At 41.7% G+C, this 230,686-nt stretch carries 166 protein-coding genes, 1 tRNA gene and 36 pseudogenes (2 of these 203 running past the window's edge); 58 read left to right on the forward strand and 145 right to left on the reverse strand.

Annotated features, from left to right (window positions below; translation table 11 throughout):
* Positions 1 to 607, forward strand: a pseudogene (locus N4T56_RS11300) (NADH:flavin oxidoreductase/NADH oxidase family protein) (it extends 636 nt beyond the left edge of the window).
* Here the strand turns inward: N4T56_RS11300 and nrdG are convergent.
* From nrdG to rssA, 3 genes and pseudogenes are all read right to left on the reverse strand, one after another.
* Positions 594 to 1,064 carry an anaerobic ribonucleoside-triphosphate reductase-activating protein gene (nrdG, locus tag N4T56_RS11305; protein WP_261733290.1) on the reverse strand — a complete coding sequence of 157 codons (471 nt, stop codon included), beginning with the start codon at positions 1,062 to 1,064 and terminating at the stop codon, positions 594 to 596. The pseudogene N4T56_RS11300 and the gene nrdG overlap by 14 nt on opposite strands.
* Positions 1,064 to 3,182: pseudogene (gene nrdD, locus N4T56_RS11310) on the reverse strand (anaerobic ribonucleoside-triphosphate reductase). Before nrdD ends, nrdG begins: the two are co-directional and overlap by 1 nt.
* A gap of 241 nt (positions 3,183 to 3,423) precedes the next feature.
* Positions 3,424 to 4,368 (reverse strand): patatin-like phospholipase RssA, encoded by a 945-nt coding sequence (rssA, locus tag N4T56_RS11315; RefSeq protein ID WP_261733291.1) that lies wholly within the window; start codon positions 4,366 to 4,368, stop codon positions 3,424 to 3,426.
* Positions 4,369 to 4,559: 191 nt separating this feature from the next.
* On the opposite strand from rssA, the pseudogene N4T56_RS11320 reads away from it, so the two are divergent.
* From N4T56_RS11320 to N4T56_RS11335, 4 genes and pseudogenes are all read left to right on the forward strand, one after another.
* Positions 4,560 to 5,917: pseudogene (locus tag N4T56_RS11320) on the forward strand (DEAD/DEAH box helicase).
* Positions 5,918 to 6,088: 171 nt separating this feature from the next.
* Complete coding sequence (locus tag N4T56_RS11325; protein WP_261733292.1) at positions 6,089 to 6,526, forward strand: DUF3010 family protein; 438 nt, start codon at positions 6,089 to 6,091, stop codon at positions 6,524 to 6,526.
* Between the two features lie 178 nt (positions 6,527 to 6,704).
* A complete protein-coding gene (locus N4T56_RS11330; RefSeq protein WP_261734807.1) occupies positions 6,705 to 7,259 on the forward strand; it encodes a YgjP-like metallopeptidase domain-containing protein in 555 nt (184 codons plus the stop codon).
* 322 nt (positions 7,260 to 7,581) lie between these two features.
* A complete protein-coding gene (locus N4T56_RS11335) occupies positions 7,582 to 8,241 on the forward strand; it encodes a nitroreductase family protein (RefSeq protein WP_261733293.1) in 660 nt (219 codons plus the stop codon).
* Positions 8,242 to 8,358: 117 nt separating this feature from the next.
* Here N4T56_RS11335 and N4T56_RS11340 read toward each other — a convergent pair whose 3' ends face one another.
* A complete protein-coding gene (locus tag N4T56_RS11340) occupies positions 8,359 to 8,733 on the reverse strand; it encodes a VOC family protein (RefSeq protein WP_261733294.1) in 375 nt (124 codons plus the stop codon).
* A 373-nt stretch (positions 8,734 to 9,106) separates the two neighbouring features.
* On the opposite strand from N4T56_RS11340, the gene N4T56_RS11345 reads away from it, so the two are divergent.
* Positions 9,107 to 10,375 (forward strand): MFS transporter, encoded by a 1,269-nt coding sequence (locus N4T56_RS11345; protein WP_261733295.1) that lies wholly within the window; start codon positions 9,107 to 9,109, stop codon positions 10,373 to 10,375.
* 79 nt (positions 10,376 to 10,454) lie between these two features.
* Here the strand turns inward: N4T56_RS11345 and N4T56_RS11350 are convergent, their stop codons facing one another.
* From N4T56_RS11350 to N4T56_RS11390, 10 genes and pseudogenes are all read right to left on the reverse strand, one after another.
* On the reverse strand, positions 10,455 to 11,708 hold the full coding sequence (locus N4T56_RS11350; RefSeq protein WP_261733296.1) for a glycoside hydrolase family 5 protein: 1,254 nt from the start codon (positions 11,706 to 11,708) through the stop codon (positions 10,455 to 10,457).
* 159 nt (positions 11,709 to 11,867) lie between these two features.
* A complete protein-coding gene (locus N4T56_RS22475) occupies positions 11,868 to 12,128 on the reverse strand; it encodes a GNAT family N-acetyltransferase (RefSeq protein ID WP_315903037.1) in 261 nt (86 codons plus the stop codon).
* A complete protein-coding gene (locus N4T56_RS22480; RefSeq protein ID WP_315903038.1) occupies positions 12,109 to 12,339 on the reverse strand; it encodes a hypothetical protein in 231 nt (76 codons plus the stop codon). Before N4T56_RS22480 ends, N4T56_RS22475 begins: the two co-directional genes overlap by 20 nt.
* A 64-nt stretch (positions 12,340 to 12,403) precedes the next feature.
* Positions 12,404 to 12,820: a VOC family protein gene (locus N4T56_RS11360; protein WP_261733297.1), complete on the reverse strand. Its 417-nt coding sequence runs from the start codon at positions 12,818 to 12,820 to the stop codon at positions 12,404 to 12,406.
* A 95-nt stretch (positions 12,821 to 12,915) separates the two neighbouring features.
* The gene (locus tag N4T56_RS11365; protein ID WP_261733298.1) at positions 12,916 to 13,104 is read right to left on the reverse strand and encodes a hypothetical protein; all 189 of its coding nucleotides are present in this window, start codon (positions 13,102 to 13,104) and stop codon (positions 12,916 to 12,918) included.
* A gap of 173 nt (positions 13,105 to 13,277) precedes the next feature.
* Positions 13,278 to 14,390, reverse strand: a complete 1,113-nt coding sequence (locus N4T56_RS11370) for an NADH:flavin oxidoreductase (protein ID WP_261733299.1) — start codon at positions 14,388 to 14,390, stop codon at positions 13,278 to 13,280.
* 537 nt (positions 14,391 to 14,927) lie between these two features.
* Positions 14,928 to 16,202: a peptidoglycan DD-metalloendopeptidase family protein gene (locus N4T56_RS11375; protein ID WP_261733300.1), complete on the reverse strand. Its 1,275-nt coding sequence runs from the start codon at positions 16,200 to 16,202 to the stop codon at positions 14,928 to 14,930.
* A gap of 324 nt (positions 16,203 to 16,526) precedes the next feature.
* A complete protein-coding gene (locus N4T56_RS11380; protein ID WP_261733301.1) occupies positions 16,527 to 20,177 on the reverse strand; it encodes an AAA family ATPase in 3,651 nt (1,216 codons plus the stop codon).
* A 42-nt stretch (positions 20,178 to 20,219) separates the two neighbouring features.
* On the reverse strand, positions 20,220 to 21,563 hold the full coding sequence (gene sbcD / locus N4T56_RS11385; RefSeq protein ID WP_261733302.1) for an exonuclease subunit SbcD: 1,344 nt from the start codon (positions 21,561 to 21,563) through the stop codon (positions 20,220 to 20,222).
* A gap of 80 nt (positions 21,564 to 21,643) precedes the next feature.
* A pseudogene (locus N4T56_RS11390) lies at positions 21,644 to 22,311 on the reverse strand (TSUP family transporter).
* Positions 22,312 to 22,606: 295 nt separating this feature from the next.
* On the opposite strand from N4T56_RS11390, the pseudogene N4T56_RS11395 reads away from it, so the two are divergent.
* Both N4T56_RS11395 and N4T56_RS11400 read left to right on the forward strand, forming a co-directional pair.
* Positions 22,607 to 23,283, forward strand: a pseudogene (locus N4T56_RS11395) (SDR family NAD(P)-dependent oxidoreductase).
* A 124-nt stretch (positions 23,284 to 23,407) separates the two neighbouring features.
* Entirely contained in the window at positions 23,408 to 23,608 is a 201-nt protein-coding gene (locus N4T56_RS11400; RefSeq protein ID WP_261733303.1) for a hypothetical protein, read from the forward strand.
* 240 nt (positions 23,609 to 23,848) lie between these two features.
* Here N4T56_RS11400 and N4T56_RS11405 read toward each other — a convergent pair whose 3' ends face one another.
* The 8 genes and pseudogenes from N4T56_RS11405 to smc all read right to left on the reverse strand — a co-directional run bounded on the left by N4T56_RS11405 (position 23,849) and on the right by smc (position 33,817).
* A complete protein-coding gene (locus N4T56_RS11405; RefSeq protein WP_261733304.1) occupies positions 23,849 to 24,238 on the reverse strand; it encodes a ribonuclease E inhibitor RraB in 390 nt (129 codons plus the stop codon).
* A gap of 12 nt (positions 24,239 to 24,250) precedes the next feature.
* Complete coding sequence (locus tag N4T56_RS11410) at positions 24,251 to 24,484, reverse strand: RNA-binding S4 domain-containing protein (protein WP_188920148.1); 234 nt, start codon at positions 24,482 to 24,484, stop codon at positions 24,251 to 24,253.
* Between the two features lie 50 nt (positions 24,485 to 24,534).
* A pseudogene (locus tag N4T56_RS11415) lies at positions 24,535 to 25,342 on the reverse strand (SDR family NAD(P)-dependent oxidoreductase).
* Positions 25,339 to 26,550 carry an HD-GYP domain-containing protein gene (locus N4T56_RS11420; RefSeq protein ID WP_261733305.1) on the reverse strand — a complete coding sequence of 404 codons (1,212 nt, stop codon included), beginning with the start codon at positions 26,548 to 26,550 and terminating at the stop codon, positions 25,339 to 25,341. Before N4T56_RS11420 ends, N4T56_RS11415 begins: the two are co-directional and overlap by 4 nt.
* A 65-nt stretch (positions 26,551 to 26,615) precedes the next feature.
* Complete coding sequence (locus N4T56_RS11425) at positions 26,616 to 27,122, reverse strand: DUF2919 domain-containing protein (RefSeq protein WP_261733306.1); 507 nt, start codon at positions 27,120 to 27,122, stop codon at positions 26,616 to 26,618.
* Between the two features lie 54 nt (positions 27,123 to 27,176).
* Positions 27,177 to 29,189 (reverse strand): NAD-dependent DNA ligase LigA, encoded by a 2,013-nt coding sequence (gene ligA / locus N4T56_RS11430; protein ID WP_390904039.1) that lies wholly within the window; start codon positions 29,187 to 29,189, stop codon positions 27,177 to 27,179.
* A 205-nt stretch (positions 29,190 to 29,394) separates the two neighbouring features.
* Positions 29,395 to 30,372 (reverse strand): cell division protein ZipA, encoded by a 978-nt coding sequence (zipA, locus tag N4T56_RS11435; protein ID WP_390904040.1) that lies wholly within the window; start codon positions 30,370 to 30,372, stop codon positions 29,395 to 29,397.
* A 21-nt stretch (positions 30,373 to 30,393) separates the two neighbouring features.
* Positions 30,394 to 33,817 (reverse strand): annotated as a pseudogene (smc, locus tag N4T56_RS11440) (chromosome segregation protein SMC).
* 160 nt (positions 33,818 to 33,977) lie between these two features.
* On the opposite strand from smc, the pseudogene cysZ reads away from it, so the two are divergent.
* From cysZ to N4T56_RS22490, 3 genes and pseudogenes are all read left to right on the forward strand, one after another.
* Positions 33,978 to 34,671, forward strand: a pseudogene (cysZ, locus tag N4T56_RS11445) (sulfate transporter CysZ); the annotation flags it as partial.
* Between the two features lie 255 nt (positions 34,672 to 34,926).
* Entirely contained in the window at positions 34,927 to 35,916 is a 990-nt protein-coding gene (locus N4T56_RS22485; RefSeq protein ID WP_315903039.1) for a carbohydrate binding family 9 domain-containing protein, read from the forward strand.
* An 84-nt stretch (positions 35,917 to 36,000) separates the two neighbouring features.
* Positions 36,001 to 37,272 carry a hypothetical protein gene (locus tag N4T56_RS22490; protein ID WP_315903040.1) on the forward strand — a complete coding sequence of 424 codons (1,272 nt, stop codon included), beginning with the start codon at positions 36,001 to 36,003 and terminating at the stop codon, positions 37,270 to 37,272.
* A gap of 64 nt (positions 37,273 to 37,336) precedes the next feature.
* Here N4T56_RS22490 and N4T56_RS11455 read toward each other — a convergent pair whose 3' ends face one another.
* Positions 37,337 to 38,566 carry a response regulator gene (locus N4T56_RS11455; RefSeq protein ID WP_261733308.1) on the reverse strand — a complete coding sequence of 410 codons (1,230 nt, stop codon included), beginning with the start codon at positions 38,564 to 38,566 and terminating at the stop codon, positions 37,337 to 37,339.
* 37 nt (positions 38,567 to 38,603) lie between these two features.
* Positions 38,604 to 39,725: a beta-ketoacyl-ACP synthase III gene (locus N4T56_RS11460; protein ID WP_261733309.1), complete on the reverse strand. Its 1,122-nt coding sequence runs from the start codon at positions 39,723 to 39,725 to the stop codon at positions 38,604 to 38,606.
* A 388-nt stretch (positions 39,726 to 40,113) separates the two neighbouring features.
* On the opposite strand from N4T56_RS11460, the gene cysK reads away from it, so the two are divergent.
* From cysK to pflA, 7 genes and pseudogenes are all read left to right on the forward strand, one after another.
* Positions 40,114 to 41,079: a cysteine synthase A gene (cysK, locus tag N4T56_RS11465; RefSeq protein ID WP_261733310.1), complete on the forward strand. Its 966-nt coding sequence runs from the start codon at positions 40,114 to 40,116 to the stop codon at positions 41,077 to 41,079.
* Between the two features lie 687 nt (positions 41,080 to 41,766).
* The gene (locus N4T56_RS11470; RefSeq protein WP_261733311.1) at positions 41,767 to 44,628 is read left to right on the forward strand and encodes a TonB-dependent receptor domain-containing protein; all 2,862 of its coding nucleotides are present in this window, start codon (positions 41,767 to 41,769) and stop codon (positions 44,626 to 44,628) included.
* Positions 44,629 to 44,830: 202 nt separating this feature from the next.
* Positions 44,831 to 45,727, forward strand: a complete 897-nt coding sequence (locus tag N4T56_RS11475) for a LysR substrate-binding domain-containing protein (RefSeq protein WP_261733312.1) — start codon at positions 44,831 to 44,833, stop codon at positions 45,725 to 45,727.
* 891 nt (positions 45,728 to 46,618) lie between these two features.
* Positions 46,619 to 47,125 carry a DUF3360 domain-containing protein gene (locus N4T56_RS11480; RefSeq protein ID WP_261733313.1) on the forward strand — a complete coding sequence of 169 codons (507 nt, stop codon included), beginning with the start codon at positions 46,619 to 46,621 and terminating at the stop codon, positions 47,123 to 47,125.
* Positions 47,028 to 48,151, forward strand: a pseudogene (locus N4T56_RS11485) (DUF3360 family protein). Before N4T56_RS11480 ends, N4T56_RS11485 begins: the two are co-directional and overlap by 98 nt.
* A 381-nt stretch (positions 48,152 to 48,532) precedes the next feature.
* Positions 48,533 to 50,815: pseudogene (gene pflB, locus N4T56_RS11490) on the forward strand (formate C-acetyltransferase).
* A 77-nt stretch (positions 50,816 to 50,892) separates the two neighbouring features.
* Positions 50,893 to 51,630, forward strand: coding sequence for a pyruvate formate lyase 1-activating protein (gene pflA, locus N4T56_RS11495; protein WP_261733314.1), 738 nt, complete (start codon positions 50,893 to 50,895; stop codon positions 51,628 to 51,630).
* A gap of 53 nt (positions 51,631 to 51,683) precedes the next feature.
* Here pflA and yfbV read toward each other — a convergent pair whose 3' ends face one another.
* The gene (gene yfbV, locus N4T56_RS11500; RefSeq protein WP_390904041.1) at positions 51,684 to 52,121 is read right to left on the reverse strand and encodes a terminus macrodomain insulation protein YfbV; all 438 of its coding nucleotides are present in this window, start codon (positions 52,119 to 52,121) and stop codon (positions 51,684 to 51,686) included.
* A 226-nt stretch (positions 52,122 to 52,347) separates the two neighbouring features.
* On the opposite strand from yfbV, the gene ackA reads away from it, so the two are divergent.
* The 3 genes and pseudogenes from ackA (at position 52,348) to N4T56_RS11515 (ending at position 56,860) form a co-directional block, all read left to right on the forward strand.
* Complete coding sequence (ackA, locus tag N4T56_RS11505; RefSeq protein ID WP_261733316.1) at positions 52,348 to 53,550, forward strand: acetate kinase; 1,203 nt, start codon at positions 52,348 to 52,350, stop codon at positions 53,548 to 53,550.
* A 53-nt stretch (positions 53,551 to 53,603) separates the two neighbouring features.
* Positions 53,604 to 55,753: pseudogene (gene pta / locus N4T56_RS11510) on the forward strand (phosphate acetyltransferase).
* A 672-nt stretch (positions 55,754 to 56,425) separates the two neighbouring features.
* Entirely contained in the window at positions 56,426 to 56,860 is a 435-nt protein-coding gene (locus N4T56_RS11515) for a hypothetical protein (RefSeq protein WP_390904118.1), read from the forward strand.
* A 584-nt stretch (positions 56,861 to 57,444) separates the two neighbouring features.
* Here N4T56_RS11515 and hrpA read toward each other — a convergent pair.
* From hrpA to N4T56_RS11530, 3 genes and pseudogenes are all read right to left on the reverse strand, one after another.
* Positions 57,445 to 61,320 (reverse strand): annotated as a pseudogene (hrpA, locus tag N4T56_RS11520) (ATP-dependent RNA helicase HrpA).
* A gap of 78 nt (positions 61,321 to 61,398) precedes the next feature.
* On the reverse strand, positions 61,399 to 61,815 hold the full coding sequence (locus N4T56_RS11525; protein ID WP_261733317.1) for a CBS domain-containing protein: 417 nt from the start codon (positions 61,813 to 61,815) through the stop codon (positions 61,399 to 61,401).
* A gap of 141 nt (positions 61,816 to 61,956) precedes the next feature.
* Positions 61,957 to 62,991, reverse strand: coding sequence for an isoaspartyl peptidase/L-asparaginase family protein (locus N4T56_RS11530; RefSeq protein ID WP_261733318.1), 1,035 nt, complete (start codon positions 62,989 to 62,991; stop codon positions 61,957 to 61,959).
* 117 nt (positions 62,992 to 63,108) lie between these two features.
* Between N4T56_RS11530 and N4T56_RS11535 the strand changes: the two genes are divergently transcribed.
* Both N4T56_RS11535 and tamB read left to right on the forward strand, forming a co-directional pair.
* Positions 63,109 to 64,992 carry an autotransporter assembly complex protein TamA gene (locus tag N4T56_RS11535; RefSeq protein WP_390904042.1) on the forward strand — a complete coding sequence of 628 codons (1,884 nt, stop codon included), beginning with the start codon at positions 63,109 to 63,111 and terminating at the stop codon, positions 64,990 to 64,992.
* Positions 64,989 to 68,856, forward strand: a pseudogene (gene tamB, locus N4T56_RS11540) (autotransporter assembly complex protein TamB). The gene N4T56_RS11535 and the pseudogene tamB overlap by 4 nt, the downstream one beginning before the upstream one ends.
* Before the next feature lie 64 nt (positions 68,857 to 68,920).
* On the opposite strand, the gene rplY reads toward tamB, so the two are convergent.
* From rplY to N4T56_RS11565, 4 genes and pseudogenes are all read right to left on the reverse strand, one after another.
* Positions 68,921 to 69,208, reverse strand: coding sequence for a 50S ribosomal protein L25 (rplY, locus tag N4T56_RS11550; RefSeq protein ID WP_261733321.1), 288 nt, complete (start codon positions 69,206 to 69,208; stop codon positions 68,921 to 68,923).
* A gap of 115 nt (positions 69,209 to 69,323) precedes the next feature.
* Positions 69,324 to 69,876 (reverse strand): annotated as a pseudogene (locus N4T56_RS11555) (DUF882 domain-containing protein).
* Between the two features lie 286 nt (positions 69,877 to 70,162).
* A complete protein-coding gene (locus N4T56_RS11560; protein WP_261733322.1) occupies positions 70,163 to 70,882 on the reverse strand; it encodes a L,D-transpeptidase family protein in 720 nt (239 codons plus the stop codon).
* Complete coding sequence (locus N4T56_RS11565; protein ID WP_261733323.1) at positions 70,872 to 71,585, reverse strand: hypothetical protein; 714 nt, start codon at positions 71,583 to 71,585, stop codon at positions 70,872 to 70,874. The genes N4T56_RS11560 and N4T56_RS11565 overlap by 11 nt, the downstream gene beginning before the upstream one ends.
* Before the next feature lie 270 nt (positions 71,586 to 71,855).
* Here N4T56_RS11565 and N4T56_RS11570 point away from each other — a divergent pair, with 270 nt between their 5' ends.
* The 3 genes from N4T56_RS11570 to N4T56_RS11580 all read left to right on the forward strand — a co-directional run bounded on the left by N4T56_RS11570 (position 71,856) and on the right by N4T56_RS11580 (position 74,497).
* On the forward strand, positions 71,856 to 72,128 hold the full coding sequence (locus tag N4T56_RS11570) for an HU family DNA-binding protein (RefSeq protein WP_261733324.1): 273 nt from the start codon (positions 71,856 to 71,858) through the stop codon (positions 72,126 to 72,128).
* 490 nt (positions 72,129 to 72,618) lie between these two features.
* Entirely contained in the window at positions 72,619 to 74,043 is a 1,425-nt protein-coding gene (locus tag N4T56_RS11575) for a GMC oxidoreductase (protein WP_261733325.1), read from the forward strand.
* Between the two features lie 4 nt (positions 74,044 to 74,047).
* Positions 74,048 to 74,497, forward strand: a complete 450-nt coding sequence (locus tag N4T56_RS11580) for a hypothetical protein (RefSeq protein WP_261733326.1) — start codon at positions 74,048 to 74,050, stop codon at positions 74,495 to 74,497.
* A 345-nt stretch (positions 74,498 to 74,842) separates the two neighbouring features.
* Here N4T56_RS11580 and N4T56_RS11585 read toward each other — a convergent pair.
* The 5 genes and pseudogenes from N4T56_RS11585 to N4T56_RS11605 form a co-directional block, all read right to left on the reverse strand.
* Positions 74,843 to 74,928, reverse strand: a tRNA-Leu gene (locus N4T56_RS11585).
* 242 nt (positions 74,929 to 75,170) lie between these two features.
* Positions 75,171 to 75,503 (reverse strand): hypothetical protein, encoded by a 333-nt coding sequence (locus N4T56_RS11590; RefSeq protein ID WP_261733327.1) that lies wholly within the window; start codon positions 75,501 to 75,503, stop codon positions 75,171 to 75,173.
* A 367-nt stretch (positions 75,504 to 75,870) separates the two neighbouring features.
* Positions 75,871 to 76,742 (reverse strand): annotated as a pseudogene (gene rluB, locus N4T56_RS11595) (23S rRNA pseudouridine(2605) synthase RluB).
* Positions 76,743 to 76,955: 213 nt separating this feature from the next.
* Positions 76,956 to 80,038 (reverse strand): annotated as a pseudogene (locus N4T56_RS11600) (efflux RND transporter permease subunit).
* Positions 80,039 to 80,041: 3 nt separating this feature from the next.
* Positions 80,042 to 81,121 (reverse strand): efflux RND transporter periplasmic adaptor subunit, encoded by a 1,080-nt coding sequence (locus tag N4T56_RS11605; RefSeq protein ID WP_261733328.1) that lies wholly within the window; start codon positions 81,119 to 81,121, stop codon positions 80,042 to 80,044.
* A 187-nt stretch (positions 81,122 to 81,308) separates the two neighbouring features.
* Here N4T56_RS11605 and N4T56_RS11610 point away from each other — a divergent pair, with 187 nt between their 5' ends.
* Positions 81,309 to 82,232: a LysR family transcriptional regulator gene (locus tag N4T56_RS11610; RefSeq protein ID WP_261733329.1), complete on the forward strand. Its 924-nt coding sequence runs from the start codon at positions 81,309 to 81,311 to the stop codon at positions 82,230 to 82,232.
* A 21-nt stretch (positions 82,233 to 82,253) separates the two neighbouring features.
* Here the strand turns inward: N4T56_RS11610 and scpB are convergent, their stop codons facing one another.
* The 4 genes and pseudogenes from scpB to rnm all read right to left on the reverse strand — a co-directional run bounded on the left by scpB (position 82,254) and on the right by rnm (position 85,234).
* Positions 82,254 to 82,898, reverse strand: a complete 645-nt coding sequence (scpB, locus tag N4T56_RS11615) for an SMC-Scp complex subunit ScpB (protein WP_261733330.1) — start codon at positions 82,896 to 82,898, stop codon at positions 82,254 to 82,256.
* Positions 82,899 to 82,933: 35 nt separating this feature from the next.
* Positions 82,934 to 83,722, reverse strand: coding sequence for a segregation and condensation protein A (locus N4T56_RS11620; protein WP_261733331.1), 789 nt, complete (start codon positions 83,720 to 83,722; stop codon positions 82,934 to 82,936).
* A 33-nt stretch (positions 83,723 to 83,755) separates the two neighbouring features.
* A pseudogene (locus tag N4T56_RS11625) lies at positions 83,756 to 84,377 on the reverse strand (L-threonylcarbamoyladenylate synthase).
* A complete protein-coding gene (gene rnm / locus N4T56_RS11630) occupies positions 84,374 to 85,234 on the reverse strand; it encodes an RNase RNM (protein WP_261733332.1) in 861 nt (286 codons plus the stop codon). The pseudogene N4T56_RS11625 and the gene rnm overlap by 4 nt, the downstream one beginning before the upstream one ends.
* Positions 85,235 to 85,681: 447 nt before the next feature.
* Here rnm and N4T56_RS11635 point away from each other — a divergent pair.
* The 9 genes and pseudogenes from N4T56_RS11635 to xthA all read left to right on the forward strand — a co-directional run bounded on the left by N4T56_RS11635 (position 85,682) and on the right by xthA (position 94,378).
* A pseudogene (locus tag N4T56_RS11635) lies at positions 85,682 to 87,237 on the forward strand (anthranilate synthase component 1).
* Between the two features lie 29 nt (positions 87,238 to 87,266).
* Positions 87,267 to 87,870, forward strand: a pseudogene (locus tag N4T56_RS11640) (aminodeoxychorismate/anthranilate synthase component II).
* The gene (gene trpD, locus N4T56_RS11645; protein ID WP_390904043.1) at positions 87,870 to 88,913 is read left to right on the forward strand and encodes an anthranilate phosphoribosyltransferase; all 1,044 of its coding nucleotides are present in this window, start codon (positions 87,870 to 87,872) and stop codon (positions 88,911 to 88,913) included. The pseudogene N4T56_RS11640 and the gene trpD overlap by 1 nt, the downstream one beginning before the upstream one ends.
* Positions 88,906 to 90,309: a bifunctional indole-3-glycerol-phosphate synthase TrpC/phosphoribosylanthranilate isomerase TrpF gene (gene trpCF, locus N4T56_RS11650; protein ID WP_261733333.1), complete on the forward strand. Its 1,404-nt coding sequence runs from the start codon at positions 88,906 to 88,908 to the stop codon at positions 90,307 to 90,309. Before trpD ends, trpCF begins: the two co-directional genes overlap by 8 nt.
* A 56-nt stretch (positions 90,310 to 90,365) precedes the next feature.
* The gene (gene trpB, locus N4T56_RS11655; protein WP_261733334.1) at positions 90,366 to 91,577 is read left to right on the forward strand and encodes a tryptophan synthase subunit beta; all 1,212 of its coding nucleotides are present in this window, start codon (positions 90,366 to 90,368) and stop codon (positions 91,575 to 91,577) included.
* Positions 91,570 to 92,373, forward strand: coding sequence for a tryptophan synthase subunit alpha (gene trpA, locus N4T56_RS11660; protein WP_261733335.1), 804 nt, complete (start codon positions 91,570 to 91,572; stop codon positions 92,371 to 92,373). Before trpB ends, trpA begins: the two co-directional genes overlap by 8 nt.
* 311 nt (positions 92,374 to 92,684) lie before the next feature.
* A complete protein-coding gene (locus tag N4T56_RS11665; RefSeq protein ID WP_261733336.1) occupies positions 92,685 to 93,236 on the forward strand; it encodes a septation protein A in 552 nt (183 codons plus the stop codon).
* 36 nt (positions 93,237 to 93,272) lie between these two features.
* Positions 93,273 to 93,572: a YciI family protein gene (locus N4T56_RS11670; RefSeq protein ID WP_238105737.1), complete on the forward strand. Its 300-nt coding sequence runs from the start codon at positions 93,273 to 93,275 to the stop codon at positions 93,570 to 93,572.
* Entirely contained in the window at positions 93,572 to 94,378 is an 807-nt protein-coding gene (xthA, locus tag N4T56_RS11675; protein WP_261733337.1) for an exodeoxyribonuclease III, read from the forward strand. The genes N4T56_RS11670 and xthA overlap by 1 nt, the downstream gene beginning before the upstream one ends.
* Before the next feature lie 93 nt (positions 94,379 to 94,471).
* Here xthA and N4T56_RS11680 read toward each other — a convergent pair whose 3' ends face one another.
* The 12 genes and pseudogenes from N4T56_RS11680 to N4T56_RS11735 all read right to left on the reverse strand — a co-directional run bounded on the left by N4T56_RS11680 (position 94,472) and on the right by N4T56_RS11735 (position 105,732).
* Positions 94,472 to 94,948 (reverse strand): hypothetical protein, encoded by a 477-nt coding sequence (locus N4T56_RS11680; RefSeq protein ID WP_261733338.1) that lies wholly within the window; start codon positions 94,946 to 94,948, stop codon positions 94,472 to 94,474.
* 21 nt (positions 94,949 to 94,969) lie between these two features.
* A complete protein-coding gene (locus tag N4T56_RS11685) occupies positions 94,970 to 95,740 on the reverse strand; it encodes a hypothetical protein (RefSeq protein ID WP_261733339.1) in 771 nt (256 codons plus the stop codon).
* A 3-nt stretch (positions 95,741 to 95,743) separates the two neighbouring features.
* Entirely contained in the window at positions 95,744 to 97,105 is a 1,362-nt protein-coding gene (locus tag N4T56_RS11690) for a putative bifunctional diguanylate cyclase/phosphodiesterase (protein WP_261733340.1), read from the reverse strand.
* 52 nt (positions 97,106 to 97,157) lie between these two features.
* Positions 97,158 to 98,078: a cache domain-containing protein gene (locus tag N4T56_RS11695; RefSeq protein ID WP_261733341.1), complete on the reverse strand. Its 921-nt coding sequence runs from the start codon at positions 98,076 to 98,078 to the stop codon at positions 97,158 to 97,160.
* Between the two features lie 2 nt (positions 98,079 to 98,080).
* Positions 98,081 to 98,395: a hypothetical protein gene (locus tag N4T56_RS11700; protein ID WP_261733342.1), complete on the reverse strand. Its 315-nt coding sequence runs from the start codon at positions 98,393 to 98,395 to the stop codon at positions 98,081 to 98,083.
* Between the two features lie 28 nt (positions 98,396 to 98,423).
* Complete coding sequence (locus tag N4T56_RS11705; protein ID WP_261733343.1) at positions 98,424 to 98,741, reverse strand: hypothetical protein; 318 nt, start codon at positions 98,739 to 98,741, stop codon at positions 98,424 to 98,426.
* Positions 98,742 to 98,859: 118 nt separating this feature from the next.
* On the reverse strand, positions 98,860 to 100,305 hold the full coding sequence (locus tag N4T56_RS11710) for a methyl-accepting chemotaxis protein (RefSeq protein ID WP_261733344.1): 1,446 nt from the start codon (positions 100,303 to 100,305) through the stop codon (positions 98,860 to 98,862).
* 186 nt (positions 100,306 to 100,491) lie between these two features.
* Positions 100,492 to 102,736 (reverse strand): annotated as a pseudogene (locus N4T56_RS11715) (molybdopterin cofactor-binding domain-containing protein).
* A gap of 2 nt (positions 102,737 to 102,738) precedes the next feature.
* Positions 102,739 to 103,191, reverse strand: coding sequence for a (2Fe-2S)-binding protein (locus tag N4T56_RS11720; RefSeq protein WP_261733345.1), 453 nt, complete (start codon positions 103,189 to 103,191; stop codon positions 102,739 to 102,741).
* Between the two features lie 133 nt (positions 103,192 to 103,324).
* Positions 103,325 to 103,942 carry a nucleotidyltransferase family protein gene (locus N4T56_RS11725; protein WP_261733346.1) on the reverse strand — a complete coding sequence of 206 codons (618 nt, stop codon included), beginning with the start codon at positions 103,940 to 103,942 and terminating at the stop codon, positions 103,325 to 103,327.
* Between the two features lie 2 nt (positions 103,943 to 103,944).
* Positions 103,945 to 104,967: pseudogene (locus N4T56_RS11730) on the reverse strand (XdhC family protein).
* Between the two features lie 120 nt (positions 104,968 to 105,087).
* The gene (locus N4T56_RS11735; protein WP_261733347.1) at positions 105,088 to 105,732 is read right to left on the reverse strand and encodes an MBL fold metallo-hydrolase; all 645 of its coding nucleotides are present in this window, start codon (positions 105,730 to 105,732) and stop codon (positions 105,088 to 105,090) included.
* Between the two features lie 169 nt (positions 105,733 to 105,901).
* On the opposite strand from N4T56_RS11735, the gene N4T56_RS11740 reads away from it, so the two are divergent.
* A complete protein-coding gene (locus N4T56_RS11740) occupies positions 105,902 to 107,191 on the forward strand; it encodes an alpha/beta hydrolase (protein WP_261733348.1) in 1,290 nt (429 codons plus the stop codon).
* A gap of 105 nt (positions 107,192 to 107,296) precedes the next feature.
* Here N4T56_RS11740 and N4T56_RS11745 read toward each other — a convergent pair whose 3' ends face one another.
* The 5 genes and pseudogenes from N4T56_RS11745 to N4T56_RS11775 all read right to left on the reverse strand — a co-directional run bounded on the left by N4T56_RS11745 (position 107,297) and on the right by N4T56_RS11775 (position 112,021).
* The gene (locus tag N4T56_RS11745; protein ID WP_261733349.1) at positions 107,297 to 107,953 is read right to left on the reverse strand and encodes a nitroreductase family protein; all 657 of its coding nucleotides are present in this window, start codon (positions 107,951 to 107,953) and stop codon (positions 107,297 to 107,299) included.
* Between the two features lie 258 nt (positions 107,954 to 108,211).
* A complete protein-coding gene (locus N4T56_RS11750) occupies positions 108,212 to 108,757 on the reverse strand; it encodes a thioredoxin family protein (RefSeq protein ID WP_261733350.1) in 546 nt (181 codons plus the stop codon).
* 251 nt (positions 108,758 to 109,008) lie between these two features.
* Positions 109,009 to 110,486 (reverse strand): annotated as a pseudogene (locus N4T56_RS22755) (ATP-binding cassette domain-containing protein).
* Between the two features lie 162 nt (positions 110,487 to 110,648).
* Positions 110,649 to 110,939: a putative quinol monooxygenase gene (locus tag N4T56_RS11770; protein WP_261733351.1), complete on the reverse strand. Its 291-nt coding sequence runs from the start codon at positions 110,937 to 110,939 to the stop codon at positions 110,649 to 110,651.
* Positions 110,940 to 110,994: 55 nt separating this feature from the next.
* A pseudogene (locus N4T56_RS11775) lies at positions 110,995 to 112,021 on the reverse strand (zinc-binding alcohol dehydrogenase family protein).
* A 138-nt stretch (positions 112,022 to 112,159) separates the two neighbouring features.
* On the opposite strand from N4T56_RS11775, the gene N4T56_RS11780 reads away from it, so the two are divergent.
* The gene (locus tag N4T56_RS11780; RefSeq protein ID WP_261733352.1) at positions 112,160 to 113,095 is read left to right on the forward strand and encodes a LysR family transcriptional regulator; all 936 of its coding nucleotides are present in this window, start codon (positions 112,160 to 112,162) and stop codon (positions 113,093 to 113,095) included.
* A 112-nt stretch (positions 113,096 to 113,207) separates the two neighbouring features.
* Here the strand turns inward: N4T56_RS11780 and msrA are convergent, their stop codons facing one another.
* The 3 genes from msrA to N4T56_RS11795 all read right to left on the reverse strand — a co-directional run bounded on the left by msrA (position 113,208) and on the right by N4T56_RS11795 (position 117,157).
* Positions 113,208 to 113,801 (reverse strand): peptide-methionine (S)-S-oxide reductase MsrA, encoded by a 594-nt coding sequence (gene msrA / locus N4T56_RS11785; protein WP_261733353.1) that lies wholly within the window; start codon positions 113,799 to 113,801, stop codon positions 113,208 to 113,210.
* A 166-nt stretch (positions 113,802 to 113,967) separates the two neighbouring features.
* The gene (locus N4T56_RS11790) at positions 113,968 to 115,116 is read right to left on the reverse strand and encodes a hypothetical protein (RefSeq protein ID WP_261733354.1); all 1,149 of its coding nucleotides are present in this window, start codon (positions 115,114 to 115,116) and stop codon (positions 113,968 to 113,970) included.
* Positions 115,117 to 115,201: 85 nt separating this feature from the next.
* Positions 115,202 to 117,157, reverse strand: coding sequence for a DNA topoisomerase III (locus N4T56_RS11795; RefSeq protein ID WP_261733355.1), 1,956 nt, complete (start codon positions 117,155 to 117,157; stop codon positions 115,202 to 115,204).
* A gap of 170 nt (positions 117,158 to 117,327) precedes the next feature.
* Between N4T56_RS11795 and N4T56_RS11800 the strand changes: the two genes are divergently transcribed.
* Entirely contained in the window at positions 117,328 to 118,038 is a 711-nt protein-coding gene (locus N4T56_RS11800) for a tRNA (adenine(22)-N(1))-methyltransferase (RefSeq protein ID WP_261733356.1), read from the forward strand.
* Positions 118,039 to 118,457: 419 nt separating this feature from the next.
* Here the strand turns inward: N4T56_RS11800 and purF are convergent, their stop codons facing one another.
* The 10 genes and pseudogenes from purF to fabB form a co-directional block, all read right to left on the reverse strand.
* Positions 118,458 to 119,972, reverse strand: coding sequence for an amidophosphoribosyltransferase (gene purF, locus N4T56_RS11805; RefSeq protein ID WP_261733357.1), 1,515 nt, complete (start codon positions 119,970 to 119,972; stop codon positions 118,458 to 118,460).
* A gap of 41 nt (positions 119,973 to 120,013) precedes the next feature.
* Positions 120,014 to 120,502, reverse strand: a complete 489-nt coding sequence (locus tag N4T56_RS11810; RefSeq protein WP_188921108.1) for a CvpA family protein — start codon at positions 120,500 to 120,502, stop codon at positions 120,014 to 120,016.
* A 152-nt stretch (positions 120,503 to 120,654) separates the two neighbouring features.
* Complete coding sequence (locus N4T56_RS11815; protein WP_261733358.1) at positions 120,655 to 121,293, reverse strand: SPOR domain-containing protein; 639 nt, start codon at positions 121,291 to 121,293, stop codon at positions 120,655 to 120,657.
* Positions 121,294 to 121,315: 22 nt separating this feature from the next.
* Complete coding sequence (gene folC / locus N4T56_RS11820) at positions 121,316 to 122,596, reverse strand: bifunctional tetrahydrofolate synthase/dihydrofolate synthase (RefSeq protein WP_261733359.1); 1,281 nt, start codon at positions 122,594 to 122,596, stop codon at positions 121,316 to 121,318.
* 235 nt (positions 122,597 to 122,831) lie between these two features.
* Positions 122,832 to 123,618 (reverse strand): annotated as a pseudogene (truA, locus tag N4T56_RS11825) (tRNA pseudouridine(38-40) synthase TruA).
* Positions 123,619 to 123,773: 155 nt separating this feature from the next.
* Positions 123,774 to 126,467: a FimV/HubP family polar landmark protein gene (locus N4T56_RS11830; protein WP_261733361.1), complete on the reverse strand. Its 2,694-nt coding sequence runs from the start codon at positions 126,465 to 126,467 to the stop codon at positions 123,774 to 123,776.
* Between the two features lie 9 nt (positions 126,468 to 126,476).
* A complete protein-coding gene (locus N4T56_RS11835) occupies positions 126,477 to 127,694 on the reverse strand; it encodes a FimV/HubP family polar landmark protein (RefSeq protein ID WP_261733362.1) in 1,218 nt (405 codons plus the stop codon).
* A 273-nt stretch (positions 127,695 to 127,967) separates the two neighbouring features.
* Positions 127,968 to 128,984 (reverse strand): aspartate-semialdehyde dehydrogenase, encoded by a 1,017-nt coding sequence (locus N4T56_RS11840; RefSeq protein ID WP_261733363.1) that lies wholly within the window; start codon positions 128,982 to 128,984, stop codon positions 127,968 to 127,970.
* A gap of 177 nt (positions 128,985 to 129,161) precedes the next feature.
* Positions 129,162 to 130,289: a 4-phosphoerythronate dehydrogenase gene (locus N4T56_RS11845; protein ID WP_261733364.1), complete on the reverse strand. Its 1,128-nt coding sequence runs from the start codon at positions 130,287 to 130,289 to the stop codon at positions 129,162 to 129,164.
* A 417-nt stretch (positions 130,290 to 130,706) separates the two neighbouring features.
* Positions 130,707 to 131,921, reverse strand: a complete 1,215-nt coding sequence (gene fabB / locus N4T56_RS11850; protein WP_261734812.1) for a beta-ketoacyl-ACP synthase I — start codon at positions 131,919 to 131,921, stop codon at positions 130,707 to 130,709.
* A gap of 261 nt (positions 131,922 to 132,182) precedes the next feature.
* Between fabB and mnmC the strand changes: the two are divergent.
* Positions 132,183 to 134,128 (forward strand): annotated as a pseudogene (gene mnmC, locus N4T56_RS22760) (FAD-dependent 5-carboxymethylaminomethyl-2-thiouridine(34) oxidoreductase MnmC).
* Positions 134,129 to 134,338: 210 nt separating this feature from the next.
* Here mnmC and N4T56_RS11865 read toward each other — a convergent pair.
* From N4T56_RS11865 to N4T56_RS11990, 29 genes and pseudogenes are all read right to left on the reverse strand, one after another.
* Positions 134,339 to 135,409 carry an SGNH hydrolase domain-containing protein gene (locus N4T56_RS11865; protein ID WP_261733366.1) on the reverse strand — a complete coding sequence of 357 codons (1,071 nt, stop codon included), beginning with the start codon at positions 135,407 to 135,409 and terminating at the stop codon, positions 134,339 to 134,341.
* 141 nt (positions 135,410 to 135,550) lie between these two features.
* Positions 135,551 to 135,838: a hypothetical protein gene (locus N4T56_RS11870; protein WP_261733367.1), complete on the reverse strand. Its 288-nt coding sequence runs from the start codon at positions 135,836 to 135,838 to the stop codon at positions 135,551 to 135,553.
* Between the two features lie 145 nt (positions 135,839 to 135,983).
* Positions 135,984 to 136,256, reverse strand: coding sequence for an acyltransferase family protein (locus tag N4T56_RS11875; RefSeq protein ID WP_315903042.1), 273 nt, complete (start codon positions 136,254 to 136,256; stop codon positions 135,984 to 135,986).
* A gap of 813 nt (positions 136,257 to 137,069) precedes the next feature.
* Positions 137,070 to 137,960 carry a UTP--glucose-1-phosphate uridylyltransferase GalU gene (gene galU / locus N4T56_RS11880; protein ID WP_261733368.1) on the reverse strand — a complete coding sequence of 297 codons (891 nt, stop codon included), beginning with the start codon at positions 137,958 to 137,960 and terminating at the stop codon, positions 137,070 to 137,072.
* A gap of 442 nt (positions 137,961 to 138,402) precedes the next feature.
* Positions 138,403 to 139,692, reverse strand: coding sequence for an O-antigen ligase family protein (locus N4T56_RS11885; RefSeq protein WP_261733369.1), 1,290 nt, complete (start codon positions 139,690 to 139,692; stop codon positions 138,403 to 138,405).
* Between the two features lie 61 nt (positions 139,693 to 139,753).
* Positions 139,754 to 140,458: a hypothetical protein gene (locus N4T56_RS11890; RefSeq protein ID WP_261733370.1), complete on the reverse strand. Its 705-nt coding sequence runs from the start codon at positions 140,456 to 140,458 to the stop codon at positions 139,754 to 139,756.
* Between the two features lie 3 nt (positions 140,459 to 140,461).
* A complete protein-coding gene (locus N4T56_RS11895) occupies positions 140,462 to 141,196 on the reverse strand; it encodes a tyrosine-protein phosphatase (protein WP_261733371.1) in 735 nt (244 codons plus the stop codon).
* Complete coding sequence (locus tag N4T56_RS11900; protein WP_261733372.1) at positions 141,193 to 142,086, reverse strand: polysaccharide biosynthesis tyrosine autokinase; 894 nt, start codon at positions 142,084 to 142,086, stop codon at positions 141,193 to 141,195. The genes N4T56_RS11895 and N4T56_RS11900 overlap by 4 nt, the downstream gene beginning before the upstream one ends.
* Before the next feature lie 10 nt (positions 142,087 to 142,096).
* The gene (locus N4T56_RS11905) at positions 142,097 to 143,446 is read right to left on the reverse strand and encodes a GumC family protein (RefSeq protein ID WP_261733373.1); all 1,350 of its coding nucleotides are present in this window, start codon (positions 143,444 to 143,446) and stop codon (positions 142,097 to 142,099) included.
* A 2-nt stretch (positions 143,447 to 143,448) separates the two neighbouring features.
* Positions 143,449 to 143,985 (reverse strand): polysaccharide biosynthesis/export family protein, encoded by a 537-nt coding sequence (locus tag N4T56_RS11910; protein WP_261733374.1) that lies wholly within the window; start codon positions 143,983 to 143,985, stop codon positions 143,449 to 143,451.
* A 7-nt stretch (positions 143,986 to 143,992) separates the two neighbouring features.
* Entirely contained in the window at positions 143,993 to 145,204 is a 1,212-nt protein-coding gene (locus tag N4T56_RS11915; RefSeq protein WP_261733375.1) for an outer membrane beta-barrel protein, read from the reverse strand.
* A 380-nt stretch (positions 145,205 to 145,584) separates the two neighbouring features.
* Positions 145,585 to 145,848, reverse strand: coding sequence for a sugar transferase (locus N4T56_RS22500; protein WP_315903043.1), 264 nt, complete (start codon positions 145,846 to 145,848; stop codon positions 145,585 to 145,587).
* Positions 145,802 to 146,059: a sugar transferase gene (locus tag N4T56_RS22505; protein WP_315903044.1), complete on the reverse strand. Its 258-nt coding sequence runs from the start codon at positions 146,057 to 146,059 to the stop codon at positions 145,802 to 145,804. The genes N4T56_RS22500 and N4T56_RS22505 overlap by 47 nt, the downstream gene beginning before the upstream one ends.
* Positions 146,049 to 146,873 carry a hypothetical protein gene (locus tag N4T56_RS22510; RefSeq protein WP_315903045.1) on the reverse strand — a complete coding sequence of 275 codons (825 nt, stop codon included), beginning with the start codon at positions 146,871 to 146,873 and terminating at the stop codon, positions 146,049 to 146,051. Before N4T56_RS22510 ends, N4T56_RS22505 begins: the two co-directional genes overlap by 11 nt.
* Positions 146,874 to 147,004: 131 nt before the next feature.
* Positions 147,005 to 148,342 carry a phosphomannomutase gene (locus tag N4T56_RS11925; protein ID WP_315903046.1) on the reverse strand — a complete coding sequence of 446 codons (1,338 nt, stop codon included), beginning with the start codon at positions 148,340 to 148,342 and terminating at the stop codon, positions 147,005 to 147,007.
* An 88-nt stretch (positions 148,343 to 148,430) separates the two neighbouring features.
* Positions 148,431 to 149,858: a mannose-1-phosphate guanylyltransferase/mannose-6-phosphate isomerase gene (locus N4T56_RS11930; RefSeq protein WP_261733376.1), complete on the reverse strand. Its 1,428-nt coding sequence runs from the start codon at positions 149,856 to 149,858 to the stop codon at positions 148,431 to 148,433.
* A gap of 70 nt (positions 149,859 to 149,928) precedes the next feature.
* A complete protein-coding gene (locus tag N4T56_RS11935) occupies positions 149,929 to 150,759 on the reverse strand; it encodes an SGNH hydrolase domain-containing protein (RefSeq protein WP_261733377.1) in 831 nt (276 codons plus the stop codon).
* Positions 150,759 to 151,784, reverse strand: coding sequence for an acyltransferase family protein (locus N4T56_RS11940; RefSeq protein WP_261733378.1), 1,026 nt, complete (start codon positions 151,782 to 151,784; stop codon positions 150,759 to 150,761). Before N4T56_RS11940 ends, N4T56_RS11935 begins: the two co-directional genes overlap by 1 nt.
* Positions 151,785 to 151,787: 3 nt before the next feature.
* Complete coding sequence (locus N4T56_RS11945; protein ID WP_261733379.1) at positions 151,788 to 152,525, reverse strand: WecB/TagA/CpsF family glycosyltransferase; 738 nt, start codon at positions 152,523 to 152,525, stop codon at positions 151,788 to 151,790.
* Positions 152,526 to 153,320 carry a hypothetical protein gene (locus N4T56_RS11950; protein ID WP_261733380.1) on the reverse strand — a complete coding sequence of 265 codons (795 nt, stop codon included), beginning with the start codon at positions 153,318 to 153,320 and terminating at the stop codon, positions 152,526 to 152,528.
* Positions 153,321 to 153,774: 454 nt separating this feature from the next.
* Positions 153,775 to 154,302 (reverse strand): annotated as a pseudogene (locus N4T56_RS22765) (EpsG family protein); the annotation flags it as partial.
* Between the two features lie 239 nt (positions 154,303 to 154,541).
* Complete coding sequence (locus tag N4T56_RS11955; protein WP_261733381.1) at positions 154,542 to 155,549, reverse strand: glycosyltransferase family 2 protein; 1,008 nt, start codon at positions 155,547 to 155,549, stop codon at positions 154,542 to 154,544.
* 51 nt (positions 155,550 to 155,600) lie between these two features.
* Positions 155,601 to 156,740: an oligosaccharide flippase family protein gene (locus tag N4T56_RS11960; RefSeq protein WP_261733382.1), complete on the reverse strand. Its 1,140-nt coding sequence runs from the start codon at positions 156,738 to 156,740 to the stop codon at positions 155,601 to 155,603.
* Entirely contained in the window at positions 156,718 to 156,933 is a 216-nt protein-coding gene (locus N4T56_RS11965) for an oligosaccharide flippase family protein (RefSeq protein ID WP_261733383.1), read from the reverse strand. The genes N4T56_RS11960 and N4T56_RS11965 overlap by 23 nt, the downstream gene beginning before the upstream one ends.
* A gap of 22 nt (positions 156,934 to 156,955) precedes the next feature.
* Positions 156,956 to 157,912 carry a phosphoribosyltransferase family protein gene (locus tag N4T56_RS11970; protein WP_261733384.1) on the reverse strand — a complete coding sequence of 319 codons (957 nt, stop codon included), beginning with the start codon at positions 157,910 to 157,912 and terminating at the stop codon, positions 156,956 to 156,958.
* A gap of 60 nt (positions 157,913 to 157,972) precedes the next feature.
* The gene (locus N4T56_RS11975) at positions 157,973 to 158,914 is read right to left on the reverse strand and encodes a glycosyltransferase family 2 protein (RefSeq protein WP_261733385.1); all 942 of its coding nucleotides are present in this window, start codon (positions 158,912 to 158,914) and stop codon (positions 157,973 to 157,975) included.
* A gap of 604 nt (positions 158,915 to 159,518) precedes the next feature.
* Positions 159,519 to 160,616 carry an oligosaccharide flippase family protein gene (locus tag N4T56_RS11980; RefSeq protein ID WP_315903088.1) on the reverse strand — a complete coding sequence of 366 codons (1,098 nt, stop codon included), beginning with the start codon at positions 160,614 to 160,616 and terminating at the stop codon, positions 159,519 to 159,521.
* A gap of 337 nt (positions 160,617 to 160,953) precedes the next feature.
* Entirely contained in the window at positions 160,954 to 161,916 is a 963-nt protein-coding gene (locus tag N4T56_RS11985) for a hypothetical protein (RefSeq protein WP_261733386.1), read from the reverse strand.
* A gap of 108 nt (positions 161,917 to 162,024) precedes the next feature.
* The gene (locus N4T56_RS11990) at positions 162,025 to 163,191 is read right to left on the reverse strand and encodes a nucleotide sugar dehydrogenase (protein ID WP_261733387.1); all 1,167 of its coding nucleotides are present in this window, start codon (positions 163,189 to 163,191) and stop codon (positions 162,025 to 162,027) included.
* 1,390 nt (positions 163,192 to 164,581) lie between these two features.
* Here N4T56_RS11990 and N4T56_RS11995 point away from each other — a divergent pair.
* The 3 genes from N4T56_RS11995 to N4T56_RS12005 are packed head-to-tail and all read left to right on the forward strand — an operon-like array spanning position 164,582 to position 167,755.
* Positions 164,582 to 165,247 (forward strand): transglutaminase-like cysteine peptidase, encoded by a 666-nt coding sequence (locus N4T56_RS11995; RefSeq protein ID WP_261733388.1) that lies wholly within the window; start codon positions 164,582 to 164,584, stop codon positions 165,245 to 165,247.
* A 21-nt stretch (positions 165,248 to 165,268) separates the two neighbouring features.
* Positions 165,269 to 167,332 carry a bifunctional diguanylate cyclase/phosphodiesterase gene (locus N4T56_RS12000; RefSeq protein WP_261733389.1) on the forward strand — a complete coding sequence of 688 codons (2,064 nt, stop codon included), beginning with the start codon at positions 165,269 to 165,271 and terminating at the stop codon, positions 167,330 to 167,332.
* A 27-nt stretch (positions 167,333 to 167,359) separates the two neighbouring features.
* Positions 167,360 to 167,755 (forward strand): hypothetical protein, encoded by a 396-nt coding sequence (locus N4T56_RS12005; RefSeq protein ID WP_261733390.1) that lies wholly within the window; start codon positions 167,360 to 167,362, stop codon positions 167,753 to 167,755.
* Positions 167,756 to 168,039: 284 nt separating this feature from the next.
* Here the strand turns inward: N4T56_RS12005 and megL are convergent, their stop codons facing one another.
* From megL to N4T56_RS12035, 6 genes are all read right to left on the reverse strand, one after another.
* Positions 168,040 to 169,224 (reverse strand): methionine gamma-lyase, encoded by a 1,185-nt coding sequence (gene megL / locus N4T56_RS12010; protein ID WP_261733391.1) that lies wholly within the window; start codon positions 169,222 to 169,224, stop codon positions 168,040 to 168,042.
* A gap of 126 nt (positions 169,225 to 169,350) precedes the next feature.
* Positions 169,351 to 170,412, reverse strand: a complete 1,062-nt coding sequence (gene oleD, locus N4T56_RS12015) for a 2-alkyl-3-oxoalkanoate reductase (protein ID WP_261733392.1) — start codon at positions 170,410 to 170,412, stop codon at positions 169,351 to 169,353.
* 9 nt (positions 170,413 to 170,421) lie between these two features.
* Entirely contained in the window at positions 170,422 to 172,116 is a 1,695-nt protein-coding gene (gene oleC / locus N4T56_RS12020; RefSeq protein ID WP_261733393.1) for an olefin beta-lactone synthetase, read from the reverse strand.
* Between the two features lie 57 nt (positions 172,117 to 172,173).
* Positions 172,174 to 173,049, reverse strand: coding sequence for an alpha/beta fold hydrolase (locus tag N4T56_RS12025; RefSeq protein WP_261733394.1), 876 nt, complete (start codon positions 173,047 to 173,049; stop codon positions 172,174 to 172,176).
* 47 nt (positions 173,050 to 173,096) lie between these two features.
* A complete protein-coding gene (locus tag N4T56_RS12030; protein WP_261733395.1) occupies positions 173,097 to 174,146 on the reverse strand; it encodes a 3-oxoacyl-ACP synthase III in 1,050 nt (349 codons plus the stop codon).
* 250 nt (positions 174,147 to 174,396) lie between these two features.
* Entirely contained in the window at positions 174,397 to 175,683 is a 1,287-nt protein-coding gene (locus tag N4T56_RS12035) for an SAM-dependent methyltransferase (RefSeq protein ID WP_261733396.1), read from the reverse strand.
* 78 nt (positions 175,684 to 175,761) lie between these two features.
* Here N4T56_RS12035 and N4T56_RS12040 point away from each other — a divergent pair, with 78 nt between their 5' ends.
* Entirely contained in the window at positions 175,762 to 175,989 is a 228-nt protein-coding gene (locus N4T56_RS12040; protein WP_261733397.1) for a DUF1289 domain-containing protein, read from the forward strand.
* Between the two features lie 247 nt (positions 175,990 to 176,236).
* Here the strand turns inward: N4T56_RS12040 and N4T56_RS12045 are convergent, their stop codons facing one another.
* The 7 genes and pseudogenes from N4T56_RS12045 to N4T56_RS12075 form a co-directional block, all read right to left on the reverse strand.
* Positions 176,237 to 176,593: a YajD family HNH nuclease gene (locus N4T56_RS12045; RefSeq protein WP_261733398.1), complete on the reverse strand. Its 357-nt coding sequence runs from the start codon at positions 176,591 to 176,593 to the stop codon at positions 176,237 to 176,239.
* Positions 176,594 to 176,777: 184 nt separating this feature from the next.
* Positions 176,778 to 177,359 (reverse strand): DUF502 domain-containing protein, encoded by a 582-nt coding sequence (locus N4T56_RS12050; RefSeq protein ID WP_261733399.1) that lies wholly within the window; start codon positions 177,357 to 177,359, stop codon positions 176,778 to 176,780.
* 172 nt (positions 177,360 to 177,531) lie between these two features.
* Positions 177,532 to 178,677 (reverse strand): annotated as a pseudogene (locus N4T56_RS12055) (putative sulfate/molybdate transporter).
* Positions 178,678 to 178,967: 290 nt separating this feature from the next.
* Positions 178,968 to 179,673 (reverse strand): annotated as a pseudogene (gene phoU / locus N4T56_RS12060) (phosphate signaling complex protein PhoU).
* Between the two features lie 46 nt (positions 179,674 to 179,719).
* Complete coding sequence (gene pstB, locus N4T56_RS12065) at positions 179,720 to 180,538, reverse strand: phosphate ABC transporter ATP-binding protein PstB (RefSeq protein ID WP_261733400.1); 819 nt, start codon at positions 180,536 to 180,538, stop codon at positions 179,720 to 179,722.
* A 28-nt stretch (positions 180,539 to 180,566) separates the two neighbouring features.
* A pseudogene (gene pstA, locus N4T56_RS12070) lies at positions 180,567 to 182,226 on the reverse strand (phosphate ABC transporter permease PstA).
* 58 nt (positions 182,227 to 182,284) lie between these two features.
* The gene (locus N4T56_RS12075) at positions 182,285 to 184,540 is read right to left on the reverse strand and encodes an ABC transporter permease subunit (RefSeq protein ID WP_261733401.1); all 2,256 of its coding nucleotides are present in this window, start codon (positions 184,538 to 184,540) and stop codon (positions 182,285 to 182,287) included.
* 310 nt (positions 184,541 to 184,850) lie between these two features.
* On the opposite strand from N4T56_RS12075, the gene N4T56_RS12080 reads away from it, so the two are divergent.
* Both N4T56_RS12080 and N4T56_RS12085 read left to right on the forward strand, forming a co-directional pair.
* Positions 184,851 to 185,348: a glycine cleavage system protein R gene (locus N4T56_RS12080; RefSeq protein ID WP_261733402.1), complete on the forward strand. Its 498-nt coding sequence runs from the start codon at positions 184,851 to 184,853 to the stop codon at positions 185,346 to 185,348.
* Positions 185,349 to 185,454: 106 nt separating this feature from the next.
* Positions 185,455 to 186,276 carry a DUF2797 domain-containing protein gene (locus tag N4T56_RS12085; RefSeq protein ID WP_261733403.1) on the forward strand — a complete coding sequence of 274 codons (822 nt, stop codon included), beginning with the start codon at positions 185,455 to 185,457 and terminating at the stop codon, positions 186,274 to 186,276.
* 164 nt (positions 186,277 to 186,440) lie between these two features.
* Here the strand turns inward: N4T56_RS12085 and N4T56_RS12090 are convergent, their stop codons facing one another.
* Complete coding sequence (locus N4T56_RS12090; protein ID WP_261733404.1) at positions 186,441 to 186,935, reverse strand: DUF4136 domain-containing protein; 495 nt, start codon at positions 186,933 to 186,935, stop codon at positions 186,441 to 186,443.
* Positions 186,936 to 187,124: 189 nt separating this feature from the next.
* Here N4T56_RS12090 and N4T56_RS12095 point away from each other — a divergent pair, with 189 nt between their 5' ends.
* Both N4T56_RS12095 and N4T56_RS12100 read left to right on the forward strand, forming a co-directional pair.
* The gene (locus N4T56_RS12095) at positions 187,125 to 187,730 is read left to right on the forward strand and encodes a LysE family translocator (RefSeq protein ID WP_261733405.1); all 606 of its coding nucleotides are present in this window, start codon (positions 187,125 to 187,127) and stop codon (positions 187,728 to 187,730) included.
* Between the two features lie 17 nt (positions 187,731 to 187,747).
* Complete coding sequence (locus N4T56_RS12100; protein WP_261733406.1) at positions 187,748 to 188,296, forward strand: DUF1415 domain-containing protein; 549 nt, start codon at positions 187,748 to 187,750, stop codon at positions 188,294 to 188,296.
* A gap of 44 nt (positions 188,297 to 188,340) precedes the next feature.
* Here the strand turns inward: N4T56_RS12100 and N4T56_RS12105 are convergent, their stop codons facing one another.
* The 15 genes and pseudogenes from N4T56_RS12105 to metA form a co-directional block, all read right to left on the reverse strand.
* On the reverse strand, positions 188,341 to 190,341 hold the full coding sequence (locus tag N4T56_RS12105) for a methyl-accepting chemotaxis protein (protein WP_261733407.1): 2,001 nt from the start codon (positions 190,339 to 190,341) through the stop codon (positions 188,341 to 188,343).
* A gap of 204 nt (positions 190,342 to 190,545) precedes the next feature.
* A complete protein-coding gene (locus N4T56_RS12110) occupies positions 190,546 to 191,358 on the reverse strand; it encodes an alpha/beta fold hydrolase (RefSeq protein ID WP_261733408.1) in 813 nt (270 codons plus the stop codon).
* Positions 191,359 to 191,387: 29 nt separating this feature from the next.
* Positions 191,388 to 191,753 carry a hypothetical protein gene (locus N4T56_RS12115; protein WP_188921027.1) on the reverse strand — a complete coding sequence of 122 codons (366 nt, stop codon included), beginning with the start codon at positions 191,751 to 191,753 and terminating at the stop codon, positions 191,388 to 191,390.
* Positions 191,754 to 191,877: 124 nt separating this feature from the next.
* Positions 191,878 to 193,471, reverse strand: a pseudogene (locus tag N4T56_RS12120) (ABC-F family ATPase).
* A gap of 271 nt (positions 193,472 to 193,742) precedes the next feature.
* Positions 193,743 to 194,663, reverse strand: a complete 921-nt coding sequence (locus N4T56_RS12125; RefSeq protein WP_261733409.1) for a M14 family metallopeptidase — start codon at positions 194,661 to 194,663, stop codon at positions 193,743 to 193,745.
* Between the two features lie 27 nt (positions 194,664 to 194,690).
* The gene (locus N4T56_RS12130; protein ID WP_261733410.1) at positions 194,691 to 195,686 is read right to left on the reverse strand and encodes a DMT family transporter; all 996 of its coding nucleotides are present in this window, start codon (positions 195,684 to 195,686) and stop codon (positions 194,691 to 194,693) included.
* Positions 195,687 to 195,707: 21 nt separating this feature from the next.
* Positions 195,708 to 195,914, reverse strand: a complete 207-nt coding sequence (locus N4T56_RS12135; protein WP_261734815.1) for a hypothetical protein — start codon at positions 195,912 to 195,914, stop codon at positions 195,708 to 195,710.
* Positions 195,915 to 196,095: 181 nt separating this feature from the next.
* Positions 196,096 to 196,854 carry an SDR family oxidoreductase gene (locus tag N4T56_RS12140; RefSeq protein WP_261733411.1) on the reverse strand — a complete coding sequence of 253 codons (759 nt, stop codon included), beginning with the start codon at positions 196,852 to 196,854 and terminating at the stop codon, positions 196,096 to 196,098.
* 12 nt (positions 196,855 to 196,866) lie between these two features.
* Positions 196,867 to 197,766: a 3-hydroxyisobutyrate dehydrogenase gene (mmsB, locus tag N4T56_RS12145; RefSeq protein ID WP_261733412.1), complete on the reverse strand. Its 900-nt coding sequence runs from the start codon at positions 197,764 to 197,766 to the stop codon at positions 196,867 to 196,869.
* A 14-nt stretch (positions 197,767 to 197,780) separates the two neighbouring features.
* Entirely contained in the window at positions 197,781 to 198,899 is a 1,119-nt protein-coding gene (locus N4T56_RS12150) for an enoyl-CoA hydratase/isomerase family protein (protein ID WP_261733413.1), read from the reverse strand.
* A complete protein-coding gene (locus N4T56_RS12155) occupies positions 198,899 to 199,681 on the reverse strand; it encodes an enoyl-CoA hydratase (protein WP_261734816.1) in 783 nt (260 codons plus the stop codon). The genes N4T56_RS12150 and N4T56_RS12155 overlap by 1 nt, the downstream gene beginning before the upstream one ends.
* A gap of 77 nt (positions 199,682 to 199,758) precedes the next feature.
* Positions 199,759 to 200,916 (reverse strand): acyl-CoA dehydrogenase family protein, encoded by a 1,158-nt coding sequence (locus tag N4T56_RS12160; protein WP_261733414.1) that lies wholly within the window; start codon positions 200,914 to 200,916, stop codon positions 199,759 to 199,761.
* 193 nt (positions 200,917 to 201,109) lie between these two features.
* A pseudogene (locus tag N4T56_RS12165) lies at positions 201,110 to 202,605 on the reverse strand (CoA-acylating methylmalonate-semialdehyde dehydrogenase).
* A 184-nt stretch (positions 202,606 to 202,789) separates the two neighbouring features.
* Positions 202,790 to 203,982, reverse strand: a pseudogene (locus tag N4T56_RS12170) (thiolase family protein).
* Between the two features lie 294 nt (positions 203,983 to 204,276).
* Positions 204,277 to 205,224 carry a homoserine O-acetyltransferase MetA gene (gene metA, locus N4T56_RS12175; protein WP_261733415.1) on the reverse strand — a complete coding sequence of 316 codons (948 nt, stop codon included), beginning with the start codon at positions 205,222 to 205,224 and terminating at the stop codon, positions 204,277 to 204,279.
* A gap of 336 nt (positions 205,225 to 205,560) precedes the next feature.
* Here metA and N4T56_RS12180 point away from each other — a divergent pair.
* Positions 205,561 to 206,303: pseudogene (locus tag N4T56_RS12180) on the forward strand (SDR family NAD(P)-dependent oxidoreductase).
* A gap of 75 nt (positions 206,304 to 206,378) precedes the next feature.
* Here N4T56_RS12180 and ompW read toward each other — a convergent pair.
* The 6 genes and pseudogenes from ompW to phhA form a co-directional block, all read right to left on the reverse strand.
* Complete coding sequence (ompW, locus tag N4T56_RS12185) at positions 206,379 to 207,026, reverse strand: outer membrane protein OmpW (protein ID WP_261733416.1); 648 nt, start codon at positions 207,024 to 207,026, stop codon at positions 206,379 to 206,381.
* A gap of 841 nt (positions 207,027 to 207,867) precedes the next feature.
* Positions 207,868 to 208,518 (reverse strand): maleylacetoacetate isomerase, encoded by a 651-nt coding sequence (gene maiA / locus N4T56_RS12190; RefSeq protein WP_261733417.1) that lies wholly within the window; start codon positions 208,516 to 208,518, stop codon positions 207,868 to 207,870.
* 118 nt (positions 208,519 to 208,636) lie between these two features.
* Positions 208,637 to 209,623: pseudogene (locus N4T56_RS12195) on the reverse strand (fumarylacetoacetate hydrolase family protein).
* A gap of 236 nt (positions 209,624 to 209,859) precedes the next feature.
* A complete protein-coding gene (gene tyrR, locus N4T56_RS12200; protein ID WP_261733418.1) occupies positions 209,860 to 211,398 on the reverse strand; it encodes a transcriptional regulator TyrR in 1,539 nt (512 codons plus the stop codon).
* Positions 211,399 to 211,559: 161 nt separating this feature from the next.
* Positions 211,560 to 211,898 (reverse strand): 4a-hydroxytetrahydrobiopterin dehydratase, encoded by a 339-nt coding sequence (locus tag N4T56_RS12205; protein ID WP_261733419.1) that lies wholly within the window; start codon positions 211,896 to 211,898, stop codon positions 211,560 to 211,562.
* Positions 211,899 to 211,976: 78 nt separating this feature from the next.
* Complete coding sequence (phhA, locus tag N4T56_RS12210; protein WP_261733420.1) at positions 211,977 to 212,774, reverse strand: phenylalanine 4-monooxygenase; 798 nt, start codon at positions 212,772 to 212,774, stop codon at positions 211,977 to 211,979.
* A 248-nt stretch (positions 212,775 to 213,022) separates the two neighbouring features.
* Between phhA and galE the strand changes: the two genes are divergently transcribed.
* From galE to N4T56_RS12225, 3 genes are all read left to right on the forward strand, one after another.
* Positions 213,023 to 214,045, forward strand: coding sequence for a UDP-glucose 4-epimerase GalE (galE, locus tag N4T56_RS12215; protein WP_261733421.1), 1,023 nt, complete (start codon positions 213,023 to 213,025; stop codon positions 214,043 to 214,045).
* Positions 214,046 to 214,109: 64 nt separating this feature from the next.
* Positions 214,110 to 214,595 (forward strand): ferredoxin-type protein NapF, encoded by a 486-nt coding sequence (gene napF / locus N4T56_RS12220; protein ID WP_261733422.1) that lies wholly within the window; start codon positions 214,110 to 214,112, stop codon positions 214,593 to 214,595.
* Positions 214,596 to 214,692: 97 nt separating this feature from the next.
* Positions 214,693 to 215,076 (forward strand): bactofilin family protein, encoded by a 384-nt coding sequence (locus tag N4T56_RS12225; RefSeq protein ID WP_261733423.1) that lies wholly within the window; start codon positions 214,693 to 214,695, stop codon positions 215,074 to 215,076.
* 19 nt (positions 215,077 to 215,095) lie between these two features.
* Here N4T56_RS12225 and N4T56_RS12230 read toward each other — a convergent pair whose 3' ends face one another.
* The 10 genes and pseudogenes from N4T56_RS12230 to gluP form a co-directional block, all read right to left on the reverse strand.
* The gene (locus N4T56_RS12230) at positions 215,096 to 215,497 is read right to left on the reverse strand and encodes a GFA family protein (protein WP_261733424.1); all 402 of its coding nucleotides are present in this window, start codon (positions 215,495 to 215,497) and stop codon (positions 215,096 to 215,098) included.
* Positions 215,498 to 215,503: 6 nt separating this feature from the next.
* Positions 215,504 to 216,202: a DUF2982 domain-containing protein gene (locus N4T56_RS12235; protein WP_261733425.1), complete on the reverse strand. Its 699-nt coding sequence runs from the start codon at positions 216,200 to 216,202 to the stop codon at positions 215,504 to 215,506.
* Positions 216,203 to 216,982, reverse strand: coding sequence for a YdcF family protein (locus tag N4T56_RS12240; RefSeq protein WP_261733426.1), 780 nt, complete (start codon positions 216,980 to 216,982; stop codon positions 216,203 to 216,205).
* A gap of 448 nt (positions 216,983 to 217,430) precedes the next feature.
* Positions 217,431 to 218,336, reverse strand: a complete 906-nt coding sequence (gene mak, locus N4T56_RS12245) for a fructokinase (RefSeq protein WP_261733427.1) — start codon at positions 218,334 to 218,336, stop codon at positions 217,431 to 217,433.
* A gap of 59 nt (positions 218,337 to 218,395) precedes the next feature.
* Positions 218,396 to 219,196 carry a 3'(2'),5'-bisphosphate nucleotidase CysQ gene (gene cysQ / locus N4T56_RS12250; protein ID WP_261733428.1) on the reverse strand — a complete coding sequence of 267 codons (801 nt, stop codon included), beginning with the start codon at positions 219,194 to 219,196 and terminating at the stop codon, positions 218,396 to 218,398.
* A 341-nt stretch (positions 219,197 to 219,537) separates the two neighbouring features.
* The gene (locus tag N4T56_RS12255; RefSeq protein WP_261734817.1) at positions 219,538 to 220,062 is read right to left on the reverse strand and encodes a glycoside hydrolase family 16 protein; all 525 of its coding nucleotides are present in this window, start codon (positions 220,060 to 220,062) and stop codon (positions 219,538 to 219,540) included.
* A complete protein-coding gene (locus tag N4T56_RS12260) occupies positions 220,050 to 220,616 on the reverse strand; it encodes a glycoside hydrolase family 16 protein (RefSeq protein WP_315903047.1) in 567 nt (188 codons plus the stop codon). The genes N4T56_RS12255 and N4T56_RS12260 overlap by 13 nt, the downstream gene beginning before the upstream one ends.
* An 82-nt stretch (positions 220,617 to 220,698) precedes the next feature.
* Positions 220,699 to 223,254, reverse strand: a pseudogene (locus N4T56_RS12265) (glycoside hydrolase family 3 protein); the annotation flags it as partial.
* Positions 223,255 to 223,348: 94 nt separating this feature from the next.
* Positions 223,349 to 223,597: a hypothetical protein gene (locus tag N4T56_RS22770; protein ID WP_390904046.1), complete on the reverse strand. Its 249-nt coding sequence runs from the start codon at positions 223,595 to 223,597 to the stop codon at positions 223,349 to 223,351.
* Positions 223,598 to 223,630: 33 nt separating this feature from the next.
* Positions 223,631 to 224,359 carry a glucose/galactose MFS transporter gene (gene gluP / locus N4T56_RS22775; RefSeq protein ID WP_390904047.1) on the reverse strand — a complete coding sequence of 243 codons (729 nt, stop codon included), beginning with the start codon at positions 224,357 to 224,359 and terminating at the stop codon, positions 223,631 to 223,633.
* A gap of 650 nt (positions 224,360 to 225,009) precedes the next feature.
* Between gluP and N4T56_RS12275 the strand changes: the two genes are divergently transcribed.
* The 6 genes and pseudogenes from N4T56_RS12275 to N4T56_RS12290 all read left to right on the forward strand — a co-directional run.
* Positions 225,010 to 226,341 carry a GH1 family beta-glucosidase gene (locus N4T56_RS12275; protein ID WP_261733429.1) on the forward strand — a complete coding sequence of 444 codons (1,332 nt, stop codon included), beginning with the start codon at positions 225,010 to 225,012 and terminating at the stop codon, positions 226,339 to 226,341.
* A gap of 87 nt (positions 226,342 to 226,428) precedes the next feature.
* Positions 226,429 to 227,502, forward strand: a complete 1,074-nt coding sequence (locus tag N4T56_RS12280; RefSeq protein WP_390904049.1) for a glycoside-pentoside-hexuronide (GPH):cation symporter — start codon at positions 226,429 to 226,431, stop codon at positions 227,500 to 227,502.
* Positions 227,400 to 227,756 carry an MFS transporter gene (locus tag N4T56_RS22780; RefSeq protein ID WP_390904050.1) on the forward strand — a complete coding sequence of 119 codons (357 nt, stop codon included), beginning with the start codon at positions 227,400 to 227,402 and terminating at the stop codon, positions 227,754 to 227,756. The genes N4T56_RS12280 and N4T56_RS22780 overlap by 103 nt, the downstream gene beginning before the upstream one ends.
* A gap of 66 nt (positions 227,757 to 227,822) precedes the next feature.
* Positions 227,823 to 228,826, forward strand: a pseudogene (locus N4T56_RS12285) (LacI family DNA-binding transcriptional regulator).
* Between the two features lie 766 nt (positions 228,827 to 229,592).
* A complete protein-coding gene (locus N4T56_RS22785) occupies positions 229,593 to 230,624 on the forward strand; it encodes a TonB-dependent receptor plug domain-containing protein (protein WP_390904051.1) in 1,032 nt (343 codons plus the stop codon).
* On the forward strand, positions 230,563 to 230,686 hold the 5' portion of the coding sequence (locus tag N4T56_RS12290) for a TonB-dependent receptor (RefSeq protein WP_390904052.1). The gene runs 1,811 nt beyond the window's last position; only the first 124 of its 1,935 coding nucleotides appear in the window; its start codon is at positions 230,563 to 230,565; its stop codon lies off the right edge, out of view. Before N4T56_RS22785 ends, N4T56_RS12290 begins: the two co-directional genes overlap by 62 nt.

Consider the following 230,686-nt stretch of genomic DNA (forward strand, 5'->3'; position numbering starts at 1 on the left):
CAGACAGCACTGCGGTGATAAATTTGATATCGCCGTTAAGCTTAATTCAGCTGACTTTCAACGTGGCGGCTTTGATATTGATGATGCCGAAAAAGTGATTTCCATGCTGGCGCAATATCAAGTTGATACGGTTGAATTATCCGGTGGCAATTACGAAGCTCCTGCCATGCAAGGTCGCAGTGCCGATGAACGTACTCTCGCCCGTGAGGCTTACTTTCTCAGTTTGACTAGCCAATTAGTAGCCAAGTCGACAATTCCATTGATGTTAACCGGCGGCATTCGGCGTAAAGCCATTGCCGAACAAGTACTCGATGCTGGTTTTGTGATGTGTGGTGTTGCCAGTGCATTGGCATTTTATCCTAACTTAGCGAATTTATGGCAAACGCAGCCAGAATTTAGCCCACAATTGCCTCGGGTGGATTGGCAAAATAAGACGCTGGCGGGATTAGCCACAATGGCAATGATTAAACGTCAATTAAGACGCATGAGCCAGGGGAAAGCGCCACAAACCAATGATTCGCCGTTGTGGTGCTTAGTGATTGACCAGTTTAAAACCAAACAACGCACAAAGCGTTATCGCCATCAGCTTGGGATCACTCACGGGTAAACCGGTGGATTATCTGATTGCTGCTTCCGCGCCACAATAGCGCGGGATCAGCGTTTTGTTGTTCAAACTTACCGTCAATCAGTACATCAACCAATGCTACAACCGCCTGTTGCGCTTCACTCAACTCTGCGAGCTGATAACCGCTCCACAACCAAATGTCTTTGTCTGGACACTCACGCTTAACCCGCTTAACTAAATGTAAAACAGTGTCGACATTAGCAGGATGCAAAGGGTCGCCACCACTTAACGACAAACCACGACGTAAAATACGAGTGTCAGTTAAATCAGCAATGATTTGGTCTTCAAGTGCTTGAGTAAATACATGGCCTGCATCAACACGCCAGGTGCTTTGGTTATAACACCCTTTACAGGCATGTTCGCAACCGCTGACAAATAATGTACAGCGGGTGCCCTCGCCATTGATAACATCAACACTTTGATAAGCACTGTAATGCATTACAAATGTTTCACTCTGCGTTTAACTTCTTCTTGTTTGCCAAAGTTAAATGGTCTTGCATCAGGGCTGCCCAAATAACCACATACACGGCGGGTAACTGACACTCTGCTGGGTTCATGGTTGCCACATTTAGGGCACACAAAACCTTTGCTGGTACAATTAAACTCACCAATAAAACCGCAATCGTAACATTCGTCAATGGGGGTGTTGGTACCGTAATAAGGCACTCGACTGTAGCTGTAATCCCACACGTTTTCTAATGCTTCAATGTTATGTTGCATATTGGGGTATTCGCCGTAGCAAATAAACCCACCATTCGCGATTGCAGGATAAGATTGTTCAAAATCAATTTTATCGAACGGATTAACTTTTTTCTCAACATCTAAATGGAAGCTGTTGGTGTAATACCCCTTGTCGGTCACGCCAGCAACAACCCCAAACTGCGCGGTATCAAGCTGGCAAAAACGACTACATAGATTTTCGCTTGGTGTGCTGTATAAGCTAAAGCCATAACCGGTTTCTTGTTTCCAGGATTCAGTAGCTTGTTTAAGTTTACTGATAATTGCCACCGCTTTATCGCGAAGTGCAGCATCATCAAACACATGTTTGTCGAGGCCATAAATAGCATTGATGGTTTCGTGCAAACCAATAAAGCCTAATGAAATCGACGCGCGACCATTTTTAAAAATTTCGCTCACATTATCATCGGCATTTAAGCGCACACCACATGCACCTTCCATATATAATATCGGCGCAACACGTGCTTTAACCCCTTCTAAACGCGCAATACGGGTATCAAGCGCTTTACGCGCGATTAATAAGCGTTGATCGAGTAACTGATAAAAACGTTGTTCATCGTTACCGGCTTCTAAGGCGATACGCGGTAAGTTTAAGCTCACTACACCCAGGTTGTTACGCCCTTCGTGGATTAATTGACCGTCTTCTTCATAGGCACCCAAAAATGAACGACACCCCATTGGTGTTTTAAATGAACCGGTCACTTTAACCACTTGGTCATAATTTAAAATATCAGGATACATGCGCATACTTGAACATGTGAGCGCCATTTTTTTAATGTCATAATTAATGTCAGCCTGTTTATGATTCACGCCATCTTTAATGCCAAACACCAATTTAGGGAACACGGCCGTTTTGCGGTTTTTACCCAGGCCTGCCATTCGTACGGTGAGCATTGACTGCTGAATTAAACGTGACTCCCACGAGGTACCTAAGCCAAAACCAAAGGTGACAAATGGCGTTTGCCCGTTTGCGGTATGTAAGGTGTTAACCTCATACTCTAAAGACTGAAACGCATCATGACACTCTTTTTCAGTTTGCGTCATCGCAAACCCTTCTTCGTCAGCCACCTGCCACTTTTTAGCAACTGCAAGGTGTTTTTGATAACTCTTTTGCACAAATTCAGCTAACACTTCATCGATACGATTGATGGTTGTGCCACCATAAATATGGCTCGCCACTTGGGCAATAATTTGCGCCGTAACGGCTGTCGCTGTCGAAATAGACTTAGGAGTGTCAATTTCAGCATTACCCATTTTAAAGCCATGTGTCAGCATGCCGGCTAAGTCAATCAACATGCAGTTAAACATCGGGAAGAAAGGCGCGTAGTCTAAATCGTGATAATGGATCTCACCCTTTTCGTGGGCGGCGACCACATCTTTAGGTAACAAATGCGTTTTAGCATAATGCTTAGCCACAATACCGGCTAGCAAGTCACGCTGAGTGGGAATCACTTTAGCGTCTTTATTGGCATTTTCGTTTAAAATGGCACTGTCGGATTGCTCTACTAAACCACGAATTGCACAATTTAATTTGCTTTGTGCTTCACGGTGTTTGTCACGGTCGTGGCGGTATTCAATATAATGACGTGCGACTGATTTAAATGAGCTAAGACATCAACAAGACTTCAACGGCATCTTGTAACTCATGAATATCAACTTGGACTTTATCAGCCATTTGCGCTTGCACAGTATCAGCCAGTTCTAACGCATATTGATGGTCTGCTTGTCCTGCAGAATCCATTGCAGCCACTACCGCATCTTTAATACGACTCGCGTCAAACGCAGTACGGCATCCGTCCCTTTTCACCACAACAAGCATACAATTCACCTTTTTCAGAATGCCGCATAAAACACCATATATCGGCGCGACAGTATCAATTAACACTATATGCTGTGTATTAGGCGCTATATCGGGATAAGCTTCTTTGATCCAGATCATAAGAAAGCAGACTGGTGGGTATAACAGGAATAGTGAATTTACTTAGAAAAAATTGCTAAAAATCGCTCCGTAACAGGCTACATCTGGATACCATGGATAATGTGTAACCTGTTACGACTTTTTATCGCTCAAATAATGTTGCTTCGAGTAAATGGGCAATATCATGTACCGCCAATTCACCCGCTTTAATCGCTTCTTTAGCACGATGAAATTCCATAGTGCCAATATCAGCAACATCGGGCACGATGCAAATGTCAGGTGGTTCGCCCATCAAGCGTGAACGTTTATGGCGTTGTTCAAGAATGTCCATTGATTGCGACATTACTGCAATCATCCCAGGGTGCGTTTTACTGCCACCAAGGGAAAACTTATCGGTTAAGCCGCTCATGTAATCTTTGCCTTTACCCCATAGATCCATAAAACCCGACTCTAACTGCTTTTTTTCTGTAATCGGTTCTGATGGTTTAGGTTCGCGGCTTTTAACTTGCTCAGGCAACATGTGCATATGGCCACGGCGATGACCATTTAAATCAACGGCAATAACAATGTCGACCCCCATAGCGCGGCACAAAGACACCGGCACAGGGTTCACCACCGCGCCATCGACTAGCCAGCGGTTGTCTTGTTGTACTGGGGGTAAAAAACCCGGCATAGAGCATGATGCTCGCACGGCATGGCGTAAATCTCCTTCTCTGAACCAAATTTCCTGTCCAGAATATAAGTCTGTTGCCACTGCAGCAAAGGGACGTTTGAGTTTTTCAATATCAAGGCTACCAATGCGGCTCGCTAAAACGTCAAACACTTTTTCGCCACTAATTAAGCCGCCTTTACGCCAGCCTAAATCCATGAGCCCGAGTACATCCCAGCTAGAAAAACCACTGACCCAGGCTTCGAGCTCATCTAAATGTTCATTAGCATAAGCCGCCCCAACCAATGCGCCCACCGAGCAACCGGCAATTTTATCTGGATAAATATCTAACGAGGCTAATCCTTTTAAGACCCCAATATGCGCCCACCCTTTTGCGGCGCCGCTGCCTAATGCTAATCCTACAGTCAGCTTTGTCATATTTATTCCCTTCAAACACACTATGATTTCCATCACTCAACAACAATAGCTTATGCCAAAAGTAATCTTCCTATCAATTTTACGCACAAATGATGACAGTCAAAAAATAGCATAACTAAAGCGACTCTTGTTGGCTATAGCACAGTGAAACGGCTATAATCCGTGGCTATCAATTTTTAGGGGATTTACCTTTGCAATTTACCGATTTTCAATTGGACAAGCGCCTGCTTGACAGTTTAAAGCACCTTGGCATTACCACGCCGACCGATGTTCAAGCGCAAGCACTGCCCATTGCCTTATCTGGTAAAGATTTAATGGCCTCGTCTAAAACGGGTTCAGGTAAAACTTTAGCGTTTTTATTACCCGCTATGCAGCGGGTTATCTCAACGAAAGCGTTGTCTAAAAAAGATCCGCGTGTATTAGTGCTATTACCTACGCGCGAATTAGCCCAACAAGTTTACGGCCAACTGCGTTTGTTAGTGGCCAACACTCAATACAAAGCGATTAGTGTGTTAGGCGGAGAAAATTTTAACGACCAGGCTAAAGCTCTGGCACGTGACCCACATTTTATTGTGGCCACACCAGGTCGCATTGCCGATCACTTACAACAACGTCACTTGTATTTAAATGGACTTGAGTTGCTGGTACTTGATGAAGCAGACCGTATGCTCGACTTAGGGTTTGCACCGCAATTAAAAGCCATTAATGATGCTGCCGATCATAAGCGTCGCCAAACATTAATGTTCTCTGCCACCCTAGATCATGACAGCATTAATGAAATTGCTGCGACTTTACTTAAAACGCCAAGCCATGTGGCTATTGGTGAATCGTATACTGAGCATAAAGATATTGTTCAGCGTATCATCCTTGCGGATCACTTAGACCACAAACAAGCGCTGTTACAACACATTCTTAATCAAGAACAGCATAAGCAAGTCATCATCTTTACTGCGACACGTGCTGACACTGACCGTTTGGCCACATTATTGGCATCGCAAGGTTTTGTCACTTCAGCACTGAGCGGCGACTTAAAACAATCGGCTCGTAATCAAATCATGGATCAATTTGCCCGTGGTCAGTCGCAAATACTGGTCACCACCGATGTGGCATCTCGCGGTCTTGATTTAGTTAACGTGTCATTAGTGATTAACTTTGACATGCCAAAATTTGCTGAAGAATACGTACACCGCATTGGCCGTACAGGCCGTGCTGGCGCAAAAGGTGATGCAATCTCATTTGTTGGACTTCCAAAGATTGGGACAGCTTTAAAAAAGTGCAGCTCTTTTTACGTAAAAACTTTGACCTCACTGTTATCGAGGGCATGAAAGCTAAATTTAGTGGCTTAAAAGATAAGCCGACAGCCGGTAAAACCGCCACCAGCAAAACCAAGGTCGCTGCAGGCAATAAAACCAATAAGGCTAAAAAGGCCAAACCAGCACCTAAGCGCGACAAACGCTTTATCACCGGTGTTGACATAGGGGACGCGCCAATGCGCCGTAAAGCCAAACCGATTCAAATAATTGAAGAAGACAAGAGTTCAGAAGACTAAATCACCTGAACTCGGGTTAATCAGCGTCTTTTAAGCAAACAATATAAAGGGTTGTGCACGACTATTAGCACGACTATTAGCACGACTATTAGCACGACTATTAGCACGACTATTAGCACAACGACACATCAGTGTAAACAGGTGTGCAGTATAGAAACAGTAAGGATTAACATGAAAATTTGTGGTGTAGAATTAAAGGGTGGCGAAGCCATTATCAGCATGCTGACTTATGAAGGCGAAACCTTCAACGTACCCGCGTGTCGTAAAGTGTCTTTTAGCGTATCAAACTCAAATGAAACTGAAAGTATTCGTGAGTTTCACTTTGCATTCCACAAACTGATGGAAGATTACAAAGTCGATCAAATTGTGATTATTGAACGTGAACAAAAAGGTAAACTAGCTGGTAGCGCTACCAGCTTTAAACTCGAAGCGGCGATTCAGATTACCGACCTTCCGGTTAATATTATCTCGCCTGTCGCAATCAAAGAGCAGTTAAAGCGAAATCCACCACAAGTCGACTTTGAATCGTTAGATCTTAAGCGCGTACAACAAAACGCATTTGATGTGGCCTATGTGCAACATAACCGCATTATTTTTGGTAAAGCATAAGCTTGCCATATTAAGGCGTTACTGCAATAGTTAGTAACGCCTTAATCATCTACATTACCACTCACATTTAATTGCCTTCCAAGTTGCCCTCATGCCAGACAATAAACCCAAAAGCCGTCAAGCCCCACCCCAAATGCCACTGAAAACGGCAAGTCAGGCATTAAAGCCCAAAACAGATATGAGTAAGCTCATTACCAGCGCCGACATTAAACAGCAGCAAAGTGAACAAAGTGCTTTACGTTATTTAAGCGGTTACCGACCAGAAGTTGTCTTGCAAATTGGTCAGCTTGTTGATAGCAACGCATTAGGTGCTCACTTTTTAAGTCGCTACCCGCGCGTGCATGATATCCGTACAGACAAAGCTTTATATGATATGGCGATAGAGTTAAAAAACACTTATATGCGTCAATCAGATCCATTAGCCAAAGTGATTTTTGACGAAAAAATTAATGTCAGCCACCACGCTCTCGGATTACATTCTTATGTCAATCGCCGTCAGGGCAATAAAGTTAAAGCCAAAAATGAAATTCGTATTTCTTCACGCTTAAAGCACATCCCGTTTGAACTGCTGCAAATGGTAGTGGTACATGAACTCGCTCATCTTCGTGAAAAAGACCACAATAAAGCCTTTTATCAATTGTGCACTTTTATGCTGCCAGACTACCACCAGTATGAGTTTGATATGCGAGTATGGCTGGTCGCCGAAGAGGCTGGGCAATCGCCTTACAGTTAAAGTATTGATTGAGTCTATCAACTCAAAATCAACAACTGTTACACCGTTTTATTCCTTATCTATTCAGAATGCGTGTTTGTCTGTTGACGTCCCCCTCACGTTTTCTCCATATCATCACGTAATTTACATTGGTGTACGCCATTATCACAACCTTATTATGGATTTATTTGTCCATAATGATTTGGCATTGTGCCTATGTTTGTTCCCGGGTTTGGTCTATATCATGCTTAGCAACTTACAGAGCAGCAAGCTTGAATGTTAAAGGCCTGTTTAAAACATCAATGTTGCATAGCTTGGACGTATTATTATGTTGGAGAGAAATATGACTCATCAAATTATTCAAGATCTTAACAATCGCTACACCGCCAAGAAATATAATCCAAGTAAGCGTATTTCAGCTGAGGATATGAATGTATTGAAACAAGCAATGCGTTTATCGGCCTCTTCAATTAATGCGCAACCATGGAAATTTATCATTATTGAAAGTGATGAAGCTAAACAGCGTTTTCATGATACTTATGCCAACATGTATCAATTTAATCAACACCATGCAAAAGCGGCATCACATATTATTTTATTTGCTTACAACCCTCGTTTTACTAAAGAACAGTACAAAAAAGTAGTGGATATTGAAGTGTCCTCTGGTCATTTACCGGCAGAAATGTTTGATAACATGCTTAATGGTGGGTTTACCTTTGCAGAGGCAAACACTGATGAAAATGGTTATAACGGCTACTGGACTAAAGCACAAACCTACATAGCCTTAGGTAATACTTTGCATGTTCTGGCACGTTTAGGGATTGACTCAACCCCAATGGAAGGTGTCGATGCCACCTTAATTGGTAAAGAGTTTGAACAGGAATTAGAGGGTTATGTATGTGACGTGGCCTTAGCCATGGGTTACCACATGGATAGCGAGGACTATAATCACGGCCTACCTAAAGCACGTTTAGCACTTGAAGATATCTTCATCGAGTTATAACTGATTATGATGGGGTTAATGCGCCAATAACGCTTAGCCCCTCATTCACATCACGATAAGTCATTACTCCTTGCCACCACACAGTATAGTAAAGTCAGGCAAGCGGCTCGTACCGGTTTATGAATTCACTCGCCAAGGTGGATTTAAGCGATTATCCCCCGCCCAATAAAGCTTAAGTTTATTACCACTTGGGTCAAACAATACTGCTTCACGCCATAAATACCTTTCATCTTTTGGTCGCTGAGCAAACTCAATCCCTTTTGCTTGCAAGTCATTTACCCAGCTGTCTAACTCTGCATGTTCGAAGTAAATCACTGCGCTATTCGTTGTCGGTTCAGGCTCTAGTGATAACGAAAAGGTACTCTGCCCTATCGGGCATTCAAAGCGCGCATAATGTGGGGTATCAACGATTAAGGTAAACCCCAATAATTGATAAAACGCCACCGCCTTATCCATGTTCGACACCGGTAATGTCACTTGATTGAGATTCATCACTTCCCCTAATTTTTTTGGCACTTTGTGATATTCAAATTTGTTCAATATAAGTGCAACATAAATAAAATGCCTACCGCGTTGGTGCTATTAAGTTAATCTCATCGTGACAGTCACAAACTAATCGTCTGATAATATTGAATAAAAAACAACCCAAATACTTGGCATAAATCTTCCAACCTTGATGATGTTGATAAGCTAATCTAACAGAAACAATCGCTCATTAGCACGCTAGTCATAGTCGATTTGCGGAACAATAGCATCAAAATAGCAACACATAAGAGTACAGTCCGCATAGAAAACCTGAATTAAATATTACAAATATTGGCTCATCGTATGCCTGTGCATATGACATAGTAGCCTTTGGAGTAACATGTTAAATGCGTTAATCCCAATTTCATCTCTACTCTTGTCTAATGCCTTTCTATTACTTGGTCATGGTTTATTGCTTACTTTGCTGCCCATTGCGGCGAGTGAATCAGGGTTCAGTGACACGCAAGTGGCATTAACGGGGTCAGGCTATTTTTTAGGCTTTGTCTCAGGTTGCGTAGCCACACCTTACATGCTTAAACGGGTGGGTCATATACGTAGCTTTGCCGTACTCGCGACATGCTACTCTGTTGTCATTTTAGTGTTCCCTCTGTTACCTGAATTTTATAGCTGGCTATTGTTACGCTTTCTCATCGGCGTGGTGATTTCTGGCTTATATATGATTATTGAAAGTTGGTTAAACGGTACATCAACAGCAAGTAACCGTGGTTCAATACTGTCTATTTACACCACATTAAATTTAGTCATGGTCATGTGCGGTCAGCAGCTGTTTAACTTAGGCAGTTCAAGAGAATCCATGTTGTTCGGTTTAGCGGCTATATTCATATCTATTGCGATAATCCCAGTATCATTGACTCGTTCATCTGCACCGGCAGTCGTTAAACAAGTGACAATAAATATGGCCAAAGTGTGGAAACACTCTCATGTCGCGCTGATTGGCGCGGTAGTAGCGGGGTTTGTTACTGGTGCATTTTGGGCTTTGGCTCCTATTTATGCGAAAGATAATGGTTTTGATAGTATCCAATTAGGCGCATTCTTATCCGCTACTGTGCTTGGTGGAGCTTGTTTTCAGGTGCCTTTAGGTAAGTTTTCTGACCGTTTTGATCGACGAAGTGTCCTGATGTTTACCGCGCTAGCCGGTGCTTTGGTGTCAATGTTATTTATCGGACTTCCCTATATTTTCAGTACCTTTGGTGGTTGGCCGGCAGCTATTTCAGCCTTTTTTTGGGGAGGAACCTGTATGACGTTGTACGCAATATGCTTAGCTCACGCGAATGACAACGCAACCTCAGAAGACTTTGTTGAAATAAGCAGTGCCATGCTCATCACTCTTGGGTTATCGTCTGCCATCGGGGCACCAATAGCATCACTTGCTATGGGGCTCTTAGGTGCTCAAGGGTTATACGCCTTTACCGGTATATGCCTCACCACCTTTTTTGTTATCGTATTATTGAGACGCCGTAGTCACACAATCCCATCAACACTCGAAACCAAAGAAAGCTTTCGCGCTGTGACAGATATGGCCAGCCCAACAGCTTATGAAATGGACCCAAGAACAGAAGCCGATGCAGATAATGTTAAGTATGAGTGATGACTCGTTACGGCAAACCAATGCAACATATGAACATTAACCATTTTTATAATATTAACTCCACACTAATCCATATACTTCATTGTTTTGGTATTAATGCTTCTATTAACTGCGGTCGCCATTGTTGAGTATTATTATCAAAAGCGCCAAAACTCGATGAATATTCCCAATATGCCCAGCTAATATTCCTTTTTTCAGCTTCTCTGGCAATGAAAGCAGTCCAGGCTTTTTGTTGTAGCGGATCAACATAGCGTGAATAAACACCAAACTCACCCAAAAAAATTTCAAAATTACGCTCAGGTTTCGCATTCCAACGCGCGATATTGTCAAACATCTTGATTAATGGAGCTTGGTCATTTTCAGTGCCCAGCCAGGTAGTGCCAATCCATTTACGTGATTCTCCCACCCATTTAGCCCCTTGGTGAGTAAAGTGGAAAGGTTTATAATTATGTATGGTTATAATGGTGTTATTTTTATTCGCATAGTTTGGTAACACCAACTTTGTCAGCATTTCTGGGATATTCCAATCAGCGGTCCCAACCATAACAATCCTCTGTTGTTTACCATCGCTCAGTTGCTTAGCCATATCCCCCCAAATGACTGCGAGTAAATTTTCTACAATTTTATTCCAATCATTATAATGAATACTGCCATTAGGCTCGTTCAATAATTCAAAAACCACATCCGTTCGCGAGTATTCAGATAATGGGAAATGTTGATTAATTTGTTGCCAAATGACTTTTAATCGGCTGATATGATGAGCTTTATTTCTTTCTGAAGCGCGTATTAACTCTGTGTAATGATGCACATTTATAATCGCTTTTAAACCGGCACTATTAGCCCAGCCAACAACATCTTTAACGCGATTCATAAATGCAGCGTTAATGGTATAGGGAGATGTTTTTTCAGCATGAGCAGACCAGCGGATAGGAATTCTTACGTTTTTAAAACCTGCTTTGGCTATTTTTTTAAAATCATCCTCAACCAACAGTCTGCCACCCGTCCAATCACCTTCATTTGGAGCTTCTAAAAAATTACCAACATTAATACCTCGACCTAAACGGGTTTGTTGCAATCCTCCTGTATGATTCCAAGCATATAAGTCACTGTAATAGTGACTTGATAGCACTACGGATTTTTCTGGCCCATTAGAATTTGCATCAGTTGTACCACAGCCGAATAAAATGAGAAAAATGATCAGACATAGAAAGTGATTTAAACGCTTATCAATAAAAAATGACCTTAACTTACCGTCCATCACAGAGCTAGCGGTTGAATGCAATATATTAAAATGAGCAAATATTTGGGGATGCACTTGGCTTTCAACTGACATACTTTAATCCCTTAAGGTATCGATATTCCATGGATAATACGCTGTTGTTCACATCGAAGATAACAAGCTGTTGTTACAAATTAAAGTGTAGACAAATAATGTGGCTTGTCATGAGGCTATAGAATAATTTTGATTGGCTATCGTTTTTCACTAGGAAAATTAACGATAATGTTTCATCATAAAATAGCGCTCAGGACTACCAGGGAATTTAGGCACGGTACCGATAATGCTAAAACCTAGTTTTTGATAAAAACTTGGTGCTTGAAAATCCAGGGTATCAAGTTGTGCAATTAAACAGCCACGTTTAATGGCTTCAACTTCGGCTATCTGCATGAGCTTTTGGCCTAAGCCTTTTCCTCTATGATTAACATGGATCCAAACGATATTAATCAAAAAGTTTTTATAAATGGATTCGCCCACCTACACCACCAATGACATCTCCGTCATCGTTGCGAGCCACTATTGTGAGTGGCTGAGTGCTTTCGTTACCTAAATGTTCTACATTAAATTGCCGCAAACCAGACGTTAGCGAATGAATAACGTGTTCATCTTCATGGTGGATAATGTCTATACCCATTAAAACCTCGATATCTACAATGTGTTGTAGTTGGATTGAACGGTAAGACTTCAATTTAAGTCATTAACCTAACGTTTAATTAGTAAGTGATTAATAATCGCCAAGATAAAGTTCGCCATTACCTTTTTGCCATTGGGTGTTCGGGGTTTAGCTGAAGTAAATCCCATAAATTTCCGTATAAATCTTCAAATACAGCAACTGTGCCATAGTCTTGCTCTTGTGGCTCCCGTAAAAAGTGAATACCAATCGATTTCATCCGCTTATAATCGCGCCAAAAATCATCTGTATTCAAAAAGATAAACACGCGCCCACCCGTTTGATTACCTATAAAACCGTGCTGTTCTGGCTTTGAAGCCTTAGCCAGTAATACCGCGGTACCGTGTGAATTTGGCGGCGCGACAACAACCCAGCGTTTATCTTGTTCAGGCTGATAAGTATCTTCGATAAGCTCAAAGTTTAATTTGTTGACGTAAAAATCGATTGCGTCATCGTAATCTTTTACTACGAGTGCTATATGAACGATATTCTGCTTCATTACTTAACCTAATACTTGTCTAATACTTGATATAAAGCTGAGTTTATCACCACAACTGAAGCGCTTAAACCTCAGCTAACACGGCTGTCTGGCGTTTATTCTTCAGAATAACTGTAATGCATGACCTGTATTTTAACATTAAATGGCACGTCGATTTCTTTGAGGTGAAAATACATACTCGATTCAGAATGATATGTGGTGGTTATCTTAAAAACACTGTTAAAGCAGATAATCGCGATACCAATACCACCTGCGCGATATTCATAAGCAGTGTTATTGCTCATGATTAGTATCAGCTAATGACCAGAACAAAATTCAACCAGAAAAGAACAACAGGCTCCAGAGTATCTAATAAAGTATTCAACTGGGGTGAAACTCTGTTTAACCGTTTTTAAACGCCATGAGCCAGAAAATTACTACTGACTCATGATGTAATTGAGAAAGGTTATTGCTCAGTTTATAAACGGGCTAATTGCGATTTTCTGTCCTTATTAACGACACAAAAATTGCCACGCTTTGTTCGACATTTGGAACATCTTTCGCACTCAACGGGGGCTCTGTCGCCTTCTATCCAGCGCTTTATTAAATGCGGTTCAGACAACAAAGGTCTTGATAGAGCAAAGAATTGAATATCGGTTGTATTGGCAATCGCTTCTATTGCATCAATATCCGTTAATCCGCCCACGGTAATAATTGGCACATTAACGTCTTGGCTAATAGCGTGGCCGTATTCATGAAAGTAGCCTTCTTCTTGGATGGTATATCCGTCAAAAGACTCACCAATCATGGTATTCGCCTTGCCATGGATATTGCCCGAGATAATGATGGCATCCACCCCGAACGCGGCTAATTTTTGACAAACGGTGCGCGTTTCATCAAAGGTTAAGCCCCCCTCAAAAAACTCAGAGGCGGTCAGCTTAACCAGTATTGGATAATCATCACCAACAAGCTTTCTGGTTTCAGTGTAGATCGCTAATAAAAATCTCATTCGATTCTCTAAGCTACCGCCGTACTCATCTTCGCGTCGGTTATAATATGGGCTTAAGAACTGATTAATCAGATATGTATGTGCCGCGTGAATTTCAACGCCGTCAAATCCAGACTCTTGGGCTCTTCGACTTGCTTGAGCAAAAGCCTGAACGATGTAGTCTATTTCAGCCTTAGTCATCGCTTTGCCTAAGGTTTGAGTACCTCTTTCGCATACTTCGCTTGGTGCATAAATCACTCTTTCACCAACGTTGTGGGTAGTTTTGGTGCCACCGTAGGCAAGCTGCATGATGATTTTTGCGTCATAATCGTGGACTAAGTCGGTAAGCTTTTGGTATTCATCCACAAAAGAGTCGTTGTACATGCCCATCATGCCAGCATTGGGTTTTTCTTCTTCTACAATATTGGCATAACCCGTCACTATTAGGCCAACTTCACCTTTAGCCAGTTCTTCGTAGATGCCGTATAATTTTTCTGTCATATGGCCATCTTCTGTCGCCATATTTTCCCAAGTAGCGCTTCGAACAAAGCGGTTTTTTAGTAACATGTTGCCAATGCGAGTTTCTGTAAACAAAGTGCTCAAGTCCAACCCTCTTAATTATCGTGTTGTAATAACAACAAAAAAACAGCACACTTTCTGGGTGCTGTTTTATCCATTTTGCTGTCTGTGGTCAGCCATGACAAATGTTACCGATAAAATAAAGAAGATAACTTAATCTAGATTAAAGTAATGCTATTTAACCACTTCATTAGAGAATAAATACCAATTCCACTAATTATCTGGTCATTCAGCGGGAATTCTGTGCCTTCTAGGCAAGTAATAGGATTGTAGGCATAGTGACTCTACGTCAAAATCCTATTAAGCAGCATAGAAGGCACAGAAACCCGCCTTGCAGGAGGCGCTCAGACTGTCCATTTCTTTGTTGCATTGCCTTAGAAGGGAATAACCATTATTTCAACAATGCGCCTCAAACTGGACAGTCTGAGCGACTCTGATTGGTCACATAATTAATGGAAATGGTATAAATACAGCGAGCAAACAAACATAAAAAATGCAGCCCTATGGCTGCATTTTTATGAGTATTATTCTATCGAGTGATTCAATCAAGTATAAGCGAAATCACCCTAAATCCATCATCATCGTACGGCTACGTACTAGCGCCTGAAACTCTTGTAATTGCTTTTTAGGCAACACTTTAGCCTCAGCAATATTGGCTTTCATTGCATCGACTGGGCGACCATTGACAATGAACTCATAATGTAAATGTGGTCCCGTTGATGCACCGGTATTACCTGATAATGCGATAACTTGACCACGAGTCACTCGTTGCCCTTTCTTGACTAAAAACCTCGATAAATGTAAGTAGCGAGTGCGTACTTTGTTGTCATGTTCAATCACAATATAATTACCCGCAAACGCATGTTTTGTCACCATAGTGACAACACCGTCTCCTGGCGCAACAACTTTAGTGCCAATAGGTGTAGCAAAATCGGTGCCGTTATGTGGACGAACACGACCCGTGATTGGGTGTTTACGATTAGGGTTAAAGCGCGAGCTTAAACGGTACTTTTTATTAAGCGGAATACGCTGGAACGCTGGTGCTAAACTCTGGCCGTTCACATCGTAATAATTACCGTCAACATTTTGAAATGCGGTGACATCACGACGGCCAGTGTTAATACGAATACCTTCAATTGAGGTCACGCCCGTTGGCTCACCTTCAACAAATTGATCATTAACCAACACAGAAAAGGTATCGCCGGCACGTAATTCGCGTGAAAAGTTGAGTTTCGATTTTAATAAAGATTCGACTTTTTGAATTTCGCCAGCACTTAAACCTGCTTTTTTAGCCGAAACATAAAATGATCCGTTAATCTCACCACCGACAATACGGTTTTGCCAAATACCATCAATGTGGATGTCGTTTACTTCGAAACTACCATCGTCAAAGCGAGTAAATTCCACTTGATGAGCAGGATTAAAATACAGTTCTAGCTTTTCAAGTTCGCCGTTGGCATTGTCCCAAAACTGAATACGGTTGCCTGGCAGTAACGTATCTAAAGCTAATACTTCTAAGTCTGCCTCAAGTACTTTGTACATGGTACGTTGATCGATACCGGCAAGTTCAAACAAATGGCTTAACGTGTCGCCACGTTCAATCACGCGGTTTAAAATAGGCGTCACTGGTTGAGCAACAATTGGCGCCTGAGATTGTTGTGCTATTTGCGGTAATAATGAATCGATATCAATAGCGACAGGAATACGTTGAGATGAAAATTCTTGTTGTGTTGGCCATAACAAGGCAGCACCAACCACAAACACACTTGCTAGCAATAACTTCTTGTGCAAGTTGGGTAAGTTCAACGAACTTACATCTGGCCTTTGAAAGCCCATAATTTTACTCGTTAGCAATGTCTAATCCACCCTAAAAGATGACGCTTTATATTTATTGTTTTCTTTCACTGCAAATTGTTATTGCGAAATAGGCATAGCACGAACTAACTCTATGCCATCACATCGTTTTTATTAAAAATATGCCCCAATATTTGATGCTACGCCGTCCGGTAAAAACCACTTAAAATACCGTTCTTTGCACTCAAACTGCATATCAACGCTCTTTTATATCAAATAATAATCATATTACAAATATAAAATGTCATTTAATTCATAATTAATTTGAACTTGATTGCAGCAATCACGGGAGTTTGAAGCCGATCGTTATCCTACAACAGCAAATTCACTTTGTAATTTACTGATACCGAGCCCGTTCATTTTATTCACTTTTACTTGCACATTGATCCGCTCTTTCATTGCTTCAATATGACTAATCACCCCGATCATTTTGCCCGATGCATTAAGATTATCGAGTGCATCGAGTGCAGTATCTAAGGTTTGACTGTCTAACGTACCAAAGCCTTCATCTAAAAACAGTGAGTCAATGCTCGTTTTATGACTCACAAGGTCAGAAAGCGCTAAGGCAAGGGCTAAACTCACTAAGAAACTCTCGCCACCTGACAAGGTTCTGGTATCACGCACAGCATCGCCCTGCCATGTATCAAGCACTTGTAGTTCTAACGCATCAGACTCTTTTCGCTCCAATAAGTACCGCCCTTGCAGGCGCTCTAGTTGTCGGTTAGCTAACGCAACTAAATGGTCCAAAGTAAGCCCTTGAGCAAATTTACGGAACTTATCGCCCTTTTGTGAACCTATTAACGAATGTAGATAAGCTAAATCATCGTATTCTTGTTGCAGTTGAGCTTGTTCAATTAACAGTTGTTGCTGCCCAGCTCTTTTGCTGGCGTCTTGTTCTAGTTCGTGACTTAATCGCCACAATGTTTGTTTATGTTGCTGTATTTCAACGTCGAGCGCTTGGTGCTTGTGCGCAATAACCTCATGTTGAGTCATATCATATTCATGCTGCTCACCATTGTGAGTCAGCTCAGTTTGCCGTATTAAGGCTTGCTCAACCAAGGTGTTTGCTTTGACAATATCATTATCGAGTTGTTGCTTAAGTTGTTGTAGTTTTTCACGCTTTTGTGGTGTCAGTAATGCGGCATTAAACGCTGTTTCATCGGTAAATGGACTCTGTAATAACGCATCTTGCCACTGTGTTTGCAGTTGTTGTAACTCTTGCTCTGCATCGGTCTTTTGGCTCATCACACCTTGCTGCTGAACACGTAACGTGGAATGTTTCTTATCTGCCGCTTGTAATTGCTGCTCTGCAAGTGCCACTTGTTGCTGGGCTTGCTCTAACGTGTGCAGACTTAATTGTTTTTCATCATCGACCACTTTGTCTGCAAACAGGCTTTTACGCTTAGCTTGTAAGTTTTCAAGTTGGCTTTGTACTTGCTCAACCTGTTGCTGCTGCGCCAAGAGTTGGGTATTAACCTCATCTGACTGTTGTTGGTTACTGGCGATTTTTTCGCTGGTGATTGTCAGTTGTTGTTGATTGTCGATGGCTTGTTGTTGCGCGTTGGTCCAATCCGTTAACTGTTGTTGTAATGCCGTTAACCACTGCTTGGCGTCATGGAGAGTGGGGGCACTCAATCCATTGGCGATAATTTGCTTTGATAGCAGATTAACCATGTCAGTTTGTTGTTGGGTTAAGGTGTCAATTCGCTGCTGCTGTGCCACAGCACTTTGTTTTGTATTTTCAAGTTGTTGAGTTAACAAACCTTGCTGGTTAATCAGTTGGCTCACGGTTTGCTCAGCTTGAACGCATTGTTGCTGATGTTGATGTAACGTTTTTTGGCATTGGTTGAGCTGAGTAAGCTTTGTGGCTAATTGTTGCTGCTGTGCTTCGGCGGCGGCAATATAATCATCTAACGCTGCTTGCTGTTGATTATCAAGAATTAAACTCACCGACAAGGCATCAGTTTGCTGCTGCCATTGTTGCTCAATATTGTGCAATTCTGCTTGTGCTTGATTAAGTTGTGATGTGCTATTGTCAAACTTGACTTGCAGTGCAGTTTGTTGGTTTTTAAGCTCCTCGCCCTGCTTTTTAATGCTGTCGAGTTCGGTTTGTAATTGCTGCGCCCGCTGTTCAGTGGCAGACACATTAAGCGTCTCATAATGCTCAACTAATGGATGCTCTGTAGCACCACATAATGCACACGGCTCGCCCGCTTTTAATTTAGCTCGCTCTAAGGTCAAGTTAGCGATTTGCTGCTCTTGCTGCAATAATGTTTGTACATCTTTCACTTGTTGATTTTTATCGCTCCACTGAGCACGAACTGCTGTTAATGATTGCGCGATAGCGGTTAACTCTTTGTCAAACTGGACTGACTGCTGACTCAGTTGCTGACATTGCTGTTGCGAGCGGACATATTGAATAAACAGTTGAGTTAATTGATAGCGCCCTGCTTGTTGATCAACACATTGCTGATACTGCGCGCTGATTTGCGACTCATCTTCACCAGCCAATAAATTGTCCAGAACTTGCTGGCTGCCAGTGTGTTGGGCTGTCGCTTGGGTTAATACCAATTGTGCCTGGGTCATTTGTGGGCTCAATTGGTTTAAAGATGCCTGAGTTTGCTCAGTATTGAGTTGATGCTGCTTAGATTGCTGTTCAAGTTGTGCCAATTGCTCAGTTAATTGCTGAACTTGGGCATATTGCGATTGCCACGCGCCGAAGGCTTTAGCGATATCCTGACCTTGTGGCAATGCATTGAGTTGCTGTTCAATTTGCTGTTTGGCAGTGTTAAGCGATTGATGCTGGTTTAGCAGTTGTTGTTGCTGTTGCTGTGATTTTTGTTGTTGTGACTGCGTTTGTTTAAAACTTGATGACACTTGCGATAGTTGATAATTGACCTGATGAATCTGTTGATCAAGTGGCAATACTTGTTGCTCAATTAAGGTCAATAAGGCTTTATGCGCTTGGGTAACTTGCTCAAGCTGTTGTTGATGTTGACCATGTTGTTGCTGATGAGTCTGTAACTCAGATTGTGCCATCTGCGCCAGTTCATCAAGCTGAGTCATTTGCGCGGCCAAGGCTGTGACTTTTTGCTGTGCTTTTTGTTGTTGCTCAAACAAGGGGGCAATGAGCTGAGCGGGCTCACTGTGCGCCAATTGTGTCAGTTCAGAGTCATGTTGTTGCTGGCGTTCAAGCGCTTGCTGTTGCTGCTCATTAGCATTGCTTAACGCTGTTTGAGTTTGTTGGACATTATCCGCCCAGGTTAAATACCCTGTTAATTGGGTTAACTGTTGCTGCTGGGATTTCAAGGTTAGATTGAGTTGCTCAATGTGTTGTTGCTGCGCTTCACGTTGCTCATCATCGAGTAATTCAACACTGCCAAGCTTGGCTTCTAACACCTTTAAATTGGTTTTAGCTTCACTAAAGTGTTGGTGCACTCGTGCTGAAATTAAGCCATAAATTTCAGTGCCGGTCAGCTCTTCTAATAATTCGGCTCGGTCATTGGCATCGGCATTTAAAAAAGCGGCAAACTGCCCTTGAGATAACATCATCGACTTAGTAAAACGGGCAAAATCTAGGCCGGTAATTTGTTCGACTAATTCGGTTTTACGTTTAATTTGACTGGCAAGAATTTTACCGTCGCGTAATAATGCCAACTCCACTTGCGCATCCTGCAAATTGCCGTCGGCTTTATCCCGTGAGCGGCGCTGACTCCAAAAGGCGCGATAAGCGACGCCTTTTACTTCAAACTCCACTTCGGCTAAACACTCTGCAGTGCCGCGAGTCATGAGCTCGTTGGTGGTTTTTGAAATGTTATTTAATCTCGGCGTGCGATGATACAGCGCTAAACAGATGGCATCTAAAATAGTGGTTTTACCTGAACCTGTTGTAGCCAGTAATGGCAAACAGGCCGTTTTCAGCAAATGGCGATTGGGTAAAATCAATTTTCCACTCATTTTTAAGTGAGTTAATGTTTTTAAAACGCAGGCTTAAAATCTTCATCCTTGGTCACCTTCTTGCGCGTTATCCAGTTGTTTATTTTCCGTTATTGTTGGGCTGTTTGCCTCTTGCAGCACATGGCTTGCTGCAGTTTCCTGATGATTACGCTCAGCTTCAACCTCGGCGACCACTTGTTCAAAGCATTGGTTAATCCTACTGAGCTGTGCTTGTTGTGCTGCTGTGTCAAATTGCTCCTGAGCTAAACGGCGAGCAAACACCTGGCTGACACTCAGCTCTGATAGGGTTTCGTTGTCCAGTTGTTTGATGTGCTGCTGACGTTGACTTCGAGCTCGTTTTAGTTGTAGTACTTCGACAGCTTTGTCTTGAGTTAAATCAGCAATTCGCGATTGTAAGTCAGATAAATAATCTTGCTGCGACACTTCAATGCTTAACCAGGTTGTTTGTTCGGCGTTGTGTTTGTCATCAAAAGCTCTCAGTTGTTGTTCAATGCTGGCTAAATCGCCTTTTAATACTTGCATGGGCTGAAACAGCGGCACCATAAGTGGCGTGACAGAATTGAGTTTTCCTTCAGTAAATTCGACTAAAAACACTGATTTATTCGTTTCATGTTGGCTTGATAACTCATCGAAACTCAAAGGGATGGGTGAGCCGCTGTAACGAATATGTTCAGACTTAGCCACCACTTGTGGGCGGTGAATATGCCCAAGGGCAATGTAATCAGCTGGCGGGAATTGCGCCGCATTAAAGGCATCTAAACTGCCAATGTAAATATCACGCACCGACTCTGATGTACTGGCGCCTACTGTGGTTAAATGTCCGGTTGCGACGATGGCTACGGGGCTAGGTAATGTGGCATTTAACGCACAAGCTTGCTCAAAACAGCTCTGGTATAAATCGCTTATGGCTTCGCCTAACTTACGTTGCTTATCTCCCGACGATTCTCCTGATTCGCTCAGTACCATATCTCTTGGTCGCAAATAAGGCAGCCCACACAAAATAGCGCACACCTCACCTTGACGATTTTTGAATGGCATAACGTGTTCGTTAACACTCTCAAATGCGCCAGGAATTACGGTGGTATTCAGGCAAGCCAAAAGATGTCTTGATTCGTTAAGGGTTGAGACGGAATCATGGTTGCCGCCTAAAATAATCAACTGGCAGCCGCTTTGTTGAATTTGCACCACAAATTGATTATATAAGGCACGCGCATAGCTTGGTGGAGTGCCGGTATCGAAAATATCGCCAGCGACAATCAGTGCATCGACTTGATGCTGTTCAATTTGGCTTAGCAACCAGTGCATAAAGGCCTGATGTTCGGCCGCGCGGCTCTTGCCGTAAAAATATTGACCTAAATGCCAATCAGATGTGTGAATAATGCGCATAACATCCCTTTAATTCTAAGTATTACCCACCGCCAAGGCTATTGGCGGGTTTAGTCATAAATACCGTCACATGATCATACTTACATATATTGCGACCATAATAATTTGAGGCTCATGCCAAATGACATCACGACCACCAAAGGCTTAATGATTTTAACACCTTTAGTCACCACTAAACGTGAACCCAATGTGGCACCAATAGATTGTCCCACCAGCATAATTAATCCTAAAACCACCACTACCTGACCACCAATTAAAAAGAAAATCAGTGAGGCGATGTTGGTCGCAAAATTAAGTAACTTGGCATGCGCTGTGGCTTTGGCTAAACCAAATCCAGCCAGCGACACAAAAGCCAATGCAAAAAAGCTCCCAGTACCGGACCAAAAAATCCATCATACAACCCAACGCCTAACGCAGCAGTAAAAGCAAACACACTTGGGGTTAACACTTGTTGGCGATCATCTTCACTGATCTTTTTCGACAATAAAAAGTAACAACCAATCGCTAAAATTAAAAATGGTAAGACTAACTCAAGTAATTCAGCGTCAATCATCTGCACAAAAATGGTACCTATTGCCGCGCCAATAAAAGCGCACATCAGTGACAACTTCATACTGCGTAAATCCACCATGCCTTTGCGAACAAAGTACAAACTGGCAAAAAAACTGCCACCACAGGCTTGAAGTTTATTAGTACCGAGCGCTGCTGCAGGAGGTAAGCCAGCCCACATTAATGCCGGAATGGTCAAAAGGCCACCACCGCCGGCTATTGAATCAATAAATCCGGCAAGCAAAGCGACAATAAATAAAATCAACGCGAGTTGGAGTGTGAGTTCAAACATGAAGGTTCTCGTAAATAGCGACAAACGTGAGTCAGAAATGACAAGGCGTTATTAGACAATCTTTAACGACAAAATACAAAGCGTTATTTATTCATGCTTACTGAATTAGGGAGTAATCTGCCATTCACTCTCGCCATGATTGCGGTTTGTATACGCATTGGTATAGTGATCAGCTTAGTGAATATTTACCTAAAGGTTTTTTATGATAGTGATTACTGGCGCCAGCAGCAGCCTAGGTGCAGCCCTTACCCAACAATATGCAGCGGACGAATGCCAACTGCTCATTAGCGGTCGCAGCGAGCAAAAATTAGCCGCCGTTTGGGCTAAGCTCTGTCCAACCCAACAAGCCAATGTTTCTCTACATGCTGCTGATTTATGTGTTTCTGAAGAGGTAAGTCAATTATTTTCTCAGTTACCTTCGCCGCCAGCCACGGTTATTCATTGTGCTGGCAGTGGCTATTTTGGCTGATTGAACAACAAGACCCACAAGCTATAAACCAGCTTATCCACAATAATCTGACCTCAAGTATTTTGGTGTTACGCGAACTGGTGAGCCGTTATCGCGATCAAAAAGTCAATGTGGTGGTGGTCATGTCTACTGCAGCTCTTGCCGGAAAAGCACATGAGTCGACTTACTGTGCGGTAAAGTGGGCAGTGAAAGGCTTAATTGAATCGTTAAGGTTAGAACTAAAAGGCAGCCCAATGAAGTTGATTGCAGCTTACCCTGGCGGAATGGCAACCGACTTTTGGTCTACTAGCGGTAAAGACATCGACACTTCAAGTTTTATGACAGCTGATGAAGCTGCGCTGATGCTAAAAAATGCCTTGCTGGCAACGCAGCATGGCTATATTTCTGATTTAACCATAAACCGTAGCTAACTAAAGCTGTAATGTTAACTTTATTGGCATTTACTTATCATTATTTCAGGTTGATTGGACATATATGATACCAATATGAGCTTTAATATTGTACTTAACACTTACAAATTAGCAGGTTACTTCAATGAATGAAAAAGTCATTTTAATCATAGTGTCCCTAGCGATGGTGCTGTGCTTATCCGCTTGCGCAGAATTAAAACAGACTGGCAGAGAAATAGGCCACACGACCCAAAAGGTCACGACTGCAATTGGTCATGGAACTCGCGACACGGTAAAAGCCATTGGTCGAGAAACCAAAGAAGTCGTTGAAGAAATCAAAGAGTAACCCATTAATTTTTTTAACAATAAAAAGCCGTTAATGCTGAACATTAACGGCTTTTTGCTATTCATTGAATAAATGATTTTATACCCATCAGGATAAATAAGTGATCAGAGATTGCGTAGGAAAAATCGCTTAGAATAAGGCAGAAATTGCAGCGAGCTAGTTGTTCTACCTGCAAAATTTCTAACAACGTTATAAGCGATGTTAGCCAGTAAGAATGATCACATTCTTGGCTGATTGGTTTTAGTGGTGGCAATGCTCACTGCATTGGTGATCGTCATCGTCAGCAAACTCATCGTCACCATGTTGATGCTGCATTACGCCCCAACCATCAGAAATACCGTCAAACTCTTGTGCAAAGTTATTTAACTCTGTTTCTTTGGCAACAAGTGCATCATATTCTGGCACCATTTGTAGGCAAACAATCACTTCCCACTTGGTACTTTCTTCGTCAAAATTAAGCTCTAATTCGCCTTGTAATTCAGTTTGCGTTAACGCTTCCATCGCGGATTCAGCATCACGCTGATCGTCAAACACCAAGAAGAAGTCCACTTCAAGAGGCTGAGTTAAATCAATACCGGCGTCTGCCATTGCTGCCAGCATTTGGCCATTATCATCATCTGGAAATTGCATGTATTTGTCCTTTTATTGCGCCGCAACTATTTCAATATTTGCACCGTTAAATGAAATAACATCGCCAACCACACACTTTTTACGTTTACGGGTGTCAATCTCACCATTGACGGTTACTTGACCTTCAGTAATAACATGCTTGGCATCGCCACCGCCATTTACTAGGCCTTGTACTTTTAACACTTTGTACAGTTCTACGTATTCATCACCTGGAAGTAATGCAAACGCTTGAGTTTGAGTCGTCACAATAATTGCCTTTTATTCAAAATATGCCGGCTATTATAGCCTATGCAAGTTTAGCAAGCATCAAGCATTTTAAGCGGATTAGGTTGACGATACTCATAGCCTAAATGGCGACAAATTAACTGACCATCAATCACTTTACTGGGCTGTTTTTGTTGGTTAAATTCTGGAGGCGTTAGGCCAAGATGTTCAGCGGCTTTAACATAAAACTCGCCGCGAGTAGGATGAACAGGCGCGGCCAGATTATAAATCGGTAAGGTGTTAGGGTTCGATAAAATCAAGCTAACAGCAGCAATGCAATCTTCTAAGTGCACCAAATTGACCGCCACATTCGCGCCGCTCACATCGGTTTTACCCGCAAAAAAGCGACCAGGATGACGCTTAGAGTACAATTAAGCCTGAAAATCGCACAATACAACTATTGGGCATTGCTGCAAACATGGCTTCCGCTTGTAACAATGTGGTGCTGGCATCACTAAATGCGCTGGCATCAGCTTCGGTTACGGTTTGATCAGCAGAGGGATACACTCCCGTTGTGCTGATAAAAATTATCTTTTGATACGGCCGCGTTCCCATTAATGATTTAAGTTCAGTTAAATAGGTAATGTAATCAGAATCGCCGCGACGAAGCCTAGGAGGAATATTAATCACAATGGCGTCGGCATCAAATAGCGAAGAGCTTTTGACGTCATCGCTAACATTGGCTAAATCTAGCTGGTAGGGTTTGATGCCCAATTGCGGCAACGAGACTAAATCATCGACTTGGCGTTTAGATGCTTTAACTTGAAAACCCTGGCTTATAAGGTATTTCGCCAAAGGAAGACCGAACCAGCCACATCCAATAAGTGTTATTGTTTTCATTGATTCTCTTGGTGATTAAAATGATTAAAGAAAAAGCTAATAGGATTATTGGCTTGTAGCGTTTTTACTGCACCTTCTGATAAATCGTCTAGCTTAATGACTTCTTTAACGTGCACATTTTCACTGATTAAAAAGCGAAAACTAGGATCGGCGCCTGTCACATCGCAAGACCACACATGAGGTTGTTTTACATCTGCAGTAGTCATCATCACTTTGGCAATCGTGTCATCGCTTAGGCGGACAATGGTGCCTGGAGGATAGATACCGAGTATTTTAACCAACACTGAAATGAGTTTATCACTGTGCTTATTACTATGATTTTTAAATAAAATGCCCAAGGCGACTTGCGGAGCACGATATTGATTAAGCAAGGTTTCGTAATCATTGGCTAATGATACAACTTGCGTAGTGATTAACAATTTAGCTTCGGTTAATTGGTGAGGAAAACCACTGCCGTCAATAAACTCATGGTGGTGCAATACGATATCAAGCATCGCTTCAGGAAATAACCCCGTGCGTTTTAGCATATCGTAGCCAAAGTTAGGGTGCATTTTTAAAAAATTAGCTTCGACATCGGTTAATTCACCTCGTTTGCGCCTAATGTCTTCGGGGACTTTTAGCTTACCAATGTCATGAAACAAACTGCCTAGCGCAATATCACGCATTTCTTTTTTGCTTAGTGATAACGCATAAGCAATCATCATAGACAAAACCGCAACTGAAATACCATGCTGAGTCACACTTACGTCAGCTTCGCCACTGCCTACTAGGGTTAGATGGGGCGTTTCGCTTTCGTAAAAGTGTTCAATTAACTCTTCAACTAACGTGGCTGCTTCACGGTAAGCGCCTTCTGGATCGCTCAATACTTTTCCAAACACAGTGCGGCTGTCGTTAACAGACTTAACAAACCGTTGCTGACTGACTCGCATACTTTTTTTAGCTAATAGGCGGTAATCAATCTCTTTGACTTGCTCTTCTTCGACTGGGATTTCTTCAATGACCTCTTCAACCTCAGGTAATAAATCATGGCCATCGATAACATAAACAAACTCAACATCAAGACCTTTAATCATCTCGATTTGCACTTGTTGTTCTAGTTTTACTTTACTGCGGAAAAATGGATGACTAGTCCACGACAAAGGTAGCTTAACGGTTAAACCGATAACCATCTGCGAAACAGGTATTTGGGTTAATTCTGTTTTTGCCAAAGTCGTGATCCTTTCACAATAGCTTATAAGGCTGAAATGAGAATATCATTGGGGCGATGATGCCATTATGGTTTATTACGATTTTCTGTCACCTCAGACGGTTCACTGTCGTCAACAGCCCAATCGGCAAAGTAGTAATGTAACCGCTTTGATTTTAGTACATAAATAACAGACCAAAATAAAAAAAGTGCATCAAGTGAGTAACCCAGTTTAAATAAATAGTCATCATGCACGATTCGTTGCAGTAAAAATACCCCATCTAAAATAAGTAAAGCCCATAAAAACCAAATACTTTTACTAAACAATGGCCTTAATATTAGCCAACTGCGTTTACGCTCGGCGATAATCAAGCCATAAACCAGTACTGCCCCCACACCTGCCACTAACGCTAAGATAAAGTCAGTTTTTTCTGGGTAAAACAGTCTCACAAGCCCTGAACGGTCATTAAACTGAGTGAGTGAAGCAATAAAAATACACCACCCACGAGCCAAAAACACCAATATTAAATACAAAAATAACGGTGGTTTGATATAACCGCGATCATCGAGCCAGGTAATATGACTAAAATTCACAATATACTCTTATCGACGGCAATAAACATAAACTCAGTCTTCATCACGTCCAGATTAATCACTTGCATTGAGCAAGTCTAATAATCCTTGCTCGTCAATCACTTTAACGCCAAGTTCTTGCGCTTTTGCTAATTTCGACCCTGCTGCCTCACCTGCTACCACACAATCGGTGTTTTTAGAGACACTGCCAGCCACTTTGGCGCCCAAGGCTTGTAGCTGCGCTTTGGCATCATTTCGATTAAGCTGGGTTAGCGTCCCCGTTAACACCCAGGTTTGCCCCTTAAGGCTTAACTGCGACTCATCTGCTTGCTCTATCACTGGCCAGGTAATGCCAGCCTCAAGTAACTGTTCAATGACTTCAATATTATGCGGTTGTGCAAAAAATTGGCTTATGTGTTTAGCCACCACTTCGCCCACATCACTCACTTCAAGTAACTGTTCAACACTTGCAGTGCGGATCCGTTCAAACTCAGCAAAATGCTGGGCTAGGTTAGCCGCTGTGGCCTCGCCGACTTCTCGAATACCTAAACTATACAAAAATCGCGCTAATGTCGTGGTTTTGGCTTGCTTAATTGCGTTAACGATATTAGTGGCCGATTTCATTGCCATACGGTCTAACATAGTGACAGCAGAAGCTGTGAGCGAAAATAAATCCGCTGGGGTTTTCACTAATTCTTTATCAATTAATTGTTCAACAAGTTTATCACCCATGCCATCAATATTAAGCGCTTTCCGTGATGCAAAGTGTTTAATGGCTTCTTTGCGCTGGGCTTCGCAAAATAATCCGCCACTGCAACGCGCAACGGCTTCGCCTTCTAAACGCTCAACCACACTTTGACACACAGGGCAATGTTGCGGAAACACAATATCTTGAGCATCATCAGGGCGCTGCTCTGCCACAATGGCAACAATTTGTGGGATAACATCACCTGCTCGGCGTATAATCACAGTGTCGCCTATTTTAACCCCAAGGCGGGCAATTTCATCAGCATTATGTAATGTGGCATTAGAAACGGTTACACCACCGACAAACACAGGCTTTAAGCGGGCTACTGGTGTTACCGCGCCAGTGCGACCCACTTGAAAGTCAACAGACTCAAGCAAGGTCATTTCTTCTTGTGCCGGAAACTTATAGGCTATCGCCCATCGTGGTGCCTTAGCAACAAACCCTAACGACTGCTGCTTAGTAATGTCATTAACCTTAATCACTACGCCATCGATTTCATAATCAAGTTGACTACGACGTGTCATAATATCTTGATAATAAGCAAAGACTTTTTCGACAGAGTCACACACTTTCACTTCTTGACTCATCGGTAACCCCCACTGTTTAAGTTGGGTTAACTGGCCAAAATGGGTCAATTGCATCGGTTGCGATTCACCTTCGACAACACCCAGAGCATAGGCGTAAAAACCTAGGGCGCGCGAAGCGGTAATTTTACTGTCTAACTGACGTAAACTGCCTGCTGCGGCGTTTCGCGGGTTAACAAATACTTTGTCGCCTTTGCTGATTTGGCGTTGATTTAACGCCTCAAATGCCGCTTTAGGCATAAAGACTTCACCACGTACCTCAACCAGTTCAGGAAAGCCTTCGCCACGCAGTTTAAGCGGAATTGAGCGAATGGTGCGGACGTTTTCTGTAATGTCTTCGCCCACTGAGCCATCGCCGCGGGTCGCCGCACGTTCAAGCACACCGCTACGATAAGTAATCGACACCGCTAAGCCATCGAGTTTAGGTTCGCAAACATAATCAACTTGATCGACCTTATCGGTAATACGTTTGTTGAATGCGTCAAAATCACTTTGTTCAAAGGCATTATCTAAACTGAGCATCGGCTTTAAATGAGTAATTTGATCAAACTTTTGTAATGCCATACCGCCAACTCTTTTGCTTGGCGAATCTGACAACGTAAATTGTGGATATTCACCTTCAAGTTGAATCAAACGTTGCATCAATCTGTCGTATTCAGCGTCGGGGATCGAAGGCGCATCATCAACATAATAGCGAATGTTGTGTTGATTGATGGTCTGAGTCAGTTGATCCATTTCGGTTTGAATTGGGTGCATTTGGGTATCCGTCATACAAGGGTTAACTTAAATTTTTCATCAAATAGCATAGACCGCTATTGCCGATGGGAATAAAACAATTAAGGCCGCTGCTGCGGCCTTAAAGCGGTAATGTTCAATACTATATTGAGCTTCTACTTACGCAGCATTTACACGTCTTATGTAGTCTTTTTTAGTGGCTTCAGACCAGGGTTGACGTTGGCCGTCAAGCAGTTCGGCTACCTAAGTCATCAGCAATTTGGTACGCCGAGTTAAGCATAATGGTGAAGTTCATCATTGGGTCGCCATATGCTGGTAAAGTCATAAACATGACCACGCCCTGGGTAACAAATTGCTCCATGTTATCTGGGTCAAATACCCCAGGCTTTAACATATTTGCCAGTGAAAACAAAACTTTCCCCGTGCCAGCGTTATCGATATGACGATGAAAAATATCCATATCGCCAAACTTAAAGTTAAGTGATAACAAGCTTGGCAGTAATTCAGCGCCGTTAATTTGCTCACCCGGTTTCGCCACAACATGCAGTACTAACACATCAGTTGGTTCAATCGGTTCATCACTTTGCGGCGCGGGGTCGGCTTTAGCTTCAGCAGCAACCGAAGGCTGTACTTGAGGCTCGGTTTCGACGGTTTGTGGCGCCTCGCCAAGTATGAGCGGTTCAACTTTGGGAGGAACTGGGTGTGCTGGCTCAGGTTTTGTTGGTAGTGGTTTTCCTGTATAGCTTTCTAATTTGCCAGTGCTGGTTGATGAATTAACAATCTTCTTCGGGGTACTTAAAGAAGCATTAGCAGTTGATTTCACTTCTGGTACCTGAGCGTCATCTGCAAATAATGGTTGTTGAGTCGGCTGCTGCGTTTTTGCAGGCGTTTGCTCAAATGCATCTTGCAGTGGCGTATCACTTAATTTGGGCTCAGTTGGCTTTTGGCTTAAATTGGTTTTTAACACCGGTTTAATGACTGTTTCTTCCACTTCGTCAGCTTTGCGTACTCGCACTTGACCAATACCATCAGCATCGAACCCTTCTGAGTCTCTTCGTTGAGCTTGGTTTTTGTAAAATCCGGCCATCGGACTTTGCTTCATCGATTTAGGTTGTTGTTTTCTAATTGACCAAAAACCGTGCACTAACACCGCAATAATTGCGATCGCGCCTAATATAAACAACACCAATTGTAGATCTTTCATTAGTATCCCTGTCTTTCTAATTTATACCGCATCGGCTAAGGCAACTGCGGCTTCAATGTCCACTGCGACTATCCTTGAAACGCCTGGTTCATGCATAGTAACGCCAATGAGTTGATCAGCCATTTCCATCGTTATTTTATTGTGACTGATATAAATAAATTGCACGCTTTGTGACATTTCTTGCAATAAACGGCAAAAACGTTCGACGTTTGCGTCATCCAAAGGTGCATCAACTTCATCTAACATACAAAAAGGTGCTGGATTTAGTCTAAAAATAGCAAAGACTAATGATAAAGCGGTTAACGCTTTTTCTCCACCACTAAGTAAATGTATGGTGCTATTCTTCTTACCTGGCGGTTGAGCCATGATGGTGACTCCGGTTTCGAGCAAGTCATCATCGGTGAGCGCTAAATAAGCTCGACCACCGCCAAACACTTTAGGGAACAACTGCCCTAAATCGTGATTAACCGCTTCAAATGTTGCTTTGAAGCGGGTTTTGGTTTCTTTATCTATCTTTCTAATGGCATCTTCTAACGTGGTTAAGCCCTTATTTAGATCATCATCTTGACTGTCTAAATAAGCTTTTCGCTCACGTTGAGTTTCAAATTCTTCAATTGCCGCGAGGTTAATTGCACCTAAACGACTAATTTTTTGTTTGACCTTTTCGAGCTGTTCGGCTTACACATTTGCCGTTGCATGTTCGGGCATGTCAGCAATCACTTGTAGTAACTGAATTTGCTGCTCTTGCAGTAATTGCAGTTGTGCATTTGCTTGCCCTTTTAAACCCTCACGACGTAACTTTAACGCGCTTATCTTTTGAGTCAAGTCTTGTAACGCTACAAGCTGTTGTTTTTGCATCAATACTGAGCTATCAAAACTGGTTTGCAGCTCGGCTTGTTGGGCATATTTTGTTGCAGTTGTAGCTGAAGGGCTTGCTGTTGCTCAAGCGCTTGCGTTAACTGAGTGATAATTGAGCAATTTGATGTTCGCCACGCTGATGTTGGTTGTCTTGCAACATTTTTTGCAGCTGAGTGTATTGATTTGATAATTCGGTCTGTTTTTCTGTTTGCTGTTGTAATTGTTGCAAGCCAAGCGCTTGTTGCGTGGCATGCTGTTGCACTGTAGTTTGTTGTTGTGTCAGCTTGCTGACAGCCTCTTGCCGTTTGGTTTTGGTTTCTCGTAATTTAGCCTGGCTATTTTGCCATGCATGTTGCGCCACTTCATGTTGATTAATGGCATCTGCCATTGCTTGCTCTTGGCTGGCAATCTGCCCTTCATAGGCTTCAATCTGCATTTGCTTGTCGAGATACGTTTGCTCAAGCTCAATAAGCAAATCATGACATTTTTGTTGTTTTAACTGCTTTTCATCACGTTGTTGTTGCAAACTGCTTACGGTTGATTGCAACTTAGTTTGTTGTATTTGTAATTGATGACTGCGTTGTTGCACTTGGCCTAATGCAAGTTGAGCAGCAGCCACTTTTTGTGTGTGTTCGGTGAGCTGCAGCTGCGCAGAGTTAAGTTGATGCTCTAGCGCTTCTAGCTCTGAACTGAGTTCGCAGCGCTCTTGACTTAACACAATGGCAGACTGACCTGATTGAGTATGATTTAACACAAAACCATGACCGACTAAGTAGCCCTCTTGGGTGGCAATGTATTGATCATCTGCAATTTGAGTCAGCAACTGGGTTGCTTCATCGAGACTCGTTGCCCAAATAACTGATTTCAGCCAAGGCGCGAGGTTGGCCTGGGTATTAAGCGCCTGATTGCTTAGTATTTCACCTTGAGTAAAACCAATGCGACTGGGTGTTGGCTTACCTTGCGCTTGCGTCAGCACTGGCAATTGGCTCAGCCCTTGCAATACCATATCAACGGCTTTCTCCCAACCGGGTTGTACATCAACCACTTGCCATAGTTGCAGGCCTTCGGCTTGTGTGTGTCCGGCGAGTAATTCATCAATTAACTGCAATCGAGAATGTCGATGAGTCATGGTTTGCTTTAGACTTTGATACGCCTCTCGATGCTGCTCAACCGTGTGTTGCAGCGCACTGACTTGCTGTTCAAATTCTTGCTGTTGTTCAAGGGTTGCGCTGAGGGTTTGCTCCAACGCAGTAAGTTGGGTTTGTGCATCAAGCAATTGGTTTTGACTGTCTTGTTGATTTAGCGCTGCCAGTTCTTGATTAAGTTGCTGTTTTTGGCGTTCATCTTGTTGCAAGCTTTGTTGTTGATGCGTCAAACTCGATTGCGACAGCGCCAACTGCATTTTAGTGGTCGCTAGCGTTTCTGCGTATTGAGTAAGTTGTGATTGTTGCTCATCACAGGCGTCTTCAACAATTGATAGCTGCTCGTCAATGATATCGAGTTCACTTTGTGCTTGCTCAGTTTGTGGCGCTAAAGCATCCGCTTGAGCCACAAGTTTTTGATAGTGCTGGTTTAAGTTTACTATGGTGCGCTCGCCAGTGGCTATTTGTTGTTGTAATCCACTGATTTGCTGCTGTAACTGAGTATCTTGCTGTTGTTGATGCTTAAGTTGCTGCTCAAATTTAGTGATATTGTTGCCGGTAAGATAATACTGCTCAACTAACTTATGCTCAGCGTCACTTAACTCTTCAAGCTGCTGTTTAAGTTGCGTCACCGCGGTTTCGCTATGTCTGCTGGTTGTTTGCAACTGTTCGGCTTGTGTTTCAAGCACGCTTGACTCTTGGTCAAGTTTGTCAGTTTGGCTTAATAATTCTTGATAGCGGATCACTAATAACTGACTGTGCAATAAACGCTCGTTCGTTTTAAGCTCGCGGTACTGTAAAGCCGCTTTAGCTTGTTGTGATAACTTGTCGAGCTGCGAGCCTAATTCAACTCTAATGTCGTTTAAGCGTTCAAGATTTTCTCGGGTATGTCGAATGCGGTTTTCGGTTTTGCGGCGGCGTTCTTTATAGCGCGAAATGCCAGCGGCTTCTTCAATAAACACTCGTAATTCTTGCGGCTTAGATTCGATTAAGCGTGAAATGGTCCCCTGTTCAATGATCGCATAACTGCGCGGTCCAAGGCCGGTACCCATAAACAGGTCGGTAATGTCTTTACGACGACACTTTTGACCATTTAAAAAATAGGTTGATTCACTGTCGCGGTTGACCTGCCGCTTAACGGAGATTTCTTGGTAACTGGCATATTGTCCGGCTAAGCGGCCTTGGGAATTTTCAAATACCAGTTCGACACCGGCTACTGAAATCGGTTTGCGGGCAGATGAGCCATTAAAAATAACATCGGTCATCGAGTCGCCACGTAGATTTTTGGCGCTACTTTCTCCCAGCACCCAACGCACGGCATCAATCACATTGGATTTACCGCAGCCGTTTGGACCAATAATTGCTGATAACGCATTATCAAAAGGGATTTTAGTTGGGTCTACAAACGACTTAAATCCAGCAAGTTTTATTTGTTTTAATCTCATGTTGCCAGTTCAGGTACGCATTAAAAGGAAAAAGCAGCTCACTTTAGCAATTGAGCCGCATTTTGTAACGATTTTTATCCTTTTGAAACAGTTTAACGCTTGTTTTATTGCCGTTGGCTGGTCAAAATTAACAGCATGAGTCACAAAATAGGCGTGTTAGATGATAAATAACTCTCAAAGCATTAAGAAGAGCGGCGTTAATTATTTTATTCAAGGCTTTCAATTGATTAAACAGCCGGGGTTACGCTCGTTTGTTTTTATCCCATTAATGATCAATCTCATCCTTTTTGCTGGGGCTATGTACCTTGCTGTGAGCCAACTGACAGTGCTGTTTGATTGGATGAACGGTCAACTACCTGACTACCTTAGTTGGTTGCACTTTTTTTTATGGCCATTAGCGGTGTTAACCATGCTTGTGGTGATGTCGTTTATATTCAGCTCAGTAATGAATTGGTTAGCCGCCCCCTTTAACGGCTTACTTGCTGAAAAAGTAGAACAGCACCTCACGGGTAAAAACTTAAATACCGGCACATCAATCGATATGGTCAAAGATTTACCACGGATCCTTGGCCGTGAATGGCACCAAATTGAAATACTACTTACCCAGAGCATTACTGTTTTTGGTGTTATTTTGGGTGCCTGTCATTGGCCAAACTGCCGCACCTATATTGTGGTTTTTATTTACCGCTTGGATGATGGCAATTCAATATTGTGATTACCCGTTTGACAACCATAAGGTTGCTTTTAATGACATGAAATTTGCCCTAAAAAATACCAAAGGCTCAAGCTTCAGTTTTGGCGCAGCTGTGACATTGTTTTCTATGATCCCCATTGTTAATTTTATTGTGATGCCCGTGGCCATTTGTGGTGCAACCTCAATGTGGGTAGATAAATATCGTGAAGCCTATAAACACCCAACGATTGCCCCAGAGTAATCGCTATTTATAGACACTAGCCTGCTCAAATGAGCGGGCTTTTTTATTACCTAACCTCATCATCAACAACATAACCCGTAACAATTCATTGATACATTATTTACAAGTCAGACCTGCCATAAGCACTAATTTTTGCGACAATACATAAAATAACAATAACGAGAAACCATAATTGTGATTAATTCTTTTCGTGCGCTATTGACTGTAGGTCTTTTATCTTGCCTATTGTCACCATGCGTTTTTGCAGGGTCAAGTCAACAATTTCATCTAGACATACCAACCGTTAATCAAGAGATTAACGTTGATGGCGACATTAATGAGCTAGCCTGGCAACAGGCTGCGCAAGTGATGCTGCAATATGAAACCTCGCCCGCAGAAAATACCGCTGCCCCGGTTAATACGTATGCCAAAGTGTTTGCCTCGAACACCAGTTTGTATTTTGCTTTTATTGCCCACGACCCTGCACCAGAGAATATCCGCGCCAATTTAAGAGACAGAGATAATGCATGGGGCGACGATATGGTGGGCATTAAACTTGATACCTTTAACAATGCCCGCTTGGCTTATCAGTTTTTTATTAATGCCTATGGGGTACAAAGCGATTCAATTGAAAATGAACTCACCGGTCAAGAAAGTGATGCCTGGGATGGTATTTGGTATAGCAGAGGCAAAATAACCGAACAAGGTTATCAAGTTGAAATCCAACTGCCACTGCGCTTATTTAACTTTGATGATCGACACCCCATACAAACATGGGGGATAGAATTAATCCGTTTTTATCCTCGTAATGAAACTCATCGCTTGTCGACTCACCAAATTGATCGCAATGTGTCATGTCAGCTTTGCCAACTCGGTACAGTCTCTGGCCTTGCCGGTGCAACTCAAGGTAAAGACCTGCAATTAACCCCCTCACTGGTCGCCAATCAAAATAGTCAACGTGATGTTGCGCCCACAGTACCATGGGCAGACGATACCAATGTTGAAGCTGGTTTAGATTTACGCTGGGGGATCACGCCAACCACCTTATTAAATGCCACCATTAACCCTGATTTCTCTCAGGTGGAGGCTGATGCCGGCCAATTAGATGTGAATAACACCTTCGCCCTATTTTTCCCTGAAAAACGCGCCTTCTTTTTAGACAACAAAGACTATTTTGATATCTAATTAGATTTACTCCATACCCGAAATATTGGCTCGCCAGATTATGGCGTAAAGCTCACCAGTAAAACCGATGACCATACTTTTGCCGTGTTGGCCGCCAATGACATTCAAAGTCAATTTTTGGTGCCGGGCAATTTAAGCTCCGATATTGCGATAATAGATGATACGAGCCATAACGTTGCCAGTCGGTATCGTTTTGATCCCAGTAAGCAGTTTTCGGTGGGCGGTTTGCTAACCTTAAAGCAAGCCGATGATTATCATAACTACCTTCTCAGTGGCGACATTAAATATCAACCGACCAAACAAGATACCTTTACCGCGCAATATGCGCACTCGGTTACCCAATACCCTGATGAGTTTTTTAATCAGTTTTGCGGTAGCGACGATTGCGCTCAAGTCGAGGATGATTGTGACATTGGAGAATGCGCGATTAACGAACGAGTACTGCGCACCCAAAAAGACGGCGAATTTAATGACGGTATGTACAAGATCGCTTATGAACATCAACGCAGAAATTGGTATGTGTCGAGCCAATATGAATCGATTGGCCGAGATTTTAGAGCCGACTTAGGCTTTATTGATAAAGTTGATTTAGCTAAATTTGTGGTGGGCGGCGGCTATACTTGGTATCCAGACGGCCACTTCTTTAACCGAATTGAATTTGGTGGGGATTGGGACATTACCCATAGCCAAAATCATGAACGCCTAGAACAAGAAACTGAGATGTTTGTTGAGTTTGAAGGTGGTTTGCAAAGTTACATTGCCGCTGGAGTTATTGAGCGCGAACGAGTCGGCAGACGCCATGACCCTAGCGATATTGCCATTAATGGTAACACCACCATGTTTGAAGAAACCTTAGGTTGGTTTTACACTCATTTTACGCCAATAGGTTCACTCAAGTTAGAACTGGACATGTATTTTGGCGATGACATTGATTATGCCAATAACCGCCCTGCATCGGTCAATATGTTCAATCCAGGCGTTGAGTGGAAAATAACCGAGTCATTAGTGCTCGACATTTCACATCGTTACCAAACATTGGATGTTGACGATGGTCGCTTATTTACAGCAAACCTTAGTGATTTAAGATTAAACTGGCAATTGACACTGAACAGTTTTATTCGGTTAAGCAGTGTTTATACTCACATTGAACGCGACCCAAGCCTGTATTTATACCAAAATCCAAATAGCCTCTATGAAGACTTAGGTAATGAGTTGCTTTATGGTTATAAATTAAACCCGCAAAGTGTATTTTACCTTGGTTACTCAGATGCTTTTATCGCAAATGATGACATAGATTCGCTGACTCAAAATGACAAAACTTTTTTTATGAAAATGAGTTACGCGTGGTTATTATAGCGCGGGCAATAAAAATGCCGTTGATGGTTACATTCAACGGCATAATATTGTCATTAAGTCTGCTTTATTGGCTAATCACCTGATTACGACCCGCCGCTTTGGCTTGGTAAAGCAGTTCGTCTGCGCGGTGTAAAGCGTGATCTAACGACTCAGTACTTTTAGTCGTCACTCCACAGCTAAATGACACGGTTAAATCACCTGCCGTCGTGCTGATAGGGTTTGCTTCACATTGGCCGCGAAACTTGTTCATTAGGGTGGTAGTTTTCGTGCTGTCTAATCCTTTAAAAGCCACAACAAACTCTTCGCCACCAAAACGTGCAACGGTAAAATTAGCGCCAAATGCATTTTCAAGCCGCTGAGCAAATTCAACTAACACTTGGTCACCCACATCATGACCATAGGTATCATTAATTTTTTTGAAAAAATCCAAATCAATTAATGCCACTGACAAGGTCCCTGACTCACCCTCATTAGCATTGTGCTCAGTGAAGAAGTAACGCCGTGTGTAGGCTTTGGTTAAATAGTCGCGGTTAGCTTTCGCCCACAAGTTGCGCATCATGTCGAGCGAGTCTAATGTGTTAAGCACTCGACAATGAAATTCTTCATGCACAAACGGTTTTTGCAAGAAATCATCGGCACCATTTTTAATAAATTTGGCTGACAAACTTTCGTCATTGTCATTGGATAAACCAATAATGGCGATGGCTTCGCGATTATAGCTTTCACGTATTCGCAAGATTAACTCAACGCCATCGATGTTTGGCATATTGTAATCGGTGATCAGCAGCTGAATATCTGGCTCGCGTGCTAATATCGCGAGTGCCTCTTCGCCATCATTGGCTTCAATCACTTGGAACAAATGATGCTCAAGTAACATACGCACAAACTTACGGCTCACCACAGAATCATCGGCCACTAACACTTTAACGTACTGATTACGATACAATCTATCGATTAGCTTAACGACATACTGATAGCTGTAGCGGTTATCTTTCGGGATATAATCAACAATACCGAGCTTAAGAATATCGCGACGTTGGTTCGCGTCTAAATTACTGGTCAGCACAATACATGGTGTCTTGTATGACGATAACACCAGACGCACTATGTCACCATTTGAAGCATCGGGTAAGTTTAAGTCTGCAACCACAACAAAATATTGGTGTTGCTCCAACAGCGCCAAAGCACTGGACATATCTGGAGCAACATCGACCTGGTAACCAAGTTCTTGCATAATCAAATGTTTTAAGATTTTAGATACGGTTGTACTGTCTTCAACAATCAATATACGCAATATATTCACCTTAATTACGGTGGCCTAACGCGGCCACTTAACACTTCTCTAAAACGATACTACCTATCGAATATCCAGCCCCGAATGAACACAGTAAACCTAAGTCACCAGTTTTAAAGTCTTGGTTGTATTTATGGAATGCAATCACGGATCCTGCTGATGCTGTATTTGCATACTCATCAAGAACGATAGGAGCTTGTGAGGGTTCGACATTATCACCAAGAAGCTTCTTCACTACAAACAAATTCATGTTTATATTGGCTTGGTGCAACCATAAACGCTTAAATTCATCAGGTTTTATCTGCTCGTCAGTAAATTGAGCATCTAAATGTTGGTAAATCATTGGCAGTAACTCTTTAAACACTTTACGGCCTTGTTGATGAAACAATTTATCGGCACTGTTTGCTTGCTCGGGATCGCAGCGGTTAACAAAACCAAAGTTGCTGCGGATATTGCTTGAGTAGTCAGTGACACAACGTGTCGATAACACGCTAAACGCGTGTTCTGAGGTTGACAGCTCTGCACGCTCAACCACAACGGCGGTAGCCACATCACCAAAGATAAAGTGGCTATCACGATCGCGGAAATTGATTTGCGGCGAAGTTAACTCAGGGTTAATCACTAATACACGATTGGCGGTTCCACCTCGGATAGCATTAACTGCATTGACAATCGCAAAAGTGGCAGACGAACAAGCCACTAACATGTCGTAAGCAAAACCTTTGGTACCCATGGCTTGTTGGATTTCAATCGCAATAGCTGGGTAAGCCCTTTGGGTATAAGCACACGCTACAATGACTAAATCAATATCTTCAGCGGCAAGGTTCGCTTGCGCTAACGCTTGTGTTGCTGCAGTAATGCCCATTTCAGCTTGCATCGATAATGCTTCAGACGGCTTATCGGCAATTAATGGCATCATCACGTCGGTGTCTAAAATACCCTCTTTAACCATAACATAACGACTTTTAATGCCTGAAGCCTTTTCAATAAACTCACTTGATGAGTAGGCTAAAGCAGCAGTTTTACCGGCTTCAATATCGGCGGCATGCTGTTGGTTAAATTGGTCTACGTAACTGTTATAACAGGTCACTAATTCATCGTTAGACACGCTATAAGGAGGGGTATATAAACCGCTACCAGAAATCACAACTTTATTCATTTTGCTCTACCATTATTAGTAAGTGAGTGAGTTAATGCCCATCAACGAAAAGACGTTCCCATGACTTGAGTTAAACATGATGACCTTAATTATGGCCATCACCCTCAAGATCAGTCTTATCGCATCTCAGTTGAGCGAATTAACTTATTGCAGCTATTCTAGTATTTTATATTTTGTTTTCGTCATACTAAATTAAATTTGCATAATGGTCAGACCATCAGCAGGCGTTTATTTACTCTAAACGTTGAATTTGCCCCCTAAAACCGTCATTTTAGTATAACAGCATAATCGCTAATAACTAAAAAGAATAAAGAAGAACAAACTTTCACTTCTAAATATTGTGCAGCCGATTATGATTAGACAATGCAACCATAGGAGCAAATCATCCATGAGCAAAATTTTCGAAGATAATTCATATACTTTAGGTAATACCCCACTCGTCCGTTTAAACCGTGTTAGTAACGGTAACGTGTTAGCAAAAGTTGAGGCTCGCAACCCAAGCTTCAGTGTTAAGTGTCGTATTGGCGCTAACATGATTTGGGATGCCGAAAAGAAAGGTTTGTTAACTAAAGATATCGAGCTGATTGAACCAACATCAGGTAACACTGGTATTGCGCTTGCTTATGTTGCTGCAGCTCGTGGTTACAAACTAACCCTAACGATGCCTAACACCATGAGTTTAGAGCGTCGCAAATTGCTTAAAGCATTAGGTGCTAACTTAGTACTGACTGAAGGCGCTAAAGGCATGAAAGGTGCGATTGATAAAGCAGAAGAAATTCGCCAGTCAGCACCAGAAAAGTATTTAGTATTAGGCCAATTCAGTAACCCTGCTAACCCTGAAATACACGAAAAAACTACCGGCCCAGAAATTTGGAGCGATACCGATGGTGAAGTTGACGTATTTGTTGCCGGTGTCGGTACTGGTGGTACGCTAACAGGTGTAAGTCGTTACTTAAAAGCACAAGGTAAAACCATTACCTCTGTCGCCGTTGAGCCTGTAGATTCACCGGTTATTGCCCAAGCTTTAGCTGGACAACCTATTCAACCAGGTGCACATAAAATCCAAGGTATTGGTGCAGGCTTTATTCCTGGTAACTTAGATTTATCAATTATCGACCGTGTTGAAGCTGTGAGTAACGAAGAGTCAATTGAAATGGCACGCCGTTTAATGAAAGAAGAAGGTATCTTAGTGGGTATTTCTTCTGGTGCAGCGGTTGTAGCGGCTAATCGTATCGCGGCATTACCTGAGTTTGCAGACAAAACCATCGTTGTGATACTGCCATCGGCTGCAGAGCGTTATTTATCTTCTGCGTTGTTTGCAGGTGAGTTTGGTGACAGCGAAAACGTACAATAAGTAATACCTACCTGATGTAAGTCAATATCAGGCCGACAACAAAATGCCAGCAGCTTTGCTGGCTTTTTTTATCCAAGACGTTACACCCCTTTGTATATTGTCACTTTGTATATTGTCACTTTCTATATTGCCTCGCTGTTGATTAAACGAATTGAAATAATTTACTCAACACTGGATTCAACCAAAATACATATGCAATCAAAGTGAATGCATATGCAATTATGAATGATAGTAAATATATTTTTTTGTCTGTTATGCTAATTGCCTTAAAATATCGAATCTCATTTAAATAAATAACAAATGATGATTTATATCAAAATAAACCACATCTTTACTTTTTTTCATCATAAAAAAATCCATATAAAAAACACATTACAATAACATTGTATACTTAATACAACGGCAGAAAACATCTCGCCACACTTCGATTTGACACTTCATTAACAAATTCAGCTTTTGTAAATATCAACGCTGACAAATTTGCATTAAAGTCGTACAGTTGTTTTTTATTTGTGAACTTAAATAACAACTTACGTTAATACTTAATTGGTTACAAACCCCAAATACCCCTGTTGTATTTTATGCACTTTATGGTTATACACATGCTTGTGTAATGTTACGTCAATACGGCACGCCCAATATTGACGGCATATTCACCATAATAAAAAACATTTCTGGGAGTGATAAATGCAAGTTAATTCAAAATTAGCCAATGCGGTGCGCGTTGCGTTAATAAGTGGTGTCGCCTTATCGGCCACCACATCAATCAACACTTTTGCTGAAGAAGCAGTTGAATCAAATGTTGAACGTATTTCAGTAACGGGTTCACGTATTATTCGTGAAGGTGCCATAGCGCCAACACCTGTGACCGTGATTAGCGGTGACGAATTATTATCAACAGGTGTAACGAATATTGGTGAAGCGCTAAACCAATTACCCGCCTTAGGCAGTACTTCCTCACTCGCTAATTCAGGTAACTCAATTGGTACTTCAGGTCTTAACGTACTTGATTTAAGAAGTATGGGTACAGCCAGAACCTTGGTATTAGTTAACGGTAAACGTCACGTATCAAGCTCTGCTGGTACATCGTCTGTTGACGTTAATACAATCCCAAGTGTGTGGATTGACAAAGTTGAAGTGATTACCGGTGGTGCATCTGCTATTTATGGTGCCGATGCGGTAACCGGTGTGGTTAACTTTATCTTAAAGAAAAACGTTACCGGTTTAGATGTTTCTGCTACCAAAGGTTGGGCTGACGATAGCGGCTTTAACAAAGACCGTTTCTCTATTTCTTACGGTAAAGACTTTGCCCAAGGTGACGGTAACATCGCTTTTGCTGTTGAATACAGCTCACAAGAGCAGCTTAATGCATTTGATAGAGACCAAACCTCAACATCTTATGCAAGTTTAACCAATACCACTCGTCCTCTTGATGTTGACGGGAACCCAATAGACTCAAATACCCCTTCAGATCCTGATAAGTACTTAACCCCTAATGCTGGCCATTACAGTATTAGCAATGCAGGTACAATGTATTTAGACGGATGGAAAACCTTTAACGCTGATGGCTCGCTAAAAGATGTTTATTTAGGTCAAAATGTTGATGGTATTCGTTGTTCTGATTGTGATTTCACTAACTTAAACCAGTTTGTGATTTTACAGCCAGAATTTGAACGTTATAACGTTAACTTTAAAACCAACTATCAACTGAACGATGACCATAATGTGTATTTTGAAGCTAAATACGCTAACAGTCAGTCTAGAGACGAAGGTCAGCCAGCATTTTTCTTTGCTGACCCAACCAATGACATCAGCATCGATAACGCGTTTATCAGCTCTGAGCTTGTGTCTCTGATGCAAGAAAATGATGTTGACAGCATCAATATCCGCCGCTTTATGACTGATTTAGGTGTGCGTGTTGAAGATGACACTCGCGAAACCCAACGTTATGTACTGGGGTTTGAAGGTGTTGTTTTTGAAGATTGGGATTACGACCTGTATGCCGTTTATGGTCAAACTGATCTTGAACGTATTAACAGCAACAACCTTGTTTTCAGTCACTATGAAAATGCACTAGATTCAATTTTAGTTGATGGTGAAGCCGTTTGTCGTGATGAAGCCGCAAGAGCTGAAGGCTGTGTACCGGTTGATATTTTTGGTTACGGCGCGCCAAGCCAAGAAGCCATTGATTATATCAATACAACATCAAAAGGTACCTCTGTCATTAAACAAACTGTGTTAGGCGGCACCATGACAAACTCAGGTTTGTTTGAGCTTCCTGCGGGTTATGTGGGGTTCTCTACGGGTGTTGAATACCGTAAAGAACAAAGTGAAATTTTTGAACCAGACAATGCTGAAGGCACCTTCTTCAACGTTTTAGGCGAAGACAAAGGCGAATTTGACGTTAGCGAAGTTTTTGCTGAAATCACTCTACCGTTACTTGCTGATTTACCCATGGTTCGTCAGTTAGATCTTGATTTAGCAGTGCGTTTTGCCGATTACAGCACCATTGGTAATGCAACAACCTGGAAAGCTGGCTTAAGCTGGGAAGTTGATGACGAACTTCGAGTTCGTACCACTTATGCTGAAGCGATCCGTGCCCCTAACATCAGTGAACTTTATGGCGCAGCAAGTCAAACGTTCTTTAGCGTTAACGATCCATGCCGTACGTCTAACCTAAATGATTTAAGTGACTCATCTATACGCGAAGCTAACTGTTCAGCGTTAGGCGTTTCAAGCAGTTTTGACTCAGATTACGACGACAAAACCCTCGAAGGTTTAAGCGGCGGCAATGAAGAGTTAGAAGAGGAAGAATCAAAAAGTTACACTCTCGGTGTGGTCTATCAGCCAAGCTTTATTGATGGCTTATCAATCACAACTGACTACTGGAACATTGAAATCGAGAATGCTATTAGCGCTGTAGGTGCTCAGGATATTCTTGACCGCTGTGTTGATTCAACAAATGGCGTAAATAACCAGTACTGTAGTTTAATCACTCGTGATTCAACCACAGGCGAAGTGACTCAAATTAGACAGTTTGCATTAAACATCGCTGCACTTGAAGCCGCAGGTATCGACTTTGATATCAGCTACACCTTCGAAGCATTTGAAGGCGATGTTCGCACTAATTTAATTGCCACGCATTTACTAAAACGTGATGACTACTCTTTCCAAGATGAGCCAGACACATATGAAGAGTTAGCAGGTACTGCAGGCTACGCTGAATGGCAAGCCAACTGGAGCATCAGCTTTGCACTTGATAACTGGGATTACTCTTGGAGAACCCGTTACATTCAGGCGGTAGATTTATACACTAACTACACGTTAGACAACAACGCTAACCCAAGCAGTGCTATGGCATACGGTGATTACTATATTAGTGATGCATCTGTTGCCTATACCTTCGACTCAGGCATAATGCTGAAATTTGGTATCGACAACATATTTAACCGTGACTTACCTTACGGTACTACAGGTACTGAAGCTGCAAGTTCAGCTTATGACAACGTAGGTCGTTACTTCCACACGACAGCAACATATCAATTTTAATGGTGAGTTGTTTTAATTAGTGGTAAGCAAACGGCATCTTCGGATGCCGTTTTTTATTTATCAGGCCATTAAAACGTGTCCATAACTTGAGTTGAGGTAAATTACTGCTAACTGCGCCACAAAACCAGCAATTGCTACTATACCTCATCATAAAAATAGTCGAACATAACCACTTAAAAACTGATTTATCAATAGGTAACTTATGCACTATACACTTAAACAAATTGCAGTTTTCGATGCTGTAGCCAGCTTAGAAAGTGTCAGTGCGGCTGCAAAAAAGTTATCCATGAGCCAATCTGCGGTCAGCATGTCATTAAGCCAGCTAGAACATTTACTCGGGCGCCCATTGTTTATTCGTCAAGGTAACCGGCTTATTGTGAGTCATTGGAGTCAATGGCTACGGCCTAAAGCACAAAAACTGCTGCAAGATGCGCAACAAATTGCATTAGGGCTTCATCAACAGCATATTGTCAGCGGTACCGTAAAATTATGTTCAAGCCAAACGGCAGCGGAACACTTGTTACCCAGTCTTATCAGCAAAATCGATAATGACTTCCCTGAACTTAGGATAGAAATTGCCGTTGAAAATAGTGATCATGTTGCCAAAGAAGTGCTCGATTATCAATTTGATATCGGGGTCATTGAGGGGCGCATTGATGATAGCCGCTTACACCAGGAGCCCTGGGTAGATGATCGCCTCGTAGTGATAGCCTCACCTCATCACCCTTTTGCGTTAAGTCAGCAAACCAGTATCTCCCAGTTAGAGCAAGCAAAATGGGTGCTACGTGAACCTGGCGCAGGTACCAGACGTATTTTTGATGCAGCGATTCATGGTTTGATGGGCAAACTCAACGTGTGGAAAGAATACGAACAAGTGGGGTTATTAAAAGCATTGGTGAAAAATGGTGTCTATTTAAGTTGTCTGCCTTATTTTGATGTCGAAAAAGACATCGCGAGCGGTGAGCTAGTCATGTTAAGCACACCAGAACTGAACTTAAATCGAAACTTATCGTTTATTTGGCGTCACGACACGGGTGAAAACCCGCTAAGAGACTGCTTAATATCTGAAGCAAAACGAGTCGCTCGTAACATTTTATAATCTCTTCTTTCCTCAATGGGCTCCGATAAGAGCCCATAGATAAGTCCGTCAATGCGTTAACAGATAGCTTATCGACAAAAGCTATCGTATTAATAATCATCTCGATAATCATTATCTCGCACGCTCTTTCTACTGTTTAACCTCAATGATTCCACCCCGTACACCGCTACAGTCTCCCCCTTTAAAGACACGCCACAAAGGCATGCCCTAGCCGCTTTACTCTGCGTTAGCGCTATTTGAAAGGGAACGACCATGACGGTATAGCGATGCCTTAATCAAACGTCGTTGAACACATACTAAGTGGTCACTTATTAATGCGGATTGGTATTACCATCAATCACGAGCATGATAGTGTCATGTTTAGTGTTTCAGTTGTGCAATACCGAAATTTGCAAAAACGATTATTTGCTAAAAATAATGATGACCAAGATCGTTATCTTAAAAAATAGCCAACACCCCCACCCAAATATCAATCATTGTATATACTATTTATTATGGACTATCAAAAAAATTGATACTCTCTATTTTAGTACCCAAATTTGATGAATTTAAGGTGTGTTAACATCGTATTCTTGATCGTATTTTGCTGCCAACTTGTTAACCAGCTCCCAGTTCGAGCAATCAAAGCATCAACTTTATCGATACCAAGTGATGACATGCATCCCCTATGCTAAAATTCGTTAGGTAAATTGGTCTTACCAAGAAGAGTAAGCCGATAAATGGACATCTTTGCGGCAAATTTGAACAAAATTTCACCGTAAATAGATATAGTGACCCGAGCTCATAGGGCTCATTGGCTAGCTGACCTAATGGGCACCGCCATCACTCAATGGAACACACTCAACTTCATCAATTGATGAAATAACCTGTTCTTTTCGGAGAATGAGAAATATGTCAGAAACAGTCAGCAATTCAGAAACACCTAAAAAAGAAGCAAGCTACAGCGAACTTCACCGCCCTGCGAGTGAGTTTGAAACACGCGACGCCTACCTTGAAAACGAACTCAAAATCATGAAGCCAAGACGCTGGGGTCTTAACCTTCCTGGACGAGATTTTCGTTTTGAATGGGAAGACTTAGTCCCCGCCATTGCTGGTACCATCGGTATTACGGTGATGTACTCTGCGGTGATGGCGGCTTGGGCAGCAGGTCTCAGTGATAAATGGGATCATGTTAATCTAGGTGCTGAATTTGCCATTCAAATTGTTCGTGTTGAAATGCTTATCCCCGCATTACTATTTTGTATCATCAGCTCAGGTTTTATTAATCCTCGAGCTAACCTAGGCGGCAACCATGGCTACAATGATCCCGTTAATTGGTACCATTGCACTTGCAGGTGCTCACCCACTAGCCCTCGCTATCTTAATTGGTATATTTGGCTTACTGTTAAGTTACTTTAAAGGCGGTTCAAAACTGGTCAACCTTACCAGTAGTGGGGTTGCTGGCGGCTTGCTCGTGTTCTTGGGTTTTATGGGCGCAAAAAGCCAAATTGGCTCATTATTTGATTGGGCTGGCGGACTGCAAGCTAAGCATGCCTTAGATTACTCTTTAGGTTATGTAGCCTTTATTATTTTAGTGATTAACGTGGTAATTTACGCTGCGCTGGCTAAGTTTGGTAAACGTTGGTTAGCGATTCCGTTATGTTCAATTGCAGCAATTGCGCTGTCTTTCGGTTTAGGCGCAGGGCTTGACCTGCAATTCACTACAGCCCCTGGCATTCCTAACTTGAACCCTGTTTACTGGTGGGGTTCAACTGAACAAGGTTGGCAATTAGGCTTACCAGATATGGCTCATTTTATTGCTTCATTACCGTTTGCGATTTTAGCCGTTGCAATGTGGTCTCCTGACTTTTTAGGGCACCGTATTTTCCAAGAATTAAACTACCCTAGAGGCGCAGAGAAAGTCCTAATGGATGTCGATGACACCATGACGACCTGTTCAGTTAGACAAATGGTTGGGACAGCTGTAGGTGGAGGTAACATCACTTCATCTTGGGGAACATACATGATCCCTGCAGCCATCGCTAAGCGCCCTATTCCTGCAGGAGCCATCCTACTGGGTAGCTTATGTATCATTGTAGCCATTGTGGGCTATCCAATGGATATCACTGTATGGCGCCCTGTTATGTCTATCGCGTTACTTGTGGGGGTATTTTTACCTTTGCTTGAAGCCGGCTTACAAATGGTAAAAGACACCACAAGCTCACAAGCAGCTGGTATCTGTATCTTCGCAGCATTTGTGGCAAACCCAGTGCTGGCGTGGTATTAACCATGCTACTTGATAACAATGGTTTAATTGGTGATAAAGAACGTCCTAAGACATTATCATTTGCTGACCGTATCGTTATTCCGGGTCTTGCGTTTGTGATTTGTTTAGCCGCCATGCTAGCCGTTGGGATGATTGAAGGTATTCCAGCGCTGCTATAATGAGTCTATGTTATAAAATCGTAAAAAAAGCGAAGCCCACAGGTTTCGCTTTTTTTTGATATTGACTGACACCAAATAACAAAAAGATATGCTATGCAGTTAACACTTTTGCCAATCAATTAACGAATTATACCGATAACACCAAATTCTTGTGCTATTATTAACACATGGATAAATGGTCTTACCAATTTAAACCATTAGCCGGTTACTACATCTGAAGCGTCATTAAGTGAGTTAGGTACACAAGTTGCCAAGAATGTCGCAGAAGCGGTAAACGACTCAGTCTAGCGAATCTCCTAGACAAGAATGCAAACACTCAACGGATAGGTAAGCAATTTTACTCGCATCTAGCCGTAGTTAATCAACCAGAGGGTTAAGTAAATGACAGATAAAACCGAACTATTTGCCAACGCGTGGGAAGGTTTCGTAGCAGGCGATTGGAAAACAGAAGTAAACGTACGTGACTTTATCCAAAAGAACTACACGCCTTATGAGGGTGATGAATCATTTTTAGCTGGTGCTACCGTTGCCACTTTATCTCTATGGGATAAAGTGATGGAAAATATCAAGTTAGAAAACCAAACTCACGCTCCTGTCGATTTTGACACTGAGTTAGTGTCAACCATTACGTCTCACGATGCGGGTTATATCAACAAAGATCTTGAAACAATCGTTGGTTTACAAACTGACGCACCATTAAAGCGTGCAATGTTACCTAACGGTGGTATTCGCATGGTTGAAGGTTCTTGCCAAGCTTATGGCCGTGAACTTGATAAAGACATTCAATACACCTATTCAGAATTACGTAAAACTCATAACCAGGGCGTATTTGATGTTTACACCCCTGAAATTATGGCTTGTCGTAAATCAGGCATATTAACTGGTTTACCTGATGCTTACGGCCGTGGCCGTATTATTGGTGACTACCGTCGTATCGCGTTATACGGTATCGACTACCTAATGAAAGATAAGTTTAACCAATTCTCTTCGCTTCAATCACAAATGGAAGCGGGTGATGACTTATCAAGCGTCATTCAATTACGTGAAGAAATTGCAGAACAACATCGCGCATTAGCACAAATGAAAACCATGGCAGCTAAATATGGTTGCGATATCTCTGTTCCTGCTAAAACCGCTAAAGAAGCTATCCAGTGGACTTACTTCGGCTACCTAGCTGCAGTGAAAAGCCAAAACGGCGCGGCAATGTCTTTAGGCCGTACTTCAACGTTCATCGATATCTTTATCGAGCGAGACCTTAAAAGTGGCTTAATCACTGAAGAACAAGCACAAGAAATGGTTGACCATTTCGTTATGAAACTTCGTATGGTTCGTTTCTTACGTACCCCTGAATACGATGAGTTATTCTCTGGCGACCCAATCTGGGCAACAGAATCAATGGCCGGTATGGGTGTTGATGGTCGTACATTGGTGACTAAATCAAGCTTCCGTTACTTACATACGTTATACAACATGGGTGCAAGCCCAGAGCCAAACATCACAGTACTATGGTCAACTCAGTTACCACAAGCGTTTAAAAACTACTGTGCAAAAGTATCAATTGATACAAGCTCTATTCAGTATGAAAACGATGACCTAATGCGTAATGACTTTGAGTCTGACGATTACGCAATCGCATGTTGTGTAAGCCCTATGGTTGTTGGCAAACACATGCAGTTCTTCGGTGCTCGTGCAAACTTAGCCAAAACTATGCTTTATGCTATCAATGGCGGTGTTGACGAAAAACTGAAAAAACAAATCGCACCAAAAGCAGACGCAATTACCGCTGACGTACTTGAATTTGATGACGTAATGTCTCGTTTAGACGGCTTAATGGATTGGTTAGCAACTCAATATGTCACAGCACTTAATGCAATCCACTTTATGCATGACAAGTATTCTTACGAATCAGCACTAATGGCACTGCATGACCGTGACGTTCGCCGTACTATGGCTTGTGGTATTGCAGGCTTATCAATTGCTGCGGATTCATTATCTGCCATTAAATTTGCTAAAGTGAAGCCTGTCCGTGATGAAGACGGCATTGCAGTTGATTTTGACATTGAAGGCGATTATCCAAAATTTGGTAATAACGACCCACGTGTTGATGACATTGCTTGCGACTTAGTTGAACGCTTTATGGCAAAAATTCGCGATAAGAAAATGTATCGCAACGCCGTACCGACTCAGTCAATCTTAACCATTACCTCTAACGTGGTTTATGGTAAGAAAACAGGTAATACACCAGACGGTCGTCGTTCAGGCGCGCCATTTGCTCCAGGTGCAAACCCAATGCATGGTCGTGATGAAAACGGTGCAATCGCATCACTCACTTCAGTAGCTAAACTGCCATTTGCTCACGCACAAGACGGTATTTCTTATACCTTCTCAATTGTGCCAAATGCACTAGGTAAAGATGACACAGGTCGTCGCTCTAACTTAGCGTCACTCATGGACGGTTACTTCCTAAGTAAACCAAACCGTGAAGGTGGTCAGCACTTAAACGTGAACGTGATGAACCGTGAGAATGCTTGAAGATGCAATTGTGAATCCAGATAAATATCCACAATTAACCATCCGTGTATCAGGTTACGCAGTACCTTTAATGCTCTGACCCCTGAGCAACAGCAAGACGTAATCACACGTACTTTCACTAAAGGTCTGTAGTCTCTGCTAAAATTGGCTGTATCGAAGAATAACCATTCTTGATACAGCCTTTTTTTATCAACACATAAGGAACTTCAATGACACTAGGTCGTATTCATTCAGTGGAATCATTTGGCACAGTCGATGGTGCAGGCATCCGCTATATCGCGTTTATGCAAGGGTGCTTAATGCGCTGCCAATATTGCCATAATCGTGATACATGGGATCTAGATGGCGGCAAATTAATGTCTGTTGACGACATTATGAGCCAAGTGAGTTCTTACCAACCTTTTCTGGAAGCCAGCGGTGGCGGCCTTACGGCCAGCGGTGGTGAAGCCATACTGCAAGCACAATTTGTCAGTGAACTGTTCAAAGCGTGTAAAAGCCAAGGTATTCACACCTGCTTAGACACCAATGGCTTTGTGCGTAAATACGAACCTGTTATTGATGAACTACTCGACAATACCGATCTTGTGTTACTTGATATCAAGCAAATGGATGATGCAAAACACATCGACTTAACTAAAGTCAGTAATCAGCGCACCTTACAATTTGCTCAATACCTCGCTAAAAAAGGAGTACGCACTTGGATCCGTTATGTTGTTGTGGCGGGCTTTACCGAAGATGTTGAGTCAGCAATTGCATTAGCAGACTTTATAAAACCGATGCAAAATGTCGAAAAAGTTGAATTACTGCCCTATCACGCCCTTGGTGAACACAAGTGGCAAGCCTTTGGTGAAGACTACGCATTGGCGAATGTTCAAGCACCAAGTTCAGAAACCATGCAGCAACTGCAACAAGTGTTTTTAGAACGGGGCATAAAAGCAACATACTAAACCAGAATACGGCCTTTTACGCTAAATTAGCGACCGTTTAACTACAGGATAAATTATAATTCATCCCAGTAACTTCGGTCTAAACGTTCAAAGGCCAATTTTAAGATGGCGGCCATGTCTAAATAACAAGCCCTGGCGCCAAGAGGTTGGCAAGCAATACCCATTTCAGTCAAAGTCGAACTGAGTTGGTTGCCCCAATCGAATAAAGACAATGGCAAAGGGTGGCGAGCGCGCCAACCAAGCCACAGCAAACCTTGAATAGGCAAGCTGATAAAAAATAACAATATAGTGATAGCTTGCGGTAAAAAGTCCCAGCCCAATACATAAAGCTGACTTGCCGCGGCAATTAAGCCCAAAATAGGCATCACAATAATGGTTAATTGCGTCGCTTTGACAACACGATATTCAGGGAAATATAACCCTAGTTGTCGCACCATTGGCCAGGTCTTCATATAACGACGACCATCAGCAAATAAAGTAAGCAAATTCATGTTCAATATGGGTACCTAAACGGCCTAGTACATGGGTTTAACATTAGCATAATACAGTGTATTGACCAAAATACACTCGTGAATGAACCGCTATACTGAGTATTTCATATATAGCGGCCAGTTCAACCGGTTTACCCAAGTGTAATGTTTATGAATGAATATAAACCTTAACCGAAATGGACTTTTTACAATTTAATTTAGTTTCATTGACTTAGAAGGCGTTAACATGTCAGACAAATTAGTACTCGTACTCAACTGCGGTAGTTCATCATTAAAATTTGCCATCATTGATGCTCAAACAGGCGATGAACAAATTTCAGGTCTTGCGGAATGTTTTGGTTTAGAAGATTCTCGCATTAAGTGGAAATTCAATGGCGGCAAAAATGAAGCCAAGCTTGGCGCATTTACCGCGCACCGTGAAGCGGTCGAGTTTATTGTAAATAACATCTTAGGTGCTCAGCCACAACTTGCGGCTCAAATTAAGGCCATTGGCCACCGTATCGTACATGGCGGCGAAAAATTCACTCGATCTGTGATCATTACACCTGAAGTTATCCAAGGCATTGAAGACTGTGCTTCATTAGCGCCTTTGCATAACCCTGCTCATTTAATTGGTATCCGTGCAGCGATTGCATCATTCCCAACATTACCGCAAGTTGCTGTGTTTGATACTGCTTTTCATCAGTCAATGCCTGAAAAAGCTTATGTTTATGCCCTACCTTACAAATTATATCGTGAGCATGGCATCCGCCGTTACGGCATGCACGGTACTAGCCACTTATTTGTTAGCCGTGAAGCAGCAAAAGTATTAGGCAAAGAATTAGCCGACACTAACGTTATTTGTGCTCACCTAGGTAACGGTGCATCTGTTACTGCTATCAAAGGTGGTAAAAGTGTCGATACTTCAATGGGCTTAACCCCATTAGAAGGCCTAGTCATGGGGACACGTTGTGGTGATTTAGACCCATCAATCATTTTCCATTTAGTGAAGCAACTTGGTTACACTCTTGATGAAGTGAATAACCTACTGAACAAGCAAAGTGGCTTATTGGGTATTTCTGAATTAACCAATGACTGTCGCGGCATTGAAGAAGGCTATCAAGACGGCCATAAAGGCGCCACATTAGCATTAGAAATCTTTTGCTACAGATTGGCTAAATATATCGCCTCTTACACAGTACCACTCGGCCGTTTAGACGCCATTATCTTTACTGGCGGCATCGGTGAGAACTCAGATCTTATTCGCGAAAAAGTACTTAACCTTCTAGAAATCTTTAACTTTGAAGTTGATGACACTTTGAACAAAGCCGCACGTTTTGGTCAAGAAGGCGTGATCACTAAACCTGGTAGTCCTGTCGCAATGGTTATCCCAACCAATGAAGAATGGGTTATTGCAGAAGACGCAATGAAATTAGTGACAGCAAAGTAAGACACTTACTTTTTGATTAATTCACATGATTAACACAAATTTAAGAGGTCAACATGTCTCGTAATATTATGCTTATTCCCATTGGTATTGGAGTGGGATTAACATCGTTAAGTTTAGGTATGGTTCGTGCGCTCGAACGCAAAGGCGTTAAAGTACAATTTTTTAAGCCTATCGCCCAAATTCGTCCTGGCGATAATGGTTCCGAGCGCTCAACCACTATTTTAAGTACATCGCCAACGGTTAACCCATTAGAGCCGTTTAGCATGGCTCACGCTGAAACGCTAATTCGTGCAGAGCAATTAGATGTATTAATGGAGCAAATTATTGCTCGTGCTGCTGAATGTGCCAGCAACACTGAAACCTTAGTAGTTGAAGGTTTAGTGCCAACGCGAAGCCACCCGTTTGCTGACGACATTAACTATGAAATAGCTAAAGCACTTGATGCTGACGTTATCTTTATCGCTACACCGGGTAACGATACCCCAAATGCCTTAATGAACCGTCTTGAAATTGCTCACAATTCATGGGGCGGCCAAAAAAATAAACGTCTTATTGGCGCCATTATTAATAAAATTGGTGCGCCTGTTGATGAAGAAGGTCGCACTCGCCCAGATTTATCTGAAGTGTTCGACGACCAACAACCTCAAGCAATTGACAGCTCCGGTATGTTCCAATTACCGGGTAAAAGCCCGCTGCGCATTTTAGGTAGCGTGCCTTACAATTTAGAGCTTATTTCACCAAGAGCATCTGATTTAGCTAAGCATTTAAATGCAAAAATCATCAATGCTGGTGAAATGCACACTCGTCGTATGCGCCGTGTAACCTTCTGTGCACGTAGCATTCCAAACATGTTGACTCACTTTAAAGCTAACTCTTTACTTGTGACATCTGGTGATCGTTCAGATGTGATCGTATCAGCCTGTTTAGCAGCGATGAACGGGGTAAAAATTGGTGCCTTGCTTCTGACTGGTGGTTATCAGCCAGAGCCAGAAATCATGAAATTGTGTGAGCAGTCTTTTGAAACGGGTTTACCGGTATTTTTGATTGATACAAATACTTGGCAAACATCACTTAATATTCACCGTTTCGACCACGAAGTGCCAGTTGATGATGCTGTACGTATTGAACGTGTACAAGAATACGTTGCCAGCCACATTGATCAAACATGGATTGAAAGTGTGACTCAAGATTCGCCTCGCGAACACCGCTTGTCACCACCAGCATTCCGTTACAAGTTAACTGAACTTGCACGTGCAGCACGTAAAACCATCGTACTACCTGAAGGTGAAGAGCCAAGAACCGTTAAAGCTGCTGCCATCTGTGCTGAACGCGGTATTGCTCGTTGTGTGCTTCTTGGTAACCGTGAAGAAATCTTGCGTATCGCATCACAACAAGATGTCGTGCTTGGTGATGGCATTGAGATTATTGAACCAGAAACCGTTCGCGAAAAATACGTCGAGCCTATGCTTGAGCTACGTCGCAGCAAAGGCTTAACTGAAGTGGTAGCGCGCGAACAACTTGGAGACAACATGGTATTGGGTACCATGATGTTGTCAGAAAATGAAGTTGACGGCATTGTGTCTGGTGCTGTAAATACAACGGCTCATACGATTCGTCCTCCATTGCAATTAATTAAAACTGCACCTGGTTCAAGCCTAGTATCGTCAATCTTCTTCATGTTAATGCCTGATCAAGTACTCGTTTACGGTGATTGTGCAATTAACCCAGACCCTAATGCTGAACAGCTTGCCGATATTGCTATTCAATCAGCAGAATCAGCGCAAGCATTTGGTATTGAGCCACGCGTTGCCATGATCAGTTACTCTACCGGTAACTCTGGTACGGGTTCTGATGTAGACAAGGTGCGTGAAGCGACACGTATTGCTAAAGAAAAGCGCCCTGATTTAATTATTGATGGCACCATTACAATACGATGCGGCAGTCATGCCAAACGTTGCTCAGTCTAAAGCGCCTAATAGCCCTGTAGCAGGTAAAGCAACGGTATTTGTGTTCCCTGATTTAAACACAGGTAACACAACATACAAAGCGGTACAACGTAGTGCAGACTTAATCAGTATTGGCTACAATGTTGCAAGGCATGGCCAAGCCAGTTAATGATTTGTCTCGTGGCGCATTGGTTGATGATATTGTTTACACCATTGCGTTAACGGCCATTCAGGCATCGCAAAACAGCAACAAGTAACGATTCATTCCCTAGGGGTAAATCGCACCAACAAAAAAGCACTGATTCAATATCAGTGCTTTTTTCTATCAGTGACAATTTAGAACGTATCGCGGATTTTACGGGGTTAGTGAAGAAAATGACGGAGAACTACAGAAGAGGCACTTTTTAACCGCAAAAAAAACGGAAACGTTTACAGTGAGTTACGTAAACAACTCACAGTCATCAACAAACTTGTCCACAGATTCTGTGGATAACATTCGCTTTTGTGACGCCTGTGATCGTTATAAAACTACAACGACAAGCATCAACAAAATATAGATAGTTTTTACAGTATTTACACTGCGATCAAATATGATCTAATTAACTAATATAGTTATGTATGACATGCGTTGTTTGAATCGTCAAGTAAATCAGCCTGTATCTCTTTAAAATAGTGATTAACTGCGCAAAATATAACTAAGCCGCGTTTTAATTACACAAATACACCTGTTAATTTGAGTGTCGTTAATACAATAATGTGTAACTGAACTTCAACTCAATGATGTTCTGTCTACTATGGCTAAGTTTTACTCATTCAAAATAATAAAACGATTACCAACCTTGTCAGTGCCGTGATAAATCGTAATACTAGGTTAAAATATAAAAGTTAAAATACTGAGTTGTCATAAGCTTATGTTAAAAATAAACCCAATTAAATTTATTGCCTTACTGTTATTAATGTTTGCTAGCGGGTGTGAGCAATCGGCTGAAAATGGCCAACCTAAACTCACCCCAGAACAAGTCTCACTGGGATTTTTTCAAGCCATTTACATCGACAAAGATGTACAGAAAGCCAAACAGTTTGTGGCCGCTGATATTGCAGAGGTGATGGATCATTACCATATTGCTTCTGCCGTGCAGCGCCATGTCCTCGGGTTATCGATGAAACAAGTCACTATGTCGATTGATGAAATTGATATCGACTTTTTCCGAAAATTTACTGACGATGTTACCGTTGTGGTTAAAATGGAAGGATTAAAAGGTGGTCGAAAGTGGATAGACGATCGCACAATCCGTTTACACAAAAAAGGCAACTCTTGGGTGATTGTTGAGATCCTACCTGAAAAAGGCAGAATAGAAGGTTAACATTACAAGTTAACCAAATAGTTTAATTAAAAAATAACCAATAAAAATAGCAGCCTAGGCTGCTATTTTTATTTCTGTGTCGCGGAGTATTTAATGTGCTGGTATTGATACCGTGGCATTAATATGCTCGTTCAAACATCTTATTCTTCGTCAGAAGGTAAAGACTCTAACACGTCATCTTTTACTTGGTAATAAGCATTTTCGTATTCATGAACTTCCATAATCACTCCAGTATTTCTAGGTCGTAGGGGGAGAAGGCCTGTCTTATTTTATTCACTGATTTGTGTACCTCTCAATACACAATATCGATGTGAGGGATGACATTTACCTTACACAGAGAAGAGTTCCAATCACTTTCTTCTGCTGGCGATTATAGCAATACTCCATTCGGTTTCAAACAGGGAATTACAGAAAACTTTCAGTTTTGTACGCTTTTTTAATCAATTTTAGTAGAAAACACTGTTTTGCGATAAAAATAATGAAAGGCTTTCAAAAAAAATAACACACCCATGCGAACATCGGTGTGTTATCGAGAGTACAAAACAGAAGTGTCTAATGACTGAGTAAATGAAAATCGCAGAGACTTATACTTGGTTAATGTGATTTAAAATCCGCTTTTCTGAAATTGGATATGCAGTACCCAACACCTGTGCAAAACATGAAACCCGGTACTCTTCAATCATCCAACGAGCCTCTATTAACGCTTGTGGCATGGGCTGTGATTTAGGCACTTTAGCCGACTGTGCTGTTAATGCATCTTGTACTTTACTGATACTGTGCATATGCAGCCGGTCGCGAGTTGGATCAACCGGCAATTTATCTAACCTGTTTTCAATCGCTTTGAGATAGCGCGCCACATCGGTTAGGCGTTGCCAGCCACAATCTTCAACAAACCCTTTGTACACTAGGCTGTCTAGTTGCGTTTGAATGTCACTCATGGCAAAAGCAATGTCTAAACTAATTTTGCCTTTTAAGCGTTTTTTTATTCGCTGATAAATCGTCAGCACTTGCTCAACGTTTAAGGCGATTTGCTCAGCGGTGGGATTGAGTTCCTGGCGCACCCACTCTTTGGCTTGCTCAAATTGTGCTTCATTACGGATATCTAATTGCTTTTGATCGAGTAACTGCTGCACTGCCGCATTGATAATATCTTCAATCAGTATTTGCACTTGGCCAAACGGGTTAAAGTACATGGCCAATTTGGCTTTATTCGGTAGCGCTTTTTGTAAGTGCTTAACTGGCGACGGAATATTGATTAACAACAACCGGCGTAAGCCCACTCGATGATGACGCAAGGCTTCATGCTCATCATCAAACAGCTTAATTGACACGTCGGTTTTGTTATCGATAAGAGCCGGATAGGCTTTAACCTCGTAGTTGCCTTTACGTTGCTGATATTGCACCGGCAAGTCACCAAATGTCCAACGGGTAATCGCTTGCTGTTCAATGCCTTTGTCTGCCACCTTACGGATAGCTTTGGCTACTACACCTTGCAACTGCCCTTTAAGCGCTTCTAAATCTCGCCCTTGCGCCACTAGGCGACCTTTATCATCTTCAATCTTAAAGTTCATTTTAAGATGTTCAGTGATTTGGGTTAAATCAAAATCGTCCGCTGAAATCCGTACGCCACTCATGCGCAGTAATTGCTTGCACATTGATTCAATCATGGGCAGCTCAAATGGCTTCATTGCTTGATAACAAGCACGGGCATAATCTGGTGCGGGCACAAAATTACGGCGTAAATTTTTCGGTAATGACTTAATTAAAGCCACAAGCTTTTCTTCACGCAATCCTGGTACTAACCAATCAAAATCATTGTCATCAATTTGATTAATCAGCGCCACAGGAATGTGCACCGATACGCCATCATCAACATTACCCGGCTCAAAATGGTAACTGACTTTTAATGCTAAATTAGCTTTGTGCCACACTTCAGGAAAATCCAACGCCGAAATATGATCGGCACTGCGCTGCATCAACAGAGCACTGGCTGTAATCTAATAAGTCAGGAGTGAGTTGACGAGCTTTTTTCCACCAGGCAAAAAACAATGGTGCGTTATAAATACCGGCAGGGATCAGCGGTTCGTAAAAGTCCACCAGCACTTGTTCATCCACCAAAATGTCACGGCGACGCGACTTATGCTCAAGTGATTCGATGTCGTTAAGCAGTTTTTGGTTATTAACAAAAAAGGCCTCTTTGGTTTGTAACTGCCCTTCTGCTAATGCACTACGAATAAAAATCTCACGCGCCTCGACAGCATCGATTGAGCTATATTGCACCCGGCGACGATTAACGATGGTCAAGCCGTATAGCACCTGGTTTTCAAGCGCGACAACACTGCCAGCTTTTGCTTCAAAATGCGGTTCTAGGTAGTTCTTTTTCACTAAATGGGCCGCTAAAGATTCCGCCCATTCAGGTTCTATTTTAGCGCAGCAACGAGCAAACAAACGCGATGTTTCGGTGAGCTCGGCGGCCATAATCCATTTAGAGCCTTTTTTGGCTAAAGGCGAGCCTGGGAACACAAAGAACTTACGGTTACGAGCACCTAAATACTCGTTATTGTCACCTTTAAAGCCAATGTGGCTTAATAAGCCAGACAACAAGGCTTTATGTAATTGCTCATAACTAGCTGCATTGTCATTCACGCGCCATTTAAGCTCGTGTACCGCTTGTTTGACCTGGGTGTATAAATCTTGCCATTCACGCACGCGTAAATATGCTAAGTATTCATCGCGACACTGCTTTCTAAATTGACTGGCCGACAACTCATGCTTTTGATCTTTGACGTGATCCCAAAGCTTTACCCAGCTGACAAAGTCTGAGTCCTTATCGGCATAACGGCGGTGACACTCATCGGCGGCTTGCTTTTTATCTATGGGACGCTCACGGGGATCTTGAATCGACAATCCAGAGGTAATCACTAATGCTTCATGCAAACAGCCTTGCTTATTGGCTTCGATTACCATTCGGGCTAACCGAGGGTCGAGTGGGATTTTGGCTAAGTCTTTACCCAATGGGGTGAGCACTAAATCGTTGCGCTGCTTTTTAACGGCTTGCAATTCTTCAAGCAATAGAAAGCCATCGCGAATATGTTTTTGATCTGGCGGCTGAATAAACGGAAAACCGCCAATGTCACCTAGGCCAATCGCCAGCATTTGCAAAATAACCGAAGCTAGGTTGGTGCGCAGTATTTCAGGGTCGGTAAATTCAGGCCGTTGAATAAAGTCCATTTCATCATAAAGACGAATACAAATACCCGGCTTCAACACGGCCACAACGACCTTGACGCTGATTGGCACTTGCTTGAGATATCGGTTCAATTGGCAAGCGCTGTACCTTAGTGCGGTAGCTATAACGACTAATACGTGCGGTACCAGGGTCAATGACATAGCGAATGCCAGGCACAGTTAATGAGGTTTCAGCGACGTTGGTAGCCAACACAATGCGGCGACCAATATGGCTTTTAAACACTTTAGACTGTTCGCCGTAAGACAGGCGCGCATATAAAGGTAGAATTTCAGTGTCGCGATATTGCTGTTTACGCAGTAAATCAGCGGTGTCACGAATTTCGCGTTCACCGTTCATAAATATCAAAATATCGCCGGGGCCTTCAGCGATTAATTCATCGACCGCAGCAAAAATGCCGTCGCTGACATCTAAATCAGCGTCATTATCACGTACCAGTGGCCGGTATCGGGTTTCTACTGCATAGGTACGGCCTGATACTTCAATAACCGGAGCATGATTAAAATGCTTAGAAAAACGATCAACATCGATGGTTGCCGAGGTAATAATGACTTTCAAATCAGGGCGTTTTTTCAGTACTTGTTTTAGATAGCCTAAGATAAAATCAATGTTAAGACTGCGCTCATGGGCTTCATCGATAATGATGGCGTCATATTGATTTAAAAAACGATCTGAAGTGAGCTCCGCCAGCAAGATACCGTCAGTCATCAATTTTACATAGCTGTTATCGCTAATGGCATCGGCAAAGCGGACCTTAAAACCAACCACTTCACCTAATGGGCTATTAAGCTCATCGGCAACACGGTTCGCAACACTTCGAGCCGCTAAACGGCGTGGTTGAGTGTGCCCAATAAGGCCGCGCGTCCCTAAACCTAATTCTAAGCAGATTTTAGGTAACTGAGTGGTTTTACCCGACCCCGTTTCACCCGCGACAATCACCACTTGGTTATTGGCAATAGCAGAGGCAATGTCTTCGCGCTTTTGCGAGACAGGCAGTTCGTCTGGGTAGCTAACAGCAGGTCTTGCTTGCAAACGTTGCTGCACTTTGGCGTAGGCTTTTTTAGCCTCTTCGGTAAGTTGCGCTAACGTTTGAGATTTTTTCAGACTCGGCTTCTTTATTAATACGAAATAAGCGACGACGGATTTTAGCCGCATCGGTTTGATAACAAAGATTGAGATACGCCTTAGAGAGCGGGTGAAGGTCCGAATTCAAATCTGATTCCCTTGCTTACATCGAAAAAAAGCGATCCTAGCAAGGAAAACAGCATAATGGTATTGATTTTGATGATTGTTATGCCGGAGTGAGATAACACTGTTGCATATAGGTATTCATGGCGTTAAGTACATTGGTGCGATTAATGGTACCAATGACTTTCCCACTGCTTACTACTGGGTATATTTTAGGTTTAGCACCGAGCATTTGCTCCGCTAATTGTAAAATACTGTCGTCGGGCGCAACAGATAACACCGGACTTTTCATGCAATCTTCAACAATACTGGTCATATCGCAGTGGTAGCTACTTTTTAACATCACCGCTAAACAATCTTGTTGCGATAAAAAGCCCACTAATTCGCCCTTTGCATCTACAACCGGTGCACCACTTTTATTGTGTGTAAGCAGTTGCTCAACCGCAATGGCTAACGACATATTTTTAGTGAGTAAAACAGGACGTCTATCCATGTGTTCTTTAATTTTAATCGAATCCATATAACCCCCAAAATGCACAACAATTGGTGTACATATCAACCTAAAAAGCATATCGATTAAAATCGATATGCTTTAAGTCTAGTCAAGAATAATTATCTGGACAGTAAATTTAACCGATTAACTTAATCGGTTAAAAAACAATTAGTTTTCGCGCCATATCATAACCTTGGCGTCCTGCCCCTCATGGCGAGTGGCACGGTACATTCCCTGGGTATTAAATGGCGTTGCAATGTTACCTTGTTGATCAATAGCGATAACCCCACCAGTGCCACCAGCAGTCACTAAGGTCTGATTAATCACCTCGTCTGAGGCTTGGATAATGGTTTTTTGTTGGTATTTTACTTTTGCGCAAATATCGCCAGCCACTTGGTAACGTATAAAGTATTCCCCATGTCCAGTTGCAGATACCGCACAAACGCCATTTTCAGCATAAGTGCCCGCGCCAATGACCGGTGAATCACCGATACGGCCAAAGCGCTTGGCGGTCATGCCACCGGTTGACGTCCCAGCCGCTAAATTCCCCTTTTTATCAAGCGCTACTGCGCCAACCGTGCCGTATTTATAATTGGCTTTTAATTGATTAACCGACGCTTGATAATCGCCACCATTAGCTTGTTCAGCCTTAATAATACTGTCTTTAGCGTCAAGTAATTGTGAGTAGCGATGTGCAGTATCAAAATGGCGATTGGGCACCAAACTAAATTGTTGGGTTAACGCAAACTCCTCAGCCCCCTCGCCATACAACATGACATGGGGTGATTGATGCATAACCGATATGGCTAAATCGATCGGATTTTTAATGTGCTTTACGCCTGCAACGGCACCGGCATTCATGCTGTTACCGTCCATAATAGAAGCGTCAAGTTCATGGCCACCATCAAAGGTATACACAGCGCCAAGGCCGGCGTTAAATAATGGACTATTCTCTAAAGTGTTAATGGCTGCTTTTACTGCATCAACACTGTCTCCCCCCTGCTCTAAAACTTGGTAACCGCGATTAACTGCCTCTGTCAGCTTGTCGCGATAGGCTTGTTGTTGTTCTGCGGTCATGTTCGCAGCGTTTATGGTGCCTGCACCGCCATGAATGGCGATGGTGATCGGGCTTTGTTCTTGAGCAAGTGCGTTGTTAGCGCTAAGCCCTAAACATAAGGCAAAGGTTAAATATAATTTATTCATGATCGGCAAGTCCTTGAAACACGTATATCTTTGTAACCATTTATCTGAGTTATTACAATGATATTGTTGCGAGTTTTCATCTTTATAGCGACAATAGCATTCTAACTATGGTGACACATGTCGCCAGCATCATTTTTGGAAAATTTGCTTAATTTGTCCACTAAACGCATTACTTTTTGCCAGTTACTGTTATTTCTGTTGACCTTATTGATGTCAGGTTTTGCGCTGGCTGATGCAAATTGGTTAAAAGTGAATATCAGTGGCGCCAACAAAAAGTTGACCAATAATATCAATGCACATCTGGGCACCTTGCCCGACTCTGATGTGCAGCGCAGAGCATTTTTGTTCACCGTCGAAGACAATACTCAGGATGCTTTGGAATCGATGGGCTATTACCATGGCATTGCCGATATTGATATTAACGAAACTGAATCTGGCCCCTGGGAGCTTAATCTCAATATTACTCCTGGCGATCCGGTTGTTATTCAATGGGTAGATATCAACTTTACTGGTGACATGCTACAAGATGACATGTTTGCCTTATGGTTAAACACCCTCAAAATAAAACCCGGCGACACCTTAAATCATGGGGTTTACGATTCAATTAAATCACAATTGGTTACGCTTGCATTGGCAAGAGGATATTTTGATGGCCAATATACTCGCTCAGAAATCAGCATTAATCGTGATTTAAATATTGCACAAATCAATTTGCAGTTTGATTCAGGTAAACGATATGTTTTTGGTGAAGTCGATTTTAATGGCAGTACATTGAATGACGACGTACTAAAGGCATTAATTCCATTTGATGCCTCTGCACCCTATGCGACTCAACAATTAACCGAATTTAACCGTAACTTATTAGATACGGGTTACTTTAGTAATATCAAAGTCTTGCCACAAATCGATAACGTCGACGATGGTCTGGTTCCTATCAAAGTAGAATTAAGCCCAAGAGCAAGCCATTTAATTGAAGTCGGTTTAGGTGCAGACATTGGCAACAGTACCGAAGACAATTTTGAACCTAGAGTTCGACTCACCTGGCGAATCCCACAAATTAACCGTTATGGTCACTTTCAAGAAACCACTGCTGAATGGTCTCCTGAGCGCCCAAAAATCTTAACTACATATACGATCCCATTAAGCCATCCGTTAAATGACCAACTAAAAATAAAGGTCGGTTTATTACGCGACACTTATGGCGTGACTCAAGATTACGATGAAGAAAGCCGCTCTTTTGACAATACAGGCCAATTAGAGTCTCAAAAATATCTACTGGGTTTATCGAGGCAATTACGCTCGGAACACAATTGGTTGTACGGCTACTCTATTGAGTCTATTAGAGAGTTTTATGAGCAAGAAGATACAGACTATGACCCTCGTTTTTATTTAATGGGTTATAACCTCACCAAAACCATCCGTGGTGATAATACCTTGAACCCCAAATCGGGCTTTAGACAAACATACAGTGTGCAATATGCCGATCCATCTTTAGGGTCGACTATACGTTTAGCTCGCTTGCAAGCGCGTTTTAAGTGGATAGAAACGATATTCGATAATCACCGTTTTGTGGCGCGCATTGATTTAGGGGCCAACATTGCCAGTGATAATGACATTAGCCAGATCCCGCCCTCTTTACGTTATTTTGCCGGTGGCGATCAAAGTATTCGAGGTTACAGCTATCAAGAGCTTGGCCCTTATATTGACTATACCAATAGCGATGGAGGCTTATCTCGTCAGGTTGTCGGTGGGCGTTATTTGGCGGTGGGAAGTATCGAATATCAATATTATTTAACCCCAACCTGGCGAGTAGCCAGCTTTGTGGATGCCGGTAATGCTTTTGATACTGGCCAACTTGAACCCGTTGTTGCTGTTGGCGGTGGGGTTCATTGGATTTCCCCTATTGGGCCCATTAAACTGGATTTAGGTTTTGGTTTAAAAGAAACCGAAACGGTTGCGCGCTCTTATCGTTTCCATTTAACCATGGGGACAGATTTATGATAGACAAAACAACACCACAAGCCCCACCAGTGGATGAACCCACACAAGCCACAACAAAACAAAAACGCGTACCGTTGAGTCTACAAGCCAAAATATGGCGTTCAATTAAGCTCTACACCCGCATTTTGGTATATGTGCCACTGGTATTGTTAATGCTGCTCGCGGTATTAATTGGGACGCCTTTTGGCAGTAAAGTGACTGTTGTGCTAGTTAATCAATTTGTTAGCGATATAACCGCGCACTATCATTCAGGCACACTTAATAACGACTTAAAGTTAGACCAATTATCATGGTCAATGCCCGGCATCAGTGTCGCAGCTCAAGACGTTGAACTTAAGTGGGTACCTACCTGCCTTATTAATAGCCAAGTGTGCGTGTCAAATCTCTCTGCATCAAAGCTTAACGTTGATATTGTCACAGATGATATTCCTCATAGTACGCAAACTGAAGCCACTATAGCCTCTGAACAACCCAGCCATCAAGAGCTGCTATTACCCATCACGATAAGCCTAAATAAAGCGCAATTTAAACAAGTTAATGTCACTGTTAACCAGATGACCTTTCACGCTGATGAATTAGCAACAGAAGCTATTTGGAATGAAAGCGGGTTGCAAGTTGACCGTTTAAGCAGCTTAGGTTTGATGGTTAATATTCCAACTAACCCAACGCCAAACCACCCAGAACCGGAAGACGACACCAGCGAAAACGACTGGCCATTAGCCAGCTTGCCGCAAATACATATGCCATTTCCGCTGAAAGTAAAACAGTTCGAGGCAACACAAAGCGAATTGATTATTGGAGAGCGCAGTGATCATTTTAGCGTCATCAGATTAGGGGCTAGCTTTAGGGCGTTCCAGCTGAGTATTAGTCAATTAGAAATCGAACATGATTATGGCGATGTGACGGTTATTGGTGATATCGCATTTGAACATCACTATCCGCTAACGCTCAAACTCCAGGCTAAAATCAAAGAAGTGGATGAGTTGCCAGGATTAACCAATCACAGCTTACGTCTTGAGTTAACTCAAGATTTATCTCAACTCAATATTAATGCCATCGCCAAAGGTGATAATCGATTTAATTTGGCTGCAACCGTGGACCTCACCTCAGCACAACTTATTTACCAACTCGAGCTTAACGATGCCTATTTACAATGGCCAATGCTCCAACCTCAGTATATCACTCAAATAAAACACTTAAGTAGCAAAGGTGATTTACACGACCAAATAGCCAAATTACAAGGGCAATTGACGACACCATATCACCCTAACCTTGATATTGTTGCCGATATTGATAATCGTAATAAAACACTTAACGTTAATCAGCTAAGTGTAAAGTCGATTGCCGGCAACATAGATTTAGACGGTCAGTTATCTTATAAGAATGATCTTAACTGGCAAGCAAACGTGATAACCAATGATATTAAGCTGCAGCATATCGACTTCCTCACTCAATCAACCCCGATAACAAGCCTATTTAGTGGCCATTTTACCAGCTATGGCATGGTGAGTGAAAAAGACTGGCAATTGGCGATAAAACAGGCCGATCTTAGCGGAAGACTTAATGGCTATCCACTCAATCTACAAGGCAATATTACAATTAACCAGGCGCTCGCAGTCAATGCAGATAACTTGCAAGCACACGCTCTAGGAGCACATTTAATCGTAAACGGCACCGCCGATACTATTTGGGATATCGATGCTGAACTCAACGTACCTGATTTAAAGCAATGGCTTAAAGGCGGTCGCGGTAGTATATATGCCAAGGTCGATGTCAGTGGTAATAGTGCTAATCCGATTGTGGATGCCGATGTGCAAATTAATAAGCTAAGTTATAGCGGCAGTAAAATCGATAACGTGTCATTGGTTGCCAATTATCGACCTTATGAGCAGCATCGCTACAGTATCGACATCAAAAACTCGTTACTTTTTTGGAACAATTACAAATTAAGTGAACTGACCTTACGCAGTAAAGGTGACCAACATCAGCAACAAACCACACTGAGCACACTCGGTGATATCGTAATTAACAGCCAATTGGCCAGCTCCAGTGATCTGGATAAACAGTTATTCAAGGGCACGTTAACTCAATTCGATATGGCTAATGCACTCGGTATGTGGCAACAGAACAAACCAATTAGTATAAACTGGGATCAGTCAAAACAAAGCGGCAAGCTCAGTGGTTTTTGCCTAGTACACCCGCACAATAGGCTTTGTTTAGTCAGCGACATCAATCTAGGCCATACCGGGCAAGCAAACATTAATTTCTCTGGTAACCCAGGGCAGTTATTTACCCCAATTTTATCGAAAAAAATCGCCTGGGACGGCCAAGCAGCCCTTACTAGCGAAATCCATTGGGTCAAAGGCAAAAAACCAACCGCAGACTTACAATTTACCTTAATGCCAGGCAACATTACCCTCACCCGCGCAAAAACCAAACCCGTAAGCATTAATTACCAACAATTATTATTCCATGCATCACTCGATGAAAAACAAGTGACCAGTAACCTTAGTTTCAATTCATCAGGTATTGCAAATTGGCAAAGCCAACTGAGTGTCAACATCACCCCTGATAGGACATTGCAAGGTAACATCGACATTAATGCATTAAATTTGGCTCCATTTGGTGAGTTTTTCCCAAGGCTTGCAACCTTAGAAGGCTTACTGTCAAGTCGGTTAACATTAAATGGCTCACTTTTGGACCCTCGCGTATCGGGCAATATCAAGCTCAATGATGGTGCGTTTGCCCTCTCATCTAACCCAACATTAATTGACAAGTTGTATTTGTCTTTAGCGCTAGAAGGCCAACAAGGACAACTCAGCGGCCAATGGCATATGGGCGATGGCGAAGTGAGCACTCAAGGGACTTTAGCATGGCCACAAGGCCAGTTTAGTGGTGACATTAATATTAAAGGCAGTAATTTAGCGGTTATTCAGCCGCCAATGGCGATTTTAAGTGTTTCTCCTGACATAAACATGACGTTTGATGAGAAATTATTTGCCGTAAAAGGGCAAATAAATGTGCCATCTGGACAAATCAAAATTGCCCCGCTAGCTGAAGGCGGCATCGCAGTATCAAATGATGTAGTGTTTAACGACTCTATTTCTGAAATGACGGTGAAAACCAGCCCATATGCCATTACAGCAGATGTGAAAGTCAATGTAGGCAAAAACCTCACCGTTGACGGCATGGTAGCTTAAAGGAAAGCTTTCTGGTAATTTATTATTACAACAACAAGCTTTTAAACCGCCAATGTTGTTTGGTGATATTAAAGTCAATAATGGTAGTTACAAATTTATGGGGCAAACACTGACTATTGATACTGGTGAAGTTCAGTTTGTCGGTCCAACATCAGTACCTAATCTGAATATTGAAGCCACCCGCGACATTAAAGACGAAGATATCACCGCAGGCGTAAGAGTCACCGGCACCCCAATGCGTCCAGTTGTGACATTGTTTTCAAGCCCAGTCAAAGAGCAAGCTGAAGTACTATCTTATATTTTAACTGGTAAAGGTTTTACCTCTACCTCAAATGAACAAAGCAACTCATTGATGATGGGTGCGGCACTCAGCTTAGGAGCCCAGTTTGATGGTGGCGCCATGAACAGCATCGGCAGCACTGCGACAGGGCTAATTGAGAAATTTGGTTTCTCTAATGTACAGCTAGATACCAATGATGACGGTAAGGTCGCCGTGAGCGGCTATATTGGTGAAGATTTAATGATTAAATACGGTGTAGGTGTATTTAACCCAGGGTATGAAATGACCGTACGCTATTATTTATTATCACAACTGTATCTTGAGAGTGTATCAAGTACCTTGAGCCAGTCATTAGATATCTACTACAGTTTCGAAATCGACTAGGTTCTAGCATAAAATTAAGATACAAAAAAAGCGCCCTTAGGCGCTTTTTATTTCAAATTAGCTATTAAGCGAATTTGAAGTCAAAGTGTTCAATCATTGGCTTGAACGCGTGACGTTGTACAGCTTGTACACGTACTTTGATTTCTTTGCCATCTACAACGATAGTCAAATCAGAAGTGTAGAAATCATCGTTTAATTGAAGGTTGATGATATCTTTGTGTGCAATCTGGATTGATACAGGCTCTTGACCAGCACCATAGATAACAGCAGGAACTTGACCAGCATGACGTAGGCGGCGGCTCGAACCTTTCCCGATTTCAGTGCGGGTTTGTGCGTTGAATGTGTAAGACATTAGTTAGTCACTCACTTAATAATAAAAGTATAAAGGCGTCATCATTTTCGACCAACGATGACTCAAATAAAGCGCGCGGATATTACCATAACCATTGGCGCCTCACAAGTGAATGTTAACCCCAACGCCTAACTGGCTCCACAATCAACATGGATAAAGCCATCACGAGGATAAAACCCAACACCGCCCAGTTTTAAAGACACCGCCGCATCGCGAAGATTTTTAGTACTCACACCTGGAATCGCAATATCCATTGCCATGCCTTTCATGTGGTAACTCTTTTTGGCAACGCCTTTACTTTTCGACGCTAACATCTGGTTGGTTTTAGGTGAACGATAAGCTGAAATAACATGGATTTCATCTTCATTATTTAAGGTAAGCTGCAATTTATACAAATACTCAAATAATCGCTTATCTATAGGCGCAGCTACATTTTGGCGATGATCGCGCAAAACCTGATTAAACTCAGTCAAAATATCTGCTTGATATTGGCCATCAACCCAGAAACTACCCTGGCTGCTTTCACCAGTATGACGATTATAGAAATGAAGGTCTTTAACACCGTGAGTAGAACGGCTTGCTTGCGCGGTATTGGGCAACATACTTGCCACTGCGGCACCGCTTAAGCCCAATAAAACTTGCCGACGAGTTAGGCACTCAATTGTCATTTACACACCACTTTAATTACTAATTTACATTACTTATCGGCTATTAAAGCACGATTTTCGTCATCACAACGCCAAATCCGCATTGTTGTTTTTTTATCCAACTGATGAGTAAATTAAACATTAATAGCGATAAATGCAAGTCTGGTAATGTAGGGTTAGGCGATTGACACACAAATGGGGCAATAGTGTGATATCGCTCAAGCGGTTAGCTAAAACAAGATATTCATTAACTTTGTTTCATTTTAACAGTTTTCGTGTCGTTTTACTGTTTCTGTGAGTATCGTCGTTATTGCACGACATCTTTAGGGTGTTCTTTTTGGCTTAATAAGTTCAGTGATTGTGGCTGTATCAATTGATAAATATCATCGCGATACTGAGCAAGGTGTTGTTCATCTACCCAAGCAGGCCAATACACCATGTGCACGGGTAAAGTCTTCGATAGAGCAAACCACTGAGTTTGAGTGTAATTAGCCTGTAAGCGTTTCCAGGTACGCTTGTCGATCACTAGGCGATTAGCAAACCAATCTGCCAACTGCTGTATTTTTTCAATACGCACACATCCAGACGATAAATCACGATCAGACTGCGCGAACAAAGACTTGGTTGGAGTGTCATGTAAATAGATGTTTTGATCATTATTAAAATGAAATTTATATCGACCTAGCGCATTGTCACCACCAGGGCGTTGCACCACACGATAAGGAAAGCGTCCTCTGGCCTCTTGCTGCCATTGCTGCGGCGTATACTCAACTCGATTCCCCTCATGATCAAACACATCAAAATGTTTGTCAGTAAAGTAGTGACCGTTTTGCCTCACATGCGGCAAAATGTCTTGGGTCAGTAATTGCCTTGGTACTGTCCAGGTTGGATTAATAATGATATTCGATATTTGCCCTGTCATCTGCGGGGTTTGTCGATACGGCTTTCCGACAATCACTTTCGATGACAATACCACCTGATCTTTGTCGACTAACGCCATTTGAAATGCGGGGATATTAACCAACAAATATGGCTGCGGTAACTGACTCAGGTAGGTGGTTTTTTCGACAAAACTTTTGGCTAATATTATTGCCCGCTGTTGAGGGGTTTGGTTTAACCAAAATAAGGTTCTTAGGTACAATAACGGCATCCGCCTTTAAACCATGGCGAGACTGAAAACGCTGAACACTCTTAGCTAAAGTGGGCAAATACACCACTTCATCAGCAAGGTATTCATTGGCGTCACCGAGTAACCACAGACGCTGACTAATTTGTTTGATACTAGGATGGCCATCACCGGGTCGCAGTAAACCACCAGGCTCAATGGCTGGCCATTCTTGTGTTTCAGCTAACCACATTAATTTGCGCAGATAATTGATAACCCCAAGGTAATCATCTACTGCCGGCTCCAGGGCTATATTTTTATCAATCACAGATGCATGACGGTCTAACGCATCAAATGGCAATAACACTTGTTTTTTATGCCAAAAATCAGCCACACTTTGTTGAATATTATCGATGTATTCTAATTGCTGAGCATCAGAGCCTGTTTGCAAAATGGCGAGGTATTTTTCACGCTCAACCGTGGGCTCAGCCAAATATTGCAGTAATAGGTGTTGAGTTAAATTTTTGTATTGCTCAGAGGCTTGAGCCAATGAAGAAGGTAGCAAACACATCAGCCATAAACTGATGATACTCACAACGACTGACCACTTCGATTTGTTAAGCATGCACTTCCCCATCTGCCACTACACCTCCATATTGTCACGTTTCACATCATGGTTAAATCGCTAAATTGATTATGGCAAAAAATATCACCTTTGAATGACAGATACATTTAAGCAACAAAACTTCATACCAAAGCGTTACCTACGAGTATATAAATCAAGCAAGCACATAAAAATTAATCAATTAACATTAAATAATGAATAGACAACTAGGAACAGAGAAGGTGAATTGATATAAGGTGCGCTAGCAGCGCATTTAGCAAAGAGGAAACAATGAATAAAAAGCAACTTATCCAATCGATGGCAATCAAAATGGATATCCCTCAAACTCAAGTCAAACAACAGCTTGAACAAATTTTACACGTCATTCATCAAGGATTATCGGAAGGCGAGAAAATCTATATTCCTCAATTTGGTACATTTGAATTACGCTTTCATTTACCTAAAACCGGCCGCAATCCACAAACAGGGGAAGCCATCGAGATAGACGGATTTAACCAGCCAAGCTTTAAAGCATCACCAGCATTAAAAACATTACTCAAATAGTGATCAATTCTAAACGTTTAGGAAATATTGGTTAACTAATTAGTTAAACCTTCAGCGGTTTTAAATCACTACACCTTCACAAAATTAATCTTAATTTAATATTTTTGCTTTATATCAACCGCTTAATCATATGCAAGCCTCCAAAATTTAGAGGCTTGCATTATAGACTCTTACACAATTAATCATTCCTAATAATAAAAAGAGAAAAGGAGACACTTGTGAAGAATGTGGTTTATATTAAATTCAAACATTTATATTACTTGAAATATAATATTTATGACCTTAGCGCTATCGTAAAACAACCAAATGTTGCTCTCTCTATCAGCGGTAATCCAGTTGCACGGAGCAAGTCATACAAATGACTGTTATATAAAATTAGATTTTACACAAGTTGCTGATTTTACTATTATCAAAATTAGGAATTAAACTAGTCGTAATCTGATTGCTTCAAAATACATGAAACGATTAACATTATAGGAAGCTTAATGACATGGACGACCATTACGAAATGATTGTTATTGGCTCAGGATTTGGCAGCCTTTTCTTTATAAAACAATATTTAAACAAAAAACCCAATGCCAAAATCGCTGTTATTGAATGGGGTGAGAACCGTAGTCATAGTTGGCAAGTAACAAACAACAAGAATTCTGAATTTTCCTCTAGCAACACCCACGCACAAGATAGTCATCATAAACCTTGGAATTATACGATTGGGCTCGGAGGTGGTACCAATTGTTGGTTTGGTCAAACACCACGTTTTATACCCGCAGATTTCGAAATGAAATCTAAGTTTAATATTTCAGATGACTGGCCATTCTCATATAATGATTTAGAGCCATATTATATGGCCGCTGAAAATATTATGGCTATATCTGGTTCAGATGCAATGGGTAAAGTATCACCAAGATCCGGCTCTTTTCCTCTTCCGCCCCACAGGGTGAGTGCGATTGATGAAATAATGATGGCCGCGCAACCTAATTTACATTTTCCAATTGCTACAGCGCGCTCACCTCTTGCATTAAAAAACAGGAACCAGTGCTGTGCAACAGCTCAATGTAATTTATGCCCAGTAAATGCAAAATTTACAGCTCATAATGGTTTAACAGAAATTCTAACGCATCCAAATATTACTTATTTTATGAATGCTCAAGCCCGTGAGGTTATACATCACAATGGCACGGCCTCAGGTGTAATGTATTTAACCAATAATGCAGAAGAACGCAGTATTTATGGCGATCTAATTGTCTTAGGAGCAAACGGTATTCAAAGCCCTGCAATACTACTAAGGTCGGGGATTAATCACCCACAAACAGGGGTTGGAATATGTGAGCAATTAGGTTATGAATATGAAGTTTTTTTAAATGGTGTCGATAATTTTGGTGGCAGCACAATTACCACAGGGTTAAATTACAGCCTTTATGATTCACATCCTTACCGAGAAAAAGCTGGAGCTGCGCTATTTTATTTTGAAAATAGAATTAAACATGGTTTGCGTTTAGAAGAGGGCCGTTGGCGTCAAGTTCTGCCATTGCTTGTTGCGATTGAAGATTTACCTCAAACAAGTAATAGAGTTTCACTCAACTCCCAAGGGCAAGCGTACGTATCTCATGCCAATGTCTCTTCATATGCAAGAGCTGGATTACAACATGTGCATGATAATATAGAAAAAGTATTAGCACCTCTTCCTGTAGAAAAGATAATCCCGCTGAGAGAAAGACCTACTGAATCACATATTCAATGTTCACTTCGTTCCGGTCATGATGCAAATAAATTTGTAGTTGATGGTGACTCTTTACATCATAAAATGCGCAACCTTGTTGTTGTTGGTAGCTCTACATTCACAACTTGTCCTCCTGCAAATCCAAGTTTAACTGTTGCCGCGATGTCTTTAAGAGCGGCTGATAGATTGGTATAACTATATGAATAAATCTATTGAACGTCGTAAATTTCTCAAAATATGTGCAGCAACATCCATAGTTGCAGTACTGCCCTTAGGGATCTATGTGCTAGATAACGAAAGTCGTTTATGTCAGTTAGTTGAAGAGATATTAACTAAACATTTACCAGGAAGAATAATTCTTCAAGCTGATATAGAAAAGTTCTCAAAGGATTTTTTTATTGAAAGATATGATATCGCCTTAAAAACTCATATTTTCTCGGTTTTGGCTCCATTAGTTCGAGTCGCGTCAGGTTTCGATGAGGATCTACATGGCAAAATTGATAACCTTGAACGAATGATTTTGACAAAGTTTCTTTTAAATAGTGACTTTTTTGCAAATGATGCAAAGAAAAAAACGATTATTTATAATGGTGCTACAAGTAATATCTGCAGAACTAAAAATCCATTTGCACAATTTTTAACACCATAAAATTATCATTACAGGCTTAAAGCAAATCTAAAAAATCAGATAAAATAGTGCTTATGATGAATTTTATCTGAAGATGAATAACCTTGTTGGGACAAACATTTATCTTTTTCAAACGATAGTCCCACATGATATTTGAATAAGTAATGGTGCCCGAGGCCAGACTATTCTTGGAACGAAGAGTGGCACGCCTGCTGTTCTTCCAGAGCGCGAGGGACTTTGAACTTTGACTTCAGACTTCAGACTTCAGACTTTGAAACTAACGATAAAACCAAATTTCAGACGTAAAAAAGCCCCAACTCATGTTGAGGCTTTTTTTACACCACTCTCTATTACTAGAGATTATAATGGTACCCGAGGCCAGACTTGAACTGGCACGCTTATTCAGCGAGGGATTTTAAATCCCTTGTGTCTACCGATTCCACCACTCGGGCAAAACTTGTTGTGTTTTGATATCGAATATCAAGGCACTAAATTTTGATTTCTACCAAGTTAATCTAGGTCGTATCTAGCGTCCCGCTTAACTTGGTGCATACTTTACTGATTTTTTTACGCCAGGCAACAAAAATATTATCTTGCTTGAACTGAACGCTTCAAAATTCGACAATTCGATTTAAATTACAGCAAACTGAGTAAGTTAACGTCATCCATATTTTATATTTCCCTAGCAGCATAATTAATTCGCTCTAACAGGTGTTAGCCCTTTACTGCGATGGGTCACTGCGTCATCAATGTCAAAACCAGCTTGCGACCAAACTTGCGCCTCTTCTACATTAAAAGACTCTTTTGCCCAAATAGTGGCAGTGTCTAAACTAAAATTAGCTTGCACCCAACCATCGGCCTCGCTAGCGCTAAAACCTCTTACTCGCCAATTTTGAGCTTGAGTCGCATCAAAGCCAATCGATTTCCATTGGCTAATTTCTCGCTCAGACATGCCTTCCCAGCTAGGAACTGACGCACAACCAATAACCAATGACACTAATAGACCAGCAAACAGTTTCTTCATCATTTTCAATCACTCACAATAATACTCAAGTCTTGCAAAGAGCTTGTAAAGTATAGCGTTAATTAATATTGCGGATAATATCTGAGATTGGATTTTATACAAGCAGGATTATACCAATCGGGATAAATAAGTGATCAGAGATTGCGTAGAAAAAATCACTTAGAATAAGGCAGAAATTGCAGCAAGCTAGTTGTTCTAACTTCAAAATTTCTAACGATGTTATAAGCGATGTTATAAGCGATGTTATAAGCGATGTTAACCAGTAAGAAGATCACATTCTTGTGCTGATTGGTATTGCATAGATTTAATTTAAACAGTCAATAAAAAGGCCGCTTGCGCGACCTTTAAAGATAAAACCTACACCAAATAATTAGTCACGTTGGCGCGTTGGTTTTCCGTGGTTTGAACCCACTTTATGTTTACGCACAGCACGGCGAATTTTAGCACTCTTCACTTTAGAGCGCGCAACACTGTGTTTGTCTGTACCAAGCATCGAACGCGTTTCAGGCTCTAAACCGGCAAGCTGACGTAAATAGTTAACCTGGTCAATCGGTAGTTCAACCCAACCTCCACGAGGCAATGTTTTAGGTAACTCAACTTGGCCGTAGCGCACACGGATCAAACGACTTACTTGCACTTCTTGTGATTCCCATAAACGACGTACTTCACGGTTACGCCCTTCACGTAGGGTCACATGCCACCATTGGTTAATACCTTCACCACCAGCGGCTTTAATGCTGTCAAATTGTGCTGAGCCGTCTTCTAACGTCACGCCAGTACGTAAACGTTGTACCGCTGCTTCTGGCACTTCACCAAAAGTACGTACTGCATATTCACGCTCAACTTCGTTTGATGGGTGCATTAAACGGTTAGCTAATTCACCATCACAGGTAAACAACAGTAAACCCGAGGTATTAATATCTAAACGACCAACAGCCACCCAGCGTGCATCACGCACTTTAGGTAAACGTTCAAATACGGTCGTACGGCCTTCAGGATCTTTGCGCGAGCAAATTTCACCTTCAGGTTTATGATAAGCAAGCACACGACAAATAATGTCATCTGCTGATTTTAATGAAATCGCGCGGCCATCAATACGTACTTTAGCATCAGCTTCAACACGATCGCCTAAACTCGCGATTTCACCGTCAACACTAACTCGGCCTGCAGCAATCCATGCCTCCATCTCACGACGGGAGCCATGGCCTGCACGGCCAAGACTTTCTGCAATTTTTCACTCATTAGCGGGGACTCTTTAAAGGTATTCTATAAAAAGCAAAAGGTTAATTGCATTTTGCTTTATTGTCTTTTTAGGATTGTACCCGCCTATGGCGCATACAATTAGAAAAGTGCGCTGATTATACGCTGAATGTGGCAAACGAGCAAAAAATAACAAAAAAAACCGCCAACCCTGATATATGGGTCGGCGGTCATTAAGCTTAACTCACACTGTATCTAACCGTGAGTAATGTCTTGTTTATCGAAACGAATGTTAAACAATAAGCTGTACATCACTGGCAATACCACAAGAGTTAACAAAGACGCAAACCCAAGACCAAAGATAATCGTGATCGCCATCGAACCAAAAAAGGCATCGCTGATGAGCGGGATCATCCCTAGCATTGTGGTGATAGCCGCCATCATTACTGGGCGAACACGACTCACACAAGAATGCACTAATGCATTTGTCGGCGCGGCTCCATCATGAAGTTCAAGGTTTATCTGTTCAACCAATACAATACCGTTTTTAATCACCATGCCCGACAGACTCAGCAAACCAAGTAAAGCCATAAAGCTAAAAGGTGCGTCAAACAACAGTAAGCCTGCTGATACTCCAATAACCGCAAGTGGCACAGTAAACCAAATCACTAAAGGCTGCCTGACCGAATTAAACAACAATACGGTAATTAAAAACATCGCCAAATAGCCTAGTGGAATTGAGCTAAATACAGCCGTTTGTGCTTCACCAGCTGATTCATACTCGCCGCCCCACTCTAGGCGGTAACCGGCCGGTAATTCAATAGCTTCAACTTGTGCTTTAACTTTACGGTGCACTGAATCTGCCGTTTCGTTTGAGCCTAATTTCGGATCACCCAATACTGCTAGCATACGGATCCTGTCTCGGCGCATGACCAAAGGGTTTTCCCATTCGGTAGTAAACTCACTAACAACTTGAGTTGCTGGTACAAAGGTATTGTTCTCGGAGCTCCAAATTTGCATTTTCCATAAACTGTCTGCGTGCAATCGCTCTTCAGCAGGAGCACGAGCAATAATCGGCAATAAATGGCTGGTTTCACGGTATATGCCAATTTGCTTACCGCTAAAGTTAAGTAGCAGTGCGTTATCTAAGTCTTGCTTACTTATGCCTGTTTCACGCGCTTGAGCATTGAGTAATTGCGGACGGATAACGGGTACTTGATTACGCCAATCATGTCGAACACCATCCATTGTGGGCTCGGCATTAAAAATAGCTTGAGCCTTTGTTGCTAAAGCACGGAGCACTTGTGGGTCTTCACCGTAAAAACGCGCTTCAATTTTGGCTGCTGGCGAAGGCCATTCTCCATCATCTTTAAGCGATATTGTGCTTGTGGGAACTGCTCTGCTAAATAGCGTTCAACTTCGGGCATATACGCTTTAACGGCATCTAAATCTTCCATTTCGATGATCATCTGAGCAAATGCGGCGTAACCTTTTTCAGGTTGATATGGCAATACAAAACGTTGTGCACCTTGGCCAATCACACTCGACAAATGCACCATGCCGGTATTATTTTTCTCATCTTCTTGCATCAGCTTTTGTTCAATGCCAGATACAAAACGCTCAGTCGCTTTAATATCTGTGCCTTCTGGCATCCATACATCGACAAAGAAAATAGGCGTATTTGAAGCCGGGAAAAACACATTTTTAATGTAGCCAAAACCAAACACCGCCGACACCAACATAGCCAGAACTAACAACAAGGTGACGATGCGATTACGAAGCACGAATGATAATGTGCCGCGATAAGCTGTAAATAACCAACCTTTGTAAGGGTCACTTTCTTCATCAGTAGGCTCAGCATCTTTAAACAGCACATTGCAGAAAAACGGCGTTAACGTGATGGCCGTAATCCAACTGATGAACAATGAAATCATCAATACTTGGAATAACGAACGACAAAACTCACCTGCGGCATTTTGTGATAAGCCAATGGGTGCGAAAGCGATAATAGCAATAATGGTTGCACCTAATAGCGGCCACTGAGTTTGCGATACAATCAGCTTCGCTGCGGCTAAACGAGTTTTACCACGCTGTAATCCAATGAGCACCCCTTCTGTGATCACAATAGCGTTATCAACCAGCATCCCCAGTGCAATAATCAATGCCCCTAAGGAAATAAGCTGCAACTCAATGCCAAGCACTTTCATCATAATGAAAGTACCTAAAATAGTCAGTAACAGGATAAGACCCATTAATAAACCTGAGCGCAGCCCCATAAAGAGCAACAATACTGCAATAACAATCCCAATTGACTCAAGTAAATTAATTAAGAAGCCTTGAACCGTGTTATCAACTTCATGACTTTGATTGTAAACAGTATCTAAAGCCATACCGATAGGTCGCTGCGACTCTAACTCTTGTATGCGTTGATTGACACGCTCACCCACATCAACCACGTTGACCCCGCTTGAGAATGAAATCCCCAAACTGAGCGCCAACTGGCCTCGGTTGTGATAAATCACACTCGGTGTTTCATCGTAGTCTTTGGCAATATGGGCTATGTCGCCCAGATAAATAAGTTCAGTACTACCCGGTGAACTCACCACAAGACGAGACAACTCTTTTACAGAACTAAATTCACCCGTTGGGTGCAATCGGATACGATTGTCGCCAATAACAATACTGCCAGCATTAGACACCACGTTTTGATTGTTGACTAGGCTATATATGTAGCTTTGGTCTAACCCTAAAGCAGACAGCTTCTGTTGAGATATTTCAATAACCACTTGTTCAGTAATATTGCCTACAACTGACACTTTCTTAACCCCAGGAACCAACACGAGTTCACGGCGTAAAAAGTCTGCGTAGTTACTTAATTCACGGTTGTTAAAATCATCACCCGATAAATTAAGTAAAATACCGTACACATCACCAAAGTCATCTATCACTTGTGGTGTCGCCGTTCCGGGAGGTAATTGGCCTTCGGTATCACTGACTTTACGGCGCATTTCGTCCCACACTTGAGGCAAACGAGATTTATCGTAACTGTCTTTAATTTCGATTTGAATTTGCGATAAACCCGCGCTGTTAATTGAGGTAATGTGTTTTACCCCGTCTAACTGCTGTAAGGCATTTTCAAGCGGCAGGGTCACCTCTTCTTCAACTTGCTCTGGCGATGCTCCAGGGTATGCGGTAATAACCAACGCCTGCTTGATGGTAAATTCAGGAAATTCGAGCTGGCCTAAACCCGTAAATGCCACACTACCGCCAATCAGCAGTAATAGCGTAAACATCCAGCTAATCACTTTGTTGTTAATTGAGTACTCAGCAACACTCATCGCTTATACTCCTCGCTGCCAGTGTAATGGCTTGACCTTCATACCTGCGCTCAGCTGAGAGACACCTGCGGCAACAACATAGTCACCTTTATTTAGGCCCGTTAATACCTCAACACCTTCATTGCTCACGCGTCCGAGAGTCACAGCTACAGGGCTAACAACACCGTTTTTTGGATCAAACCTCCACACCGTCACTTGGCCATTACTATCAGCTTTATCCACAGCGGCAATCGGAACAACTGCGGTAAAAACACTGTCATCAATCGACGTTTCACTGATCGTTAATTCAGCGCTCATACCAGGCAGTAAACGCACATCTTGAGGTTGAACTAATGAAAATACCACTTCGTACGCTTGGGTCCCGGGTGTCACTTGAGTAGAGTATTCTTTAAAACTGGCAATAAACTCCCTGTCGTTCATCGCGCTAAAGCGAACTTTGGCTTTTAAGTCGTGGTTCACTTTTTTTACATACTTGGCGACAATCGCTTCTGGTACTTGAATGCTAATATCCAATAAGTGATTATTTTGGAGAGTCAAAATACCTTGGTTAGCTTGTACTATTTGATGGTTATCAACCATGCGCTTAGCAATGGTGCCACTAAAAGGCGCTTCAAGGCGGGTGTAACTGAGTTGATCTTTGGCGGCTTCTAAGGCCGCTTTAGCCGTTTTTAATTGTGCTTTGCTGCTATCAAAGGCCGCTTGAGAAATCAATTGACGGCTAAACATGGCTTGGTTACGGGTAAACTCTGCCGACAAAAACTCGTAATTGGCTTCGCTCGTCATCAAATTATTTTTGGCATCACGATCATCTAACTTTGCCAGCAAATAACCTTGTTCAACCTGTTCGCCTTCAACAAGATCAAGTTTGACTAACTGGCCTGACACTCTAAACGATAATTCAGCACGACTATTAGCCGCCACTTTCGCAGGAAATTTATGTATTTGGTTAGCAGCAGATTCTGAGACTTCAAATAATTTAACAGGCCGAATAACGTCTTTCTCTACGTTTTTTTCAGCTTGCGAACAACCAGCAAAAAACACAGAAACCAGCAATGTTAGCGGTAACATTGAGTGATATTTCATCGAAAAAATCCTTGGTGAAAGTAATGCAACAGACATTGATATATAGATAGTAAGTCCGAAGGGGATAAATATTGACATAAGTACGACAACAATACGCTGATTTACAGTTGCATTAAACGGGTTTGTTTGGGAATATCAATCCCATTATTTGAGTTTGACTTTCCCGTCACAATTTAGAGCACAATGAATGAAAACCGAAGACATTGCCTTATTTCACCGTATTGTCGAAACCGGCAGCATACTTGAAGCCGCAAACCTACTCAACTTACCAAAATCAACCGTCAGTCGGCGGTTAATTTCTTTAGAGGATTCATTAAATATTAAGCTGTTTCATCGCTTAAGCCGTTCTATTTCGTTAACATCTGCTGGCAGTCAGTTTTACCAAAAAACTTTAACAATGTTGGCAGATCTTGAGCAAACCTTAGCAGAAATCACTGACACCAAAGCGGAGTTAACTGCTCATTTACGTATCTTAATATTTCCTGTGCCACAAATAATGAATGTGATCAGCAAAATATTTGCTTTTATGGATGAAAACCCAAAAGTCTCTATTGAGATCATCACCAGCACAGAGCCACTCGATATGGTGCGTAACAACATTGACATAGCATTCATGATCAATGAAACCTTTACCGAATTTGATATGGTGGCCAAACCCATCCTCAGTGAAACAATGTGCTTTTTTGCCAGCCCAGAATACCTCGCAAAAGCAGGAGTGCCGCTAAAACTTGCTGATATTGAGCAACATAATTCCATATTATTTCGTTTTCCAAACGGTAAGACGTTCAGCGAAGTGCCGTTAGCCAATGATGTTTTGCAAGCGGTAAAAGGCAACCTGTGTACCAATAGCATTCATCTCGCTTATGAAGCCACTCGGCTAGGTAGAGGGATCGGTTATTTACCAGAAGGTTTATGTGTAGAGGATGTGCAACAAGGTAAACTGGTGCGCTTATTTGATGATTTACCTCCCTATATTGGGGTGGTGTATTTAGTTTATCCGTCACGACGCTTTTTTAATTTAACAGGGCAACGCTTATTAAATTTCATGCAAACTGAGCTTCCACTGCAAAACACACCCCATTCAAATGTGGGTGCCAAACCCTGGATTTAACCGTTCGCTCAAAAAACTAGATTAGGTATTATTTGCTAGGTTCTGTTGATTGTTATCACTATCATTTTGTTCACTGTCATCATCAGGCAATGGTTCATCGAGGGCGATACTGGCCTTATCAAACAATGCCTGCAATGATGCAACATCGGTTAGCGCCGGTAAATCTGCCAATTTTTTTAAACTAAAGTAATCTAAAAATTGATGGGTTGTGGCATACAGGGCTGGTCGGCCGGGCACTTCTTTATGGCCAACCACTTTAATCCAATGGCGATCAAGTAAGTTCTTAATAATATGGCTGCTAATGGCCACACCACGAATTTGCTCAATATCACCACGAGTCACCGGCTGGCGATATGCAATAACGGCAAGCGTTTCCATAGTGGCACGTGAATACTTAGGCGCTTTCTCTTGCCATAGCGGCTGTAAAAATGGACTCAGAATTTCTTGTGTTTGGAACCGATAACCGCTGGCGACTTTAACCAGCTGCACTCCACGGTCTTGATAATCTTGTTGTAACTCATCAAGAGCGTCTTGAATACGCACGCGCGACACAGTAAATTCGGCCAATACGGTTTCGTTTAATGCCTTGACGGTTAAAGGCTTACCCAATACAAACAAACTGGCTTCGATTAGTTGTTTTAATTGAATGGCATTAATTTGATTCATAGCACCTAGGACTCAATAACAATGGTAAACGGCCGTTAAAACGCTTTAACATAAATAGGTGAAAATGGCTCATTTTGTACAAGTTCAACCAGCAACTCTTTCACCAGCTCCATTAACGCTAAAAAGCTGACAACAACGCCAGCACGACCTTCAGTTACATCAAATAGACGCTCAAAACCAATAAAGTCAGTGCTCGATAACATGGCCAAAATCTGGCTCATGCGCTCACGGGTTGAAAGTTGTTCACGTTTTACATGATGGTCTTCATTCGCATCAATGCGTTTTAACACTTCACCAAATGCGCGAGCAATATCGGCTAACGACACTTCAGGTGGCACCACAACAGGTTTAATGCCCGGCGCAGCAACCACAGAGGCTTGAAACACATCGCGATCAATACGAGGCAGTTCATCTAAATCGGCTGCAGCTTGCTTAATCACTTCATAGGCTTTTAACTGCCGGATGAGCACCACACGAGGATCTTCTTCCTCGCCATCTTCACTGGCCATTTTAGGCAATAATAATCTCGATTTAATTTCGGCTAAGGTGGCCGCCATCACCAAATAATCTGCGGCCAACTCAATACGTGCTTCGGTTAAAATCTCAATGTAGGCCAAATATTGATGAGTAATTTGCTGAATAGGCAAATCGACTACATCGAGCTTTTGTTTACGAATTAAATACAACAGTAAATCCAAAGTGCCTTCAAAGGTTTCTAAAAATACTTCTAGCGCTTCTGGCGGAATAAACAAGTCTACCGGCATGCTGTCCATCGCTTGGCCACGTACGACTGCTAGCGGAAGGCTTTGTTGAGTGCCTTGCATGATTATCCCTTTGGATTCAGTTTAGACAAACGCTTATTCAAACGTGCTGGTATCACCAGCACCACGTCGTAAAATCACCACGTCGTCTTCCGACATATCTATCACTGTGGTTTGATTTTCTGGCAAATAGCCACCATGAATAATGCCATCAACTTGATGCTCTAAAATATCGCGAATATGCTCAGGATCTGACTCAGCAAACTCTTCATTTGGCATCACCAAACTGGTGCTCATCATTGGCTCATCCAGCGCTTCAAGCAGTGCTAATGCAATCAAGTTATTTGGCACACGGATACCAATAGTGCGTTTTTTATCGCACTGTAAACGGCGCGGCACTTCTTTAGTCGCTTTAAAAATAAAGGTATATGGCACATGGAGTGCAGCTTTTAAGTAAGCGATACGCTTGATTGTCAACTCTAGCAAAGTTAGCCAGCTCAGATAAGTCCCGGCACATTAACGAAAAGTTAGTGTCGTTTTCAATCTGACGAATACGCACCATGCGTGTCATGGCATTTTTGTCGCCAATCATACAACCTAATGCATAACCCGAGTCGGTAGGATATACAATTACCCCACCTTGTTTAAGAATCGCCACTGCTTGGTTTATTAACCGTGCTTGTGGGTTTTCATCGTGAATATAGAAAAATTGACTCATGTCCGTTCCATCCAATTTTGAGATTGCCAAACCCACTCAACACCTTGGGGTTGGTATAAGTTTTTGCCTAGTTCAATCCAATTACTAGGAAAATGAAAATCACTGCCTACAGACGCAAGCAGGTTATTGAGTTTACTGAGTGCAATAAGGTTATTTCGATCGTCCAGCGTTTGCTGACCCAAAATAACTTCCATTGCATCGCCGCCCGCTTCTGCATATTCGCGCACTAAACGCTTGAGCCACTTTGCCGACAATTTATAACCACTTGGGTGCGCAAGCACTGCAACACCGCCCGCCTGATGAATATGTTCAATGGCAGCGGCCATGTCGCCCCAATTATTGGGTACATACCCTGTTTTACCGCGGGCTAAATACTTTTTAAACACACTGGGCATATCTGTTGCGTGGCCGTTATCAGCTAACCAACGTGCATAATGTCCACGGCTTAACGCGGCATCACCAGCAATCGCTTTGGCGCCTTCATAAGCCCCTTCAATACCTGCTTTGGCTAAGCGTTCGCCAATTTCTTGGGCGCGCACTTCACGCAGTTGACGTTGATGCGTTAAAAAGTCCAATAACCCTGTATGGGTAATATCGACGTTAAGTCCAACAATATGAATATCAAAACTGTTCCAGCGAGTCGAGATTTCACAGCCGTTAATCAACTTTAATGGCGTTGCATGTGCTTGGTTTGCAATATGCGCTTCAGCTAAGCCATCAACCGTGTCATGATCGGTAATGGCAAACATCTCGACCCCCTTTTCAATGGCGCGAGAAATTAATTGAGTTGGTGTCAGTTGACCGTCTGATGCAGTCGTGTGGCTATGAAGATCGGCCAATAGAGTCTCTGTAATCATCTGTTTATTGTACAAGAATACCAATAAAAATACTGCTGGGATTAATGATTAAATCTGAGCAAATACCCACTATTTTTAGACTAACATCGTGCTTTGCGTTCAATAAATCATCAACAGATACGACTCAACACATTTTTTAATGGTTTTTGAGTAATATTCAATTGACTTTAATGTCCAGCTGGGTTTTCCTATAGGCACGAAAGATGAACCCTATAATAGCGATTAACAATGACACACTCTTTAGCTTCATTACACATTACTTGGTGGTGGCACTTCCCAAATTAACGGGTGGTGTGAAGCGTTGTGCTCATTTTAAGAGACAAGATTTTACCAAAAAGCCCGCAGAAATGTGGGCTTTATTGTTATTTGACCTATAGGATTACCGGGTTAAACAACAGTTAAGGCGAACCAGATGATAAACATAATTACTCAAGGAGCGGCAGCATAGTGACCACACAATCTCAACTCGCTCAGGTTAGTACGCAAAAACAGGCGTTAACCTACCATACTGATCCACTTAATCTGTATCAGCATGTCACCCAAAACGCGCCGCATACTATGCTGCTTGAATCCGCCGAAGTCGAAAGTAAAGATCACCTTAAAAGCATCGTGTTAACCCATGCAGCAATGATGATCCGCTGTGACGGTTATCAACTGACGTTTAGCGCCCTAACCGATAATGGCGCCAGCTTACTTGAGCCAATTGCCACATTTTTTAGCCACGCAGGCTTACAACGTCAGCCAAATCAATTAATCGTGACCTTGCAAAAAGCCACTGAGCTACAAGATGAAGATGCACGCTTAAAATCAACATCACCGCTTGATGGTTTACGTATGTTTGTGCAGCACATTCACACAAACAATGAAGTTAAATTTGAAGACTTATTTTTAGGTGGTGTACTGGCTTATGACTTAATTGACACAGTTGAGCCACTTCCTGCAGCGCCTAATGCTAATAATGATTGCCCAGATTATTTGTTCTACCTAGCAGAAACCTTGATATTAATTGATCATCAAACACAACAAGCTGACATTGTGAGTCATCAGTTCAATCAAGACTCAGCCATTAAAACGCACCTGCAAGCGCAAGTCGACACAGTCAGTTTACAATGCACAACATTAGATGATGTTGCAGCGCTAAAGCCCATCGATGCAGACACTGGCGTAAATATCAGTGACGAGCAATTCAAAAAAACAGTAGTAGATTTAAAAGAGCACATTGTCGCAGGCGATATTTTCCAGGTCGTGCCGTCGCGTTGTTTCAACTTACCTTGCCCAAATACACTAGGGGCATATCGCGCCTTAAGACTGACCAATCCAAGCCCTTATATGTTTTATTTCCGCGGCTCTGATTTCACCCTATTTGGTGCATCGCCAGAAAGCGCCTTAAAATACGACGCGGCCAGCAATCAGGTAGAAGTGTATCCGATTGCCGGCACCCGCAAACGCGGTAAAAATGCTCAAGGTGATATCGATTTTGATTTAGACAGCCGCATTGAACTTGAACTGCGTTTAGATAAAAAAGAGTTATCTGAGCACCTTATGTTGGTCGACTTGGCCGTAACGACATTGCCCGTATTAGCCAAAGTGGCAGTCGTAAAGTGGCCGAATTACTTAAAGTAGACCGTTACTCGCACGTGATGCATTTAGTCAGTCGAGTCACTGGTCAGTTACGTCTGGACTTAGACGCATTACATGCTTACCAGGCCTGTATGAACATGGGCACATTAGTCGGCGCGCCAAAAGTACGTGCATCTCAATTAGTGCGCGAAGCTGAACAAGCCCGTCGTGGCAGTTATGGTGGGGCTGTGGGTTATGTTAACGGTTTAGGCGATATGGACACCTGTATTGTAATCCGCTCAGCCTTTGTTAAAAATGACGTTGCTTATATTCAAGCCGGTGCCGGAGTGGTGTTTGACTCAGACCCACAAGCCGAAGCCGATGAAACCCGTCAAAAAGCCCAGGCCGTGATTTCTGCCATCAAAATGGGAGGTGGACTATGAGCAACACGACCGCACAACCGGGCGCTAAAATGAAATTATATCTACTCGACAACTTCGACTCGTTTACTTACAACCTGGTGGATCAATTTCGCAGTTTAGGTTGTGAAGTATTAATTTACCGTAACGATGTCAGCGCCGACTATTTAGCAAATAAACTGATTAACGAAACCAGTAAAGCGGCTTTGGTATTATCGCCAGGCTACAGGTGCCCCGCACGAAGCGGGCTGCATGATGGAATTAATTGGTAAAGTGGCCGGAAAAGTGCCCATATTAGGTATTTGTTTAGGCCATCAAGCGCTGGCCGAGTATTACGGTGGTAAAGTAGAGCGCGCACCATTTGTGGTTCATGGCAAAGCCAGCCCAACCATTCATAATGGCACTGGCGTATTTGCAAATTTACCCTCGCCGCTGCCAGTTGCCCGTTACCACAGCCTAGTAGCCACCCGTGTACCCGATTGCCTTGAGGTCATAGCCACCACAGAAGACATGCCAATGGCACTGTTACATCCACAGCATCAAGCCATAGGATTTCAGTTTCATCCAGAATCGATATTAACCACTTTAGGCAGCCAATTACTGACCCAAACATTGGCTTATTTAACCCAAGACAACACCGCTAGTGGAGGCGCATAATGGCAAACTTACAACCTTTATTCGACCACCTTTATCAAGGTGAGCAACTCAGTCGTGAGCAGGCCGCCCAGCTGTTTAGCCATATCATTGCCGGCGAAATGGAACCGGCCACCATGGCAGGCATGTTAGTCGCGTTAAAGATGCGCGGCGAAACCATTGATGAAATCACTGGTGCTGCTGATGCATTAAGACAAGCCGCCAAGCCTTTCCCTCGCTCTGCAGCATCGATTGAAAGCGGTATTGTCGATATTGTCGGCACAGGTGGCGATGGCTATAACACTATTAATATTTCAACCACCGCGGCCTTTGTGGCGGCCGCTGCTGGCGCTAAAGTGGCCAAACATGGCAACCGCAGTGTATCGAGTAAGTCGGGCTCGTCTGACTTATTATCTCATTGCGGCATCGCACTCACCATGGCTCCTGAAGCCGCAAGCCAATGTTTAGATAAATTGGGATTATGTTTTTTATTTGCTCCGCATTATCACGGCGGTGTCAGACATGCAGTACCGGTTAGAGCTGCACTCAAAACCCGCACCATTTTTAATGTACTTGAATCATTAATTAACCCTGCCAAGCCTGAGTCAATGCTACTTGGGGTTTACAAACTCGAGTTAATAGAACCGATTGCCCAAGTGCTTAATGCCCTTGGGGTTAAACGCGCCATGGTGGTGTACGGCAGCGGCTTAGATGAAGTGGCTCTGCACGATATTACCCATGTCGCAGAACTAAAAGACGGCACTGTACGTACTTATCAGCTCACCCCTGAAGACCTTGGGGTCACGCGCGCTGATATCACCGCGCTAACAGGCGGCGAGCCAAGTGACAATGCACTGATTACTCAAGCCATTTTACAAGGTCAAGGCCAGGGTGCTCATCGTGATGCTGTTGCCATCAATGCTGGCTGCGCCTTGTATGTTAGCGGCATTTGCGACTCTGTTGCGCAAGGTACACAGTTAGCATTAGCCACATTAGCCACAGGCAAAGCCTATACACTTTTAACTGATTTAGCCGCTGCAAGCCAAGCTGGAGAAAACAATGAGTAACCCAGAAAGTAACGTATTAACACGGATTGTTGATACCAAAGTTGCCCATATCGCGGCTCTTAAACAGCGCTTTCCTGAAGCCAGTTTGCAACCTAAGATATCTGATCGCAGCCTATACAATGCCCTTAAAGCGCCAAATGCGCAGTATATTTTAGAGTGTAAAAAAGCCAGTCCCTCTAAAGGCCTCATTCGCCAAGATTTTAACGTCGAAGCCATAGCTGATATTTACACTCATTACGCCGCTGGCATTTCGGTACTCACCGACGAAGCCTTTTTTCAAGGTGACATGGACTACATTCCAAGAGTGCGCGCACGCGTCACGCAGCCGATTATCTGTAAAGACTTTTTTGTCGACCCATATCAAGTGAAGCTCGCAGCGCATCAAGGAGTCGATGCCATATTATTAATGCTGTCGGTGCTCGATGATGAGCAATATCGTCTCCTAGCCAACGAAGCCGCTAAGTATCAACTCGATACCTTAACTGAGGTGAGTAATGAACCGGAGTTACAGCGCGCCATTGAACTCAACGCCCCGATTATCGGCATTAACAACCGAAACCTACGTGACTTGAGCACCGATTTAGCCACCACTGAACGTTTAGCGCCCCATATCCCTGCAGATCGCGTGGTGATAAGCGAGTCTGGCATTTATAACCATCAGCAGACACGTCGCCTTAACCCGTTGGTTGACGGCTACCTTGTCGGCAGTTCAATCATGGCACAAGATGATATTGACCTTGCCTGTCGTCAGCTGATTTATGGCAACAACAAAGTCTGTGGATTAACCCACATTGACGACATTGCCGCAGTAGCTAAAGCCGGCGCGGTATTTGGTGGATTGATTTTCCACCCTAAATCGCCACGAACAGTCAGCGCAGAAACCGCCACAGAACTCATTGCCCAAATGCAGCAACAACACATCGCGCTCAACATGGTCGGTGTGTTTGTTAATGAACAGCCTGCCGTAATAGCAAACCTTGCCCAGTCGCTTAAGTTATTTGCGGTGCAACTACACGGCCAGGAAACCGAACTTGAAATTGATGCCCTACGCACATTGCTGACTCAAAACCAGCTCCGCACACAAATTTGGAAAGCGGTAGCTATTGATAGCCAAACAGGTGAAGTGGCACACAAACCACAAGGCGCAGACAAGTATTTATACGACAGTAAATCAGCCGAGCAATTTGGCGGCACCGGCCAAACCTTTAATTGGCAAGCAAACATCGACAATAAAACCGATGCAATGTTAGCTGGCGGCTTAACCCCAGACAATGTTTATCAGGCCAGTCAGCAAGGCTTTTATGGGGTAGATATTAACTCTGGTGTAGAATCAGAGCCTGGTCATAAAGATCATCAAAAACTGATTGCTGCATTTACCCAATTACGCCGTAACTAATTTGCATATTACGACACGATTTTTAGCGATAACACGATTACTCGAAGGGAACATTTATGACCGAGCTCAAGCTTAACCCTTATTTCGGCGAATACGGTGGTATGTACGTACCGCAAATTTTAGTGCCAGCCTTAAAGCAACTTGAAGCCGCCTTTGTTGACGCACAGCAAGACGAAAGCTTTCAAGCTGAATTTACCGACTTACTGAAAAACTACGCGAGCCGCCCCACAGCATTAACCTTAACCCGTAACTTAAGCCCTAATCCTATGGTAAAAATTTACCTTAAGCGTGAAGATTTACTCCACGGCGGCGCGCACAAAACAAACCAGGTATTAGGCCAAGCATTATTGGCTAAACGCATGGGTAAAAAAGAAATTATTGCCGAAACTGGCGCGGGGCAACATGGTGTAGCAACCGCCCTAGCCTGTGCTCTTTTAGGCTTAAAATGTAAAGTGTATATGGGCGCGAAAGACGTTGAACGTCAGTCGCCAAACGTGTTCCGCATGAAGTTGATGGGCGCAGAAGTTATTCCCGTCACCTCAGGTTCTTCCACCCTTAAAGATGCCTGTAACGAAGCCATGCGAGACTGGTCAGCAAGCTACGACAAAGCTCACTATTTATTAGGCACGGCGGCAGGTCCGCACCCTTTCCCAACGATTGTGCGTGAGTTCCAGCGTATGATTGGCGCAGAAACTAAAAAGCAAATTCTTGAAAAAGAAGGCCGCTTGCCTGATGCCGTTATCGCTTGTGTGGGTGGTGGTTCAAACGCCATTGGTATGTTTGCCGACTTTATCGATGAGCCATCAGTTGAGCTGATTGGTGTTGAACCTGCCGGTAAAGGCATCGACACCCCAATGCACGGCGCACCGCTTAAGCACGGTAAAACCGGTATTTTCTTTGGTATGAAGTCACCGTTAATGCAAGACAGCTCAGGCCAAATTGAAGAATCGTACTCAGTGTCTGCCGGGCTTGATTTTCCGTCTGTTGTACCACAGCATGCACATTTGAATGCCATTGGCCGCGCACGTTACGAGTCTGCAACCGATGATGAAGCATTAGACATGTTCCAAGAACTAGCTCGAAGCGAAGGTATTATTCCCGCATTAGAATCAGCTCACGCGCTGGCCTATGCGGTACGTTTAGCCAAAGAAGCCACCAAAGAAACCATTCTGGTGGTTAATTTATCGGGTCGTGGTGACAAAGACATTTTCACCGTATCAGACATTTTAGCAGCCAAAAAAGAGCAACAGGAGAGCGGCAATGAGTAACCGTTACCAAGCAACATTAGCAGCCCTTAAAGCCCAACAAAAAGGCGCGTTCGTTCCTTTTGTGACCATTGGCGATCCTGGCCTCGAGCTGTCATTAAAAATTATTCAGACCTTGGTTGATAACGGCGCTGATGCACTTGAATTAGGCTTTCCGTTTTCAGACCCACTTGCAGACGGCTCTGTGATTCAAGGTGCTAATTTACGCTCTTTAGCCGCAGGCACTAAACCTGACGATTGTTTTGAGCTTATCGCCAACATCCGCGCACAACATCCAGACTTACCGATAGGATTATTACTGTATGCGAATTTGGTGTTTGCTAACGGTATTGATGCATTTTATGCCAAAGCACAAGCGGCTGGCGTTGATTCAGTGCTTATTGCCGATGTGCCTGTTGAAGAGTCAGCACCTTTTGGTCAAGCAGCTAAAGCTCACGGTATCGCGCCTATTTTTATTGCGCCTCCTAATGCCGACGCTGATACATTAAAACTTGTCAGTGACAGTGGTGAAGGCTACACGTACTTACTGTCTCGTGCGGGCGTAACCGGTACTGAATCAAAAGCAGGTCAACCGATTGAAAATATCTTAGCTCAGCTTGCTGAGTTTAATGCCCCACCACCATTACTTGGCTTTGGGATTGCCGAGCCGCAGCAAGTTCGTGATGCTATTAGCGCAGGCGCTGCCGGTGCTATTTCAGGATCGGCTGTGGTTAAAATTATTGAAGCGCATCAACATGATGAGGCCACATTGTTGGCTAAGCTTGCTGAGTTTACCCGCGCAATGAAAGCGGCAACTTAAGGTCGATTGGGTATATATCACATATAAGGAGCAACATGTTTGCTCCTTTTTTATAAACACTATCATTAGCTTATACCAATCAACACAAGAATGATCACATTCTTGTGCTAATTGGTATTATTGCCAAAAAACGCTGGGCTATTGAACGAACCGCGATGGTAATTCACGTTAGCGCGAAAAAACCTCTCCAATGACAGATCACCTTGCGGTTACAGTTCATAAACCCTGTAGCCTCATGTACAATCGGGCATTATTACTTAGTTGATCGCCGTGCAATTGCGATTTTCGACCCTTTTTTGTTTGAGATATTTATGAAGCAACTGTTAGATTTTTTACCTTTAGTGATCTTTTTTGCTGTTTACAAATTTTATGATATTTACACCGCCACCGGTGTATTAATCGCGGCAACGGCTGTGCAATTAGTGGTGACATACCTACTTTACAAACACATTGAAAAAATGCATTTAGCCACCTTTGCCATGGTTACAGTGTTTGGTTCACTGACGTTGTTTTTTCATGACGATGCCTTCATTAAATGGAAAGTCACTATCGTCTACGCCTTGTTTGCAATGGGATTAATAGTGTCACAAGTCATGGGAAAACCTGCGCTGAAAAGCATGTTAGGAAAAGAAATGACAGTAGACGACAAAATCTGGACTCAGCTCACATGGTATTGGGTCAGTTTTTTTGTATTATGTGGTTTAGCAAATATTTATATTGCCTTTAGTTTACCGCTTGAAACCTGGGTAAACTTTAAAGTATTCGGCCTCACCGCCCTCACGTTAATCAACACTGTAATTACTGTGGTTTATCTGTACAGAAATATGCAAGATGAACCCATAAAACCTGAAGATGGTCAATGATCATCAATTCGTACTTTTAATAAGGAAGCCGTCAATATGTGGTACATGATTTCATCTCAAGACGTTGAAAATAGCTTAGAAAAACGTTTATCAGTACGTGCAGAACATTTAGCTCGTTTACAAGCTTTAGCCGACGAAGGCCGCTTATTAACCGCTGGACCACACCCAGCTATCGACAATGAAAACCCAGGTGAAGCAGGCTTTACTGGCTCGCTAGTGGTTGCTGATTTTCCTTCTTTAGAAGACGCACAAGCCTGGGCTGACGTTGACCCTTATATTGGTGCTGGTGTTTATAAAAGCGTTATCGTTAAGCCATTTAAGCGAGTATTACCTTAATGAAGATTGTTTCATTTAACATTAACGGTCTGCGCGCACGCTTGCATCAATTGCAAGCGCTAATAGACAGTCACTCGCCAGACATTATTGGCCTGCAAGAAACCAAAGTACACGACGAAGCTTTTCCACTCGCAGACGTAGAAGCTATGGGTTATAAGGTTCATTATCATGGTGGTAAAGCCCATTATGGTGTGGCTATGCTATCTAAGGCTGAGCCTTTAAACATTACTAAAGGCTTTGAAACCGACGAAGAAGATGCCCAGCGCCGTTTAATCATTGGTCAGTTCAAGCAAGATAATGGCCGTACATTAACTGTATTCAATGGTTATTTCCCGCAGGGCGAAAACATTAACCATGAAACGAAATACCCAGCCAAACGTAAGTTTTATCAAGATTTGATGCTGCACCTAGAAAAGCACCATCAGGCAGATGAAGACATCGCGATTATTGGTGATATAAATATTTCACCCACTGATTTAGATATCGGCATTGGCGATGTGAATGCAAAGCGTTGGTTAAAAACTGGCAAATGCAGTTTTCAGCCAGAAGAACGTGAATGGTTAGCGCGTTTGCAACAATGGGGATTTATCGACAGTTTCCGTTACTTGCACCCAAGTCGTACTGAGCGTTACTCGTGGTTTGATTATCGCAGCAAAGGTTTTGATGACAATCGCGGCCTGCGTATCGACGTGATATTAGTGACTCAACCTATGGTATCGCGCCTCGTTGAGTCGGATGTTGACTATGCGTTACGAGGCATTGAAAAACCGTCTGATCATGCGCCTATCTGGACTACGTTTAGTTAAGCTCACTCGGCAACTTAGCGTACTTAAATTCGGCAATAAACAGTTCAGTAATAAAATGCTATGTCAGTATTGGCGTAGCATTTTTTATTGGGCTTAAAAAAAGTAGCGGCTCGACAATTGCCATTGTTGTTCAACAAGATCGATAGGCTGGTTTAGATACTTTCTTGCAGGCCGGGTTGAATCAATCACATTGTATTCAAACTGCATAAACCAGGGTCTATCAAGCTGATACTGATAAGCCACAGTCAACGACTGCCCATCCTCGTTGTTATCATCTTCTGGTGTGTCATCGTTATCAGTGACAGAAAAATCTTCTACTCGTAGACTGACTCTATGCTGCGACCAACGCTTAGTTAGCATGATATAACCAGAATGAAAGTCATTATCGACCACAGGCCAGCCATCGGTATTGGTCATTAACGTACTGCCTTGCATATACTGGCTGATTAAATTGATCCCCATAGGCAAACGCCATTTGGCGCCAATATGACCAAATTGAGTTAACCACACATATTGGCCTTGCTCAACAATTAAGGTATCCGCATTGTTGTCGTAATAACCCGCTTGCACACTGCCATTGTTGCGCCAGGTCTACTTAGCGACAATATGTGCGCCAATACGATCATCAAGTTCGATAAAGGGGTCTGAGTTTACCGCTTGTTCGTCGAGCATGCCGCCTGGTTGCATTGCCGGTATGGCAGTAATGGGAAGGGTTTCTTGCAGCAGTGTTTGGCGTGAACTTTGCGTCCAACCATGCCAAGATAACATCGCGCCTGTGGTGTCGTTATACATAAACGCTTCGGCCGTTAACGAAAAATCATGGGCTGATTGACGGTATTTACCTAGAGACTCTATCGTGGTCGACAAACCGATATGCCTTACCTCTTCAGCAAGCCAGCTGTTCATTGTTGAATAACTTAAACTGTAAGGCGATGCCCATGCAGTGGCGACATTTTCTAATGAAATTTTGGGATACATCAAACCAAACTCTACATCGAGACGAATACCCGACTCGTTTGGAATATCGCGATAACGCACCATGGCTTCAGTTAAGCCAATGCCATTATTAATCCCATCGACATAGGCATTAGCCACAATACGGCTTGACCATGCATCGCCCCATTGGGTGTGATAACTGAGTCCTAATTGCGACAATGCGATTTGGCCACCATTGTCTGTAGCTAGTTTGCCTAAACCGCCGGCAAGGTACGAGTCGATAGTATTAGCATAGCCAATCCGGGTATCAACGACACCACTGATGCTATGCTCAACATCGCTAAAACCAAGTCCAATGGACTCAGCTTTGGTCTGAACGATACATAATAAACCACAAGCAATGATGATTAAGCGATAAATAAGCAACTCCTAGTTAAACTCTGATTGGCTGAGCCAGTCGTTAAACTGTAACTCAGGCAATGGTCTGGACAAATAAAATCCTTGTCCCATTTCACAATGACGTTCAGTTAACCATTGCAACGTCTCTTTATCTTCAATGCCCTCAGCAACCACTTTTAGCCCAAGGTTATGTGCTAACTGTAAGGTTGATTGCACAATTATCTGGTCAGTCTCGGTATGCAGTAATTTTTGCACAAAAGACTTATCAATTTTTAGTTCATCTACAGGCAATTGCTTTAACTGCGCCAATGACGAATAACCGGTGCCGTAATCGTCAATCGACAGGGTCAAACCATTGTTACGCAATAAGGTCAACTGTTTAACGGCAAGTTTAGGGTCGGATACCACTGCATCTTCGGTAATTTCTAACGTAAACGCTGACACCGGAACACTGTGGTGAGCTAACGTATCAATAACCCAATGACAAAATTGCTCATCTTTTAAATTTTCCGCTGAAATATTCACCGCAATACACATATTGACCCCTTTAGCCTGCCAACGATGATATTGAGTGATTGCTTCACTTATAACCCATCGGGTTAGCGCATCCATTTGCATGGTTTTTTCTGCAATCGGTATAAACGTATCTGGTGGAATGATGCCGCGTTTAGGGTGTATCCAACGCACTAAGGCTTCAACATGGGTAATTTTTTGCTGAACTAAATTCAATTTTGGCTGGTAGTAAAGCACTAATTGATTTTGTTCAATGGCCTCTTTCAGCTCATTAATTAATTGAAAACGCTCAATACTGTTTTTATCAATATTGGCATCGTAAATTTGATAATCGCGCTTATTAATTTTAGCATGCTGCAATGCTGTATCGGCTTGTCTTAATAAGGTCACAATATCTACACCAGGCTGAGAAAAGCTCACCCCTGCTGTAAATTGTAAATGCAATGAGATATCTTTATAGCAATAGTTTTGACCGATGTGTACTTGCAGCATGGTTAAAAAACTGTCAAAAGTTGAGTGTTCAAACTCTTTAAAAGCCAGTACAAACTCATCACCCGACAAACGACATGCCAAGGCGTTTGGATTAATATGACACAAGCGCTTGGCCACTTCTTTTATCACTTCATCACCCACAGCATGGCCTAAAGTGACGTTAACCTCTGTCATACGGCGAATATTAATTAAGCATACCGCCATCGACGAACCTGCTTCAATCCAGGGTTCACAGATCCTGTGTAATTGATTGCGGTTAGCTAAATTGGTTAAAGGGTCATGAAAGGCTTGATGCTCAATGGCTTGCTCACGTGCCACTATCGCTTGTTGCATCGAGGTAAACTCACTAGCTAATTGTTGTAACTCTACGCTCGAATCAACACTCACATTTGAATGGTAATTACCTTTGGCAATAAAACGCGCTTGGCCAATTAATTGCTTAATGGAGCCGAGTAATGGTGCCCGAAATCCAAAAAGCCAATAATAATGACACTGGCAGCATCAGCAGCAACACTGCCACTTGCTGCAACCATTGTGACTCTAGTGAAGCCAGTAAATCAGAGCGCGATTTATACATGTAGGCATGTAATGATTTATTATCCACCTCGCCTAAAAATTGCTTCCATAAAATGAAATCGTTATCGAGCTGATCTTTAACAATATATTGAGTAATTAACTGAGTATCATGTTGTTCAATTGCCAAGCCAGAATGACCGACATGGGTGATAGCCTCTTGCTCAATCAACATAAACCCGCTGTTTAATCCGGTGAGTTTTTGCAAAGAGTTTGCTAATGAATCGCCAATTAAAAAACCAAAACCCACCCAGCCAATCACGCTACTACCACCGCTGGTCAGCGGCGAAAACTTAATTTGATATAATTTGTTATCGAGTAAATAAAATGGACTAATCTGGTCAAACTCAGTGTCAATTTGGTAACGAAAAGGCGCATGTTGCTCTGAACCTAACGCCACGACTTCTTGGCCTAAATCATCTTGTGTGGCAACCAGTTGCCCTATTACCGTACCATCACCCGATACCGCCATGGCCAGAGACGCATTAATTCGGCTACGATGATTATTGAGCGCCACCAGAAAGCTGCGGTTGTCACCGTCAATAAAAATGTCTTTCAGGGCAAAATCTTTTGCCGCGGTAGAAGCAAACGCCGCCAGGTAATAATTACGGTTATCGTATTGCGACTCAAACACCAAACGAGCAACCTCAAGTTGATTAGCAACGTATTGTTGTTCGAGTCGTTGATTAGATTGATATGAAAGCCAAAAAGACAAGGCTAATACCGTAATAATAACCAATACAAAAAACGCAAAAATCCGTGTCTGCAGACGATTAAACAAAACCAATATTAATATCCCTCTAGGAATTCAAATTCATCTAAACTTTGTTGCTTAGGGATACTATCAAAATCAGCCTCTAAGGTAATAGTCATTGATTGATCTTGAGGTAAATGAAACGTTTGTGATTGTTGGTTGTCGGTGAGCTTTAATTGTGGATGCCATACTTGCACAGTAAAATCATCCTCTGGTAATGAGTCAAAATCAACCCTCCCCTGGCTGTCAGTGATAGCATAAAATGGGGTATCGACCACCAACAAATGCCCCGACATCCAGTCATGAATATTACACCCCATCGACACATGGCCAGCCTTTTCAAACAACATTAACTGTTGTGCTTGCTCATTACGCAATTTAAATGAAAATCGCTTCTAGGCCTAAAGCAGAGTATATGTGGTGAGTAATGTCATCTTCATTAACAAACGCAACTTCTTGGCCTTTTTGCACCACAGTAATATAAGGTGAAAATTGTTTATCTTTTTGATGAACTTCAGCTTTTACTGGCACAAAATCAACCACAAGATTAGCATCATGATGCGGTTGTAAATACACCACCAAATCTGCTGTGGGTTGGCCTTGTTTATTGAGCACAGTAATTTGCTGTGCGTAAGCACTGTGTGCAAACAACAAAGCGATTACGCTAGCCAATAATACTTTGATACTATAATTCAACTTGCCCCCACTAACATTCAAAACGACCATCAACACTCCTTTACTTAACTAAGCTTTCATTCTCTGAGTCATACCAATCATAATAGACCAAACAACAGCATGATTTATTTCATGTTAGTTATATTTTATATTGGCTTAAAATTTCAGAGAGACCTGTTGAAGAGTCATTAAGTTCTTTGGCTAATACAGTTGAGTGTTTAGCAGAGGTTCTAATGGTTTCAGATTGTTGGCGAATACGATTAATTTGCCCTGAAATATCGCCTGCTGATGTGCTTTGTTGTTCGGCTGACGCGGCAATTTGACTGCTCATATCAAATACAGAATTGATAGAGCCAGCCATGTGGGTAATATCATCACCTACGCCTTTAATACTGTCACTACTTTGATCAGCTTGTTCAACTATCACGTTGGTAATATGAGTCAAATTTTTAGAGCCCTTTTGCAACCCTTCAATCATTTTCTGAATTTGCACCGTGGCTTCTTGAGTGCGTCCAGCAAGGGTTCTCACCTCATCAGCAACAACGGCAAAACCGCGGCCTTGTTCACCCGCGCGTGCCGCTTCAATGGCAGCATTTAATGCTAATAAGTTAGTTTGTTCAGAAATACTGTCGATGGTGGTCACTGCGTCATTAATTTGAGTGGCATCAAGAGATAACTGTTCTACAGATGAAAAAGCCTCGCCAATACGCTCAGATAAGTAATTAATCCGCTTAACCGCGTCGTCAATTTTTTGTTGGCTTAGCTGCATTTGCTGCGCATTATTTTGCGTATATGACGAGGTCTCGCTCGCATGATGAGATACATCAGCAATAGCGGAGGTCATTTGTTCCATTGCATGAGACACTGAATCCAAAAAGTGATGCTGTTGATCGATAAGCTCGTCATTGGTTACCGCCTGATGATTAAACTCATTGGCTGCGGTTGCTAGCGTTTGCGCATTATTGCGTATGGCCTGAACCATTTCGCTCATGTTATCGGCGCAGCGGTCAATGTCTCTGGCGATTAAACTAAAATCATCGGTACCAAAAAAGTTTAACCTAAAACTTAAATCACCATCAGCTAAGCGTTTAATGGCCATGTACATTTCCCATAGCCCGCCACCTAATGAGGTCGAAATCCAATAGCTTAATTGAAACAGCGGCAGTAATCCCACTAGCGCGATGAACAGCATAAATTGCGCATCACTCAGAGAGTCTTGTTCCCACTGGGCTACATTCTGATTTAAAGACAAATACTGATTACCAACTCTTGCCGCAGCGGTGATCGTATCACCCGTTCGGCCAGTGTTGTCACGAGGGGTTAATTGTAATTGATTGTCGGAGGCAAATTGCTGAAGCTCAGCTGCAGGTAAATTTTGGTGGTTGGCGACAGCAGCAAAACTGTGCACACTGGCGCTGACTCTTTGTTGAGATGCCTCAGTGATTAGCCTTGTCGCGTGTTGATAATTGAGCAAAGCAATAACGCACGTTATCGCAGCAACCATAGAGCATACAATCCAAAATTTACCGTTCAGGCTGAACTTAATCATGATTGCGTCAATTTTTCTAAACTGGATTTGCTTCATATTTACGCTTCCTAAGGCAATGACCTCAAGCTAAACCATAGCTGAATATAACATTAATGAGAAAAGGCTAGAGTAAAATGCCTAGCGCCTAGAACTGCACCTAGGCATTTGGCTTAACGTTTATCGACTTAAATGGGTAAAACTTAAGTGCGACATTCAGTGAATTTACTGTTCAATCAGTTAACGTTACACAGAAAGCACCTTATTTAACGGCAAATCACGGTAGCGTTGACCGGTAGCAGCAAAAATAGCATTGGTTAAACTTGGTGCCACTGGTGGTACGCCAGGTTCACCAACACCGGCAGGTTTTGCTGAAGATGCCACAATGTGAGTTTCAATATCTGGACATTGCGGTAAACGCAGCAGCGGATAATCATGAAAATTAGACTGCACCACTTTGCCGTTTTTAAAGCTAATGTCGCCCATCATCGCAAGGCTTAGTCCAAAAATCACCGCGCCTTCTAATTGCGAATGAACGCGATCAGGATTCACGACTGTACCGGCATCCATTACCGCGATAGATTTAATCACCTTAAGTTGGTTATCAACCACCTCAACCAAAGTCGCAACGGCAACATAACTGACAAAGCTGCGGTGCACCGACATCCCCCATCCTTGATTTTTAGCGGCTTTAGGCGCTTTAGCAAGCGCGGTTTCTAATGTGTCTAACACGTTCAAAAAACGCCCAACATCAACAGGATGATCCGCTAACTCTTCGCCGTAATTACCGTATTTAAAACCGTTGTTTTCAAAGTTTTCAATGCGGGCTTTACCTAACAATTTCCGCCACATATCGATACAGGGTTTGTTAGCATTAACAGCCAGTTCATCAACAAAACTGCCTATACCAAATGCATGCTGAATGTTACACACTGAGCGCATCCAACCAATGCGTGTATGGGCGGTGGCTTTTACTGCTTCAAGTTGAATATGTTCAAGTGCAAGGGGAACATCACTAAAACCGAGATCAAGTTCGCCATCAGACGGATATTCAACCCCTTCAGCAAAGGTCGAGCTGATCGCCGGAAACCCAGTACGCGCAAGCAATGCTGTCGGTAACTTATTATCATCAACTTTAGCCTGATACAGTTGCGCGCTAATCGCATGGTAATAACCATTTTGGATCTCATCCTCACGACTCCAGCACACTTTAACCGGCTTTTTCAGTTTTTGAGATAGCACTGCGGCTTCAACACTAAAGTCGGGCTTTGATTTACGCCCAAAACCGCCGCCTAATAAGGTAACATTCACCTTTACCTGTTCTTCTTTAAGGCCTAGTGCACCCGCTACATTTTGTTGAGTGCTTTGTGGTGTTTGTGTCGATGCCCATAATTCACACCCATCGGCCGTGACACTTGCGGTGGCAACGGGCGGCTCCATCATGGCATGGGTTAAATAAGGTACGGTGTACACCGCATTCACCGTGTTATCTTTAGGCCAATCCGTAACAGATTCACCAAATTGGCGGATAACTTTGCCAGGTTGCTTAACTCGCTCAACCAACGCTTTTAAGTAAACATCGGAGTCATGGTTGTCATTGACAGACTCAGACCAGGTGATCGCTAACGCTTTACGCGCTTCAATTGCACTCCAGCTGTTTGTGGCAATAACCGCAACCCCACCAAGTGGCTGAAATAATGGCGCACCTTTTGGTACCGGCAAGGTAATAATATCCACCACACCCGCAATACTGCGCGCTTTCGTGTCATCCAGTTTTACGACATCACAGCCAAGTACTGGCGGACGGGTAATGCTGGCGTATAACATGCCATCAAGCTTGATATCGTAACCATACTTGGCTTTACCTGTTAGCATGGCGTCCATATCCACAATCGTGTGCGACTTACCAATATGAATAAAATCGCTTTCTGGTTTAAGCGTCACCTTATCTAACTCAGGCATAGCAAGTTTAGATGCGGCAAGCGCTAAGTCGCCATAAGGTAGCGTTTTATTACTGCCTTTGAGATGCACTTTATGTGCCTTGGCATACACCTCATTTACAGGGACTCTTCCATTGCTGCGCAGCGGCTTGTTCTAACATGGTTCGTGCGGTAGCGCCCATTTGACGCATTCGCTGATAATGCTTACGAATACTGCGACTGCCGTCAGTGTTTTGGCTGCCATAACGTTTATCGGCTAAGCCTTGCACTACAACCACTTTGTCCCAATCGGCTTCTAGCTCATCCGCTAACACCTGCGGGATCCCGGTACGAATACCTTGACCCATTTCAGAACGATGACAGGTTAAATAAACCTTGTTGTCTTCACCAATGGCGACAAATAAATTCATTAAGGCTTGCTTGTCTTGTGCCAGCGCCATTGGGCTCCAGACTAAACTGGTTCCACCTAAGGCTAAGCCACCACCAACAGCACCAAAGAGTTTGAGTACATTACGACGGCTAATATTTTCAACTGCAGTAAATGTCGTCATGATTAAGCCTCCGACACTGATTTGATCGCGGCTTTAATACGCGGATAGGTACCACAACGGCATATGTTGCCCGACATGGCATCATCAATTTGCGCATCTGTAGGATTGTCGGTGGTTGTTAATAGCGCTGCAGCAGACATTAATTGCCCCGCCTGACAATAACCACATTGAGGCACATTATGTGTTAGCCATGCCTGTTTGAGTTTTTGTGCTTCAAGCCCTTCAATCGTAGTGACTTGTTTGCCCTGCACTTGCTTAAGGCTGGTTAAACAGCCGCGCATTGGACTACCATCAACATGAATAGTACAGGCGCCACACAAGCCCGCGCCGCAACCAAATTTGGTTCCAGTAAAACCAAGGATGTCACGCAATGCCCATAACACTGGCATATTGGGGTCGGCATCAAGGGTGAAATCCTTACCATTGACCAGTAGTTTTTGTGTTGGGGTTGTCATAATCACTCCTTAATTAGGGCAAACGGTTTACTCAACTAAATACTTGCCGTCACGCTTACTATGGTTTGCATTGGCATAACGTTACTTGAATTTGATTAAACTTAGCTGAACTCGCTCAAGTTCGGTAAACAGGTTATTGTTGATTTAACCAATGAGTTAAATCGGCAGGGGTATCGATATCGCGTGCACCATTATCGATAGGTAGCATAGTGACACTATGGTTTTTTGCATGTTGCTTTAACACGCTTTTAGCACCTTTATCGCCTTCAAGCGACATTAGCGCACTAAAATCATCAGCTAAAAAAATAGCTGGCACGCCCACATCTTGCAGATAAAAACTGCAGCAGGTTTGCCTGTTTTGCTCAAAAGCCGCTATTAAACTCAAATATTCATCAGCGGTTATGGCAACTTGGTCTGCCAACACCAGTAACAAGGCATCCGCTTTAGCGTCAATAGCATAAGCCACAGCTTGCTTCACTGAACTCGATAACCCAGCTTGCCAGTGTGAATTAATTATCCGCGGCAAACCTTCTGTCATCGCCATAATCTCATCATTAATGTGCGCGCCTAACACCACTGCAGCTGGGGCAATATTAGCTGCTTGGGTAACGTGTTTAAGTGTTTCAATGCTATGTGCTAATAGGTTTTGCCCGCCCTGAATTTGGGCGGTGATCTTACAGCCATTAAAGCGGCTGCTGGCACCTGCTGCCAAAATAACCGTGGTGATATTGGCCGTTATTTGCGCAGTCATGGTTATAACATCACACTGTCAAGGCTGGTTAATTTGCTGTGGTACAGCACGCCATGACACTGAGATAACATACTTAACGCCACCGAGCCTGGTAGCTCACCACCTAACGCTAAACCTGCAGGCGCTGAAAAATACCCATTAAAGTCATCAACGCTTAATTGGGCTAATTCAAGCACTTTGTCACGACGATGTACTGGGTACCTAATAACGAGATATACGCTATTGATAGAGGTTGCAAAGTGGCTAATGTTTTAGCATCTATTTGCAAATTATGACTCATCACAAATGCTGCATCTAAGGTGTTGAGTAAATCAGAAGAAACACGTGGGCACGGATGCTTAATAATTTGGCAACCTGGAAAGTCATATGTGCGTGCGTAGGCGGTACGTTCATCAAAAACAGTGATTTTCCAACCCATGGCTTGGAGCCATTTGTGCTATCGGTTTTGCATCTAAACCGCCTCCAAAAATCCCAATATGCACAGGAGGGCGAAGCGGAATAGTCAATAAGGTCTTGTCTTGCTCAATCACTTTTTGAGTTTTGGTGTTCAAGGTAACCGTAATTTGGCCATCTTGATTTTGTTGAATAAATTTACCAGACACCGCATGACTCGGCGCACCATCATCAGCAATATTAAGCTGGTAGAAGCCACTATCACCGCGCATTAACGCATCGTGAACATTAACTAAGCCTAAGTAATTATTCGCCTTATTCAATGAGACCATCATAATATTGACAATACCACCACAACCAAGTTGATAACTGGTATCTGACTCATCAGTAGCATCATAGGTTAATTGCAATACTTGCTGGGTTTGGATTGCACGCTGAGCGTGACGACGAAGATCGGCTTCAAGACAACCGCCGCTTAACATGCCTAAACTTTTACCCATAGGGTGAAATAACATGATTGCGCCGGGTTTACGATAAGAAGACCCTTGTACTTGAGTTAATACTGCTATAACCCAGTCTTCTTGATAAGTCGGTAACCAGGCATCGAGTAAATCAACAAGGTGTTGAACCATGAAAACTGTCCATCATAATAAACGCAATCTTCTAAGCTAACAGACTGCCTTTACAATGCAAAGAATCAATGGTTTCAATTTATGTCTTAATTTTATGAATGACTGACAAACAGTTAATTTTTAATCAAATAACTGGTCTGCTACAAACGGATTATGCTGGCGTTCTTCAGCAAATGTCGACATAGGTCCATGACCGGGAATAAAGCTTACATTTTTCCCTAATGGCCATAATTTAGTGGTAATAGAATGTAATAAGTCCTGGTGATTGGACTGCGGGAAGTCCGTGCGACCGATTGAGCCTCTAAACAACACATCGCCCACCCAGGCTATATTAGAACTGGCGTTGTAAAACACAATATGGCTCGGAGTATGGCCAGGGCAATGCAATACACTTAAGGTTTGCTCGCCAACGCTCACTTCATCGCCTTCATTAAGGTACTGCGTGGGTTTAAATGCTTCGGTACGCGCAAAACCGAAATTTTGACTCTGCTTCACTAAGTTTTCTAACCAAAATTTATCTGCCTCATGCGAGTCAATAATGGGCACAGATAAATGCGCTGCTAAACTGGCTGCGCCACCAGCATGATCAATATGCCCGTGGGTCAGTAAAATTTTGTCCACCGTTAACCCCAATTTGGTCACTTCAGCCAAAATGCGTTCTATATCGCCACCGGGATCAACTACCGCCGCTTTTAAGGTTTTTTCACACCAAATAACACTGCAATTTTGTTGAAAAGGGGTGACAGGGATGATTTGATACTTCATCGACAACCTCGCGCTTATGATCATATGTTGATTATCGGTTAATTTTACCTAGGCAGTGTTGATCTAGATAGCTTTTTAATGTGATACCCATCAAGCTTTGCATTGTTGATGTACAATATAGGTAATAAAAAAATGCGATGGCAACCCGCAAAGACTCAGCAGGCTCAATATGTACATTGATAACACCTTAGCAGACATCAAAGTTCGTAAACACTTTTTCTCGGTACCACTCGATTATCAACAAAGTCCCAGCAAGCAAATTACCGTCTTTGTTAGAGAAATTGTTAGCGTTGAAAATCAACATAAACAACTGCCCTATTTAGTGTTTTTTCAAGGAGGTCCGGGCTTTGCTGCCGTTAGGCCTGTGAGCAATAGTGGCTGGATTAAACGGGCGTTAACCGAGTACCGAGTCTTATTGCTTGATCAAAGAGGAACGGGCTTATCTACACCAGTCAATGCCACTAGCTTAAGTTACATGAGCGCCACAGACCAAGCAGATTATTTAAGCAATTTTCGCGCTGACAATATTATTCGCGATGCCGAGTATATCCGCACTAAGCTGTCACCAGGTGAGCCTTGGAGTATTTTAGGCCAAAGCTTTGGCGGCTTTTGTGTGTTGCATTATTTATCTGCAGCACCAGAAGGCTTAAAAGAAGCTTACATTACTGGTGGTATTCCATCATTAACCCGCACCGCAGATGAAGTATATCGAGCCACTTATCAGCGAGTGATGGCTAAAAACAACAATTTTTTTAACCGCTTTAACGATGCTCGGACTTTAGTCGACAATTTGGCAAAGTATATTTTCGACAATAAAGTGTATTTGGCGACAGGTGAATTACTCACTGTTGAAAAACTCCAGCTCCTAGGCATTAATTTAGGCATGGAACAAGAGTCAGAAGCTGTTTACTATTTACTTGAGCAAGCCTTAATTGAAACGTGCTATGGCACAGATATAAATCCTTTATTTTTACATCAATTTAGTCAATTTCTCGACTACAATACCAACCCCATTTTTGCCTTATTGCACGAGTCAATTTATTGCCAACAACAAGCATCTGCTTGGGCTGCTCACAGAGTCAGAGCCGAGTATAGTCAATTTAACTATCGACCAGGTAAACCATTGTTATTTACTGGCGAAATGATTTATCCGTGGATGTTTTCACAATTTGAACAACTTGAACCACTACAGCAGGCGGCAAACTTAATTGCGGCGAAAAAGGATTGGCCAAGCTTGTATAACCTTGAAACACTAGCCGAGAATAAGGTGCCGGTAGCGGCGGCCATTTATAGCGAAGATATGTATGTAGAGATGCAATACAGTTTAGAAACAACCAGGCAAGTCAATAACCTTAAATATTGGCTCACCTCAGAGTATGAGCACAACGGCATTCGTATGGATGGCGAACGTATTCTCGATAAACTCATTAGCCTTAATCGCGGCCATTGTTTGCGTTAAACTCTGATAATCAATACGAAATAACCCGAGCATAAAAAAGAGGCATAAGATTAAATCTTATGCCTCTTTTTATGGGGATTATATCGTTTTACAACGCTTGAGCCATTACAATACTTGCAATACTTGCTCAGCCGCTAAGCGAGACTTAGGTAATTTAGCATTGTAGTCTTCATCTGAATGGTGGTAACCAAAAGCTAATGCCACATCACATACAAAACCATCAAGCTCTTTAGCAAAGATTTGACCAAGCATTTCGCTGTCAACACCTTCCATTGGAGTAGAGTCGATACCTAGACGTGCAAGTGTGTGCATGGTGTTACCCAGTGCTAAATAAGTTTGTGACTTAGTCCAAGCTGCGTTGTTACCCGCTTCGTCTGTGTTTAAATCCACAAACGCAAACGCGCCAAATGCACCTTCACGATCTTCTGGCTTTGTACGGCCATCAGTAATGCCCTGATCTACCACTTTGGCATAATCGTCACGAGTATACTTAGGGTTATAAGCAAACAATACGGTGTGCGAAGCCGATTTAGCATGTGGTTGGTTAAACTGGAATTTGTTAGCAAAAGAGTCATGTAAACGTTGCTTGGCTTCATCACTTTCAATCACGATAAATTTCCATGGTTGAGAGTTAATTGATGAAGGTGATAACACCATTGCGTCATAAATAACGGCTAAATCTTCAGCTGATACGCGCTTAGTCGCATCGTAGCGTTTTGCTGTGTAACGTTTTTCTAAATCAGAAATAATAGCGTGGGTCATGTGATGCTCCGTAAAAAAATAATGTTTAGATATCGATATCAACTGGATTATCGATAAATTTTTATGCTCATTATCTGCTAAGCAATTGAGTGCTGATAATTTGCAAAATCTGGATAATACAATTCAAACGAGTCTGAGCTGTATGGTTAAAAAGTCTGTATTCTATAGCACCGTTTAATTAGCACCGTTTAATCAGCACTATTTTGTGGTTACAGCAATATGGTGCTTAGATTTGTTTTTTCAATGCAGTAAACCGCTTTAACGCCATTTAATTGAACAGCCCATGCTGGCCGTTTGTTGTTTCGAGCCTTTATTAATGGCGGCAATCATCTGCATGGCATTGACTAACTCAGGCACTCGATTCGGGTCATCTTGCAAACGAGCATCGTCTAGGCGACCACGATATTGCAACTCACCAAGGTGATTAAAACCAAAAAAATCTGGGGTACACACTGCGCCATATTGCTTGCCGACGTGCTGGTCTTCATCGACTAAATACGGAAATGAGAAACCGTGTTGCTCGGCAAAGCGAAGCATATTGGCTGGCGAATCTGCGTCAACTGTTTGATAGTCATTCGACATCACAGCCAACACATTAATCCCCTCTGCCATCAATTGTTGAGTGTCTTTGGCTAAACGCGATGCTATGGCTTTAACATAAGGACAATGATTACAAATAAAAATTATCAACAAGCCCTTTTCACCCAAATGTTCACTCATGGTAAACGCATCACCATTAGGATTTTTTAAAGTGAAATCTGGCGCTTTCCAGCCAAAATCACAAATCGGCGTATCGAGTAACATATTTATTTACCAATGTTGATGGGTTGATGCTGCACATGAGTTCACTTACATCAACTCTTTGGCAAACCATATTTTGTTGAAGTCATCATACCGATATTTTAAATCGCCATAAACATCATAAAAATTGAAACATTTTCAATTTTTATTTAATAATCGAATGAGGCCAACTCTCTTGGCAAATAAAACACATTCACAAAATTGCCAGCCCCTTAAGCAGGGCAGCAAAATAAACCACAGCGTTGATGAATGACTTATTTTATTGTTGGTCCAGAGACTACAGCGCGATACCCTTGGTGATCATCATCGGCAACAAACTCAATAAAGTGCTCAATGCTATCAAGGCTATCTTGTTGATAGTGTGATACATATAGCAATTGAGTTAACTGCTCTTTGGCAATAAGCTCAAGTGAGTTTTTAATCAGCCTGCGGCCTAAGTAATCTAAGCCTTGGTAGGGTTCGTCGAGGATCAATAATGTAGGTTGTTTTACAATGGCACGGGCAATTAATAATAAACGTTGCTGGCCATACTCTAACTGTTTAAACGCGGTTTTAGCTAAATGCCCCATATGTAACATGGCTAACCATTCGGTTGCGATAGCCACTTGCTGTTGCGTCGGCTTTTGATACAGACCAATCGAGTCATAAAAGCCCGACACAATCACATCAATGGCGTTGCAGTTAACGCGATACTGCATATGCAACGCAGATGACACCATGCCAATATGCTGTTTGATTTCCCAGATGCTTTCGCCCGAGCCTCTTTTTTTACCAAAGATATCGATATCGTTGCTATAGCACTGTGGATGGTCGCCAAAAATAAGCCCTAATAAGGTACTTTTACCACAACCGTTTGGCCTTTTACTTGCCAGTGCACGCCATTATCGATACGCCAATTCACTCCTGAAAAAATCACCTTATCGCTGTAAGCAACTCGGCCATCATGCAGTTCAAACACTGGGTCGGCAAACTTGGCACTGTGACGGTGACGTCGAATAAGTGCTAATAACTCTTCACTTTGTTGCCCAGACTGTGCGGTTAATTGATGAATAACGGGATGATTAATCCATTGGTCTTTGCTCATCACACTGTCGAGTTTACCCTGGTTAAACAAGGCAATTTTCTCTATCCACTGCGGCATATCTTCTTCGCGCGATACCACAACGAGCATTTGCATAGTGTGTGATAGTTGCTCAAGAAATGTCGTTAAAGTGCTCCGATGCTCAACATCTAACCCTGCATAAGGTTCATCTAATACTAAAAAAGGCGCTTTTGTCGCCAGAGCTCTGGCCAACATGACTCTGCGACCTTCACCGGTAGATAATTGGCTAAAACTGCTTTGGCTAAGGTGAGTTAAATCTAACTGTTGCAACAATTGATGAGTTAAGTTGTTATCATGGCACTGATCATAAATAACTCTAAAAACGGTGGTTTTAGGATCGGTATATCCCAATGACTCGCTGTCATCTTGCTCTAGAATATCTTCCAGCAATTGCTGCTGTTGTTGCAATGATACAAATGCTACCCGCGATGGGTCAGCCCCTGTTATTTGCCCACAATACGCTAGGGTTTTGTCATCAACCGCTTGTGTCAGTAATTGCCCGAGCATTTCACCAACATCACCTTCGGTACTAAACACTCCCCAAGATTGTTGCGATTCAATAAGCCAGTCATCAATATTCATCATGACACTAGAAGAACTGCATTGCAGTTGTGCAAATCTAATTTCCATTGTTACCTTTCCATACGCTTTACGCTAAACAATCTGAACTAGGGATAAATATGCCTGTTATATCAGTTACATTGATTGAGTGTCCAACCAAGCCTTCATTTATCGAAAAAAAAGCAGATCATTGTCATGATCTGCTTTTTATCATCGTATAAACTGCAAAGTCTAAGCTATAACCGTCATTTCATTTAATACAAACTCGACAACAGCACCTTCAACCGCAGCGACATACTCAGCGATATGCTGGTTATCCAAATGTGCTTGCCATAACTCACGGCTCTGCCAGTTTTCATAAAACATAAAATGAGCAGGGTTGGCATTATCTTGATGTAGGTCGTAGTTAATACAACCTTCTTCAGTGCGCGTCACTTCAACCAGTTTAAGTAATTCCGCTTTCACTAACTCGATTTTATCTGCTTTCGCTTTAATATTGGCAACAATCGTTAATTGAGACATCTTGCATCCTGTTGTTAGTCTAGTTATGACTATTTATACTATTGATTATGTTGAATTAAAAACCTTCAAGTACAATTTTACCTATCGCACTCCCTGCTTCTAATGCTTCATGAGCTGCACGTAAGTTAGCGGCATTAATTTCGCCCATGTGCTGGCCTAAAGTGGTTTGAATATAGCCCTGATCAACAAGATCTGCCACTCGATTCAATAAACGACTTTGCTCTTGCATATCAACAGCATTAAACATTGAACGAGCAAACATAAATTCCCAGTGTAATGACAAGCTCTTTAACTTAAGTTTAGTGACATCAAGCGCTTGGGGATCGTCAATCATGGCTATCTTGCCAAATGGTGCTAACACTTCAGTGTAACTTTCAAAATAGACGTCGGTGCTATTTAAACTAGCAACGTGGGTCACATAATCCAATGTTTAAGGCCTCAATTTGCGCAGTCAGTGGTTTGGTATGGTCAACAACATAGTCGGCACCTAACTTTTTAACCCAATCACTTGAGCTTTCACGTGATGCAGTTGCAATAATAGTTGCACCTGTTATGGCTTTAGCAATTTGGACAAAAATAGAACCTACACCCCCCGCTGCGCCAACCACTAAAATCACTTCATTTGATTTTTCAACTGAAGTTGGGCTCTGCTGCTTAATGGTTAAATGTTCAAACAATAATTCCCATGCGGTTATGGCTGTTAATGGTAAAGCAGCGGCTTCAGCATTTGATAAGCTTTTTGGCTTAAAACCCACTAAACGCTCATCAACCAATTGATATTCAGCATTGCTACCAGAACGGGTAATATCACCAGCATAATATACAAGATCGCCAGGCTTAAAGTGGCTCACTTTGTCACCGGCAGCAATCACTTCGCCCACAGCATCCCAACCTATCACTTTAACTTCACCTTCAGCAGCTGGCATGGTTAAACGCACTTTGTAATCTGCAGGGTTAACCGCAATGGCTGCAACTTTAATTAATAAATCACGACCCGTTGCAATAGGCTGCGCTAGAGTAACGTCGATTAATGATTCCGGGTTATTGATAGGTAGAGACTGCTTATATCCGATGGCTTTCATGTTGTTATTCCTAAAAATCTAATGGGGAGGTAATATTTATAAAATAAGGTTCAAACTTGATGAAGTTATATTAGCGCTTGTTTTATTGCCCATAAACAGCATAATAATTGAAACATTATCAATAATAAATGGATAATCATGCTTTTAGAAGACTTACAAGTGGTGCTCAAGGTTGCCGAGTTTCGCAGTATAACGGCAGCTGCAACAAACCTAGATATGCGTACAGCCACAGCCAGTGCCGCATTAAAGCGAGTTGAAGCCAATTTAGGCGTTGAATTGTTTATCCGAACCACTCGGCAATTACGCTTATCGAGCGCCGGCGAAAAGTACATTCCGCAATGCGAGCAAGCCATGTTGATGCTTGACCAAGCCAAACAGAATATGAAAGGTGAACTTGATATTATTGACGGGGATTTACGCTTGGCGATGTCATCAGACCTTGGTCGCAATATTGTGATCCCATGGATTGATGATTTTATGACGACATACCCAGAAGTCAGCCTTAGAGCCAATATTAATGACAGCAACCTAGACTTTTATCGCGATTCGGTCGATTTAGCCTTGCGCTATGGCTCCCCAAACGATGCCAACTTATATGGTTTTAAAATTTGTAACGTGCCTCGTTTATTGTGTGCATCTCAAGACTACCTAGACAAATACGGCACGCCAACCCATCCACAAGATTTAGCATCTCATAACGGCTTATTATACCAACTGAATGATATAACTTACGACGTGTGGGAATTTTATAAAGATAATGAACAGTTTAAAATTAAAATGAAAGGCAATCGAGTGTCTAACGATGGCGAACTAGTCCACCGTTGGAGCCTATCAGGCAAAGGGATTGGGCTAAAGTCATGTTTGGATATCTCAAATGATTTATTGTCCGGAAAACTCATCAATATTCTGCCTGAATACAGTGCCAATGCCACTGAACTGTGGTTAATCTTCCCGAGCAGACAATCCATCACTCCTGCAGCACGCCAACTTCGCGACACATTGAAACAAAAAACCAGAGATATTTTGCAGCAATTGATTGCTAAAGGCATTTTAGATAAAAGCGTGTTGGATTAATATTGTTGAGCCGGGTTCAGCTATTTCTTATTTTCGGCATTTGTGGCCTGCGGAGACGACATTCGATACCACAGAACATAAGTCAATGATCACCCTCCCTTAGGCGTTAAACTTAATGTGTTACTTTATCTCCCCAAATCTCTGCTAATCTTTTGTCTCTGCCGCAGCTCCAGCGATAAGCATTATAGCGAAGCGGATTGTTTTTATAATAATCCTGATGGTAACTCTCATCACCTTTTATCGGATAAAAGATTGACGCATTTAAAATAGGCGTGACCACGTTTTTATTAGGAAACTGCTTTTCAACTTGGCTTTTAGACTGCTGTGCAATCGCTCTTTCGGTACCGTTTGCCACAAAAATCGCACTTAAATAACTCGAGCCTTTATCGCAAAATTGCCCTTGTGCATCAAAAGGGTCAATGTTAACCCAATAATAATCTAACAGCTCTTTGTAGCTGACTTTGTTAGGGTCATAAGTGATTTCAACCGCTTCATAATGACCTCGATGATTACCATTATAGGTAGGATTTTTGATGTTTCCGCCTGTAAATCCTGAGACCACATTGGTGACGCCATCAAGTTTTTCAAAATCAGACTCCATGCACCAAAAGCAACCGCCCGCTAAAATGGTTTTATCTGCACTGACATTCGATGCATAAAACAACAAACTTGCAGCAAACACGGTTAACACTAGTGTGCTTTTCATAGCACCCTCCTTTAATTTTTTATTGATTATGCTACAGATCACAATACTGCAATATGAATTTAAGGGGCTAAAGGTTCACTATAGAGTTGATTAAACTTAAATGACACAGTCGCCAAATAACCTCCGTTACCAGTTAACCCGCACTAGATTCACATGCTTTTTCCGCTTAACTATCGTGCCAAAGAGTATCATCGCAATACTGCTTGATGAGCGCTTGGATATCTTCAACTTCTGTTTCAGAGAAGTTTTTTAATATCGAGTTGTTACCATTGCCAGCTTTCTGAATGAACACTTCATAATAAAAAACACCCTCAGCGTTTTCTCTACCCTCGATAGAAAATGCATTTTCACTAATGATGAAATTGTCCTCTAGAGAAAATATCACATTATAAAAACCAGAGTGAGAATGGAATTTAGCGCGCTGCAAACTGTCTTTCATTGGCTCGACAATTTTAAAAATTTCCGGATTAATAGGAAGCCATTCACTACTGAGTAGCTTAGAAATACTGACGCAATCTTGACTTATTTCGCCTAAAGATTGTTTCAAAAAAACTGAGTCACCAGTAAGTGCCAAGCGATAAGGTGTTTCTCCCTTTTTATTCTGTAGATGAACATTAACAGGTGTTGACTCTGTGAACATTTCAAACATCCCGTCTATACGTGGATTGGGCGGGTAAGGAGTCCCTTCAGGTAATTTCGCTTTTAGTATTGCGGTCGCAATGGTTTCGCCTTCAGAGGTATAACCATTGTATGCATCTGGTGCGGTATGGTTCCAATTAATATGCTCAACAAGCCCGCCTTTAACCAAAAACGCGACAATATCGTCGGCACTACTCATGCCCATATAATGCTTATTAATTGTATTAGCGACTTTTTTAGGTAAATAAACCACAGCCGTCGTTTGATCACCGGTAGGAAGAGTCAGGTACTTACTTTGCAATTCTTTTTGAATAAAATTATTTAGCTTGTCATAAAAACTATCTGTAACCCTGCTAGCCCCATCTTGGAGAATACTAAATTTCTTCTTTTTATCTTTATATTCAAAGTGTAACGTGACGGTTGTGTCCATACTCCCACGGACAGAAATATTCGTTGGCTTAAATTCGCCAAGGGTCACATCGACATATTGCATAAATACATATTTATATGATTCGATTCCATCAATGCACTCTGGATCATAATGAAGAAAACGTTCTGGCGTGATACTTTCGAAAATTTGAAATAAATCATTGCTCGACTCGAGGTCACATAATTCAGTTTCAACGTTAATCTTATGCTTCTTAAGCAAATTTGTTATTCTTTTTAAAAGATCCATTTTATTGTTTCCATTAAATATACAGGTAACACAGGTGTAACCTCTTTAACTGAGGAAAACCTCAAAGCTTTAAATTACCTTATCACTATTTCACTTTTGCTTTGATCTTCTTTTTATACGTTTTTTTAAAACTACGCTTTGGCGCACTACTGGCAACACCTTGTAATGCCGAGGGTAACTGGCTTGATGCTTGAGTAATTAGGCCATCTAACTGACTGAGTAATGGCTGCATAAACGCATCGTACTTTAAGCGTTTTTGGCTAATGGCATCGAGGCTATTTTCCCATAATGCGGTCATGTCAGGTGTGGTGGCAGAATCGGGTAAACTGCGAATAAGACCAACACCAACAGGCGTCGCTTTAATGGCTTTACCCTGACGAACTAAATAACCTCGCTTGAACAGCAACTCAATAATCCCGGCACGGGTAGCCTCTGTGCCTAGGCCGTCAGTTTCTTTGAGGATTTTTTTAATGTCGCTATCAGTAACATAACGACTGATGCCCGTCATGGCGCCTAATAAAGTCGCGTCAGTAAAATGTTTTGGCGCTTGAGTCATTTTGTCTAATAATTCACCACGCTCACATTGCAGGATTTGGCCTTTTACTAGCGGCGGCAATGACTGTACAGCATCGTCGTTTTCATCTTCATTACTATTTGATTGATTTAGGCTTGATGATCCCCGCTTAAACAGTTGTTTCCAACCTAACGTTTTATCCTGACGCGCTTTGGTGGTAAATAAGCCACCAGCAATGGTCACTTCAACCGCGGTTTCGGCATACACATAAGCGGGGTAAAATTGCGCAAGGTATTGGCGCGCCACATGTTGGTACAACTTAGCCTCATTACTTGATAATGCCGACAAATTTGCGACCTTTTCGGTTGGAACAATCGCATGGTGAGCATCCACTTTACTGTCATCCCAAGCTTTAGATTTAAGTTTGGCATTAGGTGCATCACAGGCTTCAACTAACCCTGTAGCGCCTTTAAGCACGGCATCTAATACTTTTGGGGCTAATGCATGCTGCTCTTTGGGTAAATATCGGCTGTCAGAACGCGGATATGTAATTAATTTATGTCGTTCATACAAACTCTGGCAAGTGTCGAGCACCTCTTTAGCCGACAAACCAAAGCGTTTAGCAGCATCGATTTGCAGCGCCGATAAGCTGTAGGGCAACGGCGGATTTTGCCGTTTATCTTTGGCTTCAAGTTTGGTGATTTCTGCAGGTTTTCCGGATATGCGTGAAACAACGTTTTCCGCTAGGCCTTTGGCTAACACTCTGCCATCTTCATCCATGTAGGGTTGGCAGGCTTCACTCGGTTGCCATTTGGCAGTAAACGCTTGTTGTTGGTCTGTCAGTAAATGGGCTAGCACTTCGTAAAATGCTTTGGGGGTAAAGTTGGCAATGTCATCATCGCGGCGCACCACTAATCCGAGCACGGGGGTTTGCACTCGGCCAACCGACAATACTCCCTGATAGCCCACTTTACGCCCTTGAATAGTATACGCACGGGTCATGTTCATACCGTATAACCAATCGGCGCGGCTGCGTGCCAATGCAGAGGTTGATAATGGCACAAACTCACGATTACTGCGTAACTGCCCTAAAGCTCGTTTTACCGCCTGTGGGTTTAAATCGCTTATTAATAAACGCTGAACTTGATTGAGTTTGTCGCCTTTTACGCCCAGATAGGAAATCACCTCATCAACCAGCAATTGCCCTTCTCTGTCTGGATCGCCCGCATTGATAATTGATGATGCTTGCTTAACCAGTTTACGTAGCACGGTCAGTTGGCTACGGGTTTTAGGTTTTGGTTGTAGCTTCCAAGTTTGTGGCACTATGGGCAAATGCTCAAGCTTCCATGATTTAAAGGCATCATCATAGGCATCTGGCTCTGCCTGTTCGAGCAAATGACCAATACACCAAGATACACAATCACCGTTGGCAGCCGTTATAAAACCATCGCCTTTTTTGTGAGGCTTCGGAAGTACATCAGCAATCGCTCGGCCTAAACTGGGTTTTTCAGCTATATATAAAATCATAATCCATTATCAGGTCGTAAAGGTTCAGTGAGCGCAAACATCAATCGCGCCAATTAGCTGTATAAAATTACAGTATAGATTACCTGTTAATTTATCTTGCTGCAAATCACATAGCATTCACGGTAAAAATCATTACAATGCGGGTTTTATTTTTATAAACTATTAGCTCAATGAAACTTGGCCAGCGCTTAACGCAACTCAATGACATGATCCCAACAGGCTATATGCACATTTGGGATTGTTGCTGTGACCATGGTTTATTAGGTGCGGCGTTATTATCAAGACAGGCGGCATCGACGGTTCATTTTGTCGATATTGTGCCAAATTTGATGCAGCAGCTTGAACGTAAGCTCGAACGCTTTTACCCCCTGCAAAATCCTCCGCAGTGGCAGGTACACTGTATGGATGTTGCCCAGCTCCCTTTGTTAGATTCCCCAGAAACACCATTGGTTGTTATCGCGGGCGTGGGTGGCGATTTGATGATCGAGCTCGTTAATTCAATGTGCCTGCAAAATCCTCAGCAACATATCGATTTTTTACTCTGTCCAGTGCACCATCAATACGAATTACGCCAACATCTGATCAAGCTTGAATGCCGTTTAATTGATGAAAAGTTGATTGAAGAGAATCGCCGCTTTTATGAGATCTTGTATGTATCTCGCGGCAACAAAGCATCGTCACATGACAGTGAATCAAGCACTCTTATTAGCCCTGTGGGCAATAAACTGTGGCAAGTCAATACAGAGCAACAGCTTGATATTGCACAGCGCTATTTAGATAAAGTGCTCAGACATTATCAAAAAATCAGCATGTCGAATCCGCAAAAAACCGAAAAAGCGCTGCTAGATTATCAACGGATTTCGCTTAAAAGTGTAAAGTAGCAAGAATCTAGAATCTAAAATCTAAAACCATAAGCGAAGCGTTCCGTATACCGCTATCTTTACTCTTCGCTTTTATCGCTTAGCTCGTCATCTTTTATGCCGTCATCCCTGAGATCTTTTATCAGGGATCCAGGTGTTTCTTTTGGCATTGCTTGAAAGCCTTTAAAACCTTAGAGCCAACACCTGGATTCCTGCTCAACAGCATTGCAGGAATGACAAATTAGTAGCATTACCGGGACGACAGTTTAGTAGCATTCCAGATGAAATGTGGCTGGACTCTACCTAGCCTCTAGCAGGACGAAGTCCGCTCTCAGGCGAGCTTGCGAGTTCCTAGAGTCCTAGCCCCCTAAGCCTTTAAACCCATAAAAAAACCAGCATGTTTATGCTGGTTTTTAAGTCGAAGCAATAACGCGGTTAACTTATGGATGACACTCGTTGTGCATTTCTAAGTTGGTACCGATGTCTTTGCTACGGTTAGCTTTAGCATCGTCATTACGCAACTGAGTTAAATGGTCTAAGTAAGACTGGTTTACATCGTTGGTAATGTAGTTGCCGTCAAATACTGAGGTTTCAAAGCGTTTAATCTCTGGGTTTTCCATTCTTACGGCTTCAACTAAGTCAGTTAAATCCTGAAAGATAATCCCATCAGCACCAATAATTTTGGCAATTTCATCGGCGTCACGACCATGAGCAATCAACTCATTTGAAGTAGGCATGTCGATGCCATACACGTTCGGAAAGCGAATTTCAGGTGCAGCTGAAGCAAAGTACACTTTCTTAGCGCCAGCTTCACGCGCCATTTCGATGATCTGCTCTGACGTGGTACCACGTACAATAGAGTCATCAACTAGCAACACGTTTTTACCTTTAAATTCGGTATTAATTGCGTTGAGCTTACGGCGAACAGACTTTTTACGCTCTTGCTGACCCGGCATAATAAAGGTACGACCAATATAACGGTTTTTTACAAAACCTTGACGGTACGGTAAGCCCATACCACGGGCAATTTCAAGCGCGATATCACAAGAGGTTTCAGGAATCGGAATAACGACGTCGATATCGTGATCATCCCATTCTTTTTTAATTTTCTCACCTAACTTGGCACCCATGTTAACGCGGCTTGCGTACACAGACACTTTGTCGATGCTTGAATCAGGACGAGCAAAATAAACAAACTCGAAGATACACGGCGCATAGCTTGGGTCAACAGCGCATTGGCGAGTGAATAACTGACCATCAAGTGAGATATAAATCGCTTCACCTGGGGCTACATCGCGCATTACTTCAAAGCCAACGGCATCTAACGCCACGCTTTCAGATGCAACCATGTATTCAGTACCGGTTGCCGTTTCGTGTTTACCAAGTACCAATGGGCGAATACCAAATGGGTCACGAAACGCGACTAAACCCTGGCCAATAATCATCGCTGTCACGGCATAAGCACCGCGAGTTTGCGCATGTACTTTAGCCACTGCATCAAACACTTCGTCAGCACTTAATGACAAACTACGTGTTTCTTGTAATTCATCGGCTAATAAATTCAGTAAGATTTCTGAGTCAGAGGTGGTATTAACATGACGGCGTTTTTTGACCAGGCTTTCAGCTAACTCAAGCGTGTTAGTTAAGTTACCGTTATGCGCTAACGAAATACCAAACGGCGAGTTAACATAAAACGGTTGTGCTTCTGATGCACTAGAGCTACCCGCGGTAGGATAACGCACATGGCCAATACCTGCATTGCCCTGTAAACGTTGCATGTGCTTGGGTTCAAACACATCTTTAACCAAGCCATTTGCTTTACGTAAACGAAATGCATTGATGTCTACAGTCACAATGCCTGCTGCGTCTTGTCCACGATGTTGAAGCACAGTCAGCGCATCATAAATGGTTTGATTAACTGTTGATTTTCCTACTATTCCGACGATACCACACATGGGTAAGGTTCCTCACTGTAAGGTGTTTTATGTTTATAATTTTATATTTTGGGTACAAAGCTTGAGGTGTTTTCGAGATAGTTAAAAAACCACTGAATAACCACGCCAAATTCGGGTACAAGTACTGAACCCTGCCACCAAACGGTGTCTGGGAACGCAGTAAATGCATCCATAAAAAACAGTAATGCGCTTACAATCAAAGCACCACGAATGGCACCAAAACACAAACCAAGTACACGGTCTGTGCCCGACAAGCCAGTTTTAGACACTAACTGACCTAATAAATAATTGACTAAAGCCCCTAGGATCAGGGTAACGACAAATAGAATGGCAATCGCGACACCGTTTCTCACTAACTCGTCCTGCATTTGGGTTAAATGCGCGGCAAGATCGAGATAAAATTGGCTAGCGATAAAGAAAGCGGCAAACCAAACCACAAGTGACATGGCTTCTTTTGCGAATCCGCGGATTAAACTAATAATAGTTGATAACCCGATAATGATAATAATTGCGTAATCAATCCAAACCATGAAAATGGGGATCCGGTATAGGGTTCAAGACGGCGCGATTCTAACAGAGACAGAGATGTTTCTCACCCCTGATTGCATAAATTATTCATGCGCGATTGCGAACAATCAATTTGATATTTTCAACCACGCACTGAGACTACCGTCTGAACAGGTTAATGTTCTTGAGGATTGTAGGCGATGATCTTGCCCTTTAATCCGGTTAGTTTGAAGATAGGCTCCTGGCGAGCTTTGAGTTTAGCTTCAGACACTTCAGAGCCAACAAATACCCGAGTCAGTTTTCCATCAACCGGTTTAACAGGCAAAGTATAAGCGGTAAACCCAGCTTTACGCAGTTGTGTCACTAGCGCACTGACATTGGCGGCGTTATTAAAACCACCTAACTGTAAAGTGTAACCTGCGGTTATCGCAGCTTTTGCAGGTGTTTTGGTTTGCGCCACTTCGGCTGCCGGCTTTGGTTGGGGTTTAGCAGGGAGTGTGGCTTTCGGTGTTGAGTCAACTTTTTGGGCGACTTGTGCAGGCTTATCATCACCCAGTTCAACCACATCACTGCCAAGGTCTTGCGGCTCCGCGATGCTCAACACCTGAAATTCCTCAATGGTGTCTGAAGTTTGCTCTGCCTGTTCACTACCATTTGAGTTATGGGTATTTTTGGCTAAAGGTCGTAATGGTATTTCAGTAAATTCTTCTACAACCTGGGTCTTTTTACCATCCAATAGGTCAGGTAAAAAAATCACCCCTAAAGCCACAAGCACAATAGTTCCAACCAAACGATTTTGAAATTGACGATTCAAAGCGAATTCCCTTTTAAAAAAATTAACCTAAGTACGATTTAACGCCCGCAACAGTATAAAAAGAACCGAACACAATAACCACATCGTCTTCATTTATGTCTTTTTGTACGCCGTGCCACGCGTTGCTCATATCTTGATATTGTTGTGCGTTTTGTTGGCTCGCCTGTGGCAATGCATCATATAGCAATTGCGCCGATGCCCCACGAGGGTTATCTAAACTCACTAGATTCCACTGGTTAATGTGCGGTGCAAGTGTCTCTATCACCGCGTTAATATCTTTATCTTTTAACATGCCACACACAGCGACAATTCGTTTGCCTTGATAGGCCTGTAACTGGTTGGCTAAATAACGAGCGGCATGTGGGTTATGGGCAACATCCAGTAAAACTATTGGTTGCTGACTCACTTGCTCTAAGCGCCCTGCGAGTTTGGCGTTGGCTAAACCATCGGCAATTTGCTGCTCTGTGATCTGCGGCCAGATCTGGCTGACTAACGCCACCACACTGGCGGCGTTGGGCAAGGGCAAGCTAGGCACAGGCAAACCTAAATAGTTGTTTTGCGCTGATGTAAAATCCCACTGTGCAGAGTTGGTATCAGACACTTGATAGTTAAACTCATAACCCACGCGATACAAATTAGTATGCATATACTCGGCATAGTCTTTAACTGATTTAGGTAAGTCTGGTTCGCCCACTACGGCAAGGCAATGTTGCCTAAATACCCCGGCTTTTTCACGGCCAACCAGCTCGCGACTGTCTCCAAGATACTCTTGATGATCAAGATCTATTGAGGTCAAGATCACAGCTGTTGAATCAATAATGTTAGTGGCATCTAAACGCCCACCTAAACCCACTTCAAGAATTGCCACATCTACGTTTGCGGCTTTAAACAAATACAAACCGGCGAGTGTCGCGTATTCAAAAAAAGTCAGTGAAATATCAGCACGCGCCGCTTCAATGGCACAAAATGCTTCGATAAGTGATGCATCACTAGCATCTTGCTGGTTAATTCGCACCCGTTCGTTATAACGTAATAAATGCGGTGAGCTATATACCCCAACAGACAGACCAGACTGACGTAAAATAGACTCTAACATCGCACAGCTTGTGCCTTTACCATTAGTACCGGCAACGGTAATCACTTTACTTGGGGCTAAAGATAATAAATCTAACCGTTTAGCGACCTTATCAACCCGGGTTAATCCCATGTCGATTTCGGTTGGATGAATAGCCAGTAAATAGTCTAGCCATTGCGCTAGGTTAGCATCTTGCTCTGGGACATTGACTTCATTGATGGTCGACATATATAAATACCATTTAAACTCTACTGACGCGTTACCTGTTTAACCTTAACTCAGGTTAAGAGATGGGGTAAATAAGCCAAAATAACAAAATTTGGCTTATTATAACTTAATGAGTCAATTACGTTGCGAGTCTTATTCATCACAAGGTTAATTGATTTTTATTGTCGATATTGTGTCACAGTTTATACAACAAAAGCAGGTTAGTTATACGTTTATTTAGCTAATTAACAATGGTTTAATCCAGCATAAATAATGTACTCTAGTGCCAGTTTAGGCAGTTGATATTGCTCAGGGTACGTCACATCAACTAAATATAAGCCATTAGGCTTGGCCGTTGCAGCGGCTTGATTACGATCTTTAAGTGCCAGTAACTCAGTTATCCACTCAATCGGTTTATTGCCTAGGCCAACTTCAAGCAACGAGCCCACAATGTTACGCACCATATGGTGTAAAAATGCATTGGCTTGAATATCTACCATCACATACATGCCTTGGCGGGTAACGGTGACGTTATGCACGTTACGAAACGGCGTATTGGATTGGCACTGAATGGCGCGAAAACTGGTAAAGTCGTTTTCGCCTAACAATAATTGTGCAGCCTGGTGCATTAAGGTTTCATCAATATCACCATGATAATGACTCACACCTGAGCGTAATATCCCAGGGCGTAATTGATGATTGTAAATCACATAGCGATAACGGCGGGCAGTAGCGCTAAAGCGCGCATGAAAACTGTCGTCAACCTCTTTTACCCAGCGCACGGCTATTGTGTCGGGCAAATTAGCATTAATGCCTAATGTCCATGCGGTTAATGGACGCTTGGCGGTAGTGTCAAAATGCACAACCTGGCCTGTGCCGTGGACACCAGAATCGGTTCTGCCGGCACAAAAGACTTCTATTGATTCATTTGCCACATAGGATAATGCTTTTTCAAGCTGAGCTTGCACTGAAACGACATCGGCCTGGCGCTGCCATCCGAAAAAACCACTACCATCATATTCAATACCTAACGCAACTCGCATTTCAATTTCCTCAGCAATTTAATGGCGCGAAGTTTATATCAATTTGATCCATTTTGTAATGACTTGGCACGAGTCATCGCATTCGAGATGGTAGTTATGTTTGCAATAAAAAAACGGTGCATACATTTGCACCGTTTTTATGGCTTAAAAGCTGATTAAAATCCTTTTAACAACGAGGCCGCCTCTGCCTTTTGGCGATCATTACCATCAATTTGCACTTCTTTTAACAAGGCTTTAGCACTGTCTTGATCTTCAATTTCAATGTAAGCGCGGGCGAGGTCTAACTTAGCATTCACTGAGTTTTCTTCGTCATCGACATCAACCATATCCGCGTTGCCAATTAATGAGTTAACTTCACCGACATCAACATCTACGTCTTTATACTGATCGGTTTTATCAATATTTTCATCGGCATCATTAAGCAACTTATCAATATCGATATAACCGTTTTCGCGCTCAAAACTCATTAAGTCGTCATCGCTGACGTTATATTGAGCTGATTTACTGCGCTCATTTTCGTCTAACGCGGCAAGTGCTTCGTCGACAGTGAGGTTGTCATCATTGAGAAGATAATCATCTTCAGAGGTATAGTTATCGCCGTCATCTTCAGTTAACGACTGTGAAAACGCTGCTAATAAATCATCATCACTGACTGTCGGTTGCGGCTCTTGCTCATCAACGGCTGTTTCTGCAGCCTTGAGTAAGTCGCTTTCCCAATCAAGCATTGCAGGTTTAGGTTTATTGGCTTTTAAATCATTAAAGAAACCAGAGTCTTTATTCGCTTTGCCCCCTGTATTTGGGGTAGATTCATCATCTTGTGCATCATCATCTAACGACAGACTGACATCGTCATCACCCATTGAGGCCAGCAATGCATTTAGCTCATCTTCTGCATCTTCGTCGCTGATGTCATCCATTAAAGGCGCATCTAAGTCTTCGGCTTCTAGACTAAACTCTAATTCATCGTCTGATGCTTCTGTGCCATCATTGACAATAGTATCATCCGTTTTAGCATCAGTTTCGTCAGCAGACTCAGTCGAATTGCTTTCTACCAATAACGCATCTAAACCTGGGTCAAAAAAGGTTTTGTCATGCTCAGCGTCAGCTTGACTACGTGAGTTGTCTAAATCACTTAAGTATTCATCAAGCTCGTTAAATAAGTCCTGGTCGTCAACATCACTTGAATCATCTACTTCATTTGGGTCAATGGTCTGTGTGGCGTCGTCTTGCTCATCAAGATTTAATTCTGGCGCGATTTCAGGTTCATCGAAGCTGGCAAGCAGTGCATCAATGTCTTCATCACTGCTTTCAGTCACATCGGCAGATATTGTCGCATCATCGTCGATATCGTCTAACTCATCTGCAATTTGTGCGGTAATATCATCTTCGTCATCGTCTTGCTCAAAACCTGCGAGTAAGGCATCGATGTCATCATCGCCTGAAGAGAGTGTTTCAGTATCATCAGACTCATCGGCTAATTCAGCTGCAATTTGCTCAGATAAATCTTCACTCTTATCATCTACTGGTGCCTCTTCAGCTGTGCTGATATCGGCCACACTAGAGTCAATAACGGGCTCATTTAAACTTGCCAGTAACGCATCAATGTCCTGGTCATCTGCCTCTGTGCTTTCTTCAATATCATCTTCATCTTGAAGCTCTGCCGCAATTAACGCCGCAATATCGTCTTGCTCATTCACGGTTTCACTATTTAACGCTTGTGCAGCGTCTTCATCTGGGCTTGCTTCTAATTCAGCGAGTAATGCATCGATATCATCATCACTGGTTTCGTCATCACTATCATCAATTTCAAGTTCTGCCAGTAGCTCATCACGGTCAGATGTCTCTGTCATCTCGTCAGTTTCTGATGAGACTTCGCTTTCTGGTTCGGCGTCAGTGTCTGCTGGCATATCAAATTCAGCTAACAACGAATCGATGGCGTCATCGGCTGCAACATTTGAATCATCATCAGATTCTTCAGCGGATTCTTCATCTAAGTCTTGGCTAAATTCTGGTTCATCATCAGTCTCTTTGGCTTGCTCTGTCTCAGTTTCTGCTGACATATCGAATTCAGCTAACAACGAGTCGATGTCGTCATCGTTTGCAACATTTGAATCATCATCAGATTCTTCAACGGATTCTTCATTTAAGTCTTCGCTAGATTCTGGTTCATCATCAGTCTCTTTGGCTTGCTCTGTCTCAGCTTCTGCTGGCATATCGAATTCAGCTAACAACGAGTCAATGTCGTCATCGTTTGCAACATTTGAATCATCATCAGATTCTTCAGCGGATTCTTCATTTAAGTCTTCGCTAGATTCTGGTTCATCATCAGTCTCTTTGGCTTGCTCTGTCTCAGTTTCTGCTGGCATATCGAATTCAGCTAACAACGAGTCAATGTCTTCATCGGCTGCAACATTTGAATCATCATCAGATTCTTCAGCTGATTCTTCATTTAAGTCTTCGCTAGATTCTGGTTCATCATCAGTCTCTTTGGCTTGCTCTGTCTCAGTTTCTGCCGGCATATCGAATTCAGCTAACAACGAGTCAATGTCGTCATCGTTTGATAGTGACTCATCAACGGCCTCAGGTTGCTCATCTACAGCAGACTCTTCGGTTTCTGGCGGCATATCAAATTCAGCTAACAGCGAATCAATATCATTTTCTGCAGAATCATCTAATTCGTCATTATTATTTGTACTACCATCATCGAGATCAGCTAATAAGCTGTCCAAATCATCTTCTGGGGCAACAGACGAAACGGTTGAGGCGGGTAAGTCATCTAATCCGGCTAATAGGCTGTCTAAATCATCATCGTCATCGAGCGGCTCCAGTTCAGAGTCTTGCTCTTCCATGGCTTCGACTCATAAGTCATCTAAAGACGAGCCTTCATCATCGTCGGTGTCTTCACCCACGAACATTTCAGACGCCATGTCCATTTCACTGTCGTCCGCCATTGAGGCTTCGGGTTGTAGTTCGGCACTGTCTAAATTTAATAAATCGTCAATGGACTCGTCGTCATCAGAATCTAAATGGATCACAACATCATCAGCGTTGTCTTCCTCATCTAGCGCTGCGGCAGTACCTGCTTGTTTCGCAACGGTTTCGGTTTGCTCGTTTGATGTAATTTCATTTTCGGTCTGTTGTGCGGCTTTTTTACGACGAGTTAATAACCAAAAAATAAGCCCAAACAGTAATAATAACGGCACCGAAGCAGCCACAATCAACAGCATGGTGTTGTCTGTTAAGCTGCGCCAAAAATCTGCGGGGGCTTCTACTACAGGTTCTTTATTATCAACTTGTTGTAATAGTTTTTCGTACTCGATTCTTAATTTATCGTGTTTCTCGCTTAGCAGTTGTAAGTCTTCTTCAAGCGATGAAATGTTTAACGACATCTGCTCAATTTTATTTTTAAGCACTTGATTGTCATTGTTACTGACCATTAATTCGTCTTGCGCACGGGCAAGCTCGTCAGTCAACATCAAGGTTTTAGCATTCGCTTTGTCTAGCACGCTATTGAGATCGTTAACTTCTGCAGCATTGGCTTGTTTTAATGCTTGAGTTTGCACTTCAACTGCGGGTGTTTTTTGCACTATTTGCAGCGGTTTATCCGCATTAGGCTTTTTAACGACTTCAACGATTGCAGAAGGTTTAGTGACAACGGGCTGTGGGGGAACTGGAGCTGGACGACTTATTTGGCGGTCATCTTGTTCGGCGCGACGACGTGCAACACTGTCTGGAATAGCGGCCATCACCTCGGCAGACGGGATTAATAAAATCATCCCTCGTTCGAGTGTGTTGTAGTTATTGCCACTGAACGCATGGGGATTGGCGTCGAATAATGCTGCCATCACCTGGTAAACGCTCACGCGATCATTGAGCCTAACTTTTTGAGCAATACTCCAAAAGGTGTCTCTTGACGTTGTTGGACCATACTGGCGCTTAGCTTGCTGCTTAACCTCGCCATTTGGACCCGTTATGTTCAATGTTTCAGCATGTGCAGAATCAATCAACTGTAAACTGGTGAAACCAACGGTGGTACAGGCAATTAAACCCAGAATATAAGAAGTACGCAAAGTCATCCAATCCTTCCCTTTAAGCGCAATTGAGTTGCCATCTTGGCAACAGGCTGTAGGCAATTTTTATCGTTAATTATATCAAATCACATCGGTTTTACGCTAACTTTTGCACTTAAAAAGGCAGTATAGATGTTAAGAATGATACATTTACGACTATAAACTAGTTCCGCAAGCCCTGCTACTACTGGCGCAAGTAAAACAAAAAAGCCTGCTAGCTGCAGGCTTTTTAAACTAAATCACTTATTGATTAATGAATTAACCTTGAGCAAAGCTCAATTAATAGTAATCTCTAATCAAAATTTCAGCGATTTGCACACTGTTTAATGCCGCACCCTTACGAATGTTATCGGCAGTAACCCATAAATTTATACCGTGCGAATGAGAAATATCTTTACGGATACGGCCTACATATACTGGATCATTGCCCGCAGCTTCAGTCACAGCTGTTGGGTATTCGTCATCGCTTTCAAACAACTCGACACCTGGCGCATTACGAAGAATAGCTTTAACGTCTTCTGCATCAACAGGTTGAAGTGTTTCAATATGAATCGCTTCTGAATGACCATAAAACACAGGTACACGCACTGCAGTTGGGTTAACAACAATTTCGTCATCACCAAAAATCTTTTGCGTTTCCCACACCATTTTCATTTCTTCTTTGGTGTAGCCATTTTCCATAAACACATCAATTTGCGGTAATACGTTGAACGCAATTTGTTTTGGATAAACAGACGGCTCTGCAGGTAAACCTTGTAGTAATTTAGCGCATTGACCTGCTAATTCTTCAATGGCTTTTTTACCGGTACCCGACACAGACTGATAAGTCGCAACATTAATGCGCGAAATACCAAACGCATCATAAATTGGCTTTAGTGCAACCAACATTTGAATGGTTGAACAGTTTGGGTTAGCAATAATGTTGCGGTTACGAAAATCTGCAATTGCTTCTGGGTTAACTTCTGGTACCACTAATGGCACGTCGATGTCATAACGATAATGTGAAGTGTTGTCGATAACCACACAACCCGCATCGCCAGCAATTGGTGCCCATTTAGCAGACACATCGCCACCTGCAGAGAAGAAACCAATTTGAGCCTGGCTCCAGTCAAACGTTTCTACGTCAAGAATTTCTACTTGTTTACCGTGAAAACTGACCGTTTCGCCAGCACTGCGACTGCTCGCTAATGGAAACAACTTAGCAACCGGGAAATTACGCTGCTCGAGGATCTCAATCATAGTTTGACCCACTGCGCCCGATGCACCTAAAACGACTACATTAAATTCCTGAGACATAATTAACGCTCGACTCCTATTATCCTGTTTGAGCAATCAATCTACCCTAGTTTCGCTGTGCTTTACTAGGGTTAATGTATTAAAAAAGTCGGCTTTCAAGTGATTTTTTCTCAACTGGGCAAAAAAGCGTACTTTTATCATTATCATGCCCATTTATCGTAGCCAAAAACAGTGTAATTAATTAAAACCTAATGTACGTAACATCGAATGATCTGCTGGAGTCGCCAAAGTTTCACTTTTAAGTGTAATGGCACTGTACTCACGACGATAGGTATGGTTTTTACGCATTTGATCAAAGCCTGTTGTCGTGGCAAAACAGCCTCTAAACTTTCTATCATCATCACGTAAGTCATATACCAGGCGCGACAAAGTTAATAGCTGCCCTTCACTCAATTCATTTTGACGATAAACTTGGTTAAATTGAAATGGCGGCAGCAAGCTGGTTAACGATTTATTCGCCTCCAGTCCTAACACTTCACACAGTTTTTGATACAACATAAAGGTACCGCGGGCTTTGCCTTCTAGGCTGTAACCTGCAATGTGCGGGGTAGCAAACTCAGCTAAAGCCACTAACTCAGCCATAGGGTTGGGTTCGCCTTCCCATACATCAAGCACCAGTTTGACATCGTCTCGTTGTTGCTTAAACGCAATTAGCGCGCGATTATCTATCACTTCACCACGGCAGCAATTTAACAACCAGGTATTAGGTCTTAGTTGATTTAAACGTGCCTCATCAAATAAATACCAGGTTTTATGCTCACCACCTTTAGTAATGGGCACATGTAAACTAATAATATCGGCTTGAGCGATTAAACTGTCCAGTGACACAAACTCTCTGCTATCGCCTTGTTCTGCTTTAACTGGGTCGCACAGCATTACCTTTAGGCCATAAGCCTCTAAGCATTTGGCTGCGGCAGTGCCAGTATTGCCAGCACCAACAATCCCCACCACTTTGCCTTGTAGGTTTTCACCAAAACGTTGAGCCAACTCTAGCATCGCAATAAATGCATACTCCCCCACGGCAGTGGCATTGCATCCTGGCGCATTAGTGAAAGGGATTTTTCGTGCAGCGAGGTAATCGACGGCAACATGGTCAGTACCAATAGTGGCACTACCCACAAATTTAAGCTTTTGTGCATTATCAAGCAATGCCGCATTAACCTTAGTTACCGAGCGCACTAACAACACATCAGCATCACTCACCTGTTCAGCGGTTAAATTACGGCCATTAACATATTCAATCTCACCGAGGTCGCCAAACAAGGCATCAACATACGGCATGTTTTCATCAGCAATTATTTTCATTCGGGTATCTTATTGTTAGCGAATTTAACGACTACACATCGCATTTTTATGCGCCGTATCTTATACCAAAGCCAACAAAGGAACGAGAAAAACCAGCACAATTTTACAATGGCAAATGGCTTAAAAAGTAACAAGATCGCTGCGCAGCAAGTGACAAGGTCGGACTTCGTCCTGCAAGCAAAGACATACCCGCAAAATCAACACCTGGATCCCGGCTTTAAAATCGTTACCGGGACGACAGACGAAACAACCTAGAATCTAAAACCTAGGACCTCGCCCTTAGCCCCTAGCAGGACGAAGTCGACTCTCTGGCGAGCTTGCGAGTTCCTAGAACCTAGCTCCTAGATGTTAAAAAGCCAGCGTTGTTTCCAATGCTGGCTTTGTTAAGATTTAGCAGTCTATGCTGCTAGCACCTGATTATGCTTTGTATTTACGCATCACTAGTGTGGCGTTAGTACCACCAAAACCGAAGCTGTTGCTCATTATGGTGTTAAGCTCTGCCTCACGCATTTCTTGTACAATTGGCATACCTGCCGCTTTTTCATCAACGTTGTCGATGTTAATGCTTGGCGCAATAAAGCTGCTTTCCATCATGATCATGCTGTAAATGGCTTCATGCACACCTGCTGCACCTAATGCGTGACCCGTTAAAGACTTGGTCGATGCAATAGCCGGTACGTTGTCACCAAACACTTCACGCAAAGCTTCAAGCTCACGCATGTCACCAACAGGTGTTGATGTACCATGAGTGTTAATATAATCAATTGGCGCATCAACATCAGCAAGTGCCATTTGCATACAGCGTACAGCACCTTCACCAGACGGAGCAACCATGTCATAGCCATCTGAAGATGCACCATAACCAATGATTTCAGCATAAATTTTTGCACCACGTGCTAAAGCATGCTCTAACTCTTCAACTACAACGATACCGCCGCCGCCAGAGATAACAAAACCATCACGGTCGGCATCATAAGTACGTGACGCTTTTTCTGGAGTGTCATTATACTTAGTTGATAACGCGCCCATTGCATCAAAGCCCATGGTTAGCGTCCAATCAACTTCTTCTGCACCACCAGCAAATACCATGTCTTGCTTACCCATTTGAATAAGCTCAACAGCATGGCCGATACAGTGTGCCGAAGTTGCACAAGCAGAACTAATTGAATAGTTCACACCTTTAATTTTAAATGGAGTGGCTAAACATGCACTCGCGGTACTGGCCATAATACGTGGCACAATATAGGATTCAACACGTTTAACGCCTTTTTCGCGTAGCGTATCAGCAGCTTGAACCTGGTTTTTAGACGACGCACCACCCGTACCAGCAACTAGGCCAACACGGAAATTAGAATATTGTTCTTCAGTTAAGTTAGCGTCAGCAATCGCTTCTTGCATCGCAATGTATGCATAAGCGGCGGCATCACCCATAAAGCGAAGTGCTTTACGATCAATGTGGTCAGCTGGGTTAATTTTAATATCACCCCAAACAGTGCTGCGTAACTTCATTTCTTCGAACTGCGCTGAGTGAGTAATACCGCTACGACCCGCTTTAAGCGACTCTGTTACTTCTTGCTTGTTATTACCAATACTTGAAACAACACCCATTCCGGTGATCACAACTCTTTTCATTTTTTTGCTATCCATTTGGTACATGTCGGTACTTAATTGCGGCAATAATAGCTGGTTTGAAGCAATTAAGTGGTCAGCTTTCCATAAACGCAGGTAAAATAATGCCAAGTTATGTGGCCTGAGTAAAATATTTTGAATAAAACCACTTTGTTATCTGCGTTACACAATCAACAAACTAAGCACAAAAGCCAATTGTTGGGCGATAATAGCGATTACCAAAATCAATACTATCAGTCAGTACAGCAGTATATAGACACTGTATTGCAAACCAGTGACGGTCAAACCATTGCACATAACCAAGATAATTTACTCACGCTTGGCCAGTTAGGTATTGCCGATGCCCATGAAATATTATTGTTACAAGCGGCAATCCACAAAACGCCTCAATTAAGTGTCCACCTTATTGTTATTGCAAATCAATCTATCAATCGACAACAGCTGCAAAAAAAGTGGCAACAACAAGGGCTGTTAAACGTCAAGCACCCATTAATGCCATACGCCAGTGCACTGCTTAATGCAGAACTCGCCGCCATCGATGGTTGTCAGCGTTTAACACTCAATAACACTCGGCTAATGATTGATGTGTATTATGGCGAACCGCTCAAACAACTTAAACGCGTTGCCACGCCATGCAAACAACGCATTCATCATTGGTTTGCCTTACCCTGTACGAGCCAACCAAACCAAGTAGATCACTATTTTAATCAAACCGTGTTATGGCAATATGCTCGATTCAGCAGTGATAACGCCAGTTTTTACAGAGCGTCAACAACAACCGAAGACACCAGCGCAAACACAATCGATAAGCAATTAACCCTTTGCGGCTTTAATACTATTTTAGCAGAAATACCAACAAGCATTGATGATATTGCAATGGCAGAGCGGCAAGCGATGAGGCAACACCTTAATCAACAATTTGCTTATAACCCCTTGCCATCAACAATCGAAAAAGATGATGCGATTGCCATCATTGGCGGTGGCATTGCCGCAACAAGCCTTGCCTTATCGTTAGCACAACGAGGCAAAAACAGTATTATTTACTGCAAAGATGCACAGCTAGGCCAGGGCGCATCAGGTAATAAACAAGGTGCAATCTACCCGTTACTCACACCAGAAAATGACCCATTAAGCCAGTTTTTTCAGCAAGCGTTTTTATTCAGCCGCCGTCAAATTGAGTCGTTAGTTGATGACGGCTTTCACATTGGCCATCAATGGTGTGGGGTACTGCACACAGGGTTCGACGAGCGCAGCGAAACAAGATTAACCAAAATCATAAATGGCCAGCACTGGCCAGCCGAAATCGCGACAGCCGTTAATGCCAAACAGGCAAGCCAAATCGCCAATCTCGATATTGATAAATCAGGGTTTTATTATCCGCTAGGCGGGTGGGTCTGCCCGTTTGAATTTGCACAAGCCGCTATCGCCAAAGCGCAAACCTTAGCTAACGTTACTGTTGTTTATAATAGCCATATCAACGAGATAAAATCATGCGCCACAAGGTTGGGCACTCTATTCCAATAAAAATGAGCCCGCCATTGCAACCCATCAACAACTTGTTTTGGCATCGGGCGCTCACATTACCGACTTATTACAAACAAAACAGTTGCAAATTAGCGGTTTTAGAGGTCAAGTCAGCCATATACCCGCGCAAGGTGAACTGGCGCAACTTGCCACAGTAATATGTGCAAACGGCTACTTAACACCACAACACAACAAGCAACACTGTGTAGGTGCAAGTTATGTTAAAGATCCACAGCACCTTAATTTTTGCCCACAAGAGCAACACGAAAACAGCCTAAAGATGAAGCAAAGCTTCCCTCATTCAAACTGGCCAAACGATATTGATGTTTCAAACAGCGATGCCAGAGTTGGCGTAAGAATGGTCAGCCGCGACCACTTCCCAGTAATGGGCTGCGCAACCGATGTAGATGAGTTATTTAAGCGATATGCTATTCAGCAACAATCAAAAGACAAACCAAGCCAATGGCAACGTTACTGGCAAACCACACCAGCACCTATATATGAAGGGTTATACGTACTCGGCGGCCTCGGCTCCCGTGGCCTAAGCTCATGGCTCACTCGTTGCCGAATGTTTAGCCGCAAATCTCTGCGGCCAACTGTCACCTGTTAATCTGGAGCTACAAGCCCTACTCAGCCCTAACAGAATGTGGCTACGCAAGTTATTAAAAGGCAAAGCATTGATGTAAGCACGATGGACGGATAGAGCATTTATTTTGAAGAACTTAATGGGCTAAATATTAATAGTTACGTTTTGAATACTATAATTAGTGCAATATTACTACACTAAAAATGATTAACAATGCTAAAAAAGAGGTTGCTAATACACCACTATGCTAATTCCAAGCCTAATTATGTCATTTCATATTTACATTCAATATATTTGTTATGGACTAGATTCAATTAAAATCAAACTTGTCCATAACATTCTGATATTCAGCATTTTTCATAAAATATTTTGCAGAATACTTAGATCCTAAAATAGAAATATGACCACCATCTAAACTGTACGGAACACTAATCCCATTGACTAAGAATTTATTATCTTTACTGTAAATAATATCTCTACCGACATAAGTAACATTTTTATAATTAGAAGCTATTGCTTTTAAAAGTAAATTTGCTTCTGCATTTATTGCATCCTTACTAGGAATAGTATTAATCGATAATGGGATATCAAAATAAATGCTTTTGTAGAAATTTGACAATGGGTTTTTCTTATATCGATATGGCGAAGCCATTATAAAAACATTAATATCAAGTTGTGAAGCCTTATCTATTACAGCAATGACATCTTCAAACTGCCCCATGTCTAATACAGTATCCCATGATCCTGCAAAGATAATATTTCTATAATCACGCATATTCTCATTTAGGAATTCTCGATTGAGCAAGCACTGTTGATATGCCAAATGCGTTTTAGAACCTGTGAAATTATTAGTTAAAGATGGCACACACCAGTTAGTAGAAATTGATTGGAATGATTGATTATTAGATTTAAATATTTCATCCCAAAATGGTTCGTTATGCCCTGCATAAGAATCGCCGAAAAGCAAAGTTAAAGGCCTTTTACTTTTATCACCTAAATAACATTCTGCACCAGAAGCAGCATCAACAAAATCAGAACCAGCTGTAAATGAATAAAAACAATATCCATTACCCCTTGAAGGCATGACAAGTTGTTTATTTATTTTTTTAACAGTTTTCGCTGAATTTACTGGAAAAAGGAACCGAGAACTTAGGCCATCGCCGTAAAAAACAATACTTCCTAAAAATATAATAATTAAAGCAATATAGGCAGGGATACATTTAAAAAGGTGAATCAGTCTACTTACAACCAACTCAAATTTAATTTTCTCAATATATCTATGACTTAAAAAACCTAGAAAAAAGATAGAAACAAAGCTAAAAAAACAAATGCATAACTTAGAGAGTAATAATAAATAGCCACGACCAAAGGCCAGTGCCATAAGTAAATTGAATACGACCACATTCCGATTTTCTGAATAAAAAAACTACCTGTAATTAGACTATCATCTCTTTGTGCTAAAATAATTAAAAAAGTACCTAAAACAGGGAATAACGCTAAATGCCCTGGCCAATAATTATCTTTAGATATTAAAAAAGAACCTAATATTAAAAAAACCGACTCTTTCAATTATTTTTTTCTTAACATCACAAACATTTACAGGATAAAGATAAGCAACGCCTCCAAACATCATCTCCCACGCCCGAGTTGGTAATAAAAAATATGATGCTTCTGGCCATTTATAAGTAGCAAAAACACAAAAAACAAATCCAACTACAGTACCAACTAAAACTAAGGCTTTAACTTTTTCAATAGAGAAAATTCTTTTAAACCTACTAAAAATAATGGATAAATTATATAAAACTGCCATTCAACCGACAAAGACCAAGTATGTAACAACCATTTATCATGAGAAGCTACATCAAAATAACCAGCTTCTTTCCAGTATATTATATTTGATGTAAAACTTAAGCTACTTACTACATGGTAACCTAAAGAACCATAATCTAAAGGAATCAAATGGAACCAACCAAAAAAAGTAATACAAAACAAAGTAAAGCTAGAGCGGGAACAATTCGGTTTGCTCTCGAAATATAAAACCTAATAATAGAGAATCTGTCACTTTCAATCCCTTTAAAAATAATTCCCGTCATTAAAAAACCAGAAATAACAAAAAAAACATCTACACCTGCAAATCCACCGGGCATCCAATTAGAATTAAAATGAAATAACACCACAGAAATAACAGCAAAAGCTCGCAAGCCATTTATATCGTTCCTAAACACCATAATTAACCCTTGAAAACTTAAATGCTACATTCATTTAATATTTTTTATAAAGGACATTACAATAAAGGTACCACATACTTTATAGTAATAAATCTAGAAGCTTCTACTGTTAAATACTCATAATAAAAAGTAAAAATTTCTTCACCTACTATAACCTTACAACTAAACTCATCCACATTAGATATTACATAAAAGTTCTATCATATTTATAAATGCAAAATCATTTCGTCGAGATTTAAGTTGTACTAAATAATCATTACTTTTGATGAGAGATTTAGTGAAAGATGAATCAGAAATAAACTCCTCACCAATATGTCATCGAACATAACTTGCGTGTAATGAGCAAGGGCTGATTCTAAGGGATCCCCACGAATTTAAAGCTTACCTGTGGTTCGCGTATAGAGCAGAGTAAGGTCGAGAGTATTTTTCGAACAAATTTAGGTCATTTAATAAACTTCCGTAGTTCGATAAATCTTCATCGTTAGGATGGTTTCTTGTTCTTTTACTTGCAGGTCAAACATAGAGTTCAAAAAGTAAGCACTCATGCGGTTGCCCTGTCACCATTGGCCACACCAAATTAACTACATTCAGCTTAAGTTATTGATTACACAAAATAAAATAGTTATTTCAATTAACCCCAGTAATACCTAAAAACCCGTTGTCTCGGTAACGCTTTCGAGCCGGGATCCAAGTGTTAACTTTAGGGCATTTGCATTTACTTGCAGAACGAAGTCCAACCTTGTCACTTGCAGCGCAAGCGACCTTGAATCTGTAAGCGAAGCATTCTGTAAACAGATATCCGCTTACTATGCTTTATCTATATTCTTCTAATAAACCTGCGAGTTCTTTCTTAAAGTCGCCGCCAAGCTTAGGGTCGCGTAACCCGTATTCAACAAAGGCTTTTAAGTAACCTAATTTGTCGCCACAATCGTGTGACTTACCTGTCATGTTAAAAGCTTCAACCGTGTCAGATTCAATCAACATATCAATAGCGTCTGTGAGCTGAATTTCATCACCAGCACCTGGTAATGTGCGCTCTAATAAGTCCCAAATTTTTTCAGACAATACATAACGACCGACAACAGCTAAATTTGATGGTGCTTTGCCTACTTCCGGTTTTTCAACCATGGTTAATATTTTGGTTGAGTCACCTGGGTTAATGGTTTCACCGCCACAATCAGCAATACCATATTTATGTACTTGGTCTTCTGGCACAGGTGCAACCATAATTTGGCTGGCTTGAGACTCACGATAGCGAATTAACATAGACGCTAAATTCTCAGTGCGTTGATCGGCTGAATATGAATCTAAAATCACATCAGGAAGTACAACCGCAAACGGATTATTACCAATACAAGGTTTGGCACATAATATAGCATGCCCTAACCCTTTAGCCTCACCTTGACGCACATGCATAATGGTCACGTTTTTAGGGCATATAGATTGCACTTCGTGTAATAACTGACGCTTAACACGCTTTTCTAACGTTGACTCGAGCTCATACGACTTATCAAAGTGGTTTTCGATGGCGTTTTTACTGGCATGAGTCACCAACACAATTTCTTTAATCCCGGCACTGACACATTCATCGACAATGTACTGAATAAGCGGTTTATCAACTAAAGGTAACATTTCTTTAGGAATGGCTTTAGTGGCAGGCAACATACGAGTACCTAAACCGGCAACGGGGATTACAACTTTCATAAACATCCTTATTTAGCGTGAGCTAATAGCAAAGTTAAAAAATAAAAGGTAAAAGTGACAAGTGACAAGTGACAAGTGACAAGTGACAAGTGACAAGTGACAAGTGACAAGTGACAAGTGACAAGTGACAAGCAAGTCAAATACAAGGTCAAAAAAAGTCAAGTGCAAATGCGACAAGAAACACCTGGCTTCCTGATAACAGATCTCAGGAATGACGAGCGGTAAAGAAACACGTCACATCAACACCGCCCATTACTTCGTCGTCCCGGTAACGCTTTTGAGCCGGGACCCAGGTGTTGCCTTTGCTCAGGTTTTTCTTGCAGGACGAAGTCCGACCTTGTGACTTGCAGCGCAGCGACCTTGATTCTTAAAAGAAACACCTAGATTCCTGCAAAACGACATTGCAGGAATGACAGCGAATGGGAACTCGCAAGCTCTGCGGCTATCTCACTCTTTTGTGTTTATCCGATGGCAAATATCGCACCAGCCAACACAAAGTTAAAATAGTTAAAAACAGCAAGGTATTGGCAGGTGATTGCAAATTAAAATCCACCGTACAATGGATTAGCATGTGCACAATGGCCATCGCACAGCCAAATGCAACACCTTTATAAAACTTATTGTTTCGTAAATACATGGTCTGGCATGCTAACCAAAATGCATACAGCACCCACAAGCCTAAAATAGCGGTCATCACCACACCATATTCAACGACAAACTGCACATATTCATTGTGGGCATGGTCGTAAAAACCTGAGTAAAACTGGGGTTGATACTGCGGGAAAACAGTATAAAAACTGCCACCACCAGTACCAGTTAATAAGTTATCATTTATGATGGGAATGCTGTCAATAACCACTTCATCGCGAGTTTCTGAACTAAAAGAAGTGTCTTCTAACCTTTGCTTTACTTTATCGACGCCAAAAATAGACCCTACGATAAGTAAATCTAAAATAAAAATACTGATAACTAATGGTTTAAACAATGTTGGAGGCCTGCGGTAGATAAACATCGATAACAGTGACACGACCCCAAGCGCAGTAAAAAAGCCTGCATTGCCCATGCGAGATCGACTCAAAATGAGACCGATCACCATAATGACAATAGCCAGTCGTAAAATGATTTTACGACTAAACAAAGTAGACAATAAGTCGATTAATTTTTGCCTAAAATCAGTATCAGACTTGCTAGTTTTAAGCTCAGACAACAGCCATCCAAAAGCGATGCTTAAACAAAGTGCAAGATAATTCGCAAAATGGTTTTGATACACAAATGAACCACGAGCCCTATCACCGTCGTGATAACCAAAAATAGGCGATGCTTCTAACTGCAGTAAATTTAACGTCGTACCATAAAAGGCCTGGAAACAACCAGATACAACAATCGCAATCAATAGCCAACGCAAGGCTTGTTGCTGGCGGCAATACTGGCTAATTAATAAAATAAACAACGTCAAACAAAAGGTTTTTAGTAACTGTTGTGCGGTTTGATATGGGTCAACAGTATCAATGGCCGGGATCCAATTAAGTAATTGAAAGCACAAATAAGCCAGCATTATGCCAGTGGGAACCAATAAGTGTTTTTGCCAATGGTAATACAACAAAAGGCAATTATGTTTATAACAGTAAGCAACATGAGCAAAAGCTAAGCATACAATCGCGAACTCTACAATCGCCAATGCCCAAATACGATTACTGCCTAACGGAATGGGAGCCATACAATTAATATACAAATCGCCACAATCATTATTTTGTCAAAAAGGTGATTAGTACCCCATGAGGTAGGATTCAGTTTCATTTGCGGCACAAATCCTGTTTTATCCATTGCTCATCACTAGCTGGATTGGCTGGCGTTGCATATTTCAAATAATTGCATACCACAGCCGTTAAATCATATTGTCTTGCCAATAACTTTAAATCCTTGCGCATACGCCAATTAGCAGCAGCTGTTTTTTTAGCTGTTGTAAACACCAATGATTTTTGCTCAACAGACAAATTAGGCCAAGATGCAAAACCGATTGCCAACACTTGATGAAACACCTCAGGCGTATACGAGCCATAAATCAATGCTTGCTCTAAATACGGCCATGCTTTACTCAAGTCTTGCTGAATAATAGCCAAGTTGTAAGCATAATCGCTATAGGCATTAGGCCAATTAGGCCGTTGTTGAATGGCATTTGAATACAAGAGGTTAAAGCTTTGATTGTTAGGTTGCGCCAAACTAGAAAAAACGCCCCACTCCATCACTTTCGCTAAGGTCAATAAATAATGGGGATTTTCGCTATCAATGGTATAAGCATAATCTGCAGCTAATAAGGCGTTCGAATACTGTAAAGATGTGGGATTGCCTGTTTGTTGCCATTTATCAATATAATATTTGGATTTAAAATGATAAGCACTCGCTAATCCTTTTTGCAGTAATATGGGTAATAAGCCCAACAACACGACCATGATTAACAGATAACCACCTCGCCTAACTGACAGATTAGCTTTAATCATCAATTAACTCGACTTATCAAACAGTGATTGAGAAATAGTATGAGGGGTTTCAGTCGTCAATAAATAAGCATACTCATCACTCACTAATGTCGTAATTGTATCGCGAGCTAAACTTAATTTGGGGGGACGACGTTTAAGTGAGTGGCAATCAGAAGCAACAATAGAATATAACTTTTGTTTTAAGTAATACTCGCTTAACTGTTGCGGTAATGGCCCCATATCTCCAACGATTGACGCTGCGGTAAGTTGCAACAAACAACCTGACTTTATAAATGGAGTAATTCTATCTGGGTGAGCTTGTAACTCTCTATTACGTTCAGGGTGAGCAATCATTGGTAATACATTATTAACTAACAACCAATTAATTAATTTATCTGTTCCGGGCGGAATATGGCTACTAGGTAACTCAAGTAACAGTACATCTTTATCTTCAAATCGCCCAATAAAGGGCAGCTTTTTTTGCTCAATAAATAACATTATTTCAGGTGATATTCTCACCTCAGCCGCTGCACGCACTTCAATATTATATTCAACGCGTTCTAATGCTGTTAATAGCTTTACAAATGCGTCGTCAATCGTTTGTACGTTATTATCAAAAATACCTAAATGAATATGGGGTGTCGCAACCATGCGAGACACCCCTTGTTTTTCAGCTAGACTTATTAACGTCAGGGCTTCATCAACTGACTTTGCCCCATCGTCTATGCCCGCTAAAATATGGCAATGTAAATCAATCATGTTTTAGTGCTTGCCGTATTCGATGCCGCAGGGTCTTTTATGGCATATTCAGCGCCATAAGCTTGATAATAACCATAATCTCCTTGATAACGTTGAGCCTCTTTAGTATTAAATTGATTTAGCACCACACCAAACACCTTACTTCGAGCTTGGTTTAACTTGGCCAATGTCAATTTAATTGATTCACTGCGGGTATGAGCAGCTTTAACCACTAATACTGTTGCATCACATAAAGAAGTAATAATTAATGCATCACTTACCGCATGAACTGGCGGTGTATCGATAATTATTTTAGTGTAATGTTTTTTTAATTCAGTCAATAACTCGGCAAACTGACTAGAGGCCAACAACTCTTGAGGATTAAGCGGTACAGCACCCGCTGGCATAATATCTACGTTAGGTTTAACCTCTTTAACAATACAATTTTGAACACTATCGGTTCCCGACAACACATTGGCTAAACCGGGCTGATAAGTTGGTAATCCAAACCGCATACCTAAGCTGGATTTACGCAAATCAGCATCAATGATTAATACTTTTTCCATGGTGGCATAAGCAAATGCTAAGTTCATCGTAGTAGTGGTTTTACCTTCATTGGGATTTGATGAAGTCACCTCTATGGTCGATAATTCACTTCCCATCGCCATTAACGACATGGATGTTCTTATCGTTCTCACAGCTTCCGCATGCAAAGGGAGTTTTGCATCGTAAAAAGCAAAGTTAATGTCATCATAATTGGTGCCTTTTTTGGCTTTCGGAATATAGCCTAAGGAGCGTTGTGACAATAATTGTTCGACATCATCACTGGTTTTAATCGTATCATTGAGAGCATCAAGTATTAACACCAGTACCATAGCAAAGCCCAAACTAGCAATAAAAGCTAAAATCACAATCAATTTTTTATTTGGTTTTGCTGGTATTAGTGGGACTACGGCTACTATCAGTAAAACGAGCAACGGGTGAATCAAAATCCCCTGTCACAGCAGTCTCTTTTTGCCTAGCTAAAAAACTGTCAAACAGTTGTCTATTAGTATCAACTTCTCGAAGTAATCGTTGATAGTCTGTATCCTTAGTACTTAAATTTTGATATGCCCCTTTAGCTTTTCTAAATTGCGATTCTAATGCACGTAAGTTTTGCTCTGCTGTCTGCGCTTCATCTTCAATACCTTGAACGAGTCGGCTTATTTGTTTGTGCAAGTTTTGTTGTACAGCAGATAACTCTGCCAAAGCGGCAATCATTTTAGGGTGTTTAGGCCCATAAACCTGTTGTAACTCAGACACTTTACGTTCTACTAATACTACTTCACGTTTTACGTTCTGTATGGATTGGTGTGAAGTGACCTCTGGTAAGCTCTCTAAACGGCTAATATCGGTGTCACCATAACGCTTCACTACAGCCATAAAACTTTCTGCTTGAGCCAGACGGGATCTTGCCACTGTAATTTCATCACTGAGACGCTCTAGCTCTTTAGCATCTAATGCGGTTACACCTTCAACATCAATTAAACCATTATCGAATTTAAATTTTTCTAATTTTGATTCAGAAAGGTTCAAATTTAAGCGTAAATCCTCTAATCGACCACCTAACCAAGCATTAGCTTTTTGGGTCATGCCAAGCTTAGCTTCTAATTGACTAATAATGTATGTATCGCCAACAGCATTAGCAACTTCAGCAGCCAATTTAGGGTCTGGACTCTCATAACTAATTCTTACTAATTGAGTCTTTCGAATTGGAGAAATACTAATATTTTGGGTAAAACTATCAATCATTTGATGTTTAGTTAACTCTCTGGAAATTTGACTATCTACAGTCGTTAACTCCTGAGGTATAAATTTTAATTGAGACTTAAACTCCTCAAACATGCTAGGAGGTTGATTGAATGCCGGATGGTCTATTAAATTCAAACTATTAAAAACTCGCTCAGCAATACTACGCGATTTAATAATTTCAAACTGAGTCAAATAATACTCTTGCTGCCCCGAGTTAATACCATAAACCTCATCAATTTTAATCGCCTTGGCTTGTTCAGACTCAATGAGTAACATTGAAGATGCTTTATAAATAGGTATCATGCTCAATACGATAAAAACTGCTAATGCCGTAATAAGAACTGCAAACAAGAAAATTCGCCACTTAAATCGCAATATAGGAAATAATATTTTCTTAATATCCACAAGCTGTTCTGTTTGAATTAATGAAGAGTCAACCATGTCAGTTGAATAAATAGTTTTTTGTTTATCTTGCAGCATAATTAAAAAAATCTCTGTTCAATAATAATGGTATCACCGGCTTGAATAACACTATTAATAGTCCCGCGTTCAGAATCTACTTTTGTCCCCTCACGGGAAATAGCGATTTTATCTTCAGAAGCTCTCTCCGTAAGCCCACCGGCAAGAGCTATAGCTTGATTGACAGTCATCCCAGGTTGATAAGGGTAGCCACCAGGTTTTTTTACTTCGCCATGAATATAAAAAGGACGATATTCAACCATACCAACAAATACATTCGGCTCAACAAAATAATCTCCCTTTAAGCTGCTATACACAATTTGCTCAACCTCTTTAATTGTTAAACCATTTAATTTTAATGAACCTAGAAAGGGATAGTTTATTGTACCGCTATTGGTTATTTGAGTTTCTAAGGTTAACGCATCTTCACCATAGACTTTAATGATGATGGTATCCCCCGCCCCTAAGCGATAATTTTGAACTTCAGCATTTGCTATTATTGGTTTAAAGGTCAATAACAGCAAAGAAATAACTGCACTAAATGTTACTAAATACTTCATGATTTTCCTACAAGGTCATTTCTGCTTTGATAAAGTATACATTTCTATCATAAATATACTGGCTGTCTGTTGAGTCAATTTCAAAGATATCTACACCAGTATTTAAAGTTAACCAGCGAGTAACATAATAATTAAGTCCAAATTGATAGACCTTACTTTTGTCTTCACGGTCAATACCAGTATAGTCATCATTAACTTGTTGGTATCCAATTGATGAAGTAAATAGTTCGCTCCACTCATGGTGCCATTTAACCGCATAACTCGTGCCTCTAACAAAATCGCCTTCACCATTAGGATCTCGACTCGTACGCCCAGTACTAAAATCAAATGCAGAGTACGTGAGTGGTTTCCAGGTCACTTTTGCGTCCCACGATAGACCATTAAAATCGTCACGCTCTGTATTATCAAAGCTTTTCTGCTGGTAACCCACCTTAACGCTACCTTCAGTCGATGCGGTAGCTTGCCATTCAACACCAACTCTAGCAGTGTTAGTGGTGCTGTCACGATCTCCTGTAGGGTCGGTTAGATCATATACTGTATCAACATGTTGAAAATCTAAAAAGATGCTGGTCGCTGAACGTGTATCGTAATAAAACGTCGCCCCTAGAGTTGTATCGTCTAAATTACGATATTGAGTGACTGATTCAAAATTACTATATTCTTTAGAAGAATATTTAGCATTCGCACGAATGCGAGCAGGAGTCGTTTTGGCGCCATATTCATAATACCCACCAACACTTGTTACATCAAAGGCATTAGGTTCATTTTGGTCTGCACCACTAGTTCCTTCAAAAATCCCACTACCGCGATCCTCATGACCAACGATATATGCTACATCAAAACCAAATCGTCTTGATTGGTTAACATCAACGTCTGCTTTGGCTTGTAGAAGGCCATCTAAATAATTATCATCGCTACTTGAAAAGTAATCGCCATATTCAAGTGCAGCATCGACGCTAAAGGTTGTTTGGCCATCAATTAACTCTGCTTGCAATGCTGGTGTGACTGTTATCGCCCAGCTATCAAACTTTTCACTTGAATCATTTGCACTTGTAATGTTGTCGTCATATTTTAATCCTGTGTTTAAACCTGGGGTAAAGTCAATACCAGACTCAGTACGGATGACTCCAGCTTTTTCATCTGCAGCGGATACAGGAGAAACGAGTATCACTGAACTCACTATGGTGGCTATGCAACTCACTTTAAATGGTACATTCATGACTTATATCCTTATAAATAATGGAACAAATTAACACTGACGCAATACGTCAATGGGCAAACTTAAAACGATAGAATAGACGGATAACGGTTTACAGAACGCTTTGCTTACAGGTATTAGGTATTAGGATTTTCTGTCCGTTCGTCATCCCTGAGTGCTTGTATCAGGAATCTAGGTGTTGCTTTGGATTTTTCTTGAAAGCTACAAACTGAACACCTGGATTCCGGCTCAACAGCATTACCGGAATGACGTAATAAAAAGTAAACACCTGGATTCCGGCTTTATAAGCGTTCCCGGAATGACGCACTAAAAGTCTAGGGACGAAGTCCGCTCTCAGGCGAGCTTGCGAGTTCCTAGAACCTCGCCCCTAGTACCTAAAATCAATATACGTTTTTGCCTACGAAGCCTTTAAAAAATGTCAAAAAGACAATTCTTACATCCCACCATAGAGTCCAGTTACGTATATAATCGAGGTCAAATTCAACGCGTTTTTCCATTTTATCTAAGGTGTCGGTTTCGCCGCGCCAGCCATTAATTTGCGCCCAACCAGTAATACCGGGCAACACCTTGTGGCGTAACATGTAGTAAGTGACTAATTTACGGTATTCTTCGTTGTGTGCTACGGCATGTGGTCGTGAAGTCAACCACCGACATATCGCCTTTTAACACGTTGAAAAACTGTGGTAATTCATCTAATGAAGTGCGACGAATAAATGCACCAACGTTAGTAATACGCGCATCGCCTTTACGCGCTTGGGTTACTTTATTTGCATTTTCGGTCACAGTCATAGAACGAAATTTCCACACTTTAATTTTGCGGCCATCCAGGCCATAACGATCTTGTTTAAATAACACTGTGCTCGGGTGACGACATATAAACAGCTATTGAAACAGCCAACAACACAGGTGAAATCGCAATAATAGCGCAGAGGCTAAATACAATATCAAAACTACGTTTATAAAAACGTTTCATGCCATTTACCGGCGATTCAAATACACTAATAGTGTCGACCTCGCCAACACTACCAATTCGACCATTCATTAAATTCTTAAGTAGAAAATCTGGGGTAATCAGAACATCAACTGTACTGTCACCTAATTGCTGAATAATATCGGCAATGCGTTGCTCGGCCAATAACGGCAAGCAAATATACAACTTTTGTACATCACCACTGCGCGCTAACTCAATGGCCTGATTAATATTTCCTTCTATTAACTTTGGCTCTAGATCAACAATCCTATTGGGTTCTCTGTCATCAAAAAAACCGATGCAATCAAAACCTAATTCGTCATGCTTCCAAATCTCATCATGAAGATTCATGCCCGTTTGAGTTAAGCCAATAATAGCCACTTTTTCTGTATTTAAACCCTTGCTACGGCGAACACGCTTTATTTCACGCACCATTAATCGCCAGCTAATTAAAAATATAACCGAGGTGATAAACCAACCCACCATTACTACACGTGAATAAAGCTCAGCGTATTTAAAAATAAACAACACTGTAAGCATGATCAAAAAACACAACGCTATTACAATCACCAACAAACGGCACATTAGCGAGAACTTGCCTAAACGCCATGAGCGATACACCCCAACAGACTCACCAAGGTAACTAAACAATAACAACACACCAGACAATACTAATAAGTAATCTTTGTCAAACGACACATTGTAGCCATGCATCATAAATAACAACGCGGACACAATAAGCGAAATATCAATAATGCGAATAAAAAGCTCGATGAAGAACCAATAAATTGAAACTTGGATGGTCTGTCCATTTGACTCACCTAAAATAACTAAGTTAACGATAAGGATGCCAACTTTGGCAAAACTTGACTAACTAAAGATTGTGCTTTTTTTAAAGAATCACTTTCTGCATAACACCTAAACTCTGGCGCGTTACCTGACGGCCTTAAATGCACTACATCGCCCGTAGTTAAATTAAATCGTAACCCATCTACTGAACACAGCTTACTCAAGCTATTTTCTCCTAGGCCAAGCTGGGCTAATAGTTTGCCTGGAAAGGCATGGCCAAATTCAATGATTTTTTTGCTCTTTTCAACTGCAAACTCTGTTAACCTGTCACTGTGAGTAAACCGTGTTGGTAAATTGGCTGACAAAGCTGAAATTGTTTGATCTTTTGCAGCAAATAAAACCATTAATATTGGTAATAAAGCGTCTCTGGTGGGTAATGCTTTAAGCGGCTGCTGGTTAACCTGTATATCACTACCCAATAAAAAACCGCCATTTGCTTCAAAACCTGCAAATGTGGGGTAATTGCCCTGTAATGCAGAAAAGCCAGCTATAACATATGGCGACCCAATTTTTGTGCGCATAACAAATTCAAATGACCTTGTTAACTCAACGGCGGTATTACAACTTACCGGAATAGCCAACGCATCGATGTTTAACTCTTGCGCGCATAACAAACACAATAAGTCACCGCGTAACCATTGTCCTTGCTCGTCGGCTAACATAGGTCTGTCACCATCGCCGTCGGTAGAAAACAGCGCATCTAACTGATATTGGCTTGTCCAATCTAAGGCATGTTGATGGTCTGCCTCACTCACGGCTTCGGTATCAATTGGCACAAATGTATCACTGCGCCCAATTAACACTACCTCGGCACCTAGCTTTTCAAATAATATAGGATAAATGTCACGTCCAGCACTTGAATGCTGGTAAAAACCGATACGCTTACCAGCTAAAAACCGGCTGTCAAATAAATCAAGGTAACGTGATATATAAGCATTTGTCGCCTCTAATGAGATTTGCAGCTCAACCAGATTGGAAATAGGTTCGAAAGTAAACTGACCATTAATAATCGACGACTCATCTGCTTTAGTAATTTCACCATCTGGACGATAAAATTTAAGTCCATTGCGGTCAAATGGAATATGGCTTCCAGTCACCATAATAGATGGAATAGATAGCGCCATCGCCTGGTTTGCTAATGCTGGTGTAGGCAGCACACCATAAAAAATAACCCTTAAACCAAGTTGTTGAGCAGCACTGGCACAAGCTTGTGCCATAACATCACTGCTTGGGCGGTTATCAATTGCAATTGCCACCGCATTAAAACTAAAGGCAAAACGCATAGTTTGAATAAACGCTACAGTAAACGCTGCGCACACATCTGGGTTAAAGTATTCAACTAGGCCCTAGCACCACTCGTACCAAAGGTAATGTGACTGTGCTCAATCACTTTATGGCTTACCAACATTACTTAGCCTCCGTTGGCGCAACTCGACCATAACGATCTTCAAAACGCACAATATCGTCTTCACCTAAGTACGAACCAGACTGAACCTCAATCAATTCTAATGGCACTTTACCTGGGTTTTCTAGCGCATGTACTACACCCACAGGAATATAAGTAGATTGGTTTTCGGTTAATAAAATGTCTTTATCACCATTGGTGACTTTGGCGGTACCCGAAACCACAATCCAATGCTCGGCGCGGTGATGATGCATTTGCACAGACAGCTTTGCACCAGGCTTTACGGTAATACGCTTAACCTGAAAGCGACCACCATTATCAATTGAATCGTACTTACCCCACGGGCGATATACTTCGCGGTGATGCTGCCACTCACTACGTTTCTCAGCTTTAAGTTGCTCAACTACTTGTTTAACCTGCTGCACCTCAGACTGTTTAGCCACTAAAATAGCGTCTTTAGTCTCAACCACCACAACATCATCCAGGCCAATAGTAGTCACTAATTTTTCGCTGGCATTGACATAGGTATTATGAGAGTTAATACCAATCACATCGCCCTTAAACACATTGCCATGCTCGTCTTTGTCGTCTATTTCCCACAAAGCTGACCAACTGCCAACATCACTCCAACCACAATCCATAGGCACTACCACGCCGTGTTGGGTTTTTTCCATTACGGCGTAGTCAATCGAATCGTCTGGGCAAGACTCAAAAGCCGCTTTGCTAATGCGAACAAAATCAACATCGTGGGTTACTTCTAACATAGACGCTTCGCACGCTGCAAAAATGGCAGGGCTGTGTAATTTAAGCTCGTTTAAATAGGTACTGGCTTTAAACATAAACATGCCGCTGTTCCAATAATATTGCCCTGTCGCAATATAATCTTGTGCAGTAGCAAGGTTTGGCTTTTCAACAAACTGAGTAATTGCAAAGCCTAACTCGTTGGCTAACAAATCGCCTCGCTGAATATAGCCATAACCGGTTTCAGGTACGGTTGGCACTATGCCAAACGTGACTAACTGATCTAGGTCAGCAAGTGGCATGGCCTTTATTACTGCATCACAAAAAGCCGCTTCGTTTTTAATCACATGGTCTGCAGCTAATACCAACATAACTGGGTCATCGCCATTACGTATAGCCATCATGGCAGCTAACGCAATTGCTGGGGCGGTATTACGGCCGACAGGTTCTAACACAATCCCACTATTGGCAATACCATTTAATCTAAATTGCTCGGCAACCGAGAATCGATGTTCTTCATTACAAATGACTAACGCAGGCGAATGGGCAATACCCGCTAGGCGCTTAGCCGTGGTTTGCAACATTGAATGCTCACCTAACAAGGTTAAAAACTGCTTAGGAAACTGCTGCCGAGACAAAGGCCATAATCGCGAGCCGGAACCACCCGCCATAATTACTGGTAAAATCATATTAAACCTTAATTAATGAATAAATCATGATAAGTAATGAATTTAGTGAAGCTTTTCGCACCAGATTGGGTTAAATGGCCGCATCTTTATACAAAGGAAAACCAACGTTTTCTGTTTCGCAAAAGCCGTCAATACAAATGAAATCATTCAAATTAATAAACTTATATTTTAAAGTAGATGATAATTGACTATTTAATGAAACAAACCATTTATCATAATTAGGCTCTTTAATCTGACAAGTTCTATCATCTTTCAGAAGTATTTTTTTTATAGGGCAGTTATAACCAACATCACCAGTTCCAGCGACATCATTAAAAACAACAACATTAACATTTAAAGATAAAAGTTGTTTTAATGTCTGTTCAAACTTTAGTGTAAACTCAGAAATATCTACAACCTCTAGCTTACCATTAATTAATGTATGGACTGTACTTGATCTTGGCCAACGAGCCGACAATACAATTAAGTCAGGTTTAAACTCGCTAACAATATCAAGAGTCTTACTATTTTTAATAAAACAAGCAGTAGCATGCTCTTTACTTGATGAAATAGAATAGGGAAAATCTAAAATTGGATTACAAGCACCTTGAGTAAACTCTGCAATTCTAGGCTGCAAGGCTTGTTCATCTTTCAAATTTAAAAGAAATTCATTTAAGTGATTTGCATGAGAATCACCAAGAAGAAGTATTTTTGAGCCATTACCACCATAAGTGCATCTTTCTAGAAGACCTCGAGTCGCATCTCTGTCAGCTGCTAAGCAATTCCTTTCATTAGTTCCTTCATAGATGGAATTAAATATTAAATTTTCTTTATCAGTAAACCTATTAGAAAACCCATCACTAAACAACCCACAAGTAACTATAGTAACTAAAGAAAAAAACACTAATAAAAAAAATTTCATTACGATTTCCTTTTCATTAAACTAAGCTCAACATATTTATAAGTAAAGTGAGAAAGAATTAAAGTAAAAAGCACACCTACTACCTTATGAATCAAAAGTGTGTTTTCTGTGTAGTTTAAAAAAACAACAATAGGCCAATGCCATAAATAAAGTGAATACGAACATTTCCCTAAGTAAACAAATAACTTATTTTTTAAAAACTGATTAAACATTGATGATTCTGAAAAAATTATCAACATTGTACCAAGGACAGGAACGAGAGAATGAAATCCAGGAAACCGAGTATAAGATCCAAAGTACAATGCAGAATAAAAAATTAAAACTAAGCCCGTTAAAGATAAAACAGATTGTATAGGCACTGGCAATACATTGCTCTTCCTCCAAATACAAAATAATGCTAACCAACAACCCGCTAATAACTCATATGCTCTAGAAACAATTAAGTAATAACCTGACTTTTGATAATAAATGGAGATATACTCAGACAACAAAACTAACGCTACACACATAAAAAAAAGTACTAGTACAGATCGTGATATTTTTTCAAACAAATTAAGCTTATTAAAAAATAGTAAGAAAAAAGGAAATAAAATATAAAACTGCCATTCAACTGCAAGCGACCAAGTATGAAGTAAAGGCGCCTCTTTAACATTCAAACTAAAATAATTACCGTATTCCAAAAAAGCATAAACATTGGACATGAAAAAAAAGTTTGAAATTGTATGGTTAAATAAATTAATCAAATCAGGTGGGGTCATAACAAAGCAAAAAATAACATTAGTCATTAGCAGCACAAAAAAAAGTGCTGGAAATAATCGATAAACACGTTGCTTAAAAAAAGTTTTTGTAGAAAAACTATTATTCATTAACTTATTATAATAACTATGCGTTATTACAAAGCCAGAAATAACAAAAAAAACATCGACACCAACATAACCGCCATTGAAGGAAAAACCAAAATGGTGGAGTAAAACTAAAAAAACGGCTATTGTTCTTAAGCCATCGATGTCAAACCTATAGTTCATAAATCAATCTCTATTTATTATATACTTTAAAAATATCGGCACGATTTTAACTCCATCTACAATATAGCGCTTAAATAATCTTTTCGGCGATTGGATAAATCTAAACAACCATTCAAGAGATAACTTTTGAATAATTTGGGGGGCACGTTTTTCTTCGCCGCTTAAAAACAAAAAAGATGCACCAACACATAATGCCACTCCAGTAGCTCCTGCATCTTTAATTTTCATAGACAAAATTTCTTGCCTCGGAGAGCCAACACAGATAAAAATTATTTTGGAAGGATTGTCTAGAATAAAATTTACGCATTTTCCTACCTCTGCTTCATTATCAATAAACCCCATCGGCGGATTATAATGATGTAGAGAAGTTAGGTTATACTTGTCAACTACGAATTTAATCGTTTCATTGGAACCGCCGATAACAGCTATTGGAAAACCATTACAAGGTAAATTTTCAATTAGCTTCTTTGTTAAATCACTGCCTGGAATTACACTACCTATGTCTATGCGAGCAATTTTAGATAATAGATTTAAAATCCTACTATCATTAACCGTAATGTCTGCTTGTTGGTATATTTTTTTAAACTCAATATTAGAATTAAATCTTACTACATGATCCACATTAGGTGTCACTACGGTGATATAACTACCCTTAAAATCTAGAATGAAAGAAATCAGACTATCAATAGTGAACCTATTGAAGAAAACACCTAAGAAACCAACGCTATTTGAAAAAATCATTCACACATTCCTAACAAAAAAATCTGATATTTTAATTTTATTGGATAATAAAAAAGCCAATCCAACTAAAAACTTTCGTAATGTAATCAACAATAATGGTATTGAACTGAAACAATGATTTTTTAAGACACCAAAAGACCCCTTAAAATAGCGATATCTAAACTCTGCTATTGGATCTCTATGTCCTATTAAGTCACTATTGTGAAATATAACACGTCGAGATAAAAGCATTGCCCTGATAGCAAAATCAGTATCTTCACCACCGTTATTAATGCTACCAACTCCAAAACGCTCATCAAACACTTTGAGTTTCCCAACAATTTCACTTTTATAAATAGTTGTGTTTGAAGAAGCATTTTTAACTAATTTATAAGTTGTATGTTTTTCGTTTGATCTAAAGTCATTGATTGGTTGAGAAGAAAATTTAGTATAAAAAAGGTCTACACTTTCAGTTTTAACTAATGATTCGACCAAACCCCAAAGTTCAGAAGGGTACCAACAATCATCATCTGGAAACGAAATGTAATCATAATCATCTAAAAGATCCAAATATTGATTAATTAAAAAGTTTCTGGCTTTCGATAATGACATAACCTCTGGAACATAAAAATAATTAGCTGAATAATTTTTTGTTTTATTCATCTCTAATTTTTGTTCAAGAGAATAATTCTGGAATAAGACTCCATGTTCAAAAAAAACATTTTTATTTTGTAAAGACAAACTGTTAGTTAATCTTAAAAAATCAGAATAATTAACATCATTATACAAGCATGTCGTTAATAGCAATACTCTCATAAATTAGTACCTAAATAAAACAAAGGTGAATCAAAAATAAAATCAACAAAACTTCCTGAGTAATAATAAGTTGTGTAAGTAAGCTTCAAATTAAAGTATAAGAAAGATAAAATAAAACTTACCATAAAAATAAAAAACTGAGATGACTTATATCTAGACATTTTACTTGATATAAATACAACTAATATAAAATAGACTAACCATTTAAAAGAATCATAAAAAGTTAAAAACCTAAGAGGTAGAAAAGAACTTAAATGTGAAAATAAAATAGCAATAAAAAAAATGAATATGAAACGACATAGATTCCTATATCTTGAATCAAAGAAAAAAACAACTATTACACTAAGACAAAAAAGAGTGAAGTCAATAAGTTTTAAACCTAATCCTCTTGATGGATCCTCTAAGTTTTCATAATCACCACTTAGCTTGAAATAGGCCAACATATATATTGAAGTTAAAGCAATAGAAAAAAAACAACAAACTTATAACTAATCAACTTTATATTATATAAACAAAAAATAAAAATCAAAGCAACAATTAAGGCCGTTGAATTGTGAGTAAATACAGACACTGAGCAAAAAAACAAGCATAACTTAGCATTCTTCAAATACATGAAATAAAATGAAATAATAACAAAAGAGCTAGCAATTTGCTGCCTAATCATATTGTACGCATTACCAAAATCATAGAAAAACAACATTTGGAACAAAATTAATGACAAGCAGATCAAAACAGAAACACGTTCAATCCGACAAATATTAACAATCACAAAAGTTGGAATCAAATAAATTAAGCAATGTACCCAAAAAATATAGAAAGGATAATATCCACCTGTCAACTTACTCGATAAGTAAACGATAAAATGATAAATTGGTTCTGTTGTTTTTAATGAAACGCTTGCTAAATTATCATCATCAAAAGCGTTAAAAAAACCTAACTCATAACCTGAAAAATTTTTATAATATGAATAGTACCATAGAAGATCATTTCCTCTGTAAAAAAATCCTTATTGAAATTAATTATAATAAAAAAACATCAAGGCAATCGGTACTGCTTTTATGAACTTATATTCATTTGTGTAAACAACTAGAGCAATAAAACAAATAAACGAAAAAAAAGGCGCTGCAAATGAGAATAAAAAAACAAAAAAATAAAACAAATACAAATTAGAATCGGAGTTATTTTCTTCATAAAAACTACGACGTACACTACCTAAATTAATCACTTATTCTTACCTTTCAGCATATAAGCAGATCTTTTTATAATAAAAGGTAGCCCATTAATAGTTTTTAAGGCATATAACAATGAAGTATAATTAATATAAATTTTACTTTTACTATTACTATTACTATTGTCATAAGACATCAAAAACCGTTTCGTTCCTAAAAAACATTTTTTAAATCCATTAAATCTTGGCAGCATGATAAAATAAAAGCATAAGTATCGCTTTCGATTAACAATAATTTTTTTTAATTCATTATATTTATTAACATTCAAATCAATTTTCTCTAATAAATCGAACTCATATTTAAATCTCATCTTCACCGTTTGGTACGAGCATGGATTATTGGAAATTCTAAACTCATCATGATCAACGTGAACAAAAGTTGCATTTTCGTAAAAACAAACTTTTACATTATTCAAATGTATCTTTAACATCAAAACATGATCCTGATATTTCTTGCAGTTATCAAAGCCGCCTATTCTTTTTAATAAATCTTTTTTTGCCATAATCATAGGAGTATAACAATTACCATCCTCCAATAAAGATATAGGGGTTAACCCCCTAAAAAAACAAAAAGGCAACTGATACTCTTTACCATTAAATCTCGATAACATATCGCTACAACAAATTTCAGAATCAACCTGCTGACCAAAGAACTCAAGTTTTTGTAATGTTTCTTCGACTAAAAGGATATCGTCATCATCGAGAAAAGTAACAACTGAAGTACTTGCTAATTCGATACCTTTATTGCGAGCAATACAAGCACCAGAATTAACATCTAAAGCATAATAAACCAGATTGGTTGTATACTTTGGAGAAAGTGAGTCAATTAATTTTTTTGTCGCCTGCTGATTAGGAGAATTGAGGCCATTGTCATCAATTACAATAATGAAAATTTTAGGGTGTAAACAAGAGTGTATCGAGTTTAAAATTTTTTCCGTTCGTCCATATGTGGGTATAACAACAGTTAAACCTTCTGATAACGTATTATCATCTATAAACATGTTAATCCTTAAATATGTTTAATTTAAATTATTACTAAACCAAGATATTAATTATAACTCTAATGAAAAATACACAATCAAAAACAAAACAATAACTCCAACTAATGTGACCCAAACATTCTTTAATGTGTTAATAATCCCCGAAGGTAGTAAATAATGTCCCATCACAGAGTAACATTGCACAAAATTTATATAAGAACTGATCACGATTGCCCAACTTAATAACTCTAAATCATGTGTATATACACCGATAACTATACCCGTGACAGTCGTAAAAAATGCAAACAAACCACATTTAAGTAATAAATCAGCTCGACCAGCTGCTTGGTAAAAACCACCGCTTGTACTCATCACAATTTGTATTGGAATTGATACTGATAATATTTTTAGCAATTGGGAAACATCACTCCATTGCTCACCTAATAAAATTAATACAATATATTCGGATAAAAAAAATATACTAGTCCCTACAGCTAAACCTAAAATTGAAATAAAATTTATAAATTTACTATGAAGGAGTTCAAATTCATGCAAATCATTTTTTAATTCTTTCATTACAGGTTGTATTGCAGGAGACATAGCAAATGTTAAGAGTAATAATGGATAACGCATTATTTGATATGCTTTATCATAAACCCCTAAACTTATTGTGCCTAAATATTTACCAACTAATATATTATCCAAATTTCTTGAAAAGTAATTTAAAAAGTTAAATCCAGCTTGAAGCTTTGAAAAATGCAAAATGCCCTTAACCAAGGACAACTCTGTTCCCAAATGAGGCATTCCGATAACAGTTTTTTTAGCTCCAATCAAAATTAAAAAATAGCGTACAAAAGATACCGTTAATGGCTTAAGTGACAAAGTCCAAATTGGCTCAATAAAATTAATTGAAATCAATATAACAAGGATAGAAGTGATTTCGGCTATAGCTTCGCATCGAGCAATTGATAAAAATTTTTTATCTCGATTAAAAGCAGACATAGGTACAATTGTAGCAGTATTAAACATAATACCTATAGCAACAGGAATAACAAGAAACTGATAAATATCATTATTGTAAAACCAAGAGATTAATGGTGATAATGCTAAAAACAAAGTCGAAATAATAATGCCAAATAACCAAGTAAAACTGTAAATTCCGTCACGCATTTTTTTAGATATGTTAGTCTCATTTACTAATGCTGTACTCAAATCCCATTTCGCTAACTAAAGCAAAAAAAACAGAAAAAACTTGAATAACAGCAAAAACTCCAAACGTTTCTGGTGTAAAAATTCGAGCCAATAACATCATAGAAATTAACTGTACAGCATAAACAATATACCTCCCAGACATACTATGAAATACTGATTGTAAAAGTTGTTTATCTAACTTTAAATTTGCCATCAAACGCTCTTTGTTATAATCATTATTTAAACGTATAATATAATTTTTTAAAGAAGTCGATTTTTGAAAGTTTATTTCTTAACTTTGATAAAAAATATTTTTTGTTTTTAAATCTTTTTAGTCCACCAGGTCTAACCATGATATTTTCATCTACACAAAATACAAACTTATTGGAATAATTTGCAATTTCAATTGCTTGATTTATGTCACTTTCGACAAAAAGATCACTTTTACAATTTTTATAAAATTTAGATTTATGAGCAAAATAATCTGATTGATTCATCCTTTCCGCCTTACTTGGCAAATCCAACATAATGAGTTTATTATATTTAACTCCATATTTAATAAGCCAATTTTCAGTTTCTTTTCTGTACTTTTCTAATCGATTCGTCACTAGATAGTCAATTTGTACGGTTGGAATATATCTAGGTTTAGCGTTTTTTATAAAATCAATGTATTTTTCTCCATCATCATTTTGATCTCGAGTGGGGTCAAAACAAAGTACTCCATCTATATCAAAACAAGAATTCGAAACAACGGGATGGTGATAGATGTTCCACTCAAATACACGAGGAGGCTCTACTTGAACAAAAATAATATCTACATTTTCATGGTATTGCTTACTTGAATATACCACTGCTGTGGTTATATTTTTTAGCAATGACGAGGGTATTTTTTCTAACGAGTTTTTAATGGATCTACCAAACATAATACTATCATCAATCAATAATATTTTTTTTGCATCATGAGCATAAATTATATTAGATTGAACATTTCGAGTAATGCCTTTGGATAACTTTTCGTTACGAATGAAAGCAGGTAAGTCGATACAATGAACATTAAGTAATAATGATACCATGTATGAAGGAACCATACCGCTACGAGGTATACCAACAATTAAATCGAAATTTTGATAGTTTAGCTTGTGTACATTAGCACTAATATCTCTACTTAAGTCATTATAAGATTTATATATCACAACCTTTCTCCATAATCACAATGACGTGTGAAAAAACTTTTTATAACAAATAAATTTAAATCACTCTTGATATTTCTTGTTTTTTATTGAAGGTTTTTTATTTAACAGACGATGGTATAACTTTCTCGGGTTTGTAAGATATTCTGAGTAACTCTCAGGAAACAATCTAACATAACCTTTATTATAACTATTCATTATTAGCTTAAACTCCAACAATGATAATTTAAACCTTGATTTCTTAACTAAAGAATAAATGGAATCTTTTTCTACATTAATGTTGTTATCATGAATATACTTAGATTCGACTAGTGAAACTTTCAATCTAGAACTTAATATGTGCCTTGAGAAATTAACAGTTAAAGTTCCAACGCCTCTTGTAACACAATAGAATGTTTCATTCGAAGCTAAAACCCTTGCTTTACTTGCAGAAAGTAAAGAGAACATGACATCATTTGATGCTATAACTTGATCAAACTTAAACTTGTTTTTTATAATATACTCTCGCAAATAAACTTTGCTCCAAGGCACATAAAATTTATAACGAATATTCTGATTTTTTCCCATCAAATAATCATCAATAAGTTTAGAGTATGGTATATGTCTATCAGATTTTTCTCCGCTAATTAAACATTTACTTGTGGGTTTAAAATAATATATATCAAAATCATCTCTATTTATTTTAGAATCAATAATATCAAATGCATTATTGACAAAATAATCATCAGAATCGCAAAACAAAAGGTACTTACCAGTTGCGTTTTTTAAACCTATATTTCTTGCCGAACCAGCACCTTTAACTCCTGAGTCATTTAAATATAAACTCATTGAGAGTTTATTATAGCCAAGCATAAGATTTTTTAACTGATTTAAAATCCTATACTCACTACTATCATCAACTATAATTATTTCTATATCACTTCTTTGTGGTATTGATGAAATTAAATTTAATAGACCTTGAAAGTTATTATAATGTGGAACAACAATTGTATACCGAAAACACATAAGAAAGTCACCTTCAATACAATTTAATTAAAAATATTGTTCATATCACTTAATACTATACGGTTTGAACAATCACTTAGAATTTCATTTATAATTATACTAGGCCAATACATTTAGCATAAAATTTTTCATTACATTCAGAGGTAAAGCTGAAGTTACTTTTAAATTTTATAAAATTGACTTTAAACATCAAATAATCAACTCCAAGCGTTGCTGCATAGTAAAAACGCCACTAACAATTATAGATTTATCATTATGAGTTAAAATAATGAACTAAGTATTACTCATCATTTTCGAAGAATTATCTTATTATCAAAATATAAACCATCATAAAAAAGTTTACTTCCAGTATAGACTCTACTTTATGATTTACAGCCCCTCTTCACATGATAAATATTAACTGAATGACAAGACAAGTAATAAATAGCATATATCTTTGGCTATAATTTAAATTTAACAAATCATGGTCAAACTATCTTATAACATACACCTTCCCAACAACAGTGTTTAATCCACTGAAAACCCTATAACCATTACTATCAATTAAAAACATTCTAAAACACTGTTTAAAGCTAAATAATTATAGTGTATTTAATACTACTATTTAATCTCTCAACTTCTTCAACTCTAAATTCATACGATATAACCAAAATATAAATAAGCAAGAAAACAATATAATTGAAATAAATAAAACTAACAAGCCAGATTCGACGTGCATTAAAACTAAATAAGATATAAATATAAAAAACAAATAACGATATATCAGTTTAAATAAAGTCTCTACCTTAGATATATCAAATAACTTATACCTAATTTGCACACATGCATAGGAGCAGGTTACTATTAACAGAAAAGATATTACAAACACAACATCCATCATTTTATCGAAATAGAAAAATGATATAAAAAGTATAGGTATAAAAATACAAAAATTAACTAAAGAAACTCTAAATTGCAAATTAGATTTATCTGCGCTGTTCCAGAAACCACCATTAAAAGAGGTAACTATCTGTATAGGTAATGATATAGACAAAATTGATATTACAGGAGCCACATCAATCCAAGTTTCACCGAGTATAATTCTTACGATTATTTCAGCATTCAATTGAATAAATACTGATGTTATAAAACCGACATATATTAAATTGTCGAATATTATATTATAACATTTATTTGCAAAACCTACATCAAATCCATTAAGTGCTAGTGAAGGTTGGATAGCAGGACTAACTGCACTTGTCAGTAATTGTATAGGATATTTCATTAATGAGTATGACTTTTCATATATCCCTAATGTAAATGCATCGAAAAACCTTACCATTAATAGATTGTCTAAATTTCTAGATAAATAATTTAAACAGTTAAACCCAAAACTATTTTTCATAAAGTCGATAATACTATAGACTCCTGAGAAATCTTTTGATATTGAGTAAGAAACACCGCTGATTTTATAACAATAAATGTAAAAAAATATAAATGTGAAAAATGGTATGGTTAGAAATTTCAAAGAAAGTAATAAAGCACTATCTGTAGTGTAAGATATATATATTACCCCAAGCGTTATCAACTCCGAAATTATTAATGAAATAGAAATAAAATAATACTTTGAGCTTAGATATAACAATGATTTAGGTACAGAAAGAATTATATTAAAAAAAACACCAACAGACATAAAGTAAATAATCCCAACATCATAATTTATGCCTAAAAATGATAAAAAAACTCACAGACAAAATAACTAATTACTGTTGACACAAAAGCAACTAGAATTGAAAAAGTAAACACTCCATTAATCTGTTCAGTTGATAAGGTATTTCTAGTGATAAGACTAGTTGTAATCGTTCCTTCAGATACAGTAATAAAAAAAATATTAACAGCTAGTAACAATGCAATTACGCCTTGAGTTTCTGGTGAAAAAATCTTGCGTAAAAAATTAACGATACTACTTGAAAAACATAAGATAGATATTTTGAACCTAAACTTTTAATTAAATTACTTTTTAAACTTACAGCTTTATCACTCATATACGCTCAACTATTTCAACAATTAAAACATCTAATAGCTTCATACATTCTTGCGAATGAAAGATTTTTATCATATGTTTTTTTGAAATCTATTTTAAGTTCGTTAAACACCATGCTTTCTAATTGTTTTTTATTGAAATAGTCTTTTTTATCTTTTAAAAAATATGCACATTCAAAACCTGATGGATTATACGAATACCCAAACCTTGACAACTCTACTTCTTTAAGAAATGTCTCATTCGTTACAACTGTAACGATTTTTTTATATTTAACACTTCTAAAAAAACTACTATTTGGGAACTTTTGTCTTATATATGCAAGTGGTACACAATTAAAAGCATGATATCCCACTGAGTGACTTCTTTTATTTGATTTCTCTCGAACCAGAAAACGTTCCATTTGCTTTAAATGATTTTTAACTTTACTTTTTAGGTTTGCATTTACGTTATAACTAACAGAATCATGGTAAATAACCCCATCAGAGTATATTTCAACATTTGGAAGTGTTTTATCTATGAATTTTAATGATAACTCTGCTGGTTTCGAGTCTTGACCGAACAAAAGACCAACATATGCAAACCATAATTGTTGATTAAATGTACCATGGGGCATAGATGAACTTGAACCATCAACATTTAATAAATGCCAAGCAGAATATTTTTCATTCCAAATATGTTGATTAAATACTTCTAATGCTAAATCGTAACAATCACTTCTATTTAAAGCTTTGGAAGCATAAAGTAATGATTCGATAACCCAGGCTTGACCAACAAGTCCATTAGCAAAGTCTTTTTCAGGATTTTTTCGGTTAAAAAAAGCACCTGACATAGGCCTAGCTTCTTTTGACAAAAGAAAATCAATCGCTCTATCTGCTTTACATCTATATTCTTCGCGACCATTTATAGTTAAAAAGCATAATGAGATCAGAGAATGCGATGTGGTTCGTATACTTGTTTCTTCATCATCATGTGGATCCATTTCTCCCAGATGGAAAAGTTCCGTCTTCATTTTGTATAAAATTATTTTTGAATAAGTTGTCTAGTATTGTAATTAATTTTTCTTTGTTTAATGTTTGTGTATCTATCATTAATCATTCCCAAATAAATCTCTTGTATACACTTTCTCTGCAACGTCATTTAATTCAATGGCAGTTCTATTGGACACAATCACGTCCGCTTCTGCTTTAAATTGCTCTAGAACGCGATAGACTTTAGAGTTGAAGAACGAATCTTGTTCTAATACTGGCTCGTATATAATCACCTCAACGCCTTTTGCTTTAATGCGCTTCATGACACCTTGAATACTCGATGCGCGAAAGTTATCTGAGCCTGACTTCATGATTAAACGGTAAATGCCGACTTTCTTTGGATTACGCTTTAGGATTGATTCGGCAATAAAATCTTTACGGGTAGTGTTTGAATCAACAATCGCAGAGATTAGATTATTTGGAACATTTTCATAATTTGCCCGAAGTTGTTTGGTGTCTTTTGGAAGGCAGTAACCGCCATAACCGAATGACGGATTATTGTAGTGACGGCCAATACGAGGGTCTAAACACACACCGTCGATAATTTGCTTACTGTCAAGACCGTGCGACTCTGCGTAGGTATCTAATTCGTTAAAATAAGCGACACGTAAAGCTAGATAAGTATTAGAAAATAATTTAACCGCTTCAGCTTCAGTTGAATGTGTATACAGCATCTCAATGTCTTGCTTTATTGCCCCTTGCACTAATAAGTTGGCAAAGGTTTTGGCTCGTTCACTTTGCTCACCGACGATAATGCGTGATGGATATAGATTATCGTAAAGTGCTTTACCTTCACGCAAAAATTCAGGGGAAAAAATGATGTTGGCACAATTAAGTCGTTGTTTGAGTTGTTCTGTGTAACCTACTGGTACCGTTGATTTGATAATCATCACTGCATTTGGGTTAACACTGATTACATCGTTAACTACAGACTCTACTGAAGAAGTATTGAAGTAGTTTGTTACAGGGTCGTAGTCTGTTGGTGTGGCAATGATAACAAAATCGGCATTGGTATAAGCGGCATGTTTATCAAGTGTTGCTTTAAAGTTTAATGGCTTGTTTGCGAGGAAGTCTTCAATTTCGACGTCGGCTATCGGCGAGATTTTATCATTAAGTTGGCTAATTTTTTGCTCGACAATATCGACAGCCACAACCTCGTTATGTTGTGCCAGTAACATTGCGTTTGATAAGCCAACATAGCCTGTGCCTGCTATGGCAATTTTCATTTGATAAACTTCCTTTTAAAAAATTGAAAAAGTGACAAGTGACAAGTGACAAGTGACAAGTGACAAGTGACAAGCAAGTCAAATTCAAGGTCAAAAGCAAAGTCAAGTGCAACAAGAAACACTTGGATCCCTGATAACAACTCTCAGGAATGACGGCATTAAAGATGACAGCTAAAAGATGACTTGTTTAATTGTTTTCTCTGAAAAAAAGCACGCTACCGCCACTAGATTGCAGCCTCTAGATTGCTGTGAAACCTGTTAACTTTTTATTTTTACTAATACTTTTTTCTACTAAGAAGGTTGGCGTTTCAGAACGAAACAGTAGATTGGTCATGCGAGTTTACTCGCTGCTGGGGTGGAGAGTGATGTGTTAACTCGCCAGCCCTGGCAATACATAGTGTTTTGGGGTGGGTTGATACACCTAACAATATGTATTTTGGACGCAGTAGGAAACAACAACGATATGAGATCGCATCGGTAACTAATGAGGTAAAATCAAAATGATTTATGGCTCTAAACAACAGCTCACGGTGGCATCATGCCTTGTATGGATGTTCCCTTTCTACTTTCTGTTTTTACGTCTGTCCTCTTAATGATTAACTAACTATAGTTTATATCGTAATTCAATGACAGTTTTTTGACGATCTTTTATAAAGTACTATTTTTATGTCGTTTGACTCAATTTAAACACTTCAAACGACACGTTGACGACTATAAGACTTACTCGTTAACTTTTACGTCATGAGTACGGTAAACAAGCCGCATCACCTTTTAATTAATACCTTTAGTGGTGTCATTTAATTAAAAGTGAGATTTTTTGTGGTCTCACATGCTACATTTTGGAACGAAAAGTGCTGTTTTGGTGCAATTCAAATTACATCACTTTAGAGATATCATTTTTTAAAATTTTGATTACCTTAACCTTTCTACCTGTAATAAAAAAACTCAAGCTATTGTTTTTATTAATTTTAAAATCAACTTCATCCATGCAAGGTAATGTTACTTACACATTAGTATTTTTGCTAGCGCTAATTTAGCTTAGTTTTTAGTTAGAATTTGTATATTTTTTAACCATAACGACACGTTACCGCTGTACTACGTCTTCAACTTAAAATACAACAAACAATTAACATACCAACAAATTGACAGCGTCAAATTTAATTTTAAATATACCTAATTTGAGATAACAAATTTACGATGCAGCTTGTACGACTTTTGAATGACCCAACCCCAAATATCGCGTTTTAAACATTCGAGCGTTGTTATTATCGCCATTTTATTGTCGTTTTAGGATTTAGTAGCTTATGATGGTGTTGTTATAGCATTCATTTGTGTAGCTTTATTACAATACTTTTAATCGGAATTTACAGTAGGCATTTTGGGCATTCGCTTGAATAGTTTAAGCAAACTTACCTTTTACCGTTGGCTCATACTGCCTGTGGTGTTTTCGGCTATGTGTATTGCCAATATCAGCGATGAACTATTCACCACTGATTTTTTCAAGCTAGTAGAGCAGCGTTATGGTGTTAAGCGAGTTGATGATTTTACAGACTGGCGAGCTACCATAAACGAAGGTTTGGGTTTAAGTGATACCGAGAAATTACATTTAGCCAATCAATTTGCCAATCGCCGTATAGGTTTTACCAGCGACAGCGAGCACTGGAATAAAAGCGATTATTGGGCAACGCCTATAGAGTCTTTAGGCACTAAGGGTGGTGATTGCGAAGACTTTGCCATTTTTAAATATTTTACGCTCAAAGCTATGGGCGTTGATGAAAGTAAAATGCGTTTAATGTATGTGCGTGCACTACTGATAAACGAGCCACACATGGTGCTGATTTATTTAGATACCCCTGGTGCGATGCCTTTGGTGCTAGATAATTTAAAGACAAAGATTTTACCAGCTAATCAACGCCGAGATTTAAAACCTGTTTACTCATTTAATGGGCAAGGTTTATGGTTGGCAAAAGCACAAGGTTTAGGCAGTAACAAACCCACAAGCTCAGGTACCAAAACCTGGACAGATTTAGTAAATAGAATAGAAAACGGCGAATAACAAAAAGCAGGGTTAACAATTATGTTTAGAAAGGGAATGTCTTTACGGTTGCAATTGTATTTATTGATTGCGTGTTTGTCTTTGTTTAGCTTTAGCGCGGCGCTGTATAATAATGTGTCGAACATGCGAGACTATTTAAACGAGCAATTGGCCTCACATGCTCAAGGGGCAGCCCACAGTTTGGGATTGTCTATATCACCTTATATGGATGAAGAAGGTTTAGTAATTGCCGAAACCATGACCAATGCCATTTTTGATTCTGGTTATTATCAGCACATTACTTTTACCAACCTGGACGGAAAGGTATTATTTAACCGCGACAATCCTCAAGGTAACTTTGCGGTACCACAATGGTTTATTGATTGGTTTACCTTAACCCCACCAGTGATGACCAGTGAAGTCAGCGACGGCTGGCGTATTGCGGGTCAACTCGAAGTGCAATCTCATGCGGGTACCTCATATAAAAGCTTATGGGACCATGCTGTAGACACCTTTAGCACCACGCTGTTGCAGCTGTTTGTGGCTTTATTGTGTGTGTATTTTATTTTAAAAGCGGTGCTTAACCCGTTACGTTATATTGAAAAACAAGCTGAGTCGGTTATTCAAAAACGCTTTACTTTAAATTCTATCAACCCTTTTACTTCTGAACTTCGTACTGTTGTTAATGCCATTAACCGTATGGTTGAAAATGTGCAGCGCTCGTTTAACGAGCAAACCAAGCTGGCTGAGGCGTTGTCGCATGAGGTATACATTGACCCACATACTGGCCTGCCAAACCGCCGCGCATTATTAAAACGTTTTGAGTCGATTCAGGCTGAATATGATGTTCACGGAAATCGATTTTATTTGGGTTTAGTGTCTATGACCTCGTTAAAACAAATTAACGATATTGAGGGTTATGGCAGTGGCGATGATTATATTTTGTCTGGTGCACAACTATTTAGTCAGCAGATGAGTAGTTTGCAAGATGCTACTTTGTACCGTATCTCGGGCTCTGAGTTTGCGTTTTTAAGCTTATTAACAGAAGAAGCAGCTAACGAAGTCGACCAACAGCTTGCCGCTAGCATTATGATTGAAAGCTCATCGCGCTTTAGCCATGGCTTTGCCAAGCATTCGCTTACCCAGGTAAATCAACAAGAAGATTTTACAGAGGTGGTAAAACGTTTAGATCATCAGCTAGTTCATAACCAATATGCCGAAAACAATAAAGGCTTAGTGTCGGCTGAATCTATGCAAAAGAACCATTCGCGTGAAGAGTGGGTTGGCATTTTAACTCAGTTTACTGAATATTTTAAAAACGAAATTAGTAACAGCAACAGTAAAGACTTTTCGATTAAGTGTATTCCGTTAGATAAGATTTTCGATTTAATGCTGCAACCTGTCGTAGATGATAATCAAACGATTTTATACGTTGAGTCATTTGTGCGCTTTAAAGTGGATGGCGAGATATTATCAACACTCGATGTGTTCGCAATGGCTGAGCGTTTAGGTGTACTGCAAGAGCTTGAGCAAGCCGTAATATGTTTTATATTTTATAAGTTGCAACACATTGAACATACACGAGTCGCGATTAATATTAGCAATCGTGCGCTGCATAACCCGGTATTTACTGATTGGTTGTTCGATCTTTACCAAAAAATGCACAAAACGCTTCCACCACTTTTGTATGAATTTAACGAGTCGGGCGCCATGCTTTCTTTAGAATCTACCGAGAAATTTATTCGCCGAGCTAAAAAATTAGATATTGATATTGCGATTGAGCGTTTTGGCTCAAGTTTGAGTTCGTTTTGCTACATCCGTAACTTAAACATTGATTATATTAAGATTGATCCTACTTATGTACGTGATATAGCCGAAGCCGATACCCGCTTTTTTGTGCAGACCGTGATACAAATATGCCATGGTATAGGGATAAAAATCATTGCACCACAGGTAGAGTCGTCCATGATAGGTGAACATTTTTCACTCATGAACATCGATGGATTGCAAGGGAATGGATTGTATGCTGTACGGAATTTCAGTACAATTATTCCTGCTAATGCAACAAACACATGGATCAAGTGCACTACAGTTGAACGACTTTAGCCACTCACCGAATCACGAGGCAACATAATGCGTAAGAATAAATTAACCCTGTTATTAGTTTCAGCATTAATGACCACAGGCATGTCTGCTGGTGTGATTGCGGCTGAAGAAACTCAACTTGCAAGTAATCAAACGGCCCCAGTATCTGAAGTGTCTGAACAACTGGCGGCATCACTTATTGCAGCAAATGGCGATGAGGCTTTAATTATTGAAGCCATTCAAGCCGCTTTTGCAGCAGGTATGACACCTGATGATATTTTGGCTGTAGCAATTGCTGTAGGCGTTGACCCTGCAATTGTAAATGCGAACCTTGAAGAATTACAAACTGCAGCTGGTGGCGCATTTGGCGCAGCCCCTTCACCTGGCGGCACAGGTTTCGGTGGCGGCTCTGGCGGTGGTGCTGGAACAATCTCAAGCAACTAATACTCACTCGTTGCATCACATTAAAAGCCCATTAATTTGGGCTTTTTTGTGGGTGTTTCTAAAAGAATGAACTAGGTGGTAGGTATTATTACTCTACCCGCTCGTCAGTTTTTTCCGTCATCCTCGAGTGCTTTCATTGAGGGTCCAGGTGTTACTTTATCGCCCGTCATTCCTGAATGTTGTTATCAGGGATCCAGGTGTTGCTTTTAAGTATCAAGTGAGCTTCGCTGCAAGTGACAAGGACGGACTTCGTCCTGCAAGAAAGACCAACAGTCAAAGACAAGTTACAGCAATGCTTGTTCTATATCTGCTATTAAGTCTTGTACGTTTTCTAGGCCTACTGATATGCGCAGTAAGTTGTCGGTGATTCCTGCCTCAGCTCTGGCTTCTGGGGTGTAGGGTGAGTGGGTCATGGACGCTGGGTGTTGAATGAGCGATTCGGCGTCGCCTAGGCTGACGGCGATGGTGAACAGTTGAAGTCGGTTGACGAAGTTAATTGCGTCTTGCTTGTTGCCTTTTAGTTCGAATGCGATGACGCCGCCGGCGCGTTTCATTTGGTTACCCACAAAGCGGTGGCCTTGGTGGTGCGATAAGCCGGGGTAAAAGACCTGGCTGAATTTAGGGTGTTTATCTAAATATTCAGCTAACACTTCTGCGTTGTCACAATGACGAGTTAAGCGGACGTCTAGGGTTTTTAGCCCACGTAATATTAACCAAGCGTCGTGGGGTGATATCACGCCACCAAAGTCTTTTAATATTTCAAATTTTAAGCGGTGCATGTGCTCTGCCTTGCCGCACACTATGCCTGCGATTACGTCGCCATGACCATTTAAATACTTAGTTGCGCTGTGGATCACCATGTCGATACCAAGGGCGAGCGGTTGCTGCAATAGTGGGGTCATAAAGGTGTTATCGACTATCGATACTAAATTGTGGGCTTTGGCGATGCTGGCCATTTTACTCAGGTCGAACACTTGCAGATGTGGATTGACTGGGGTTTCGCAGAACAACACTTTGGTGTTAGGTTTGAGCGCGGCCTCAACAGCATGCATGTCGGTAAAGTCGACTAATGTGGTGCTGATGCCTAGGCGCGTGAGTTGGGTGGTCATGAGGGCGAAGGTGCAGCCATAAACCGCTTTTGATGCAACCAAGTGATCGCCTGCGTGCAAATGGGTTAACAGTGCGCTTGATACAGCTGCCATACCTGATGCGGTTGCGGCGGCATCTTCTGCACCTTCTAACAGTGCCATTTTACGCTCTAATTCTGCGGTTGTTGGGTTGCCTAAACGGGTATAGATGTAACCTTGCTCATCACCCGCAAAACGTGCTCCACCTTGCTCTGCGTTATCAAATACAAAGGTGGCGGTTTGATAAAGTGGCGTGGTGAGCGAGCCAAAAGCTTCGCGTTGATGACCGCCATGAATGGCGAGTGTGGCTTTATCCCATTGACTTTGTTTACTGTGCTGCATTTATTCTCCCTGAACTACCTTGTTGTTAGGTCATTTTTAGCGGTAGTCAGGTTTAAGATACAACGGATTGCTGGTTAACCAAGTTGTTGGTAATAAATAAGCGTGAGAGGGGTTGTCAATACAATGTTACAACGCTAAGCCAGCATTTAAAGACTGCTTTAGTCGCTGCATGCCCTGCTCTATGCTCACCAAGGGTTGGTAGCCTAAATCACGTTTGGCAGCGCTGATATCAAAGTAATGGCTGGTCGAGAGTTGCCGTGCCACAAAGCGGGTCATAATAGGTTCTTGCGATTTATTCAGCAGGCCATATAGGGTTTCAAGCACTACACCTGCGGCATAAGCAACACCAGCAGGCACGCGCTGAGTGACAGGGGCTAAATCGGCACAGGCTAAAATTTGATTTAACATCGCGGCCATGGTGATGGGCTCGTCATTACTTAAAAAGTAAGCTTTACCGGCACTGTTAGCAATATTGACTAAATCGACGCCCGCCAAAATATGTGCATAGGCGGCATTATCGACATAAATGGTGTCGACCAGTTTATCTTGTTTACCCACCAGCTTTAATCGCCCTGCTTTGGCTCGCTCAATGACTCGTGGCACTAAATGAGGATCGTTTGGCCCCCAAATTAGGTGTGGGCGTAGCGCTGTGGTCTTTAAGCTGTCGCTGTTGGCGGCCAGCACCATTTGCTCGGCCAGGGCTTTTGATTCGCCGTAATAATTGAGGTACTGGTTGGCATAAGGGGCTGACTCATCAATGCCGTTTTCATCAACGCCAGCAAAGGTCACACTTGGGGTGCTGGTATACACAAGTGATGGAATATTAAGCGCCATACAAGCGTTGATAATATTGGTTGCACCGTCAACATTGGGTGAATAGTAGCTTTGTTTACTGCCCCACACACCCGCTTTTGAGGCCACATGAAACACCATGTCGCAGCCTTGCATAGCCTGTTTGACACTGGCAAAATCGCTGATGTCGCCACGATACATGTCGACGCCAAGCTCTACTAAGTTGGGATAATTGCCACGGGCAAAACCCACCACGTTTATGCCTGCGGCAAGTAAGCGCTGACAAATCGCTAAACCTAAAAAGCCGCCTGCGCCAGTGACAAACACTTTGTTCACTTTACTGCTGAGTTGCGAAAGTGCGTGTTGCTCTTGTAGTGCTAAATCAGTTAATTGCATGCAGAGCCCTTATTCTCGCCACTTTGCTTGTGCCCACACGGTCAATTTTTCACGGAATATTTTGGCGTTATGGCGTACATCGACCGGAAAGTCAGAATGAATTAAAAAGCGGTTAATGCCTTCGGTGTGCGGGTATTGTTCAGCGAGTTTAATCAAGTCTTGGTACAGTACATTAGCGGTTGAGCATACAATATCTTTGTTTAACTCAATACACACCACAGGCACAGTATCGCCCGCTACCTCAACGCCTACGATGGCAGAGCGTTTCACTTGCGGATGGGTATTAAACACACGCTCACAAGGGATGGTGTAATAGCGTTTTAGCTTTTGATTACCGCGTTTTGCGTCGACAATATGCCCTTTGCGGCCACACATCCACAATAATCCTTCATCGTCTAGATACCCAACATCGCCCATACGATGGCGATAGACTTCACCGTCATCAATTTTGGCATTTTTAGTGGCTTGGTCACGCTGATAATATGATTGACTCACCATAGAGCCTTTAACCACAATTTCACCTATGTGATTTGCGGCTAATGGAGTAATGCTGTCCCAGTTTTTGATGGGGTCATCGGTTATTGCGATAATGCTGATATCAACCGACGAAATAGGTTTGCCGACACAAATGCCTTTGCCTTGATCGGTCAATTCACTGGTGGTAAATAGCGCGTCACTGCCAATCATACTGATGGGTAACGACTCTGTCGCACCATAAGAATTAAGTACTTGCACACCAGGGTTAAGCATTTTACTGAAGCGTTTTATCGAGCTAATGGTCGCTGGTGCGCCTGCTGAAATAACCCGTTTAACACTGCTTAATTTATGCTGTGTTTGCTCGCCAGCCAAGCCTAAGCGTTCAAGCAAGGCTGGGTTAACAAACATATTGCTGCATTGATACTGCTCGATGGCGGCAAATAAGTTTGCTGGATTAGCGGTAATGGGTTTACTGGCATCCATATCTGGCACAATTGAGGCCATACCCAAGGCTGGACCAAATAACGAGAATAACGGAAACGTGGCTAAATCGCGTTCACCAGAGCTAATACAATAATCATTTTTAAGTGCGCTGATTTGTGCTTCAAACATGGCATGGCTGTACACCACACCTTTTGGGGTACCCGTGCTGCCACTGGTAAACAATATGGCGGCCATGTCATCTGCTTTTAGCAAGGCCATATCAAAAGAATAAGCCTCATTTCTGCCGATTTCGGTAATGGTTTCAAGGCTTGTGGCGTTGGCCAACCAGCGCTGTAACCCTGAGCCGCCAACATTAATGACCTGTTTTACACTGCCCTTACCCCAGCCCAGTAAGCGTCTGGCAATATGCGCTTTAGGAATACCGATAAAGGCGTCGGGTTGCGACTCTTCAAAGCATTGTTTGAGGTTTTTAATGCCCATGCCTGGGTCGACTAAAATCGGAATGATACCGGCTTTAAATAGCGCAAACGTCAACGAAAAAAACTCAATGCTTGGGGTAACCATTAACACCGCTTTCATGCCGCGGGTAATGCCGTATTGAATAAGTCCTTTGGCAATCATGTCTGATTGTTGATGTAAGGTTGCAAAGTCGATTTCTTGATAATTGAAGTGACTTTGTTTAGCGTGTTGTACAGCAACCGCTAGCGTGGTCGGCATGTTTTGCGCAGCACGTTTAAGGTGCTGGCAGATATTGGCATTAGCTTGAGTGAGTATTTGAGTCATAAGCAATCATTGTAGACGGTTAAAACAAATAAAAGGCTCAAATGAGCCTTTTAATCTTTAGTTTTGAGCGATAAAGTCTTTAATTAGCCCTATCACTTCGTCACTGGCGTCCTCGAGAATGTAATGACCGCAGTCGGCAAATTCATGCACCTCTGCATGTGGCATACGCTGGCGCCACTGCGCTAAAAAGTGCTTGTCGAATACAAAGTCTTTTAAACCAAAACAAATCAAGGCTGGTACGGTCGCAAATTGACTTAAGCTGTCGCCAATACTTGTGACTAAATCGTAGTTACGGTCGCCTGGCTTTAATGGAATATCTTGCACAAAACGCAATGTTGAAATGCGGTTTTTCCATGAGTCAAACGGCGCTACGTAAGCTTCGCGCACTTCTTTGCTCATAGGTTTACGTTTAACCCCCACATACGATGCCGCAGATGAAAACGCATTTAAGCCACGCACTAATAAGGTGCCGAGTAAGGTTTCACGGCAAATCCATAATGCCCACGGAAACGGCTTGGTTTTAGGTAAGTGAAACGCTGCAGTGTTTAAACACACAATGCGTTTGATGCGTTCAGGATGTCGAGCCGCAAAGCCCATGCCGATCATTCCGCCCCAATCATGTACCACTAGAGTGATGTTTTGTTTAACATCTAGGCTGTCGAGTAAGGCTTCTAAGTCGTCAATACGATTAGTTAAGGTGTAGTCGTATTGTGGGTCATCGGGTTTGTCTGAATAACCGCAACCAATATGGTCTGGCACGATGCATTGATGATTGTCGCTCAACGCACTCACTAAATTACGGTAGTAGTAACTCCAACTAGGGTTACCGTGCACCATCACTACAGGCTCACCTTGGCCTTCGTTGATGTAATGCAGTTTATTGCCGTTACGGTCTAAATAATGACTTTTAAAAGGCAGTAAGTTTTCTTGCATGATGCATCCTGTTAACTATTTTTATAATGAAATGCAAAAATTCAGTGTTACCACTTAATCCCTAACATCATGCAGTTTAGGCCACTGCCTATTCCTAAAAAGCTGACTTGATCGCCAACACGTAAAAAGCCTGCGTCATGTGCAATGGCTGCGGTTACTGGTAGCGATACCGTGCCCATGTTGCCAAGCTTTTGATAGGTTGGGTATTCTTTCTCGTGTGGAATATTCAGTGCGTTTAACACTTGTTTACGATTAGATGCGCCCACCTGGTGACAAATGACTTTATCAACCTGCTCAACTACCCAGTCACGCTGGGCTAAAAAATGCTCCCAGGTGTGTTTGGCCAGTTCAACGCCTTCTTTAAGCAAGGTCACTGCGTCGGTACGCATAAATTCGCGGTACAATAAGTGCCCTGCTTCTTGCAGGCCCCATTGACACAACTGATGATGCTCTGGTGCCGACAAATGACTGGCACCGAGTAACTGATGCTGACGCGTGGTTTTGAGCGGCAAACTGCCGTCGGTCAAAATCACTGCTATGGCGCCTGAGCCACCGGTTAAGGTTGCAAGCGACTGGGCAAAGTTTTGCATTGTCGGCTCAGCAAGCATGTGCTCGATGGTTGCGTCAACAATGTCGCGCGCCGATTCACAAGATACCACCATACCGGCTTTGATTTGGCCAAGTTCAATACGGTTTGCAATATCTAAAATACCCGACAACACACCTAAACAGGCATTGCTGATGTCGTATATTGCGGTGTCTTTTGACACACCCAACTCTGCGGCTATTCGGCAAGCTGTTGCGGGTTCATGTTGGTCGCGGCAAACGCCTGTGTAAACCACAGCGCCAAGTTCGCTGACTTCGATGCCCGTTTCATTAACCGCTTTATGCGCTGCTGCGATAGCGCCATCAGACAGACGATGTCCTTTTGGCCACCAACGACGCTCGGTAATACCGGTTAATGCTGCAAGTTGCCCCATAGGAATACGGAACTTTTGATAAAGCGGTGCTAAGCGAGATTCTAAATCGCTACTCGACACTACTTGTGGTGCTAGCTCATAAGCCAGACTATTGATAAAGACGCGTGAATATTTCATTAAACCGTATAATTCGCTTCGCTCTAGTTAGCCAAAAGCCCCTAGAATAGTTGTTATTCGTTATTAACCCGCCATTTGAACAAGAATGGCTTCATTATTCAATCAAAAACCGCAGCCAAGCTGGGTTATTTAAGGTTTTTTTGCAAGACTGTTAAGCTGGTTGATTAACAACGTCTTTGATTGTTATCGCCTTCAATAAAATACAGGCTATTAAACAAAGGCTTAACTGTAAAAATAATTTTTCTCTTACTTAAGTCGCTGTTTTAATTGCTTGAATAAACGCATTTCGTGGTGTGACACTGTTTGGACAAAATTCACTCAGCAAAACGCGATATCCTTGTTGTTGCAAAAAACACACGCGGTCTAGCAATAACCAACACTCTAATGCACGGCGGAATAAGTGGGCGACTAAATCAATGCGCTTTGTGAGTCGCTGCCTTGCGATACCGCGTTGTAAAAAAACATCAAAATCGATGTCATTGGTTAATGTTAATCCTTTTTGTGCTGCCGCCCAAACACAAAAATCGACAAAACTGCTACTTAATTGACTTTGTTTGATCGTGGGCACAGGTAAGTAAGCATTAATGTCACGTATGTCGCGCTGTAAGCTGTCGAAACCTAAACGCCATGCCACTTCTTGCAAACGCCGTGCTTGTTGTTTAGGGCTGGCAATCACGCTTTGTTGCAGTGGCAGCTGTAAGTCATGTTTTGCAAGCTTGAGGTTGCTGGCTTTAGCCTGAGTTGAGAGGGGCTGATAATGTGAACCTTGTATTAAGTGATAACAACAAGGCGAAATTGAAATCGCTTGAGTATCGGCGTTAGTTGCTAATTTAATTAAGCGCACATGTAAGTCGCCGCAAGCATGCAATGCAATGGCATGTTGCTGCGGATAAAATATTGTCTCATTAGAGTTAAACGATGCAAATGCATCGGCGCATATAAATCGTTGTGGTAATTGCCATTGTGTGGCAAACGCTTGGCCTTGCTCACATAAGCTGGCTTGCCATTCAAGGCTAGTCACTTGTACTTGTTGCTGCTTGGCGACTAAACGGCCTAAATGGCCTTTGCCTGCGCACCATTCTAATACGGGTAACGGCGTTAAATGTGCCTGTTGCTGTGGGTTAATATGCTCAGCAAAAGCGGATATTTGCTGCCATTTCCGCCCTTTTATATGGGCACTAAAATGGGTTAAATCAGCTTGTTCCTGGCCTGTTGGGTCTGCTGTACTCAAGCTTGTAGGCAAAGTGATGACTAACAAGTTTAATTGCTCAATCAGTTCATCAGCGTTTAGCTTTTCACTTTGTTTAATGTCGCTAATGAGGCTGGGTAATAACGTTTGTACAAGTTTATCTTGGTCGGCATCAATATTATCTAATTCTGCATCGTTTAATTGCCATACGGTTTGCGCTAAACAAGGAAATGCCTGCTGCCAAGGTAAGTGGTCACACTCAAACGCCACCAGCTGCCATAAGGGTTTTAATGCTTCAAGCAATGAGTCGAGTGATTTGAACGTATGTTGATAATCGATTGCTGACATATTTTTGCTGACGGTTAACCTTAGCTGATTGAAATGATAGGATGCGTGTCATTGGATGTTGAATCGGAATTGTAAACTATGCACTCGCCTTGTGTCGCCCGTTGTGGCTTAAATGAAGAAGATTTTTGTATGGGCTGTTTTCGCCATATTGACGAAATTGTGATTTGGTCGAGCGCTTCTGATGAACAAAAACAACAGATTTTGGATACCTTAGCCGCTAGAAAGCAACAGTTTTTGGGTGAGACTAATAACCAAACCTTGTCTCGCGCCAAATGGTTAGATGCTGAAAAGCGTTTAAAGCGGTAAAAGTGTATTCAAAGTGACTAAGATGAAGTGTCAAGGGCGCTTCGCTGCAAGTGACAAGGACGGACTTCGTCCTGCAAGAAAAGACATAAGAACAAAAGCCAACACCTGGATTCCGGCTCAGCAGCATTGCCGGAACGACGGTGTAGTGGGCATCATTTTTATGCCGTCATTCCTGAGATCTGTTATCAGGGATCCAAGTGTTTCTGTTGATTTTAGGTTCTAGTATTGTTTTCCTCGATGATGTTTTTTATTTTTTCATCATGGCTTTAAGGTCGGCAAATGGGTTGTAAGTTGCAGCATCTTGCTTAGCTTCTTTGGTGCTGCCGTAACGGATTAACTCTTCAAAGCGTGAGTGTTCATTATCGTGACAATACAAGCACAATAATTCCCAGTTGGTGCCATCTGAAGGATTGTTATCGTGATTATGATCGCGGTGATGGACGGTTAACTCAGACAAGTTTTTATGAGTAAATTCACGAGTGCAGCGGCCGCAGACCCAAGGGTAGAGTTTTAATGCTTGTTCACGGTAGCCCTTTTCACGGGTGGCTTTGTAGTCTCTAGCTTCGGCTAAGACTTTATCTAGTTTACTTTGATTAGTTGACATACAAGTATTACTCGGACAAAAAAATTACCCCAAGGATAATCACTGTTATCACTTGGGGCAATTGTTTATACGCTGTTATTTGACGATGATTAAGCTAATTGAGATGAATTCGATAAATACAGGTAATGTAGGTGACACTCATACTGAGTCACGATGTCAGTAATACTTAGCAATAAAACCGGCACTACACTGCTTTGGTATTAGCGATCCCGGCGGTTAAATTAAAGCGCATCGCATCCTCAAATGACCAGTCAACGTAAATTAGATCGTCACGTTTAACTAAACTGGTGACTCCTGCCATTTGGTAACTGAGCTGAAATAATACTGGCACCCAATCGCCTTCAGGTAGAGCATCTGCCAATGGTTGAGGCGCTGACTCACTCATAATAAAACCGACAACATAACCACCATTGGCTTGTTTCACTAATACGGTTTTTTGCGTTTTAGGTTCACCATCACGGCTCATCAAACTGGCAATATCACGAATGCTGCCATAAACCGACTTAAATAGTGGAAACTTCATTAGCTGGCTTTCTATCCAACCATAAACCCAGGCAATTGGGCTTACTGAAAAAAGCAGACCTGCAACAAAGATTAAACAGGCGACTAAGCAAAAGCCGGCACCAACAAACACGGAGTTAACGCCAACAATTTCAAGTAGTAATTGGCCTAATCCATCAAGTGAAATAAATAAAGACCAAAACAGCCAAATGGACAGAACCATTGGCAGTAAGTTAGTTAAGCCGCGCGCGAGTGTTTTTTTCATTGTTCACATAAAAGAAGAAAGAACAGGATAAAAATGTTAACACAGTTTGTTGATTAGTCACTTCAAATCTATTCACTATCTGGAACAGGTTCACGGTTCGCGACAGCTTATTTTGTAGCCCTAACGAAGCACCATAGGCATCTAAGGTATTCATACTGAAACAAGCAATAGATTACTTATTCATATTGGCGACATTCAACCATTGATGACGACCTAGCTCTAATAACACCCCTACGGCTAAGCCTGCTGCGGTATTAATGGCTAAACATGTTATTGCGGTAGAAAAAATGACAAAAATACAAAAAGGTTTACCATCGATAAAGCGTTTTGACCAGGCCAACTGCGTACCTGCTATTGCAAGTAAACTGCCTAAAATGGCCAGAGGAATTAATGAAAGTGCACCGGCAATGCCCTGGCTTCAAAAAATAGCAATGAGTATACATGTACTGCCAAAAATGGTGGGCGCTAACCAGGTACGAGCACCAAAGTGATATTGTACAGCAAGGCCACCTGCTCCATGGCACATGGCTGTTGCCCCAAATGGCGCTAATAATAAATTTGCCCAACCAGAGCTTTTAGCAAATTGTTGTGGTTCAAATTTAGCTGCGTCTTCAGGAAACTTATCTTTTGCCATTGCCGACACTGCAATCACCGCATTGGTTAATGTTAGCGCTAATTGCGGTAATACTAATAACACTGCAGCCGATCCCCATTCATCAATACTAGGCCAACTTAACTGCCATGCGCTGGTTTGGGTAAAATTAAAACTAGGGGCTGTACCACTGTAATATTGCCAAATAATGCCGAGGAGAATCACTAACGGCATCACCAAATATTGCATTGGCATATAACGGCTCGCGAACAATAAGCCAAAGGCAAGTAAACCAATGAACCAAGTTTCGCTCATCATGACACCGCCAAGCCAGATAAGTTGAAGCCCGATGGCTAGCTGAATACCAATACTGATTGCTGGCGATAACTGCTTGGCCATCCATTGAATAATGCCACTATAAGCTAATACCAGCAGGATAATCCCCATGAGTATGGCAGATGCCTGGAGCATACCGAGGGACATGCCTTCTGCAATGACTAACGCACTAATCACCTTCATCGGTTGTACCGGCATGGGTCTTCGGTAATAAAGTGCTGTAAATAATGCAAAAAAACCGAAACCCAAAAATATCCCTTGTGGGGAAAAGTGATTAAGGGCGATTAAACCTAGCACTAAAGGAAGAAAGGTGCCTAAATCTGCAAATGCGCCACTGAACTCGCCTGAAATCTTATTGACGTTGTCGAAACGATTGATTTCACATCTCATAAATCTTGCCGTAGGTAATAGATACTAAATTACAGCAATAACAATGCCATATTTAAAATGAGACACAGATCTCAAAATAAATCGGTAAATAACACATAAACAAAACTGTAGGGACAATTTGAACCAATGACGGTTTTCTAATAAGTCATTATGTCCAATCAGCGGTGATATGCTCAGTCTTAACTTCACCTCATTCATAAGGCATAAAAAAGCCCCTCGAAAGGGGCTTTAACAAACATAATGTAACGATTAACTCTGGTATTTGCTATTTGAGTTTATCACTCAAAAAATTACAAACCTTTTTCCATTTCTTCATACGACACATGGCGAACGTCTTTACCTTTTACATAGTAAATCACGTATTCACAGATATTTTTACAGCGGTCACCTACACGCTCTACAGCACGGGCGGCTCCATAACACATCTAAAACACCAGGAATAGAGCGAGGGTCTTCCATCATGTGAGTCATTAATTGACGGATAATACCTTCGTATTCTTTGTCTAGTTTGGCATCCGCTTTATGAAGCTCCAGTGCTTGATCAGCGTCCATACGTGCCAGCGCATCAAGGGTTGAATGCAACATGCGTGTTGCATGGCGGCTCATATTTTCAATGCTAACTAATAATGGCTGTTGGTTATTGGCACGGTTTTCAAGTGCCGCTTTAGCGATACGCACACACGCATCACCAATGCGTTCTAAATCTGCAATGGTTTTTGTAATGGCGATAATCATACGTAAGTCACTTGCTGCTGGCTGGCGCTTAGCAATAATGCGAGTACACTCTTCGTCAATCGACACTTCCATGCCGTTAACTTTGTGGTCGCCATTAATGACAGTTTGTGCCAGTTCAGTATCTAAGCTTGCTAGCGCATCTAGTGCTTGTTCAAGTTGACGCTCAACTAAACCGCCCATGGCTAATACGCGGTTACGAATATCTTCAAGTTCAGCATTAAACTGGCCTGAAATGTGTTTACTTAAAATTATTTTGTCCATAATACCCACCTAATTCAAAAGTTAATTAAAAACGTTATTCACAGAATTAACCGTAACGACCGGTGATGTAATCTTCTGTTTTACGCTTTTTAGGGGTAGTGAAAATAGTGTTAGTGTTGGCATACTCAACCAGTTCACCCATATACATAAAGGCCGTTTGATCTGATACACGTGCAGCCTGTTGCATGTTATGCGTCACAATAACAACTGTGTATTGTTTTTTAAGCTCTGTGATCAACTCTTCAATGGTTAAAGTTGAAATAGGATCCAACGCTGAAGTAGGTTCATCTAATAATAGCACTTCTGGCTCGATTGCAATTGCGCGCGCAATAACCAAACGTTGTTGCTGACCACCCGACAAGCCAAATGCGTTGTCATGCAAACGATCTTTGACTTCATCCCAAATGGCAGCGCCACGTAAAGAACGCTCTGCCGCTTCATCTAATTCGCGGCGGTTATTTACGCCTTGTAAACGTAAGCCATACACCACGTTTTCGTAAATTGATTTAGGAAACGGGTTAGGACGCTGGAACACCATGCCCACATTACGACGCAGTGATGCTACATCCACTTTCTTGTCATAAATGTTTTGTCCATGAAGTAAAATTTCACCTTCAATTTTACAAGTATCAACTAAATCGTTCATGCGGTTAATACAACGTAATAAGGTTGATTTACCACAACCACTTGGGCCAATGAATGCTGTCACCTGCTTTTTAGGGATCTTCATCGACACATCAAATAACGCTTGTTTGTCACCATAACGTAAATCAAGGTTACGGATCTCAAGTGCGGTATCCTGCGCGGGTAAGTTAACTAAATCAACTGTTTCTGTTTGCATTGCTGAACTATCAATAGAAATCATTTTTGTCTTTCCTTCAGGATATCGCTAATTAGTGTTCTAGCGAACGGAATTTTTCACGTAAATGGTTGCGCACGCTGATTGCGGTTAAGTTAAGTGCAACAATTACTGATACTAATAAGAACGAGGTTGCGTACACCAATGGGCGAGCCGCTTCAACGTTAGGGCTCTGGAAGCCTACATCGTAAATATGGAAACCTAAGTGCATGAACTTACGCTCTAAATGCACAAACGGGAAGTTCATATCTATCGGTAAAGTAGGGGCAAGTTTTACTACACCCACCAACATTAACGGGGCAACTTCACCGGCAGCACGTGCCACAGCTAAAATTAGGCCGGTCATAATGGCTGGGCTCGCCATTGGGATAACAATGCGCCATAAGGTTTCGGCTTTGGTTGCACCTAAAGCAAGGCTACCCTGGCGCACTGCGCTAGGTATACGGCTAAGGCCTTCTTCGGTCGATACAATCACAACTGGCAACGTGAGGATAGCCAAAGTTAATGCTGACCAGATAACCCCGGGCGATCCAAATGTCGGTGCGGGTAATGCTTCAGGGAAAAACAATTGGTCAATTGAGCCACCCATCATGTAAACAAAGAAGCCTAGACCAAACACACCATACACAATCGACGGTACACCCGCTAAATTAATCACCGCGATACGGATCATCTTAGTAATGGCCTTTTTTAGCGTATTCATGTAAGTAGATAGCTGCTACCACACCAAATGGTGTCACGATAACGGCCATCAACATCACCATAAATACCGTACCAAAGATAGCTGGAAATACCCCACCTTCGGTATTAGCTTCACGTGGGTCGTCATTAATAAAACGACCAATGCCAACAAACCAATGACCGACCTTTTGAAAGATGCTCATGTGATTGACATAACTAACATCTAAAATAGAGTCTAGCTTGAGGATCACTTCTTGACCACGCATGTCGCGGATGACCACTGAGTCGCGAGCCGCTTTATCACGCAGTGCAAATAGGTCTTTTTCAAGCACTAAATAGTCTTTGTTTAACTGATCAATTTGCGCTTTGATATCGGCTTTACGTGCATCGGTTAACTCTCCATCAAGCTCATAGCCACGTTGCTTTAAGCGCAAACGTTCGATTTGATAGTTAATTGCACCAATGTCCGACTTTTGCAAATCAAGCGCTTGATCTGAAATTTCAACCGCACGCTCAATATGGCTAACCAATGAGGTTTCGATTTCGGTATCGCTGTTTAATGCTAAACGCTTACCGTCTTCAATCACTGCGATTGGGTAACCGTAAAAGTTACCATTTTTAGTCCGCTCTAATTTGGCAATATCTGCCGGTTGAGTACGGCTAACAATATCAGTGGCTAAGATCCAACGAAAATCTAAACCCACAAACTCACGGTTACCGGTTTTAACGAGGTAACGCGTTACAAACTCACCAGGGTCTTGCGTAAATGTATGCCCCGCTGACACTAAACGCTCGGTTGGCACTTCTTCGCGGTCATAAATTTCCCCGATTAACGTGCTTTTTACACCTTTATTATCTTCAAGCTGCCACTCATAAACATCAGCAGGCCAAAAGTAACTAAGACCACGCCACGCGATTAACAGTAATAAGCCAAGAACGGCAATTAAACTGATACTTACGGCACCACCGGTCATCCAAATCCACGGTGAACCTGATTTAAACCACTTACCCATTGCACAAACCTCTCAAGGCGATTGGCGAAATAATCAAATATTGAGTCATCATCTTTCCTTACAGTGAGCTATATCGTTCGCGTAAACGCTGACGTACCACTTCCGCAATGGTGTTAAAGAAGAAGGTGAATACAAACAGTACAAAGGCCGCTAAGAACAGCACACGATAATGCGAACTACCAATGGCTGACTCTGGCATCTCCACCGCAATGTTAGCGGCTAAAGTACGCATGCCTTCAAACACACTCCACTCAAGGATCGCAGTGTTACCCGTTGCCATTAACACAATCATGGTTTCACCCACGGCACGGCCTAAGCCCATCATAATGGCCGAGAAAATACCCGGGCTGGCGGTCAGTAATACCACCTTAGTCAGGGTTTGCCAGTTTGTTGCACCGAGTGCCAAACTGCCGTTTGATAAATGACGCGGTACAGAGAAAATCGCATCTTCAGCAATCGAGAATATGGTTGGAATTACCGCAAACCCCATCGCAATACCTACAACAAAGGCGTTACGTTGGTCAAAGGTGATGCCTAAATCATTGGTGATAAATTGACGTGTATTACCATCAAACAAAGCCACTTCAATCACTGGGCTAATAGCAAATGAGAACCAACCAACAAAGATAATGACTGGCAGTAACATCAGTTCTTGATACGTCTCTGGTAAGCGATGCTTCCAAGTTTCTGGCATTTTGTTCCAGGCAAATGCTGTGGTTAATATCGATATTGGCAATAACATCAATAACACCACAATACCGGGCAAGTGATCTTCAATTAATGGCGCTAACCATAAACCGGCTAAGAAACCCAAAATAACCGTTGGTAATGCTTCCATAATTTCAATGGTAGGCTTAACCACATTACGCACTTTAGGTGTCATAAAGTAAGCGGTATAAATAGCACCAGAAATGGCTAATGGCACAGCAAACAACATGGCGTAAAAAGCCGCTTTCATGGTACCAAACGCTAATGGCATTAAGCTTAACTTGGCTTCAAAGTCGTCTGAACCTGATGTTGACTGCCAAACATACTTAGGTTCTGGATAACCTTCGTACCACACTTTCTGCCACAAAGCGCTCCATGACACTTCTGGGTGATCATTTTCGACAGAATACAAATTTAGCTTGTTATCGGCTTCAATAATCAGTGCATTTGAGCGTGGGCTAAAGGCCATTAAACCTGGATTTTTCAGGTCAAATTTATCGTCAAACAAGTTACGTTGACTGGTCGTATATAGAAGTGTTAACTCACCTTCAGGACTTAATACGGCGAAACTCTTACGATAAAACTCAGTGGCCATAGTGCTAACAGGCGCCACATCGTCAAACTCACGTATTAACTCATATAAACGACCTTTTTCACCATTCACTTGGAAATACTGACTGATTACACCACTGTCGTAACTAACCATTATTGAGCTTGCACCCGCCAATAAATCCACTTGTTTAATGTTGGCGTCACCTTTTTTAACATCAAGTACTTGTAGCAGCTCAACCGAATCGGCATCACGAGTGTTGTATATAAATAAGCGATGAACAGTACTTAAAATCAATTGGCGGTGATCGGGTGTCATTAATTGTGACACCACTTGATTAGGTGCATCGTCAATGAAAACCTCTGAAACCGTCCATTCAACTTCTTCGGTCATCATGTTTTCTTCGCCTTCTTGGCGATTTAACTTCCAAGCACCATCGGCATCTTGATAAGCAAAACTCATGCGACTATCGCTGTAATCAAACACCATATTGTAAACAGCACCATCTTGGTTGATGGTTAACGGCTCTTCACCAATAGGATAAGTCAGTTTAGGGGTAATGAGACGTTGGTTATCAGGGTAAGACACCGCAAAGTTAACGCCGACAACAATCACTTGACCATTGCTTAACCCTAGCGCGAAACGTTGTTCACTTGGGCTAGATTTAGCGCTACTAGTAACAGTTGTGCCTTTAGGTAATGTTGGCGTAAATGATGAAATTAATTGACCTGTTGCTGATGAGTAAAAATCAACCGTACCCAGCGCAGTCACACGATACAAAATTTCATTTTGCTCGTCAGTACCCACCATTAACGTTTTAGCATCAGCATTTTGATGACTAATACTTGTCACCGGTTCTATATGTGCTCCATCAAAGATGGGCTTGATGACGTACAGCAAGTAGAAAAAAATCAATAACAAGGCAACAAACACCATCGTGCCGCCAATGGTGATTCCATACTCAGCTGCTTTATCCTTAAATGCCCTGCGTGATGCTTGTCTACCCACGAGTAAACTTTTTTCAGCAGAACCAGGTTGATTTACCTGACTTTCCATTAAGAACCTCTAATAATTAATCGATGCCATAATTAGCGCTTTGATTGTGTAGTTTACTGTGTTAACAATAAATATTTATGACTATATAGCGGCTTTACTTAACAAATATAGTGAGTGGTTTTTTATCCACAATACGCGCCATTAGTTTCAGGTTTGTCTGTGTGTCACTTGGCCACTCATGTTAGCCGTTAATAGATTTTCAAATTATCGTAATCAACAATAAAACAACAACGCAATCTTAAGTGGCTGCGATTATATGACGTAAAGATGACAGTTGTGTTACAGCTAATACTTATAGGAGAAATATCGTATGATGCGTTACCTTATTACTTTGCAAGCACCTGATAGAAAAGGATTAGTCGAACAAATAGCCAATGTGGTTAGTCGCCATAATGGTAACTGGCTAGATTCTGAAATGCGCCATATTGATGGTGTTTTTGCCGCAATATTACAATTAGAAGTCCCTGCGCTTAAATGGGATGAGCTGGTGGACGCATTAGAGTGCATTGATGGCTTAACCCTGACATTTTCTAAAACGACCCTAAGCGCAAAACCCATTAAACAATTACGCTATAACCTTGTGGCTTACGATCGCCCAGGCATTGTGTTACATATTTCTAATAAAATGAATGCATTAGGCGTTAACATTGAACAATTTAGTAGTCAGTATGAAACCGCAAGCCACACTGGTATTGATTTGTTTAGAGCAACCATGGAGCTGGGACTTACCGATCCATCACAAGAAGAGATGATTGCCACCTCACTTTATGAAATGGGTGACGACGTGGTTTTAGATAAATTGAGTTAATCAACACATTCCATACCTTTCATCTTTGGTGACTAAATTAAGGCTAAAATCCGTTTTCATCATCTGCTAAACTGCCTGCAAATAAAGACGATAAAATGGATTAACCATGTTTGGAACGCTATCAAAACTGAAAACCCACCTCAATGATAACCATGAGGTGGAGTATCATTTACCTGTAGGTGAGGAGCGCTTGGCGCTAAACCCATTAATCGGTAAAACCCTCACCATGACTCACACGGGTAATATTTTTTGCAGCAGCTGCGGTAAAAAAACCAAAAAGAGTTATTCGCAAGGCCATTGTTACGTGTGCATGACAAAGCTAGCTAGCTGCGATATGTGCATCATGAAACCAGAAACTTGCCATTTTGATCAAGGCACTTGCCGTGAGCCTGAATGGGCTATGTCACATTGCTTTGTACCTCACTATGTATATTTGTCTAATACTTCAGGGATCAAAGTGGGCATTACTCGTCACAGTCAAATCCCAACTCGTTGGATTGACCAGGGTGCCACTCAAGGTTTGCCCATTTTTAAAGTATCAACGCGTAAAATGTCTGGGTTAATTGAAATCGAGCTAGCCAAATTCATCAATGACAAAACCCACTGGCAGGCCATGTTGAAAGGTCACAATGATGATATCGATTTGGTCGAGCAGGCGGCAAAACTTATTCCGCTGATAGAAGTTAAACTGCAAGCGTTAGCAAGCGAACATCAAGACATTGAGATTGAACGCCTTGATGCCAACATTCAGGCCATTAGTTATCCGATTACTGAATTTCCAGCCAAGGTAAAATCGCATAATTTTGATAAAGTGCCAGAAGTCACAGGCACCTTAAAAGGTATTAAAGGCCAATATTTAATTTTTGATACTGGTGTGATTAACATCCGTAAATTTGGCTCGTATGAAGTCGAAGTTACACACGGCTAATCTTTCTTGATAGCCAATTCATGTGTTAGCCATTAATGTGTTAGTAATGCATATGCTAGCAAAAAGACGCTGTTAGCGTCTTTTTTATTGGCCTACGTTTTACATCGCAGGCACATCGTTTAGCATCATTTTTATCAAGTTATCAAACCTAGCCTCTCGCATCTCTATCGTCTGCTCTGGCTCAGTAAATCCTTGTGCCAATACTCGCCAAAAGGGGGTTGAATATTAGGGTTGAAAAAAGCCACTAATACCGAGCCTTTATGCTGCTGTGCATTAGCATCTTTAGTGGCAAGGCCTGGTACAAGACCTACCTTCGCCAAAATTTCTTTATCGCTCATTTCAGTGGCTAAAGCCATACCAAAGCCCACCGTCATGTTAGGGGAGTCGTTAATAGACACCAATTGATAGCCTTTATCAGCCATGACCTTATTCACCGACTTGACTAACTGATTACGTAACGCTTCTTCATCCATTTTATTGGCCGTATGCACAACAAACAGACTTTCGTGCCACGCGTAAGTTTTCGATAACCCCGATAAATCACCACTAGTCACCATCGTTATACGTTGCGATGCTGGCGGCGTAATATCATGGGTTGTACATGCCGTTAGCAACACAATGCTAACCATAACAATCATCTTGCTTAAGCTACTTATCATGGGAATATGTCCTATTTCAAAATATGCCAAAAACCTTATCACTACTAATGTTAAGCTACCCCGTAAAATCAGATATCACAATGTTTAATCTCAATCTGAATCAGCAATCATTTTTTTATTAGATTGTCGTAACATTAACCGATAGAATGCCAACAAATTTTCATCATACCTTGGCAAAAAGATAACAATATGGAATTGGTATTTGCGATAGCATTGTTTGCGTTTTCAGCTGGTATTACGCCTGATCCTAACAACATTATGTTGATGACATCTGGGGTAAACTTTGGCATTAAGCGCAGTATTCCGCATTTATTAGGGATTAGCCTGGGCTTCCCAACAATGATTTTAGCCGTGGGGTTAGGATTAAGTACTCTATTTCAAGCTTACCCGGTGATCCACACAGTGATTAAAGTGGTGGGCATTACCTACCTATTGTATTTGTCATGGCTTATCGCCAATAGCAGCAACAAAATGGAAGGCAAACAAGTCAGTAAGCCTTTTAGCTTTATTCAAGCCGCCGCATTTCAATGGGTTAACCCTAAAGGCTGGATTATGGCTGTAGGCGCAATTGCCACCTTTACCACTGTTCATCAAGAGCTTAATAGCCAAATTATCACCATTGCCAGTGTATTTTTATGCGTGGCCTTTCCGTGTGCGATAGTATGGCTTAGTTTTGGTGTGGCGTTGAAACGTATACTGAAAAATGAACGTCAACAGCGTATTTTTAATGTCTCAATGGCGCTGCTGTTAGTAGCGTCAATTATCCCGATGATGCTACCGGCAACACCACAGTAACTGAGTGAAGGTTTTTTATGGAACAACATGAATGCATAGCCCACACCGAACGCTGGGTTGTTGATGTCATCATGAAATACAATATTTGCCCATTTGCTCGACGAGAAGTTGAACGAGCCAGTATTCGCTATGTCGCGATTGAGCAAACAAAAGTTAAGGCGGTATTAAAAGCATTGATAGCTGAATGCCAGTACCTTGATGAACATCCACAAACCGAAACCACCTTGTTTATTTTGCCGCGTGGATTTGAAGGGTTTTATGCCTATTTAGATTTGGTTGATGACGCTACAAACCTATTAGCACAGCAAGATTATGAAGGCGTGTACCAACTCGCGACGTTTCATCCCGACTATTGTTTTGATGGTGAAACACAAAACAGCGCAGCCAATTTTACCAATAGAGCGCCCTATCCAACCTTACACATCATTCGAGAAGCCAGCATGGAAGTTGCCCTGGCGAACTACAGCGACCCCGAATCAATCCCTGAGCGCAATATTGCTTTTGCACAGCGCAAAGGCAGTGAGTTTTTTGTCAAGTTATTACAGAACTGCACTAAAGGGTTCTAGGTTCTAGGAATTCGCAAGCTCGCCTGAGAGCGGACTTCGTCCTGCTAGTGGTTAGATAAGGTAAATTTACTCACTTGTTGAGACATATTACTGGCGTCGTTGAGTAGGTTGTCGTTTAGGCTGGCAAGCTGTTGTGAAATATCTTGGGTATGATGATAAATCTCAGTAATTTTCATCGCATTGCGGTTAACTTCTTCTGAGACGGCGGATTGTTCGTGTGTGGATGCGGCAATTTGTTCGTTCATGCTGTCTATTACGCTAACGTGATCTGCGATTAACTTAAGTTCGTTTCCAGCATGTGTAGACTCGTCAACGCTGACTTGTGCTTGTTGTTGCCCACGTTTCATTGCGCTAACGGCGGTTGCTGCACCTGCTTGTAAACGCTCTGTCATGTTTTTGATATCTTCAGTGGAGGTTTGTGAACGTTGGGCTAGCGTCCGTACCTCGTCTGCTACGACCGCAAAGCCGCGACCTTGCTCGCCTGCCCTTGCGGCTTCAATTGCTGCATTTAGCGCCAACAAATTGGTTTGTTCTGCAATAGAGCTAATCACATCAAGAATGGTCACAATGCTTTGAACATCAACATCTAAACGCCCGATCGCATCTGCGGCATCTGCTATCTCATGCGCCAAAATTTGAATAGCATCGCTGGTTTTATTAACACCTATTTCACCCTTTTTAGCTTCTAAATTGGCTTTAGCAGAGGCGTCGGATGCTTGCACAGCGTTAGCGGCAATTTCATGAACAGTGGCACTCATTTCTGTCATTGCAGAGGCAACTTGTTCAGCCTCTGACGAACCTTGTAGAACATCGCTTTGCAGTGAACGAGTATAACCGTTCATTTGCTCAACGGCATTAACGAGGTTAATGGCATTGACACGAACCTGACTAATAATTTCTTCAAACTCGCTCATCATTTGATCAAAGGCTTGCGAGATTTGGCCAAATTCATCGTCTGACTGATGTTGTATCCGTGTGGTTAAGTCAAATTGAGTGCCTGCGTGGAACATTTGTTTATGTAATCCCCCTAAACTGCGGTGTAAATAACCTGACACACTGACACTTATCACAATGACAAACACCAGTGCTAACAAGAGAAGCAATACGGTGTAGTACATATGTTGTGTGGCGTTGGCGAGCTTATCTTGGCTCAGTTGCAGGAGTTCGTCGGCAAATTGTTTTTCTAAACTCGTTAACACCGATATCCATTCAGTTGATTTTTTAAACCACTCCTCTGGGTTTTGAGCCAACAATGCCGTAGCATTTTGAGCAAAGGCGACTTCACGTAACGCTTGCACCTCTGACATGGCAGAAGATTGCTGAGCTTGTTTAAATACATTGATATTGTGGGTGGTGGCTGCGGCTATAAAACGTTCTGCATAGGTTTGTTGTTCTGCATATAAGGTGACAAAACGACGAAACATTCCCGGAGCAAACTCGCTGTGACCAAAGGTTGTACTCAATACAGCCCGCTCTATGCCTGCACGCTCTTTAAGCTGCAAAAATGCCGAAAACGCCTTTAATCTCATTGACAATTCACTGTCTAAACTTTGACTTGCGGCCTCATCGACCATTGACAACAACAAGGTATTTATTTGAGTGTAAAAGCTGACTTGCTCAGGCACTGCTACGGTTAAATTGCTCACTTTACCGCGCATACCATCTAGCTGAGTGAGTAACGACTCGACTTTATCGTAAGGAGTTTGTAATTGAACGGGAAAATCGTCGTCATGGGCAAATTGTTCAAAGCGGTTTATGCGACTGTCGGTTTGATTTCGCTGACTTGGCAGTGCATCGTTAAATGATTGCCCTTTAGAACCAATGAAACCTGCGCTCATACCGCGCTCTTTTTGCAGTTCGTGGACGAGTGCACTATTAATAATGGCGACATTAGATAAGTCGATGACTAACGCGAGTTGTTGTTGTGTACGATACTCATTATGAACATACATGCCACCAAACAAGATACTGGTCAATAAAGGGGGTAACACCAACAACGCAAGTTTACGCGATATTTTAAGATTGCTTATCCATTGCCAGTTCATATTGGAGCCTTATGTCAAATTATTTGATACTCAGTTATGTCTACAATAACCATAAACGAATTAAAAAAATTTACATTAATTGACAATCCAAACTCAGACATCGCTCACAGCTAAATTAGCTTTTATTGTTCTAACCATCACCATGTACCCATAAAGAGATATACTATTTGATTCAATAGTTTGAGAGGTCATTTATTTAGCCTACTAAGACTGCAAAGCAAGACAAAACTCACTGATAAGCTCAGGCCATTCATCGACATGATTCATTTTGCTAGCGACATGCAAAGTCGAATTTGGGAGTGCTTTGCTTAATGCTTTTGCTGTTGCTACTGGATGTGCTTCATCGCCTTGCCAAGCCAAAATTAATGTTGGTATCGATATCGTAGCGAGTTGTTGTTTACTGGGTAAGTCGTTGTGAGCTGCTGCGGTAAACAATTGATTTAAGGTATGACGCTTCATCGACTTTAGCCCATCTAACATGCCTAACACGCTATGCTTATGGGCATCGATTATCCAACTTGGGAGCATTTTGTCTAAATGTTTAGCGTTCATCTGCGCAAGACCTTTACCGCCTAATATCCGCGCTGCTTTGGCTATTTTATGGTAATAATCGACTTTTTCAGCCCTCGCTTGCCATGCAACAGGCGGCGTCATTAACACAAGCCCTTTTACGTTGTCGGGCTTAGCTAATGCAGCAAATAAACTGCTGGCGCAGCCCATTGATTGGCCACCTAACATAAACGGTTTAGGCGCGTGATAATGCTGAGCAATACTGAGCATATTCTGGGCGAGATTTGACCAAAGATAATCATCAACGTTGTCAGCTGTGTCTGACAAACCATGCCCAACTGCATCATAACGAATAAGCTGTAACTTTTTAGGGAACCGATGCCATGCATACACGCCAATAGCATCTTCACTTTGCATACAACCACATAAACCATGCGCCCAAACTAAAGCTTGTCCTGAACCGCTAATGGAACAATTAAACTGATTGATATTAAATGGCTCGGTCATGGCGTGAAGGTCTCCTAATAAATCGTGGATTATCCTTTGACGATTTCAACCAATCGTTTAATGAATAATCTGACTGCTTCAGCATTATCAAAACGGAATGCGAGTCCGTAGTGGGTTTCGTTTAAGCCTTTGTATTGCCTTGTCGGAAACCGTGTCATTTGTGCATTGTGGTAATAGTCGTATTTGGCGTGCACGCCGTCAATGGTGGCTAACTCACTTGAGAAAACTTCAAATGCTGGACGGATAATCAATAATGGCACTTTACCCTCTACATGCAAATACACGGGTTCTTTGAGCTCTGGCAACATGTATTCGGTAACATTCTTAATATTAAAATTAGTACGACATTTGAGTTCATTCAAGGTGGTTGAAGCTTGTTCGAGGGTAATGCTCATAAATTTGCCTGCCTGTAATCGTTTAATGGCTTGAGTATATTGATATTCCTAAATCAATAATATAAAAAAAGCCCCGAACATATGTTCAGGGCTTTATTATTAACTTGGTTGACACCGAATTAACTTAACCTTCAATACCTTTGCTCGCAAGGAACTCATCGTAAGTACCTTTAAAGTCATTAATACCTTGTGGCGTAACTTCAAGGATACGTGTCGCGAGTGACGATACAAATGCACGGTCATGCGATACGAACATTAAGGTGCCTTCGTACATTTCTAGGGCGTTGTTTAATGATTCAATCGATTCCATGTCCATGTGGTTGGTCGGTTCATCGAGCAATAAGATGTTCGGCTTTTGCATGATAAGTTTACCGAAGTACATACGGCCTTTTTCACCACCCGATAACACTTTAACCGACTTTTTAATGTCGTCAGCGCCAAACAGCATACGGCCTAAAATACCACGTACAGTTTGGTCATCATCGTTTTCTTTGCGCCATTGGCTCATCCACTCGAACAAGGTCATGTCGTTAGCAAAATCGGCTTCATGATCCTGTGCATAGTAACCAATGTTGCTGTTTTCAGACCAGTGAATCGTACCTTCATCTTGTGGAATGTCGTGCACTAGTGTGCGTAAAAGAGTTGTTTTACCCACACCGTTTTGACCTAAAATCGCAATGCGCTCGCCCACTTCAACCATCAGGTCAAATTTGCTGAACAACGGTGTGTCGTAGCCTTTAGCTAGGTTTTCAACAACTAATGCGTTACGGAACAATTTCTTTTCTTGTTCGAAACGAATAAACGGGTTAACACGGCTAGAGGCTTTAATGTCTTCAAGCTTAATTTTATCAATCTGTTTTGCACGCGATGTCGCTTGTTTCGCTTTAGATGCGTTAGCCGAGAAACGTGCAACGAAGGTTTGCAGCTCCGCAATTTGGGCTTTTTTCTTGGCGTTGTCGCTCATTAAACGTTCTCGTGACTGCTGTGCTGCCATCATGTATTCGTCGTAGTTACCTGGGAATACACGCAGTTCACCGTAATCTAAGTCAGCCATGTGAGTACACACTGAGTTTAAGAAATAGCGGTCATGCGAGATGATGATCATGGTGCTGTTACGTTGGTTCAACATATCTTGTAACCAACGAATGGTATCGATGTCCAAGTTGTTGGTTGGTTCGTCTAGTAGCAGTAAATCTGGATCAGAAAACAGCGCTTGCGCTAGCAAGACCCGTAATTTGAAACCAGGGGCGATTTCGCTCATTAAACCAAAGTGCTGCTCGGTAGCAATACCCACCCCTAATAGTAAGTCACCCGCGCGAGATTCAGCTGTGTAACCGTCCATTTCCGCAAATTCCATTTCAAGCTCGGCCACTTTAATGCCGTCTTCTTCGCTCATTTCTGGCAATGAATAAATGCGGTCACGTTCTTGCTTTACTTTCCACAATTCTCGGTGACTCCATGATCACAGTGTCTACGACTGAAAACGCTTCGTATGCAAACTGATCCTGGTTTAGTTTACCCATGCGCTCGTTAACGTCTAACGATACGTTACCGCTTGAAGGCTCTAAATCACCGGCAAGGATTTTCATAAAGGTGGATTTACCACAACCATTCGCGCCAATTAAACCGTAGCGATTACCGCCACCAAATTTGACAGAGATATTTTCAAACAGAGGCTTAGCGCCAAACTGCATTGTGATGTTAGCTGTTGTAATCAAAATGAAATTCCAAATCGTGTTGTGTGTTTAAACCAGTATCACATTATAGCTTAATGGTACGAGTTGACATCTGTATGACTCAAGTCCGCTCTTAACCATATGCTAAGCAAATAATAGTGAGATTTAAACTGATATACGGCATCGCCGAAGGGGTAGATATAAAGCGCGACATTGTAAGGATTATTGGTCTATTTATCAACCTATCATAATGCTTTGCTGTTGATACAATAAAAAACCGCAACAGCAAAGCCTTTGCAATTTAATGACTTTGTTAAGCCTTTAAATAATCGACAATGTAATCTAAGCCGCCCGTAATGGCAGCCACTTGTGCATCGTTACATTGTTGCGTCGTGACATGTGGGCTGTCTGGATACACTTCTGTGGTGGTATTGAAATGATTGTTGGTGATCCCTGCGCACAGGCTGAGTTTTTTAACCGGATAATTAATCACCCCAAATTGCTCAATCGGTACTTCAATTAATTGACCGTCATCATCTGGCGCAATATGAGTCACTTTGGCCACAGCATCGATAATGGCTTTTTGAAACTCAGGGGTTGGATTATCACTGTCGCCAACCAAATAAAATCCGTCAGGAATAACGCCTTTATCGTATTCAACGCCATCACGGGCTGACAGTAGCGGTCTAAATTCTAACTCGTCGGTATCGGTGGTTTCGTGCAAATCAATATGAGCATAAACCTCGCCTAATGTGGCGACAAAAGCCATTAGATTGGCCGACTCCTCAGCTGGACTATTGGCATAAAATGAGCGATTAGGATCTATCGCTTTTGGGTTCCAACGGTTAATGGTTTCATAACCCCATGGGCTGACACACGGTGCCACGGCTATATTAAAATACTGACTGTAATGCTCAGCCTTGGTGGTTAAAAATTGGATTGCGCCATGGACGCCACTGGTTTCGTACCCGTGTACGCCGCCGGTGACTAAAATGGTCTTTTTGTTGCTGTCCCAGTTAGGTGATTTAAACCCAAATAACGGATACGTGTCAGCATCATAAGATAATGCGCCGTATTGCACTTGTTCAAACTGGTTTGCGAGCGGCGTTAATTTGCTAACCACTTCATCTTGATATGAGCGCTTAATCGTCACTTGGGCAAGCCATTGCGCTTTTTCAGCGTCAGTCCATTTTTGGCCTGGAGTGCCAATAGGATATACAGTTGAATCTGTCATGAAACCTCTTTTATTTTTAGTTAATGTTTATGAGTTGTTTTTGGCGAAAATAACTAGGGCAATGCCAAATAAAATAATACTGGTGCAAATAATAAGATGGACACTGATTTGCTCACCAACAAAGATGACTCCGCCAACGGCTGCTATCACAGGCACAGACAGTTGTAATACTGCAGCATGATTAGCACTTAGTCCTCTAAGAGCTTGATACCATAACGCATAGCCCACACCTGAGGCCAGCGCGCCAGAAAGTATTGCCAGTACAACCCCTTGGGCACTTAATTGAAATGCTAACCCTGCCGGTTCTGATTGCATTGGTTCGACGGGCATTAACATCGATAATAACCATACGCTGGCAAGCATTAGCAACACGAAGGGTAAGGTGCGAATAAAGTTGTAACCTGTGGCAAACAAAGGCTTTGCCGTGCCTTTGCCCATCAACGTATAACCGCCCCAGGCGCAACCACTGATGGCCATCAGCACTAAGCCGCTAATTGATAAAGTCTCACTGCCAAGGCTAAGACTTGGCCAGACTAAATAGCCAAAGCCTGCAAACGCCACTAACGCGCCAACTATCTCAAGCAAATTCAATCTGTGACCTTGTAAATAACTGATAAACATCATGCTAATTTGCACTGCGGCAAATAACACTAATGCTCCGGTCGCGGTGTCGAGCAGTACATACGCGTACGAAAACCCAATAGCATAAACAAACAACAGGCCTGCGGCTAAATAACTGCCATGGCTTGGTGCTGTCAACATATCTTGGGTTGCTGCTAGGTTTTGGGTCGCTAGTTTTTGTGCTGAGCGCCCTGTGGTTGATGTCAGTACCATCAATAAGGCCAACATCAACGCACCAGATGCTAATCTGATGGCGGTAAAACTACTGGGATCAATAAGAGGCACAGCCTGTTCATTTGACAACGCAAGGCGGCAAAATACTGAGTTAGCCGCAAACGCGATTAAAGCGATTAAGGTATAACATGTCAGTGCAGTGCGAGATAGCGGCGTGGCAGAAGCCATAAATTAACCTTGCTGAATGAGTTATTTAGATGACTTTCTAAAACTGAACTTATTGGCAAACCAGCTAATCACTGCCACTTGTTGTACGTGGCTTAAACCAAAGTACACACAAATCCACGGTGAGAGCAGTAAGAACCACGGCAATGCTGCAGTTGATCGCCCTGAAAAAAGCAAAAACAAAAAGCCGCCATAAATAATCACAACGCCTAAGACCCCCACGATAAGCATGATCTTTTTTAATATTTGTTCTAATTTTGCCACGTGATAAACCTCAACTCAGGATGAGAGATGTATTGATAACGATAAAAATCAATATATTGATTCATCCCTAAAAATAAAAAAGTCACGCCGAGCAATTAGCTCGGCGTGACTGCATCATATCAAACTGACTAAGCTAAATACCACAGCTCTATAAGCGAATACCGCCGTCAATTTCAAATACGCGGCCGTTTACATAATCATTTTCGATAATAAAACGCACCGTTGAAGCGATCTCTTCTGGCTGACCTAAACGACCTGCTGGCACCATTTTTTCTAAACGCTCGAGCGCCTCAGGTTTCATCGCTGCGGTCATTTCAGTGGCGATAACACCCGGAGCCACTGCGGCGCTACGGATATTGTAACGCGCTAATTCTTTTGCCCAACCTACCGACATAGCAGCAACACCTGCTTTAGAGGCCGAATAGTTTGATTTACCCATATTGCCGCATTTAGCAATACTAGATATATTAATGATCACCCCAGCTTGCTTGGTTTCAATCATCGCGGCGGCGGCTTCACGGCCACATAAAAAACTGCCGGTTAAATTCACATTAATGACCGATTGAAATTGCTGATATGACATACGCTCAGTGACTTTGCCCTCTTTGGCTTTAATCATTAAACCATCACGTAAAATACCGGCGTTGTTAATCAGCACATTTACCTGGCCAAAGTCTTCAATTATGTATTGAAAACCCGCAACCACGTCTTCTTCGTCAGTAATGTCTAGAGCATAACCTTGCACTTCAGTTGTTGCGCCTAAATCAGCACAAGCTTGTTCTAGCTTAGTTTGATCTACATCGATAAGCGCCAATCTAGCACCCTGAGCGGCTAAATCGTGTGCCATTGCCAGACCTAAACCGCCTGCTCCGCCAGTAATGACGACAACCTTATCTTTTAATTCCATCAACTGAATCCTTTATTTTTTCTTTGAAAACTGTTCAAAAATACTCGAAAAATCTCGACTACCGTTACCCTGACGCGCATGATTAACGAACAAACTGCGGGCCAATGACCCCATAGGAGTACTCGAGTTAGAGGCCATTGCCGCCTGTTGCGACAAGCCTAAATCTTTTACCATTAGGTCGACCATAAAGCCGCCTTGATACCCTTTTGACGACGGTACATTTTCCATTACATCTGGACATGGATTGTACTTTTCAAGAGCCCAATTACCGCCGCTGCTGACTTTCATGATATCAGACAACACTTTAGGATCTAAGCCATTATCTAAGCCTAATTGGATTGATTCGCTAGTGCCGACCATCAATACCGACAACAGCATGTTATTACAAATCTTGGCAACTTGCCCTGCTCCAACCGCCCCCGCATGAAAAATATTACCCCCCATCACGGTTAACACGGTTTGCGCTTGCGTGTAAGCAGCCTCTGAGCCACCACAAATAAAAGTCAAAGTGCCTGCTGCTGCGCCTGCTGTTCCGCCCGATACTGGCGCGTCCATAAACTCAATTCCCATGTCGGCAGCTTTTGAACCTACAATACGGGCACTGTCAGCATCAATGGTAGAGCAATCAATTAATAAAGTTTGCTTTGACACCACCTCAAGCAAACCTTTGTTATTGGCATCGCCTAAATATAAACCCAATACATGCTTGCTTGCAGGCAACATGGTAATCACAACATCGGCAGAAGCTGCTGCGCCGCAAGCGGTTTTAGCGCTAAGCGCTCCTTGCGAGGTGAGTGCTTCAACGGCCACAGGGTTTAAATCAAACACTGTGACTGTCATGCCGGCTTTGATTAAATTGGCCGCCATTGAGCCACCCATGTTACCTAAACCAATAAATGCTACTGTTGCCATGTTATCAATCCTTGTTAAATAAAATCTGCTAATGGGTGGTGACTAACGTCCCAGGGAGAGGTAATCAATTGCTCAATTGTGCTTTGTTCTACTGCTTCAACATCGTTAAATAACCATTTAGGTTGGCGATCTTTGTCAATCAGTAACGCGCGAACCCCTTCGCAAAAATCGCCTATTGAGCAACAATTAACACTGACACCAAGCTCCCATTGGAAGCATTGTGCCAGACTCAGTTCTGTGCCTAATTGAGCTTGGGCAAAAATTAAATGCCAGCTTATTGGGCTACCAGCTAACGCAGTTTTCTGCGCCCGTTGTAGCCATTCAAGTTCAGTATTAAGAGTGGATAATTGATAATGCACGTCCAGAATATCACCAGACATCAATAAATCGATTTGAGTTTGAAATTGCTGTAAATGACTGTCTGGCAGAGTGGCTAAATGCGGCTCACTCATCTTAGTCAGCAAATCACTTAACAATTGATGATTGAGCTGACTGTCTTGACTCCACTTCAGTTCGGCCATGGCATCAAATAACAGCTCTTGTTCATCACTGTGTAAATAATGATTACCCAGTTCAACATAAAGCGCATCTGCAGTGTTCATATTGTAAGCGGTTAAGCCCAAAAACAGTCCGGTCTTGCCTGGCATACGATTTAAAAAGTAACTGCCGCCCACATCGGGGTATAAACCAATGGTGACTTCTGGCATGGCTATTCGGCTGCGCTCAGTGACAATACGATGACTGCCGCCAGCCATTAAGCCTAAGCCGCCACCCATCACAATGCCATCCCCCCACACAAGTACCGGTTTACCAAACTGATGCAGTAAGTAATCCAGTTGATATTCTTGGGTAAAAAAGCCGCAGGCTTCGTCGGTAATGGTATTGGGGCTAGCAATGGATGCATGGTAAATCGCCCGCACATCGCCACCGGCACAAAATGCCTTTTCACCCGCACCTTGAAGCACCACACACGCAATATTGTTGTCGGTTTTCCAGCGCGTTAGCTGTTTTTGCATTGCAGCCACCATATCGAGGGTTAACGCATTGAGCGCTTTTTCAATATTAAGGGTCACGATGCCTATGGACTGTCCAGATAGCGTACCGAGAGTTTGAAATATTACTTCTTGAGTCATTAGCAGTTTTTCCAAGTTGGGGCGCGTTTTTGTAAAAAGGCGTTGACACCTTCAGCTTGATCGTCGGTATCAAATAACCCCACAAACAATTCACGCTCAAGCGGTAATGCTTGGCTGCGCGGCATGGTTCGCCCGGCATTAATTAAGGTTTTGCATACACTCACACTACTGGGTGACTGTTTTGCCACTTTGGCTGCTAAGGCAACAGCTGCATCAAGGGCTTGTCCCTTTTCGACAACCTCTTCAACTAGGCCAATTTTTTCTGCTTTGGCAGCATCGATACGATCACCACATAGAATCATGCGCTTAGCCCAACCTTCGCCCACTAACGCGGTGAGGTTTTGCGTACCACCAGCACAAGGCAGTAATCCTACGGTGGCTTCAGGCAGTGCCATTTGCGCTTGCGCTTCAGCAATGCGTAAATCACAGGCTAAAGCGACTTCTAAACCTCCGCCCATGGTGTAACCGTTAATGGCGGCGATTGATACACCACGAAATGCGCTCAGAGCTTCAAAGGCTTCACCAAAATGCTTTGCCATGGAAGCGGCTGTGCCTTTATCACCATCGGCAAATAGATTTAAATCGGCGCCGGCAGAGAAAAACTTTTCGCCTTGTCCGGTGATCACTAGCGCATAAATATCGTTGTTTTGATTTAACTTGATAACGGTTTGCTTCAGCAATTGTAAGCTGTCAGCGGTCCAGGTATTCGCTGGAGGGTTATTAAGCGTTAAAATGGCCGTGTGGCCAATAATATGTTCAATTATGGCGGTATTTGTTGTCATCATTTACTGTCCTTGAGTTAACCCGCTTGCAGGTTGTGCTGTCAACATAGTCGTTAAAATTACCTGTGAACTAACCATTACAAAATCGGATGAGCGTTTTCATCGAGCAAACGACGGGCAATAATCAGGCGCATAATTTCGTTAGTGCCTTCTAAAATCTGATGCACCCGCACATCACGAAAGTGGCGCTCTAGCGGGTATTCACGAATGTAGCCATAACCGCCATGGATTTGCAGCGCGCTGTCACACACTTGAAAACCCACGTCGGTAGCAAAGCGTTTGGCCATGGCGCAATAGGCGCTGGCTTCTGGGTCTTGTGTGTCGAGTTTAAATGCCGCTAAACGTACCATTTGGCGCGCTGCCACTAACTCGGTGGCCATATCAGCTAGCTTAAATTGCAGGGCTTGAAATGCCGCTAATGGTTTGCCAAATTGCTTACGCTCATTCATGTATTGTGTTGCACGTGTTAATGCCGCCTGAGCAGTGCCAATTGAACAGGTGGCAATGTTAATGCGTCCGCCATCAAGGCCTTTCATGGCAAAGGTAAAACCCTGGCCTTCATCACCCAGTAAGTTAGCGACAGGTACACGCACGTTTTCAAAACTAATTAACCTTGTCGGCTGGGCATTCCAGCCCATTTTATCTTCGGCTTTACCATAAGTAATGCCGGGAGCATCAGCGGGTACCGCGATGGCAGAAATCCCTTTAGAGCCAGCTTCACCAGTGCGACACATCACCACTAGTAGCTCGGTTTCACCGGCACCAGAGATAAACATTTTAGATCCAGTAATGAGGTATTCGTCACCGTCACGTACGGCTTTGGTTTGCAATGATGCCGCGTCACTGCCTGCACCAGGCTCTGTTAAACAATAAGAGGCTAACAGCTGTCCTGTGGTTAAGCCTTCTGACCATTGTTTACGAAGACTTTCTGTGCCCCAGGTTGTCACCATCCATGTCGCCATATTGTGAATGGTTAACATGGCAGTGGTAGCAGTGCAGCCATGGGCGAGTTCTTCAAAAATAATTGACGCATCTAAACGAGATAAGCCCATGCCGCCTTCTGACTCTGGCGAATACAAAGAACAAAAGCCCAGCTCACCGGCTTTTTGGATTACGTCTTTAGGAAAATGATGCTCTTCGTCCCATTTGGCGGCAAATGGAGCGAGTTCTTCTGCGGCAAATTGGCGGGCTAAGTCAGCAAACTGGCGCTGATCTTCGTTTAAATTAAAATCCATGTCGGACTCCTACTTATTGTTTTAGATGACTCTTGGAGCCATTTAGAGACTTGATCACAGCAGCTTAAGTTGCTTGGCCATTGTGTACGATAAAAGCAATGGCGTGAGTCAAGATTGTCTTGTTGTATTAAGCATAAATTGTCGCGATATATCGATGATGTATCGCGACAAATGGAGATTCTCCACTGCATACTTATTTTAAATTAATGCTCATGTTAGGACCGCTAACCGCTTCTGAGTCAAACCAACGAGTGGTGATGGTTTTGGTTTCGGTGCAAAAACGCACAGCTTGTTTACCATAGGCGTGTTGGTCGCCATAGAAACTGCCTTTCCAGCCGGTAAATGAGAAGAAAGGTAATGGCACAGGAATAGGCACGTTAATGCCCACCTGACCCACTTCAATTTCATGTTGGTACTTACGCGCCGCGCCGCCTGATGCGGTAAAGATTGAGGTACCGTTACCATATGGACTATTGTTCACAAGCTCGATGGCATCGTCTAATGTTTCGGCTTCCATGCAACACAGTACAGGATCAAAAATTTCTTCTTTGTAGATGCTCATGTCGGTGGTGACATTGGTAAACATGGTTGAATCAACCCAGTTACCTGACTCATAACCGGCCACAGTGAAATCACTACCGTCGAGTAAGCATTGCGCGCCTTCCGCTTTTCCTTGGGCAATTAGTTTTAACACGCGCTCTTTGGCGGCAGGACTAATGACAGTAGCCGTAAGCAGCGTCTTTATCGTCCCACAAACCTGGGCGCACTGTCGCTAACGCTTCTTTTAACTCAGGGATCCACTCTTTGGCTTTACCGACAAATACCGCCACTGAAATTGCCATACAACGCTGACCGGCTGCACCAACTGAAGCACCGACCATGTTATTGATCACTTGCTGCTTATTGGCATCAGGCATGATCACGCAGTGGTTTTTGGCACCCGCAAAGGCTTGAACGCGCTTAAGGTTATCGGTTCCTGTTTTGTAAATGTATTGGCCAACACCGACTGAGCCTACAAATGAAATCGCTTTAATGGCGGGGTCAGTTAACAACATGTCTACTGCCGTTTTGTCGCCATGAATAAGCTGTAACACACCTTTTGGCGCACCGGCTTCAACAAATAATTCCACCAAACGTTGTGGTGTCATTGGGTCTTGTTCAGAGGGTTTTAAAATAAAGGTGTTACCGCACGCAATTGATAAGGGGAACATCCATAACGGGATCATTGCCGGGAAGTTAAACGGGGTAATACCGGCGCAAACGCCAAGTGGTTGCGTGTAGCTGTAGGTGTCGATATTACGCGCGACGTTTTCAACGGTTTCACCCATCATTAACGACGCCACGTTACAGGCATGTTCGGCTACTTCAATACCGCGCCATACATCACCTTTTGCATCTTCAAAGGTTTTGCCGGTTTCTTGAAGCCAAAATGGTCGCTAACTCGTCGTGATGTTCTTTTAATAAATGTTGGTAACGCAACATGACGCGCGCGCGTTCTGACACTGGCACTTCTTTCCAGGTTTTGAATGCTGCTTTAGCACTGTCGATCGCCAGCTCGACTTCTGCGGTTGTTGCACAGTTAATCTTAGCAATAACGCTATTATTAGCTGGGTTAGTCACATCAATATTGCGCTCGCCGTTGCCATGAGTGAATTCGCCATCAATGTAATGCTTAACTTGTGTGATCATGTTGCTTTCCTCGATCCTTGAACATCTTGAGTGAGCTTGGCTCACTGGTATTGAGTGACTGTGCAGGTGATGCGATTATTTTGGTTGTCAGTCTCACATGTTATGTGGCTGCATTTGCCTCTATCTGCACAGTAGTCTTGTTGAACTTAATCTTGTCTAATTTAGCGTTGTAAAATCGGCTTATTTATACTTCAATCGCCATGGCTGTGGCTTCGCCGCCACCAATACACAATGAAGCCACACCGCGTTTAAGCCCTTGTGCTTTTAATGCATATATCAAGGTGACTAACAAACGTGCGCCCGAACAACCAATAGGATGACCAAGGGCACATGCGCCGCCATTGATGTTTACTTTGCTGGCATCTAACCCAAGCTCAGATACCGCTAACATGGTTACCATGGCAAACGCTTCGTTAATTTCATACAGATCAACGTCATATTTGCTCCACTGCACTTTATCGAACAACTTTTGCATTGCGCCGACGGGAGCGGTTGTGAACAATGAAGGTTCTTGCGAATGCGTAGTATGGCCTTTAATGGTCGCCATAACGGTTAAGCCTAATTCATTTGCTTTGTCGCGAGTCATTAACATTAGTGCTGCGGCGCCGTCTGAAATTGAGCTTGAGTTTGCTGCCGTAATGGTGCCGTCTTTAGTAAAGGCTGGGCGCAATGTTGGGATTTTTTCTGGGCGGGCATTACCCGGTTGTTCATCGGTATCGACAGTGACATCACCGCGACGGGTGCTAATGGTTACAGGCACCACTTCATCCTTAAAGGCACCAGAGTGAATGGCAGCATTGGCTTTGTCGAGAGAACTTAATGCAAAGGCATCCATTTGTTCACGCGTGAGACCAAAGTCATCTGCAGTTTTTTGCGCAAATGTGCCCATCGCGCCACCAGTATAGGCATCTTCAAGACCGTCTAAAAACATATGATCCATGACTTTACCGTGCACTCCATACGCATGCCGCCACGGGCTTTGTCGAGTAAATATGGCGCCTGGCTCATGCTTTCCATGCCACCCGCTATCACCACATTACTGCTACCCGCTTTAATTAAATCATGGGCTAACATGACGGTTTTCATCCCCGAGCCACACACTTTATTGACCGTGGTTGCGCCAACACTTAATGGCAAATCTGCACCCAATGTTGCCTGGCGAGCTGGCGCTTGGCCAAGACCTGCAGGTAATACACAGCCCATTAGCACTTCATCAATGCTGTCGCCGCTTACGCCGGTTTGCGCTAAAAGGCCTTTAATCGCGGTAGAGGCTAACACGGGAGATGCGACCTCAGCCAATGCCCCCTGAAAGCCACCCATAGGGGTACGCTTTGCGGCAACAATAACGATATCTTGACCTGTTTGCTCTGTACTCATAACCACTCCATTTTTTTGCGCATATAAAATCAAAACCAATATCACACCACTTTGACGTTGACGCTAACGTAAAGCAAGTAAAAAATGATCAAATTTGTGATGTTCATCTCATGAGCTTGTCATTGAAGATTTACACTTGATAATTAAATGAGAATATTTATAGGTAAGATGATGTTTTAATTGTGGTAAAACCATCAAGGTTTTAATACTGAAATGAGCTTGAGTACAAATTAAACTTTAGTCTACTAGCCGCGATACCTTAGGGTATTACGGCTTTGGGTTATGAGTGGCTGATTATGTTTTTTTGTTTTCCCAAGGGGTTTTCGCGCTCATGTCATTTAAGTCATAAGGTGTTAACTGGTAAACGTAATAGTTAAGCCAATTACTCACCAATAAGCTGCCGTGACTGTGCCAGCGGGCAATAACGTCTTGGCTTGGGTCGTCATTACGATAATAATTTTGCGGAATGTCTGGGTTTAACCCTTGGCCAACATCGCGAGTATACTCATCATTTAGGGTGGCTTTTTGATATTCAGGATGACCCATTACAAACAAATTGCGATTATCACGGCTAAGGACAATATAGGCACCGGCTTGGTCAGAGTCAGCCAATACTTCAACCTCAGGGTGTTGACGTAATTCTTCTACGTTCATTTCGGCAAACCGTGAGTGTGGTGCATAAAACTCATCGTCAAAACCACGCAGTAGCGGGTGTGGATCGCTAGTGCGACTGTGATTAAATACGCCTGAACGTTTATTTTTTAGCAGTTGACGCTGTAAACCATATAAATGATACAAGCCAGCATGGGCTGCCCAACATAAAAACAGTACCGAGGTGACATGATTTTGAGACCAGTCAATAATCTCGCGAATGTGATCCCAGTAAACCACATCTTTAAAATCGATTTGTCCAAGCGGTGCACCTGTGATGATAAGACCGTCATAATTGTTATTTCGCACATCTTCAAAATCACGGTAAAAGGTATTCATGTGGTCAATCGAGGTGTGTTTGGACTCTTTGTCGTGAATGCGTAATAAATCGACGTCGACTTGCAATGGCGTATTACCGAGTAAACGCAATAATTGCGTCTCAGTTTCAATTTTATTAGGCATTAAATTCAAGATCAGCACCCGCATAGGACGAATGTCCTGATTGGCTGCACGGGTTTCAGACATCACGAAAATATTTTCAGACTCTAAAATACCTGCTGCAGGGAGATTATCTGGAATTCGAACCGGCATACGACTCACCTTTTTGATTAATTAAACACAGACAGCTTGTTTATTGTGCGATAAATTAGCAACGCCCTATAAACCAATATGTTTAGCCGATCACAGTTTCAACATTCTGTAAAAAGACAACTTTATTGAGCTTACCTTAAATAAACGCTATCAATAAATAACGCTAAACATTGATATCACGCGATATAAACCAATAATCACACAAGCAATCATTGATGTCACCAATCATACACAAGGATGTCTAGAAGTCTACACGTCTTAAGTTGAATTTTTTTCTCTCTTGTTATCAAACGGCGTTATTCCTATTATGAGCCATTGATAATTATGAGGTTAACTATGTCAGTCGCAACTGCAATGATCATTGGTGCGGGCTCGCAGCTCAGCCAGGCTTTGCGAAACAATTGTCGGCACAGCAAGTGTCATTAGTGCTTTTTGTACATGATCCCGAGTCTCTCAAGCAATTTGCTGAAAGCCTTCCTGGCGAAGTCAGCGTGTATCCACTGACCATTGACCAACCACAAACAGTGATAGCTCAGCTTAATGAAGCCTGGACCACCCATAACGGCGCCCATTTGGTGATTGTGAATACAGGGGTTAATGACTACGACCCAGCCCTGCCATGGAGCATCGATCAGCACACCATCGATGTGAATGTGATGGGATTTTCAGCGGCAAGCCAATGCATTTTCAAATTGATGTGCGAGCAAGGTTATGGTCAATTAGCTGCGATAAACTCGATTGCTGGTCAACGCGGCGATCCAAATGTGGCTTACCATGCCTCTAAAGCCTTTGCCGAAAATTATTTACAGGGGTTAAGTATGCATGCGCAGCGCTTAAAACTACCTGTAACCATAAGTGATATTCAATTAGGGTTATTTGACAAAGCGGTGCACTTAAATACTCAGATGTTATTGTCGCCAATTGATAAAGTGGCTGGGCAAATATTAACGGCACTTAAAAAAGGTAAACGCCGAGTGTATGTTACCAAACGCTGGCGAATTGTGGCGTGGATAAACCGACTTTTACCAGAATATATTTACAACACCCGCCATTGGAAACCGAAAAAGAAACGCGGTTAATCTGGATGATACCAAAACAGGAACCTGCGGGTTCCTGTTTTGTTGCAATGAATAGCTGATGCTAATCAACTACAGTTAGAAAGTATAACCCACGCTAATCATATAAACCCATGGGTCGATGTCTGTTTCAACGACCATATGGTCAGCGCCCATATCAAAACTCACGTCGGTAGAAATTTGTGCATACCATACAGAGGCATTCACGAGCCACTTTTTATCAATTTGGTAATCAAGCCCTACCTGCGCCGCAACGCCCCAAGAGTTAGACATAGACAGATTATCTAATCCTAAATCTTTGGCATCCTGATTAAAGTCATTGTCAAAAAAGTTGGTAAAGTTAACCCCAACCCCAACATATGGACGCAGTGCAGACTGTGCATTACCAAAGTAGTATTGAGCAACCAATGTTGGCGGTAAGTGTTTAGTGTTAGCGATAACGCCTAGCTCACCGAGTGACACGTCATGGCTAAATGGCGTGGCAGCTAATAGCTCTATCCCAATGTTATCAGTCAACATATAGCCAAAGTTAAGACCTAATTGGGTATCACTATCAACACTAAACTCTGCCACACCGGCCACCACAGGGCTTGACTCATTAGGTGATACCGTTGCTGTACCTGCCCGCACTATAATGTCGCCCGCTTGATGCGCTGCAGCACCAAAAGATAAGCCAGCAGATAATAGTGATGCAGCAATTAAACTTAGGGTAATTTTCTTATTCATTTTCAGACTCCATGACAACAATAAATAGACGTAATTCATTAACATCCTTAACAATTGCCGCCAACCTACCCAAGTTAATCATTAACAACATTGATTTAGATCAAACAAATCTCCATACCTATATTGGGGTACTTACTTAGATAGCTTAAGCTTGATTTAGATCACAAAATAACCACGAAACCAGACAAAAGATGCATTTTATAGTTGGGTTATTGTGGTGTGACGCAAGCTAAATTGTAAGCCTATTACGTCCGGTCGCAGGCATAGATAAACACTTTCTTATGTGATCCTTGTGTGACTTATTGAGGTAATAGCAATGACAATTGGCGTATAAATGTTGTTGAAATGATGACGTGTAAATTGATGTTTTTGTGCAGGGTAATGCTCTAGAGCCTGGTGATCTTTCAAGGTTGTTTTTGCTGCGAATTGTTGGTCTTTACTCATATACAAGTGCGCGGCAGATACTTTAGTGTTGCACCTAATACCAATTCCACTAATTATCTGGTCATTCAGCGGGAATTCTGTACCTTCTAGGCAAGTAATAGGATTGTAGGCATAGTTGCTCTCGGCAACTGCTCCTGCGTTGCTCTACCTCCTGCATCCATGCAGTCGTACGTCAAAATACTATTAAGCAGCATAGAAGGTACAGAAACCCGCCTTGCAGGAGACGCTCAGACTATCCATTTCTTTGTTGCATTGCCTTAGAAGGGAATAACCATTATTTCAACAATGCGCCTCAAATTGAACAGTCTGAGCGACTCTGATCGGTCACATAATTAATGGAAATGGTATAACATCGATTAGGTGCAATTTTAAAGTTTATAAAGTAATGCTGTCTCAATTAGCAGGCATCGTGTTGCATCTCTGGCGCGGCCTCGGCAAAAGGGGCTAATTGGTTACAAGTCTGGTCAATGCGAACAATATGAGGAAAATCATCAAGCGGAACATTAAAGCGTTTCGCATTATACACTTGTGGTACTAAACAAATGTCGGCAAGTGTTGGTGTATCGCCAAAACAAAAACGCCCAGAATACTGGCTTAATTGTGCCTCTAATGCCGTAAATCCGACAATAATCCAATGATGATACCAACGCATTTTATCGTCTTCAGGCACGCCCATGTCGTTCGTTAAATATTGCAGTACCCGTAAATTGTCTAGTGGGTGAATTTCACACGCAATCGCTTGTGCCATACTGCGCACGATGGCGCGATGCTCTATATTGCTCGGCAATAATGCTATCTGCGGGTGCTTTTCTTCAAGGTATTCAATAATCGCCAATGATTGCGACAAACTCAGCTCAGCATCAATGCCATTATCAACAAGAGTGGGCACTAAATGTTGCGGATTTAATCGATCATAAGCCTGCGAATGCTGCTCACCGCCATTTTTCACCAAATGAATTGAAATCTGCTCTGCCGATAATTGCTTTAAATTTAACGCAATACGCACACGATATGCAGCGCTTGAGCGCCAATAACCATAGAGTTTCATCTGTTATCCTCTTTATTGTTTTTATCGCTTTTTATTTTTAAATTGTTGAGTCATCAATAATGAAAAAGGCAATAACGATGATGCGTTATTGCCTTTTAAAAAAATCGCTACAGAACCTTTACGCTTTATATTCAACAACTTTCTGGTCGATAGAGCCAAAAATACTCACGCCATTTTCATCAAACATTTCAATGCGAACAGTGTCACCAAAATGCATAAAAGGGGTAGAGGCTTTGCCGTCGGCAATCATTTCTAGCATGCGCTTTTCAGCCAAACAACTAGAGCCTGCACTGCGGTCATAGTTTGAAATGGTGCCTGAGCCAATAATAGCGCCAGCAGCAAGTGGGCGAGTTTTAGCCACATGTGAAACTAACTGGCTAAAGTTAAATGTCATGTCGATGCCGGCATTCGGGCGACCAAACAACTCACTGTTTAAGTGAGTCACTAAGGGTAAATGCACTTTGCTGTCTTGCCACTTGTCGCCCAGCTCATCTGGCGTAATCGCTACCGGTGAAAACGCACTTGATGGTTTAGATTGAAAAAACCAAACCCTTTAGCCAGTTCACCTGGGATTAAATTACGCAATGACACATCATTCACCAACATGAGCAACTTGATGTGCTTTGCAGCCTTGTCTGTCGATACGCCCATGGCAACATCATCAGTGACGATAGCAATTTCTGATTCAAAATCAATGCCATACTCTTCACTGGCCATTTCAATGTCGGCTTTAGGTGCAATAAAGCTGTCTGAGCCGCCTTGATACACGAGTGGATCTAGTCCAAAATGATTCTGGCATTTCAGCGCCGCGAGCCTTACGAACTAGCTCTACGTGGTTAACATAAGCGCTACCGTCAGCCCATTGATAGGCACGCGGTAATGGCGATAAACAACGTGACTCATCAAAGGCGATGGCGTTATCCATTTGGCCATCATTGAGTGCGTCATATAATTCGCTTAATTGTGGATACAATAAATCCCAAGCATCGAGTAACTGCTGCATTGTTTTAGCAATGGCTGGCACTGCGACCGTTTTGGTCAAATCTTTACTGACTAACATCAATTGGCCGTCGCGACGTCCGTTGTGATAACTTGCAAGTTTCATTGGTGCTCCTAAATTCTGGGTGGCATTCGCGCTGAGTCTCACTAGCTTGAATGGCTTAACTCACTCATTGTGGCCATATAAAGCCGTTAAATCCTATAGCCTGTGGCAAATCACGCTTTACCCATGCAAACCGTGATTTGTACATTATTATTTACAAACGATAAAAAACCTTGCCAATGCGGATTGGTATTAAATGGCCAAAATGCCAACACGTTAGCTGGCATTAAATCGTTACATTATTTTTTCTTGCTAATATTGTAGTCGCGCAGTTTATTGGCAATGGCGGTATGCGACACTCCAAGCTTTTTCGCCAACTGGCGAGTACTTGGGTAAGCTGGGTATAGCCGACGCAGTAACCCCGCCTCATAGTCTTTCATGGCTTCATCTAGTGTGCCTTCAAACTCTTCGTCAAAATAACCAAAACCTTCAGCATATGATGGCAGTTTAAGCTGCTCAACGGTCAACTCTGTCGAGCCATCCCACATGGACACGGCTCTAAAAATAGCATTTTTAAGTTGGCGAACATTGCCCGGCCAGGCATACGTAAACAGATAGTCACGGCAACTGGCTGAAATACGTCGCAGCGGACTTGATAGCTGTTGACTATAGTGCTCTAAAAACATCTCTGTAAGCGGGATAACATCTACACGACGCTCACGCAGAGACGGCATGTGATAACTCAACACATGGATGCGGTAGTATAAATCTTCTCTAAACTCACCGGTTTGGCACAACTCTGCGAGGTTTTTCTGGGTAGAGCAGATAATGCGTACATCGGCTCGCACTTCTTCATCACCACCAATACGTCTAAACGTGCCATCTTGCAATAAACGTAACAACTTAACCTGGGCAGCTTTGGACATTTCGGCAATTTCATCTAAAAATACCGTGCCGCCTTTTCCTTCCTCAAATAAGCCACGCTTAACCACAGTGCCATTGCTAACAAAGCCAAACAGCTCTTCTTCGGCGACGCTATCAGGCAATGCCGCGCAGTTTATGGCAATAAAGGGGTGTTCGCGGCGCATGCTGGCATCGTGGCTAGCACGAGTCATTAACTCTTTACCCGTTCCTGTTTCGCCGGTTATCAATAACGGCGCGTCTAGCTGAGCCATACGTTTGGCTTGCTTTAACACGTCCTTCATTTTATCGCTCATCGCTAAAACGTTATCAAAACCTGTGGTTTGATTTTGCAGCGCATTAAATTGCTTGCCGACTCTGGCAGGTGATTTAAGCGACACCACTGCACCAGCTAAAATAGTGGTGTCGTTATCGTCAGGTAAATAAATCGGTAGCATTTCTGCTAAATATTCATTGGAATTAATTTGCACCCGTGTAGCTTGAGCCAGTACTGGGGTTTCACTCATCCAGCGAGCAAAGTTAAAACCTTGCACCCAATGATTTAACGATTCTTCGACCACCTCATGCTCTGCCATATCCAAAGTCAGCAGAGCTGACTCATTGGCAATACGAATACGGCTCTTGGTGTCGATTGAAAACACCGAATCAGGCAAGGTTTTAAGTAATGTTTTTAACGCGTAGTGTTCTTGCTCAGACGGCATAAAAGACACGGTACGAACGTCATGCACGCTTTCGACTTTTCGAATTTGCGGCATTAATTCTCGTAAGGTTTCGAAACTGATTTCTGCGAATTGCAAAAATAGGAAACCTTTATTACTGGCATCAATGGCAATTAAGTTAATGCCATGTTTTTCAAGCACGACGAGGATGTCTTTCGCTAAACCCACGCGATCAATACAACTGACTTCCAAACGCATATGTAACGATTCCCTAGTTATTAATGTTTTGTTGCGGAAATTTGTCACAACGTTAGAGGGATATTGCTTCGGTGGCAAGCGAAGTTTACAGTAGAATTGTAACAGACAAATTATTCAGCATGTTACGTTAACGTAACATGCTGAAATAAATGTCAATATCGTTAGTCTAATAACTGGTCGGTCTTGGCAGCCATAATGAAGTCATTCTTGTGTAAACCTTTAATCGAGTGCGACCACCAGGTTACGGTGACCTTACCCCATTCGGTTAAAATACCTGGATGATGAAACTCAGCTTCGGCTAAGTCGGCCAGTTTATTGGTAAAAGCCATAGCCAACTTAAAATTTTTAAATTTATAAACACGCTCTAATTGCATAATGCCGTCACGAACCTCTACTCGCCAATCTGGGATCATGCCGATAAGCTCGGCTAATTCTGCCTCGGTGACTTTTGGGGCGTCAGCCTGGCAAGCTTCACACTTCATCTCGGTTAATGCGTTCATTGGTACTCCTTGGCTTAATGTAATGCTGTAGTGACTGTAGGCTCAAACATTGTTGCTTTGCTCAACTGCCATCATGGGTTAACTAGCTTGATTTTTGAGTGAAAACTTAGGCTCAAACATGCCCAATTGTTGCGCTTTTTTCACCATACTCATAATGTCCATTCGTGCAATTTCATCTAAGTAATCAATATTTTCAATCACGTAATAAATGGGCTGCATAATGTCAATCCGATATGGGGTGCGCAGTACATCGAGCAAATCAAACGGTCTGCGCTCTGGTTTATCGCTAAACGCATACATGGTTTCACCGGGCGAACTTAAAATGCCGCCGCCATAAATTTGTAAAGGTTCATCTTTAGCCTGTACTAAACCAAACTCAATGGTAAACCAGTACAAACGCGCTAAAAATACCCGCTGCTCTTTGGTTGCCGCGAGGCCTAACTGACCATACATATGCGAAAAATGCGCAAATGATGGGTTGGTGAGTAATGGGCAGTGTCCAAATATTTCATGAAAAATATCAGGCTCTTGAAGGTAATCGAACTCTTCTTTACTGCGGATAAATGTTGCCACTGGAAACGCTTTATTGGCGAGTAGCTCAAAAAAACGTCCAAATGATATCAATGCTGGCACAGCTGCGGTTTTCCAACCCGTCGCATCCAATAACACCTTGTCAATTTCAGGCAACTGCGGAATGCGGTCAACCGACATGGCTAATGCATCTAAACCTTGCAAATACGCAGGGCAAGCACGCCCGGGCATATTGTTCACCTGGCGTTGATATAGCTGCTGCCATAATTGATTCTCATGTTCTGAGTAATCAATATAACCTTGGGCATCAGCTTGATGGGCAATATAAGTTGTTGCTGTCGTCATAGGTTCCACTTTACGTAAACTTCACTCTCTACATAGTGTGCTAACCTTGTGCTTTTGTTAACTACTTCACAGTTTATTGTCTGCCAATAATGCAGTACTAAATGTAAACAAATGAATACAAGCCCAAGATCCCCCTTTAACAAATAGCGATAATTTAGGAGTGATATCAATTATTTTACTGATACTTGTACTGTGATAATTTACAATGTAGACCAACATGGCTCATTTATTCACAGGACGATTAAACTATGGCAATTTTGGTAACCGGTGGCGCTGGCTATATAGGTACGCACACAGTCGTGGAGCTGCTAAATGCTGGACAGGAAGTGGTCATCGTAGACAATTTATCAAATTCAAGTGTTGAGGCATTAGCAAGGGTTCGTACGATTACGGGTAAAGATGTCACCTTTTTTCAAGGTGACATCCTCAATAAAGCTTTACTGCAAAAAGTATTTGTCGATCATAGTATTGAATCTGTTATTCATTTTGCTGGCTTAAAAGCCGTTGGCGAATCTGTTGCAAAACCGCTTAAATATTATGAAAACAATGTCACCGGCACCATTATTTTGTGCCAAGTGATGGCGGAACATAACGTCAAAAATCTAGTGTTTAGCTCATCGGCAACCGTATATGGCGACCCAGCTAGCTTACCGATTAAAGAAGATTTCCCTACTGGTGCGACTAACCCGTACGGCCAATCCAAATTGATGGTTGAGTATATTTTAGCGGATTTATATCAGTCAGATAACAGCTGGAACATTGCCCGCTTACGCTACTTTAATCCGGTTGGCGCCCACGAAAGTGGCTTAATTGGTGAAGACCCAAATGATATTCCCAATAACTTAATGCCGTTTATTGCTCAGGTTGCTGTGGGTAAACGCGAACAGTTAAGTGTATTTGGTAATGATTACAACACCCCAGATGGTACTGGCGTACGTGATTATATTCATGTGGTCGATTTAGCCATTGGCCACTTACAAGCGCTTAAAAAGCTGCAAACTAAACCAGGCTTAGTGACTTATAACTTAGGCACCGGCATTGGCTATAGTGTTTTGGACATGGTAAAAGCATTTGAAAAAGCTTGTGGCAAAACCATTGCGTATCAAATCAGTCCTCGTCGCCCGGGTGATATTGCGGCCTGTTATGCCGACCCAAGTTTCGCCGCTGCACAATTAGACTGGCGCGCAACCCATAGCGTTGAAGATATGGCGAGCAGCAGCTGGAAGTGGCAATCAAATAACCCTGATGGGTATAAATTGCCAAGCGCTTAACAATTTTTTGCTGCAGCTAATGCTAATATTTGCTGCAGCAATTAATACAGTTATTGGAATATAAATGACCCAAGGTATTAACCAAAGTCGCCGCAATCTCTTTAGCCGCCGCAAAACCAATGTTATTCGCCCGCCGTGGAGCAAGCCAGAACGAGCATTTACAGATAATTGCACCCGTTGTGATAAATGCATTAACGTGTGTGAAACTCAAATCATTAAGCGTGGTGAAGGTGGGTTCCCTGAAATCGATTTCAGCAATGACGAGTGCACCTTTTGTAAACAATGCGTTGAAGTGTGCCCAGAGCCAGTTTTTGATACCACGTTGGCACAACCATGGACTAATGTTGCCAGCATAAAAGACAACTGCTTAACCGCTAAAGGTGTCTGGTGCCAAAGTTGTAAAGATGCCTGTGAGCCACGTGCGATTAGTTTTAATATGGCCGTGAGTCAAGTGCCAAAACCCGTGATTGATATCGATGCCTGTACTGGCTGCGGCGCATGTGTATCACCTTGTCCGGCCGATGCCATTACGTTGATGCCCACTGAGTAAGTCGTTAGTTAACAAAACCCACAGATTGTCGTTTTGTTATACTTATTTTAACGCTATATTAGCACCCCTATTTAGCCATATACCCAAGGGCACTAAGATGTTTGGTCAAAAAAATCCGGTAAATCCGTTGAGCTTTATCGCTCAAGAATGTCACTTAACTGGAAAGCTTATTTTCAGTGGAGATGTATTGATTGCTGGCCATGTTAGTGGCGATATTCAGGCACAAGGCAATGTCACCATAGAAACCAGTGGTACGGTTGATGGGGATATTTTATGCCGCGAATTAATGATTGCGGGGCAATCGTCAGGTGAAGCGCGCTGCAAAAAAATCACCTTACATGAACAAGGTATTTTTGAAGGCGATGCCTATTGTGAACACATTGAAATTTTAGATGGTGGCCAATTTTTAGGTTATCGTCATCGTGACTCACTCTCGTCCACATCAGCCAAAACAGACGCAAAAACCGCTGACAATGCTTAAATTTGGGTTAATACTTTGGTTATGTGCTGGTTTTATTGGTCTTAAAACGCTGGCAAGTGTCCTCTATGGTTAACCAACTGACCTGCTCATTGGTATAAATATGATATGTGGGTTGCACTTTGTTAGGGTCATCAAGTGATGCTATCGACAAAGTGCAGTACTGCGGGTAATCCACATGTCGATAGGTCATACTGGTACCACATCGCTGACAAAAACCACGACGAATACCAGCAGAAGAAGCAAACTCTGTGACCTGCCCTTGCAGCCATGTTACCTGTTCGGTATTAAAATCCATCCAACTCATCACCACCGCACCTGCACTTTTACGGCATTGGCTACAATGGCAATGATCGGCATCAAATGGCATGTTAGTTGTCTGGTAACGAATAGCGCCACATAAACACCCGCCTGTTAATAGCATGGTTAATTATTCCCTTTGTAAATGCACCTCAGCCAACTTGGCTGCTTGGTTCGACTGCTGCCACTGGCGTAACAAGCTAACAAACTCTTTTGGGTCGCGATCAACACTGTCTATCGACAAGTAAAGATGATACCCCAGTTGCTCATTTAAGGTTTGACAGCGGTGACCAAACATCGCAAGCACACCTCGATAACGATCGCCATTAACGATTAACGGCGTATATTCAGTGCCTAAATATCCCTCTAGACTTTGTAAATCTTCATCTTGAGTGGCTGCAGTCATTAATAGCGGTCGTTGCTCAGTTAACAGGCCGGTCGCTAAACGCGGCGAGATACAGTCTAAAATTGGATTGATTTGTTTAAGTTTAACGCCGATATAGGGCAGCTCAATTAACTGTAGATTTTGGTTTACTCTTACATTATCAAGGCGTTGAATATTATCCCACTTAATAAACACCTGGCCGCGACGATGGAAAAAGGCCATGCCTTCTGCGGTTAATTTAAAACTCACGGCAGGCTGATACACTTTGGCGACACCTAAAATTAAGCCCACTGAACCCAGCGCAAAAAACATCATACCGAGTGCAAACAAGCTACCAAAGGCAATAAAAATAACCAAACTTATAAACATGCTCAGCGTACCAAGCAGGGTTAAGGTAATGCCGTTGCGTTTAGAAAAAGGACTGATCGATAACTCATCGGTCATTTAAAGTGTCTCCTTGGTATTCTGCTGTGCAGATAACCCTTTAATTTGTAGCCAAAGCATACCGACATATTCATGAATTGAGCGTTGCGATGCATTTAACTGCTCAGCATCAAGACGCCACCAAAAGCCCTTGTGAGCAATAAAATTGGTTGGCGCTGGCTGTGGCCGCATGCCTAATTGAGTAAAAATACTCACTGCACGTGGCATATGGGTGGCAGAGGTTACCAGTGTAAAAGGTTGCTGGCCGATTAATTGCTGTAATGCGTATGCTTCTTCAATGGTATCTTTGGGCTGTTCAAACTTAATGATATTGGCTGGGTTAACCCCAAGCTCAACAGCCGCTTTAGCCATTATACTAGCATGAGGTGTCGGTTGTTGGCCGCCACTGTAACCACTTACCACTAAGGTGCAAGCTTGTCCCAAACTCAGTTGCCGGATCCCTTCACTCAAGCGCGCTAATGCCGTGGCAGATAACTGCTGTACTGCTGTTAATCCAGGCTTTTCGGTATTACTTGAGCCAAGTACCATCACCACACAGGATCCAGTTTTTAGCTGATTATTAGGTGCATAACGTGATTCTAATGAGTGAGTTAACCAATAGCTAACTTGAGACTGACTGCACAACAGCAGCACAGCTATGGCGAGTGATAAACTGGCTTTACCGAACTTAAGCAGCAATTGACGTTGGCTGCGCCACAATAACGCAGCAATCAATAATAGCAACACAGTTAACGGAATGGGCATCACCAATTGCGACAAGACTTTTTTTAACCAAAACATCAATCATTCACTCAATCTTTATTCAGTCAGTAATACCAACTTAGATTCTAATACCAATTCCACTAATTATCTGGTCATTCAGCGGTAATTCTGTGCCTTCTAGGCAAGTAATAGGATTGTAGGCATAGTTGCTCTCGGCAACTGCTCCTGCGTTGCTCTACCTCCTGCATCCATGCAGTCGTACGTCAAAATCCTATTAAGCAACATAGAAGGCACAGAAACCCGCCTTGCAGGAGGCGCTCAGACTGTCCATTTCTTTGTTGCATTGCCTTAGAAGGGAATAACCATTATTTCAACAATGCGCCTCAAACTGAACAGTCTGAGCGACTCTGATTGGTCACATAATTAATGGAAATGGTATAATATTGGCGCTAGTGTAACTTAGTCTGCACAAAACAAAAACGGCACTATTAAGTGCCGCTTAGATACCACGCAAAATTGGGTAAACCTACTTTTCGTCTTTGCCCCACAGCCACGCTGCGCCGCGAACACCTGATGATGCCCCAAATTTATTTTTAACAACTTGGGTCTCACACTCTCGACTCACCACATATTTAGGCAGCACTTTAGGCAACTCAGTATAAATCGCATCAATGTTTGACACACCGCCACCTAATACAATCATGTCTGGATTCATCATGTTAATCACATGCGCTAACGAACGTGCTAAACGATCAATGTAGCGCTCAAATGCGGCAGTGGCTAATGGGTCGCCCTGCGCCATCATTTCAGCAATTTGAATCCCACTAGTAGCATCGCCACCCGCCTCACGAAAATCACGCACAAAGCCCGTACCAGAAATAAAGGTTTCAATACAATCACGATTTCCACAAAAACACGTGGTGGAATTGAATTCATCAGGGGTCATCCATGGTAATGGGTTATGCCCCCATTCGCCGCCAATGCCATTGCCACCAGCATGTACACGACCATTTATTGCAATACCAGCACCACAGCCGGTGCCAATAATACCACCAAATACCACACCTTTACCGGCTGCTGCGCCGTCGACAGCTTCTGATACCGCAAAACAGTTTGCATCATTGGCCACACGTACTTCACGGTTTAAAACATCACTTAAATCTTTATCTAACGGGTGACCGTTAATCCAAGTTGAGTTTGAGTTTTTAACCAAACCGGTAAAGGGCGACACCACACCTGGAATACCAACCCCCACAGATCCGGTTTGTTTTGTTGCTGTTTCAGCATCAGTCACTAGGCTGACAATAGCTTCTACGGTGCCAGGATAATTTCTAGGAGTAGGGATACGCTTTCTGAAGATTTCAGTGCCATCTTCGGCTAACGCCACTATTTCAATTTTGGTACCACCGAGATCGACGCCCATGCGCATCATAACTAGCCTCTCCATTATCAATGTAAAATTATTTCCATATCAGCAAAGTGAGGTAACACCTAACTTTTTGCAAACCACGCCGGTGACGCAGCAATAAAATATGGATTTAAAATGTTTTCTTTTTGATTATATTCAAGTGGTGTCATGGCTGGATAAGCCAATACAACCCCACCTGCACTTTCTAAAACAGCTTGCGCGGCTGCAGTGTCCCATTCGCTGGTTAACCCAAGCCTTGGGTACACATCTGCTTGGCCTTCGGCCACCATACAAAACTTTAATGAACTGCCGACACTGAGCATATTATGCTCGCCGACCTGTTCTAAATACTGAGCAACATCTGGGCTCACGTGCGAGCGACTGCCCACAACAATGGGCGGGGTTTGTATCTGGCGCTCGCTAATATCGAGCGAGGTGACCGTGCCACCTTGCTCAAGCCAGGCACCTTGACCGAGAATGCCGCTATAACACTTTTTCAATACTGGGGCATAAACCACACCCGCAACCGCTTTGCCTTGATGAATAAGCGCAATATTGACGGTAAACTCGCCGTTGCGTTTAATAAACTCTTTGGTGCCATCAAGAGGATCAATTAACCAGTAGGTTTGCCAGGTTTGTCTTTCGGTCCAACTAATATCAGCCGCCTCTTCACTCATCACGGCTATAGCAGCGAAATGACGCTTCAGCCCAGCAACAATTACATTATGACTGGCGATATCAGCCGCAGTGACCGGACTGTCATCTTGCTTAACTTCAACCCCTAAATCAGATTGAGCATATACCTGCATAATGGCGTCGCCAGCCTTTTTGGCCAGTTCAATAACCTTGTGTAAATCCGCGGCTGAAAATGTAATGTTCGACAAATCAATTCCTTAAAAATAATAAGCAGTCCGATACCATTTATAACATTATGCCATCGTTCGCATCATAAATTGATATAATCATTTGTTCGTAGTTAAACCCAAACGCACAAATCCGTCGTTAAAAACCTCACATCACCACAACAAATCGATAACACTTTGTCTTGTTGCTCGATACTAAGCTAAGCGTTGCGCTGCTCAAAGCAAACAGTGCATCTTTGCATTCGTATTCAATCACGCTATCGCTATTCTCATCGCGTGAAAAGCCCAAAAGCACTGGGGTCGCGATATGGTTAACCGACTAAAAAAATGAGTGCCAATAGCAATAATAACAATAATCAAGGCTATGGTGCTGCGCTGGTTAACGTTTTGCCAGAAACCAGCACCGCATTATCATCAATGGTTTCACAGCCTGCACCAGTACTTGGTGAGTTTGCACATTGATAAACCCGAACATAATCCACTAACATCGATTGTGGAAATACTGCTGGATCAATGCCTTTGTTATGCACATTTGCTGCCCAATCGCCACCCACAGCAAGATTTAGCAACAGATGAAATGCTTGATTAAAAGGCGCATCATTGGGCGCGTTAACGGTTTCTCCCTTATCGTCGACATATTGGCTATACCAGCCAGATGAACGTTGCGTGGCAAAATGAACATCATCCACATACCAGCGTATTTCATCTTGTTGCCATTCAACGGCGTAAACATGAAAATCATCTGCGGGATTAGTATTATTCGCTAAATGATACTCCTGACCCGTATAAACATTATTAGGCCATTGTTTGCCGTAATGTAAGGTGCCGTGAATCGACGCCACTGGAGCTTTGCCGTCGACTTCGACCTTAAGATTCACCGCTTCCATGATGTCAATTTCACCTGAGCCTGCCCATGGCCATATACCCAATCGGTTGGAAGCATCCAAATTGCTGGCCATGTACCTTGGCCTTGGGGCAATTTTGCACGAATTTCAAAACGGCCGTATTTCCAATCGCCTTTGTTTTTAGATACCAGGCGCGCCGAGGTATATTCCATGGTTTTACTGGTGTCATTAGCATCATAACTCGGGTCAGCGTCATTGACAGCAGGTCCAGAAAAACGCTCTTTAATTGCGCTAATGGTCAGTAAACCATCGGCAACAGAAGCATTTTCAGATCTTGAGGTATAACACTGTGCTTCATTATTGCCGCCGCCATAACAATCAACTGCAAAACTCCATTTATCAGTATTAACTTCATTACCCTCAAACTCATCTTGCCATACCATTTTCCAGGAATGAGTGCCTAGACTGTTTGCGCTATGAGTTTGCTCGTCGTCAACTGTTTGGCAACCCGAGATAATTAACGGCACTAACGTCAAAGTGGTTAATTTGGGTAAAAATGAATTGTTGCTACCAATACGCTTCAATATTCTGCTCATCTTGTTCAATACCTAATTTAAGCTTGAGCTTGGCCAGACTGACTGGAATATTAGTCAGTCTGGCCGAGCATTACAGAGCAATTTACTCGTTACATTGAATCGTGTTGTCGCTCGGCTGAGCTTGAATCACTACATCACTGAAACTGATGTCACCTTTAGCCTCTGTCGCAAGATAGAACGGCATAGTAATTTTGCCAAAGTCCATTGGCTCGCGAGCAAAACACGCCAAAGACACGCTAATACTCTGCCATTCACCCAACTTGCTATTCACTTGCTGTGCAATATCAACTTGCTGACGACAATCACCTTCGCAAGCCATACCTAACCAAAGTGGCTTTTGTAATGATGTGGTCGATTTAATACTTAGCGACAACGCTGAATCACTATTGCTATAAGCTCTAAAGTCACGCGGGAAGTTACTGATTAAGCCAACTACGCCTTGCTCGCTGCCATTAAATGACACCAAGCGGGCATCTTCTTGCACGACGCGATCCATGGTACGAATGGTTAACGCATTGTTTTGTGCCACACTGCTCGACAGAGCTTGGCGCTCAACGCTATTAGCAATGTACATTGACCAAGGTGATTTAACCGCACGTTCAAATAATGGCAAGTCGGCTAGTGTTTGCTCAGCGGCTAAATTGTCTTCAGATAAATTATCAAGCATCACTGCATCGCTGGCCGTAGACTGATAAGTTAACCCGTAACCAAATGGGATCAATGGCTGATACTGCGCTTTAACTTCAGCAGATTCTGTTGCTAAAGGTACGTTAACCGTAGTTTGTTGTGGAGTAGCTGGCCACGAGAATGACAATTTTCCACCAAAGTCATGTTTGATCTTACCGTCTGCATCAGTAAACAACACATCGGCAATACCCTGGCCTTCAGAGCCCGGTAACCATGCGGCAACAAAGGCGTCTGATGCATTAAATTCAGCATTCACCCACATTGGACGGCCACTGATAAATACCGATACCACAGGAATGCCTTGTGCTTTAAGCTGCTTTAGCAAGGCTAAGTCGCGCTTATCACCACGTTGATATTCTAAATTATCAATATCACCATTGCCTTCCGCATAAGGCTCTTCACCAAAGACCACAATGGCGACATCTGGCTTTTGTTGCTCAGTAAACTCGCCATTAACACTTAACATCGCTTGACCACCGGCCTGATTGACCACTTGCTCAATACCTGAGTAAATCGATGTTGCGCCAGGGAAGTCGGCATTTTTGTTGTCGGTACCCTGCCAAGTAATAGTCCAGCCGCCAGACTGCTTACCAATATTGTCGGCTGCATCACCCGCCACCAAAACCGATAACTTAGGTGAAAGCGGCAACACATTTTGATTGTTTTTCAGCAATACCAAAGATTCACGCACCGCTTGGCGGGCAACCTCACGATGACTTGCTTGACCGATTAACTCTGTCTTACCCGATAATGGACGGTTAGCAGGGCTTGGCTTGTCAAACAAACCCGCTCTCAATTTAACTCGTAAAATACGTGACACCGCATCGTCTAATCGAGCCTGACTAATTTCGCCACTGTTGACTTGTGCTACGGTATTTTCAAATAACGGTTTCCATGCCGCTGTAGGTACCATAAAGATATCTAAGCCAGCATTCGCCGCTTGAGCACACGACTCATTAGTACAACCCGGAATTTGTCCATGGCCATTCCAATCGCCCACCACAAAACCGTCAAAACCCATGCGATCTTTTAGTACATCTGTCAGCAGGTATTTATTGCCATGATTTTTTTCGCCATGCCAGCTATTAAACGAGGCCATCACACTTTGTGCGCCTGCATTTAACCCGCCAACATAACCTTGAGCATGCACATCGACTAACATTTGCTCACTGGCAATATTGTCGCCCTGATCAATACCCTTTTCTGTGCCGCCATCACCTAAGAAATGTTTAACGGTTGACAGCACGCGTTGATCAGATAAAAAGTCACCACTCACGGCGCCTTGCAAACCTTCTACAATCGCAAAAGAGTAATCTCTAACAATGGTTGGATCTTCAGAATAGCCTTCATAACTGCGGCTTCAACGGTCATCTCTCACTACTGCTACCGTAGGTGCAAATACCCAATCAATACCAGTAACCATGACTTCTTTAGCCGTAATCGCCGCAATTTGTTCAATCAACTTGGGGTTATTGGCTGCACCTAATCCGATGTTGTGTGGAAATAGCGTAGCCCCAATGACATTATTATGACCATGTACAGCGTCAGTTCCCCACATTGTCGGGATATTAATGCCATCGACAGAGTCGTCAACCGAGGCTTGATATAGCGATTCAGCTAAGGCAATCCAATCCGCTGGCGTCGCATGCTTATCGTTATTAGGGTAAGCACCGCCGCCATTGAGATAGGAACCAAAACCGTACTTGCGCATATCTTCAACGGTGATATCGCGAATTTCAGGCTGGATCATCTGCGCCACTTTTTGCTCTACCGTCATCTTGCTTACCAACGCGATAATTTTAGCTTCAAGCTCAGTATCTTTGGCAATAGCAGGCGTTAATGCTGGCCATAAATCAAGCGTGTTTTTTGCGTCAGTTTTTACTGTGGCCGCTTCAGGTGTAACCTTATTAGCAGGTGCAACTTGTTGAGTTTCGCCGCAACCGCCTAGGCTTCAATAAAACCACTAAACTTAAGTAGCTTACCTTCATCGTCAGCGCGGTTGATTTACGCTCAGTATTTACAGAAATAATAGTCATGTGATGTTCTTATCCTTGTTGCTCAACATTAGCGGTAGGGCGCGCTGCGTGGCAACCTACTAAACCGTAATAACCAATGAAACCGTAACATACTAGCGGCACGATAAACGCTAATTGAATACCTAAGTTGTCCGCCAAAATACCTTGTAACAGCGGTAACACCGCACCGCCAACAATGGCTAAACATAAAATACCTGAGCCTTGGCTGGTATGTTGTTTTAAATCTTGTAGCGCCAGGCTGAAAATAGTTGGGAACATAATTGAATTACATAATCCCACTAACAATAAGGCCTACATCGCGACACTGCCGGCACTAAACATCGCCGCCACAACCAATACGCAAGCACACAGCGCATTAAAGGCTAACACTTTACCTGCTTTAACTTTTTGCATCACACCTGCGCCAATAAAACGTCCCACCATGGCACCACCAAAATAATAAGCAATATAATGGGCGGCTTGGGATTCAGATAAACCACCAATGTCATCTTGTGTTAAAAAGCTAATCAAAAAGCTGCCAATACCCACTTCGGCGCCCACATAGACAAAAATACCCACAGCGCCTAACACTAGATGAGGATATTGCCATGCACTGCCTTTAGCCGTTTTTTGGCTAGTCACCACCTTCTTGCCCAATAGTGGCAACTTTAACAGCATAAAAATGACCGCAAGAGCTAATAAAGACGCCGCTAAAATCAAATACGGTGTTTGCACTGCACTGGCTTGTTGTTGTACCGATAATTGGCCAATCACTTCACCGACTTCGGTAAGTTTTTCATCGTGTTCTACTGTCGATAAAATTAACCAGCTGCCAAAGAAGGGAGCCACCGTAGTGCCCAAGGAGTTAAACGCTTGAGTTAGGGTTAAACGAGATGATGCGGTTTCAGCAGAGTACCTAGCACACTCACATATGGATTGGCTGAAACTTGTAAAATGGTAATGCCCGATGCTAAAACAAAAAAAGCAAACAAGAACATATTGTATGAGCCATAACTGGCTGATGGATAAAATAATAAACATCCAACACAGGCAATCACTAACCCCGTGATAATCCCTTTTTGATAACCAATTTTACCCACCAGCGACCCCGCAGGAATCGACACAATAAAGTAAGCACCAAAGAAACAAAACTGCACTAACATTGCTTGAGCATAATTAAGCTCAAACATGTTTTTTAGGTAAGGAATTAAAATATCATTGAGGCAAGTTAAAAAGCCCCACATAAAAAACAATGAGGTTAACGCAACTAATGCAAAGCGAAAATCCCCTTGTTGGTGAGTAGAATCAACATGAGTTAACTCTGGTTGGTTGTGTGAAGTCGCCATGACATCCCCTGATTTATAAGTCGTTATATTGGGTTATTTACTACTCGAGCTAAACATGACCATAAATCGTTCACTCAGCAGAAAACTGGGTAAACAATATCCCCTTCAGGCCTGTTGTGATTAATTCGCTAAATCAAATATTGACCTTTGCATCATTAATCACTAATCTCAATGTAAGCGCTTTCATTTTTAACATATCGATAACTGATGTCAACGATTTTTAGATGTTCAAACAGAATATTTCATCTAACAGTTGAGTGGCACAATAGCGTAATCATAGGTGTTTCAGCGCAATAAATTGCCCAAAAAAGACTCAAAACTAATCAATACTAAGTGAAAATTAATATGAAAATAATGTTACCAGCCGATTCGAAAATGCAGTCAAAAGCGTTCACATACGGTGTTGCAACCGCATCATTTCAAATCGAAGGCGCAGCTGATTCACGTTTAGCGTGCATTTGGGACACTTTTTGCGCCACACCAGGCAAAGTACGCGATGGTTCCAACGGAGAGCAAGCTTGCGAACACGTAAAACTATGGCGTGAAGATATTGATTTAATTGAATCATTGGGTGTAGATGCATACCGCTTATCGATTTCCTGGCCTCGCGTGTTACATAAAGATGGCAGCTTAAACACTCAAGGCGTGCAGTTTTATACTGACTTATTAGACGAGCTAAATCGCCGTGGCATTAAACCGTTTGTCACCTTATACCACTGGGATTTACCACAACACATTGAAGACAATGGCGGCTGGTTAAATCGTGAAACAGCTTACCTGTTTGCTGACTATACCGACAAAGTCACCCAAGCGTTTGGCGACCGGGTTTACTCTTACGCCACGTTTAACGAGCCTTTTTGCAGCTCGTACCTAGGTTATGAAATTGGCGTACATGCACCTGGATTAGCCAAAAAATCTTATGGTCGTCAATCAGCGCATCATTTATTGTTAGCCCATGGTTTAGCAATGAAAGTATTACAAAAAAACAGTCCAAACACTGAAAACGGCATCGTGCTTAACTTTACCCCTTGTTACAGTGCAACAGAGTCTGCCGAAGATGTACAAGCGGCCAGTAAAGCCGACCAGTATTTTAATCAGTGGTACATTAAGCCGTTGTTTGATCGCTGCTATCCTGAGATTATTAACGACTTTGCACCAGAGGATATGCCGGTTATTGAAGAAGGCGACTTTGATATTATTGCCCAACCTATCGACTTTTTAGGCATCAACTTTTATACCCGTGCTGTGTACAAAGCAGATCCTGCTTCAGGGTTTAGCCAAATTGATATGGTTGATAATCCTAAAACTGATATTGGTTGGGAGATTTACCCACAATCATTCACTGATTTATTGACCTCATTACATGCACTTTATCCGTTACCACCGATGTACATCACCGAAAATGGTGCCGCCATGGACGATAAATTGATTGACGGTAAAGTAGATGATCAAGACAGACTCGCTTATTATGATGCCCACTTAAATGCTGTGAATAACGCCATAGAACAGGGCGTTAATATTGTGGGTTACTTTGCTTGGAGCCTAATGGATAACTTTGAATGGGCTGAAGGGTATTTAAAACGCTTTGGTATTGTCTATGTTGATTATGACACCCAAAAGCGTACGCTTAAGTCTAGCGCTTATGCCTACAAAGACTTATTAGCTAACAGAAAATAACCCTACAGTTAAGCCGTTCCTAATGAGCGGCTTTATTTTATTTAACGCATCAAACTAAAAAATATAACAACAATTATTGAGGCTCGTATGATCAGTATTAAAGAGAAAATCGCTTACGGACTTGGGGACACAGCAAGTAATATCGTTTTCCAAACGGTGATGCTGTTTTTGACCTTTTTTTATACCGACATTTTCGGTATTTCACCCGCATTTGTCGGCACCATGTTTTTGGCCGTACGCTTAATTGATGCGGTAACCGATCCACTAATGGGCGCACTGGCCGACAGAACCAATACCCGTTGGGGTAAGTTTAGACCTTACTTATTATGGTTTGCCCTGCCCTTTGGCTTTATCAGTGTGTTGGCATTTACCACACCAGATTTAACTGAAGATGGCAAAATGATTTATGCCTTTGTCACTTACACAGCATTAATGATGGTCTATACCGCCATTAACATTCCTTATTGTGCACTGGGCGGCGTATTAACCGCCGATCCTAAAGAGCGCGTGTCAGTACAGTCATATCGTTTTGTGTTTGCCATGCTAGGCGGCTTATTGGTATCAGGACTGACATTACCTTTAGTCGAATTTTTAGGTCAAGGCGATCAAGCTAAAGGCTATCAATTGACGATTACCGCCATGAGCATTTTAGGTGTGGCGATGTTTTTAGTGTGTTTTTGGGGCACCAAAGAGCGCCTTCACCCGCCAGTCGATCAGCAATCAAGTTTTAAGAAAGACTTTGGCGACATGCTTAAAAACGATCAATGGCGGGTACTTTCTGTTGCTGCGGTGTGTTTATTATCTGGTATGGTACTGCGCACTAGCTTAGCCATTTACTATGTTAAGTATTACCTCAACATGCCAGACTCTATCACCTTATTTATCACCCTGGGGATGGTTGGTAACATCTTTGGTTGTATTTTGGCTGAACCGCTGGCTAAACGCGTCTGTAAAGTGAAAGCCTATATTAGCCTGCAAATCCTTGCTGCTACATTATGTGTGCTAAGTTACTTTGTACCAAGCGATCAAGTTATATTGGCGTTCTTTATGTTTATTGCTTGGGGCTTTACCTTCAATATGGCAACGCCGTTGTTATGGCCAAAATGGCCGATGTGGTCGATTATGGTCAATACAAAAATGGCGTACGGATCACAGGGATGATCTATTCATCAGTAATATTCTTTATTAAGTTAGGGGTTGCCATTGGTGGCGCGGCTGCAGGTTGGTTGTTAGCTGGCTATGGTTATCAAGCCGATACCGCACAAACAGAAGCCACCCAGCAAGGTATATTATTGTCGTTTACCATTTACCCTGCCATAGGCTCTATTTTGGTGGCGTTTGTGATGCGCTGGTATGTACTGGACAACCAAAAAGTGGGTGAGATTCACTTAGAATTAAATAGAGATGCAAAATGAAAGCATGCTAGTCTTGCAAATCAATGTTCCAAAGCTAACTTGAATTAATTAACAAGAAAAGGTGATATGGCAACGATTTATGATGTCTCAGTAATGGCAGGTGTGTCTCTGGCTACGGTGTCTCGAGTGATGAATAACAACACTAAAGTCAGTGATAGAACCAAGCAAAAAGTATTGGATGCGATGCAAAGTTTAGGGTATCGCCCCAATACAATTGCTCAGTCTTTAGCGTCTAATCGTTCTAATAGCGTTGGCGTGTTGGTGTCGCAACTTGATGGTGCGTTTTACGAGTACAGTGATGACCGAAATCGAAACGGCACTGCGAACCGCCAATAAACACGTGATTATTGCCGCAGGCCACAGTGATGAAGCCCAAGAAAAAGACAGTGTCGAATTTTTAATGAGTCGTGGTTGTGATGCGTTGATTTTAGATGTTGAAGCCGTGTCTGATGATTACTTAATTGAGCTCAGCAAAGGCCACAACACCTATAGTATTTATTAACCGCTATATTGAATCCATTAAAGACCGCTGTGTTTACCTTGAAAATGAACTCGGTGGTTTTATGGCAACCGACTACATTTTGTCGCTTGGACATACCCATGTTGCTTATATCTCTGAGTCACGGTTTAAACTGGATGTAAGAGATCGTTTAAAAGGCCATAAACGCGCCTTAGTACAATATAATGTCCCATTTGACGAATCACTTTATTACGAGAGTGATTTTAAAGAGACTGGCGGCAGCGACGCAATGGAACATTTGTTGTCATTAAACAAACCCATCACCGCTGTAGTCTGTGCTAATGACCAAATGGCCTCTGGAGCAATTGCGGTGTGCTTAGAGCATGGTTTACGTGTACCCGATGACATTTCATTTATTGGTTACGATAACATCCCTTTCCCGCAGTATATTTCCCCTAAATTATCCACCGTAAGTAACCCTATTCATGAGATGGGTAAAATGGCGGCTCGCTGGGTGTTACAGCAGGTTTACAATGACCAAGACATTGCCGTTGACAGTTCGTTTAAACCAGAGTTATTTATCCGCACTTCGGCAAAAAAAGTCGACTAAATCGATTGGCATTGCGTTATACGTTATCCCCTAAAAACCAGCATCCGCTGGTTTTTTACTTTTATCATCATAAGGTTCACTCGCACTCATTTTCGCCATGAACTAAGCGGTATAACGTAGGGTCTGTTGATCTTTGCTGTTTGAATTTTGTTCGAGTTAAAAACGTGTTAATCGAGGTGAATGGATTGATGCCTAGTCATATAAGCAACTCTTTATTTGCAAAGAATCATTCAACAAAGAGTAAAACGTTTTTAGCCGAACCTTTCAGGCAGCGTTTGTTGGCCATTTTTACTGCGTTATCGACTTTTTATGTAGAATAACTACACCTCAAAGTCTCTGCCGCGCAGTTATATATGTGAGTAAAGACCAACAATTCGCTGCAAAAACAATCTTGAAAGATTAACAGACCCTAGGCATTCACATTTCAAACTGACCTTAAGTTGTAACATCTGCCGCAACAAAAAAGAAAGCGCTTACATTTATTCGCTTTCACCTTCCTAACAATAAAATATAATAAAAACAATAATAAAGTTTAAACTGCGACTCTCCCCTAGCACAACCGGTTAATGAAATGTAATAATTTAAACTTGTTTTTGTTGACTGTTATCACATTTTACACTAGTTTTATGTAAGCGCTTACATTAGCTGTTTTATAAAGCAATGATTATAAATAATGAATAGAGCGTTGATGGAGAATTACAAAAACGATTTGCGCCCTACTCGCAATATTGAAAGACATAAAATCTAGTCAATGGGGATTTCCTAGATGAAAACAATAAAATTTACAAAAACTAAGCTTGCGACCAGTTTATCGCTAGTGCTTGGTGTTGGCAGTATGTTACCAGCCTATGCTGCAGATGAGGCCAGCGAAGAAAACATTGAAGTGATTTCGGTGACGGGTATTCGTGGCAGTTTGATTAAATCAATGGATGTTAAGCGTTCATCAAGTGGAGTCGTTGACTCTATTTCTGCTGAAGATATCGGTAAATTTCCAGACACAAACTTAGCTGAATCATTACAACGTATTACCGGTGTATCGATTGACCGCTCTAACGGCGAAGGCAGTAAAGTGTCTGTACGTGGTTTTGGCCCAGATTATAACTTGATCACCCTCAATGGCCGTCAAATGCCAGTCACAACCGGCACTCGCTCATTTGACTTTGCTAATATTGCCTCTGAAAGTATCAGCGGCGTTGAAGTCAATAAAACCAGCAAAGCATCTGACTCTACCGGCGGTATCGGTTCCACAATCAACATTTTGACTCACAAGCCATTAAACTCTCCAGGCCTTAAAGCAACAGTGGGCGTTAAAGCGGTTGATGACAAATCAACCGATAACGGTTCAGTGACACCTGAATTATCGGGTTTGTACTCAAACACCTTTGCCGATGACACCTTTGGTATTTCATTATCAGCAAGCTACCAAGAGCGTGAAAGTGGTAACCAACAAGCACAAGTGGGTACCGGCTGGCGCACATTCCCTGGCACCACAGACAACAGTGAATGGGGCGGCGTTGCCAATGATGACAGCCAAATCAATCGCCCAGGTGATGAAGACTTTTACTCGGTACCACAAACCACAGTGTATCGTTTTGAAGAGCAACAACGTACCCGTACTAACGGCCAGTTAGTATTGCAGTACAGTCCTGTAGACAGTGTAGTGGCAAGCTTAGACTACACCTACATGCGTAATGATATCGACACTCAATCAAATGACGTATCAGCATGGTTTAACTTTGTACCATCTGAGAACGTATGGTCTGACGGCTACGTATGCAACACCGCTTATCTATTCTGAAACCTACGACTCTCCTGCTGACTTATCAATGGCGGCGGGTGACTATGGCGTACGTAACGAAA

Origin of the sequence: Shewanella phaeophyticola (assembly GCF_025398315.1) — a bacterium.
GTDB classification, from domain to species: Bacteria; Pseudomonadota; Gammaproteobacteria; order Enterobacterales; family Shewanellaceae; genus Shewanella; species Shewanella phaeophyticola.

Bases quoted from the DNA above. Each gene is read 5' to 3' on its own strand.
- N4T56_RS11795 (WP_261733355.1), bottom strand. From the start codon at position 117,157: ATGATTTTATATATAGCTGAAAAACCCAGTTTAGGCCGAGCGATTGCT.
- N4T56_RS11865 (WP_261733366.1), bottom strand. From the start codon at position 135,409: ATGGCACTGGCCTTTGGTCGTGGCTATTTATTATTACTCTCTAAGTTA.
- N4T56_RS11380 (WP_261733301.1), bottom strand. From the start codon at position 20,177: ATGAGTGGAAAATTGATTTTACCCAATCGCCATTTGCTGAAAACGGCC.
- ackA (WP_261733316.1), top strand. From the start codon at position 52,348: ATGTCAGACAAATTAGTACTCGTACTCAACTGCGGTAGTTCATCATTA.
- trpB (WP_261733334.1), top strand. From the start codon at position 90,366: ATGACCGAGCTCAAGCTTAACCCTTATTTCGGCGAATACGGTGGTATG.
- N4T56_RS11725 (WP_261733346.1), bottom strand. From the start codon at position 103,942: ATGACTGCGCAAATAACGGCCAATATCACCACGGTTATTTTGGCAGCA.
- N4T56_RS11780 (WP_261733352.1), top strand. From the start codon at position 112,160: ATGCTTTTAGAAGACTTACAAGTGGTGCTCAAGGTTGCCGAGTTTCGC.
- galU (WP_261733368.1), bottom strand. From the start codon at position 137,960: ATGAAAGTTGTAATCCCCGTTGCCGGTTTAGGTACTCGTATGTTGCCT.
- rplY (WP_261733321.1), bottom strand. From the start codon at position 69,208: ATGTCTTACACATTCAACGCACAAACCCGCACTGAAATCGGGAAAGGT.
- N4T56_RS11940 (WP_261733378.1), bottom strand. From the start codon at position 151,784: ATGAACTATAGGTTTGACATCGATGGCTTAAGAACAATAGCCGTTTTT.
- N4T56_RS11720 (WP_261733345.1), bottom strand. From the start codon at position 103,191: ATGACAACCCCAACACAAAAACTACTGGTCAATGGTAAGGATTTCACC.
- metA (WP_261733415.1), bottom strand. From the start codon at position 205,224: ATGCCGGTTCGAATTCCAGATAATCTCCCTGCAGCAGGTATTTTAGAG.
- N4T56_RS11580 (WP_261733326.1), top strand. From the start codon at position 74,048: ATGAATAAATCTATTGAACGTCGTAAATTTCTCAAAATATGTGCAGCA.
- N4T56_RS12225 (WP_261733423.1), top strand. From the start codon at position 214,693: ATGTTTGGTCAAAAAAATCCGGTAAATCCGTTGAGCTTTATCGCTCAA.
- N4T56_RS11895 (WP_261733371.1), bottom strand. From the start codon at position 141,196: ATGATTGATTTACATTGCCATATTTTAGCGGGCATAGACGATGGGGCA.
- N4T56_RS11915 (WP_261733375.1), bottom strand. From the start codon at position 145,204: ATGAATGTACCATTTAAAGTGAGTTGCATAGCCACCATAGTGAGTTCA.
- xthA (WP_261733337.1), top strand. From the start codon at position 93,572: ATGAAGATTGTTTCATTTAACATTAACGGTCTGCGCGCACGCTTGCAT.
- N4T56_RS12155 (WP_261734816.1), bottom strand. From the start codon at position 199,681: ATGACAACAAATACCGCCATAATTGAACATATTATTGGCCACACGGCC.
- N4T56_RS22785 (WP_390904051.1), top strand. From the start codon at position 229,593: ATGAAAACAATAAAATTTACAAAAACTAAGCTTGCGACCAGTTTATCG.
- N4T56_RS11955 (WP_261733381.1), bottom strand. From the start codon at position 155,549: ATGTTTATAGATGATAATACGTTATCAGAAGGTTTAACTGTTGTTATA.
- oleC (WP_261733393.1), bottom strand. From the start codon at position 172,116: ATGACTCAAATACTCACTCAAGCTAATGCCAATATCTGCCAGCACCTT.
- N4T56_RS12035 (WP_261733396.1), bottom strand. From the start codon at position 175,683: ATGTCAGCAATCGATTATCAACATACGTTCAAATCACTCGACTCATTG.
- N4T56_RS12025 (WP_261733394.1), bottom strand. From the start codon at position 173,049: ATGCAAGAAAACTTACTGCCTTTTAAAAGTCATTATTTAGACCGTAAC.
- sbcD (WP_261733302.1), bottom strand. From the start codon at position 21,563: ATGCGCATTATTCACACATCTGATTGGCATTTAGGTCAATATTTTTAC.
- N4T56_RS11330 (WP_261734807.1), top strand. From the start codon at position 6,705: ATGAGTAAGCTCATTACCAGCGCCGACATTAAACAGCAGCAAAGTGAA.
- N4T56_RS11340 (WP_261733294.1), bottom strand. From the start codon at position 8,733: ATGAATCTCAATCAAGTGACATTACCGGTGTCGAACATGGATAAGGCG.
- N4T56_RS11950 (WP_261733380.1), bottom strand. From the start codon at position 153,320: ATGAGAGTATTGCTATTAACGACATGCTTGTATAATGATGTTAATTAT.
- N4T56_RS11710 (WP_261733344.1), bottom strand. From the start codon at position 100,305: ATGAAGCAAATCCAGTTTAGAAAAATTGACGCAATCATGATTAAGTTC.
- N4T56_RS11945 (WP_261733379.1), bottom strand. From the start codon at position 152,525: ATGATTTTTTCAAATAGCGTTGGTTTCTTAGGTGTTTTCTTCAATAGG.
- N4T56_RS11620 (WP_261733331.1), bottom strand. From the start codon at position 83,722: ATGCAAGGCACTCAACAAAGCCTTCCGCTAGCAGTCGTACGTGGCCAA.
- pstB (WP_261733400.1), bottom strand. From the start codon at position 180,538: ATGATTTCTATTGATAGTTCAGCAATGCAAACAGAAACAGTTGATTTA.
- N4T56_RS11750 (WP_261733350.1), bottom strand. From the start codon at position 108,757: ATGTTACTCGATACGCCGATTTGTGATTTTGGCTGGAAAGCGCCAGAT.
- N4T56_RS12280 (WP_390904049.1), top strand. From the start codon at position 226,429: ATGATCAGTATTAAAGAGAAAATCGCTTACGGACTTGGGGACACAGCA.
- N4T56_RS11590 (WP_261733327.1), bottom strand. From the start codon at position 75,503: ATGATGAAGAAACTGTTTGCTGGTCTATTAGTGTCATTGGTTATTGGT.
- N4T56_RS11985 (WP_261733386.1), bottom strand. From the start codon at position 161,916: ATGGATCCACATGATGATGAAGAAACAAGTATACGAACCACATCGCAT.
- N4T56_RS12005 (WP_261733390.1), top strand. From the start codon at position 167,360: ATGCGTAAGAATAAATTAACCCTGTTATTAGTTTCAGCATTAATGACC.
- N4T56_RS11700 (WP_261733342.1), bottom strand. From the start codon at position 98,395: ATGTTGTTTGAAAAGGCTGGCCATGTGTCGATGGGGTGTAATATTCAT.
- trpCF (WP_261733333.1), top strand. From the start codon at position 88,906: ATGAGTAACCCAGAAAGTAACGTATTAACACGGATTGTTGATACCAAA.
- N4T56_RS11770 (WP_261733351.1), bottom strand. From the start codon at position 110,939: ATGTCTCAATTAACGATTGTTGCCAATATTAAAGCGAAAGCAGATAAA.
- N4T56_RS11830 (WP_261733361.1), bottom strand. From the start codon at position 126,467: ATGGAAGAGCAAGACTCTGAACTGGAGCCGCTCGATGACGATGATGAT.
- N4T56_RS11930 (WP_261733376.1), bottom strand. From the start codon at position 149,858: ATGATTTTACCAGTAATTATGGCGGGTGGTTCCGGCTCGCGATTATGG.
- oleD (WP_261733392.1), bottom strand. From the start codon at position 170,412: ATGCAATTAACTGATTTAGCACTACAAGAGCAACACGCACTTTCGCAA.
- N4T56_RS11475 (WP_261733312.1), top strand. From the start codon at position 44,831: ATGCACTATACACTTAAACAAATTGCAGTTTTCGATGCTGTAGCCAGC.
- N4T56_RS11400 (WP_261733303.1), top strand. From the start codon at position 23,408: ATGAATGAAAAAGTCATTTTAATCATAGTGTCCCTAGCGATGGTGCTG.
- N4T56_RS12260 (WP_315903047.1), bottom strand. From the start codon at position 220,616: ATGAGCAGAATATTGAAGCGTATTGGTAGCAACAATTCATTTTTACCC.
- N4T56_RS11375 (WP_261733300.1), bottom strand. From the start codon at position 16,202: ATGGGCTTTCAAAGGCCAGATGTAAGTTCGTTGAACTTACCCAACTTG.
- N4T56_RS12075 (WP_261733401.1), bottom strand. From the start codon at position 184,540: ATGGAAAGTCAGGTAAATCAACCTGGTTCTGCTGAAAAAAGTTTACTC.
- N4T56_RS12115 (WP_188921027.1), bottom strand. From the start codon at position 191,753: ATGAGCATTACCCTCGAACAAGCTTCAACCACCTTGAATGAACTCAAA.
- megL (WP_261733391.1), bottom strand. From the start codon at position 169,224: ATGCAGCACAGTAAACAAAGTCAATGGGATAAAGCCACACTCGCCATT.
- N4T56_RS11790 (WP_261733354.1), bottom strand. From the start codon at position 115,116: ATGGATCTTTTAAAAAGAATAACAAATTTGCTTAAGAAGCATAAGATT.
- N4T56_RS11840 (WP_261733363.1), bottom strand. From the start codon at position 128,984: ATGTCTCAGGAATTTAATGTAGTCGTTTTAGGTGCATCGGGCGCAGTG.
- N4T56_RS11350 (WP_261733296.1), bottom strand. From the start codon at position 11,708: ATGTCAGTTGAAAGCCAAGTGCATCCCCAAATATTTGCTCATTTTAAT.
- N4T56_RS11535 (WP_390904042.1), top strand. From the start codon at position 63,109: ATGTCGCCAGCATCATTTTTGGAAAATTTGCTTAATTTGTCCACTAAA.
- N4T56_RS11745 (WP_261733349.1), bottom strand. From the start codon at position 107,953: ATGACCCACGCTATTATTTCTGATTTAGAAAAACGTTACACAGCAAAA.
- N4T56_RS11905 (WP_261733373.1), bottom strand. From the start codon at position 143,446: ATGCTGCAAGATAAACAAAAAACTATTTATTCAACTGACATGGTTGAC.
- nrdG (WP_261733290.1), bottom strand. From the start codon at position 1,064: ATGCATTACAGTGCTTATCAAAGTGTTGATGTTATCAATGGCGAGGGC.
- N4T56_RS11570 (WP_261733324.1), top strand. From the start codon at position 71,856: ATGAATAAAAAGCAACTTATCCAATCGATGGCAATCAAAATGGATATC.
- cysK (WP_261733310.1), top strand. From the start codon at position 40,114: ATGAGCAAAATTTTCGAAGATAATTCATATACTTTAGGTAATACCCCA.
- N4T56_RS12030 (WP_261733395.1), bottom strand. From the start codon at position 174,146: ATGAAATATTCACGCGTCTTTATCAATAGTCTGGCTTATGAGCTAGCA.
- N4T56_RS11405 (WP_261733304.1), bottom strand. From the start codon at position 24,238: ATGCAATTTCCAGATGATGATAATGGCCAAATGCTGGCAGCAATGGCA.
- N4T56_RS11935 (WP_261733377.1), bottom strand. From the start codon at position 150,759: ATGAAATTTTTTTTATTAGTGTTTTTTTCTTTAGTTACTATAGTTACT.
- trpD (WP_390904043.1), top strand. From the start codon at position 87,870: ATGGCAAACTTACAACCTTTATTCGACCACCTTTATCAAGGTGAGCAA.
- N4T56_RS11325 (WP_261733292.1), top strand. From the start codon at position 6,089: ATGAAAATTTGTGGTGTAGAATTAAAGGGTGGCGAAGCCATTATCAGC.
- phhA (WP_261733420.1), bottom strand. From the start codon at position 212,774: ATGACGACAGCAACAACTTATATTGCCCATCAAGCTGATGCCCAAGGT.
- rssA (WP_261733291.1), bottom strand. From the start codon at position 4,368: ATGACAAAGCTGACTGTAGGATTAGCATTAGGCAGCGGCGCCGCAAAA.
- mak (WP_261733427.1), bottom strand. From the start codon at position 218,336: ATGATGCGCATGGGCGTCGATCTCGGTGGTACCAAAATTGAAATAGTG.
- mmsB (WP_261733412.1), bottom strand. From the start codon at position 197,766: ATGGCAACAGTAGCATTTATTGGTTTAGGTAACATGGGTGGCTCAATG.
- N4T56_RS11665 (WP_261733336.1), top strand. From the start codon at position 92,685: ATGAAGCAACTGTTAGATTTTTTACCTTTAGTGATCTTTTTTGCTGTT.
- N4T56_RS12230 (WP_261733424.1), bottom strand. From the start codon at position 215,497: ATGCTATTAACAGGCGGGTGTTTATGTGGCGCTATTCGTTACCAGACA.
- ompW (WP_261733416.1), bottom strand. From the start codon at position 207,026: ATGAATAAGAAAATTACCCTAAGTTTAATTGCTGCATCACTATTATCT.
- N4T56_RS12100 (WP_261733406.1), top strand. From the start codon at position 187,748: ATGGAACAACATGAATGCATAGCCCACACCGAACGCTGGGTTGTTGAT.
- N4T56_RS12160 (WP_261733414.1), bottom strand. From the start codon at position 200,916: ATGGATTTTAATTTAAACGAAGATCAGCGCCAGTTTGCTGACTTAGCC.
- zipA (WP_390904040.1), bottom strand. From the start codon at position 30,372: ATGAAAGATCTACAATTGGTGTTGTTTATATTAGGCGCGATCGCAATT.
- N4T56_RS11910 (WP_261733374.1), bottom strand. From the start codon at position 143,985: ATGAAGTATTTAGTAACATTTAGTGCAGTTATTTCTTTGCTGTTATTG.
- N4T56_RS11670 (WP_238105737.1), top strand. From the start codon at position 93,273: ATGTGGTACATGATTTCATCTCAAGACGTTGAAAATAGCTTAGAAAAA.
- N4T56_RS11990 (WP_261733387.1), bottom strand. From the start codon at position 163,191: ATGAAAATTGCCATAGCAGGCACAGGCTATGTTGGCTTATCAAACGCA.
- N4T56_RS12130 (WP_261733410.1), bottom strand. From the start codon at position 195,686: ATGGCTTCTGCCACGCCGCTATCTCGCACTGCACTGACATGTTATACC.
- N4T56_RS12275 (WP_261733429.1), top strand. From the start codon at position 225,010: ATGAAAATAATGTTACCAGCCGATTCGAAAATGCAGTCAAAAGCGTTC.
- N4T56_RS11965 (WP_261733383.1), bottom strand. From the start codon at position 156,933: ATGGCAAATTTAAAGTTAGATAAACAACTTTTACAATCAGTATTTCAT.
- N4T56_RS11470 (WP_261733311.1), top strand. From the start codon at position 41,767: ATGCAAGTTAATTCAAAATTAGCCAATGCGGTGCGCGTTGCGTTAATA.
- N4T56_RS11525 (WP_261733317.1), bottom strand. From the start codon at position 61,815: ATGGATTCGATTAAAATTAAAGAACACATGGATAGACGTCCTGTTTTA.
- yfbV (WP_390904041.1), bottom strand. From the start codon at position 52,121: ATGAATTTGCTTACTTTATTTGCTGATGGTCGTCGTTATATGAAGACC.
- N4T56_RS11740 (WP_261733348.1), top strand. From the start codon at position 105,902: ATGTACATTGATAACACCTTAGCAGACATCAAAGTTCGTAAACACTTT.
- N4T56_RS11530 (WP_261733318.1), bottom strand. From the start codon at position 62,991: ATGAATAAATTATATTTAACCTTTGCCTTATGTTTAGGGCTTAGCGCT.
- N4T56_RS11575 (WP_261733325.1), top strand. From the start codon at position 72,619: ATGGACGACCATTACGAAATGATTGTTATTGGCTCAGGATTTGGCAGC.
- N4T56_RS11605 (WP_261733328.1), bottom strand. From the start codon at position 81,121: ATGAAATATCACTCAATGTTACCGCTAACATTGCTGGTTTCTGTGTTT.
- N4T56_RS12135 (WP_261734815.1), bottom strand. From the start codon at position 195,914: ATGCTTATCGTGGGGGTCTTAGGCGTTGTGATTATTTATGGCGGCTTT.
- N4T56_RS12150 (WP_261733413.1), bottom strand. From the start codon at position 198,899: ATGACTCAAGAAGTAATATTTCAAACTCTCGGTACGCTATCTGGACAG.
- N4T56_RS11835 (WP_261733362.1), bottom strand. From the start codon at position 127,694: ATGACTTTGCGTACTTCTTATATTCTGGGTTTAATTGCCTGTACCACC.
- N4T56_RS11610 (WP_261733329.1), top strand. From the start codon at position 81,309: ATGAAAACCGAAGACATTGCCTTATTTCACCGTATTGTCGAAACCGGC.
- N4T56_RS12140 (WP_261733411.1), bottom strand. From the start codon at position 196,854: ATGGAATTAAAAGATAAGGTTGTCGTCATTACTGGCGGAGCAGGCGGT.
- gluP (WP_390904047.1), bottom strand. From the start codon at position 224,359: ATGTTTATTATTTTATCCATCAGCCAGTTATGGCTCATACAATATGTT.
- galE (WP_261733421.1), top strand. From the start codon at position 213,023: ATGGCAATTTTGGTAACCGGTGGCGCTGGCTATATAGGTACGCACACA.
- folC (WP_261733359.1), bottom strand. From the start codon at position 122,596: ATGTCGACCATCAATGAAGTCAATGTCCCAGAGCAAGATGCTAACCTA.
- N4T56_RS12085 (WP_261733403.1), top strand. From the start codon at position 185,455: ATGTTTGGAACGCTATCAAAACTGAAAACCCACCTCAATGATAACCAT.
- N4T56_RS11345 (WP_261733295.1), top strand. From the start codon at position 9,107: ATGTTAAATGCGTTAATCCCAATTTCATCTCTACTCTTGTCTAATGCC.
- maiA (WP_261733417.1), bottom strand. From the start codon at position 208,518: ATGAAACTCTATGGTTATTGGCGCTCAAGCGCTGCATATCGTGTGCGT.
- N4T56_RS12000 (WP_261733389.1), top strand. From the start codon at position 165,269: ATGTTTAGAAAGGGAATGTCTTTACGGTTGCAATTGTATTTATTGATT.
- N4T56_RS11335 (WP_261733293.1), top strand. From the start codon at position 7,582: ATGACTCATCAAATTATTCAAGATCTTAACAATCGCTACACCGCCAAG.
- N4T56_RS12045 (WP_261733398.1), bottom strand. From the start codon at position 176,593: ATGTCAACTAATCAAAGTAAACTAGATAAAGTCTTAGCCGAAGCTAGA.
- N4T56_RS12040 (WP_261733397.1), top strand. From the start codon at position 175,762: ATGCACTCGCCTTGTGTCGCCCGTTGTGGCTTAAATGAAGAAGATTTT.
- pflA (WP_261733314.1), top strand. From the start codon at position 50,893: ATGACACTAGGTCGTATTCATTCAGTGGAATCATTTGGCACAGTCGAT.
- napF (WP_261733422.1), top strand. From the start codon at position 214,110: ATGACCCAAGGTATTAACCAAAGTCGCCGCAATCTCTTTAGCCGCCGC.
- N4T56_RS12050 (WP_261733399.1), bottom strand. From the start codon at position 177,359: ATGAAAAAAACACTCGCGCGCGGCTTAACTAACTTACTGCCAATGGTT.
- N4T56_RS12095 (WP_261733405.1), top strand. From the start codon at position 187,125: ATGGAATTGGTATTTGCGATAGCATTGTTTGCGTTTTCAGCTGGTATT.
- N4T56_RS12240 (WP_261733426.1), bottom strand. From the start codon at position 216,982: ATGTTTTGGTTAAAAAAAGTCTTGTCGCAATTGGTGATGCCCATTCCG.
- fabB (WP_261734812.1), bottom strand. From the start codon at position 131,921: ATGAAAAGAGTTGTGATCACCGGAATGGGTGTTGTTTCAAGTATTGGT.
- tyrR (WP_261733418.1), bottom strand. From the start codon at position 211,398: ATGCGTTTGGAAGTCAGTTGTATTGATCGCGTGGGTTTAGCGAAAGAC.
- N4T56_RS12205 (WP_261733419.1), bottom strand. From the start codon at position 211,898: ATGAACGCATTAACCGAGATGAAGTGTGAAGCTTGCCAGGCTGACGCC.
- N4T56_RS12080 (WP_261733402.1), top strand. From the start codon at position 184,851: ATGATGCGTTACCTTATTACTTTGCAAGCACCTGATAGAAAAGGATTA.
- trpA (WP_261733335.1), top strand. From the start codon at position 91,570: ATGAGTAACCGTTACCAAGCAACATTAGCAGCCCTTAAAGCCCAACAA.
- N4T56_RS11975 (WP_261733385.1), bottom strand. From the start codon at position 158,914: ATGTGTTTTCGGTATACAATTGTTGTTCCACATTATAATAACTTTCAA.
- scpB (WP_261733330.1), bottom strand. From the start codon at position 82,898: ATGAATCAAATTAATGCCATTCAATTAAAACAACTAATCGAAGCCAGT.
- N4T56_RS12090 (WP_261733404.1), bottom strand. From the start codon at position 186,935: ATGATAAGTAGCTTAAGCAAGATGATTGTTATGGTTAGCATTGTGTTG.
- N4T56_RS22770 (WP_390904046.1), bottom strand. From the start codon at position 223,597: ATGTTCCCAACTATTTTCAGCCTGGCGCTACAAGATTTAAAACAACAT.
- N4T56_RS12110 (WP_261733408.1), bottom strand. From the start codon at position 191,358: ATGACCGAGCCATTTAATATCAATCAGTTTAATTGTTCCATTAGCGGT.
- N4T56_RS12235 (WP_261733425.1), bottom strand. From the start codon at position 216,202: ATGACCGATGAGTTATCGATCAGTCCTTTTTCTAAACGCAACGGCATT.
- N4T56_RS11565 (WP_261733323.1), bottom strand. From the start codon at position 71,585: ATGCTTAACAAATCGAAGTGGTCAGTCGTTGTGAGTATCATCAGTTTA.
- ligA (WP_390904039.1), bottom strand. From the start codon at position 29,189: ATGCACCCAATTCAAACCGAAATGGATCAACTGACTCAGACCATCAAT.
- N4T56_RS11875 (WP_315903042.1), bottom strand. From the start codon at position 136,256: ATGGTGTTTAGGAACGATATAAATGGCTTGCGAGCTTTTGCTGTTATT.
- N4T56_RS11360 (WP_261733297.1), bottom strand. From the start codon at position 12,820: ATGAAGCAGAATATCGTTCATATAGCACTCGTAGTAAAAGATTACGAT.
- rnm (WP_261733332.1), bottom strand. From the start codon at position 85,234: ATGATTACAGAGACTCTATTGGCCGATCTTCATAGCCACACGACTGCA.
- msrA (WP_261733353.1), bottom strand. From the start codon at position 113,801: ATGAAAAGCACACTAGTGTTAACCGTGTTTGCTGCAAGTTTGTTGTTT.
- N4T56_RS11870 (WP_261733367.1), bottom strand. From the start codon at position 135,838: ATGGCAGTTTTATATAATTTATCCATTATTTTTAGTAGGTTTAAAAGA.
- N4T56_RS12105 (WP_261733407.1), bottom strand. From the start codon at position 190,341: ATGAACTGGCAATGGATAAGCAATCTTAAAATATCGCGTAAACTTGCG.
- N4T56_RS11800 (WP_261733356.1), top strand. From the start codon at position 117,328: ATGAAACTTGGCCAGCGCTTAACGCAACTCAATGACATGATCCCAACA.
- N4T56_RS11735 (WP_261733347.1), bottom strand. From the start codon at position 105,732: ATGAAGTATCAAATCATCCCTGTCACCCCTTTTCAACAAAATTGCAGT.
- N4T56_RS11890 (WP_261733370.1), bottom strand. From the start codon at position 140,458: ATGATTAAAGCTAATCTGTCAGTTAGGCGAGGTGGTTATCTGTTAATC.
- purF (WP_261733357.1), bottom strand. From the start codon at position 119,972: ATGTGTGGTATCGTCGGAATAGTAGGAAAATCAACAGTTAATCAAACC.
- N4T56_RS12125 (WP_261733409.1), bottom strand. From the start codon at position 194,663: ATGACAGATTCAACTGTATATCCTATTGGCACTCCAGGCCAAAAATGG.
- N4T56_RS11460 (WP_261733309.1), bottom strand. From the start codon at position 39,725: ATGAATAAAGTTGTGATTTCTGGTAGCGGTTTATATACCCCTCCTTAT.
- N4T56_RS11810 (WP_188921108.1), bottom strand. From the start codon at position 120,502: ATGGTTTGGATTGATTACGCAATTATTATCATTATCGGGTTATCAACT.
- N4T56_RS11365 (WP_261733298.1), bottom strand. From the start codon at position 13,104: ATGAGCAATAACACTGCTTATGAATATCGCGCAGGTGGTATTGGTATC.
- N4T56_RS11480 (WP_261733313.1), top strand. From the start codon at position 46,619: ATGTCAGAAACAGTCAGCAATTCAGAAACACCTAAAAAAGAAGCAAGC.
- N4T56_RS11845 (WP_261733364.1), bottom strand. From the start codon at position 130,289: ATGAAAATAATTGCTGATGAAAACATGCCGTATGTTGATGCCTTGTTT.
- N4T56_RS12255 (WP_261734817.1), bottom strand. From the start codon at position 220,062: ATGGAAGCGGTGAATCTTAAGGTCGAAGTCGACGGCAAAGCTCCAGTG.